The sequence below is a fragment of the Roseburia sp. genome, from assembly GCF_041325975.1.
In the GTDB taxonomy this organism is placed as follows: domain Bacteria; phylum Bacillota; class Clostridia; order Lachnospirales; family Lachnospiraceae; genus Roseburia; species Roseburia rectibacter.
The window spans coordinates 1-230686 of record NZ_JBGLEJ010000004.1; the positions used below are offsets into that span (position 1 = coordinate 1).

Annotated in this window: 207 protein-coding genes, 1 other RNA gene and 3 pseudogenes (1 of these 211 cut by a window edge); 34 read left to right on the forward strand and 177 right to left on the reverse strand. The window is 40.4% G+C overall.

The window, feature by feature from the left end; genetic code table 11:
* From ACDD58_RS03380 to ACDD58_RS03425, 10 genes are all read right to left on the reverse strand, one after another.
* The coding region (locus ACDD58_RS03380; RefSeq protein WP_370775780.1) for a DUF5688 family protein at positions 1-724 on the reverse strand (724 nt) is incomplete at its 3' end.
* A 73-nt stretch (positions 725-797) separates the two neighbouring features.
* A complete protein-coding gene (locus ACDD58_RS03385) occupies positions 798-1685 on the reverse strand; it encodes a SpaA isopeptide-forming pilin-related protein (RefSeq protein ID WP_370775782.1) in 888 nt (295 codons plus the stop codon).
* Positions 1660-2733 (reverse strand): collagen binding domain-containing protein, encoded by a 1074-nt coding sequence (locus ACDD58_RS03390; RefSeq protein WP_370775785.1) that lies wholly within the window; start codon positions 2731-2733, stop codon positions 1660-1662. Before ACDD58_RS03390 ends, ACDD58_RS03385 begins: the two co-directional genes overlap by 26 nt.
* Positions 2690-6178: a SpaA isopeptide-forming pilin-related protein gene (locus ACDD58_RS03395; RefSeq protein WP_370775788.1), complete on the reverse strand. Its 3489-nt coding sequence runs from the start codon at positions 6176-6178 to the stop codon at positions 2690-2692. Before ACDD58_RS03395 ends, ACDD58_RS03390 begins: the two co-directional genes overlap by 44 nt.
* 91 nt (positions 6179-6269) lie before the next feature.
* On the reverse strand, positions 6270-7112 hold the full coding sequence (locus ACDD58_RS03400; RefSeq protein ID WP_118652092.1) for a hypothetical protein: 843 nt from the start codon (positions 7110-7112) through the stop codon (positions 6270-6272).
* Between the two features lie 181 nt (positions 7113-7293).
* Positions 7294-7467 carry a hypothetical protein gene (locus ACDD58_RS03405; RefSeq protein ID WP_015516967.1) on the reverse strand — a complete coding sequence of 58 codons (174 nt, stop codon included), beginning with the start codon at positions 7465-7467 and terminating at the stop codon, positions 7294-7296.
* A gap of 5 nt (positions 7468-7472) precedes the next feature.
* Positions 7473-7922 carry an ATP-binding protein gene (locus ACDD58_RS03410; RefSeq protein WP_075720937.1) on the reverse strand — a complete coding sequence of 150 codons (450 nt, stop codon included), beginning with the start codon at positions 7920-7922 and terminating at the stop codon, positions 7473-7475.
* An 8-nt stretch (positions 7923-7930) separates the two neighbouring features.
* The gene (locus ACDD58_RS03415) at positions 7931-8851 is read right to left on the reverse strand and encodes a ParM/StbA family protein (RefSeq protein WP_117582551.1); all 921 of its coding nucleotides are present in this window, start codon (positions 8849-8851) and stop codon (positions 7931-7933) included.
* Positions 8844-9038, reverse strand: a complete 195-nt coding sequence (locus tag ACDD58_RS03420) for a hypothetical protein (protein WP_118392503.1) — start codon at positions 9036-9038, stop codon at positions 8844-8846. The genes ACDD58_RS03415 and ACDD58_RS03420 overlap by 8 nt, the downstream gene beginning before the upstream one ends.
* A complete protein-coding gene (locus tag ACDD58_RS03425) occupies positions 9035-9334 on the reverse strand; it encodes a hypothetical protein (RefSeq protein ID WP_118392504.1) in 300 nt (99 codons plus the stop codon). The genes ACDD58_RS03420 and ACDD58_RS03425 overlap by 4 nt, the downstream gene beginning before the upstream one ends.
* A 571-nt stretch (positions 9335-9905) precedes the next feature.
* On the opposite strand from ACDD58_RS03425, the gene ACDD58_RS03430 reads away from it, so the two are divergent.
* Positions 9906-10409: a helix-turn-helix domain-containing protein gene (locus ACDD58_RS03430; RefSeq protein WP_118392505.1), complete on the forward strand. Its 504-nt coding sequence runs from the start codon at positions 9906-9908 to the stop codon at positions 10407-10409.
* Positions 10410-10802: 393 nt separating this feature from the next.
* Here the strand turns inward: ACDD58_RS03430 and ACDD58_RS03435 are convergent, their stop codons facing one another.
* The 5 genes from ACDD58_RS03435 to ACDD58_RS03455 form a co-directional block, all read right to left on the reverse strand.
* Positions 10803-12032 (reverse strand): tyrosine-type recombinase/integrase, encoded by a 1230-nt coding sequence (locus tag ACDD58_RS03435; RefSeq protein WP_370775792.1) that lies wholly within the window; start codon positions 12030-12032, stop codon positions 10803-10805.
* Positions 12033-12121: 89 nt separating this feature from the next.
* A complete protein-coding gene (locus ACDD58_RS03440; protein WP_370775794.1) occupies positions 12122-12331 on the reverse strand; it encodes an excisionase in 210 nt (69 codons plus the stop codon).
* 128 nt (positions 12332-12459) lie between these two features.
* The gene (locus ACDD58_RS03445) at positions 12460-12759 is read right to left on the reverse strand and encodes a hypothetical protein (protein WP_370775797.1); all 300 of its coding nucleotides are present in this window, start codon (positions 12757-12759) and stop codon (positions 12460-12462) included.
* Positions 12760-13494: 735 nt separating this feature from the next.
* On the reverse strand, positions 13495-13686 hold the full coding sequence (locus tag ACDD58_RS03450) for a hypothetical protein (RefSeq protein ID WP_370775798.1): 192 nt from the start codon (positions 13684-13686) through the stop codon (positions 13495-13497).
* A gap of 29 nt (positions 13687-13715) precedes the next feature.
* Positions 13716-13961, reverse strand: coding sequence for a hypothetical protein (locus ACDD58_RS03455; protein WP_370775801.1), 246 nt, complete (start codon positions 13959-13961; stop codon positions 13716-13718).
* Between the two features lie 299 nt (positions 13962-14260).
* Here ACDD58_RS03455 and ACDD58_RS03460 point away from each other — a divergent pair, with 299 nt between their 5' ends.
* A complete protein-coding gene (locus ACDD58_RS03460; protein WP_370775804.1) occupies positions 14261-15199 on the forward strand; it encodes a hypothetical protein in 939 nt (312 codons plus the stop codon).
* Between the two features lie 70 nt (positions 15200-15269).
* Here ACDD58_RS03460 and ACDD58_RS03465 read toward each other — a convergent pair whose 3' ends face one another.
* From ACDD58_RS03465 to ACDD58_RS03485, 5 genes are all read right to left on the reverse strand, one after another.
* Positions 15270-17522, reverse strand: coding sequence for a hypothetical protein (locus tag ACDD58_RS03465; protein ID WP_370775806.1), 2253 nt, complete (start codon positions 17520-17522; stop codon positions 15270-15272).
* Between the two features lie 137 nt (positions 17523-17659).
* Positions 17660-18217, reverse strand: a complete 558-nt coding sequence (locus ACDD58_RS03470; RefSeq protein WP_118599677.1) for an aspartyl protease family protein — start codon at positions 18215-18217, stop codon at positions 17660-17662.
* Positions 18217-18453 carry a hypothetical protein gene (locus tag ACDD58_RS03475; RefSeq protein WP_118599679.1) on the reverse strand — a complete coding sequence of 79 codons (237 nt, stop codon included), beginning with the start codon at positions 18451-18453 and terminating at the stop codon, positions 18217-18219. The genes ACDD58_RS03470 and ACDD58_RS03475 overlap by 1 nt, the downstream gene beginning before the upstream one ends.
* A gap of 175 nt (positions 18454-18628) precedes the next feature.
* On the reverse strand, positions 18629-20149 hold the full coding sequence (locus ACDD58_RS03480) for a hypothetical protein (RefSeq protein ID WP_370775810.1): 1521 nt from the start codon (positions 20147-20149) through the stop codon (positions 18629-18631).
* Positions 20150-20254: 105 nt separating this feature from the next.
* Positions 20255-20692 carry a hypothetical protein gene (locus ACDD58_RS03485; RefSeq protein ID WP_370775813.1) on the reverse strand — a complete coding sequence of 146 codons (438 nt, stop codon included), beginning with the start codon at positions 20690-20692 and terminating at the stop codon, positions 20255-20257.
* 137 nt (positions 20693-20829) lie between these two features.
* On the opposite strand from ACDD58_RS03485, the gene ACDD58_RS03490 reads away from it, so the two are divergent.
* Positions 20830-21126 (forward strand): helix-turn-helix domain-containing protein, encoded by a 297-nt coding sequence (locus ACDD58_RS03490; protein WP_370775816.1) that lies wholly within the window; start codon positions 20830-20832, stop codon positions 21124-21126.
* Here ACDD58_RS03490 and ACDD58_RS03495 read toward each other — a convergent pair.
* The 5 genes from ACDD58_RS03495 to ltrA all read right to left on the reverse strand — a co-directional run bounded on the left by ACDD58_RS03495 (position 21119) and on the right by ltrA (position 27280).
* A complete protein-coding gene (locus tag ACDD58_RS03495; RefSeq protein WP_370775818.1) occupies positions 21119-21298 on the reverse strand; it encodes a hypothetical protein in 180 nt (59 codons plus the stop codon). The two genes, ACDD58_RS03490 and ACDD58_RS03495, sit on opposite strands and share 8 nt — an antisense overlap.
* Positions 21299-21424: 126 nt before the next feature.
* Positions 21425-24457, reverse strand: coding sequence for a hypothetical protein (locus tag ACDD58_RS03500; RefSeq protein ID WP_370775820.1), 3033 nt, complete (start codon positions 24455-24457; stop codon positions 21425-21427).
* A 340-nt stretch (positions 24458-24797) separates the two neighbouring features.
* A complete protein-coding gene (locus ACDD58_RS03505) occupies positions 24798-25457 on the reverse strand; it encodes a recombinase family protein (protein ID WP_370775822.1) in 660 nt (219 codons plus the stop codon).
* Positions 25448-25699 (reverse strand): hypothetical protein, encoded by a 252-nt coding sequence (locus tag ACDD58_RS03510; RefSeq protein ID WP_176934751.1) that lies wholly within the window; start codon positions 25697-25699, stop codon positions 25448-25450. Before ACDD58_RS03510 ends, ACDD58_RS03505 begins: the two co-directional genes overlap by 10 nt.
* Before the next feature lie 297 nt (positions 25700-25996).
* On the reverse strand, positions 25997-27280 hold the full coding sequence (gene ltrA, locus ACDD58_RS03515; RefSeq protein ID WP_241070849.1) for a group II intron reverse transcriptase/maturase: 1284 nt from the start codon (positions 27278-27280) through the stop codon (positions 25997-25999).
* An 812-nt stretch (positions 27281-28092) separates the two neighbouring features.
* Here ltrA and ACDD58_RS03520 point away from each other — a divergent pair.
* Positions 28093-28686 carry a hypothetical protein gene (locus tag ACDD58_RS03520; RefSeq protein WP_176934752.1) on the forward strand — a complete coding sequence of 198 codons (594 nt, stop codon included), beginning with the start codon at positions 28093-28095 and terminating at the stop codon, positions 28684-28686.
* Positions 28687-28728: 42 nt separating this feature from the next.
* On the opposite strand, the gene ACDD58_RS03525 is transcribed toward ACDD58_RS03520, so the two are convergent.
* The 7 genes from ACDD58_RS03525 to ACDD58_RS03555 form a co-directional block, all read right to left on the reverse strand.
* A complete protein-coding gene (locus ACDD58_RS03525; RefSeq protein ID WP_370775826.1) occupies positions 28729-29220 on the reverse strand; it encodes a hypothetical protein in 492 nt (163 codons plus the stop codon).
* A gap of 567 nt (positions 29221-29787) precedes the next feature.
* On the reverse strand, positions 29788-30987 hold the full coding sequence (locus tag ACDD58_RS03530; RefSeq protein WP_278621661.1) for a site-specific integrase: 1200 nt from the start codon (positions 30985-30987) through the stop codon (positions 29788-29790).
* Positions 30988-31106: 119 nt separating this feature from the next.
* Complete coding sequence (locus tag ACDD58_RS03535; RefSeq protein WP_278883487.1) at positions 31107-31463, reverse strand: excisionase; 357 nt, start codon at positions 31461-31463, stop codon at positions 31107-31109.
* 114 nt (positions 31464-31577) lie between these two features.
* Entirely contained in the window at positions 31578-32864 is a 1287-nt protein-coding gene (locus ACDD58_RS03540) for a VapE domain-containing protein (protein WP_370777440.1), read from the reverse strand.
* Positions 32830-33456: a CHC2 zinc finger domain-containing protein gene (locus ACDD58_RS03545; RefSeq protein WP_370775831.1), complete on the reverse strand. Its 627-nt coding sequence runs from the start codon at positions 33454-33456 to the stop codon at positions 32830-32832. Before ACDD58_RS03545 ends, ACDD58_RS03540 begins: the two co-directional genes overlap by 35 nt.
* On the reverse strand, positions 33453-34928 hold the full coding sequence (gene mobQ, locus ACDD58_RS03550) for a MobQ family relaxase (RefSeq protein ID WP_370775834.1): 1476 nt from the start codon (positions 34926-34928) through the stop codon (positions 33453-33455). The genes ACDD58_RS03545 and mobQ overlap by 4 nt, the downstream gene beginning before the upstream one ends.
* A complete protein-coding gene (locus ACDD58_RS03555) occupies positions 34928-35230 on the reverse strand; it encodes a DUF3847 domain-containing protein (protein ID WP_370775835.1) in 303 nt (100 codons plus the stop codon). The genes mobQ and ACDD58_RS03555 overlap by 1 nt, the downstream gene beginning before the upstream one ends.
* Before the next feature lie 377 nt (positions 35231-35607).
* On the opposite strand from ACDD58_RS03555, the gene ACDD58_RS03560 reads away from it, so the two are divergent.
* Entirely contained in the window at positions 35608-36429 is an 822-nt protein-coding gene (locus tag ACDD58_RS03560) for a helix-turn-helix domain-containing protein (protein WP_370775838.1), read from the forward strand.
* A gap of 218 nt (positions 36430-36647) precedes the next feature.
* On the opposite strand, the gene ACDD58_RS03565 is transcribed toward ACDD58_RS03560, so the two are convergent.
* From ACDD58_RS03565 to ACDD58_RS03590, 6 genes are all read right to left on the reverse strand, one after another.
* Entirely contained in the window at positions 36648-38327 is a 1680-nt protein-coding gene (locus tag ACDD58_RS03565) for a DUF2971 domain-containing protein (protein ID WP_370775840.1), read from the reverse strand.
* Between the two features lie 41 nt (positions 38328-38368).
* Positions 38369-39625, reverse strand: coding sequence for a restriction endonuclease (locus tag ACDD58_RS03570; RefSeq protein WP_370775843.1), 1257 nt, complete (start codon positions 39623-39625; stop codon positions 38369-38371).
* A gap of 80 nt (positions 39626-39705) precedes the next feature.
* The gene (locus ACDD58_RS03575) at positions 39706-40593 is read right to left on the reverse strand and encodes an Eco47II family restriction endonuclease (protein WP_278883500.1); all 888 of its coding nucleotides are present in this window, start codon (positions 40591-40593) and stop codon (positions 39706-39708) included.
* Complete coding sequence (locus ACDD58_RS03580) at positions 40593-41627, reverse strand: DNA cytosine methyltransferase (protein ID WP_278883501.1); 1035 nt, start codon at positions 41625-41627, stop codon at positions 40593-40595. Before ACDD58_RS03580 ends, ACDD58_RS03575 begins: the two co-directional genes overlap by 1 nt.
* 68 nt (positions 41628-41695) lie before the next feature.
* Entirely contained in the window at positions 41696-41917 is a 222-nt protein-coding gene (locus ACDD58_RS03585) for a helix-turn-helix transcriptional regulator (protein ID WP_118281015.1), read from the reverse strand.
* A gap of 502 nt (positions 41918-42419) precedes the next feature.
* A complete protein-coding gene (locus ACDD58_RS03590; RefSeq protein ID WP_370775847.1) occupies positions 42420-47678 on the reverse strand; it encodes a DEAD/DEAH box helicase in 5259 nt (1752 codons plus the stop codon).
* A 279-nt stretch (positions 47679-47957) separates the two neighbouring features.
* Here ACDD58_RS03590 and ACDD58_RS03595 point away from each other — a divergent pair, with 279 nt between their 5' ends.
* Positions 47958-49127 carry an IS110 family transposase gene (locus ACDD58_RS03595; protein WP_178709271.1) on the forward strand — a complete coding sequence of 390 codons (1170 nt, stop codon included), beginning with the start codon at positions 47958-47960 and terminating at the stop codon, positions 49125-49127.
* Between the two features lie 101 nt (positions 49128-49228).
* Here the strand turns inward: ACDD58_RS03595 and ACDD58_RS03600 are convergent, their stop codons facing one another.
* From ACDD58_RS03600 to ACDD58_RS03630, 7 genes are all read right to left on the reverse strand, one after another.
* Complete coding sequence (locus tag ACDD58_RS03600; protein ID WP_370775851.1) at positions 49229-50278, reverse strand: hypothetical protein; 1050 nt, start codon at positions 50276-50278, stop codon at positions 49229-49231.
* Between the two features lie 15 nt (positions 50279-50293).
* Positions 50294-52243 (reverse strand): hypothetical protein, encoded by a 1950-nt coding sequence (locus tag ACDD58_RS03605; protein ID WP_370775854.1) that lies wholly within the window; start codon positions 52241-52243, stop codon positions 50294-50296.
* Entirely contained in the window at positions 52230-53801 is a 1572-nt protein-coding gene (locus ACDD58_RS03610; protein ID WP_118362414.1) for a hypothetical protein, read from the reverse strand. The genes ACDD58_RS03605 and ACDD58_RS03610 overlap by 14 nt, the downstream gene beginning before the upstream one ends.
* 711 nt (positions 53802-54512) lie before the next feature.
* Positions 54513-55727 (reverse strand): tyrosine-type recombinase/integrase, encoded by a 1215-nt coding sequence (locus ACDD58_RS03615; RefSeq protein WP_370775856.1) that lies wholly within the window; start codon positions 55725-55727, stop codon positions 54513-54515.
* Between the two features lie 107 nt (positions 55728-55834).
* A complete protein-coding gene (locus tag ACDD58_RS03620) occupies positions 55835-56032 on the reverse strand; it encodes an excisionase (protein WP_370775859.1) in 198 nt (65 codons plus the stop codon).
* Positions 56033-56509: 477 nt separating this feature from the next.
* On the reverse strand, positions 56510-56758 hold the full coding sequence (locus ACDD58_RS03625) for a helix-turn-helix domain-containing protein (RefSeq protein ID WP_249752854.1): 249 nt from the start codon (positions 56756-56758) through the stop codon (positions 56510-56512).
* On the reverse strand, positions 56742-57188 hold the full coding sequence (locus ACDD58_RS03630; RefSeq protein WP_370775863.1) for a sigma-70 family RNA polymerase sigma factor: 447 nt from the start codon (positions 57186-57188) through the stop codon (positions 56742-56744). Before ACDD58_RS03630 ends, ACDD58_RS03625 begins: the two co-directional genes overlap by 17 nt.
* Before the next feature lie 84 nt (positions 57189-57272).
* Here ACDD58_RS03630 and istA point away from each other — a divergent pair, with 84 nt between their 5' ends.
* Both istA and istB read left to right on the forward strand, forming a co-directional pair.
* A complete protein-coding gene (gene istA, locus ACDD58_RS03635) occupies positions 57273-58808 on the forward strand; it encodes an IS21 family transposase (protein WP_370775302.1) in 1536 nt (511 codons plus the stop codon).
* 6 nt (positions 58809-58814) lie between these two features.
* Complete coding sequence (istB, locus tag ACDD58_RS03640) at positions 58815-59591, forward strand: IS21-like element helper ATPase IstB (RefSeq protein ID WP_370775301.1); 777 nt, start codon at positions 58815-58817, stop codon at positions 59589-59591.
* Positions 59592-60107: 516 nt separating this feature from the next.
* Here the strand turns inward: istB and ACDD58_RS03645 are convergent.
* From ACDD58_RS03645 to ACDD58_RS03665, 5 genes are all read right to left on the reverse strand, one after another.
* Positions 60108-61754: an IS66 family transposase gene (locus ACDD58_RS03645; RefSeq protein ID WP_370775866.1), complete on the reverse strand. Its 1647-nt coding sequence runs from the start codon at positions 61752-61754 to the stop codon at positions 60108-60110.
* Positions 61755-61900: 146 nt separating this feature from the next.
* On the reverse strand, positions 61901-62254 hold the full coding sequence (gene tnpB, locus ACDD58_RS03650) for an IS66 family insertion sequence element accessory protein TnpB (protein ID WP_006855325.1): 354 nt from the start codon (positions 62252-62254) through the stop codon (positions 61901-61903).
* On the reverse strand, positions 62247-62585 hold the full coding sequence (locus ACDD58_RS03655; RefSeq protein ID WP_006855327.1) for a hypothetical protein: 339 nt from the start codon (positions 62583-62585) through the stop codon (positions 62247-62249). The genes tnpB and ACDD58_RS03655 overlap by 8 nt, the downstream gene beginning before the upstream one ends.
* A gap of 335 nt (positions 62586-62920) precedes the next feature.
* Complete coding sequence (locus tag ACDD58_RS03660; RefSeq protein ID WP_156342446.1) at positions 62921-64909, reverse strand: hypothetical protein; 1989 nt, start codon at positions 64907-64909, stop codon at positions 62921-62923.
* 38 nt (positions 64910-64947) lie between these two features.
* Positions 64948-65571: a hypothetical protein gene (locus ACDD58_RS03665; protein ID WP_370775871.1), complete on the reverse strand. Its 624-nt coding sequence runs from the start codon at positions 65569-65571 to the stop codon at positions 64948-64950.
* A gap of 101 nt (positions 65572-65672) precedes the next feature.
* Between ACDD58_RS03665 and ACDD58_RS03670 the strand changes: the two genes are divergently transcribed.
* Positions 65673-66791, forward strand: a complete 1119-nt coding sequence (locus tag ACDD58_RS03670) for an IS110 family transposase (RefSeq protein ID WP_370775875.1) — start codon at positions 65673-65675, stop codon at positions 66789-66791.
* A 412-nt stretch (positions 66792-67203) separates the two neighbouring features.
* Here the strand turns inward: ACDD58_RS03670 and ACDD58_RS03675 are convergent, their stop codons facing one another.
* The 12 genes from ACDD58_RS03675 to ACDD58_RS03730 all read right to left on the reverse strand — a co-directional run bounded on the left by ACDD58_RS03675 (position 67204) and on the right by ACDD58_RS03730 (position 77453).
* Positions 67204-68541, reverse strand: a complete 1338-nt coding sequence (locus ACDD58_RS03675; RefSeq protein WP_370775878.1) for a UvrD-helicase domain-containing protein — start codon at positions 68539-68541, stop codon at positions 67204-67206.
* Positions 68542-68546: 5 nt separating this feature from the next.
* Positions 68547-70457, reverse strand: a complete 1911-nt coding sequence (locus ACDD58_RS03680) for an ATP-dependent endonuclease (RefSeq protein ID WP_118210475.1) — start codon at positions 70455-70457, stop codon at positions 68547-68549.
* Between the two features lie 67 nt (positions 70458-70524).
* Positions 70525-71904 carry an RNA-binding domain-containing protein gene (locus ACDD58_RS03685; RefSeq protein ID WP_370775882.1) on the reverse strand — a complete coding sequence of 460 codons (1380 nt, stop codon included), beginning with the start codon at positions 71902-71904 and terminating at the stop codon, positions 70525-70527.
* 97 nt (positions 71905-72001) lie between these two features.
* Complete coding sequence (locus tag ACDD58_RS03690; RefSeq protein ID WP_370775885.1) at positions 72002-72163, reverse strand: hypothetical protein; 162 nt, start codon at positions 72161-72163, stop codon at positions 72002-72004.
* Positions 72154-73134: a helicase gene (locus ACDD58_RS03695; RefSeq protein ID WP_370775888.1), complete on the reverse strand. Its 981-nt coding sequence runs from the start codon at positions 73132-73134 to the stop codon at positions 72154-72156. The genes ACDD58_RS03690 and ACDD58_RS03695 overlap by 10 nt, the downstream gene beginning before the upstream one ends.
* Complete coding sequence (locus tag ACDD58_RS03700) at positions 73131-73607, reverse strand: PcfB family protein (protein ID WP_118210473.1); 477 nt, start codon at positions 73605-73607, stop codon at positions 73131-73133. Before ACDD58_RS03700 ends, ACDD58_RS03695 begins: the two co-directional genes overlap by 4 nt.
* 220 nt (positions 73608-73827) lie before the next feature.
* Positions 73828-74631 carry a hypothetical protein gene (locus ACDD58_RS03705; RefSeq protein ID WP_118210472.1) on the reverse strand — a complete coding sequence of 268 codons (804 nt, stop codon included), beginning with the start codon at positions 74629-74631 and terminating at the stop codon, positions 73828-73830.
* A gap of 156 nt (positions 74632-74787) precedes the next feature.
* Entirely contained in the window at positions 74788-75708 is a 921-nt protein-coding gene (locus ACDD58_RS03710) for a hypothetical protein (RefSeq protein WP_118210471.1), read from the reverse strand.
* A gap of 18 nt (positions 75709-75726) precedes the next feature.
* Positions 75727-76221, reverse strand: a complete 495-nt coding sequence (locus tag ACDD58_RS03715) for a hypothetical protein (RefSeq protein WP_118210470.1) — start codon at positions 76219-76221, stop codon at positions 75727-75729.
* A gap of 97 nt (positions 76222-76318) precedes the next feature.
* Positions 76319-76540, reverse strand: a complete 222-nt coding sequence (locus tag ACDD58_RS03720; RefSeq protein ID WP_330414669.1) for a hypothetical protein — start codon at positions 76538-76540, stop codon at positions 76319-76321.
* Positions 76541-76546: 6 nt separating this feature from the next.
* Positions 76547-76987, reverse strand: a complete 441-nt coding sequence (locus ACDD58_RS03725) for a hypothetical protein (RefSeq protein WP_330414668.1) — start codon at positions 76985-76987, stop codon at positions 76547-76549.
* A gap of 100 nt (positions 76988-77087) precedes the next feature.
* Positions 77088-77453: a hypothetical protein gene (locus ACDD58_RS03730; protein WP_118210469.1), complete on the reverse strand. Its 366-nt coding sequence runs from the start codon at positions 77451-77453 to the stop codon at positions 77088-77090.
* Positions 77454-77618: 165 nt separating this feature from the next.
* On the opposite strand from ACDD58_RS03730, the gene ACDD58_RS03735 reads away from it, so the two are divergent.
* Positions 77619-77825 carry a helix-turn-helix transcriptional regulator gene (locus ACDD58_RS03735; protein ID WP_035779437.1) on the forward strand — a complete coding sequence of 69 codons (207 nt, stop codon included), beginning with the start codon at positions 77619-77621 and terminating at the stop codon, positions 77823-77825.
* 9 nt (positions 77826-77834) lie between these two features.
* Here ACDD58_RS03735 and ACDD58_RS03740 read toward each other — a convergent pair whose 3' ends face one another.
* The 8 genes and pseudogenes from ACDD58_RS03740 to ACDD58_RS03775 all read right to left on the reverse strand — a co-directional run bounded on the left by ACDD58_RS03740 (position 77835) and on the right by ACDD58_RS03775 (position 83940).
* Positions 77835-78200, reverse strand: coding sequence for a DUF6050 family protein (locus ACDD58_RS03740; protein WP_118210468.1), 366 nt, complete (start codon positions 78198-78200; stop codon positions 77835-77837).
* Positions 78181-78540: pseudogene (locus ACDD58_RS03745) on the reverse strand (DUF6017 domain-containing protein); the annotation flags it as partial. The gene ACDD58_RS03740 and the pseudogene ACDD58_RS03745, both read right to left, overlap by 20 nt.
* Positions 78541-78615: 75 nt before the next feature.
* A complete protein-coding gene (locus tag ACDD58_RS03750) occupies positions 78616-80316 on the reverse strand; it encodes a LuxR C-terminal-related transcriptional regulator (RefSeq protein WP_118210467.1) in 1701 nt (566 codons plus the stop codon).
* Between the two features lie 320 nt (positions 80317-80636).
* Positions 80637-82349, reverse strand: a complete 1713-nt coding sequence (locus ACDD58_RS03755) for an ATP-binding protein (RefSeq protein WP_118210466.1) — start codon at positions 82347-82349, stop codon at positions 80637-80639.
* Positions 82350-82409: 60 nt separating this feature from the next.
* A complete protein-coding gene (locus ACDD58_RS03760) occupies positions 82410-82928 on the reverse strand; it encodes a hypothetical protein (protein WP_118210465.1) in 519 nt (172 codons plus the stop codon).
* A gap of 39 nt (positions 82929-82967) precedes the next feature.
* Positions 82968-83378: a peptide deformylase gene (locus ACDD58_RS03765; RefSeq protein ID WP_370775896.1), complete on the reverse strand. Its 411-nt coding sequence runs from the start codon at positions 83376-83378 to the stop codon at positions 82968-82970.
* Positions 83378-83719, reverse strand: a complete 342-nt coding sequence (locus ACDD58_RS03770; protein WP_370775899.1) for an arsenate reductase family protein — start codon at positions 83717-83719, stop codon at positions 83378-83380. Before ACDD58_RS03770 ends, ACDD58_RS03765 begins: the two co-directional genes overlap by 1 nt.
* A 2-nt stretch (positions 83720-83721) precedes the next feature.
* The gene (locus ACDD58_RS03775; RefSeq protein WP_117922197.1) at positions 83722-83940 is read right to left on the reverse strand and encodes an aspartate dehydrogenase; all 219 of its coding nucleotides are present in this window, start codon (positions 83938-83940) and stop codon (positions 83722-83724) included.
* 547 nt (positions 83941-84487) lie between these two features.
* Between ACDD58_RS03775 and ACDD58_RS03780 the strand changes: the two genes are divergently transcribed.
* Positions 84488-84787, forward strand: a complete 300-nt coding sequence (locus ACDD58_RS03780; protein WP_370777489.1) for a hypothetical protein — start codon at positions 84488-84490, stop codon at positions 84785-84787.
* A gap of 103 nt (positions 84788-84890) precedes the next feature.
* On the opposite strand, the gene ACDD58_RS03785 is transcribed toward ACDD58_RS03780, so the two are convergent.
* The 28 genes and pseudogenes from ACDD58_RS03785 to ACDD58_RS03920 form a co-directional block, all read right to left on the reverse strand.
* Positions 84891-85328 (reverse strand): cupin domain-containing protein, encoded by a 438-nt coding sequence (locus ACDD58_RS03785; RefSeq protein WP_370775900.1) that lies wholly within the window; start codon positions 85326-85328, stop codon positions 84891-84893.
* 105 nt (positions 85329-85433) lie between these two features.
* Positions 85434-85748: a YbjQ family protein gene (locus ACDD58_RS03790; RefSeq protein ID WP_117922200.1), complete on the reverse strand. Its 315-nt coding sequence runs from the start codon at positions 85746-85748 to the stop codon at positions 85434-85436.
* A complete protein-coding gene (locus tag ACDD58_RS03795; protein WP_117922201.1) occupies positions 85729-85962 on the reverse strand; it encodes a hypothetical protein in 234 nt (77 codons plus the stop codon). The genes ACDD58_RS03790 and ACDD58_RS03795 overlap by 20 nt, the downstream gene beginning before the upstream one ends.
* A gap of 59 nt (positions 85963-86021) precedes the next feature.
* Complete coding sequence (gene fliB, locus ACDD58_RS03800; RefSeq protein ID WP_370775903.1) at positions 86022-87290, reverse strand: flagellin lysine-N-methylase; 1269 nt, start codon at positions 87288-87290, stop codon at positions 86022-86024.
* A 91-nt stretch (positions 87291-87381) separates the two neighbouring features.
* On the reverse strand, positions 87382-88938 hold the full coding sequence (locus ACDD58_RS03805; RefSeq protein ID WP_117922203.1) for an ABC-F family ATP-binding cassette domain-containing protein: 1557 nt from the start codon (positions 88936-88938) through the stop codon (positions 87382-87384).
* Positions 88939-88999: 61 nt separating this feature from the next.
* The gene (locus ACDD58_RS03810) at positions 89000-90349 is read right to left on the reverse strand and encodes an MATE family efflux transporter (protein WP_186898931.1); all 1350 of its coding nucleotides are present in this window, start codon (positions 90347-90349) and stop codon (positions 89000-89002) included.
* An 18-nt stretch (positions 90350-90367) separates the two neighbouring features.
* Positions 90368-91357, reverse strand: coding sequence for a peptidylprolyl isomerase (locus tag ACDD58_RS03815; RefSeq protein ID WP_117922205.1), 990 nt, complete (start codon positions 91355-91357; stop codon positions 90368-90370).
* 26 nt (positions 91358-91383) lie between these two features.
* A complete protein-coding gene (locus ACDD58_RS03820; protein WP_370775907.1) occupies positions 91384-92784 on the reverse strand; it encodes an NAD(P)/FAD-dependent oxidoreductase in 1401 nt (466 codons plus the stop codon).
* Between the two features lie 100 nt (positions 92785-92884).
* Positions 92885-93142, reverse strand: coding sequence for a glyoxalase (locus tag ACDD58_RS03825; RefSeq protein WP_118210459.1), 258 nt, complete (start codon positions 93140-93142; stop codon positions 92885-92887).
* Between the two features lie 42 nt (positions 93143-93184).
* A complete protein-coding gene (locus ACDD58_RS03830) occupies positions 93185-93811 on the reverse strand; it encodes a nucleoside triphosphate pyrophosphatase (RefSeq protein ID WP_117922208.1) in 627 nt (208 codons plus the stop codon).
* Between the two features lie 67 nt (positions 93812-93878).
* A complete protein-coding gene (gene addA, locus ACDD58_RS03835) occupies positions 93879-97547 on the reverse strand; it encodes a helicase-exonuclease AddAB subunit AddA (RefSeq protein ID WP_370775910.1) in 3669 nt (1222 codons plus the stop codon).
* A gap of 1 nt (position 97548) precedes the next feature.
* Positions 97549-101121, reverse strand: a complete 3573-nt coding sequence (locus tag ACDD58_RS03840; RefSeq protein WP_370775912.1) for a PD-(D/E)XK nuclease family protein — start codon at positions 101119-101121, stop codon at positions 97549-97551.
* Positions 101122-101301: 180 nt separating this feature from the next.
* Positions 101302-101565 carry an Obg family GTPase CgtA gene (locus ACDD58_RS03845; protein WP_117922211.1) on the reverse strand — a complete coding sequence of 88 codons (264 nt, stop codon included), beginning with the start codon at positions 101563-101565 and terminating at the stop codon, positions 101302-101304.
* Positions 101566-101692: 127 nt separating this feature from the next.
* Positions 101693-101980, reverse strand: coding sequence for a hypothetical protein (locus ACDD58_RS03850; protein ID WP_243006913.1), 288 nt, complete (start codon positions 101978-101980; stop codon positions 101693-101695).
* 213 nt (positions 101981-102193) lie between these two features.
* Positions 102194-102268, reverse strand: a complete 75-nt coding sequence (locus ACDD58_RS03855; RefSeq protein ID WP_370777442.1) for a hypothetical protein — start codon at positions 102266-102268, stop codon at positions 102194-102196.
* Positions 102269-102282: 14 nt separating this feature from the next.
* A complete protein-coding gene (locus ACDD58_RS03860) occupies positions 102283-103302 on the reverse strand; it encodes a lysozyme inhibitor LprI family protein (protein ID WP_370775915.1) in 1020 nt (339 codons plus the stop codon).
* A 622-nt stretch (positions 103303-103924) separates the two neighbouring features.
* A pseudogene (locus ACDD58_RS03865) lies at positions 103925-104146 on the reverse strand (PDDEXK nuclease domain-containing protein); the annotation flags it as partial.
* 15 nt (positions 104147-104161) lie between these two features.
* Positions 104162-104752 (reverse strand): annotated as a pseudogene (locus ACDD58_RS03870) (AAA family ATPase); the annotation flags it as partial.
* Positions 104753-104769: 17 nt separating this feature from the next.
* On the reverse strand, positions 104770-106206 hold the full coding sequence (locus ACDD58_RS03875; protein ID WP_118210456.1) for an AAA family ATPase: 1437 nt from the start codon (positions 106204-106206) through the stop codon (positions 104770-104772).
* Positions 106143-106622, reverse strand: a complete 480-nt coding sequence (locus ACDD58_RS03880; RefSeq protein ID WP_158570887.1) for an AAA family ATPase — start codon at positions 106620-106622, stop codon at positions 106143-106145. The genes ACDD58_RS03875 and ACDD58_RS03880 overlap by 64 nt, the downstream gene beginning before the upstream one ends.
* A 231-nt stretch (positions 106623-106853) precedes the next feature.
* Complete coding sequence (locus ACDD58_RS03885) at positions 106854-107300, reverse strand: hybrid sensor histidine kinase/response regulator (protein ID WP_117922216.1); 447 nt, start codon at positions 107298-107300, stop codon at positions 106854-106856.
* A gap of 43 nt (positions 107301-107343) precedes the next feature.
* Entirely contained in the window at positions 107344-108387 is a 1044-nt protein-coding gene (locus ACDD58_RS03890; protein ID WP_370775919.1) for an aldose epimerase family protein, read from the reverse strand.
* Between the two features lie 44 nt (positions 108388-108431).
* Complete coding sequence (locus ACDD58_RS03895; RefSeq protein ID WP_370775921.1) at positions 108432-109127, reverse strand: L-ribulose-5-phosphate 4-epimerase; 696 nt, start codon at positions 109125-109127, stop codon at positions 108432-108434.
* Positions 109121-110068, reverse strand: coding sequence for a transketolase family protein (locus tag ACDD58_RS03900; protein ID WP_117922219.1), 948 nt, complete (start codon positions 110066-110068; stop codon positions 109121-109123). Before ACDD58_RS03900 ends, ACDD58_RS03895 begins: the two co-directional genes overlap by 7 nt.
* Complete coding sequence (locus ACDD58_RS03905) at positions 110056-110895, reverse strand: transketolase (RefSeq protein ID WP_370775924.1); 840 nt, start codon at positions 110893-110895, stop codon at positions 110056-110058. Before ACDD58_RS03905 ends, ACDD58_RS03900 begins: the two co-directional genes overlap by 13 nt.
* A 427-nt stretch (positions 110896-111322) precedes the next feature.
* Complete coding sequence (gene fsa / locus ACDD58_RS03910) at positions 111323-111976, reverse strand: fructose-6-phosphate aldolase (RefSeq protein ID WP_006858099.1); 654 nt, start codon at positions 111974-111976, stop codon at positions 111323-111325.
* A gap of 186 nt (positions 111977-112162) precedes the next feature.
* A complete protein-coding gene (araA, locus tag ACDD58_RS03915; protein ID WP_117922221.1) occupies positions 112163-113659 on the reverse strand; it encodes an L-arabinose isomerase in 1497 nt (498 codons plus the stop codon).
* A 26-nt stretch (positions 113660-113685) separates the two neighbouring features.
* A complete protein-coding gene (locus ACDD58_RS03920) occupies positions 113686-115287 on the reverse strand; it encodes a xylulokinase (RefSeq protein ID WP_117922222.1) in 1602 nt (533 codons plus the stop codon).
* 247 nt (positions 115288-115534) lie between these two features.
* On the opposite strand from ACDD58_RS03920, the gene ACDD58_RS03925 reads away from it, so the two are divergent.
* A complete protein-coding gene (locus tag ACDD58_RS03925) occupies positions 115535-116104 on the forward strand; it encodes a TetR/AcrR family transcriptional regulator C-terminal domain-containing protein (protein ID WP_117922223.1) in 570 nt (189 codons plus the stop codon).
* Positions 116105-116243: 139 nt separating this feature from the next.
* Here the strand turns inward: ACDD58_RS03925 and fucO are convergent, their stop codons facing one another.
* The 9 genes from fucO to gap all read right to left on the reverse strand — a co-directional run bounded on the left by fucO (position 116244) and on the right by gap (position 127886).
* Positions 116244-117389, reverse strand: coding sequence for a lactaldehyde reductase (fucO, locus tag ACDD58_RS03930; protein WP_117922224.1), 1146 nt, complete (start codon positions 117387-117389; stop codon positions 116244-116246).
* Between the two features lie 153 nt (positions 117390-117542).
* Complete coding sequence (gene purB, locus ACDD58_RS03935) at positions 117543-118994, reverse strand: adenylosuccinate lyase (protein WP_370775929.1); 1452 nt, start codon at positions 118992-118994, stop codon at positions 117543-117545.
* A gap of 25 nt (positions 118995-119019) precedes the next feature.
* Complete coding sequence (purF, locus tag ACDD58_RS03940) at positions 119020-120483, reverse strand: amidophosphoribosyltransferase (RefSeq protein WP_117922226.1); 1464 nt, start codon at positions 120481-120483, stop codon at positions 119020-119022.
* Between the two features lie 131 nt (positions 120484-120614).
* Positions 120615-121493: a phosphoribosylaminoimidazolesuccinocarboxamide synthase gene (locus ACDD58_RS03945; protein WP_241070940.1), complete on the reverse strand. Its 879-nt coding sequence runs from the start codon at positions 121491-121493 to the stop codon at positions 120615-120617.
* A gap of 367 nt (positions 121494-121860) precedes the next feature.
* Positions 121861-123402, reverse strand: coding sequence for a 2,3-bisphosphoglycerate-independent phosphoglycerate mutase (gpmI, locus tag ACDD58_RS03950; RefSeq protein WP_370775932.1), 1542 nt, complete (start codon positions 123400-123402; stop codon positions 121861-121863).
* Positions 123403-123495: 93 nt separating this feature from the next.
* The gene (locus tag ACDD58_RS03955) at positions 123496-124506 is read right to left on the reverse strand and encodes a hypothetical protein (protein WP_117922229.1); all 1011 of its coding nucleotides are present in this window, start codon (positions 124504-124506) and stop codon (positions 123496-123498) included.
* Positions 124507-124594: 88 nt separating this feature from the next.
* Complete coding sequence (gene tpiA / locus ACDD58_RS03960; protein WP_006858104.1) at positions 124595-125344, reverse strand: triose-phosphate isomerase; 750 nt, start codon at positions 125342-125344, stop codon at positions 124595-124597.
* A 201-nt stretch (positions 125345-125545) separates the two neighbouring features.
* A complete protein-coding gene (pgk, locus tag ACDD58_RS03965) occupies positions 125546-126769 on the reverse strand; it encodes a phosphoglycerate kinase (protein WP_370775935.1) in 1224 nt (407 codons plus the stop codon).
* 100 nt (positions 126770-126869) lie between these two features.
* A complete protein-coding gene (gap, locus tag ACDD58_RS03970; protein ID WP_015521575.1) occupies positions 126870-127886 on the reverse strand; it encodes a type I glyceraldehyde-3-phosphate dehydrogenase in 1017 nt (338 codons plus the stop codon).
* Between the two features lie 392 nt (positions 127887-128278).
* On the opposite strand from gap, the gene ACDD58_RS03975 reads away from it, so the two are divergent.
* Positions 128279-130027: an IS1634 family transposase gene (locus ACDD58_RS03975; protein ID WP_370775937.1), complete on the forward strand. Its 1749-nt coding sequence runs from the start codon at positions 128279-128281 to the stop codon at positions 130025-130027.
* Between the two features lie 1311 nt (positions 130028-131338).
* Complete coding sequence (locus ACDD58_RS03980) at positions 131339-132142, forward strand: histidinol-phosphatase HisJ family protein (RefSeq protein ID WP_370775939.1); 804 nt, start codon at positions 131339-131341, stop codon at positions 132140-132142.
* An 89-nt stretch (positions 132143-132231) separates the two neighbouring features.
* Here ACDD58_RS03980 and ACDD58_RS03985 read toward each other — a convergent pair whose 3' ends face one another.
* From ACDD58_RS03985 to ACDD58_RS04020, 8 genes are all read right to left on the reverse strand, one after another.
* Positions 132232-133332 carry a DHHW family protein gene (locus ACDD58_RS03985; protein ID WP_370775941.1) on the reverse strand — a complete coding sequence of 367 codons (1101 nt, stop codon included), beginning with the start codon at positions 133330-133332 and terminating at the stop codon, positions 132232-132234.
* Positions 133333-133340: 8 nt separating this feature from the next.
* Positions 133341-134741: an MBOAT family protein gene (locus ACDD58_RS03990; RefSeq protein ID WP_370775944.1), complete on the reverse strand. Its 1401-nt coding sequence runs from the start codon at positions 134739-134741 to the stop codon at positions 133341-133343.
* Positions 134742-135317, reverse strand: a complete 576-nt coding sequence (locus tag ACDD58_RS03995) for a bacteriocin transport accessory protein (protein ID WP_370775947.1) — start codon at positions 135315-135317, stop codon at positions 134742-134744.
* Positions 135318-135414: 97 nt separating this feature from the next.
* A complete protein-coding gene (locus ACDD58_RS04000) occupies positions 135415-135597 on the reverse strand; it encodes a PD-(D/E)XK nuclease domain-containing protein (RefSeq protein WP_370775949.1) in 183 nt (60 codons plus the stop codon).
* The gene (locus ACDD58_RS04005; protein ID WP_330414686.1) at positions 135582-135983 is read right to left on the reverse strand and encodes a PD-(D/E)XK nuclease domain-containing protein; all 402 of its coding nucleotides are present in this window, start codon (positions 135981-135983) and stop codon (positions 135582-135584) included. Before ACDD58_RS04005 ends, ACDD58_RS04000 begins: the two co-directional genes overlap by 16 nt.
* Positions 135980-136267, reverse strand: a complete 288-nt coding sequence (locus ACDD58_RS04010) for a hypothetical protein (RefSeq protein ID WP_370775951.1) — start codon at positions 136265-136267, stop codon at positions 135980-135982. Before ACDD58_RS04010 ends, ACDD58_RS04005 begins: the two co-directional genes overlap by 4 nt.
* Before the next feature lie 136 nt (positions 136268-136403).
* Positions 136404-137150 carry a Fic family protein gene (locus ACDD58_RS04015; RefSeq protein ID WP_370775953.1) on the reverse strand — a complete coding sequence of 249 codons (747 nt, stop codon included), beginning with the start codon at positions 137148-137150 and terminating at the stop codon, positions 136404-136406.
* A gap of 473 nt (positions 137151-137623) precedes the next feature.
* Positions 137624-141427: a phosphoribosylformylglycinamidine synthase gene (locus tag ACDD58_RS04020; protein ID WP_199654310.1), complete on the reverse strand. Its 3804-nt coding sequence runs from the start codon at positions 141425-141427 to the stop codon at positions 137624-137626.
* 233 nt (positions 141428-141660) lie between these two features.
* Between ACDD58_RS04020 and ACDD58_RS04025 the strand changes: the two genes are divergently transcribed.
* Entirely contained in the window at positions 141661-142545 is an 885-nt protein-coding gene (locus ACDD58_RS04025) for a LysR family transcriptional regulator (RefSeq protein ID WP_117921289.1), read from the forward strand.
* 7 nt (positions 142546-142552) lie between these two features.
* On the opposite strand, the gene ACDD58_RS04030 is transcribed toward ACDD58_RS04025, so the two are convergent.
* The 6 genes from ACDD58_RS04030 to xylB form a co-directional block, all read right to left on the reverse strand.
* The gene (locus ACDD58_RS04030) at positions 142553-145006 is read right to left on the reverse strand and encodes an ATP-dependent DNA helicase (protein ID WP_370777444.1); all 2454 of its coding nucleotides are present in this window, start codon (positions 145004-145006) and stop codon (positions 142553-142555) included.
* A 121-nt stretch (positions 145007-145127) separates the two neighbouring features.
* Positions 145128-145355, reverse strand: a complete 228-nt coding sequence (locus tag ACDD58_RS04035; RefSeq protein WP_117921290.1) for an HPr family phosphocarrier protein — start codon at positions 145353-145355, stop codon at positions 145128-145130.
* 310 nt (positions 145356-145665) lie between these two features.
* A complete protein-coding gene (locus ACDD58_RS04040) occupies positions 145666-147003 on the reverse strand; it encodes an SH3 domain-containing protein (protein ID WP_370775957.1) in 1338 nt (445 codons plus the stop codon).
* A 218-nt stretch (positions 147004-147221) separates the two neighbouring features.
* Positions 147222-148706, reverse strand: a complete 1485-nt coding sequence (locus tag ACDD58_RS04045; RefSeq protein ID WP_117921354.1) for an L-fucose/L-arabinose isomerase family protein — start codon at positions 148704-148706, stop codon at positions 147222-147224.
* 49 nt (positions 148707-148755) lie between these two features.
* Positions 148756-149376, reverse strand: a complete 621-nt coding sequence (locus tag ACDD58_RS04050) for a DUF4867 family protein (RefSeq protein ID WP_118210637.1) — start codon at positions 149374-149376, stop codon at positions 148756-148758.
* 128 nt (positions 149377-149504) lie between these two features.
* Positions 149505-150974 (reverse strand): xylulokinase, encoded by a 1470-nt coding sequence (gene xylB / locus ACDD58_RS04055; protein ID WP_370775961.1) that lies wholly within the window; start codon positions 150972-150974, stop codon positions 149505-149507.
* A gap of 299 nt (positions 150975-151273) precedes the next feature.
* On the opposite strand from xylB, the gene ACDD58_RS04060 reads away from it, so the two are divergent.
* Entirely contained in the window at positions 151274-152293 is a 1020-nt protein-coding gene (locus tag ACDD58_RS04060; RefSeq protein WP_370775962.1) for a LacI family DNA-binding transcriptional regulator, read from the forward strand.
* 72 nt (positions 152294-152365) lie between these two features.
* On the forward strand, positions 152366-152488 hold the full coding sequence (locus ACDD58_RS04065) for a DUF6774 domain-containing protein (RefSeq protein ID WP_370777445.1): 123 nt from the start codon (positions 152366-152368) through the stop codon (positions 152486-152488).
* Here ACDD58_RS04065 and ssrA read toward each other — a convergent pair.
* The 12 genes from ssrA to ACDD58_RS04125 all read right to left on the reverse strand — a co-directional run bounded on the left by ssrA (position 152489) and on the right by ACDD58_RS04125 (position 166354).
* Positions 152489-152851, reverse strand: a transfer-messenger RNA (tmRNA) gene (ssrA, locus tag ACDD58_RS04070). It lies immediately after the preceding gene.
* 92 nt (positions 152852-152943) lie between these two features.
* Positions 152944-153411, reverse strand: coding sequence for an SsrA-binding protein SmpB (gene smpB, locus ACDD58_RS04075; RefSeq protein WP_117921295.1), 468 nt, complete (start codon positions 153409-153411; stop codon positions 152944-152946).
* 74 nt (positions 153412-153485) lie between these two features.
* Positions 153486-155636, reverse strand: coding sequence for a ribonuclease R (rnr, locus tag ACDD58_RS04080; RefSeq protein WP_370775965.1), 2151 nt, complete (start codon positions 155634-155636; stop codon positions 153486-153488).
* A 68-nt stretch (positions 155637-155704) separates the two neighbouring features.
* On the reverse strand, positions 155705-155944 hold the full coding sequence (secG, locus tag ACDD58_RS04085; RefSeq protein WP_117921297.1) for a preprotein translocase subunit SecG: 240 nt from the start codon (positions 155942-155944) through the stop codon (positions 155705-155707).
* A 69-nt stretch (positions 155945-156013) separates the two neighbouring features.
* Complete coding sequence (eno, locus tag ACDD58_RS04090) at positions 156014-157342, reverse strand: phosphopyruvate hydratase (protein WP_186898949.1); 1329 nt, start codon at positions 157340-157342, stop codon at positions 156014-156016.
* Positions 157343-157408: 66 nt separating this feature from the next.
* A complete protein-coding gene (locus ACDD58_RS04095) occupies positions 157409-158971 on the reverse strand; it encodes an ATP-binding protein (protein ID WP_370775968.1) in 1563 nt (520 codons plus the stop codon).
* A gap of 162 nt (positions 158972-159133) precedes the next feature.
* On the reverse strand, positions 159134-160042 hold the full coding sequence (locus ACDD58_RS04100) for a GDSL-type esterase/lipase family protein (protein ID WP_243006860.1): 909 nt from the start codon (positions 160040-160042) through the stop codon (positions 159134-159136).
* A gap of 14 nt (positions 160043-160056) precedes the next feature.
* The gene (locus ACDD58_RS04105; protein WP_370775971.1) at positions 160057-161406 is read right to left on the reverse strand and encodes an MBOAT family protein; all 1350 of its coding nucleotides are present in this window, start codon (positions 161404-161406) and stop codon (positions 160057-160059) included.
* Between the two features lie 87 nt (positions 161407-161493).
* On the reverse strand, positions 161494-162801 hold the full coding sequence (locus ACDD58_RS04110) for a folylpolyglutamate synthase/dihydrofolate synthase family protein (protein WP_370775974.1): 1308 nt from the start codon (positions 162799-162801) through the stop codon (positions 161494-161496).
* 20 nt (positions 162802-162821) lie between these two features.
* Positions 162822-163661, reverse strand: a complete 840-nt coding sequence (locus ACDD58_RS04115) for a DegV family protein (protein WP_118209707.1) — start codon at positions 163659-163661, stop codon at positions 162822-162824.
* Between the two features lie 164 nt (positions 163662-163825).
* The gene (locus tag ACDD58_RS04120) at positions 163826-165052 is read right to left on the reverse strand and encodes a transglutaminase domain-containing protein (protein WP_370775977.1); all 1227 of its coding nucleotides are present in this window, start codon (positions 165050-165052) and stop codon (positions 163826-163828) included.
* A gap of 9 nt (positions 165053-165061) precedes the next feature.
* Positions 165062-166354, reverse strand: coding sequence for a M18 family aminopeptidase (locus tag ACDD58_RS04125; protein WP_117921306.1), 1293 nt, complete (start codon positions 166352-166354; stop codon positions 165062-165064).
* A gap of 166 nt (positions 166355-166520) precedes the next feature.
* Here ACDD58_RS04125 and ACDD58_RS04130 point away from each other — a divergent pair, with 166 nt between their 5' ends.
* The 4 genes from ACDD58_RS04130 (at position 166521) to ACDD58_RS04145 (ending at position 169385) form a co-directional block, all read left to right on the forward strand.
* Positions 166521-167027 carry a DUF5721 family protein gene (locus ACDD58_RS04130; RefSeq protein ID WP_243006861.1) on the forward strand — a complete coding sequence of 169 codons (507 nt, stop codon included), beginning with the start codon at positions 166521-166523 and terminating at the stop codon, positions 167025-167027.
* A gap of 97 nt (positions 167028-167124) precedes the next feature.
* On the forward strand, positions 167125-167328 hold the full coding sequence (locus tag ACDD58_RS04135) for a cold-shock protein (RefSeq protein WP_117921308.1): 204 nt from the start codon (positions 167125-167127) through the stop codon (positions 167326-167328).
* 287 nt (positions 167329-167615) lie between these two features.
* Complete coding sequence (locus tag ACDD58_RS04140; protein WP_117921309.1) at positions 167616-168164, forward strand: ECF transporter S component; 549 nt, start codon at positions 167616-167618, stop codon at positions 168162-168164.
* Positions 168165-168242: 78 nt separating this feature from the next.
* Positions 168243-169385, forward strand: a complete 1143-nt coding sequence (locus ACDD58_RS04145; RefSeq protein ID WP_370775981.1) for an alanine--glyoxylate aminotransferase family protein — start codon at positions 168243-168245, stop codon at positions 169383-169385.
* Here ACDD58_RS04145 and ACDD58_RS04150 read toward each other — a convergent pair.
* From ACDD58_RS04150 to ACDD58_RS04165, 4 genes are all read right to left on the reverse strand, one after another.
* Positions 169382-170053 carry a GTP pyrophosphokinase family protein gene (locus tag ACDD58_RS04150; RefSeq protein WP_117921310.1) on the reverse strand — a complete coding sequence of 224 codons (672 nt, stop codon included), beginning with the start codon at positions 170051-170053 and terminating at the stop codon, positions 169382-169384. The genes ACDD58_RS04145 and ACDD58_RS04150 overlap by 4 nt on opposite strands.
* 131 nt (positions 170054-170184) lie before the next feature.
* Entirely contained in the window at positions 170185-171726 is a 1542-nt protein-coding gene (cls, locus tag ACDD58_RS04155) for a cardiolipin synthase (RefSeq protein ID WP_370775982.1), read from the reverse strand.
* A 64-nt stretch (positions 171727-171790) separates the two neighbouring features.
* Entirely contained in the window at positions 171791-173095 is a 1305-nt protein-coding gene (locus ACDD58_RS04160; RefSeq protein WP_370775984.1) for a methyl-accepting chemotaxis protein, read from the reverse strand.
* A 13-nt stretch (positions 173096-173108) separates the two neighbouring features.
* Positions 173109-174794: a diguanylate cyclase domain-containing protein gene (locus ACDD58_RS04165; protein WP_370775987.1), complete on the reverse strand. Its 1686-nt coding sequence runs from the start codon at positions 174792-174794 to the stop codon at positions 173109-173111.
* 204 nt (positions 174795-174998) lie between these two features.
* Between ACDD58_RS04165 and ACDD58_RS04170 the strand changes: the two genes are divergently transcribed.
* A complete protein-coding gene (locus ACDD58_RS04170; protein ID WP_370775989.1) occupies positions 174999-175700 on the forward strand; it encodes a FadR/GntR family transcriptional regulator in 702 nt (233 codons plus the stop codon).
* 74 nt (positions 175701-175774) lie between these two features.
* On the opposite strand, the gene ACDD58_RS04175 is transcribed toward ACDD58_RS04170, so the two are convergent.
* The 21 genes from ACDD58_RS04175 to ACDD58_RS04275 all read right to left on the reverse strand — a co-directional run bounded on the left by ACDD58_RS04175 (position 175775) and on the right by ACDD58_RS04275 (position 200455).
* On the reverse strand, positions 175775-177529 hold the full coding sequence (locus ACDD58_RS04175; RefSeq protein WP_370775991.1) for an ABC transporter ATP-binding protein: 1755 nt from the start codon (positions 177527-177529) through the stop codon (positions 175775-175777).
* Complete coding sequence (locus ACDD58_RS04180) at positions 177526-179292, reverse strand: ABC transporter ATP-binding protein (protein WP_370775993.1); 1767 nt, start codon at positions 179290-179292, stop codon at positions 177526-177528. The genes ACDD58_RS04175 and ACDD58_RS04180 overlap by 4 nt, the downstream gene beginning before the upstream one ends.
* A 15-nt stretch (positions 179293-179307) precedes the next feature.
* Complete coding sequence (locus tag ACDD58_RS04185; RefSeq protein WP_118209734.1) at positions 179308-180180, reverse strand: DUF368 domain-containing protein; 873 nt, start codon at positions 180178-180180, stop codon at positions 179308-179310.
* Between the two features lie 102 nt (positions 180181-180282).
* Positions 180283-181572 (reverse strand): alanine/glycine:cation symporter family protein, encoded by a 1290-nt coding sequence (locus ACDD58_RS04190; RefSeq protein ID WP_370775996.1) that lies wholly within the window; start codon positions 181570-181572, stop codon positions 180283-180285.
* A gap of 118 nt (positions 181573-181690) precedes the next feature.
* Positions 181691-182749: an FUSC family protein gene (locus tag ACDD58_RS04195; protein WP_370775998.1), complete on the reverse strand. Its 1059-nt coding sequence runs from the start codon at positions 182747-182749 to the stop codon at positions 181691-181693.
* A 221-nt stretch (positions 182750-182970) separates the two neighbouring features.
* Entirely contained in the window at positions 182971-183525 is a 555-nt protein-coding gene (locus ACDD58_RS04200) for a pyridoxal-phosphate dependent enzyme (protein ID WP_370777447.1), read from the reverse strand.
* Complete coding sequence (locus tag ACDD58_RS04205) at positions 183416-183802, reverse strand: aminotransferase class I/II-fold pyridoxal phosphate-dependent enzyme (RefSeq protein WP_370776000.1); 387 nt, start codon at positions 183800-183802, stop codon at positions 183416-183418. The genes ACDD58_RS04200 and ACDD58_RS04205 overlap by 110 nt, the downstream gene beginning before the upstream one ends.
* 17 nt (positions 183803-183819) lie before the next feature.
* Entirely contained in the window at positions 183820-184125 is a 306-nt protein-coding gene (locus ACDD58_RS04210; protein ID WP_370776002.1) for an undecaprenyl-diphosphate phosphatase, read from the reverse strand.
* Between the two features lie 1342 nt (positions 184126-185467).
* On the reverse strand, positions 185468-185929 hold the full coding sequence (locus ACDD58_RS04215; protein ID WP_370776004.1) for a GNAT family N-acetyltransferase: 462 nt from the start codon (positions 185927-185929) through the stop codon (positions 185468-185470).
* 231 nt (positions 185930-186160) lie between these two features.
* A complete protein-coding gene (locus tag ACDD58_RS04220) occupies positions 186161-186973 on the reverse strand; it encodes a carbohydrate ABC transporter permease (RefSeq protein ID WP_117921319.1) in 813 nt (270 codons plus the stop codon).
* Positions 186970-187857: a carbohydrate ABC transporter permease gene (locus ACDD58_RS04225; protein WP_117921320.1), complete on the reverse strand. Its 888-nt coding sequence runs from the start codon at positions 187855-187857 to the stop codon at positions 186970-186972. The genes ACDD58_RS04220 and ACDD58_RS04225 overlap by 4 nt, the downstream gene beginning before the upstream one ends.
* A 236-nt stretch (positions 187858-188093) precedes the next feature.
* Positions 188094-189476, reverse strand: coding sequence for an ABC transporter substrate-binding protein (locus ACDD58_RS04230; RefSeq protein WP_055194409.1), 1383 nt, complete (start codon positions 189474-189476; stop codon positions 188094-188096).
* 266 nt (positions 189477-189742) lie between these two features.
* Positions 189743-191029, reverse strand: a complete 1287-nt coding sequence (locus tag ACDD58_RS04235) for an ABC transporter substrate-binding protein (protein WP_117921322.1) — start codon at positions 191027-191029, stop codon at positions 189743-189745.
* Positions 191026-192804, reverse strand: a complete 1779-nt coding sequence (locus ACDD58_RS04240; protein ID WP_370776008.1) for a sensor histidine kinase — start codon at positions 192802-192804, stop codon at positions 191026-191028. The genes ACDD58_RS04235 and ACDD58_RS04240 overlap by 4 nt, the downstream gene beginning before the upstream one ends.
* Positions 192797-194323 (reverse strand): response regulator, encoded by a 1527-nt coding sequence (locus ACDD58_RS04245; protein ID WP_117921326.1) that lies wholly within the window; start codon positions 194321-194323, stop codon positions 192797-192799. Before ACDD58_RS04245 ends, ACDD58_RS04240 begins: the two co-directional genes overlap by 8 nt.
* A 308-nt stretch (positions 194324-194631) precedes the next feature.
* Entirely contained in the window at positions 194632-196299 is a 1668-nt protein-coding gene (locus tag ACDD58_RS04250; RefSeq protein ID WP_334294425.1) for a recombinase family protein, read from the reverse strand.
* Complete coding sequence (locus tag ACDD58_RS04255; protein ID WP_015540908.1) at positions 196280-196510, reverse strand: DNA-binding transcriptional regulator; 231 nt, start codon at positions 196508-196510, stop codon at positions 196280-196282. Before ACDD58_RS04255 ends, ACDD58_RS04250 begins: the two co-directional genes overlap by 20 nt.
* Before the next feature lie 89 nt (positions 196511-196599).
* A complete protein-coding gene (locus tag ACDD58_RS04260) occupies positions 196600-196785 on the reverse strand; it encodes a hypothetical protein (RefSeq protein WP_117526568.1) in 186 nt (61 codons plus the stop codon).
* A 15-nt stretch (positions 196786-196800) separates the two neighbouring features.
* Positions 196801-198090, reverse strand: a complete 1290-nt coding sequence (locus ACDD58_RS04265; RefSeq protein ID WP_118209690.1) for a plasmid recombination protein — start codon at positions 198088-198090, stop codon at positions 196801-196803.
* 378 nt (positions 198091-198468) lie between these two features.
* A complete protein-coding gene (locus tag ACDD58_RS04270) occupies positions 198469-199860 on the reverse strand; it encodes a phage/plasmid primase, P4 family (RefSeq protein ID WP_186898961.1) in 1392 nt (463 codons plus the stop codon).
* Positions 199835-200455: a CHC2 zinc finger domain-containing protein gene (locus tag ACDD58_RS04275; protein ID WP_039996408.1), complete on the reverse strand. Its 621-nt coding sequence runs from the start codon at positions 200453-200455 to the stop codon at positions 199835-199837. Before ACDD58_RS04275 ends, ACDD58_RS04270 begins: the two co-directional genes overlap by 26 nt.
* Positions 200456-200677: 222 nt before the next feature.
* Here ACDD58_RS04275 and ACDD58_RS04280 point away from each other — a divergent pair, with 222 nt between their 5' ends.
* The 7 genes from ACDD58_RS04280 to ACDD58_RS04310 all read left to right on the forward strand — a co-directional run bounded on the left by ACDD58_RS04280 (position 200678) and on the right by ACDD58_RS04310 (position 208701).
* Entirely contained in the window at positions 200678-201805 is a 1128-nt protein-coding gene (locus ACDD58_RS04280; RefSeq protein WP_186898962.1) for a DUF6076 domain-containing protein, read from the forward strand.
* Complete coding sequence (locus tag ACDD58_RS04285) at positions 201798-202430, forward strand: hypothetical protein (RefSeq protein ID WP_119623799.1); 633 nt, start codon at positions 201798-201800, stop codon at positions 202428-202430. Before ACDD58_RS04280 ends, ACDD58_RS04285 begins: the two co-directional genes overlap by 8 nt.
* A 44-nt stretch (positions 202431-202474) precedes the next feature.
* The gene (locus ACDD58_RS04290; RefSeq protein ID WP_119623800.1) at positions 202475-203647 is read left to right on the forward strand and encodes a hypothetical protein; all 1173 of its coding nucleotides are present in this window, start codon (positions 202475-202477) and stop codon (positions 203645-203647) included.
* Positions 203648-203663: 16 nt separating this feature from the next.
* On the forward strand, positions 203664-204341 hold the full coding sequence (locus tag ACDD58_RS04295) for a response regulator transcription factor (protein ID WP_119623801.1): 678 nt from the start codon (positions 203664-203666) through the stop codon (positions 204339-204341).
* Positions 204334-205233: a sensor histidine kinase KdpD gene (locus ACDD58_RS04300; protein ID WP_119623802.1), complete on the forward strand. Its 900-nt coding sequence runs from the start codon at positions 204334-204336 to the stop codon at positions 205231-205233. Before ACDD58_RS04295 ends, ACDD58_RS04300 begins: the two co-directional genes overlap by 8 nt.
* 135 nt (positions 205234-205368) lie before the next feature.
* Entirely contained in the window at positions 205369-206040 is a 672-nt protein-coding gene (locus tag ACDD58_RS04305; protein ID WP_006858253.1) for an ABC transporter ATP-binding protein, read from the forward strand.
* 15 nt (positions 206041-206055) lie between these two features.
* Complete coding sequence (locus ACDD58_RS04310; RefSeq protein WP_370776015.1) at positions 206056-208701, forward strand: ABC transporter permease; 2646 nt, start codon at positions 206056-206058, stop codon at positions 208699-208701.
* A gap of 51 nt (positions 208702-208752) precedes the next feature.
* On the opposite strand, the gene ACDD58_RS04315 is transcribed toward ACDD58_RS04310, so the two are convergent.
* From ACDD58_RS04315 to pcrA, 4 genes are all read right to left on the reverse strand, one after another.
* The gene (locus ACDD58_RS04315) at positions 208753-208998 is read right to left on the reverse strand and encodes a DUF6061 family protein (RefSeq protein ID WP_021683568.1); all 246 of its coding nucleotides are present in this window, start codon (positions 208996-208998) and stop codon (positions 208753-208755) included.
* Positions 208999-209022: 24 nt separating this feature from the next.
* The gene (gene rlmD, locus ACDD58_RS04320) at positions 209023-210708 is read right to left on the reverse strand and encodes a 23S rRNA (uracil(1939)-C(5))-methyltransferase RlmD (protein ID WP_370776018.1); all 1686 of its coding nucleotides are present in this window, start codon (positions 210706-210708) and stop codon (positions 209023-209025) included.
* Positions 210709-210780: 72 nt separating this feature from the next.
* Positions 210781-211077, reverse strand: coding sequence for a hypothetical protein (locus ACDD58_RS04325; RefSeq protein WP_370776020.1), 297 nt, complete (start codon positions 211075-211077; stop codon positions 210781-210783).
* A 166-nt stretch (positions 211078-211243) separates the two neighbouring features.
* Positions 211244-213487 carry a DNA helicase PcrA gene (pcrA, locus tag ACDD58_RS04330; RefSeq protein ID WP_370776022.1) on the reverse strand — a complete coding sequence of 748 codons (2244 nt, stop codon included), beginning with the start codon at positions 213485-213487 and terminating at the stop codon, positions 211244-211246.
* A 161-nt stretch (positions 213488-213648) separates the two neighbouring features.
* Here pcrA and ACDD58_RS04335 point away from each other — a divergent pair, with 161 nt between their 5' ends.
* Entirely contained in the window at positions 213649-214260 is a 612-nt protein-coding gene (locus ACDD58_RS04335; RefSeq protein WP_117922546.1) for a DUF1836 domain-containing protein, read from the forward strand.
* Between the two features lie 84 nt (positions 214261-214344).
* Here the strand turns inward: ACDD58_RS04335 and ACDD58_RS04340 are convergent, their stop codons facing one another.
* The gene (locus tag ACDD58_RS04340) at positions 214345-214644 is read right to left on the reverse strand and encodes a YerC/YecD family TrpR-related protein (RefSeq protein ID WP_117922545.1); all 300 of its coding nucleotides are present in this window, start codon (positions 214642-214644) and stop codon (positions 214345-214347) included.
* A gap of 282 nt (positions 214645-214926) precedes the next feature.
* On the opposite strand from ACDD58_RS04340, the gene ACDD58_RS04345 reads away from it, so the two are divergent.
* Entirely contained in the window at positions 214927-215835 is a 909-nt protein-coding gene (locus ACDD58_RS04345; protein WP_117922544.1) for a type II CAAX endopeptidase family protein, read from the forward strand.
* Between the two features lie 12 nt (positions 215836-215847).
* On the opposite strand, the gene hisC is transcribed toward ACDD58_RS04345, so the two are convergent.
* The 3 genes from hisC to ACDD58_RS04360 all read right to left on the reverse strand — a co-directional run bounded on the left by hisC (position 215848) and on the right by ACDD58_RS04360 (position 218613).
* Complete coding sequence (gene hisC, locus ACDD58_RS04350) at positions 215848-216903, reverse strand: histidinol-phosphate transaminase (protein ID WP_370776025.1); 1056 nt, start codon at positions 216901-216903, stop codon at positions 215848-215850.
* A gap of 13 nt (positions 216904-216916) precedes the next feature.
* Positions 216917-218125, reverse strand: a complete 1209-nt coding sequence (locus tag ACDD58_RS04355) for a pyridoxal phosphate-dependent aminotransferase (protein WP_370776027.1) — start codon at positions 218123-218125, stop codon at positions 216917-216919.
* A gap of 230 nt (positions 218126-218355) precedes the next feature.
* The gene (locus ACDD58_RS04360; protein ID WP_370777448.1) at positions 218356-218613 is read right to left on the reverse strand and encodes an aldo/keto reductase; all 258 of its coding nucleotides are present in this window, start codon (positions 218611-218613) and stop codon (positions 218356-218358) included.
* Here ACDD58_RS04360 and ACDD58_RS04365 point away from each other — a divergent pair.
* Entirely contained in the window at positions 218506-218940 is a 435-nt protein-coding gene (locus tag ACDD58_RS04365) for a hypothetical protein (protein ID WP_186898967.1), read from the forward strand. The two genes, ACDD58_RS04360 and ACDD58_RS04365, sit on opposite strands and share 108 nt — an antisense overlap.
* A 41-nt stretch (positions 218941-218981) precedes the next feature.
* Here ACDD58_RS04365 and rplS read toward each other — a convergent pair whose 3' ends face one another.
* A complete protein-coding gene (gene rplS, locus ACDD58_RS04370) occupies positions 218982-219335 on the reverse strand; it encodes a 50S ribosomal protein L19 (RefSeq protein WP_006858535.1) in 354 nt (117 codons plus the stop codon).
* A 252-nt stretch (positions 219336-219587) separates the two neighbouring features.
* Between rplS and ACDD58_RS04375 the strand changes: the two genes are divergently transcribed.
* Positions 219588-221315, forward strand: a complete 1728-nt coding sequence (locus tag ACDD58_RS04375; protein WP_370777450.1) for an IS1634 family transposase — start codon at positions 219588-219590, stop codon at positions 221313-221315.
* 98 nt (positions 221316-221413) lie between these two features.
* Here the strand turns inward: ACDD58_RS04375 and trmD are convergent, their stop codons facing one another.
* The 7 genes from trmD to ylxM all read right to left on the reverse strand — a co-directional run bounded on the left by trmD (position 221414) and on the right by ylxM (position 225718).
* Positions 221414-222133: a tRNA (guanosine(37)-N1)-methyltransferase TrmD gene (trmD, locus tag ACDD58_RS04380; protein ID WP_370776030.1), complete on the reverse strand. Its 720-nt coding sequence runs from the start codon at positions 222131-222133 to the stop codon at positions 221414-221416.
* The gene (gene rimM, locus ACDD58_RS04385; RefSeq protein WP_117919724.1) at positions 222130-222663 is read right to left on the reverse strand and encodes a ribosome maturation factor RimM; all 534 of its coding nucleotides are present in this window, start codon (positions 222661-222663) and stop codon (positions 222130-222132) included. Before rimM ends, trmD begins: the two co-directional genes overlap by 4 nt.
* A 15-nt stretch (positions 222664-222678) precedes the next feature.
* Positions 222679-223416, reverse strand: coding sequence for a hypothetical protein (locus ACDD58_RS04390; RefSeq protein ID WP_117919726.1), 738 nt, complete (start codon positions 223414-223416; stop codon positions 222679-222681).
* Positions 223417-223496: 80 nt separating this feature from the next.
* Entirely contained in the window at positions 223497-223727 is a 231-nt protein-coding gene (locus ACDD58_RS04395) for a KH domain-containing protein (RefSeq protein WP_006858539.1), read from the reverse strand.
* A gap of 18 nt (positions 223728-223745) precedes the next feature.
* Positions 223746-223991, reverse strand: a complete 246-nt coding sequence (rpsP, locus tag ACDD58_RS04400; RefSeq protein ID WP_006858540.1) for a 30S ribosomal protein S16 — start codon at positions 223989-223991, stop codon at positions 223746-223748.
* 35 nt (positions 223992-224026) lie between these two features.
* Entirely contained in the window at positions 224027-225373 is a 1347-nt protein-coding gene (ffh, locus tag ACDD58_RS04405; protein ID WP_370776032.1) for a signal recognition particle protein, read from the reverse strand.
* On the reverse strand, positions 225374-225718 hold the full coding sequence (ylxM, locus tag ACDD58_RS04410; RefSeq protein ID WP_117919880.1) for a YlxM family DNA-binding protein: 345 nt from the start codon (positions 225716-225718) through the stop codon (positions 225374-225376).
* A gap of 253 nt (positions 225719-225971) precedes the next feature.
* Between ylxM and ACDD58_RS04415 the strand changes: the two genes are divergently transcribed.
* Complete coding sequence (locus tag ACDD58_RS04415) at positions 225972-226364, forward strand: pe-pgrs family protein (protein WP_241070934.1); 393 nt, start codon at positions 225972-225974, stop codon at positions 226362-226364.
* 109 nt (positions 226365-226473) lie between these two features.
* On the opposite strand, the gene ilvA is transcribed toward ACDD58_RS04415, so the two are convergent.
* The 3 genes in view from ilvA to smc are tightly spaced (at most 29 nt apart) and all read right to left on the reverse strand, a layout consistent with a single transcriptional unit that may run on beyond the window.
* A complete protein-coding gene (gene ilvA, locus ACDD58_RS04420; protein ID WP_118209638.1) occupies positions 226474-227685 on the reverse strand; it encodes a threonine ammonia-lyase in 1212 nt (403 codons plus the stop codon).
* A gap of 23 nt (positions 227686-227708) precedes the next feature.
* Entirely contained in the window at positions 227709-228650 is a 942-nt protein-coding gene (gene ftsY / locus ACDD58_RS04425; protein WP_118209637.1) for a signal recognition particle-docking protein FtsY, read from the reverse strand.
* A 29-nt stretch (positions 228651-228679) separates the two neighbouring features.
* A protein-coding gene (gene smc, locus ACDD58_RS04430; RefSeq protein ID WP_370776038.1) for a chromosome segregation protein SMC crosses the window boundary here: on the reverse strand, positions 228680-230686 show its 3' portion. It continues 1554 nt past the right edge of the window; only the last 2007 of its 3561 coding nucleotides appear in the window; its start codon lies beyond the right edge, outside the window; it ends in the stop codon at positions 228680-228682.

The window sequence follows — 230686 nt, forward strand, 5'->3', positions numbered from 1 at the left end:
TCTCTGCCAGCTCATGAAGCTCATTCTCATAAAGCATGGATGCTGCGCCATTGATACCCTTTTCATTGGAAATCACCCACATCGTCTGCTCCGGTGGAATCTCGGCTATCATCATATCTGCAATCTCCTGTGGCATCCCATCCCTTGCGAACATTTCTTTCATAATGTCATTCATGCTTCGTACTACAGGTGGGAAGAGCCTTCTTGTGTTTTCCGCAGCACACTTAAAGAGCTGTTCCTCGCTCATCCCAAGTCTTTTCGCAAATTCATTTGTAATTTTTGAACTCTGCACCGCATCCTTATCGGCACTGATTATTACCTTGTACACAATAGAAAGATCCTGGAACTCCCTGTGAGGCACCTGTTCCAAAAATGTCTTATTCTGCTCTGTATTGATGAGCTGGAATACAATCTTCTCGTTAGCATCTCTCATAATGCTGTCCACATCAACAACCGGAGCCTGCTCATATGCCCTTTCCATAAAGTCACATGCAGCCATAAGTGTTTCCTCAAGATCACCACAGTCCTGATACTTCTTATACATGTCATTGATATAAATCGTAGGCGAAATGTTCCTGCCTTCTTCTCTTAAGATGATGCCATCAAGAGTCACATTCACCTTTTCCACGGGTTCTGCCACAAGCTCCATTCCTTTGAACTTCTCAGGCATATAATCCATAAACTTTTCTTTTACTACTTCCTTAAAAATCTCGTAATTCATCATATTACGGTTCCTCCTTAATCTAAAAAAGCGGGGAACATAAGTTACTGGCTTACATTCCCCGCAAGGTTAATTGTTACTGTTTATTCTTTTTCTTTCTTCCACGAAGTCCGACTCCGACACCTGTAATAAGTGCAAGTGCACCGATTCCAAGATAAAGAAGCGGATTTGCATTGTCGCCTGTCTGTGGAAGCTTAGGCTCTGTCGGTACATTGACAAGCTTAAGAGTTGCTACAACAACATCCGGTGCATTGTCATCATATCGAAGAGTTACATCGTGAGCTGTTTCATCAAGGATATATCCGTCAGCTGCTTTAGTCTCAACAACTGTATAATGGATATCTTCTTTGAATGATCCATCCTCATTGTAAGTACAGATAGGAAGCTCCTTGCTCTCTGCATGACCATTCTTGTCAGTAGTGAGTGTATCAAGCACCTTTCCGTCCTTATCCCTTACTTCAAATACAACACCCTCAATCGGCTTTCCGGTTACTTTGTCAGTTTTCTCAATGACAATCTTACCGACTGCCTGCTCATCCTTCATGGATACCTTCTGGATTTCTGCTGTCTCCTTTACTTCAAAGGTTACATCACTTGCCACCTTATATCCATATGGTGCAGATTCCTCTCTGAGTGTGTACTTTCCAACAGGAAGTCTCTCAATCATATGAGTCTTTCCTGCCTCTGATGTCCAGCTTTCTACAAGCTTTCCATCAGCATCAATTACTGAAAGCTTTGCTCCAGGCAACTCTTTCTCTCCTGTGATATCAGTCTTTGAAATTTCTACCTTAATAGGTGCATTTTCAAATGCTGCCTCAAACTCGATAACCTTTACCTTATCTCCCTGATATGAAGCATCCACATCAAAAATCTTATCAGACTTCACATAGCCCTTTGGTGCCTCAATCTCTTTGACATAATACTGTCCAAGTGGAAGGTCAGAGGTAAATGCTAGCCTTTCCATCCTTGCCTGTTACTGTTCTCTCAATCTGTGTATCAGCTTTTACGATTACCTTGCCATCTTTGTTCACGATATCTTCTTTCGCAAATAAACCGAATACTGCTCCTTCAAGTGCTTCCTTAGTCTCTGAATCAGTCTTGGTTACAGTAATCTGCACTTTCTGACGCTCATTTGTCACATCCATTCCTGCAAATACAACCTTTGTATTCTGGTCGATATAGGAAAGGTCTGCTTCAATCGGTGTATCATCTAATACAAATCCATCAATGGTCTTTGTCTCAACAAGATAATACTTGCCAAGTGGAAGGTCATCAATTCTTGCGATACCCTTATCATTTGTCACGATGGTTGCCACCTTGTCTCCTGCCTTATGATATACAGTGTCAAGTCCGTCAGCACTTACGATATCCTCTTTTGCATATACATCAAAAGTTACTCCTGCAAGGCTGTCCTTGAAGAAATTGAAGATAAAGTCATACCAGTACCCCTTCATAAGAGTGGTATCTGTTACAAATTCGCCGTCCTTATTGATCACGATGGAACCTGTAGGAACTTCATCCTTCATCTCTACATGCTGCACTTTGCCTGTGTCCTCTACTGTAAACTGGATATCTGTTGCCTTGAGATATCCGTAAGGAGCAAATTCCTCACGAAGAGTGTAAGTCTCTCCAACTACAAGTCTCTTGATCACATGTGCTTCCTTAGCATCAGATGTCCATGTGTCTACCACATTTCCATCCTTATCAAGTACAGTAAGTGTTGCACCTGTAAGCTCTGCACCGCTTGTGATATCTGTCTTTGTAAACTCAAAGGTTGTAGGAGTGTTCTTATACTCGCTGTTATATACAGCAGTCTTAACATCCTGTCCCTGATATTTTGTATCAAAGTTTACTGCTTCCTCATTTGTCACATATCCGGCAGGCTTTACAAGCTCCCTTGCAACATATTTTGCAAATGGATAATCCTTAACAAAAGCAATCTTTCCATTCTCATCAGATGTTGCCTTCTCAAGAAGTGTGCCTTTCTCGATAATTACCTTGCCATCTAGCATTCTTGATATCCTCGTCTGCATAAAGACCAAATACTGCACCTGCAATCGGTGTATTATCTTCTGAATCAAGCTTAGTCACTGACATATCAAGCTTCTGTCTGTCATCTGAGAAAGTAAGGCTTTCCTTGATAACAGGTGTCTTATCATCCACATATGTGAATGTCACTTTCTGCTCATTCGGATTTAATACATATCCGTATGGAGCTTCCACTTCCACAACTCTGTACTGTCCAAGAGGAAGATTCTTAGCTGTTGCCTTTCCATCCTTGCCAGTTGTAAGAGTTGTCACAAGGTCTCCCTTGCTGTAATACTTAATGCGGTTTCCGTCTGCATCCTTCTGGTTGTCTGCTGTGTAAATATCCTCGGCAGCATAAACTTTGAATTTTGCTCCGCCAAGTGAGCCTTCCTTATAAACAAACTCTTTCTCATATGAGCTTGCAAGAAGTCCACCCTTGAATCCGTCAAGTACCTCTCCCTTCTTTTCTACAGTCAGCTCTCCGACTGCAGGGGCATCTGAATATTCCACGGTGATGATCGCATCATTTGTATCACCATCTGTTTCAAATGCTGTGTCAGTATCAACAGAGATGTTGACATACTTATCATTTACAACATATCCAAATGGTGCAGACACTTCCTCAATGCGGTAGTTACCGATTTTAAGTGCCTCCGGTAAGATTAAATCTCCGTCCTCATCAGTAAAGAATGAAGTATGCTCTACCTTTGACGGATAAGTTGTGTACTGCTTCACATATTCGTTCTTATCAATATTAAAGATCTTAAACTCTGCATTTGGTACAAGCACTGTCTGCTTTGTATCGGAATCCTTCTTAATTACACGAAGCTTTGCAGTAAACTCCCTGTCAAGGAATACTCTCCATGTCTGAGGCTTGTCAGGATGATTCTCGCTGATTTTTACCTCAAATGGCTTGATTGTCTTCATGTTATGCGGAGTCTTTGACTCTACTACCACATAGGTTCCATAAGGAATTGCAATGGAAACTGCATGTCCCTTGTCATCGGATGTGATTGTTGTTGCTCCGTTTTCCCCGATTACTACCGGAGTTGCCTTGTCATAGTCATAACTTCCATCTGCCTTTACAGGTAAAGATGATTTCAAATAAGCTGTGAACTCTGCACCTGCCAATAAGCCTGCTTCAGTATCATCGCCATTGTCAGATACCTTGATAAGCTGGAATGGCTGCTTGATGACCTGCTCTGCTGATGTTGTGCTTCTTGATACCTCTGCTACAAGGTCTCCCTCATAGTCGCATACTACATCGTGCTCCTCTTCGTCTAAGAGATACCCCTCTGATGGAGTGATTTCTTTCACATAATAGTTTCCAAGGTAAAGGTTATTGACCTCTGCTTCGCCATTCTTATCTGTTGTAAGTGTTGCTACAAGGTCTCCTGCTTTGAATACGACTCCTGTTGCTCCGTCCGGATGCACGATATCGTTTCTTGCATAAAGACCATAAACTGCACCTTCAAGGCTTGCATCACCCTGGGCAACTGCCTTGCCCGATTCCTTGTCTACCTTGTAGATATGAATCTTTGCTGTCGTTCTGTCATTCACAAATGTGTGGCTGAATGATGTCTTTGCCTGTGTTTCAGGTAATACATTGAAATTGAAGCTATATACATCAGACTGGTTTCTAATATATGCATATGGTGCCTGTGTCTCTTGGATATAATATCCGTTAGAGATTGGCAGATCTACGCTGTAGCTTGCCTTTCCGTCCTCACCTGTAGTTACTGTCTCAAGAGCTGTACCCTTTGTCACAATAACCTGTCCGGCATAGTTTTTGATGTCATTTCCGGCATAAAGTGTGTACTTGCCGCCATCAAGAGGATTCTCTGTGTCAGAGTCCTTCTTTACGACAGATACATCCGCTTTCTGTCTTGTATTCTCAATCGTAGTTGATTCATACTGGACTGTCACAGTCTGGTCCTTATACTCAACTGCTACTGTCTGAGGTGTGGTATTGATTGTATATCCGTCAATGCTCTTAATCTCAGTAACCACATAAGTTCCAAGATGAAGGTCAGATAATACCACCTGTCCGTCAGTTCCTGTTGTTAGGCTTTCTGCCACAACATCGCCAGCACTATACACCTTTGTACCATCTGCCTTATAGATATTTGCTCCGGCAGTTACCTTGAATGTTGCTCCAGAAAGCTTCTTTTTCTCATAAGTGAAATTGCTTCCATTCCATGAGCTAAGCACCTCACCCTCTTTATAGATTGTGATTGCTCCAAGCTGCTCTTTATCTGTTGCAGAGATTCCTGTTGTCTGTCCTGCTTTTACAGTAAGTGTATGAACCTTACCTGAAAGGACATATCCCTTTGGAGCGGTAATCTCTTTTACATAATAAGTGCCTGCAACAAGTGCAGCTGACTTTGCATATCCGTTTCCATCTGTTGTCATGGTCTGTACTCTGTTTGTGCATCCGCTGTCAGAATAGATTCCATAAACTGCACCGGAAAGCTTCACTCCGCTTGACTCATCTATCTTTGTAAGCTCACCATATCCGATATTCTCTGTCTTGACCTTGATATATGCTTTGATAGGATCTGCTGTCGGTCTTTCAGAAATAAACTCCTGATATCCGCTCTTTCCTGTAAGCCAGAATACACAGCTTGATGTTGTCTCAATCTTGCCAGCATTGGATGTGAATGTTCCTGTTGTAGCTGTAGTATTCACGCTCGTTGAAGAGATTGTAATACTGTTGCCATTCTTATCAACAGAATATCCGCTGATGCCAAAATCAAAATCCGATAAAACACCATTGCTGTCAGATAATGTTGTTTCAAATCTCTGACTTCCCTCATTCCACTTTAATTCATAAGTTGGTGCCTCACTGGTTCTGCGTGATGCAAAACTTGGAAGTGTTGCATTGTAGGAGCTGCTGATATTGTCCCTGAGTCTCTCATAATAGCTGTATGAAGAATCAGGACTTGGTGCTGTGTTACAGAGCTTTCTTGCTGCCGAATCACCACTTCCGGTTCCAAAGATATCTGCTACAATAACCCATACCATTGCCTGAGTTGCGATATACTCATCGCACTGACTGTTGCTTGGTGCCGCCTTTTGTGTACTGTTAAACCCATAATAAAGGCAGTAACTTAAAAGTTTTCTCTGCTGTGCTGACATTGATGTGCTCGCATCATCGTAGCTGTTCATAAGCTGACCGCCATCTGCTCTTAATCCGAAATTCATACAATATGCAGAATTTCCGTCAAGAATTGAATACAGAATCTTGCCATGATTATATCCGGGCTTCAGCTCACTTACTTCTCCGGAATTTTTGACTGACGCATTCCAGAACGCAATATTTGCCTGCGGACTGGCTGCAAATGCTGTTGTTCCATTCGTAAAGAGTGTTCCAACCAGTGTGAGCATAGCCATAAATCCTGCCATAAAACGCTTTAGTTTCTGTTTCATGTGCTCTTTCCTCCTTAATTTACGCATAAAAAAAGAAAGACATAAGTTTATGGCTTACATCTTTCTTCCTTCTGCTTCTATTCGTTTTTATTTATCTGTGACATCGAAACTCGTAATAGTCTGTGCCGCCTGTCGTGTAAACTCCATCATAACTGATGTAGAATACCGGATCTGTTTCCAAAAGTAACATACTTGCAATATATTCTGCAATTGCATCCTCAGATGATAACCGCTGTCCATCAATGGTACTTGCTTTGTTGAGGTCTGTCTCTACAAACACACTATAATAAGAGCCTTCCATACCATCGTAAGGATAATACTCATTGTACTCTTCCTGCGTGATACTACCGTCATTCAAATGATTCTGTAAATTCTGCTGTGTGGTAATCATCCCTCCTGCCTGACACTTTGCTGTTGCAAGTGACACAACATTCTGTGGACTGTATGCCACGGATGCAGGCTGTGGATTGCTCACATTGTCTTTCGGACTGTCTGTAGTCTGACCACCATTACCTGCATTACTCTGATTTCCTCCAGCTTCCTTATTACCACTTGCAGGAGCTTTCTGTTCCGGCTCGTCATTCTGCTCCGGCTTTTCTTCCTGCTTTGAAGCAGTTTCATTATCAGCTGACCGGTTATCTTCCTTATCAGTCTTCTCTTCTGAATCTTTAGCCTCGGCAATATCTTTCTCTGTCTCTTCAATTTCAACTTCGGTTGCGACCTCTGTGACAGCTTCCGTTGCCATTTCTGCTTCTTCAGTTGGCTTTACACTTTCCGTCTGTTTCTCTGTCTTATTATCAGCCTTTTCCTTACCACCATTACAGGCAGCCATTGAAAAGACCAGTAGTGCGGATAATAAGATAATCCTTATCTTCTTCATAGTAATCACCCATCCCTTCTCCGCAAAAGGGACGGGCTTTGTGTTCCGTGCCATCCACCCTTGCGGTGAACTATTTATCTGTAATGCACGGGACACATAGGACTGTCCCGTATTCTGTGCATCTTAAACTCCTTTCATTATACCAGCTCTCTTATTTTAAAGAAATACTGCATAAGTCTTCTGTTTTTCTTATAATTTAAGAATAAACCCTTTACCTGCATACGCTCACCTCCTCTCAGAATGTGCCCATTCTTACGAATGAAAGAAATATCCTTGCCACCATAGCGAATAGAAGAAGAATTATTCTGGCAAGTCCTAAGACCAGCTTCAACGCTCCAAGAATTATCCTTAATATCCACTTGAGTATCTCTAAAATTACTGTTCCTACGGCTCCCATAACTCTTCTCATAATAATCAGTCTCCTTTCGACATCCATCCCATTGCAAGTCCTGCAACATCTGCATCGTCCATAACATCTTCTGTAGGTTCTTGTGCTTCACTATTGGCTACCTGCATTATTACCGGCTGACCAACATTCATTCCGGATATCACTCCGCCTAACAGCCTTATGACCTCTTTCCTAGCCTCATTGGTTGCTGCTTCAATGACTTCTTCCTTAATGTCATCAATATCTTCTGACCGGATATATTCAGCCCTCTCTTTTTCCTTCTTCTTGATAACAAAAGTTTCTTTTCCATAATTATCAATGTAGAACTGAATCGCATCTATAATGAACTGGTTCTTAGATTTGAAAATCTTCGGATCAAGGTTCTGAATCACATCATTGATTTTCACATGCTGAGGATTGCTCATGTTGAGGCGGACAGAAGTTTTTACTTCATATTCAAGTCTTCTTCCCATCATCTGCCTCCTTATGATAATCGCTTAGTGCTTTTAAGTCCCATTGTGGCAAGCTGCTCATATCCTCTTGCATTTGCCTTTACATCAAGGTTATAGGAAATGTTCTTAGCATCATGACTACCAAAATTCTTCATCACAACTGCCCCGCCACCGACAAATACAATCGGTGTAGTCTTTAAGTTATACCCAAACTCACGGATTGAGTTATATACCTTATCAACAAAATCCTCTATCTCTGCCTTGATAATGGCAAAGTATTCATCATCAATATCTGACCTGCCATATCGCATGATGTTCTGTATCTCTGACTCGTCTACCTCTCCGTTAAGTTGTCTTACACACTGCTCATTGATAGAACGCATACAGGTAATAAGACCTTTTGGTATCGTCACACACTCTGATTCATCCGGTGACTTGTTGATTACCGGCATAATGTCGATTGTCCAGCTACCGATATCTACTATCAGCGTTTTCTTTGCCATTGTAGGAATCTTGTCCACTACTGCTGCATAACACTGAGGGAATACTGCCACATCATCAATTTCAATATAATACGGCTCATTCTCATATTTGAAGCTTACACGCTTATTCTTTGTCAGATACTTGATAAAATCATTCTTCTCTGCTCCAAACCTTGTAAGTGGTAGTCCTACGGCAAGGAATACCTTTGCCTCTGCAAGACCTCTTCTTTTAAGTTCCTTAGCTACTGCCGCAAGTGTGAGAAGATAAAAGCTGCCATCTTCGACCTTCGTGTCCTTTACCTCCTGTCTCACAGTTCCAACCTTATAGAACTTTCCTTCATACTCGAGTACATCACCGAAAAGTGCTGGAGTTGTTGTAATCTCCTTAACACCTGTGACAAATACCTGAGAGATTGTTTTCATCATTGACCAGCCATGATCAATGCCGATTACTTCTAACTTGTTATTCATGTTCCTGTCTCTCCTTCCCTTCCGTAATAATTGCTTCCATATCCTGCTCATCTGTACCTTTTCTCCCTTCCTCTTCCATAAGCTGCTCAATAAACCTCTCTGATCTGGACGACATTGCAACTAATGAATATAGAAAAACCAGGATGATACTTATTCCGACCAACACAACAATCCAGCATAGCTTCATGTAAATACGCCTCCTTCTGTAGATTCTTCTAAGGGGCACTTACAATTTGCCTGACATTTTCGTGCCAGTCTTTGGAAATAAACACATTTCAAACATTCGTGGTCTGCCATAAATAGTGCTTTCTCATTTTTGGCTACAATCTTTCGGTAACGCTTTTTCAAATAAGAAACATCATATAAATCCTGCTTGATTTCATTCATGGCATTTTGCTTCATTATCGCTGTATTCAGTGAATTAATGTAGCTGACGAACTTTTCCTCAGTGCTTATATCCACACCTTTAAAAGTTAATTCCATTCACTACTTACCTGCTTTCTACACGGCTCATGCCATGTAGGTGTGCTTTTTTCCCATTTGCCTGCACACATAGGAATTACAGATAAGCCGCATCTGCGTTTACGACGCATTAAGTTAAATTAAATAATGCTATCCTCTCTACCGCCTTTTTGAGAGCCAGGAAGTTCCCTTTGAACACCTTCATAGTTTATTATCCTTCCGCAACAGTATTGACTACCCTTACTCGCTCCACTTTCATTTCTCAATCCTTCAGCACTCTTCGCAAGTATATTTGATTTCCATCAGGTATCTGAACCGGAATTATCACTATATCTGTAATTGTTATTCAATTGTATGAGCTGCTTTGCAACTCGCAGGATTATGATATAGCAAAATTTTGAATCCTTGAACTTCGCCAAAAGAAGTATTTTCAACATATCTATTCTTTTTATGTTAGTCCTCATTTGTGGTCTGTTCGTATTTTCATTATATAGTCCACATTTGTGGTTGTCAATATATTTTCAAAATAATGTACCACTTTTGTGAACTCTGTGTTAAAATATTCATATCAATTTGTTTGAGGTGATTATTAATGGATAATAGACATTCAATTGGAAGTAAAATTCAAAAATATAGAAAATTAAAAGATATGACACAGGACGAATTATCAAAACAGTCCGGTATTTATTTATCTACCATAAAGAAATATGAAAGCGGTGAACGAAATCCAAAACCAGATCAGCTTCAAAAAATAGCAGAAGCTCTTGGCATTAGCGTAACTGTATTTCTTGATTACGATATTAATACTGTTAGTGATGTTCTTTCTTTAGTTATGAAGCTTAACGAACAATCTCCATTGAAAATATCTGCTGATAAGGATAAAGATGGCAACTACATCCCCAGCAGCATACACATGACATTTGAAGATTCACAAATAAATGAAGCTATTTGTTCTTATCTAAATTGTAAACAACAGATAGATTTAATTGCCTATGAGGATAATGATAAAGCTGTGATTGAACAGCAAAAAGAATTTTATGATGATAAGATTAACAGATTGCTCTTATTTAACGAATGTATTAAAAAAATCCGCTAAATTGCGGATTTTCTTTGCTAGGACTCTATTATAATACTTCACTTTACATATCCTGAGTAGTTTATCCCCTACTCAAATAGCTTTGGTAAATCGTTGGTAAAAATCTACTGTAACATCCCCAAAACACTGTAAAATCAAGTATTTTTAATCAAGGTTAGTATATTGCCGTGGCAAACCATGAGCACTTTTATTTTATCTTGCATATCTTCGTTTTTCCTTGTATATCCTTATTTTTCCTAGGTTTTATCACACTTTCACGACATCTAACCTAGTGTACCTATCCTAGCATAAAATCGCATATTTTACCATATCTCGGTAAGTAAAATGAGTACAAATCTAGGTATAAACCCGATTCGTACTCATTAGTACTTTTTCCCTATGCCCTTTATTTCCTTACTTGGCACACTTTTTCATTTCTTTTTCTATCCTTTCAAGCCTCTCCATTTCTCTCTGCGCATCCTCCAACTTAAGGTGTGTATACACATTTGAGGTAACACTTATATCTGTATGTCCCATTAAATATTTCAATGTTTCTACAGATATTCCTCGCTTTGCCGCATTCGTACAAAATGTATGGCGACACACATGCGGTGTTATCTTTGGAAGTTGCACTCGATAAATTCTATTGTACTTCTCAACCACATGCTGAAAGCGTTTTTCCCATTGATAGGGCATCATTGGTTTTCCACGCTTATCTAAGAACAGAAAACCTGTATAACCATCTATCATTTCCTCGACTTTAGGTTTCTTTCTATTCTGTACTACCCTCTTGAATGCTGCATAAACTTCATCCGACATTGGCAATACTCGTGTCCCAGCTTCAGTTTTTGTTTTTTCTATGTACTTTCCCTTATTCCCCACATACTGTAATTGATGATTCACGTTGATTGTTCTTTTCTCCAAGTCTATATCCTTTAACGTAAGTCCACAAAACTCGCCTATTCTCAAGCCTGTTCTAAATAATATAAACATCCCATCGTAGCACTCACTGAAATGTTCATCCTGTTGAACAAACCTTAAAAACTCCTTTTCTTGTTTTGATGTTACTGCATCTCTTTTTACTGAATCATCAATTAGAAAATTATGCAGTTCAAAATCAAAAGGATTTTTTCTGATTAGGTCTGCCTCATAAGCCATCTGAAAAGCTGGTCTTACTACTCCACGTATTGTATGGACACTGCTATAACTCTTTCCATCCTCTGACTGTAATTTTATTAACCAAGCCTTTGCATCTATTGTGTTGATATGATTAATCTTCTGACTTCCAAAGCTGTCACGTTTTAATACATTAACCACTGTTTTATATCCTGCGGATGTGGTTGGTCTGACATTGCGCTTTTGCTCTAAATATTTCTCTACCAGTTCTAATACTGTCATATCTCCACCTGATAGAGAAATACCATTTGCCAAATCACGCTCCAGCAATTTTTCCTTTTCTCTAAGTGATAAGTCTGGCTTTTTTCCCTCTGGCATTTTATCGTGCCTTTCCAATTTCCAACTGTATACAAACTTTCTCTTTTTGGTTATTGGATCTATTGTACTGAATAAATATCTCCCATCTGCACGTTGCTGTTCTCCTATACGTAATATGCGATTCTTATTGTCTCTTCTTTTTTCACTCATGGTTTATCCCCCAACCTCTAATACAATCCCCACCATTGGGATGGGGATTGTATCGGAACTACATATATTTTGCAAGGTATTTTTTGCTTTTATATAGAGCCTGTCTCATCAATAAACTGCTCGAATATCTTACGTTTAATAAGTATCTTATTTCCTACCATAAGTATGTAGTCTGCTGTCGGATTGTTCGCCACCAGTTTACGAAGATTTTTCTCTCCAATGTTGAAGTACTGAACTGCCTCTTTGATTGTGAGATTATACTTCTCACTTGTCATTAAATATTCTTTTTCTGTTTTCATAATGATTCAAAATCCTTTCTATCGGATTTTACTGAATCATGTTGCACCTCATCTTTTGCAGTCCGACACGCAAGGCATCGGACTGCCATTTGCTTTTTTACTTGCTGACTACTGTATTTGTTTGTTGCTTATGCAGAAAAGGTAAACAGCTTCTTCTTTTCTGCATTGGTTGTTGTGAATGTTGCTTTGGTTTCATCAAGTGCGCTCTGAATTGCTCCAAACAATTCATTGATTTGCTCTGGTGAGTAGGTGTAGTATTTCTTGTTTGAGAGTTTTTGCAGCTTCTCTATCTCTGCCATCACCTTTGAGGTCTGGTTCTCTGCTTTTTCCTTGAAGCGTGCTGACTTGTCTGGCTGTGCCTGTTGTACTGACTGGGTTGCTTCTGTGCTTACTGTTGGTGCTGGGGTGTTTGTTGTTAAACTGTCCATATTATTTTCCTCCATAGATTTGTTTTATTTATACTGCTTTTCTCTTGTTGCTGTAGGTACCTTACACTTGCAATATACCACTAAAATTGCAAAATGTAAGCGAAAGTGAGTGTAGAAAAAATCTGCTCTGTTGGCTGTATTCTACACTCTTAAAATTCACAAAAAACAAATGACATAAACTACTTAAGCATAAGGGTATGTATATTTTTCATGATGAGTCTGTTGTGCAATTTGACTAACACAAAAAAAATAGCTACAATTTTCTTTGATATATCTGCTCCGAAATAGAAAATTGCATCAGAGTAAACTTCTAATGCAATCATCTGAATTTTTTACTATGTGATTTTGTGTCAGTATCTACTTGGGTTATTTTTTGAATTATTTGCTGGTGGTGTTTATTTACTGTTTTTTATAGGCACTTATGCTATGGTAATTATAAGTACATTTTATCTCACTATCTATTTATTCTCCCAAACCGCTATTTTTCTATTATTTTCATGCTGATTTTTTATAAAAATAAATTGTTTAGCAAAAATATTGATTCACTTTTTCTGTTTTTTCCATATTTTTTTCTTTATTGATTTTTTCAAAAATCCACATTTTTATAAGTGATATAAAAATCTGCTTTTTCAGAGCCTTCTCACTAGTCCTAGAAACTGTAGCAATTTTAGGTTGTGATAGACAAAAGAAAAGCACTACCGCTGGGGTAATGCTTTTGCATGTGTTGAATTGTATTTAGTTTTGAAGTGCTCTGCGCAAACGCTTTTTGTAGGCTTGTTCTATTTCATCATAAAAGTCTACGTCTGCTCTCCAGTCTCCATCTACTGGTACTTCTGCAAACATTACATTGCAACACCTTCCATCTGGATATATCATTGTTAAACCTATTATGTTTCCTCTTCGGAAACTCTTGAATCTTAATCCCATAGCAACTGCCTCCTTTATGCTTACTTTGTCTACTCTGCAACTAACTGTTCTAATTTTGATTGCTCTGTTGGCTGTTGTAGCTGTGCTATTTGCATTGCTTTATTCAAGCGTTCCTCATACGCAGATAAGACTTTATCATAGCATTCCATATCTGCCCTCCAGTCTCCTCCTTGTGGCATCTCCATTGTAATGACTGTTTTCTGCTCTCCTGTTGGGATAACCATAGAGATGTTGATTTTACTTTTCTCTTTGTAGCCTTTGAATTTTACCTGCATGGTTCTGCTCCTCCTTATCAAAAATATTTTTTCTTTCTTCTCAATATAAAGTGCTGAATACTGTCAGGAGTTTTTACTTTGCAGCATTTCTTCATGTTAATTTGCTTAGTAACTGTATTGATTACATTAACAAATGTATTTCCATACTATCAGCAGTATTTTTTTGTTTTCCTCGCTTTGAGTGGGTGTATATATTAATTTGAATCAAATGCCTACTTTATCGGTCTAATCAACAATGATTCCAAACAATACTAATCTGTGCTATTATGAATCTATAAAATTGTGAGCGAGGAAAAAGTATGGCAGAACATTTCAAGCTGGAAATTACAAACAGAAGTACAAAGATAACCACATGGACTGGTGTATCAGACGATTTTGCAAATGAATACAAAGAACGCTTAGGGGTTGATGATAGCTTACCAGACGATTATATCCCTGCACCCATGAGTGATGCACTAAAGACTGTACTGACTCCATTTCCACCTGAAAATGATAAAGATAATAAAGAAAACGATAAACAAAATACTCTTAAAAGTTCTGCCAAAAAGAATACTGGCAAATATGCAACCTACAACTATGCAAAGCGTGTGAAGAAAAGACGCTCTACCTTTAAAACCCTTGCATATATCAATTTTATAATTCCAAATGTACAATTTGTCACACTGACTTTTGACAGTCGAATAGTTAATAATGCAAATGACCTACAAACTTGTCATAAAGCATTCCAGAAATTTATCAAACGTATACGACACCAATATGATGATTTTCGGTATCTCGCTGTGTTCAGCCGACAAACCAATAAGAACTGGCATTATCATATGATTTGTAATTTTGATGAAACAGTATCTGGCAAAACTATTCATGACCTCTGGACTTATGGTATTGTTCATAATACTGTGCTTACAAAATATGATGAATTTGATACAAAAGTCTCCTACTGCGTTGATAATATGGAGCGTAACTCTTGGGAAGAATTGCAGGGCGAAAAAGGCTATCTAAACTCAAAAGGCTTGCAGAATAAAATTGTGCTAAGGTCTTGGAATGAAAAAGAAGCTGATATGGCTTATGAATATCTGCGTCAGATACTGCAAAGTGATGATATTCCTTATCCGCTTCATAGTGTCAATAAGAAAGGCAAACTGCCTTCACTATCTAAAGCTTATGATATAAACTATCTGGTTTCACATAAGGGATTTGCAGAGCTGTTTGCCAAGCCCATTGTTGCGAAAAAGAAGTGATTGTTTTTAATATAAATATAGTATGAATATGACCATAGCTGTCACATGTGAATTGATTTTATCTGATGAATTATGATTGTATTTTATATGTGTCTGTTGTTCTAAAAATGTGCAAAAAAATAAACCCTACTGGGTCATTCACTACAATATCATTAATGGTGAGAGCAGTGCTGGTGTCAAATCTGTAGGATGAGGATGTGGTTGAACATATTCCAGCTGAACCAACTGTTGCCTTATAAGTAGTTGACATATCAGGTGACTTGTTTATAAATCTAGTTGCAAAGGTTTCATTATACTCGGTACCAGATTTGCGTGTGCCCTGTGGGGTGTTGGCTGATTTAAAGTTATATGCTGAGTCATATGCCAAGCTCGTTAAGTAGGATATTGCTCCACCATTTTTCCAATCTGCTAAGGTGAGGTGATCTTGCCCTCTAAACAATACTGTAATGTAATTGAAGTTACTGATTGATTGGGTGTTTTGTGAGGTTCCTGAACGTGTACTGGTGTTGTCCTTATAATATTTGTTGCTGGTGGTTATGGTGTTTACTGCTGGCTGGTTGTAGGTGATGCTATTATTTTTAGAGACTACTGCTTTGTTGATGGAGGAGGTATCAAGGGTGATGCCTAGGCTGGTGGTGTTGTCTGTCCATTGCCATGAGGTACATGGGGTATCATAACATGAGTTGGAGTGGGAGTGTCTTACTCCTGAGGAGCCTGCATCATATCCTGGGGTTCCTGGGGTTCCAGATGCTTCTCGTGGTTCTTCATCCCATTCTTTACTACAGTTTAGATGGTGTCCGTTACCTCCATGGGATGTGCAGGATGTTTGGGTTGGGGCTGATGCTGTCCATGTGAAGTTGTGGGTGAATAAGGATGAGGTATTGGCTGGTCCTGTACCATCAAGGAATGTAACTCGCTTGGTGATTTGGGATTGCTGGAGCTGGAAGTCATATGGTTGAGAAGGATTTGGATTGACTTCTGTTTTTTTGAAGAGAAGATAAACATATTTTACCCCATTGTCTACGTCTATCTCTATTTCCTCTGCTGAGTCACCACTTTGTGTTGCTGATATGGAATAAAAATTGTCCTTTATATTGAGTTCTCTGTTCGTACTGCTTGCTTTCCAACCCTCTAACACATAATCACTTTCAGTATCTATTACAATATAATTGGTTGTACCCTCTTGTTTGTATGAATGGTAATCTTTGGCTTCTGTAATTACCGTACCATCAGATGCCAATTCCTCTGTGTAATAGAGCTTTCTGATTATGCAATCTCCATCCGTAGCTGCTGTTGGATCTGGTGGTTCTGTGTTTCCTGGTGTTCCATATGCTTCCCAATAAGTATGAATTGGTGGAAGTGAAACCTCAATAACTGCAAAATTCCAACCTGTACTAAGCATCTCTTGATTTGTTACGTCCTCACCCGCTTTTGAAGCTGCTGGAATGCCAAAATGTTCCTCAGATGTATTAAAATACTTTGCACAGGATTGTAACCATTTATAGTTAGCTGTTCCTGTAGCTCCATGACGTTGAGTTATATCTACACCCAAACGATTAAGCACTGTTACAAACTCTTTTTCAGTATAAAAGTATTTTATTATTGAAAGTTTAGCTAATTCTTCTTCATCTGTTATGTCTGGATAATTACGATGCGCCCAAGTTTCTCCATAACTGCGAACTACATCCATTCCGTCCTTAACTATATACATTGCCATACCATACATACCCTCAAAGCAGACTGAATATTCGTTGTGGTTGACTTTGTCAAATGCATTTGGTGCATACTGCTTTACTAAATATTGTGCATTTGTAAGTATACGACCTCCATCTGTTACATCTGAGTCACCCTCGAGCCATGATTTGAATGCAGAACCGCCATCTGTCCAATCGCCAGAGTTTTGTAACAATGAACAATACTGTGCCCTAAGACTACTTACTGATGTGTTAGCTAGTCTTCCACTGCCAGATTGAGTTGTAATCATCGACTTCCATCTATCGCCGTTTTCATCTACATAATTATTATATAATATTGTTTGAGTACCATCTACTACCGTGCCGGTTTCATTATCTACACAGTAAAAGAGTACTCCTGTTCGGGTATTAGAACCGCCCCAATAAATACGTCCCGGAATGTAAATGTAATCCTCAGAACTACCATCTATATCCCATTTGACTGTACTGCCACCTGTTGCTTCGTCATCATCTGCATATGCTTCGATGGGATCCGATGCATACAGTGCTGTGAAAATAAACAGTATTGAAAATAAAATACTTAGCAGAGTGTATTTTATTTTAGAATTGTTTGCTTGTTTCTTTTCCATGCTGCTCCTCCTTAAAATAATGAAAAATATAAATTTACTTTTCTTTAGGGAATGGCATGAAAAAATGCACCCACAAAAAATGGAGTGCATTAAAAAATCTAATATTAAAATAAGTATACTTTTTTGAGAGGATGACCTTAAAATAATTCCTTTATCAAATCTTCATCAGATAATGATTTGCCATTTGTATCTACAATATCTATCAGTGTATTATCAACTACTGTCTGTGTATACTCTTCCACATTCTCATAAGTTCCAGCCAAATATACAGATATTTTCCCATTATCATCAGAAATCTTTAATAACCTAACTGGTTGATTATCTCTGGTATCTATATTCAACTTATGATTTACTGCATCAATTTCATAGATCATTTTATCAAACATTGTAGCTGATAATATCAAATGACAGTTTAAATCTTTCATATCTGTAGCTACAATCGGCATATCCTTAAAAACAAGTTCCCCTAGTCTAAAATCCACTCTATATAAGGAACCTTTTGCCTTTCCCCCAAAGCCGCCAAAAGTAACCTCTTCCTTTTCCAACTTTGCTCCTAACTGCTGTAATAGCTTGCCATCAGAAGTCCAGACCGGAAATAGTGCCCCTGTATCTAATAACGCTCTACATCCATTAAACCAACCTAATTTAACAACTGGTCTCCTTGATGTGGCATCTAATTGTAATGTCAATTGCATTAAAGAACACCTACCAATCCCAACTGCAAGTTATTTTCTGTAGTATACCATCCAATTATACCATCCGTTCCTGCTATCTGCATAGCAAGGAGTTCTTCTTTGGTTTTCCCTATGTCTACTACGTCCGCTGACTCAAGTGTTATTCCATCATCATTTTTATATTTGACATTCTTTATGCCTAGCCACTGATTCGGATATTTTTTTGCCATTTGCTCTCTAGTTAATCTCTCTGCCATAACGAAAACCTCCTATCTATTTTTTTCTATTATAACGCAAAAATAGGCAATTTACAAATTAATGCATCTATGCTTTTAAAAATTTTATGAAAAATTTTTCGTTTGGTTACTTTATATTAGAAACGCACCTACCTTTGTATGAAATGGTGCGTTTCTTAATAAAAATTATTGCAGATTAGTCTCCGTTGTATATACCCAAAATCTCTTGAAACTGAGAATATGTTAAATCATATACTGAAAATATATCGTTATCAAGGATATACTGAACCAATGCCTTACCAGATGTGATTTCGTTATATACATCGCCCGTTGGCAATATCATAGAGGAATAATAAACTTTGCCTGTGTCGGTGTCATACATTACTGTATAGCCTTTGTCTGTGGTACGTTCCTGCAGTATTGTACCCTTAGGGTCATATCCTGTATCTCCACCATATGGTAAATCATTTAATCCTTTACCTGCTGTATCTGTACCATAAACTGAAAAGTCATCAAAATAATTCTTATAGATATCCCAGTTTGCTTGATGATCAGAACGACTATCTGGGTAATCCCCCTGCTCTACTATTTCAAAGCTTGATGTTGTATCATCTACTACTATATTATCATCTGCCGTAGTGGAAGTTGATTTAGTTGTATTGTAGTAAACTTCTGCTGCATCAATGAAAAGGGTGATTGCTTCGGATTTGGTGATTGCTTCATCCCAGTTGAGGTTGTCCTCTGTTATGAAACCAAGTGCAACTGCTCTTGCTAATGTCTGGTACATATCTGTTGGTAAACCATTTTCTACGTTGTTAATTGCTTCTTGTAAGGAAATGTCTCCACCATCTTTTATTGTGGTTAATTTTACATCTGTTGATAAGCTTTCATCTTCTTTTCCTGCTTCTTCCATACGCTGTGCATAGGTATCACCATAAATGTATTTGGCTAACAGGTAAATGTATTCGCCTCGTGACATTGTGGTGTTGAAGGTTTTGTCATTTAAACCAGTTGAGGTGTTGAGGTAGGTGTATTCATTCATTGGTGCGGCAAAATTGGTATATTGCGTTTCACCTACTGCTTTTATGAAGTCTGCATCTTCTTCTGGGGCTTGGGCTTCGTTGACTGGTGTGGTTGCTCTCATTAACAATGCCATTGCTTGTGCTCTTGAAATGGTGGCATCTCCATCAAACTGTCCATCCTCTTGGTCTGGTAATAATTCAAAGTAGGCATTGATTACCGCTGATACACCTTGGTTTTCTTCAATGTCTGTGTATTCATTGTTGGCTATTTCTTCCAGCTTCTCGATTTGCTCTGCATCTCTGATGTAATTAATTGTGAAGCTGGTGTTGCCTAATGCATTGAATAAAGTATTATTCTGGTTTCTATCCCCATTTTCATCGGTGTATACTACACCACTTTTTGTTCCATCCTCTTCTGTTGTTACACCGATAAGCTCCTCAAAGGCTGTTCTTAATTCTGGGTGTGTCTCTAAACTAGATAATTGCAACCATGGGAGCAACTCGACTTTGGATTCCTCTGTGTTGCTATCATAATCGGGGACTGCATATTCCAGTTCTATTTCAGTGGATTCTTGGAGCATATTGTATGCATCTTTCTTGGATGCTGATGCGCACCCGAAAAGCTGTGATGCAATAACTAGCATGGTAATTGTGGGAATGATTACTCTTTTAATTTTCATGTACTTGCCACTCATTGTGTATGTACCTCCTGTTTAGATAATGAGCGAGGGCATCTTTACGATGCCCCCTAAACTTAAAAATGAACAAATTAGAAACTACTTCTTTTTATTAAACTGCCTTTATTTATGCTTAGCTCTTTTTATTGCCTGTGCAACATCTTTTATCAAACTTGATATTTCCCCTATATTTTCAAGAAAGCTAATCTTTCCAAGGCTGTCAAATAAAGTCAAATTAAGTTTTTCAATATTCAACAATGAAAATGATACATGCTCAATTTTTATATCCTCTGATTTTTGTTTCAAGTACTCTTTAAATAATTCAATGTATTGTTTGCCATCCACTGTCAATTCATCACCATTATGTATGTACCCATAATATCCTAATACATTTGCTATTCTGCTAAAGTCCTCTGGACTCATAATGCCATTATTATTAAGTATCTCTTTTATTCCGCCAGCTGGTATATTATCTGGATGTACCCTATCAAATGTTTCAATTTCATCAATAATTATTAAAAGCTCTAATTGCTCTGTTGTTAATGCCTGTTGTGTACCCATAGTTTATCCTCCACTGTTTTCTACTTACTGTATTGAAATATTCGTATTAGTTGCATTTTACTACTTTTAGCAGTATTTAACAACCTATTGTAGCATATAACTAGATAAACTGTGCATATAACTGTGGAGGTCTGGTTATGCTTGAAAATTTAGGGTACAAACTGAAAACTTTGCGTGTTAGAAATCAGCTTTCAAGAAAGCAAGTTGCTGAATTAGTTGGTGTGTCTGTAAGCACCATTGGTTTATATGAAAGTAATGAGCGACTTCCCTCCCTTCCCGTGCTTGTAAAATTGGCTGGTCAATACAAGACCTCTGTAGACTATCTTCTTAATATTGATACAAGCGATAAAAACTCTCTTTCCCTTGATGGATTGACTGATAAACAAATAAAAGCCTTAAAAATGACTGCTGAATGTTTTCGTAATTCTAATTGATATGCTTTAGCAGTTCTAAGCTTGACTTCAGTATCTTTTCTATGATAGATACAGTTCTGATTATGTGTTCATCATCCTCATTCGCTGAGAGTTCAACTTCAAGGAGCTGCAAAATATTCAATGCATCTCTTATCTGCTCCTCTAGGTTTTCTTTTAATTCCTGATGTTCCATGAATTTTACTCCTTTCCCCTTTGTGGAGTTGGATGGTAACGCTGGAAGATGGGGATTGCAAGGTATTTTTGCAGAGAAAAAGCAGTAGTCACTTTCGGCTACTGCTTTTCTGCTTTTTATTTCTGCTTAATTTAAGATGGTTTCAAATTCATAGGCTCCATCTTCTACTGCTGATGGTGGCAAAACTATGTCTCCATTGTTACTGTCATCCGGAAGTGTTGGTTCTAAAAATAGGATGCTATAAACACTTGTTGACTCTTGGCTGTTCCAATATTTACTGTAATAGTAGCTTGGCTGGGTACAGGTAAACTTGATTGCATATACCGATGTACCTGTGGCTGATTCTGGATTGCTAGTCTTGTAACTCTTTTTAGTCCCTATATACTGTGGTATTGCGAAACTACTTGTTGTGCTTGAAAAGTTATCTATTGTATATTCGAATTTATCTGTGGTGTTTAACTTGTCAAACCATGTATTGTTGTTACCATGGGTGTATATATCTAGTATTCTAGAATCTGCTGCTGTGCTAAACTTAATATTTGAAGCTCCTTTGGCACTTACTGTGTAGGTTACTAAATCCTTGTTGGTTACGTTAGTACCTATTGTTGCTGAATTTACTGAGGCTGTTGCACTGCTTGGGATATCTGTACTTCTGGTGCCACTTGGTATTTTGAAATTTCCTAAGGTTGTGGTGACTGGAACATCACTTGTCAACTGCATCACTCCTGAGTGCTGTGGTGCTGATAACTGTACTGTCATTTGTAGAACTGGCTCCCAGACTGCATAAAGGGTTGTGTTATCTCTTATGGTGTAATTCTCTGTTCTTGATAGTGAATAAACATCAAAGTTACTGTCTGGAACTGTGGCATTTGGGTTTAAACTGTATCCTAGGAATCTGTACTGTATTCCATTGGTGTCTGTTTTGGTTAGCTTGTTGTTTATGCCTTTATTCGCGCTGATACGATTATTTTTAAAGCCTCCATAGTATGTTTTTATATCAAATGTGTGATTCAATTCTGAATTGTACATTGTGTAATTTAATACCTGATTGGCTGTACTATCATTGAATTTTCCACCATTAAAATTAATAGTGAGGGTAATTGGTTTCTTCCAGATAGCATATAAATCTAGTACTGCTCCATCTGTATTTTTCAAATTACTTACTGTTTGACCATCAATGTAGGTTGCTGTTTTCTGTGTTGCTGATGTTCCCCAGCCAATAAACTCATAACCTTTTATATAATTTACACTGTTGTACGTTGCATTATCTGGTCGTGTAAATTTATTTGGTGTGAGTGTTGCTGGCAAATCATATGTAAATTGCTGTGTATAAGAGCCTTGGGATGTATTCCAGTTGCCATTACCATTAAATCTTACTGTGTAGGTGATTGGCTCTGCATTTGCTGTGAATGTTTTATCTCCATCTACTGTAAATGAATTACTTATATTAGAATATGTCGTAGTTCCTGTCCAATTTATCCATTTATAACCAACTGTTAATGTAGCATTAATGGTTGCTGTTTGTCCATAAAAATAAGTTCCTGCACCTGTCACAGAATCAATGCCAGTGCCTTTATATAAGGTAACTATATGTATATTTCTATAAACAGAAACATACTTTGTATTTGCACCTGTTACAGTATAAGAAATGCTTGCCGCTTTATAGGTCGCATCTGCTGCTCTTGACCACGCAACTGTGGAACCATATAAATAATTTGCATTTATTACCTCTGAATAATTGCTCCATGTGCCATCTGCATTTTGATAACGTACTTTTACTATTTGCAAATATATATTTCTATAAACAGAAACATACTTTGTATTTGCACCTGTTACAGTATAAGAAATGCTTGCCGCTTTATAGGTCGCATCTGCTGCTCTTGACCACGCAACTGTAGATCCATAATTATAATTTGCATTTATTACATCTGAATAAATTCCCCATGTGCCATCTGCATTTTGGTAACGTACTTTTACAATCTGCTTATAGGGAATTGGTGTCCAATTTGCTGTTATCGTCATATTACCTGCTTGATTTTTTGTAAAAGTAGTAGATGTACCATTATCTGTTTGGGTTATGCCATCACCAACTACTGTCCACCCATCAAATGTATATCCTGTCCTAGTTGGATCACTAATTATAAATGTTTTACTGTCACATGTCATTTTTACATAGGAATTAGCTGTTGTATTTTTCGTATATGTAACTGTAAACCCTTGAACATGGCTTTGACCACATGAGCCCCCAGCTACTGCATTTGAACCAACAGCTCCATATACACCATTTTTATATCCCTCTCCTGCTCCCTTTCCTATCCCAGAAGTCCATAAACCCGAACTACCTGTAAAGCTACCGCCATATGTCTTCGTATATTTTAAATCAAAGTCTATGGAGTTTGCTTCTGTTGTTTTATCAGCAGTACTAAGTGGTGCACTTTTTCCTTTTAATGTTCCATGCCCCTTCCATGTATTAGGAAGTCCGGCATATTCATAGTGATAAACTGTTCCTGCTCCACCGCCTGCTGCATAGATTGAATGACCGCTAAACTTAACATATGAACAACTTCCTCCATCCCCATAAACTGCTTGATAGAAATCCCTTACGCCATATTCAGATCCACCATTTTTATATACATCAGTTCCTGTTCCACCAAATTGATTTGCCCCACTAACATCGTTAAATGCAGCTATCTTTGGTTTTGTTACATCTTTACTCGTCGCTCCTGCATGAAATGTCAGCTCTTTTCCTTTTGATATTGATACTGAATTAGATTTTATCGTTACACCATCTCCACCCTGCGCTGTTCCTATGCCTGTAATGGTTGCTGAACCGCCTTTTCCACCTTGAACCTCAAAATGATAAGTTCCTTTTATATCTATTGTCTGCTTTCCTGTAGAAAATGACTTTGTTTCTCCAATACCAATTAACGAGCCAAGAGATTTTGACGTGCTGCTTGTTATTGTCGTTCCATCAATATGTGTGGCTGAACCACCATTAGGATCTATAGTAAGCGTTTCAACACTTGATGAACTTCTCAAAATATTAGCAACTTCGTTTGAACCAGTGACATTCATTGCATATGCACTCATACCACAAAGCGCTATCATTAAACAAAGTGCTTGTAATATTCTTTTTTTATGTTTGCTTTGCTTTCTCATTGCTTTTTCTCCTCTACAAGATAGGTATTTTTAACTCATAATGTTTTGCAATACATAATAAGTCTTTTGCAGATTAAAAATCGGTCTCTTTGCACTTCTGAAATTTACTCGAAAAATTTTAACCCCTATGCTACTACACTATTTAACAACAATGCATCCTACTGAAATGCACCTATGCTGCTTGCTATCGTTCAGAAGTCTGTGAAGAAAATTTACCCTAGATTTTCAATCACCCATACAAACTTATCATTTTTTGATATTGCTGGAATCACTTATCATGCCCTCTGAATGTAGCTAAAATTTTTAATATGTAATAGCAGGGATGTAATTACTGAATTTTTCAAGTGTTACTGATTGCTTTTTTATTGGTTTCATACTCTTTTACCCTTCGGTAAAAAGTATTAGCTTTTATGTTGAGTTCCAACATGGCTTGTCTGGCTGTAATTTCATTTGCTTTCCATCTGGTGTAACTTATTACAAACTGCTCATTGTCTATTTGGATTGGTTTCCTGCCCTTGTATACACCTTTTGACTTTGCTATTGCTATTCCTTCTGCCTGTCGCTTCGCTCTTTTTTCTAGTTCCACCTGTGCTAACTGTGCATATACCTCAATCAATAAATTAGTAACCATTTCTGTTACCCAACGATTACTCTCATCTACCTCATGTAACGTTGTAGGTATTTCCAAGATACGAACTATGATATTATGCTCTTTAAACCACATTAGTTCTTTCTTGATTAAATCTGCATTTCTACCAAGTCTGTCAAGTTCCTCCACAATTAACTCAATGGGTTCGTTTTTCAAGCTGGCTTTGGAAATATGCTCAAGAATGACTTTCATTTCCTGATACTGCTCACGCTCAAAATCTTTGCCTGTTTTCTTATCAACAAATATGTTGTTATCTGATATATCTGGTGCAAATTGTTTTACTGCTATGATTTGTCTGTCTATATTCTGGTCTGTTGTAGATATTCTACAGTAGGCGTATTTTAGTGACATGGGTTTGTTTCCTCCTTGCTCTGCAATTTTTTAAGTTCTTTATTGAGATAATAGATTTTCATATGCAAATAATGATTACAAAGCACTGTTATTATTGCGCAGTTAACTATTATCTTGGCATATGAAAAATTAAATTTTATTGCAATAGAACTCAGTAAAGTTAAACTGCCTATCATTAATGCAATGAAATTTCTAAACACTTTTTTCTTTTGACGCTTAATGCTCTCTTTTGCCTGCTCCATGCTTTTTCCTTCCTCTCTCATAAAAAAATAATTTTTCTTATAATTAATCTCAATGCTACTTAGGATGTATAAACCAAATTGCCACGCTTGCCATATTCTGTTTCAATAAGATATCTGCTTTTCTTGAAATATTTCAAAATTGCAAATCATAGCCTCTTGACATACTTTTGTATATCCTTTCTGCTAAGTCACATGAGTATACCCTATTGAAACAATCGAGTAGGAGGGAAATCTGAGTGATTTCCCGACCTCTCACACCACCGTGCGTACCGTTCGGTACACGGCGGTTCAGTCAACTTAACAAGTAACACACCTTTCGGTGTAGTAATCTAACATTGAGATTAATCCAAAACGGGTTAGTCTTTCTTTTGTAACGGCTACATTCATGGCACCGCCTTGACAGCAGTGTGCGATTCTCGCACCATTATAAGCCGTTGAGTACGCTAGTTTCTTATATACCCCTAGCTTTATTAAGTTCTTCGCGCGATTCTGTGGAGTTTTCCAATGTTTCCATATACACATGCGCAATCGAAATCTTATGCTTTGGTCGAGCGTGGCACATAACACCTTCATACTACCTATTTTAAAGTAGTTAATCCACCCTCTGATAAGCTGATTAAGTTTCTCAACCTTATAGCTGTTACTAACGCCCCAGCTACGACAAGTGAGTTCTTTCATTCGCCTCTTGAACTTTGCTACTGATTTTGCATGTGGTTTTGCCTTAAATTGGTGTGCTCTTGAATCAAAGTAGAATCCGAAACCCAGATATTTCAATCCTCTTGGTCTATCTACTTTGCTCTTGGTCATGTTAACTTTGAGTCCTAGTTTCTCTTCAATAAAACGAGATATGTTTCTCATTACACGATTGGCAGACATTTCGCTTCCGACCATAATAATACAGTCATCCGCGTATCGTACAAAGTTAAGCCCTCTCTTTTCCATTTCCTTATCAAGTTCATTCAGCATGATATTTGCCAGTAATGGTGAAAGATTTCCTCCTTGTGGTGTTCCCACAATAGAATCCTCATACTCATCATCAATCATGATTCCACTGACAAGATATTTCCTAATGATAGAGATAACATCTCCATCTTTTATAGTTCTGCCTATGATGGTCATAAGCTTGTCATGGTTTACTGTGTCAAAGAACTTTTCCAAGTCAATGTCTACAATCCAGTCGTTGCCCTCGTTCATCATATCAAGTGCTGTCAGGATTGCCTGTTGTGCACATCTGTTCGGTCTGAATCCATAACTATGATCATGGAACTGCTCCTCATAGATTGGTGTTAAGACCTGTGCAATAGCTTGTTGTATAAATCTGTCTGTTACTGTTGGCACTCCCAGGTTTCTGAAACCGCCATCGGGTTTTGGTATCTCCACTCTCCGTACTGGCTGAGGTTTATACTTTCTTGTCCTCAGCTGCTCCTTAATGATTTCGCCGTTCTTTGCAAGATGTTCCTTAAGTTCTGTGCACTTCATTCCGTCCACTCCCTCTGCACCTTTGTTTCGTACGACCTGCAGATATGCTCTGTTGAGGTTATCGCTAGATAATATCTGCTCCATTAGACTACTTGTGTCCATGCGTTCTTTCCTTTCCGTCTCGCTTGATTTGACCATCTTTTACCCGATTGGTTACGGCAGATGTTATCTCTTCTGCAATACGAGACATACTCAAACTTATTGATTGTTCGCCCCTTTGCTCCATCTCCATTACAGAGACTTCTTCACTACTATGGGCTCGGCTGACTTCTCACAGTTCGTTGTTACTAGGCTAATGAAACCCCTGTGAGACCTCCACGCTTAAGGTGCACGCTCTTTCCTCTCATCTATCCGCCACATTTACTCGTACTTCCAGCAACTTTAGGACTTCATCTCTTTTGGCAGACTTATCCGTATTTCCGAGCCTTATATGTGATTTCTGTCCGTCGGACCAAGAGTTTGCTTACAGCTTCCTTCAGATTCCACCTCACGATGGACACCCTTGCTGTTCTGCTATACACTTCCTCGTTGCCTAGGCGTGTTCGGGACTTTCACCCATTAGAGCGCGCCCATGGCGCGCAAACCAAAAATACCGACTACCATTTCTGATAGTCGGTATCTTAATTATTGACTTCATATACACACGCCAAACCAATGCTCTTTTATTCTAATTTACTTTGTAATATCTAAAATACATGAAGAACAAATAGATTATTTTTTGATAGTTTGTTCATATATATGTAATTTTAGAAAAATTTAATTTTTACATATATTTACAAAATATGTAATGCCTAATATAATACAAGTATGTTAAATATACGTTAATCAAATATGCAACCAGTAAAGAGTACAAAATCTTGAGCCTCAAGTCGATTTGTACTCTTTTTTATTTTAAGAAAGGAAAGATGACTGCTATGCAAAAAAATGTAAGAACCAAATTACTAAATGACTACTCACAATTGGGATTTAAAGGGAAAAGTACATGTGTCAAATACAGATACGACTATAATGGTGTAACTGTCAACCTCTATTTTGATGCATTTGACCCTGATTCAAACACTTTAACAATGATATTAAGTACTGAAAAGCAATTTTATTTTACAACGCTAAATTCCATGAACACACGCATCCGCAAAGAATATTTACCAAAACTACCCTCTGTTTTTTTGAATAAAATTCTTGTGAATAATGAATTAGACGAATTTTATAAGCATATGGAAAATAAAATATTGGAAATTGTACCAGTTCCAGTATCTTATAAGAAGGATACAATCTTTATCAATACAACCAAATTTCAAAAAGGCGACATAGATTTACCTTTCTGGTGGTATCTTCGCAAAGTTCCCATGAGTGACGATACTCTCAACGCATTAAGTGAACGGGCAGATATTTCACGAGAAACTTTATTAGAAATACAAAAGCAAGGCTTTACATTAGTTCGCACAGATGACATTGAAAAACGTAGAAGTCTAACTCTAATCTTAGGCGAACATGGAATAACTTTATAATTTCTATTGGGGCATCCATAATGATGCCCCACGAAACATAATTTACTCATTTGTCGGTTCTGGTGCTTTTGGTTTTTCTAGTGGCGCTACCACTACTTTTCCATCCTGCATTTTTGCACCAGCACTAATGATATGCATATCGAGTAATGTTTTCACTTTTTCCTCTGTGAAACTGGTTCGCTCATAGCGTGAGGAAATCACATCATACATTGTATTTCCTTTTTCCTTATGTGTTCCAATCACAATATAAAATAGGTTTGCTAAACAATCATCCTCGACCATTGGAACTAATGTATTTGTATGAATCTTTTTCATCATGTTTGTTGTGAAAAAGTCATCTGTATCAAGTTCCAACTCTCCTGCTTCTGATAATCTCAAACCATAAACCCTATCTGTTGTAAAACCTTTTAAAGTGTCCTTAATCTGCTTTTCTGTTAACTCTACAACTTCTCCCTTTGGTAAGCTGTACGCTTCATAACAGATAGCTCTTGTTCCTAAAAAGATTTCATTTGTTACTACTAATTTTCTACACATATTGTTTTCCTCCTGCGCTTTGCATTTTATTCTATTGTTTCGGGCTTTTCTTTTACTGCCCTCCTTACATTTAATACAATAACGCTGGGAAAGTGTGGTGTCAGTGGTGGGAATAGCCAAGGATTTATTTATGGAATATACGAAGTGACGGAAACTACTTACTGATTTGAAAAATGGCAGAATGTGTAACCACTCTGTCATTTCACATTTTTATGCATAAAATTAGAGAGTCTGTAGCTACTGCAACAAACTCTCATTTCTATCCTTTTTATACATACTTAGGCACAAAAACGAAATAAGTAAATCATAGGTAAAAACTTAATTACAAAATGTTCAAAATCCCTATTTTACTACATTCTAACCATTTTATTATAGACTGCCGTGGCAGATGAATAACACTTTTATCATTGTTGCATAACCTCGCATAAGTCCGCATATATTGATTTTACTGGCTTTCCGGATTTCCTGCATTTTAACATAATCGCATATCATCTCATAATCCGGCATAATATCGTCAGTATTAGGGGCATAAACAGGGGTACAAAATCTTGTTTTGCCCCTGTGCTTTTACACAGCCTGTATCTTACGCATTTCTTCCTGTGCATCTTCAAATTTTACATGTGTATAAGTATTTAAGGTAACACTGATATCCGAGTGTCCCATAATATACTGCAGGCTCTTGGGGTTCATTCCACTTTTTGCCATATTGGAGCAAAACGTATGCCTGCACACATGTGGTGTCACCTTTGGCATTTGCACTCTGTAGATGTTGTTATATTTCTGCAGGATATGCTGAAAATACTTTTCCCAGTGAAGTGCGACCATTGGCATGTCATTCTTATCCAGATACAAAAATCCTGAATATCCCTCTACCATTGGTTCCACTTTCGGTTTCCTGCGCTTTTTGATGATTGTTCGAAATGCATCCTCAACCTCTGGTGTCATTGGAATTTCCCTTACACCACTCTCAGTCTTTGGAGCTTCAATCATGTAAGCCATATTGCTTGTCCTGATAAGCTGATGATCCACAATAATCTTGTGATTGGTAAAATCAATATTTTTAATTGTTAATCCTACAAACTCAGAGATTCTAAGTCCTGTTTTGAACAGAATAAAGATTCCTTCATAATATCTTTTAAAATGAGCATCATTCTTTACAAATTCCAGATATTTACGTTCCTGTTCCCGGGTAATAGCTTCTCTTGTGACACTATCATTAACAATCACTGTTGCCAATTCAAATTCAAATGGATTACGCCTGATCAGATCATCATCCAGTGCCATCCGAAATGCCGGTCTAAGCACACCTCTTATGGAATGAATCGCACTATAACTTTTCCCATGCTGCTGTTGCAATCCAATCAGCCATAACTTTGCATCTGAAATTCTGACTGTATCGATTCTTCTACTACCAAAAGAATCTTTTTTGAGGAAATTGATTGTAGTTTTATAACCGGCTCTCGTAGAATTTCTGACACCGGTTCGTGTTGCAACATATTTCTCAACCAGTTCTAGCACTGTCAGATTTCCGCCATTTGTAACAATGTGGTCAAACATATCAGCCTGCAGCTTTTTCTCAAGTTCTCTTAGTGATGGACCTGTACGCTTTCCTGCAGGAGTTTTATCATTCTTGTCCAAGCGCCAGCTATATAAATATCTATCTTTTCCTGTGCTGTCATAATATTTAAATCGATATCTTCCGTCTTTTTGTTGAACCTCTCCGTTGTGTAATATACGTCCTTTGCTGTCTCTCCTTTTTTCACTCATATTAGTTAGTCTCCTTTCTTGATCAGAAAAGGACTACCCGATACGAAAAGTATATCATATAGGGAGTCCTTTTGACATAATAAAATCGCCGATTTTCCATGGCAGAATTCTGATATATCCTACACACATGTAGCTCTATCCAGAAACCTACCAAATAATTCTCTTTTGATTTTTATATGGGATCCAATCTCCAATATAAAATCCGCTCCTTCATTCTCTGCAATAATCTGATACAATCTTTTTTCTCCAATGCCAAAGTATTTTGCCGCCTCTGGAATACTAAGTGCGTATCGTTTCCACAAAGGAACCGATGCTTCCTCTGCAACATTCTTCTCCTTAGCAAATGTATGTGTTATCATCTGTGCTTCATTTATTTTTTGATTCAACATGCCTATCGCCTGATAAGCCATTGGCACGATTATTGGTATTGCTTTGGGAGTTATATTTTTCTCCATATATAAATTAATCTGGTTCATCCTTTTCCTTTCCAAGTCCGCTTACCAGAACATTGTCTGGAAACAAAGTCCGGCAACAGACTCTCAAAACTTATTTTTCATTCCATCTTATAATTGCCCGCTCTCTGAAATGCCCTATTTCTCAATATCGAAGGGTATCTCCATCTGCGTTGCATCCACAGATACAAATGTTTCGTCACTGTTTCCGGACTTTGTTTCCACTCGCATCCATCCACGCTGCTTTCCATACCCAGGGATATTTCTCGGATTGGGATATGCTTTCCACCCTGAAACTGTTCCATTCATAATCTGTCCTATTTCTCTGGCTTCACTATTTCTCGGTTTTCCGATTTCTTTCAGAGCTTCGTTATAAATCTGTTGCACACAGACCACTTGATTTGAAGTATGATCCAGCCACTCCTGAATCAATCCTGTCCAGGTATCTTCCTGCATAAATGGTCTCTGATACTCTATCAGATTCTTTTCGATTTCTTTTGGAAGTTTCAGTCGGATTTTCCCATCTCCATATAAAGCCATCATCTCCGCCCACATCTGTTCAATGTAAGCACGGGATTCTGCTTCATTTTCCAGAATATGTACCTCTGCTTTAGATGAGTCGCACATAATAGGTAAAAATCTACGATTTCCACTCCTGTCAAGTGGCAGGAAGTTAATAACATTAGAAGTCCCGGCAAAGACACACTGTCTCGGTATATCTTCCGCCCTCGTTCCATATGGCTTTCTGTAATTGTCGTACTGTTTGCTTAAAAATGCCTTAGTCGCTTCGTTGTACTTTGTATTCAGTACAGCCAACATTTCCGCCATTTCACATATCCAGTGTCCCATAAGATGCTCATACACCTTATCATCATCAAGCCTTTTAATATCGTCCGTAAACCACCTGTCCTGCATACATAGAAATCGGATAAATGTAGATTTCCCGGCTCCCTGTCCTCCTACCAAACAAAGCATATATTCAAATTTACATCCCGGCTTGAACATCCTGCTGATTGCACCAAGCATGAATAATTTCAAGCATTCATACTCATAATCACTCCCAGATGTTCCCAGAAAATGGGGCAATGCATATCGCACACGCTCTATGCCATCCCACTCCAACGATTTCAACCAATTTCTGACTGGATGGTATTCATTCTCCGTTGCCACAATCTGCATAGCATCACGCACAGCCTTATCATTCCTGTAGTGATACGTCTTTTCTATATAATGCCTTATATGAATATCATCTTTATCCGTTACATCCACATAGCTCCTGCTCCACGGCATATTTCCATCCAGTTCTATTCTTTCCCTAAAAAGATTATCCTTGATATTTCCAGCAAATAACGGATCATTATTCAGTATTAAAACTGCATTGTCAATCGTATTAAATGGCTTGTTTTTCTCCGACAATTCCAACATTCTGTATACTTCGCCCGTTGTATTCTTTCCCGTATTTTCGCTCAATTCTTATAACCTCCTCCAATACATGCTTGTAATCTTGTTTCCGCGTCTGATCCGATGCCTCCAAGATGTAATGCTCATAGAGATAATCCACATATTCAAAATCATCAATATAAGATTTTAGTATTGTAAAATTTCCATTTGTTACTGGCTGTTGCTTCTTTTCTCTTAAGAATGAATGCAATTCCGACAGTTCCTTACACAAATCCCGGATCTGCTCTTTTTGCAATCTATCCTGATTCTGTTTTATCTGTGCCCTCTTTATCTCTATAGATGCCGGTATCTTCCTGTCATAATCAATTCCAAAATCATCCGCCAGTTTCATCGCAGCATCTTTAAGTGATAAATCATAGTACTTCGCCACAAAATCTATGGCATCTCCATATTCTCCACATCCAAAGCAATAATATCGCTTATCAACTTTCATACTTGGATGCTTATCATTATGGAAAGGACAACATATCATCTTTGACCTATTAGGTGTAAATCCGCAATAAGCTGCTGCCTGACTTGCAGTTACATTTGCTTTTACTGCTTCAAACAATCTCATAAGCTGTTCTCCTCCTTTGTTCTCTGCCTCTTCTGTTCCTTGGTTTTCTTGGAAAACATACAGATATCCTGAAGTTGCTTAATATCTCTCGCCAATGACTTATACTGGGCATAGTTCTCTTTTGCTTCTGTTTCCAAACTGCTGATTTTCTGCTGTAAAGTCGTTTTATCCATTTTCCCTAACAGTTCTCTTTCTGTGAGAATTCTTTTTGCTATATGATATCTGCGCAGCGTATCGCCATTTTCTGCTTTGATGCGTTCCTTTGCCTTATTGAATTTTCTTTTTTCAATCTCACCTATTACCGGAATTCCTTCTTCATACCAGTTTAAATATCTGAGATTTTCCTTGCTTCTTGCAATATCCGCTTTCTTCCGACGATTCACTTGCCCAAGTATTCCAAGCTCTGCTTTCTTATCTCTCACATGTTTATTCAATTCTTCAATAGACGAAATATGATGCTCTTCCAGATAAACCAATAGTTCCGCCATTTTCTTTAAATTTGTTTTTCTTGCCTTGTTCTTTCCATAATTATAAGATTCAGCCGTTTCATTTCTGTCCGCAAAATACTTTTGTAAACACTGTGAAAGATCTGATTTTGTGGATTTCTCGTTTCTATGCATTTCCTCAGATAGTTCAGAAATAACATCCATAATATCTTTGACCTTTTCCTTTAACAAAAGAATTCCCTGATTGATTTCTTTAATCAGACGATTAAGACTTCCTTTCTCTGTACGAATTCCTTTTGCCTCCATTTTTCGTACATTTGGGCCTTCATGAATCTGTGGAATCAACATAATTTCCTGTGCCTCATAACTCCTGTGATCAATCCTCTCCAGCATTCCTTTTTTCTGAAATTCCTCGTTCACCATATCCGCCCAGGCTTTTCTCCATGCTTCCAACGTTTCCGGTCTGCCCCAATCTGTCGTAGGAACTGCATTGAATTTCTGGTGTCCTCTACCATCAAGAACAGGCTTTCCGTCCTCATCAAAAAGGTATTCTCTCCTCTGCTTTTCTCCCCATGTTCCATCCGTATTCATTGGTCTGATTGGACAGAGTACATGAACATGAGGATTGTCTATTTCCTTTTTATCTGGCTTATGAACCGCCATATCTGCAATCATCCCTTTAGCAATGAAGTTTTCTTTTATAAATCTTTTTGCAAGTATAATGTTTTCTTCCATTGAAAATTCATTCATAAGCGCAAAATCAAAGCTATATGCAAGCTGTGCTTTCGGATGCTTCTCTACCCTCTCTACTTCATTCCATAACGTTTCCTTGTCACGAAAAGACTCCGACACATAATCTGGAGCTATAATCTCGGTATAAACCACTCCACCTTTTGCTGTATAATCTGCATATTCTCCATAATAATGATCCTGTAGTCTTTCACCAGCTCGATACGCTGCTGCTGCGATTGCTGACTGCCCCTTCCCTCTGGAAACCTGTGTTACATGAAAATGATAAATCGCCATCAGCAATCCTCCTGTCTGCTATTTACTAATGCCTTATGAAACGCTCCATGAAGTGCATTGATATCCAGATGCTCCATCATCTGACCAAGCTGTACTTCCGATAACTCTTTCAGTTCAGGAAAATACTGTTCCATAACCGCACCAAGCACAATTAATCTATGCGTTCTTGCCTTCCTGCTCAGATTCTCACGATACTTCAAACGGTTCTCTGCTCTTACCATCTGCCTCTCTGCCTGTTGTTTTTCTTGTTTTGCTTTTTCAAGCTCTGCACGAATTTTGTGTAACTTTTCATTTTCTTCCATTTGAAATCCTCCTTATCCAAAATTCATTTTTGTCATTTCACCTCATCATTTCCTGGCAGGTAACCTCTGGTTTCTTTAGCCTTATAGACTGTTTTGGACTGTGCCGTTGTCACGCTCTTGGTCGGCTCCCCAGATTATTTCCGGATCATCGCCTGACTTCCCCGATGCGGTAGTGATTTGGAATGCTCATGAAGTTGTATAGAGATTTTCTCAAATTCAAAGTGCATTTCCCGCATATCCGAAAGGTAGGATTTTCCACATAAAAATAAAAATTTCCACTCTTTTGTAAATTCACCTTGTTAAGAACGTATGTTCTGTTGTATGATAAAAGGGATTTAATCGCTATAAATAGCTATAAATAAAAAGGACTCTGCTATATGAATTGTAAATTGACGCTACAGGAAAAATTAAAAGATTTAAGAACCGAGCGAGGACTCTCTCTCGTAGAACTATCCGAAAAAACTGGAATCTCAAAATCTGCTCTAGGCAGCTACGAAAGTGATGATACCAAGAATGCGATTACTGTGAATGCCATCGTTACTCTGGCTGGCTTCTATGGCGTAACAAGTGATTACTTACTGGAGATTACAGAAAACCGTGAACACCATCCATTCCCCGTTGATGAACTCGGTCTGGATGACGAAACGATAGATTTGTTAAAAAAACGCAACCTGAATGTGCGGCTGATTTGTGAAATGATAAAGGATTCTCATTTTTCTGATTTTTTATCTGATCTTGAAATCTATGTTGACAATCTGGCATCTGCCCAGATTCGTAATATGAACAAATACATAGAGCACAACCGTGCAATGATAAAAGACAAATATGCCCTTTCTGACAGTGACCACTATATGCGCTCACTAAAAGCAGCTCTCATTGATGAGGATAATTATTTTGATAATCTGTTGGGAAATGATATTTCTGCGATTGCAAAAGATTTACGAGAATTACATAAAAAAGATTCCAATACCGGAAGTAATGATACTGTTTTTGATGAATTCATGGACACCTGTGAGGAAGTCCAGAAAGCTGACAGCATAACTCAAAAGCAGATGCTGACCTACAGTAAACTTTTTCAAATGAATTTTACGAAAATGGATCCTTACGAATTCAAGACCTTTATGGATATTGTGGAACGGTATTCCACAGCCTTCAAATCTGCCAAAGGAAACGGGCGTGGCAAAAAGAAAAGAAAGTAGCGGCTTGCCGCATATATGGATAGCAGATCTTGTCTGCGCAAGGCATAGCCTTGACCGGGATTCATCCCGCAACTCCCGAAATAAAATGAGGGCGCACATCACCTGCCAAATAGGTAGGTATAGAAGTGCGCCCTTAGTGACTAAGGGATTAACAGGATCAATAAAACAGTCTAACTTGTTTATAGTCACCTCAGATTTCTCCTAAGTACTACTTCCAATTACTCTGATATTTTAACCACATCGTCTACTTCAGAATACTCACTATTATTTTCTGTATCTTCTGATACAATTTTTATGCAAAATGAATTCCACTCTATATTTTCAAACTTTCCAACTAATTCGTGTATATCGCCTAATTGTTTATTTATTATTGTATACTCATGACCTTTAATTAAACCTCCAAGTAAGAAAATGGGCATGTTTTCTTTTAATGCCACGCACATTTCTTTCGCTTGCGAAACGAAAGTGTTCACTAACGAAATATTGTTCAATATTTCATTAGGCATTCCAGTTGATGAAAGTTCTTCCGTTTCATGTTCACATATACGATTAAGAGATATTTTTAAATAATACGAATTAGACAACATATCAAGAGTATCTGAAAGCATTGGGCTAACATTTGAAAAATTTTTATTTTCAATTTCATTCTCAATATTTTCCCCCATTTTACCTATACGTTCAGAAGCAACCGAAATCTGTTTCGTCAATATGTCAATATAATTAAGTTCAAGATCTATATCATAAGTAAAATCTTTTTTTGAAAGATATTTTCTTCTTAATTCATAATTCTCTGTTCCAATTTCTATTTCATAACATTCAATTCCTTTTTCTTTACATACATCCCATAATAATTGCTTACAAATAGGATCCATATTCATGCCAAAAGTAATAGACTTAACAAACGGCAAATCAATAAATAATGGTGTATTTTCTTCACCTATATTGATTATTCTCCATTCTTTTTCATAATTCCAACAAACATTTTTTGCCAGCAAATATGATAAGATAGCTCCCATATTTGGTTCACATGATCTGACGCTTGCTTCTGAACCTAAGTTAAAACCTGCCACTCCTAAATCTTGCAATGAGAGCGTAGGTCTTTCTGTAGTATATTCAACTGGGTAAATAAAACCTATAACATCTTTAATTTGATTGAAATCATACTCTATACATATTCCAGCATAGGAATTTGCATAATGTGACCACATTAGCTGATTATCCCATCCACTCACGCTAAAACAAGAAACTGTCAATTTAGACAAAAAAGTTCTTAAAGTTGGTATATATACATTATCTTTAATATCTACCGCTTTTTCATATAATTCATCCAAAACATTATCCAGCTTAAGCATATCCGCCAAATTATCTTCTGTTATATTTACACTTTCCATATCGCTTACAATCAACAAAAATGCTGCAAATACCTCTTTTGACAAAACCCCTTTTATTTTTTTCGGGCATTTAGCATATAAAGTATTTAGATTTTGACGAATAAATATGATAATCGGTACATTAACCTGATGCATACTTACTTGCCTTGAAAAAAGATACTTTTTCAAATCATTAAGCATGCATATAAATTCTGCCAATTTTCCTACTGCTTTGTACTTAAGAAACTGTGAAATTATAAATTTGAAACTTTCGTCTTCAATGTTCAATTCTTCCACAAGCATAGAAATGCAGTTTTCGTACATTTTTTCAGGTGAATATCCTATCATCGAGTCAAACGGATCATTCATATTTAATGGTGTTTGCGCATATACCACTCCATGTCTTATATTTTCTATATCATATATTGTTGCAACATCTCTTCTGCATGGACGATATTGATAAAATAATCCACCCGCTTTATCTATTCCGTGTTTCATATCTTCAAAATTAAGTTCTGTATTATGCAAAATAACCCCTCCCAAATAATTTCAATATAGGCTTAAGCAAGTCACTTCCTCAATGCCATTTCATTTACGCGTTTGTAATACTCAATAAGCCGGTTATCCTGTCTATCAATAGAAGCTAACCACTCATTTACATTTGAAGAATTAATCGCATTTTCCCTAAGGATTTGTGCAATATCGGTAGCTGTCACTATAAGAATAGGATGTCCATCTTCTACAACTTCTTGATATGCCTGTTTATCCACGTAGCTGGTTGTTATCATTATTCCAAACTGTCTATATCTAATTCTCGATATCAACCGAGACATTTCTTTAACACCCACTCCATTATTAGGCGAATAACACTTAGCTTCCAGTGCACAATCAATCTTAAGCGACGCATTCACTTTCCCACCTGCACTTATGGAATAAAATCCAAGTGCATCACGCCCTCCATCTCTCCATGGTCTTGTAAGTGAAAAATCTACAAAATGTGAATCCATTTTGCTTACAATATTTGTGGCACAGGCTTCGAATCCCTGATTAAAACTATTATAGTGATTACGAATAGCATCCAGACATAAGAGTCCTTCCGTATCACTTCCCGCTGGAAGTTGTTCAAATCTATTGGGAATTTTATGCATTCTAGGTGCTGCTAATGGTGTAATTCCATTTCTTCCTTGCTTTACAAATCTCACCCATGCCTCAGGAGCATACTTCAAATTATTTTCATGATCATAAATTAATGATTCAATCCATTTCCTATAAATTGGTTTTTCACCTGTATCCAATATTGTAAAATATGCTTCGTAATTTTGGAATCTATTTTCCTTAACAGTTCGCCAAAATGCTACCAGATCCCTATCTGGAGAAATCTTGGGATTCCCTGGCGCAGCAAGTCCTAAAAACTGAATATCTCTTCCTGTTCCTGTTTTCTTAAAAATTAGAAACGGTGGCATATCTTCAAGATTCTTCCCTTCATTCAAAAGGGAAAATGCCATTTCTAATATTTTATTTCCCTTCTTCTTTGTATCTGTTAATTCTCGACCAGGTTCTCTATTATCTCCATAATATCGAAATATCCCTGTCTCTTCATCCAAGTAGTCAGGCCATTCTAGTTCCTCCATTGATGTATATAAAACAACATACGCATACTTACCTGATCCATCTTCTCTAAGCTTCTTTCTAAACCCTCCAGCATTTTCACATCCCGGAATCAATTTATGAAATGGCTCTGATGACATATTAGGAGCCTTTCCGCCTTTGTATACACAATCAATAAAAAAATCTGATTTGTCTAAATCTTCAAATTGTATCTCCATAATTATCACCTTTTATCGTCATATGAACAAATCTCCGAAAATTTATACCTTATTTTTCTTCTAAAATGCTATAATTTTCTCTACTTCAATTCCTTTGCATATGCATAAATTCTTTTTAAAAAGTTCTCATCAACAGAAGTTTTTCCTTCCATCAATCCTGAAAATCCAATATATGAACTGAATCCAAGCATATAGACAGCAAGAGCCATTGCAAGATTCTCTGATTTTTCTCCTGAAATTTCTGCAATCTTTTTCAACTCCTCTGCAACTGTATCATGTGGGACTTTAACATCTCCACCCTTTGCCACTACGGACTCTATAACTTCCGGAAGTACCATACACATCTGATAAAATGCATCTTCTTCGCCTGTTACAAGTGCATAGAATTGATCTATGCTTACTCTTCTGATACGTTTATGAGAAATCTTCTTACCATCAACCGTTGGATTCCAAGTAATATTTTGTGATTTTTGCGCAATCGCCTCTACCAGAAAGCATGCGCAATCATCATCATTCAATAATTGGTTCTGCATTTTCATATATGTCTTTCCGGTAGATGCCGAATTCATCGTATTATGTTTATTCTTCATCTCAACATAAATCTTATGTACTACATCACCCTCTGGCAATTGAATTCCATCTGCGTTTTCATAGATAACATCCCATCCGCCTTCTTTACCATTTTCAGGCACATGACAATTTTTCATGTACTGAAATATTGTCTGATGAAAATATCCGATATCGTTATTATTTGATTTGTCCCTTTGTCGGAATATCTCGTTTCCCACCATTTCTTCCCAAGTTGACTGATATACTGTTTTATCAAATATCAACTTAATCGGATCAATAATATTCTTGTTAAACCGCTTAATATCAAAAGATTCCAGTTTTTCCCCATACTTGTCAATTGTCGCTTCCACATGTTTAACAAAGTTTTCCTGACTGATAAATTTCAGTTTCCAATCCATTACATTGCCTCCTTTACTTTCTGATTCACTGCAAGCATATCTAGTGAATGTACAATTTCTTTTGCAATATCATATGCTAAATTAACCGGGACAGCATTTCCTACCTGTTTATATTGAGCTGAAACATTTCCACAAAATTCCCAATCATCCGGAAATGTCTGACACCTTGCATTTTCTCTAACAGTAAAAGGTCTTGCTTCCAATGGATGGCATCTTTCTGTTTGCTTTTGGGATGGAGATGTTAATACAGTTAAAGACGGTTCATCCAAACTCATTCTTCTCAAAATTCCAGTTCTTCCGCCTTCCATATCCCAACAACTCTTCATATATTCCTTGGCAATTGCTGGATCTATATCTCTCCAATATCCACCAGCTGGAACCAATTCAAAAATCTTTCTCTTTTTTTCTCCATATGGAACCCCTGGTCCATCTGGGCAATCCAAAAGAACATCTCTAAGAACGGGTTTATAATTATGTGCTTTCGGGAATCTGTATTCCGTCTTTCCTACCAAATCATTGCGAATTCCTATAGTAATAAGTCGTTCCCTTTTCTGTGGTACGCCATAATTCCATGCATTTAATACTTGCTTGTCAATGGTATAGCCAGCTCTTGTAAAAATATCAAGCATTGTTGCATAAGTTTTTCCGTGATCATGTGTAAGCAATCCTCGGACATTCTCAAACAAGAACATTTTAGGCTGTAATTTTTCTAGGAACAATGCATAGTGATAAAATAAGGTTCCTCTTGCATCTTCAAGCCCCAGCCTTTTTCCTGCATATGAAAATGCCTGACAAGGTGCACCACCTGAAAGAAGATCTAACTCTCCTTTTTTAATAGAGAAATACTTTTCCAAATCCAGACACGATATATTTGCAATATCATCATTTATAACATTCCAGTTTGGCCTGTTCTTCTTTAATGTATCCGCTGCATCCTTATCAAATTCTATTAAACCTAATGTATTAAATCCCGCTTTTTCGACTCCTAATGCCAATCCGCCAGCTCCAGCAAAAAGCTCTATACTTGTATACATTCAATTACCTCTTTACTTTTTCTCTAATAATATCATAGTATGTGTCCTATAAAATGGACTCCGTTATACTAACATACCTCTTTTTCTTCTTCATCAACCAATTCGATTACATCTTCTACCTGACATTCCAATACTTTGCATATTTTACATATAATTTCTGTCGAAACATTCTCATTTTTTCCCATTTTCGCCATTGCATTTGTTGTTATGCCTGCTTTTTCTCTAAGCTGAGTTTTGCTCATATTTAAATCTATAAGTCTTTTCCATAATTTATTATAGCTTACAGTCATAATTAGTCCTTCCTATCATTAATAAACTCATCACAAAATCAGTAATCTATTCACTTAGGTAAATGCACCTACCAACATTGAATTTTCAATATTATTTTGATATGTTCAAGCATTATAAGAATTTCAAAAGTTAATTTTACCATCTGCATTCCCACTTATACATTAGAAACAACTCCAACATAAACAGAGTTTAAGATTTCACACATTAGAGGTGTCTCATATCTGCCTTCTGACAGCAGTACAAGGCAGACATGAGCAAATGTATTTTCAGAAACCAGAAGCATCGTTCTCTTGAAGATCATAAGTATAAGAAATGTCTTTCTTCATCTATATCCGGCATAAACATGGCAAAACATGAACTTCTCCTAAAAGTTATTTGTCTATAATTTTAAAATACATATCCTATACCTAATTTCTATATATATTTAGCCTTTCATCCAGTCTTCTAACCTTTTATATTGATGATAGAATAATAATATTCTCCAGCATATCCCGTTCTTAATTACAACAAATTTCTTATCAACGAATATGCTTGCGGCATAGAATTAATTATCAACTTATCTGATACTGCTATACTGCCGGCCGGAATTTGTGGGTTATTCAGCATCCACATAGCAGGATAAATATATACTTCTCTTTTCTTACCGTTTTTAATACAATATATTTTCTGATTTTCGCACACAATATCAAAGTCAGCATCTAATAGCGCATTTTCCTTAATTCCAAGTATAAGACGAACTTGTTCCTTATACTCAATTGGTGTAGCAAGCTTCTTGGTCTTACTCCAATCAAGCAATTGCTCTGCCAAATGCCTATCCAATTTGTTGTGAACTCGTTGATTCCAATAATGTTTCAAACAATCATGGCATGCTGTGGCACAATTCTTACTGCATTGTAAAATCTTATATGTTTCGTTCATTAAGTCAGATATTCTTCCTGCTAACATAGAACTATAACCAGCTCCACTTGATAAGCTGTCAAACAAGAAAATGTCAACACATACCTTGTCTGAAGCATACCTTAATCGATAACCACTCTTCATGTCACTGAATTCTATATCCAATAACTGCCCTGCTGCTAACACCATTGCCTCAGATAAACTTTGTGCCGCACTTTCAATCCATAATCCCTCATGTACCGTATTAATTTGATTTGAATCCAATTCGATCTCTACAAGAATCATATCTGTCAAAAATTGATACCCTAAAAATGCAGTAACAATTCTATCAGAAGGATGTTGACATTTCGCTCTAATTCTTGGATGTCTATATGGTTGGTCTTTCTTCTGTAATTCAATCATATTTTCCCCAGGAATTGCAGCACCACATTCAGTACAAACAGTAAATCCCTCATTTTGAGGCCCTTCGTTTAAAATAGTTAACGGCTGATCTACTAAACGTCCATAACGAATCATTGAATAATCAGAGGACTTTTCCATTTCTTCATCTTTAATTGGTGAAGCATAACTAGGAAGTTCTGCATATGTCATTTCTGCCTCTGCTTCTGCCTCTCTAATACTTGTTCCACCTTCTGGAGCAAATCCCCATGGTTTAATCATATGCTTATATTTGACACTTTCTTGTCTACAAAACGGGCATACTTTCCCCGGATCTTCCATACCCACCCAATTACAGGAACTATTTTCACAATAAAACATAGAACGATAATACTCCTTACTATCGAAGTACTTACGAGCCGGATGTGCTTTATCTTCATCTCTAAATTTTGAATGAAAATTATAAATACCACCTGACTTGTATGTTTTCTTATTAACAACAATTAGTCTACCTGGGGCATATTCACTAATTGCCATATCTAATGCTCTATCAGGTTCTTGCTCAATCTTATCTCCTGTTCTGTTTTCAATACTAAATCCTACCACATTTCTTGGGAATGAATATGTAGGAAATATACCTTCTTCCAAGAAAACATCTAGCACTTTCTTCTCATTATCATTGGAATCAAAATAATCATCCTTAAAATCGTACACCTTTCTCTGCAATGTCTCTAAAGCCTGTACTAACACCTGCTTTTGTTCCTCAACATGAGAATAATCTCTCCCAGGTACCAAAGATTCCAATTCCTGATTTGTAAATGATTTATTTCTGAGAAATTCAAAAAATAAGTTTAAGTGATTATTAATGAAATCTATTATCCCCATTGAATTAGCAGAAATATCATACTTATTAAGATACTCGGATACATATATCACATTGAGATGTCGATATATCAGTTTCTGATTATCACTGTCAATAAAAGGATGCCTTGGTTCTCCTGCAATAATTTTTTCAGGATGATTAAAATAGTAGCTATCATGAGGACCATTATCCGTATATGTAACAATGGTAGATATCGCAGAGCCTCTACGACCAGCTCGACCAGCTCTCTGCTGATAATTTTCTCTCATTGGAGGTATATTTCTCAATCCTACCGCCGTTAATGAACCAATATCAATACCCACTTCCATCGTAGTTGTACAACTAAGCACATCAACAGGTCCTTTGTCATCAATATATACATTTTGAAATCTCAATTCGTATTCTTCTGTTGTTGACCACATATCAATCCGCTGATCTTTGTGTGATAGCTGCGCTGTATGTTCCTCTGTATTAATTCTCGTCATCAACGCGTCCTTCTTACCTTCTACCGCATCTAAAATCGGTTTTCTCCAGAAAGACAGACCTTCAAACTCATTATCTGTCATCTGTATAGGCTCACCATTACAACACCATACACATTTACCCCATAATGTATACGGAAATACTCTTCCACAGCTTGGACATTTATACCATTTTTGCTCATCATCAAATTTCAAAGTAACTAACTGTGGATTAATATATAAATTTTCGTTATCATCCTTTCCTTTTTGTGTAAACTTCAATAACTGCCTATATAATACTAATTGTTTCGCTTCATCTATGCCATTTTCTTTAAATAATTTTTCAAAACGCTTTGGGAATTTCCCCTCCGGATCAATACCAAAACGTGGGATGTTAGTAATGCTTCTACGAACATTCCTGTTTATGTCATAATCATAAGCATAACTATCAGTAAGTACTTCCGCTGCCCATGCGGCAAAAATCGCATAAAATTCATCCTCTGATAGCTTAATTCCATTATTTTCAAGGCACTCAACAACTTCATCAATCAAATCATAATTACATGGTTCAATCCAACACAATCCCAAATCAGTAAACGACCTAAAATTACTACATAATATCTTAAGTAAATATCTCGAGTATAACTCTGGTACTGTTGCAAACTTCTGCTTTTTCAATTCTGCATAATCAATATTTCTAGCCCTTCTGCCTCTTCTCTCCTGCCTTTCAATAACTTCTTTCATCGTCTGAAGATGATCATGTATATCCTTTTCATCATTACCATAAAAAAAGCGCAATTTATTATCTAATGCAACCTTTAGAAATGCAATATATAGTAAATCCATACTTGGATCTCTATCAGTAGTTAGAGCCCAATTAGTCAATTCTTTTGCCGAAACTGTAATGGCTTTTCTCATTGCATCTTCATCTGCAACCGAAGTGAGTTCCTTTGCTAATGTAGCAGCTCTCTGTCTACTATCAGAAAACAGAAGGACTTTCCTTCCCGCATTTGGTGTAAATTCTAGTTTTGCTACATCTGTAATCACTGGTGGCTGTATCATTAATTGTTCTGAAACCAAATGAAAGAATGGTTCATTACCTTTAGTCGCAAAATCTGAAACATGCAAATGCATTTTTTTACATCGCGGACATGATCCAAAAGTGAAAATATTAGGTGATTCTTTTGGGCTTTTTATACTGTATGCAACATGCAAATAATTTGGTTCTTCAGCATGCGTATCGTCCTGTTCAATTCTTCCCGCTATAGAATTCAACCATCCAATTTTAACATCCTTTTTACTACCCAAACTCATGTTATCCGGAATAATATAATAATGTACCTCTTTAAAATTTTGTTCAAAAACAATACCCTTTTTGTTCCATACGAAACGCGCTTGAGGCTCCATTTCATCAATGTATCCTCTTAAAAACAATGCCCCACAAGTTCGATCATTTAGTAATTCATATATTTTACCACCACAACGGCAGACATCCTCATGTTTGCCTATATATATCTTTCCTAATGGAATATGTGATGAGTGCTTCTTTTCTGTACAATTAGGATTTGCACATGCATAAATTCCAGAAATACCTCTAAACATCATATGCAGACGAGATGGGAACAACACTTGTCCATCTTTTCCCTTGGCCAATGGAGCTATTGACAGCAATACGCTCGTGGCCTTCTGCGCCAACCATTTCTCTTCACTTGGAAAAACTTTATCTGCCAGCTCATCATATGATATAGCATTTCCGCGACAACACTCCATAATTTTCAACAATGGCTGAATTTTTACAAGAACATCATACAACCAGTTTTCAACCATTTTTTCACTTGAAAAATCGCAATTTTCTACCGGCAATTCCATCAGTTCACACACTTTTTTAATAGCCATCAATTTATTATCCGAATGTAAACTATCTATATCAAATGATGATATAGCACTAGCGTTTATTTTCTTCGCACCTTCGTATTTTACTTCTTCCCTTTCTCCAGTAATAATTTGTATATTAGAGCTTTCATCATCACTTAATGCTGTTAAATCACATACAAATTTCCTAACCTTCTTTTCCTCATTCTGCGGAATACTTGCACTAGTCAAAATAAACTGAATTTTATTCCTTGACACACCCAATTTATGCAAAAATCTACGAATCAACAGAGCTACTTCACCACCCGAAGCGCCTCGATACATATGTGCTTCATCGATGATAAAGAGCAGTTTATTCTCTTCTGACATAGTCAACCAATCTCTTGTATCTTCCCACAAACTCTGCTCTTCTTGTCTCATCAACATATACTCTAGCATCGAGTAATTGGTGATAAGAATGTCCGGCGTATTACATTGCATTTCAAAACGAGTTATCAGCTCTGCATCTCGATTATCGGTAATATGTTTTCCTTCGATCAAACCATCAACAAAAGCTTCTAAATTGTATTTTGAAGGATATTTTCCCATTGCCTTTAATTGTTCAACAGTTTCTGCATCCCTATATATAAGATTCTGTCTAAGTGTCTCAGATAGTGCAATATCCTGCTCCCGTTTCATATCCCCCGCATACGGAGTTCTTCCTGTGTACATACCAAACTGTGGTCGTCTTTCACTTCCAGTATAATCAAGAAACATCTTATAAAAACTATCTGTTCCTATCATTCTTCTTAATCTACCAATTTGGTCTGAAACTAATGCATTCATCGGATACAACATCATCGCTCTTACACCACGTTGCTTCCATGATAATTGATTTTGCCTAGCCTCTGCAACAAGCTTTGTTACCATTGGCCACATAAAACATTCTGTTTTACCAGAACCTGTTCCTGTAGCAACAAATAATTCCTTTCCACTATAGAAATTTTCTATTGCCTGAATCTGATGAATATATGGACTACTATATACCCCCATCTTCTTATCAATCATTTGTAATAAAATTTCCTTGATATGCTTCGGAATTTTATCACTCTCACTAATTCCATTAATCATACTTACATAAGCAGGGTTTGCCTCAATATAAGGTTCCTTCCACAGTACGCCTTGCGTCTCTAACTCATCCCGGCACAATTCTCTTAATTCATCATTCTTACCAAAATATGCCGTCTCGATATAGTCAATCAGTCTTCTCTTAAGTGCCTCATGCGTATTAACAATACTATACTCATTCATTATTCCTTCTTGTATGATAATTAGGAAGTTAATTATCACATATTTCCTTTCTTTTAATATCGTGGTTCAATACAATTCAGATACTATGGACTTTTGATTTGTTTTCTGTAGCTTGACTACTCAACTGGAGTGTATTGCCACTACCTTTATCTGAATTGTTTATTAGCTGGATGTTGCCGGAGTGTTTTTCACTCAGAGTACTTATTTCTATCAAGTCTACGATGATAATCGTTGGTGGACATCATGGTATCAGACTTTAGGAAAGGGAGGTACAACCTCATGAAAATTTACGTAGGCATTGATATTGCCAAACTTAATCATTTCGCCGCTGCGATTTCTTCCGACGGTGAAATAATCATTGAGCCGTTCAAATTCACAAATGACGCTGATGGCTTCCAACTGCTGGTCTCTAAACTCGAATCATTCGATAAGAACAGCCTCATCATCGGTCTTGAGTCAACGGCACACTACGGTGACAACCTTGTTCGATACCTTGTTACTGAGCTTTACCAAGTGTGTGTGTTGAACCCCATCAAAACCTGTCAAATGCGAAAAAATAACGTTCGCAAAACTAAGACAGATAAGGTCGACACTTACGTGATTGCTAAAACTCTTATGATGCAGGACAACCTCAGATTCGTCAGCTTCTTTGATCTCGATATGATGGATCTTAAGGCATTGGGACGTTTCCGTCAGAAAACCATAAAGCAACGTACCCGATTGAAAATTCAACTGACAACCTATGTTGATCAGGTCTTTCCGGAGATTCAATACTTTTTCAAATCCGGTCTGCATCAACACGCTGTCTATGCTTTATTAAAAGAAGCACCTTCTCCAAAAGAGATTGCTTCCATGCATATGACTCATCTGGCAAATCTGCTCAAAGTGAACTCACACGGACACTTTACCAAAGAACAGGCCAAGGAATTAAGAGTTCTCGCACAGAAGTCTGTCGGTGCTAACGACAGCGCTATATCTATTCAGATAACTCAAACCATTCAACAAATCGAGTTACTGGATAGCCAATTAGAAAAGATTGAAGCTGAGATGACGGATATCATGAAATTCAACGATTCTGTCATCATGACCATTCCTGGTATCGGTTATATCAATGGTGGAATGATTCTTGGTGAAATAGGTGATATTCACCGTTTCTCCAATCCAAACAAGCTGCTTGCTTTTGCTGGTCTGGATCCTTCTGTTTATCAGTCTGGTAACTTTCAGGCTAAGACAACAAGGATGTCCAAACGTGGCTCTCGTGTATTACGATATGCCCTTGTAAATGCAGCTTGGAACGTTGTCAGAAACAACGCAACCTTCAAGGCTTATTATGATGCCAAGAGGGCTGAAGGCCGGTCTCATTACAATGCACTTGGGCATTGTTCCGGCAAACTTGTCAGAGTCATCTGGAAGATGCTCACCGACAATGTCGAATTTAACCTCAAATAAGAGGTCTGTATACCAATATCGATAGATTTTGAAAAAGCACCCTAAGGGAGCTCTATTAAAGTTACCCTTTTTTACCACCGATATGAAAAAGAATTTTTTTACTAATTTATGGTTGACTCTTCATAGCTGGTCTCCTTTAACCTTATCCCCAGTCCATTTTCAAAAAGTCCCTTTATTTCATCCCAAACTTTTATAGGTACCAAATAGTTCAATTTGTCATCAAAGCTTCGCTCAGGCCAACAATATGTTTCTAGAATGCGTTCCTCTCGTAAAGGTAAACGACAGAATAAATTGAGAAGAATCACGGATCCCTTATGCTCATACAATGCATTCATTTGATTTTGATACATTTTACGAAGGCCTAATATCACACGTCTCTCCTCTTTACCTTCTGCTAATAACTCCTCAAGTTTACATATAAAAATTTCACCATTTTCAAACTTCAACAAGTAGTATTCATGTAAATCATTATATAGTGACATTCTGATTAGATGAAACATCCTGGATTTATTCAAATTGTCTTCCCAAGATTGATATGGTGCTCTTTTAGCTGTACTGTTAAAAATTTCATAATTACTAATGTCATCCACCTTGGACCATTTGGCTTTTTTATACAAACTCAATATATACTCATCTATACCTATTATTGAGCAAAAGTCTATATCCATGCTTTCTGCATGAACGTCCTCAATAATACGTGTAATACCAACTGCTTGACATTTCTTACCATAATTTGTTGCACCAAATATCCGAACTATGCCACTAGCACAAGGCTGTACCTTCCCCTCTGGCAAAATTACATTCATTTTACTGTTCAGTTCTATAAGTTCTCCACCGAATATCATCTTATTACGAATATCGATGACCATTTCAGCAATTCTATCTTCTATCTCTTTATCCGTAGAAGATATCCATTGCTTACATTCTGGAATACATTCTACAAACCCCCATAGAACTTCTTTTCCACGACCAAGAATATATGCCTTACTTTTAGTATCATTACTCTCAGACGTTCTATCCATGATACAGGTTCTAATCCAATAGCTTAATGCAGAGTATACTAACCTGCCTAAGTAATTAGAAATCGATTCATCCCTATATGGAAAAAGGTGCATATCATTTTGCATCGTTTCAACCATATTCTTGTTCATCGCATCACCACCTATTTATCCGATGTAGAATTCACTTTTTTCAACAATAGTAGTTGCGTTCTCATCTGCTTTACAATCAAACACTTTAGAAACAACCGCTTTCAAAATATCTCCTATCTGCCCTTGCATGAAATCAAAGTAAATACTAAGAATAAAACAAAAATCCAAAGCAACCTTCTTACCCATCATATGATTAAGAACCAATCCTCTAAAATACTTGTTGTAATATTCCTTGCACTTCGTTACATCATGCTCCACTGTCATACTATCTAAAGAATATTTGCCTATCCATAGTGCCTGTTTCTTCTTGAAATGAAGGTAGTTACTTATATCCATAGTGATAGCATAGTTATTAATACCACCAGACATCATTGATAGATGTGCCAATGTCGCTACTCCTGCAATTATCACTTTTCTTGGACATTGCCTACATATTATTGAAAAAGAAACCTCATCATAATCATCCAATAATCCTGGTAAATACACTACATAACTATCTGATTCATTGATAATTCCAACAATCTTATCAACATCATCTTTCTGTTTCACCATCTGAATCATTAATGGTGTTTTCGCATCAATAAGTGCTGAAATACAGGATACCATTTGGTATGCAACATCATCTGTAACAATAACCGCCTTATTGCTTAAGAGAGCAGAAAGAAGTATCGATGTAATTTCTGATGATTCGTCGAAATAAACAGATATGTTATCACATAAATCATCAAACAGATCAACAACATTGTCGGATGCATCACACTCTTCGGTATCTTCCTGTAGCTTATCAGCATTCATTACAATACTTGAAAATGTGGTTTTAGCAGTAATAGTGTCTCCTTCTACTCCAAGTTTACTCAAAAGAATAGTGTCCACCTTTTTTTGAATAATATGTTGCTCAAAATTATCAAAATATTCTTTCTCATATGCTTTCAGTCGATTCATAAACCCCTGAAGCTGCTCTTTTTCTTCTTGGAGTAATTTCAATTCTGATTCCATCTGAGTTTTTCTATCAGTATTATTCTGTAATTCAACATGAAGACCTTCTATTATATTATCTAATTCCCTCTTTTTTTGCTTAAATTGTTCTTGAAGTTGCTGCTCTTCTTTTGCAAGTTTATCTTTTAACGCCTCTCTTTTCTTTGATTCATCATCAGCTAAAGCCAAATCTAAATCATGTTGTTTTCTTTCACGTAACGCATTAAACTCTTTATCTTCTTCCATTTGACGTAGCATAATCTCTCTATCAAATTCTGCACGCCATTTTTCAGTCAACTCCTCCATTTGATGTTCTATCTGATCTTTTATTTTTTCTAGTTCAGCCGCCAACTCTCGGTTCATCTTTTTTGCTTCAGAATATTTTTTCTCAAGTTCTCTCTTTTCTTTTGATATTTGAGCTATTTCTTGAGTATATTTCTGTTCTATATGTTTTTCCGCTTTAAAAACTGCATCTGCAATTTCCTTTTTTTGTTTTTCTATTTGCTTAACTTGATGCTCAATTGTACACGAGCACTCTTCATCTAATTTAACTCCTTGCAATTTAAGCATCATAAAATAAAAATCTATTGGTGCATCTGTTGCCGACACATCAACAATTTTAAAATACAGCTCAACTAATTGTTCTGCATTATACGCCTTTATTTCTTCGATATCTATTGGAGGCTTAATATATTCTGTCATTGCCTCTTCAAACTTGCTTTTATAGTTTTCTAAAATCTGAACTATAACGCCTTTATATGTAACATCGCCTTTTTGGAACAAATCAAATGCTATTCTTGGCATATATAATTTTACAATGCTTGACTTTTTATCTGGGCGATTTGACCCTAGTTGTTTAACATATTTCTTATAAAAATCCTGATGATCCTTAATTGGCTTTAATAGAATTTCTAAATCTGCATGTTTACATGCGACCTGTATATCCTTAATGTCAAGCATATCTAGTATGCTAAAATCAATTTCGTCCATAGTTTCCCTCCGATTCTAATAATGTTATTACCGGCTTTGAAATCATGTTCTTCTTCAAAATCCTTTGTATCTCTCTGTCTAGCATCTCATTTTGATTAAGTAAACAAACCAATCTCTTCCGTATTTCAAACGGTATATTTATAAACTCTCTATTCTGATTAACCACAATACAATTCCATATGCTTTCAAAATCAGCTCCTCTATTTTCGACTGAATCTATGCCCTCATTATACAAAATTCCCCTCATTCGTTGACTTTGCACAATCAAGATAACATCATTCTTTAAAAAATTATCTACGCGAACTTCATTAAGTCCGGTATTTTTAATAATTTCTCCATTTTCATGAATAACCACTACATCAAAAACAATATTTCCTGATATTACTACTCCCGAGCTTTTAATTTCTTTAATGCCTTCAACTACTTGACTTTCCCCATCGTTCTCAGCTCTGATATCCGTCATGTGTGGCGCATATATAAGCTTTTCTTTTGTCAATACCACGCCATTAGAAATATATTTCCTGTCAATATTGATTACCGTCTCATCTGTGTCCATATATACTCTTGCAACTTTATCCTTAATGAATAATTCATTATATACTGCTCTAGTTCCTTTGAATTCATATACTTTTGGTTCTTCATTTCCCGAAGAAATATACCCATACACTGTTTTAACATTCTCATCCACTACATAACCATCTTCATACTTTATCACTGGTGGCCACATCGGCATAAATTCTGGTTTCTTTTCCAATAGGTGGACTTTCAAATTATTCCTTAAATACTGACATAACGTTTCATACTGAGAGTCTAATAAACTTGATACAAAATATCCTTTATACACATACCACTTATCATCCTTCAATCCAAGAATTCCAACCTTTTGCATATTAATTCCAGAAACAAAAGAAGGAAGCATCGGCTGTCTTCGTACCCAATAATACTCCGTATCACATGAAATTGTATCACCATGCCTAATTTTCTTTCCGCCCTGTTCTGTCACAGTGAAAATTGCTCCATCAAAAGAAAAACCATCCGCATAATCAGACCAAGTTTCAGACAATAACGGTTCTATTTTCTCAGGAAGATAAGTTATGTTATAATTTCTTCCATACATCGGAATATAATCTATTCCAATCAACGTTGTCTCCTTTGATGAAAACCGCTCATCGCTAATACAATACTTTATTTTTCCATCTAAAACAGCAAGTGCTCTTGATTCCATTGCAATTTTCATTAACGGCACTGGCATTTTTCTAAAACCAATGTACAATCTAAAGTTTTCCTTACCTTCACATCTTAAATACAAAGGTAGCCCCATTCTTTGATACAATGAACTAGATGAAATTGTATCAGCTCGTCTTTCACACTCCGCTGAAATATCTGTTTTTTTATAATGACCAAAAAAATTAGAATATTTACTTCCTGTTAAATGAACAGGTTCCCCACACTCTGGACAGATAAAGCGATTTCTAGGATAATAACTCAATCTGTTATAATCATCTGCATTTGCTTCTTTTAGTTTTCCACGTTCATAAAAATCAATAGCAGTCTTCATCGCTCCTCCTTAATCTAGATTCTCTACTTAATCTTTTTACATTCTCTATTAATCATAAACATCTTATAAAATGCATCCATTTCTCACAAAAACACTATATAAATATAATTTTGGCTTACTTTTATAATTCCACAATGTAATGCTCATATTTAAATCAATCAACATTCCCTAGTTCGTTATCGAATTATTTTCCTACTTGATACCTTTTTACTTTATTAAGTATACCTAATAATATTGATTTTTTCAATATTATTTTGATGGATTCAAGTGTTAATAACAACTAATTTTAATATTTCCGTATAAGAAAATCCCTCAGCCGCTTCGACTCATTGGCTAAGGGATTGTAATATCGGGTAGTCCTATAATTATTAGGGGTAAAACAGGGGTAAATTCGTCCTGTCATTTTCATAATGTCTTGATTTTACAAGTATTTCAAGCAATCTCACGGATATTGCCGTGGCAGATAAATAATATTTTAATCATGCCTTAAAAACTCCTTGAAAATACTGATTTTCCTTGATTTTACACCACTTTCTACGATTTGCTGTGATAGATTGTTTTCTTCGTTTTCGTCGCATATCATGGCATAAATTCGTATATCTTGTCATCCAAATTTAGTAAAAATCTTAGTAAAACAGCTTAATTTTCTCATTTTACTAAAGACTTTTTCCACTTAGGTTATCTTTTAGTTGTATCAATTTTCTTAATCTTTTAAGCCATCTTAGCATATTTGCCAAGTTCTTCCTTGGCATCCTCTGCTCCCAGATGCGTATATGTATTCAATGTTACCCCAATGTCCGAATGTCCCATAAGATACTGAAGCGTTTTAGGATTCATCCCGCTTTTTGCCATATTGCTGCAGTAGGTATGCCTGCAAACATGCGGCGTGATTTTTGGTAACTGCTCTTTATAGATTCGATTATGCTTAGCCAATGCCCACTCAAAATGCTTTTCCCAATGTAAAGCAACTTCCGGCATATCCTTCTTATCTAAAAACAGAAATCCCTTATATCCATCAATCACAGGTTCTTTCTTGGGCTTTTTACGATTTTCAACAATACGCTTAAAACATTCATACACTTCCTCAGTCATAGGAATGATTCTAGTTCCACTTGACGTTTTGGTATCTTCAATAACATACTTCATATCTCTGGTTCTTTGAAGCTGATGATTTACACTGATTTGCTTTTCTTCAAAATCAATATCGGAAAGTGTCAATCCACAGAACTCTGAAATACGAAGTCCGGTCTTAAAGAGGATAAACATACCATCATAGTATCGTTTATAATGCTCATCATTCTTAATAAATTCCAAGAACTTTCTTTCTTGTTTTCTGGTTATGGCTTCTCTTGTTACACTATCGTTTACAACTACTGTACATAGTTGAAACTCGAACGGATTTTTACGAATCAAATCATCATCTACAGCCATTTGAAAAGCAGGTCTTACCACTCCACGAACTGAATGAATGGTGCTGTATCCCCTACCATCTGCCTGAAGCTTAATCAACCATGCTTTTGCATCTGATAGTTTTACCTTATCAATCCTTAATGCTCCAAATTCCTCTTTCTTAATAATGTTGATAACAAAATTATAATTCGCAGCTGTATTATGGCGAACCCCAGTCTTCTGAGCAATATACTTTTTTACCAACTCAAGAACTGTCAAATTATCACCATAAGGAGTAATGCCATCATTTATATCCCTTAATATGACTTTTTCCTTTTCTCTAAGTGACTGGCAAGGTCTTCTTCCTACCGGAAGAGGATCTGTCGATTCCAACTTCCAACTGTAAAGAAATTTCTGTTTTCCATAGCAGTCTGTATAAACAAATGCATATCTTCCATCCGCTCGCTGGCCTTCTCCGTTTCGTAAAATACGTCCTTTTTTATCACGTCTTTTCTGATTGCGATTTCTTTCACTCAAACGTCTTTGCTCCTTTCTACGAAGAAGCCCTAGCACGACAACCATATTATATCATACCCGGGCGGCATTTACCACTTTAAAGTGATAAAGTTTCGTATTTTTCATTTCTACAAGGAAGTGGTTTGATTAAGAAATTCTTCAAATTTATGCCGATTAATCAACGATTTATTCCCCACCTGAACAGTAAAGCAATAATCAGAATCAACGTTCTCAGAAATTAACATCCTTATCTTCTTTTCTCCAATTCCAAAATATTGAACTGCTTCGTCAACCGTCAGCATATACTTCTCCCAGATTGGAACCATCTTGTCCTTTACTCTTTCTTCTATATTATTTATTATGAACACCTCCAAATTTTTAAAATAGGCAGCACTTTATCTGCCAATGACAACCCACACTCCATTGCAGGCTCTCATAGGCAGATAAAAAAGCAATACAGGTGGCAGGTCATTACTCTGCCCACATCGGTCTTGCACCGTCATTCAAATTGACCGGACTGCAAATCTTTTTACAATCCGGAAGTATCATTATTACAGATATGCTTCATCGCCCTGTGTTACTGCCACACATTTTGTCAGATTTTTCTCGCTCCATACCTTTGCTTCAATGTCATGTTTCAACACTTCTTCACGTTCACTCTAAAAAGAGCAGGCACATCTTTGCGAACCTACCTAGTGGCTCAGCATATCCTCACGTCCTGTATGCAAAAATATTCAGTTGTCAAGGTACAACGCTGCATCATTTCCAATCAATGAATAGAAAGGGAATTTTCTGATCGGATGCTATGCAACTTCAAAAGCCAATATTTTTGTAATCAACTTGGTTTCCAATCTGCGACGCAGCGTTTCATCAATGCAGTAATGCACCTGTCCACTTTCGTCATATAACTTTCTGGTAGACAGTTTGATTATGTATCCCTCATAGTGTTTTAACACTGCATTGATGGCACTTACATCGCCCTCTGATGCTGCCTTTATAATATGGAAAGGCAACAAATTTTCCTCATTTCTGCTTTTATACCTCTTTTTCATCTGCTATTCCTTCCATAATCTTCTTCAAAACTTCAAGTGAGCGTGTCCTGTGTTCATGAATGGTACTGCGAACCAGATTCATTTCTCTTGCAATATCCGCATCGCTCATTTCCATAAAATACGAAAGTAAAATAACATTCCTTTTTCTTTCTGTAAGTTCCTTCAAAGCTTCTGCAATCAGGGTATTTTTTACTTCAATGTCATAGCCATGCACTTCAAAATGATGATTTTCTGTTCCGTACTCATCCATAGTAAATAATTTGCTCAACTCCTTTTCTGACAGTTCAGAGAATGTGACTTCGTGTTTTCTGCGATAGTCCATGTGCTTGTAATAATTGGCAGCTTCACCTTTTAATGCTGAATAATCTTGGGGTGATTGAGCCACCTGTCCGGTGCGATTGAGCCACGCTTCCGTTTTATAGTGAGCCATCATTCCGGTACGGTTGAGCCACACTGTCTTATAATAGATTCATACACAAACATTGTGTAAATCTATTATAAGGAGGTCGCTACAATGACCAAATACCGTGAAATCCTAAGATTAGCTGGCTTGGGATTTAGTAACCGGAACATTGCATTAAGTGTTCCTTGTTCAAGAAATACTGTCGCTAAAGTCTTGAAGCGAGCACAGGAGTTGAATCTGTGCTGGCCTTTACAAGACAATCAAACAGACAAAGTACTTGAAAAATTATTTTATCCCCAATTAAACAATCATCCTCAGAAACGGATGCCTGACTATGATTACATCCGCAAGGAGCTGCTTCGCAACGGTGTAAGCAAAAAACTTCTATGGACGGAATACATGGAGGATTGCCGTGCCAACGGTGAAGAACCACTCATGTATTCACAGTTCTGCTATCACATCCAACAGGATGAGCAGAAGCATCGTGCTACCATGCATATCAACCGTAAACCCGGTGAACAGGTTGAAGTTGACTGGGCAGGTGATCCTGCAACAGTCATTGATCCTGATACCGGCGAAATCATCAAAGCATACATATTTGTCGGTGTAATGACTTACAGCCAGTATGCATACGTGGAAGCATTTCTGGACATGAAACAGAAATCATGGATCAATGCACATGTCCATATGTACGAATATTTTGGTGGTGTCGCCAGAATCCTCGTACCGGATAACTGCAAAACTGCAGTTGTTCACAATGGCGGATGGAAAGACCAGCAGATCAATGAAACTTATCAGGAACTGGCTGAACACTATGGTACCGCGATTATTCCGGCACGTGTCAGGACTCCCAAGGATAAGCCGAATGCTGAGGGAACGGTAGGAAATATCTCTACCTGGATAACAGCAGCACTTCGGGATGAACAGTTCTTCTCCCTTGCCGAATTAAATCGTGCAATCAGAGACAAACTCGAACTGTTCAACCAAAGGCTCTTTCAAAAGAAAGAGGGTAGTCGGCGAAGCTTATTTCTTGAGGAAGAAAAACCATTGCTGGCATCATTACCTTCTACCCGTTTTGAACTGAGTGACTGGAAGACAGCCACCGTCCAGTTCAATTATCACATATCTGTGGATGGAATGCTATACTCAGTTCCCTATGAATACATCAAAAAGAAAGTTGATGTAAAGGTAACAGATACCACTATTGAAATTTTCTACAACCATAACCGCATTGCTTCCCACCGTCGTCTGAAAGGACGCCCTGGGCAGTACAGCACGGTCACGGAACATATGCCGGAAGACCATCAGAAATATCTGGAATGGAACGGTGACCGGTTCCGCAAATGGGCTGAGCGGATTGGCATAAATACGTACACTGTGATCAATGCAGTACTGACCTCCAAACGTGTGGAACAACAGACCTACCGAAGCTGTATGGGACTTCTGAAGCTTGCTGAGAAATACTCAGATGCATTGCTTGAAGCAGCCTGTAAAAAAGCATTATCCTATACATCTTCGCCCAGTTACAAGAGCATTAAAAACATCCTCGTAACTGGTTCTGTAAAGCAGGAATCAGAAATGACTGAATCCAAGATCACACATAAAGCACACGGCATCACGAGAGGTGCCGATTACTATCGGAGGTAAACACATATGACAAATCAGAGTACAATAGATAAACTTATTGAAATGCGCCTTACTGCTATGGCAGATGCATTTCGCAACCAGCTGGATGATTCTAAATTTAAAGAAGTACCCTTTGAGGATCGCTTCGGTATGCTGGTAGACATTGAATACAGTAATCGTAAAAATAATCGTCAGAAACGACTGATTCGTAACGCTGGATTCGACCAGCCGGAAGCAAGTATCATGGATATCAACTACACTTCCGGGCGCAAGCTTAACAAGAGCCTTATTAACCGGCTTGCAACTTGCGAATACATATCTGAACACCGGAATCTTTTTATCACCGGTGCTACAGGCTGTGGTAAAACTTACATGGCCTGTGCCTTTGGCATGGAGGCTTGTAAGCAGTATTTCAATACAAAGTATGTCCGTCTTCCTGATCTGCTTATTGATCTGGAGATGGCACGGACAGATGGCAGCTACAAAAAAGTCATGGCTAAGTATGCCAATCCCGTTGTCCTGATTCTGGATGAATGGCTTCTATTGAAACCAACGGATTCAGAACAGAGGGATATCTTCGAACTGCTTCATCGGAGACGCAAGAAATCTTCAACGATTTTCTGCTCCCAGTATGAATTCGAGGAATGGTATGACCAACTCGGTGGTGATGATAGTCCTCTGGCAGATGCAATCATTGACCGCATTGCTCATGATAGTTATCGCATCAACATCACAAGTATTGATGCTGAGCATGACAAATCCATGAGAGAAGTATACGGTTTGGCTAAAAATCTACGAGAATAATTTATAACCTATGTGGCTCAGTCCGTCTGGACAGGTGGCTCACGCCACACTGGACTGGCGGCTCCGCCGCACAGGAATATTCATAATGCCATCTGGCACAAACGGTCAAACTGATGCCTGACAGTCATTTCATCCTTAGAAGAAGGTTGCCCCATACGAGTTCACCTCCTCCCGTTCCGAATGACAAGGCATTTGCCTTTTTTCCCTTCCGGTGTATCTCCCAAATGAAACCGGGGAGATGTTCGGGTGGATTGAAAAATTTTTATAAAAATTTTTCTGTATATAAAAAACGCCCTTATGGGCATATACCCACAGGACGCTGTTTATATCTGATATTAAATTTTCTCCACATTCTACGAGTGTATATAATTCACTTTCGATTGTAGAATTTGCCGCATTACTTAAAATGCGACCTATTTAGCTGTCCTTCCACGCAATGGGCAGGATAATAGTAAGTACGTAATCATCTGTACCTTGCCTTTTAAAAAAACATGCCGCCCATCAGGGCGGCACATTTTATTTCTTCTTTTTGGTTCGAAATCCTTCCGGTAATTCATTTGACCATGGCAAAAGCCGATTTAGATCATCCGGCTTTGGAAAAGGTCCCATTTTACGAAGCTCGTCTAATACATAGGAAAGATATACATACGGCTTCAGACCATTCAGCAGGGCTGTTTCTGCGATACTATAAACAACAGCACTGGCATCTGCGCCACGGATACTCTTGGCAAACAGCCAATTCCGGCGGCCTACTGCAAAATTTTTGATTGCACGCTCCGCACTATTATTATCAATGCTCAGATGCCCATCATCCAAGTACCTGCGAAGATAGGTTTCCTGATTCAGCGTATATAAAATGGCATCACCAATAAGGGAAGATCTGTCTACAGAATCTTCCATCGAATGCAGCCATTCAAACAGGGCTTCCACTACTGGACGCGACTGCTTCTGGCGTTCCTGATACCGTTCTTCCGGTGTCTTATCTTTGATCAGTTCCTCTACTTTATACAGGATTCCGATCCTCGTCATTGCCTGATATGCAACTGTTTCTTTCAGCTGCTCCTTTGTGAAATCCTTTTTTAATGCCGTGAGTGCAGCATCAAAACGGCGTCTCGCATGGGTAAAGCATCCGGTTACGGTGATGGAATCGTTCAGTCCATGATACGCCTGGTATCCATCACACGTCAGATATCCATGAAATGTATCTCCAAGGAAGTTTACCGGGTGATATCCGGCACGCGTTCTCTCATAATCAAAGAGAACCATCTGTGGGGCTTCACTGTAATGATCTGTCAGATATACCCACATCCAGTTTTGAGATGATCCTTTCTGATCTGGTTCATCAATCACCTGGATCCTGGTTTCATCGCAATGGATGTATCTGCTCTTTAGGAATTCTTCCTTCATCTGCCCATAAAGCAGTCCCAGATACCGGTCTGCACAGCTGATGATCCAGTTTGCCATTGTTTTTGTTGAAAGATTTAAGTCATACCTTGCGAATTCCCGTTCCTGTCTTGCCAGCGGCATGCCATTGACATACTTTGCATTCATGATTCCGGCAACCAGCGAAGGTGTAGCAATGCTTCCCTTGATCAGCGGAAACTCTTTTTCCGGCCGGATCATAGCACCACATTTTGGACAACTGTATACATAGGTTACTTCTTCAACCACTTCAAAGGTGGAGGGGATGAATTTCAGTCGTTTTACGACTTCTTTTGTGACGACTTTATACTTTGTTCCACAGTCCGGACAATAGCGGTCTTCGCCGGTCAGTTTATATTCGATTGTTTCTGTTACTTCGAAATTAGAGAGATCTTCTTCTTTTTTGCCGGTGCGTTTTTTCCGTTTGTGCGATGGAATCACGATTTCCTCTTCAATCTCAGCAGTATCCGTATCTGCATTGACTTCAGCCTCATTAAACAGATCCATCTGTTCATATCCATCTGCGTATTTTTCACTGGAAGAACCGAAACGTCTTCTTTGTGCAAGCGCAAGACGGTCTGAAAGCATTGCGTTCATAAATTCCAGTTCTTTCTGCTTGTCTTTCAGAAGCTGTACCTCGGTCTCTTTTTTTTGAACCTGATTCTGCATGATTCTCATAACTTCCATCATGTTTTCACGGCTCATGTTATTCAGCTGTTCCTCTGTAAAAAACGGATCCATCCGGCAATCTCCAAACTCTTATATGATAATTCCAGTATAGCATAGAAAGTCCAGCTGTTCGAGAAAAATCAACGTTTTACTGTGTAGGAATATATACCGATATCCACAAGTATTTCGTGCTTTTTGCGAATTGACAAATCCGTTCTTTATACAACAATCTTTGGATGTCTTTCTTCAAAAGCTCCCTTCGGAGTAAGTGAAAGACCATCACACAGCCAATGCATTTCTTTCAGGGTCACTTTCTGTAATTCATCCGGAGTATCCGGCCAGTGAAAGGAATCTTTGTCAAGCCTCTTCATCAGAATCCAGAAACCGGATCCGTCCCATTGCAGAATCTTAATAGAAGTCCGCCTGCGGTTGCAGAACGCAAACATGCAGCGCGAATAGGGATCAAGTTTGAATTTTAGCTTGATAATTGCAGCCAGTCCGTGATAGCTTTTTCTCAGATCGGTAGCTCCACAGGCAAGGTAAACGGTTGTGCCACCTGCCAGATCAAGCATGATCTTTCAGCCCCTGGATCAGAACACGAAAAAATTCCGGCGGGCATTCAGGCATCACTTCAATCCGAATAGCATTTGTGATAAAAATGCGGACTGGAGACGGGCTGATATTCAAAGTCTCATTCTTTGAAATCTCTTTTTCCGTTGGCATTTTTGCAAAAATCATATCTGTATCTGATTGTTCGTCCAATTTTTTCAGCTTGCGCATCCAATAATTCATTGTAGAGACTGGAACGTGATGTTCCTGACACCATGTTTTGCAAGTCTGCCCACTGAATTGAAATTCATGGATTCTTTCAGACCACAGCGTGATTTTTTCATCTGTTTTCATAATGATACAGTTTCCTTTCTTTGTTATGAAAAGAGTGTATCAGAAAAATATAGTTGCTGACAGATACGGATGATTACGTACTTACGGATGATTACGTACTTACTGTTTTTCTGTTCTTTCGTCTGCCATAATAAACCTCCATATTTTCATTTTTTGCACGACAAAAGGCAGCCCGCTCTGGACTGCCTTCTGCATAATATATGCTATTTACTTCTTGTTACAAAATTACTATCTAATTCGATTTTACTTATTGCAATTTACTCCTGTCTCCTTTCTATTATTGATAATTATCATGAATATATTTGTCTTTGATAGATTATATAAACTATCAAAGGTTATAATTTTAGGAAATTTTGCTGCACTCTATATGCATTATCTAATTCTTCCCATGTTGAAATACTTAATGAATGGATCTTTAAACAATAATCCATTATAGTCTTTCGCAAATATGTATCCACCTTTTTTATTTCATTAATATCTGGTTCAATTTCAAATATAGATTTTCCTCCATGAAGTATCGGATTTCTATATTTGTTTTTCAGTTGCTCATACTTTTGTTTGTTCCGTAAATAATCCGCCTTATCAATAGCTAATATTGTAAAAACTAACTTTATTACCTTTTCTTTATTATAATTTCGTGGATCGATTCCATCAAAAGTATCAAATAAGTAACTAATTCGTTGTGTCCAATCTCTGACATATTCTGACTCACAAATATTCACCAAAGAACGCTTACACAAATTATCAATATAATTTGCATTACCAAACAATATTTCATATATATCATCTTTATAAAGTTTAATACAATTATATGCCTCGCTAGGAATCTGATACTCACTGAATACCCTTCCTGGTACAAATTGTAAGAACAATTCTTCCTTATCTTCTACAAACTCATAAATTGCCCTAATACCTGTTCTTAACCCAACTCTGGGAGGTAATACTTCTCCGTTTAGAATATCACCCCCTGATAGCATATCATAATACAAACATTCATTGAGCTCATTGCAAATGTAATCCACAAATTGCTCCCTTATTATTGGTGAACGCATGTATTCATCACTGATTTTAGGCAGATTTAAACCTATAACACGCGGATATCCATCATCAGCTCTTTCACAGCGATATAATATTTCTATAATGTATTCAAAGTCTTCTATTGAAAAATCATTAAAAATAGATTCATAATCTTCCCCCAAATCTTTTGATACATAATTTTTATAGTATCTATCATATTCGAACTGATTCAAACTTGGAAGAAGTAAATAGTTTCCCCTTTTCTCTGGATAGCTAATCTGTAATCCTTCCAACGTTGCAACATATGTTGTCCTTTGAGAATAAACGACTGGTAATCCCGCAAGTGATTGCTCTTGTGGCATTTTGTATGAATACTTGCTTACTTCATTTAAAATATATTCTTTTAGCGATTCAATACTAGTTATTTCGCTATCAATTACCTTTGTACAAAACCGTATTATTATATTAAATAGCTCCTGATTTATCTCATGTGCTTTTCTAATCGATACTAATTCATCTATTCTTTTCCCCTTATGAACAACCTCAGTTCTTATTTCTTTCGAGTAAAAATATAACTGCGAACTAATAACATCAAAATTTGATTGATTTTCAGCAACAATTGATAAAATTCTTTTCTTGTTATCAGTAAAACTGTATGTATCACAAAGTCCCATTCCATCTATTTTTGAAAACAAAAAAATAAAACATCTTGTCTCATCAATAATCTGCAATGCCTCGCATGCCTCGGCTATATATCGCCTATATAAGTTATATACTTCGTCATTTCTGTGTGAATAAATCACTCTATATAATCTTGTATCATTATTCTCTGTCACACCCAGATCAAGTCCAATTCCTTTTTGCATTAAATAGAACTCTTCTTCTCCATTTATATATGCCCCGATTGAATAATCGTCATTGATTGAAAATAGCATTCTTTTACCATCTATAAGCCCAGGGATTCCTATAGTATATTCCGGTCTATTAAATGGGCATTCTAATATTCTAATGTAATCAAATCGTCTATTTGCATCATTTAGAATTTTCTCAAAAATAGTAATATCATTATTTATCTCAATAATATCATATTTAGATGATAATAAAAGAAAAGGTAAACCTGTTAGTTGTTCTGTAAAGAAACTTCGATTGTGTTCTACAATTAATCTTAATTTCTCCTTTTCATCATCTAAAAGATTACTATATTCAATAGCCTCATTTGATACATCTCCTGGGAAAAAAATCATATCTCCAAGTTTTAATACGTACTCTAACAGTACACGTTGTACAGGCAAAATATATAAATTCACTTTTTCATAACCCCTTTCTTTACTTTAATGGAACAAGACTACACAATTTTCAGATTCCATCCCTTCTGTTGTAACTTCATCTGCATTTTTTCATCCACAAAATCAATAGGAATAGCAAGACAAATCAACGCTCTTGCTCTTGTCATTGCAACATACTGGCATTTTAATCTTTTCTCTGAAGAACTCTTCATCCTTTTAGGTGGTTCTCCACACAGATAATCAAGTATTGATTTCATATTATGTGATTTCATAAAAGTCTCTAACACCAAAGTAGCTAAATGTGTTCTTCCTTTAACAGAATGGATACTACCAAATTCCATATCAACCTCGCGTTTTGTCTCTTCGTCACAGTACACATAATAATTTGGCAATAGTTTTTTATCATCACTATTTTCATTGCTCTTTTCATTGCTCTTTTCTTGATCTTCCACCCATTTTCCAAATTTATTTACATCCTCATTGGGTTCAGTTTCAAATAGAGACAATATTTTTTTCATAATAATAACCATAGACTTCCAATCTTCTTTAGAAATTAGATTACCAAAATCAGCAAGTAACATAAGTAACTTTCTGAAATCCTTTTTTTGTTCATCTGATAATAGTTTCATAATAGCATTGATTGAATTTCCCGTAGCAGGTATATAATTACATTCCTTAGACAATATGTAATGACCTCCACTTTGTAACTTCGTGGATTTACCTGTATAATGTAATTGTCAAACAACAAAAACAGGAATTACCGCATACAAAGGGAGGTCATCAAATGAATTATAACACAGTTTACGTAGGAATGGATGTTCACAAGGAAAGTTTTTCGCTTTGTGCTTACACAATTGAAGCTGAAAAGGCTTCTCACTACCAGAGGACAGAGGCTGATTACAAAAAAGTTCTGAATTATCTGGAGTTTCTTAGAACCATCTACGGAGACGATGCTAACTTCATATGCGGTTATGAGGCTGGTTGCCTCGGTTATACTTTGTATCACCAATTAACGGCGAACAATGTAAAATGTATTATTCTCGCTCCTACTACAATGCTTGAGCAGCGTAGTAAAAAGCGTATTAAAACAGACAAACGTGATGCTGAAATCATTGCCAAATGTCTTGCACAGCATAACTACAGCCCTGTTCATATCCCAACTGCAAAGGATGAAGAAACAAAAGAATTCCTGCGTATGAGAGATGACCATAAGCTGGCACTCAAAAAAGTAAAGCAGCAGATTCTTGCATTTTGTCTGCGCCATAACTATCGCTATGATGGAAACAGTCATTGGACAGCAGCTCATCTTAAATGGCTTAAGGCATTAACCCCTGAGGCTCTATACAAGGAGATCCTCGACGAATACCTGCTGACCTACCACACACTATCAGACAAGCTTGAGCGATTGGATAAACGTATTGAGGAGCTTTCCACACAGGATGAATACAAGGAAGCCGTGAAAAAGCTTTGTTGCTTCATCGGTGTGAAGACACATACTGCGCTTTCTGTTCTGGTAGAAGTCGGCGATTTCAACCGCTTTGCCTCTGCTCAGCACTTTGCTTCCTACCTCGGTCTTGTCCCTGGTGAGGATTCCAGCGGTAATGATCAGAACAGACTTGGAATCACCAAAGCAGGAAACAGGCATGTACGGTTACTCCTAACAGAAGCGTCACAATGCTATGCAAGAGGACAGGTTGGTTTCAAATCCAAAGAATTGAAAGCCCGTCAGTCAGGGAATACGCCTGCGGTCATCGCTTATGCTGACAAAGCTAACGAGCGTCTAAGACGTCGATACTACAAGATGGTACTTAATAAATGCAAGAAACACAATGTAGCCAAAACAGCAATCGCAAGGGAACTCGCATGCTTCATGTGGGGCATGATGACAGATAACATTGCCTGATATAGGGGGTATAACATCACGCTGCTACTGTCAAGACCAAGCCGCCTGTGGCGGTGCTTCGCAGCCTTGACATCATCATCCCGCTGTTATAGTGGGTAATCAAGCAGATGTAAGATGGCTTATGCCACGTACATCTGGCCAATACAAAGCAACAACTGAAGACATCCTGAAAGGGCTTCGGCCATTTCAAGGTTCGAGCTATCTACGATAAATCTATGTCGGCACAGAGCAATCTGTGATCCACGCAATTAGACGGTAGAGCTCACGGCGGACCATTGACCTGTAGGTAACCAATCCACGTATATCAGAGTGGCCAAGGCCGGGAACTGATACTCCGAGGCTCTTTCCGGGTGCCTTCAGAAACAACTAAATAAAGCAGTGATTTCTGTTAATTTGTACTCGACAAGAGTCATTACATATCAGCTTTATTAACTAATCGTCTAAGACCTTTACAAATCCATTCAATCTGCTCCGATTTTTCTCCATTATTCTGAAATTCTTCAATTCCTTTCCTAAAATAATCAATCAAATTTTTAGGAGTGGTTCTCTTGTTTGCTTTTCTAGCTTCATAAGCATTCCAATAATCATATATTCCTTTGGGAAATTGATTATCTTTTGTCTCTTCTTTTTTATCATGAATCATCCCAATTACATGAACGCCTTCTTTTTCATAAGTTTTCAGTTCCTCATCACTAAACGTATCCAATATAAGTTGTCCAAATTCATCTATTACCTGAGCTGCATTCTCCTTTTCAAATAAAAAGATTGTATGTTTGATTCCCTTTTGCGTAAATTCATTGTCTGTACCATCCATTTGAGCTTTTGAAAGAGCAACAGTATTGGCTAAACTTGATATGGATGAATCAAATCTTCTGCTTTCACTTAAAACAAGTGCATTTTCCCTTGGAAAATTTTCCGTTGTATCATCAGCATATAAATTCCCATATATTGCTTGATTACTATCACCAAATCCCTGCCTTATGCTCAACTCTCCATCACTATTAAAAGCCTTTTTGAGCAAATTCCATTGAAACGTATCTGTATCCTGAGCTTCATCTATAAACAATATAGGAAACCTTCTCTGTATAGCTTTAGGTATCTCATCCCATTCTTTCAAAACTTTTTGAGCATATAAAAGCATTTCCCCAAATGTAAAATATCCATCTTTTTGAGTTTTCTCAATAACTGATAACAAAAGTTCATTTGTTTCTTCATTTTTAACTCGCTCGATATTCCCTATATTATCTCGATATTCGCAAATCGTCTCACTTTTATATTGCATTTCTAAATAGTAACGCTTATTTCTTGGTAGTTTATTCCATCTAAGTGAGTGGACAAGCTCCGTATCTATAATATTGATTTCATATCCGTTTGACTTTAACCATGGTAAAGAAACATATGTATCAAAAAAAGAATGCACTGTACCTATAAAATGCGGATACGATAACAATTTTCGCCCAATCTCTGTGTTTCCTAATCGCTCTTCTATCTCTTCTCTTGCCACATTTGTATGCGATAAAACACAGATGCCAGCATTGGAATATGGCCATTTCTTTGCAAGAATTGCCAACTTAGCAACCAATATAGTTGTTTTACCGCTTCCCGGAAACGCCTGTATATCAACAGAATCCATATTTTTTAGTACATTAACTCTAGCAGAATCAAAATGAACTTTTCCGCCCATCATCTCTTCTACCCACAATATATCTTCGTCAGTAATCTCTATATTTGCTAATTTCTCAATTTCCAATCAATTCACCCCTTAGTAACATATATAATTGCACTTATCAAATAATCCGGTAATACCTTTTTCAAGTCTTCAGCTCTGTTTATATATTTCTTTTCAAGATTAATCGCTAATTCTTGTGCGAAATCAGCTTTTGATGCTTTTTTTGAAGTAAAAAAACTATAAAAGCAAGCTGCTCTTTCTTCTTTAGTTTTATAAGCATTTATCTTTTCAATTAATTTATCCTTCTTACTTGGTCTATTCTTTTTTTCATAGCTTACATTTATTACAGAATCAATTAATATTTCCTTCATTTCTTCATCCTGTAGCCCTATATACGCTAAGTCATATTCTAGTGTCCAATGATTGGCTACAAATGTTTTTACTTTCTGTCCATCTGCTTTTTCTTTTATCTCATTAACATGGTTTTCTGCTCCTAATACTGAATAATCAGCCTCTGCTCGCCATGCACGTTTACTTTTCTCTGGCCATGTATCCTTATCATCTGTATATTTTTCATCTATACAAATTCTTGGAGCACAATTGGGCATAATATCTCTATCTGTAACACATGCAACATTTACATCCAACTGTTTATTCTCATCTTTTCTTTGAAATATCCTTGCATATCTTCTCAATCCGGTACTTCTAACATCAACAAGCGAAGTACCATAATCTGTAAAATTACATCCCAATAATTTGGATAATGTAGGTAACAGCAATGCCTCTCCAGGACCTTCTACAATTATTACACTTCTTGCAAAAAACAGATTTGCTTTAGTTGCATCAAGGTATTTTTCCAAATAAAGATAATCATCTTCATCCAATTTTGTCTGCTCTTTCTCAAGAGAATATACTTTACCCGATTTCACAATCACAATGTTCGATAATTTTACAACAGAAGCCAATAATGGCGAATGTGTAGTAATTATAGTCTGTCTATTCCCTTTCTCAGATTCTTCTTCTAAAGATTGAATTAATTTTAATTGTCTTTGTGCATGTATATGTGCTTCTGGTTCCTCAATCAATAAAAAACAGGATTTATTATCTCCTATTGCCTCATTATGTAATAGTAACTCACATGCCATACTCATAATATTACTTGTCCCAAGTCCAACTCTACCGCACATATCACTGGCATCTTTATCTACTGCAAGATCTAATTTCTCCAATAATGCCATCTCTTTTTTTATTTTATTAGAATTTGACCCTGTAACTTCCAATCTTGTTCTTATGTTATCCTTTTTCAAAAGCATTTTTTCTTGCAGTATTGTCGTCATTTCTTCGTTAATTGAATCCAGTGCTGGATGTTTTGCTAAAAGTGTATTTGAAAGATCTGCTATTCCCGCTATGGAAAGATTATGAATATCAATTCCCTCCTCATACTCATCAACTCCTTGATCTACAACAGAAATATGTTGCATAATTTGTGATAGTCTTGAATGTCTTCCAGCCTGCATTTCACTATATGCATCTCTCAAGGCACGCAAGTATGTAGCTCTTAACAATTCTCTTGCTTCTGCAGATGGTGATGGTCCGTTTCCTTCTATTCCTGTTGAGACATTTACCACTGGGCGAGGCGGATTGAATGATGATAAATATCTGCACGTCCAATGTAGATATAAACATGGAATCTTTTTATTTTCATCTTCATATGAGAGGCATTCCAAAAAAGCCCCTCGTTCATCTTCATTCAATTTCTCAAATTTACATGTAATTTTAATTTCTAATGTTGCATCTTCTTTGTAAAAATCTTCCTGCTCCACTCTATACCAGTTCATATCTGTAGTTCCAAGAACTAGTTTTATTGCATCCATGATTGCTGATTTTCCAGAATCATTTTCTCCAACAAGAACATTTAAACCTTTTTTGAAAGTAATACTATGCTCATTTCCATCAAAACATCTAAAATTCTTTATTTGCAACAATGAAAGATACATATTCCTCAACTATCCTTTCTTTTGTTATCCGATTACACCTTATCTTCGTTTTATAGTTTTACAACACTTACAATACTTTCCAGTATCCTGCCTTTTTTGAACCAACCCGCTCTATATACCCATTTTCTCTTAAAAATGATATATTGTTTTCTACTGCTGTTTCACTCACCCCTAATATATTATGAAGTTCTGCAGTTGTAATGTTCGGGTTGTCCCTCATTTCTGAAATAATTTTTTGCCTTCTGGAATTTAAAGATTTCTTATCCCCAACCTTTTTCCAAACTTTATTCCCAACCTTATTTATTCTCTCAAATGGGATAGTAACAACAATGGAATTCTCCCTAAATGAAAATGCATCTTTTCCATACATTTCCGTAATTTTAGGGACTCCTCGACCAGATTTCTCACTTATATGCAGTTGAAGAAATATCTCGGATAATTTTTCATTTACAGGGATTGATTCTCCTAAGAAAAATCCCTCCATGGTCTGTGCCGGAGCAAGTGTTCCCCTTGATAGTATCTCTATTCTGTCGGAAAATACCGAAATCATAGGTTCATTTCCTTCCACCCATTTATTGTGCAGGACGGCATTAATGACAGCCTCACGAAATGCCTTGTTATCAAATAACGGAACCTCCTTTCGTTCAACGACCCTGTCTGTCTCATCCGCCTGAATCAGGTTCAATACATCTCCATAACGCAACAACTCATCCAAACTGTATAATAAACAGTCATTTCCAAATTCACGTACAGAGAAAAGATTAGAGCCTTTTGTTTCTCCATCAAAAATAGATACACGAAGCGGAAAATGAGAATTATCCGACAGAAGCTGCGCTAATATATTAAACTCGCCTTCTTCTGTTTTTAGCCCCAGATTCTTAATAAACGTCTTTTGATTTAGAACAATACCTTTGGAACCGTAATATCCAAAGAGTTTTTGAAATGTAAGTTCCTGGTATTTTGCCGGTACTGTTTCTATCGTTTCGGTTCTTCCATCCAGTATTTTGAAAAGTTCAATTTCTCTCTTAGGGTAATCTTTCATATTACATTTTGATGATCCTATCCTTAAAAACCTCTTTTCTTTAAATGCCGTAGGAATCTCGGTTGCCGCAGGAATTACCAAACCAACGACTCTCTTTCCATAAATTTCTGTTTCTTCAAAACTAAAATTTATGCTTGGTGACAGATTTCTCGCAAGATAATTCTGATACGGTTCCTTGTTATATTCACAATACTGATTAAATGTTGTTCCTACAATTTCATGGGTTGTATCATTTACACCCCAAATGAAATACGCATATTTTTTATAATGAAAAGCCGCCGCATTTGACAGAGCAGATACATATTCGCCTAATGCCTCAGGCTGAAACCAGTTTTCCTTAAATTCAAACCATTCCTGTTCATCACTTAAGGCACATAAATCTAAAACAATTTGTTTAATATCCATTAGTATGCTCCTTTACCCAACTTTTATTCCCAACCAGAATAATTATAACATGTTGGGAATAAAGTTGGGAATAAAAATAAAAAAACTTCAGATTTTCTTATAAGGTTTCTTCTTTTCCCTTTACCTTTTGTGGCATAGGCTTTTCTGTATCTCCTCCTGCAACCTTTGCTTTCATCACCTCCAGCTTCGCCTTCATGGATACTCTTTCTGCAGGTACATCTGCATACTGTCTGATGCTCTTATCCTGCCCTATACCCACTGTTTTCTCTGCAAGCGGTGTATTCTTCGCCGGACGGTCTGCAACCTCTTTTCGCTCTTTGGAGCTTCCGGCTCATCATCCATATCAATCCCGTCATTTCCCTTTTCATCCATGTTAAGCAGGGCATTCAATGCTGACAGACGCTCTAACTTCTCTGCAAGTTCCGCTTCCTGTGCAAAAGGCTTGGTCACCTCCACCTTTGCGGTTTCAAGCTGATGCTCCACCGTTTCAAGTTTTGTCTGGGCTTCCATGAGCTGCTTTGGCATGGACTCCAGTGCATGGTTAATACGGGAGATATTACCGAGTGGGTCTGAACCGACTTCCAGATTGTGGGAAAGCTGTTCTTTCAGGTTCATTACAAATTTGTGATTGAACGCATCAAAGGTTACTGCCATCTTAAAACCTGCATATTCGCCAATGACCGCAGGGGCATTGACTGTTTTTATTTCCTTGCACATCTCCACAAGGGCTGTTCCGGCTTCTTTTTTATCTGTATAGAGCGTATCCCCAACTTTCATGGAAAACTGCTCTTTGTCCACTGGAAGATTTGCTTTTGCAGTCTGAATATCCGCCTGCATCCCGCTGATACGCTCCTTTAAAATTGTAATCTGCTGAGGATAATGCTTTGCAATGTTGTCCTCCAGACGGTATTTCTGACTGGTATGGTTTGCTTTCATAAGTTTCAGTTTTGAAACCTGAATATCAAGGTCCATCTTTTCCTTGATGTAGGGATTTCCTGTTGCCAGAGCCTTAACCTCCGCATAAGTAAGGGCTGCTTCATCCACATCCTCACAGGAACGTACCGGAGATTTGCTTGTCATGATCTGACCGATGAATTTCTGCTTGTTCTCAATGAGCTGCCACGAATAACTGTCAAAGGTTCCTTCCGTCACATAGCGGAAAATCTTGACCTTTGGATTTTGGGGGATTGCTTTCAGATCCTTGGTTATTCCTTCAATGATGTTACTCAAAGGCTCTGCCCTCTGTCCTTATTCTTTTCCCGGCTCCGTTCTCTGTTCTTATTCTGTGATACCACATCTTTTAAGCGTTTCAGTTTCTCCCTTACGGAAGTCCTGCCCTTTCGTTTCTCATTACCATAAACAAATTCCTTGAATGCCTGTGCTACTGCATCGGCATCCCTGCCCTTGAAAAATACCACATATTTTGGTGGGTCTGTTGTCTTATCCTTCTTGACGGCAAAATCAATATTGTATTTACGAGCTACCCGCTCAAAGGATTTGATATTGCCATCCGTCACTTCGATAGACGAAACTCCCACGCCCTCGCCAACCAGCTTTTTCACAGAAGTTTTACCATGCGTTTTCTGTGCTTTCTGTCTGCGATGGTTCAGATACATCCGCATGGCAGCTTTCAGCACGTTGGCATCCAGTTTAGCGGTCTTAATTACAAGAGCGATTGTTTTCTGTGTTACTTCCTCCTGCATAAGTACCTCCGATCTGCATCTTCCTGTGTGTATGCTCCGCTAAGGTGGAACATACAGCCGATGTAATAAATACCTCATAATTCTCCTTTCCGCTTCTGGACATCGTGTCCAAAAGCAATAAAAAAAGGGCAGCTACAAATCTCTCGACTTATAACTGCCCTGACGCTGTACTGTTTTTAAAGATTCACATTAAAACTGAAATCGACATGTTATTCTACATTTAATCCCCTAAAAGATTGTCCAGTTTCGATTGAGAAAATCTTTGGAGATAAAAATATTTATCAATAATCTTGTATTTTGTATTTTTATTAATTTGCTCAATACAATAATCTATTAGTTCACTTATGAAATCTTCACAAGATAAATAATAATCATTCAAAATAATATTGTTTTCTGGAAAATGTAAATAATTAAAAATGTATTTTCCATCAATATCTTTTTCTATAATGCCATCACCTGTTTCAGGCATCTTAGGCATTATTCCCGCTCCTAATAAAGATATATAATTGGGGTTAGTTCCTGCCATTTTATACTTTACTGATGATATATTATCTAAAACCGCTTTAGCAATCGTATCCTCTATAACAATACGAGGATGTATTGCAATTTCCGATTCTAACTGATATGCTTTATTTACAGCCTCACCAAAAAACATGCTCTTATCTGGATCAACATAAGCATTACCATATGATATACCTCCTCGAAATAGAATTCTTTCTTTGATAAACCTCAAAAATATTGGTTCGCAATTACATAATGCTACCTTGAATAATTCATCTTCAGCTTTACGTTCATTAGATATCCCATCTTTAAATCCGTAAAAGATATATGCGCAATCTGAAAAAGAATATATCTTTCTAAAATATACTGTATGTTCCATATCATTTTTTTTATTTTTTTCAAGTTCTTCATGAAATATTTTATTTATATGATATGTTTCTTGAAAGTCTGTTCTATTTTGACTCCCTAATATATCTACAAATATAACTAAATATTTAGAAAAACCATTTGGTACACTATACATCTATTTATCCTCCACATATTCATTTCTTATTCTAAAGACCCCAAAATGTTATTCAAGATATTTGACTATCGTTAATAAGTACATTCTTCTTGCAACAGCACCTTTTTCTTGCTATAATTCATCTTGTAAAATATAACCATTTTTATACACTATTAGTTATGTTCTAATTTTTCGCCAAAAATTTCGAACATTCTTAATTGTAATATGATTCTGTAGTGTCCCGCACAAATGCTTTCTAATTTCAACAGCATCATTTGAATCATAGTAATAGAAATCGCATTTGTTCAATTTTCCATTCTGTGACAACTGAACAAACAACTGCTCATCATTACAAGCTGACAATCCTATTATATCAACCCTATCCTCAATTTGACTAAATTCTTTTATGCCATATCTTATGTCACTATGCTCTTGACCATATTTTTCAACCCAATACCAAGTCATGATTCCATTGCAATACATATGCTTCCATTCTTCTGGCTCATCTTCATGACCAACACTTATGTCATCAAAGCTTCCATGAATATGATAAATGGGAACACTTCCCTCAAGATAGCTATCCAAATTCGTATCATAATTTAATGTAAAAATCGCATCATAATTAATCAAAAATTTTTTTAATTTATCTGGGAAAACCTTATACAGCTCATTAATTTTCCCTTCATTATATATGGCATCTAATATAATCATCTGCATCAACTGTCGTTCTTGTTCCTTATTCCCAGAAAAATCTTGTATATGACTTGAAAGCTCATGTCCGAGGAAATAGTCTTCTAGACCGATTTCATTAAAAGCCGGATTTGCTTTATAATAATCCCGTACTCTTTCCATTTCCATTAGCAGAAATAAATAACCATCATTCTCAGAAATGTTCCAAGTTCCTTTTATCACCTGATTGATTATACTCCTATATCCATCGAAAAGTTTCATCAATGTTTCAGGTGTTTCTTTTAATATGTCTGTGTAACGTCCTGCCTGTATGTTATTGTGAACACGATCCAATATAGCTTTATTTCCACATACTCCTAGTCCTCCAAACTCTATATTCAGCCCATTTCCTACAATCAATGATTTCATTTCTAAACACCTTCTCACTTAATAAATTCTTTTAAAGTTATCACCTACTACTGCCAATATTTCCTCTTCATCTCCGTTTTTTGAAAAATAAGCGATAACATTCTCTTTTGAAATAGTTGCTTGAAACATATGCGCAGGGCCAAAATTCTTGGCTACATTTTTCAATAAACTCCAAGATATTCGTGGTTTTTCTTCATTAGGATCTTGACTACCACGATAAATTGTAATCTTATCAGGAAATGCCTCATATTTTATCAAATCTTCTTCAAACATTATATCCTTCCTATCCACTCCCGAAAAAGCTTCAATTAAGGTATCCATTAGCACTTCGTCAGTATCTGTAACAAACAATTTATATAAGCACATTGCATATAGTTCTTTTGGTATTATAGTTCTTAAACTAATCAGCTTTTGAAACGCCTTCTCATTTTCCCAATCTTTTTGCAATCGAAATACTTCTACGCACTCTGAATATTTACCCACTAAATCCTTAAAATTACTAAAATCGAGCATCATTTTCCTCCTGCAATATATTCTTCTACTTCTGATATACGACCACTTTTGCCTTTTCAACTCAATATTTTTATTTATTTTGATACATCAGGAATTTTTATTTTGACACTCTAAATCTGACTAAAAGGCATGTGCAAAGCTCCACATATATCTTTCCATTTTCAAACTTTAAATCATCGAGTAACAACGTCTGAAACAAAACATCTCCCACATTCTCCAACTTTACCATTCCATACTCTTTTTCCGTAAAGCCTTCAATCTGTATTCCCTGCATAGCAGCTTCTTTTCTTGCCACGAGACAATGCGTATACAATGCCATGATATACTACTTGTCCGACATCAGAAAGGCGTATGTTTCGTTCCCCTGATATGTATATCGGCACTTTTCCAGATTTTCTTGCGGTATGTCGAAATAACATCTGACCGTTTCCAGATATACATCTCCATTATACTCCGGCTTTAGCTTTTTTGCACACCTTTTGATTGTTGCAAATATATTATTTCTTTCTATTGCTGTCCTAGTTCGCTTGAATATAGGCTTTTTCCCTCGAAGGTCCATATAAACATTATTTAGGATAGTCTTTCCGGCATACTGCTTGAAATCACCTATCCGCAACAAATACGATAGCACCTCCATCAATTTCTCTCTTGACGTAATCTCTTGATACGAATAATTCCCAAATTCAATATGATCCAGTTTCAAAGGGCAACTCCCCTTCGCTATCTCACGCTCCATTACCCTGTTAATATCTCTCATTGATTCCATCTATATATCTCTCCTTCCCGCTTCTGGACATCGTGTCCAAAAGCACAAAAAAAGCAGCTACAAGTATTTCACTCATAACTGCCCTAACGCTGTTACCTGATTATTCTATTCCTGCCGTTTTTGCAAATCCGGTTTTTCTATTCATAAGTTCCTCTTGTTTCTCCTTTGGCAGACACCGGAATATCTCATGATATCCCATTCCTGCCATCGGTGTTCCTTTTGCCAGAAGAAAAAGCTGCGTGTCAAGCCATTCCTCCCACATGTTTTCAAACATGCTCCGACTATCCGTAAAGGTAATTGCATCTTCAAAACCCTGTGGCGGTCTATAATACTGTAACTTGACAAAACCGTATCTTCCCGCATCCACGACAAGTATATTTTCAATCTCATACAGCTCTGCAAAAGCATCTGCAACTTTTCTGCATTTCTCCCTTTCATCGTCTGTAATGTATTTTTCTTTCACAATTAACCATCCTCCTGTTTCAAAACCACACTACCTGCATCTATTTCCTCATTCTTCAGAAAAAATCATTATCGTCTTTACCATTTGCATATCTTATGGTGCATACACGCACCATATTATTATAAGTTTCCTGCCATTAAAATACAAGGTAGGAAAGGAGTTGCCTATATGATTAAATACGATCCCCTTTGGCAAACGCTCAAGGCTAAAAACATCAGTCAGTACCAACTCATTAAAGATTATGGCATTGACAAAGCACAGCTTCAGCGGCTCCGGCAAAATATGGTAGTAAAGACCATTATTCTGAACAGGCTATGTCAGATACTTGACTGCCGGATTGAAGATATTATGGAATATGTTCCAGATGACAAGTAGAGGTATTGTTTATGATTGATTGACAATGCCTTTTTTGTTGCCCTTTTTTCTTTTACACCTTTGGACATTGTGTCCTGCTATTACTTTTATTATCTCCGTAAATATAACGATAATCCTCACAACAACAACAATAATACCACCAATCAGACCTCCAACGATACAATTCAGTGCCAGTATTCCCATACTTCCTGCAATTCCAAAGTTCTTCGGCACAAGAAACAAACACATTTTTCTGATACCATAGGGACATCCTACCAAAATCCAATAAAGAAAATAATCAAACCCATCAGCTTTATTGCAAACCGGATAACAGGTAATCATCCACAGAACAAGAACACACAGCGGAATAATTATTTTAAACAATGCCTTTTTCATGCCAGCCACCTCCATACATATCGTGCTGCACTTCCTGCTGATAATAATGGTTTATCGTTGAGGGTGCATTATAAAGAGCAGTAACCATATATGCCTTGATATTGGTTATTTTCGTATTTGTATCATGCATACAGCCAATCACATACTCCAGATGTCCACTGTTCAGCTTCAGGAATTTAGATTTTACAAGCTCATAAGGATAATCCTCTCCTGCAATCCGGATTGTTGTACGCTTTACGCATACAACCTCACAGATAACCTCAAAAAGCTCCTCATACAAAGCCTTGTTCTGCCAGTCATCGTACTTCATGTGATGCTCATATTCGATGTTATCCTTAATCCATACTAACCGATTATTCATCGCTTACCTTTCAACATTAGCTGTAAGAGGAAAGTTTCTCTAGTGCCATTATTTTTATAATATATTTTCAGGCTTATACATGCGTCCTGTCCAACCCATTCCACTTGCCCAGTCTCTTATTTCATCTCTTTCTTCCTGATTTCCCAGTCTGCTTGTCATTAAGAAATCAATATACCCGTGTACTCCACCGACATCATCCATAACAGGGAGGCCATCTGCAAATATGCATATTGGTTTTCCTTTTATCTCCACTGTTTGAATAATCTTTGATAACAGTTCATCTTGGAGATGATCACTCATATCATACGCTCTGGCTTTCTCTATAAGACCTTCCTCATTAGGAACTACTACAAAGCCGTCTACATTTCCCTCAAATGCTGTGTCTAAACGATTCTTTGTATAATATTTTTCCTCCATGACAATATCAACTTCCCATCCATCTCCATAATCATAATTATATTTTAGAGATTTTGTAATTGGTGTTACTTCGATTTCCTCGTTCACCTTTGCTAGTCTTTTTGCAACAAACTGTACTGCTGCTCTAATATCATCTGGAACTTTTTCATCTTTAGCAGCCAAGACCTCAGTTACCTTCAATCGCTCCAGAAGTTCGTCCATTCTGCTCTCAAATCCCAGTCCAACCTGTTCAATCGTTGCATCCGTCACAGGAATCATTTTATCTTTCTGCTTAGAAACATAAATTCCATTCTTTTTCATTTCCATCCATTCATCAAAAGATGGAGTAACTCTAATTACCGGATTTTCTGTAATTAAACTTTTTGCTGTAGCATTTGCAAATGCATAATGTTCCCACTTACCACCGTAGGAATAAGGTGCTGTATATTTCTTGCGAAACCATGTCTTGATACTGACTCCTTGCTTATAATCATCATCCCAATAGATATCTTCATAATCATCGCATGGAAAGCGAAAATACACACCACACAAATCTATCCAATCCGTTAGTTTCCCATCATATAGAGTTCTTCCATATTCATCCGGTCTATTCTTTCCACCAGTCATCTTCTGAAAAACTTCTTCTGGCAAAAGATACTGATGTAGATGACTGTTCTGCCATCCAAAAGCACGCTGAATCACATAATGCAGTGCATGTAATGTAATATCAGCCGGGACAAGTATCTCCCTAATAATACCTTGCTTTACTTTTCCATATCTATTAAGAACAACTCTGTCTTTAACATCTGTTTCCTCCAGATTCAGGGAAAGACATAATTTTAATACAGAATACTTCTGATCTGACATTTCTTCACTCTCCTTTTTCTTTATTCTTTCTCCATCTAATTTCTTTTGCACCTGTAAAAGTTCATGCTCTGTCATAACCCTTATTGTCCCAGCAGGCTCATCATGCTGTTTACTCTGTCTGACTATTTCATCGAATTTATTGGAAACTTGACTGTCTGCCGCTATATACATACGTCTTCGATAATCTTCACTTTTTTTTGAATTATATGACCGACATTCTCCATAACCAGTTTCCGTTCGTGTATATGGCAGATATGCTTGGACTGTTTTCTCTGATATCACTAACTGCTTTGCAATCTCTGATGTAGTCATCCCTTTCCGAAATAGTTCTCCGACTTGTTCAGATGTATGACTACTCCATAGTCCCTCAGTTATCAGTATCCTCTGAGCTCTTACAAGCGAAGTCCCCACATTTTGTGCGGTTTTCTTTACAGAATTGGTAATCCTATAGTCTGCAATTACTTTTTGATATAATTTTTCATCTTGAACCATATGAGCACCTCCATATCTTAGATATAGTATATATGCGGTTCTTTTTAGTGTCAACCTAGTATTTGTGTTTTAAATTTTGGGCATATACTACTAAATAAAGTCTATGCCCATTCGCTCACATTACCAAATCAATATCAATTACATCATTTGCAATAATTATTTTGTGCCATCTCAATAGTAACATCGGTTAAATCTCAGTTAGAGTCTCGGTTAAAAACAATTTTCAACCGAGATCAAACCAAGAGGTCATCCTAATTTCTTTTTAATTTAGGTTTTTCTTGGTTAATCTTGGTTAAATTACATCCAAACTAAACCGAGCTCTACTTTAATACCCAGTTTGATTTCTGTTGATTGTCGCTGTCTTTTTCGATAATATTTTTGTTTTTCATTGATGTAAGCAAATTATGAATCTTATTCTTCTTCTGAACCTCTGACAACGAGTCTGGCAACTTGTCCCATAATAATCTATCAATTTCTTTTCTGTTTGCCTTTGTATATTGTTTTAGATACTCAATAATCAATGTCTTATAATACTGATCATCTAATCCTTTGTTTTTAATATAACCTGCTTGATCCTCTATGCTTTTTGCAGCTGATGCAGACAAATATAAGCTTCCAAGTCTGCCCTCTACAAGCTTTAATGCTCGTAACCTATCAGCATCTTTCTTCTCAATCTGAATACCTTTTTGCACTTTATCAAGTAAAAATGCATCTTGCAAATTCAGTTCTGGATGATCATATAAAATATGCATATAATTATCATCCAAAGTCTTGCCATAAACTGTTACATCCACTTGAACACCAGATGAAAAATCATAGTCTGGCATCGGAAAATACTTCGCCTTCTGAATATTGTAAGCTCGTCTAATTCCAAGTGTAGCAGTATCAATCATATGAAAAGCTACCATTGCTTCTGCCAGCAACTGATTACGATAAAACGGTGGATTGTAGCTAACTTCCAAAACATTCTCTATTCTCTGTGGAATAAAATCTCCCGGATTAGTAATCTTAATTTTGTCATCAAATTCGTTTACATAAATTCTACCGCCTAATTGGTAATTTGAATGAGCAATACTGTTATTTAAAAGCTCTCTCATCAACCAACTATCATACTGTTCTGTTTCCATAGGAAATAATGTCATTTGATTTGGCATATACCGATATGTCAGATTTCTTACCTTTGCAAATACCTTATCAACAACATTGATAAACGGAATCTTAAAAATAGCATAATCCTTGTCTGTTCCATCCGCACCATAGAGACGCCACATAATACTTGGAGCGGCTGTGAATAAATAGTCAAAATCAGAATTTCCCAACAAAAGCATTGCAGCATTTGTAACCTTGCCACCTATTAACAGCTTCATCTTCGTCAAAAACTGTTCATCTGACATACCGTCAACTTCTTTAGAAATTGGTTCTTGTGCCATCTTTTCCTTGTACTTTTCACGAGCCAACAGAATCGCACCTTGGTCCAGATTATCGATAGTTGCACCTTCTATAATCTGTTTAGACCAGTCTTTTCTTTCTTGCGACCTGATTGCATCAATCTTATACTGCTTTAGAGGTACAAGACTTTCTCCAGATCTTTCGTAGTAATTTGTCTTCCAATCTGTTGGGATACCTGTTGCTGCAGCAGGTATCTTAAACATCAACACACGCAGTTCTTTTCCATTTACAATTGGCAACAACTCAATAATATCGTAGAATGTCATACCATTAGTTGTGTCTCTTGCAATTTCATATTTGAATTTTTCAAGAATACTTTTATCACCTTTCTTATAAGCAGTTCCTACAACATGTTTAACCTTATCCTTTTCACTTACGCCAAATACAAGCCAGCCATACTGCTGATTTCTAAGATTCGCTTCATTGCTAATTGCCGAAAAGTAACGTCCAATTTTATCTGTATCATAGCCACCTTTTGCCTCTTTGAATTCTACAATTTCATGCTCCCAGCGCTCCATTAAATCCTCTAATATCTCATAGTATTCAACATTATTTATATTTTTATCATAGTCAAAAAATTTCACTTGCTCACCTTCCTTCAAATTTATACTGTCAGCCTGCAAATAGTTTTTATTATATACATCTTATTGCTCCTCTTCTAAAGCCTGCCAGGGTTCCAGTCCCATTTCGTGCCATGCTACTCCATATGGTGCTCCACCAGAAGTATATCCTGCAATATAGAAAAATGTGTCATCCTGACAAGTATTATTTTCTACTGCATGTTTCTTCATAGACTGCCTTTTTGCTCTCCGCTGTTTTCTTTTCATTTTCAAAACAGCTTCCTTGGTTTCCTCTGGGGTTTTCTTTCTCTTTTTCATATTCAGTTTTTCAAGAGTAATACCATTCTGAATATCCCGTAATATACGCTCCTCATAGCCTGCTTCTCGCTTATCTACAATTCTGCAAAATTCTTCATACTCTGTTTTAGGAGCAAGTGCTTGTACTGTTGCATATAGTTTTCTGCAAATACTGCTCTTTTCGAAAGCATTTGGCATTCTATGATTCTCAAGATAAAATCTTATATACATGCTATAAGTTTTATCAGCGATAGCACTCTTCTGTTTTTGCTTTAAATCTTGATAGCTTCTATCTATTCTGCCCATTGAAATATCCTCACGCAACCATAAATAATAAACAGCATTTTATATCACAATACCATTACAATGGTCAATCTCATGCTGAATTATCTGTGCCGTCCAGCCGGAATATTTCCCATGCTGCTTTTTAAAGCTCTGATCAAGGTAATCCACCTCAATCTCCTGATATCTGGTGCATGTACGAACGCCTTCCAATGAAAGACAACCTTCCTCTGTCTGATAAGCTCCGGACTTCTTTGTAATCACCGGATTAATCATTGCAAATTGAAATGGTCCTGCTGCCACAACAATAATATTCTTCTTAACACCTATCATGTTTGCAGCCATGCCTACGCAATGGTCAAGATTGGCTCTAAGTGTATCAATCAGATCTGTTACCACCTGCTTATCTGCCTCTGTTGCATCCACCGACTTCTGTGCAAGAAACAATGGGTCTTTTACTATTTTCTTTACCATTAGTTCCATCCTTTCCAGATATCCGGCTGATAACCTAATGTCGACTGCTTTCCATTCCTTACTGCCGGAGTTTTAATTACCTGCGGATTCTCAAGCACTTTTTCCAGCTTATCTTCATCCGTAGTATGTTTGATAAGTGCAAGCAAATCCTTGTCTTTGCCATCCCAGTTGATCATATTCTCCAGACCACCATTTACCTGTGCAACAGAGTTAAATTCACCTTTGCTCATTCCTTTTTCTTTCATGTCAATGTACTGATACTTGATGCCACGCTCCTTAAAAAAACGCTCAGCCTTCTTAGTATCATTACATTTCTTAGTGCCAAATATCTGTATATTCATAATCAGTATTCCTTTACTATCTCTTCATCTATTCCATACATAGCCTTAAAACTTTCAAGGTCTGCCGGACTTTTTATCAGCATAACCTCTTCAATCTTACCTGTTTGTATATCCTTAAAACCTGCAACCTGCTCGCCATTACAAATGCTGGCTTTGATTACAGGCTTCTTATTTTCCTTGTCATAAGACTGAACCACACTTTTCTTCTTAAACAGTCCCATCCTGCTCACCTTCTCTCGCCTGTGCCATCAGCACAAGCTTCTCAAATGACTGTGCAAATCGTTCATCATCTTCACTTGTCCGCTTCTTCGGTTTCTTAATATGATTCTTGACTTATTGTTTTCGTCACGATAGACAAAAACAACCTGATTACCTTCTAAATACTGCTGGTATTGTTTTGCACACTTGGTGATGATGGCAATAGCCTGTTTCTTAGTCATAAACATTAAGTCCCTTATATCTAAATGGTATTTTGGCAAATTTAAAAGGAAGGTTCGTCTGCCGTAGCAGATGACACCTTCCTTTAATGACTGATTTTTCTGTTGTCCGCCAACTGATCGGCACCCGAAGTTCGATAAGCAAACTGGTTTTTCCGTTGCCAGCCAACTGTCCGGCACCCGAAGTCCGGAAAGAATTTCGGATTTTATGTGTCAGTCCACATGATAGGCATATAGCCCATCTACTAACTATAGTATACACAGACGAAGCAAATTATGCAACGAGTTTATAAAGATTTAATCAGAAATTTTCTGAAAGAAGGTGAGAACATTGAAGATAAAAAAAGTGGATGACAAGCCTATGGTCATTCTCACAAAGGAGAAAGCCAAGATTCATTCTCATGAGCCAAAAGGAGCGAGGATAAAGGGCAGTAACATCTATACAGTAGAACGTGGTCCTAAGATTGCTGGAGCAAAAGCAGCAGAAACAACGGGTAAGAAATCATACAGGAAGAGTACAGTCCATCAGGCAATCATTATTTTTCAGATAATCACGCATCATTTTTCTCATTGCTGCTTTTTACGGGCTGTCTTTTCTTCTTGCCATAAAAATAACCTCCAAACTGAGTAATTTTATCTTACATCAGTTTGAAGGTTTACACAAACTTTTGGACGCTCCCGCCGGACGTTTCTTTATCTACGGGCTTATTTTACAGCCCCTTTTTTCTATTATTTTATTTCAGTTTATCGTATACTTCATCAGATACCGGTTCGCACCATTCGTTTTTGCAGTTTTCTCCAGGAACTTCCACTGCAATATGGGAAAACCAGCTATCTTTTTTCGCTCCATGCCAGTGCTTTACCTCTGCAGGAATAGTGATCACCGTACCCTGTGTCAGGCTGACCGGCTCTTTTCCCTCTTCCTGGTACCATCCCTCACCTGCTGTACAGATCAAAAGCTGTCCGCCACCTTTTGTCGCATGATGAATATGCCAGTTATTGCGGCAACCCGGCTCAAACGTAACATTTGCCATAAATACTGCACAGTTCTTTGGATCTGTCAATGGATTCAGATAAGAATTACCGATAAAATACTGTGCAAATCCTGTATTCTCCGCTCCTGTTCCAAATATGTTCTGTTTTTCAAATTCTTCTTTACTTGTAGTCTTCATAATAAAATTACTCCTTTCCGTCGACGAATTTTATCACTTGCTTCCCCACCGGAAGTACTTATAAATTCTACAACCTGAAGTGGACTACAAGTCAAGAATTTTTTACTAATTTACAAATTTTACAGCCGTACCATATGCAATAACTTCCGCGGCTCCCTGCATAACTGCAGAAGATGCATAGCGGATATTTACAACCGCATCCGCACCAAGACTTTCTGCTTCTTCCACCATACGTTTAGTGGCAAGGGCTCTTGCCTCATTCATCATTTCATTATATGCCTTTAATTCCCCACCAACTAATGTTTTGAAACTCTGTGTAATATCTTTTCCAATATTCTTGCTCTGGATCGTGCTTCCCTTTACCAGACCGAGCATTTCTAAATTTTTGCCGCTGATATAATCAGTATTTACTAAGATCATCTTCTTCTCCACTCCTTATCTCATTCACACGTTCTACAGTTACCGCAAATGCTACTCCTGCCAATGCCAGCGGAATGATTATCATAAGTATTTTTACTATGACTGCAATATCCGGGATCAGCACAAATGCGGCAGCAATTGCAACGTAATACACGATCAGAATAATCGCAATAATAATCGGAGCTATCATTTTACTGCAATGTTCTTTCTTCATAACTCCAGCCTCCTTTGTGTATTATCTGATTAATACAATAATACATTTAACAGCAGATGTCAACCACAAATCAACGCAAAATATCCCCAGTCCCAGATGATATCCTCAAAGCTGTTTTCCAGATATTCATAAATATCCTCTTCCTCATATCCCATCATGCGGGAAATCACAACGATATACTCACGTAGATTCTCATAAGCAAGAGCTTCCTGTGAAATAGATTTACCATTCGAAAACTTATTTTCCATGCCAAGCAGCCAGTACAAAAAAACTGCATGCCGGATCGTGGCATATTCCATGGCGATCCACTGCACCTGCACGACCATCTCTTCTATATTGCCCTCCGGTTTTAAACTGTCCGCATATAATTCCATCAAAAGAAATCGGCGCATCAGAGGCTGGTATTTCAAAAAAAGTACTTCAAACTCCTGCCATTCTTTTACAACCTCCTCCTTGATTCCCTGTTCCGACAACTGTTCTGCAAGCTGTGCCACTGGCTCTAAGTATTTTTCATACAGCCCTTCCCTGCGGTAATTTTCTGCAAGATCAAGGAATAATTCGTTGCGCTCCTCAATGGAATACTGCGGGTTCTGCTCAATGTCATCGATAGTCTTTGAAAGTTCTTCGAGAAATCCGTCCGGATACGATTTTACCGCATCATTTACCGGCTCCTTTTCCACCCGTTCGTATAGATCAAGCAGTACATAAAAAATCTTCATCAGATCATGTTCCGGCGTATGTGCATCATCTTCCATCAGCTTCATCAGAAATGCACGTAAGTTCACAAGCGGAGCAAGTCCCCGGTAGGCAGATGCATCCATTTCCCCGGAAAAAGAAATATGATTTCTTTTCCATAACAGATCAACGACCGCCGGACAGGACGGCATCAGGGAATATTCCGTAACATCTTCATTAAATGTATGAAGCTCCCTTGGAAAAATCTGACAAGTCTGTGAAAGTATCTCATCCCCATAGGCAAGGACTAATCTGCACAATTTTTTTTCATTTAAAAACGGACAGTTTTTCTCTTCATTTAACCCTATAACTCTGCTTCCATCCTTTTTTATCACATACTCACTCAGTTGCAGCTTTTTTTCCTTTGTGTTCAGATCCTGTCTTTTCTGCACGCAGCTTTCTCTGTTTCCGCCATTGCTGCAATCAGCCACATTCTGCCTGATCAGGCTTTCCTCATACATCCCGTCCGGTATACATGTATGTTTCCACTTTTTAAAAGTAACATCATCCACCCCGATCTTCCACTCCCTGCAGCATGTAAAGCTGCACTGATCTGCAATACAGGTAAACTCCTTATAATAATCTGGCTGCATTTTCCACATCTCCCTTCTTAAAATATAAAATGCCATTTCCAGAAAGTGTTTTATTGTTATGAATCACCTTCTGAAAACGGCATCTGAATTATTATAAAATCTTTGTCGTCCACTTCGAGCAGTCCCACACTGCATTTACCACATCCTGATAGAAATCAGGTTCATGACAGATCAAAAGTACTGCCCCGCGGTATTCGTTTAAGGCACGTTTTAATTCGTCTTTTGCATCCACATCCAGATGGTTTGTCGGCTCGTCTAAAAGCAGGATATTAGTCGTGCGGTTCATCAGTTTACACAAACGTACCTTTGCCTGCTCACCACCGCTTAGCACACGCACCTGACTTTCGATATGCTTTGTCGTCAGTCCGCATTTTGCCAGTGCTGCACGCACTTCATACTGTGAAAATGCCGGAAATTCCTCCCAGATCTCTTCGATACAGGTATTTTTATTTTCACCCTTGATCTCCTGCTCAAAATAGCCGATCTCTAAATTTTCACCCAGTGTAACTTCCCCGGAAAGTGCCGGAACAAGTCCTAAAATACTGCGCAGCAACGTAGTCTTTCCAATACCGTTTGCACCGACCAATGCGATTTTCTGACCACGTTCCATAGAGATATTAAGCGGCTTTGATAACGGCTCATCGTAACCGATAACAAGATCTTTTGTCTCAAAAATATATTTTCCCGGTGTCCGTCCGAGTTTAAAATCAAACTCAGGCTTCGGACGCTCTGCGGCAAGCTCAATCACGTCCATCTTATCCAGTTTTTTCTGGCGTGACATTGCCATATTTCTCGTAGCCACACGTGCTTTGTTGCGCGCCACAAAATCTTTTAATTCACTGATCTCCTGCTGCTGTTTGCGGTATGCAGCCTCAAGCTGTGATTTTTTAACTGCATAGACTTCCTGAAATTTATCGTAGTTTCCTACATAACGGTCAAGTCTCTGATTTTCCATATGATAAATAATATTTACTACATCATTCAAAAACGGAATATCATGTGAGATCAGGATAAATGCGTTTTCATATTCCTGCAGATAGCGCGTCAGCCACGCAATATGCTCTGCATCCAGATAGTTTGTCGGCTCATCTAAAAGAAGGATATCCGGTTTCTCTAAAAGCAGTTTCGCAAGCAGGACTTTCATACGCTGTCCACCACTTAAATCCGAGACATCATGGTCAAGACCTAATTCCAATAATCCAAGTGCCCTCGCAACTTCTTCCACTTTGCTGTCAATGACATAAAAATCATGCATCGTCAGCATATCCTGGATCACACCAAGTTCCTCCATCATCGCATCCATCTGATCCGGATTGGCACTGCCTAACTGATCGCAGATCTCATTCATACGTTCTTCCTGTTCGAACAGCCATGCAAATGCTGACTTTAAAACACTCTCGATCGTCATTCCCTTCTGCAGCGTGGAATTCTGATCCAGATAACCGGTGCGCACATTTTTTGCCCACTCAACCTTTCCCTCATCCGGCATCAGCTTTCCGGTAACAATATTCATAAATGTGGACTTTCCCTCGCCATTGGCTCCGACCAATCCGATATGTTCCCCCGCAAGCAGACGGAACGAAACATCCTCAAAAATGGCACGGTCTCCAAAGCCATGGGTCAGATGTTCAACATTTAATATACTCATATTTTTCTCCATTTCTATTGTTATAATAATGATGTCAAGGTTCAGAAAACGTCTTTACCACTTACTGTATGTTTACATTCAGCATCTCTTCTGTCTTATGGTATACATGACGGTATGCCGGGAACAAAAATGCATCTGCAAAAATCCATGCGACAGGGCTTGCAAAACATGCTGCCGGGAATCCGAACATCGGCACTAATGCAAATCCGACAAGTGTTCTTGCCACCATCTCGCATACACCTGCAAGGATCGCAAATTTACTGTATCCCATTCCCTGTATCAGGAAACGGACGATATTAACAAATGCGAGTGGAATATAAAATGCGCTGTTGATAAATAAAAACAGGTATACATTCTCAATGACTTCCACCTCAGCACGTTCCACGAAGAACAGCGCAAGATTCCTTCCGGTCAGTGCGAGCACGCCAAATGCAATGACCGCATACCCGATTCCAAGCATGGAACACGCCTTTAATCCCTTTGAGATACGGTCCATTTTCTTTGCACCGACATTCTGTCCGCCATAAGTCGCCATCGTTGATCCCATTGCATCAAACGGACAGCAGAAAAACATACCGATCTTGCTTCCTGCAGTCATGGATGCAACCGCATTAGATCCGAGGGTATTTACCGCACTCTGTAAAATAACACTTCCGATTGCCGTAATCGAATACTGCAGTCCCATCGGCACGCCCATACCACAGAGTGTTTTCATATAAGAACTGTTCCATCTGCGTTCATCCGCATCCGGATGCAGTATCTCAAACTTCTTCCAGCTATAGATCAGGCATCCGATTCCTGATACTGCCTGTGAGATCACTGTTGCAAGCGATGCACCTGCCACACCCAGATGAAGATTTATAATAAAAACAAGGTCCAGTACAATATTCATCACAGATGAGATCACCAAAAACACAACCGGCGTCTTACTGTCTCCCATGGAACGGATGATCGCTGAAATAAGGTTGTACAGATACGTTGCCGGTATCCCCGCAAAAATGATCACAATGTACAGGTATGCCCCATCGATAATGTTGTCCGGTGTACGCATCAGCTCTAAGATAGGACGGCAGAATACTACCGTAACTATCGTCATAACAACTGCAAAAACTGCAGATAAATAAACAGCATTGACCATAAATGCACGTAATCCTTTGTAATCACCGGCACCAAATTTATGTGCCAGGGGAATCGCAAAACCATTGCAGACACCCATGCAGAATCCGATGATCAAAAAGTTTAATGATCCGGTAGAACCTACTGCTGCAAGCGCATCCACACCAAGAAATCTTCCGACGATCAGTGTATCTACCAGATTATAAAACTGCTGAAACAGATATCCAAACAAAAGTGGAATGGAGAAACCTAAAATCAGCTTCATCGGAGAACCATTCGTCATATCTTTTGTCATATTTCATCCTCTTTTCCCTTATATTTCCCCACAATGTTTTTCAAAAATCTCAAAGAAACTGTCTGTCTGTATACCATCTGTGGTATCTAATGTGAGCGCATCCCACATATCTTTATTGATACTGGAATCTAAACCTGCCACAAACTGGTTATAAACATCATCAAATGCCTCTTTTTCTCTTTTTTCCACGATATTCGACTTGTTTGCTTCTGTCAGTTCTTCATTGTATTTATTCAGACATTTGATAAAGTAAAAACCTTTGTCTGTTGCAATCTTAGACGAAGTCTGACCGTTATCGAGATTAAATGCAACCTCTTCCACCTCTTTTGGAAGCTCATCCCGCGCAACCGTGGTCTGTATGGAAGACAGTTCATTATAATTATTTGCCACAGATGCAAAATCATCCCCACGCTCTAACTTTGCAGCTACATCATTTGCCTTTGTACTGTCCGCAACAAAGATCTGCATGATCTCGATCACACGCGCCTCGTCATCACTTACTTCCTCATTCACACTATTCGTCAGTGAATTGTAGAGTTTTTGGGCTAATGCGTAATGCTGGTAATATTCGCTGATATCACTCTCTGTCACATCAAGGTAAGTGCCTTCCTCCTGGGATAATGATGCATAATACTCTGCTGCAGCCTCTGATATTGCAGAAAGCTCATCCTCCGAAAGTGCAACTTCCCTTGACTGTGCAAGCAGATCCATACTGACCACCTGCGTAAGTTCTTCCATTGTAATCGCTTTTATATACTTTACGAGGGAATCATCCCCAAAATCATGTTTCCAGAGATCCACCCCATACGCTGTTCCGTAGATATTCTGGTAGTTGGTCATATACACCCTTGCCTCTTTTAAACTGCAGACAGTTCCTTCGATCCTGAATACCTGACGGTCATTTAATATATTTGAAACCACAATATTTTTATTGCCAATGCGGCATCCGCTCAATAACAGTGACACACCGCACAGTACAGCCGCAACCCTTGTAAATTTTCTCTTCATCCTGTTTACCCGATTTTATGAAATCCTTACTGTTCCATTAATTTTAAGATACTTCTTGCAACGGAAATTCCGTTTGCGGATGCCTGCTGCAATCCTCTTGTCACAGATGCACCGTCGCCGATCGCACGCAGTCCTTTCACGCTTGTCTCAAAATCAGAGTTGACCACTACCTTATTGGAATAAAATTTCACTTCCACACCATAAAGCAGTGTCTCATCACTTGCAATACCCGGGGTTACCTTATCAAGAGCCATTAACATTTCCTCAATATCGACCATGATACGATGTGGGAATACTAAAGAAAGATCGCCCGGTACCGCATCTTTTAAAGTCGGGATCAGGTTATTCCTGCAGAGACGTTCCTCTGTTGTTCTTCTTCCTCTCTTGAAATCGCCAAACGTCTGTACTAAGATTTTTCCATCACAGAGCATATTAGAAAGCTGTGCGATCTGTTTTCCATATTCAATCGGTGTCTTAAACGGTTTGGTAAAGTTTTTGGAAACGAGAATCGCAAAGTTGGTATTGTTTGTCTTTAAATCCTTGGACTTATATGCATGACCATTTACCACAGCAAGCCCGTTATCGTAATACTCTGTTGCAACCTCGCCGGATGGATTGGTACAGAATGTACGTACTTTATCATCAAATGTCGGGGTATGGTAAACCAGTTTTGCCTCATAGAGGTTCTGGTTTAAAAACTCCATGACCTCATCACGAACCTCAACACGCACACCAATATCTACCGTACCTACCTTTGTTTCAATACCATGCTGTTCGCAGATATGTGAAAACCAGTCTGCTCCTTCACGTCCAACCGCGGAAATAACCTCTGAAGCTGCATATTCTTCATCTTTTTCAGTAATGATTCCTTTGACCTTATTATCCTCAATGATAATATCCTTGACCATGGTATTAAATTCCATCTCAACACCCTGCTCTAACAGATGCTCCTGCAGTCTGGAATAAATCTTGTATCCCTCTTCTGTTCCAAGATGGCGGATCGGACATTCGATGAGTTTTAAGTTTGCGTTGATCGCTTTTCTGCGGATCTCACGGATCTCTTTTTCTTTGTCCACGCCGTAAACTTTTGTATCTGCACCGAATTTTAAATAAATATCATCGGATTCTTTTAATAATTCTACCGTTTTATCATAACCTAAAATTTCCGGCAGATTTCCGCCTACATCCGGAGAAAGTGACAGTTTACCGTCAGAAAATGCACCGGCACCGGCAAATCCGGTCGTGATGGAACAAGGCTTACAGCCAACGCAGACTTTCGTCTTACGCTTCGGACATTCTCTTCTTTCGATCGGTCTGCCTTTCTCGATCATTAAAATTTTAAGATCCTTTTTTGCATGGATCAGTTCATATGCGCAAAAGATACCGGATGGTCCGGCTCCTATAATAATTACATCGTATTGTTTCATTATTTTTCCTCTCTTACTTTCTTTCTGTCGTTGTTCTTCTGTACTCTTGCATTTAACACCACTGTTCACGTATACTGCGTGGTCAACAGTGCTTTTCCCCTTACGCTTCCACGATCAGGTATCTGCCATCCGGAATTGAAAACACTTCCTCAGCCTCTGCTAAATCTTCATTGCTCATTCCTGCAATGTCAGCACCCTCATCTTCAAAATAAGCACGGACTTCTTTGATATTTTTACAGACAACTGCCATGCAGTCCTCTAAAAACTCTTCTGCTTCTTCCGGCGTTTCTGCAACTTTTTCTTTCAAAAGCTGTAACTGATTTTCCAAAAAATACTGTACTACCACTTCATCGTACATAATGATCCTCCATTTTCATGTGTAAAATTTTTCACTGCCGGCTTACCATGTATATGGGTCAATTCCAAGCCGGTCAAGTTCTCTGTAGATTGCTGCGACCGGAAGTCCTACCACATTATTATAGTCGCCGTCGATTTTGTCAATATAAATTGCAAATTTTCCCTGGATTCCGTATGCTCCAGCCTTATCTGACGGCTCTCCTGTCGCAATATAACGCAAAATTTCACTTTTCTTTAACTCTCTGACAAAAACGTCAGTCTTTTCGTAAAAAATATGTTCCCCTGCCCTGCCTGACTGATCAATAAATACAAAAGCAACGCCGGTATATACCGAATGACTCTTTCCTGACAATAAAGAAAGCATACGGTATGCATCTTCGTCATCTTTTGGTTTTCCTAAAATTTCACTGCCCGCGGCAACAATGGTATCTGCACCGATGACTAAAGTATCCTGCGGCGTCATTAAATTCTGGTGCTCATTACCATACGTTTTCAACATGGATGCAACTTCTCTTGCCTTTCCGGCTGCAAGTTCCATGACAACATCTTTCGGTTCTTTCTTTGTAATGATCTCTTCTCCCTTTGCCGGACAGATCTCGAAGTTAAGGCCGATCTGTTCTAAAAGTTCACGGCGTCTCGGTGACGCGGACGCTAAAATGATCTGTGACACGTTTTTTCTTCCTCGTCTTTCTATAAGTATCTTTTCTGCTTCCCTGACTTTATGCAGAATTTAATTTTCACACCTGGATCACTTTTCCAAGCCGGAAAGAATACAAAAGTCTTTCCTTTACTTTAAGTGGATTCCCCTGATCATCCGTTTCATTTTCATACACGCGGTTTAATGCTTCTCCATACAGTTTTAGCTGTGCCGCATAGCGTTCTGACAGTTCTTTTTCTGTATCTACACGGTCTGTTTTATAATCCAATAGGACAATACCATCTTTTTCGATCCAGAATACATCAATGATTCCCTGGATCAATGTCAGTTCTTCTGATACTTTTTCCAGAACTGTTGTATGTTCTGCAAAACCAAAAGCCTCTAACTGATCATCTGAAAATCCCATGACAAATGGTTTCTCACGATACAGTTTTCCACTTTTTTCCGCTTCACCCATCCGCTTTCCAACACCTGAATTTACAAAGTATTCCACCTGTGGAATACGGATAAGTCCTTTCATTTCCGGTGTGATCTGCTCATTCTCCAACATACCTGCAACCTGTTCTTTCGCAGACATGCCGGATGAAAACTGATAACACTCCATAATGCGGTGCATTGCCGTACCGCGCAGTGCTCCAAGATTGACCTCCTCGCTTTCCTGCTCTATTTTTCTTGCAAATGCAGGCACATATGGCACAACCTCTTCTGATTTAAAAACAGGGACGGACTCTTCTTCTTTTTCAAATGCCTCCCGCATGGCGCGGTGCTTTAACTCTGACACGGAATATTTATTTTTCCTGAGTACATCATTTTCATATGCATAATGTCTGTGAAAACGCTCCGAAAACTGCTGCACCTTTTTTTCATCAGCCTGCGCAGCCTTTTCCATACAGGCAGACCGGTTCCAGTCATCTTTGATCCGCATTTTCAATTCTTCCTGCACCAGTTCTGCCGCCGCGATCAGGCGTATCTGATATTTATCCTTATAAGATGCAACTGCGGGTAAGATCCAGTCTAAATAACCTGCCGCACTCTCACGCCCCAGATAGGATAAAAGCTCCTCCGGAAACGCTTTTGCATAAGCGATTGTCTCTTCTGCTTTTTTGAGACTTCCGGTTATGATCAGTTTTTCTTTCGCCCTTGTAAGTGCCACATAAAGAACACGCAGCTCCTCACCTAAGTTTTCCATATCAATCTGCTTTGCGATCGCACGCTTTGCGATCGTCACGGATTTTACACGTTTTTTTCCATCCATATAGTCTAAACCGATACCAAGTTCTGGGTGTAAGACCAGACGGCTTCTCGTATCCTGCCGGTTAAAATTTTTCCCCATTCCGGCAACAAATACGACCGGAAATTCGAGTCCTTTGCTTTTATGGATACTCATAATGCGCACCACGTTTTCATTTTCTCCGATCAGATCCGCCTCACCGAAATCCACATCATATTTCTGCAGTTCATCAATATAGCGCACAAAATGAAACAGCCCCTTGTAACTGGTATTTTCATAAGCGATCGCCTTTTCCACAAGCATCAGAAGATTGGCACGGCGCCTGTCTCCGGCAGGCATGGCAGTGGCATAATCCCCATACCCTGTCTCTTTTAGCAGCAATTCAATTAATTCATGAATCGGTGTATCCGGCACAAGCCGGCGCAGTTTTTCGTAAGTAGTATAAAACCGGTACAGCTTTTCCTCCGAAGCATCCCGGTTCTGCCCCGGCTGCTCCTCTTCTTCCTGTTTTAAACGCTCACATTCTTCCAAAACACATTCATAAAACCGTACTTCATTGTCTTTCAAACGCAGTTTTGCAAGTTCTTCATCCGAAAGTCCCCCGATCGGTGAACGAAGCACTGCCGTAAGTGGAATATCCTGTCTCGGATTATCTAAAATACGCAGCATGGAAAGTACTGTCTGCACCTCCACAGTGCTGAAATATCCTGTTGAGGAAACCGTATGCGCCGGAATACCCGCATCATTTAACACAGCCGCAAAACGGTCTGCATACCCGCTTAAGCTGCGCAGCAGAATGACCATATCCGAATACTGCACCGGGCGCAGTTCTCCGGTCGCTTTATCGGTCACAAGCTGCGTTTCCATAAGCTCTTTGATCCGCTTTGCGATCATCCTTGCTTCTAACAGCTTCTTATCATCTGCTGCCGAATCCTCTAACAGTTCATCATCCCCGTCTGCCAGTAAGATCTCTGGCGTAAACATATCCGGTTCTTCTTTATAAGAAGCTCCCGGATAAAGAGCTGCATCCGCATCATATTCCACATTTCCAAGATCACGCTTCATGATACGGTAAAAAATATCATTGGAAAATTCAAGTACCTCGTTTCTGCTCCGGAAATTTTTATGCAGGTCAATGCGCTGCATCTTTGCATCCGAAAGACTGTAAGTATCATATTTTCCCATAAAAAGTTCCGGTCTTGCCAGACGGAAACGATAGATACTCTGCTTGACATCCCCGACCATAAAAAGGTTGTACTCGCCACGTTCTTCCCTAGAAATTGCCCGCAGGATCGTCTCCTGCACCTCATTGCTGTCCTGATACTCGTCGATCATGATCTCTTTGAAATTATCCCGGAACTCCTCCGCGGTCTTTTTGACCTTTCCGGTCTCTTCATCCACAAATATGTTTAGCGCAAAATGCTCTAAATCATGGAAATCCACCAGATTTTTACGTCGTTTTTCCGCTGTAAATGCCTCATCAAATTGCAATGTCAGACGGACTAATTCAGCCGCCATCGGTGCTGTTTTTTTCATCTGCTCCGCCATGATCTCCGGTGATGTAAAGAAATACTGGCGGTTTATTTTTTTGACCGCATCTTTTCCCATATCACGAAGTTTTTTGACAAGTTCTAATTTTTCTTCATTCCCTTCAAATCCACGGGAAGATGCTAACCTGTCATAAGATAAATTGCAGTAGTTCTGATAAAATGCTGCAAAACTCTCACTCTCTGCAATCTCCTGATATTTTTTCAGGTCACTCTCTAATGCTTTCGCATACATATCAGGTCCGTCATCATCCTGTGTCAGTTCATAACCACGCTTTGCAAGTGCGACAAGATCATTTGTTACCAGTTTTAAATTCTGAAGAAAAGACTGCATAAAGGATGCACTTTCCAAAGATGCCGCATCCTCTGTATCATACCCTTCTGCCGCCGCAAGGAGCCATTTTTTCGGCCACGGATAGCTTCTCGAAAACTCATAAAGCTGTAAGATCATGCCGGAGAGTGCCGCATCATTTCTGCCGGACGCATATCCATCCACAAATGCTAAAAATTCCGGTGTGCTCACCTCATAATTTTTCAACAGAACCTTTGCGAGTACATCCTCTTTTAACAGCTTTAACTCACCTTCATCCCCGATCCTGAAATTCGGTTCAAGATCGATCTCATGAAAATGATTGCGGATCACATACAGACAAAAGCTGTCAATCGTGGTGATCTGGGCATTGTGCAAAAGAGAAAGCTGACGCTGCAGATGCTCATCATCCGGCTGATCTTTTAAGGCATTTTCCAGTGCATTTCCGATTCGCTCGCGCATCTCCGCAGCTGCCGCATTGGTAAATGTCACGATCAAAAGGCGGTCAATATCTACCGGACGCTCTTTGTCTGTAATGATCTTTATGATCCTTTCCACAAGCACTGCTGTCTTGCCTGAGCCTGCTGCCGCGGAAACTAATATATTTCTGTCTCTCAGTTCAATGACCTTTTTCTGGTCATCCGTCCATGTCATTCCCATGTTAATCTTCTACCTCTTCCCGGATATGTGCAAGGATCTCCTCACTGCTGTCAAACTTTTCAAACTGCTGATAGGAAAATCCCGGCATCCGCACATCAAATCCACAGATCGTGTGGTATGGACAATAATCACATCCGCTTCTGTCACCTAACAGATATGGCTTTACTGACACATTTCCTGCAAAGATTTCTTTTCCTACATGCTCGATCTTCTTGCGCACATAGTCAGACATCAGTCCAAATTCATAGGCGCTCGCCGTCTTAGAAGCTGCCTTTAAGGAACCATCTGCCTTTAATGCCACCGGGATCACTGACGATGTGCCTGTAAAATCCGTATCCATCGCGCCGTAAATTTCCGGGTCTTCATTGACCAGACCGCCTACTTTCAACTGTTCTAAGATACTCCGCCTGATCTCCTCTTCAGACTCCCCTCCATCTGAATCCACCATTGGATCTGTAATGTGATAGTAAAAAATTCCAGCCGGTTCTGTGTCTTTCCCCTTATATATTTTCTTAGTGAGCTCTAATGCCACGTTCATATAGACGACAAGCTGCAGCTGCAGTCCATAATAAAAATTCAACAGTGAAAAACTTGTATTGCCGGATTTATAATCAATGATCTTTACATAAACTTTGTCATCCGTCTCATAAGTATCAATACGGTCGATCCTGCCGCGCAGACGCATTTTCTCATCCTCACCTAATTGAAACTGCACCGCATCTAACCGTTCGGCGCGTGAAAATGATACTTCAAACCCGCTCGGCACAAATTTCCCTTTCCGTACCTGTAACATCAATGCCCATATCGTCCGTTTTGCCGTTGTCTCCATCCGTTTTAACAGATAGCTGTTTCTTGCATCCTCAAACACATCCCCGATCCCGCTTCCTGCGATCGCATCTTCCATACTCTGGGAAAGCAGGGCATCCTGTGCTTCTTGTGGAATATCAAACCACGTATATTCGGACATCTCGATCCCTTTTGCAAAACGCTCTAACACATCATGATAAATATTTCCCATGTCCACGCTTGCAAACTGCTGCAGTTCACGTTCTCTTAATCTAAGACCATAGCTTAGATAATGTGCAAATGCACAGGCTGCAAACTGCTCAAGTCTTGTCACGCTGTTATCTAACGTATTTCCATACAGAGCCTTCGTGACAGCCTTGCTGATCGCATCATCCTGATGCACACCAAACGCTGCATCAAAAAGCTGCAATGCCTTCTCTCTGTCTCCCTCATCCGATAAATACCATGCCAGAAGTGCCGTCCATGCTTCTTCATCTTCCACCGGCTTGTTTAATCCTTCCATCAGAAACGGCAGGGCACTCTCTGCAGTCAGAACGCCCTCTAACGTCTCCTCCTCGGATGGTTCTTCCACCACAAGCTGAGGGAATAATTTTAAGAGTGTTCCGATCAGATAAGAACGGCGCAGTGCTTTTCCATCCGAATTAACACGGCAGAATGTCACATAAAGCCGTTCGGACGGTTTTGTCATGTTTAAGTACAGGTAAAACTTCTGGATAAATACTTTTTCCCTTGCCCCCGGTGCCAGTTCCAGATGATATTCTGCCATCTTCTCACGCTCAAACTGTGAGATAATACCACCCTGATTTCCTGCTTTCGGAACAACTCCGTCATTGACACCGACAAAAAATAAAATCTTTATATGATTTAATCTTGTCCGCTCAATGTCTCCGACCGTTACAGTATCATTTCCCGGCGGGATAATACCAACCTTTGCCGCCTCAAATCCGGCATCTAAGATATCACTGTATTCCCGGATCGTCATCGTCTCATCGCCCAGCAGGGATGTCACTTTATCAAGCAGATCCATCACGATCTTATAGATCTGGTCGTATTCTTTTGCCCTCGCCTGATTCCCATTTTTCTCAAAAAACTCTCCGCGTTCTTTTAGGAGCTGCTCCATGTCAAGACGCCGGATCAGGCTGTATAATTCAAATGTCTGTGTACTGACGGTGTTTTTCTTTCCGCGAAAAGCCATAAGAAGCGGTTTAAAGTTCTCATAAACCGCCTCGCGGATCTCATTTAACCGCTCCATATCTTCTAATGTTCCATCCGGCATCACAAATGTCCATGGCTTGCTCCAGCGGGATGCCCCACGGATTCCGCGCGCAAGCACATAGTTCTCCAGACGGTCGATCTCCTGTTCCGTAAGTCTGTGAATTGTCTGCTCTTTACATTGTGCAGACTTTTCACTGGTTTCTCCATCCAATTCCAGTTCCATGGATGATAGTTTCCCCTGTGGTATTATTTTTTCAGCAAGACCGCATCTTAAAAACCGGAAAACGCTTTCATACGAAAAATCATATTCGATCATCTCTAAGATTGCACGGATGCACTCAATAAACGGATGAAACAGGATATTTTTTGTCTGATCGATAAAGTATGGAATATGGTACTGTTCAAAGATTTCCGGCACATAATTGCCATATTGCTGCACATCTCCTGTGACCACCGCAATATCACGGTAACGGTACCCCTGCTCCCTTGTCAGGCGCACGATCTCGCGGGCGGCAAATTTTAATTCTTCCCTTGGATTCTTCAGGGATGTGATACGGATATCCGGCGTCTCTTCCAACTGGCTGTCTGTTAATTTTTCATGGTTTTCATTGCTTTTCATTGCTTTTTCCGACACTTTATATCTGTAACTTCCTGCTCCCGGACGGAATAGATTCTGCTCCATGAAATAAAGATCCGGTGCACCGGCATAACGTCTCTTTTCTCCGGTTGGAAGCACGATCGGCTCCTCGACCGGAACTTTACATAATTCTGCCACTTTAAGCAGGGATGCCACCGTTTTTTTACTCATGGCAAAAAGTTCATGCACACCTCTGCACTGATAAAAATCTTCCCTGACATCCATTGTGACAGAGACACTGACCTTCTTTGCCAGTACGAGCAGTTTTTCCATCAGACGGTTCTGGATCGGCGTAAAACCCGTAAACTCGTCTAATACGATCACACTGCCGCAAAGCAGCTTAGACTCTTCTGCCACATCATAGAGAAGCTCTAACACTTCCTCTGCTGTGATATATCTGCCTTTCAAATACTCCGTAAATCCCTGATACATGGTAAGGACATCCTGCATTTTTAAGCGCAGTCCCTCTCCAAGCGGCTCTTTTTCCAGAAATTCTGCTAACGCATCCGGGCGTATATTATACTGCATCAGTTCTGAGATCAGGGATTTTACCTCACCGACATATCCCATCTTATTCATATTTGCACCAAGCACGTTAAGTTCTGCTTTTTTCTGTTCTGCTACCTTGCGCAGGACGAGATTTTTGCCAGTCTCTTCCAGCACGACCACATTTTGTTTTCCAAGGTCGTCAAATACGCGGTATGCCAATCTCGCAAAGCTGAGCACATCCACGTTCATGATCGCGTGCTGTTTTTGTCTTTCAACCAGTTCCCGCTGTGTCTGCATGGTAAACTGCTCCGGCACTATGATCAAAAACTGCTGCTCTTTATTCTCTTTTGCCTGTTTCAGCACGGAATCATACAGAAAATCTGACTTTCCGCTGCCAGAATTGCCAAATATAAATTGTAGGGACATACATTTTACTCCTGAAAATTCAATCTTAAAATATTGTATCACACATTATTTCTTTTGAAAAATGTTATCCTGCGGGTTGGAGTCAAATAGTGCATTTAAACTTCTTGATTGACAAATTGCACAAAGCCGTGCCTGTTTTGTTCCGTTGTCCGAAAAGCAGTCTCGACTTTGTGCAATTTGTCAGCCGTTATGTTGTGAATACACTATTCGACTCAAACATCGTAAGGATTCGGGTGTCAAAAGGTGGTTTTCAAATTTTTCACACCCGAATCCTGTAATAAAAGAAATGCCGTCAAAAACATCAGCAATTACCACAGGCATTCCGATATCTGCGACCAGATAATATACCATAAACGGCACCAGTATGTCATTGAGACCATTCCCGCAATCATTGCCCTCTTTTTCTTCTCTCTTTCCATTTCCTGCCCCTTTCTGCTCTGTCATTCTATTTTGCATGTTAGTCTATTCTAACTCTTTTGTCAATTCAGGAAATTTCCACTGTCATATCATGTATCAGAGAGAATTTGCACCTGCCAGGTTAATTGCCCTTTGCCGGACGCACAACTGAAAGTTATGAAGCAGTCCAATGATATGCAATTCTTGGTGTTCCATTTTTAACATATATAATACCGCATTTCATAAAACCATTCTTTTCCATCAGCTTTTGCATGATTTGATTATCCGCATGGGTATCTGCCCTGATATTTTGAGAAATATTTTTACAATAATTTAAAACACACTGAAACAAACCATGCACCTGACCATCCCCAGCAAGTCTGTGAATAGTAAGATAAGGCTCTTCATTCAGCCAATTCCCATTCTCAATATGCTTATAAGCAGGTTCTGCACCTTTAAACAATGCAAATACCCCATGTCTCCCATCTTTGTCATATATTACCCTGCATACATTCTGACAAATATCAGATTTTATTAGCTCTGCATCCGGATAAAAATGCCCTCATTGTGCAGGATTTCCGGACTTTATCATATAATCCTGTGCATATTTATAAATTTTCATAATCTGTTCAAAATCTGCCATATCAGCATTTTTCACATTCAGCATATATTTTATTCACCTCCGCAACCGCCGATTTACGAGTTTCATGATTCTTTGTCTGTTATATCGCTGAATCATTACAAACAACATATCAAACAATGCTGTCAAAATGCAAACGGAAAATTGACCTCCTCTCCTGCAGAAAAAACAGCCTCTCCTGATGTCTCTGTAACCTTAAAACTTGCGCCATCCCATCCGTTGATTTTGATGGTTCCTTTTACACTTCCGTCATCTGATGTGAAAGCCAGCTCCCCGTTTCCATTGTCAACAAATGTTCCTTTTGTTTCTCCCTCTCTGTAAATGGAGATAAGCGCTTCATCCTCTCCTTCCAGCCCCTGTCTGGTGATCAGGGAACTGTATACGCTGCCAGTCCCCTGATTGTCCACAAACAGACCGTACTTTGCTGATTTTTCCGGCATAACAAAGGATTCCCCCTTTATCTTTGCCAGCTCATTTGCAATAACATAAGCCCTGTTCTTCGTGATCTCCTCCAGATAAGAATTCTGAAGAAGCGGATACATACTGCCGTTTTCTTCGTAAGATCCAATGTGAAGCAAGGTCACTTCTTCCTTCATAGCGATCCAGTTTCTCTGTTCTGCAAGGATCTTCTCCTTTGTCTGCGGATCTGCCAGATCACTGAATCTGCTCCAAAGGTTATTTAATTCCGTATCCCATATGTCGAAAAACCATCTGGATGACAGATTCATTTCTGTCTGTGTCTGGGCTGCCTGCGCCAGCGGCGTATATTTCTTTACGATGTTCTCAATATTCTCCAATTCGTCCTGCAGTGATGCGGAACCTGATACCACATTGTCAACATCCGCTTTGATGTCCTCCGAATAGTCATAAGTAAAATCCGTTTCTTCATTTAATACGACGTCATTGTATTCTGTACTTTCTGTATTTTCTGTGCTTTCTGTGTCTTCTGTGCTTTCTGTGTCTTCTGTGCTTTCTGTGTCTTCTGTGCTTTCTGTGTCTTCTGTGTTTTCAAAACTGACCGAATCTTCCACCTGGGAAGATTCGCTTTCTATTCCTGTATTATTATTTTTTACTCCTTCTTTGCCACATCCGGCACAAAGTCCGGTCATTAATATTAATATCATGCTGTAAATTCTTTTTTTCATGTGTTTATACTCTCTACTTTCTGATTCATTGGGTGTTCTTTCCAGTTTTCTCTATCAGCAATTATAAATGAACATGAGAAAAAATACCAGCGGCCCCGTGAAACTTTGCATAAATAAAAAAGCAATACCTGAATTTAAAATAAACTCAAATACTGCTCATGAAACATCTAATATTGTATCTTTTTAGCCGAGGTATAACATTTCTCTCTATATTTAACCAAACTTGAAGTTACACTGCCATTTCCCATAATAATGATGAAACAAGAACATAATAACTACGACAGAACTGCATATTACATAAAAGTCATTCATTTTTGAATTTAGCAATACTCTTTTTTTTAACTACCTGTTATCCAGCGTGCAATAAAATATCTGATTATAGTCCCAACCGTATTTGTAATAATATCGTTTATATCTGTGGTTTTAAAGGTAATAATGTGATGTATTAAGAACAGATGAAGATTTGTTTAAATCTTACCGAACGGACAGCGTCAAATAACTTCCCATCTGACTGATCACTTTCAAATATCAGAATAATTTATCTCATTTTCCATATTAAAATTCCAAACTATCCACATTTAACAGAAAATACTTCATACCCATAATTACAAAGTGCTTAACTTTACATTTCCATTTCTTCTATCTCTTTTAACATAAATTCTTCGAGTTTCTTCTTGTCAGGCAAATGTAACATATACGTTGAAACAAATAACTGGTTATCCATTCCAGATAAGGCATATTCTACCATCTGAGAACCTTTATCTGTACAAAGCAGTATTCCTACTGGAGGATTATCTCCCTCTATCATCTCATTTTTCTTATAATATCCTACATAAGCATTAAGCTGCCCTCTATTTTCTCACTCCGGTTCCTGTAACAGCCGGTGCAGCAGATGCTCCCTGTTATTGATAAACATTTCCGTCACGATATAGCTGTCCGTCTCCTCATATTCACAGTGTCTTATTTTCCCTCTGTCAAACTGATAGATCTCCGTATCTGGAGTTCCAAGCAGGATCGGCGAATGTGTCACAATGATAAACTGTGCCCCCGCTTTCGCACACCGGTAAATATCCATGAGCAGTGTCAGCTGCCTTTGTGGTGACAGTGCCGCCTCCGGTTCATCAAAAATATAAATACCATCCGGTCTCATATATTTTTGTGCGATCGCTAAAAAACTCTCCCCATGGGATTTTTCATGATATCTTTCAGATGGATGCGCAATATCTGCATATTCTGTCTCTTTGGTCGCCACATTGTAAAAACTTTCTGCCCTCAGAAAATATCCCGACTTTGGTCTGCGGATGCTCTTTATGACTCTTACCGCATTGCATAATTCTGAATGGGAATCATATGTAGAAAAGACATAATTCTTTGTTCCGCCTTCGGGATTAAACCCATACGCAACGGCGATTGCTTCTAACAATGTCGACTTTCCGCTGCCATTTTCCCCTCTTTCGTATATATGGATTATACCCCATTTTCACCTGAAACCACCAGCACATCTTTGCCCTGAAATGCAAATCCGAGTTTATAGATTTGTCCCCGTCCGATGCCTGCCGCGATCAGATCCGCCTCATAATTTTTCTCTTCGATCTGCTTTAATGCATTCGCGGCTGTCTGCTCTAAACTCCGTTCTTTTTTCGCATCAAACACTTTGAACTCCATGATAAATGCATCCTTATTTCTCTCTAACGGATACATTGCGATATCATACCTCCCCTGTCCGCTTTCCCTGTTTGATACGATCCGGTATTGATCTCGCAGAGATACGATGAGTCCTAACACCAGTCCACGATAAAAATTTTCCGGTGTACGCTCCGGGGGACATTTTCCAACATCAAAATAACTCATGGAAGTGTATGCAATATCCAGCAAAATATCATTCAGATCTTCCATGCGGTGTGAGAGCAGTGCTTTTGTAAAATCATTATAAACGGCATTTCCATTTTCAAACATCGCAAGGATTTCATAGCGGAACATTCCCATCACTTCCCGGTTTGTGACCGACATATCGCACCATGTGCTCTCTCCCTGCTTTCCAACATTTTCCGCTTTAATATAGCCATCTGCCAGAAAAAGTGACCAAAAACTGTTCTCGTCACCGTCAAGATATTGAAACGTGATATTTTCATTGATCTCTTTATGAATGATTTCCCCTGCCATAAGCTGTTCAATCTCATGTTTGCTACGCACAGGATGTCTGCGGATGATCTCCCCGATCAGTTTGTTACTGCTGGTATTGATCCAGTAGGACTGCAATTCCCCGGACCTCATATAATTACAGATGGACCACGGATTATACATATCTTTTTGTTTTCCAAAAATAAATCCATCATACATTTCTTTCACATCATGCATCGTATCCATGTTCTGGCACTTTAATGCATCCATTACTTCCTGTTCCGTAAAACCGAAGCAATCACTGTAAGCCTCGCAGGTAACCGTATCCGTTTCAAGGTTATTCAGATCCGAAAACAGCGAATTTTTTGAAACCTTCGTCACTCCGGTAATCAAAGCCCTCGCATAGTAAGGATTTTCCTTAAATGTACTGTGAAATAACTGACGACAGGTACCGATCATCTCACTCCAGTACCCATCCGTATATGCTTCAAGCAGAGGTGTATCATATTCATCCCCTAAAATGACCGGCAGGATCTGGTAGTGCAGATAGACGAGACGGCACAGCCTCTGTATTGCAATTTCAATCCTTCCGGTATCTCCCGCACGGAACAGTTCTCTCAGACTCTTATATTCCTTTAGATCCTCCGCTTCCAGTCTGGTGCTTTTCAGCAGATATCTGTGTGCTTCATACATATTATAAAAACTGTCTGCAATTCCTTTTACCGCCTGTTTATAGTCTGCTCCCTTACAGTTCCCAAAACTGATGGAAATAACAGGAACCATTCCAAACAGTTTTCGGATCTCTTTATCCCCCAGACCCTTAACTTTTCAAAATATTCCGGATGGTCTGCAAATCTCGGATCAAAAAAAGTCTCAACTGTACTAAGAAGTGTCGTCTTGCCAAATCTTCTTGGTCTCGTGATCAGCGTGACTTTTGCATCCCTGTAAACCCATTCTGCAATAAAATGTGTCTTATCCACATAAAACTGTCTGCCACATGCAAAATCTTTAAAATCCTGATATCCGCACCCGGCTCCCGCATTCAGATATGGATTTCGTTTTAAAATATTCTGCAGTCCATCCACATACGCAAGCAGCCGCTTTTTCTCTTCCGAAAGCTTTCCCCGTTCTTCAAACTCTGCCAGTACCTGTTCCCGCTGTGATAGCTTAACATAACAGCTGACTGACTTTCCCTCCACTGTCCGCTGGATATACGGCTGTTTTTTACCGTTAATATTCTTATAAGTCAGTGTTCCCTTCGGCAGTTGTTCTAACCGGTTATCTATCTCTCTGATACGATCTTTCGGATTTCGTATTCTATTCCTCCATCTGCAATCTCATACTCCTATGCATCAAAAATGGTTATGTATGGTTATATCCATAATATAACCATACATAACCATTGTCAATTCGTATCAATCAGTTTTCTTTCAATGTTTCCCTGCAAGCCCCTCCTGCAGCGCATCTAACACACTCTCCATATGGATCGGCTTTGCGATATAACCATCCATACCTACCTCAAGTGCACGCTTGCGATCCTCCTCAAACGCATTGGCAGTCATCGCGATCTCTGCATTCAGATCATTATCCTCCGCCAGAAGAATCTTTTTATCTGCAAGTACTTCCCTGACGTCATCCCTGCGCTGTCGTCTGCGGCTCTCTTCGATCTGTTTTTCACTTGCAATGGAAAGCGGCAGATCCACCGTAGTCTTTGTCCCACCCCCCTCCTTGCTCTCCACCCGGATCGTACCGCCCATCAGGTCAACTAAAGCTTTTACGATCGGCATGCCAAGTCCGGTTCCGACAACTTTGGTCTCAGTGCTTGTCCTCTCCCGGGCAAATTCTTCAAATAGATGTGGCACTGTTTTATACATCATCTTTTATTCATGCTGACAGATCTACGTCTGAGCATACTGCCTGTTACTTCACAGAAAAACAATACTTTGTCTGAGAATGATAAGTTTCTCCCACATGTAAAACCGGGGATTTAAAATTCGGTTCATTCACTGCATTCGGAAAATACTGTGTTTCCAGACAGAATGCGTGGCGAGAATCATAGGATGCACCGCCTTTTCCTGTCTGTTTCCCAATGAAATTTCCAGCATACAACTGGATACCGACACAGTCCGTATAGACATCCATGCAGATACCGGATTCCTCTGATCTTGCGCGGGCTGCAAGCTGCATTGTCCCATCAGCCTTATCTAAGACAAAATTATGGTCATAGCCGCCGACAAACTTAAGCTGTTCAAAGTCTGTGCTGATATCCTCACCGATCTTTTTCATCTTACGGAAATCCATCGGTGTTCCGGCAACCTTTTCCACATCACCGGTCGGGATCGCCTCTCCATCTTTTACCGGAGTATAATAGGAAGCTAAAATTTCAAGTTCCTGATCTTCCATGCTGCCGGAATCATGACCATTCAGATTAAAATAAGCGTGATTTGTAAAGTTTGCAACCGTATTCTGATCCGCAACTGCCTCATATGTGATTGCAAGTGCATTGTCCTCCGTTACTGCATAAGTAACTTTCGCAGTCATATTTCCCGGAAAATCCTGTTCTAAGTCCTTACTCAGATAGGAAAACGTGATCTCATTTTCCTTCTGCTGCTCCACACTCCAGATGACAGCGTTAAAACCGTTTTTCCCACTGTGCAGGTTATTTCCGTTGTCATTTTTTTCAAGCGGGTACTCTTTGCCATCTAAAACAACTTTTGCTCCGCCGATACGATTTGCATTACGACCGATCACTGCTCCAAAATAACACGTATGTTCCTGATACTCCTCTGGTGTATCATACCCTAACACTACATCCCGTTTTGCACCGTTTTGATCCGGCACAAGCACAGATATGATCGTTGCCCCAAGATCTGTCACAGAAACTTCCATACCATTTTCATTTTTCAACAGATATTTCGTAACAACTTTTCCTTCTTTTGTCTTTCCAAACTCGACACTGTTCATGCTATTTTAATCCTCATTTCCTGACAGCTTTATTTCTGTCATTTTTAATTCTGACCGTAGTATGCATTTGCGCCATGTTTGCGGTAAAAATGCTTTTCTTTGATACAATCCGGTGCCGGAAGTACTTTCGGATTCAAAAGTTCTGTATTCTTTGCCATCTTCGCAACTTCCTCTAACACAACTGCATTGTGCACTGCCTCTGCCGCATCTTTTCCCCAGGTAAACGGTCCATGATTCTTGCAGAGTACCGCCGGCGTATACATCGGTTTGATGCCTCTTGTCTCAAAGGTCTCGATAATGACTAACCCAGTGTTTTTCTCGTAAGCTTCCTTGATCTCCTCCGGTGTAAGATTTCTTGCGCACGGAATCGGGCCAAAAAAGTAATCTGCGTGCGTGGTTCCATAGAGAGGAATGTCTCTTCCTGCCTGCGCCCATGCCACAGCCTCCGGAGAATGTGTGTGCACGATTCCACCGATCTCCTCATATTTTTTATAAAGTTCAATATGCGTTGCCGTATCGGATGACGGTTTGTATCTTCCCTCGATCTTATTGCCATTTAAATCCATGACAACCATATCATCCGGAGATAATGCATCATAATCCACACCACTTGGCTTGATCACAAAATATCCGCTTTCCCTGTCGATCCCGCTGACATTTCCCCATGTATAGGTGATCAGTCCGCGGCGCGGCAGTTCCATATTCGCCTCATAGACCTGTTTTTTTAATTCCTCTAACATGCTTTCTGTTCCTCCATAATACGTTTTGCAATGCCCTCTGCATCCAGTTCATATTTATGAAGCAGTTCTTTCGCAGGACCTGACTCTCCGAATACATCATTTACACCGATCCTCGTTATCTTAGTCGGACATTTTTCACCGAGCAGCTCTGCAACTGCACTGCCAAGTCCTCCAATGATAGAGTGTTCTTCCACCGTATACACACGTCCTGTCTGTTTTGCTGCTTTTAAGACCAGTTCTTCATCTAATGGTTTGATCGTATGGATATTGATGACCTGTGCATCAATACCATTCTCTGCCAGTGTTTCTGCTGCTTTTAATGTTTCTGATACGCAAAGCCCTGTCGCAAAGATCGTAATGTCTTTTCCTTTTCGGAGTTCCACACCTTTACCGATCTCAAACTTATATTCCGGATTGTCATTGATGACCGGAACTGCCAGACGTCCAAAACGCATATAAACAGGACCTACATATTCATAAGCCGCACGTACAGCAGCCTTTGCTTCCACGTCATCACTTGGATTGATAATGACCATGCCGGGAATCTCACGCATCAGACCGATATCCTCGTTACACTGATGTGTCGCTCCATCCTCACCTACTGAGATACCTGCATGTGTTGCACCGATCTTTACATTCAGATGCGGATAACCAATGGAGTTGCGCACCTGCTCATAGGCACGTCCTGCCGCAAACATGGCAAATGTGCTGACAAACGGCACTTTTCCACATGTAGAAAGTCCTGCTGCAATACCTGTCATATTTGCTTCTGCGATACCACAGTCAATATGGCGCTCCGGAAATGCTTTTTTAAAAATACCTGTCTTGGTAGCTGCAGCGAGATCAGCATCAAGTACAACCAGATTTTCTTTTTCTTTTCCAAGTTCAGCTAATGCGTTACCATAACTTTCTCTGGTCGCGATCATCTTTACTTCTGACATAATGCTTCACCCGCCTTTCCTAATTCTTCCATTGCAATCGCATATTCCTCATCGTTAGGTGCCTTTCCATGCCAGCCTACCTGACCTTCCATGTAAGAAACACCCTTACCTTTTAAGGTGTGTGCAATGATCGCTGTCGGCATGCCTTTGGTTTCCTTTGCCTCTTTAAATGCTTCTGCAAGCTGTGCAAAATCATTTCCGTCTGCAACCTGGATCACATGAAAATTGAAAGCCTCAAACTTTTTGTCAATTGGGTCCGGTGAACATACCTCATCAAGTGTTCCGTCAATCTGCATGTTATTATTATCAACGATCACTACCAGATTATCGAGTTTGCGGTGTCCGGCAAACATAGCTGCTTCCCATACCTGTCCTTCCTCAATCTCTCCGTCACCTAAAAGTGTGTAAACACGGTAATCTTTGTTGTCCATTTTCCCTGCAAGCGCCATTCCGACCGCGCAGGAGATTCCCTGCCCTAAAGAACCGGAAGACATATCCACACCCGGGATATGTTTCATATCCGGATGTCCCTGTAAATAGGAGCCTGTATGGCGCAGCGTCTCTAAATCTTTCACCGGAAAATATCCGCGGTTTGCCAGAGTGGAATAAAGTCCCGGTGCCGTATGTCCCTTCGATAAGACAAAACGGTCACGATCCTCTTTCTTCGGATCTTTCGGATCAATATTCATCTCTTCAAAATATAAATATGTAAAAATCTCTGTCGCTGAAAGCGATCCCCCCGGATGCCCGGATTTCGCAGCATGTGTCGCAGTTACAATGCCCTTGCGCACCTCGACTGCTGTCTGCTTTAATTCATCGATAGTCATTGATACCCTCCTGTAATTTTTTCATATACTCTGCGAAACTCATCTTGAATTATTTATACGTTGGAAGTATGGACAGATTTAATGAAGGCACGCTCTCGCTGCCTGTCGCTCGCAGCGGATACTAAGCGAGTAAAATACACCCGCTAAGTACCGGCGGCTCCCCAGCACCTTCTTATAAATCTGTCCATACTTCCAACTGCCTTGAGTCATCAATGAGTTTCGCGGTGATTTGTATTAGTCACCGAATACAGCAAAGCCGTCTATATATATTTCAAAATTTTTTTACTCTCCGAAGACGTCAGAGCGGTTTCTATAGTCTTTTTGTAAAACCTTAGTCACCAAAAACCGCAAAGCCGTCTATATATATTTCAAAATTTTTTACTCTCCGAAGACGTCAGAGCGGTTTCTATAGTCTTTTTGTAAAACCTTAGTCACCAAAAACCGCTCTATAGTCCTTCTGGAATTTTTCGATTCCGGCATCAGTCAACGGATGTTTTGTCATCTGGACGATTACGTTGTATGGTACAGTTGCGATATGTGCACCTGCCAATGCGCAGTCAGTTACGTGGATCGGGTTACGGATGGATGCAGCGATGATCTCTGTCTCAAGTCCATAGTTATCGAAGATCTGAACGATATCCTGGATCAGGTCGATGCCTGCCGTGCTGATATCATCTAATCTTCCAAGGAACGGAGAAACATAGGTTGCACCTGCTCTTGCTGCAAGGAGTGCCTGGTTTGCTGTAAAGATCAGTGTTACATTGGTTTTAATTCCCTCTGCTGAAAGAACTTTTACAGCTTTTAATCCTTCTACTGTCATCGGAATTTTTACAACCATGTTCGGATGGATTGCTGCGATCTCACGTCCCTCTTTGATCATACCTTCCGCATCAACTGTTGTAGCTTTTACTTCGCCGCTGATCGGTCCGTCTACGATTGATGTGATCTCTTTGATTACTTCATTGAAATCTCTTCCCTCTTTTGCGATCAAAGACGGGTTGGTGGTAACACCACAGATCACTCCCATATCATTTGCTTTACGGATATCCTCTACGTTTGCTGTGTCAATAAAAAATTTCATAATACACTTCTCCTTCTTTGTGTGCACGTGCACGTATTTTGTTTTCTATATGATAGTCTCTTTTATATAAAAATTCAACCGTATTTTAATGTTTTCATGATTTTGCACAACTTTTTTGCGTGCATGTGCACACTTTTCACAAAACAATTTTTTCATCATAAATATACACATGCATGTTATTGTTGTTTAACGGTAAAACAGTTCCCCAATCTGCAGATCACGTTTAAAATCACGGATCTTCGTATCTTTGTCAATATAAACAGCTTCAATTCCCATTGCATTTGCCCAGTCACCCATCTGCTCTGCAGTCAGATCGTAAGTAAATGCCGTATGATGTGCGCCGCCTGCAAGAATCCATGCCTCTGCACCGGTATAAAGATCCGGCTGTGGTGTCCAGAAATTAGTTGCTACAGGAAGTTTCGGCATTGGTTTTTCCACTTTTTTGCAGTCCACATCATTGATGATCAGACGGAAACGGTTGCCAAGATCGATCAGGGAAGTTGCAATACCTTTTCCTTCTTTGGATGTAAATACCAGTCTTGCAGGATCTTCTCTGTCACCCATGGAAAGCGGCTGACATTTGATACTGATCGGACCATCAGCGATTGACGGACAGATCTCTAACATATGTGCCTCTAAGATACCCTCTTTGCCTTTGACAAAGTTGTAAGTGTAATCCTCTAACATAGAAGTTCCCTTTGCATCTTTTTTGCCCTCGGTCATGATCTTCATCAGACGTACCATTGCAGCAACTTTCCAGTCCCCCTCCGCACCAAAACCATAACCTTTTTCCATCAGTCTCTGGATTGCAAGTCCCGGAAGCTGTTTTAAGGCACCAAGATCACCAAAGTGGGTTACGATCGCCTGATAATTCTTTTCGTCTAAGAAACGCTCAAAACCAAGTTCGATCTGTGCCTGAACGGCAACATGACGTCGAAATTCTTCCGGATCGCGTCCCTCTAACAAAATGTCATATTTATCGTAATATTCATCGACCAATGCATTGGTATCGGATTCAGATACTGCTGCAACGGACTCTGCGATCTCATTGACCGGATATGCATCGACTTCCCAGCCAAATTTCAACTGTGCTTCCACTTTATCGCCTTCAGTTACCGCAACATTTCTCATATTGTCAGCAACACGCATCACACGGATATGGCTGCTCTCGATCACGCCGACTGCCGTGCGCATCCAGGAAGCGATTTTTTCCTGTACTGCCGGATCAGACCAGTGTCCGACAACTACTTTACGTTCAATTCTCATACGGGTTACGATATGACCGTACTCTCTGTCACCATGTGCAGACTGGTTTTCATTCATGAAATCCATATCGATGGTATCATACGGGATTTCTTCATTGAACTGGGTATGTAAATGTAATAACGGCTTTCTGTATTCCTGTAATCCTAAGATCCAGGATTTTGCCGGCGAAAATGTGTGCATCCACGTGATCACACCTGCACATTCCTCATCCATATTTGCCTCGTTAAAAGTCTTTCGGATCAGTTCATTTGTGATCAGTGTCGGTTTCCAGACAACCTCATAAGGAAGTACCCCGGATTCATTTAATTTTGCAACAATGATCTTTGCATGCTCTGCCACGTGTTCTAAGCACTCATCCCCATATAGATCCTGTGATCCGGTACAAAACCAGAATTTGTAATTTTTTGTTTTTAACATGTGTAAATATCCTCCTGATATAATTTTTATAAGATCGGCATCGTCTCTACGGCTGCCTTTTCTGCTTCCAGTGTCTTTTTATAACTTTCAATATAAGCATCGAATCCTGCCACATCCAAAGGATCCGGTTCCATGACAGTTCCTGTTTCCCCGTTAAAGATCCGTTCAGATAAGTACTGCTCTAATGTTTCACCCTCTTTTTTGTGAACCATGTAAGATGCAAGCAGTGCCATGCCCCACGGACCACCCTCACCTGCAGTCTCCATAACCGCTACCGGTGCATCCATAGCCGCTGCAAGGATTCCCTGTCCGACTCCTTTTGTCTTAAACAGTCCTCCATGACCGTAAATACGGTCTACTTTTACTTTTTCCTCTTTTAACAGGATATCAAGACCGATCTTTAAAGTGGCAAGTGATGCATAAAGATTGCTTTTCATAAAGTTTGCCAGTGTAAAATGTGCGTCCGGTCTGCGCACGAAAAGCGGACGTCCTTCATTCAGACCGGTTACCGGTTCGCCGGAAAAATAATTGTAGGAAATCAGACCTCCGCAGTCTTTATCTCCCTCTAATGCTTTCCGGTAAAGTGTTCCAAACAATTCGTTCATGTCCGGTTTTAATCCGAATGCTTCCGCAAATTCTTTAAAAAGTCCAACCCATGCATTCAGATCCGATGTACAGTTGTTGCAGTGAACCATTGCAACAGTGTCTCCAGATGGCGTAGTCACCATATCCAGTTCCTCATGCACATTCTTTAAATCTTCCTCAAGAACAACCATTGCAAACACAGAGGTTCCGGCTGATACGTTTCCTGTGCGTACTGCAACGGAATTAGTTGCTGCCATACCGGTTCCGGCATCTCCCTCCGGCGGGCAGAGCGGAATGCCTGCGGAAAGATTACCGCTCTTATCTAATAATTTTGCCCCCTCAGCCGACAATGTTCCTGCTTTTTCTCCTGCAACCAGAACTTTTGGTAAAATATCACGAAGCTTCCACGGATATCCCTTCGGTGCCACAAGCGCATCAAATTTATCGATCATCGCCTGATTGTAATCTCTTGTCTTCGCGTCGATCGGGAACATACCGGATGCCTCCCCGACACCGAGTACTTTTTCGCCTGTCAGTTTCCAGTGAATATATCCGGCTAACGTTGTAAAATATGAAATACTGCTTACGTGTTCTTCTCCGTTTAAGATCGCCTGATATAAGTGTGCGATACTCCAGCGCTGCGGAATATTAAATGAAAACTCCTTTGTCAGTGCTGCAGCTGCCTCCCCCGTGATCGTGTTGCGCCAGGTACGGAATGGTACCAGCAGCTCCTCATCTTTATCAAATGCCATATAACCATGCATCATGCCGGAAAATCCGATCGCTGCGAGTGATTTGATCACTGTATCGTATTTTTCCTTTACATCCTCTGTTAATTTGCCATAACAGTCGGTAAGTCCCGTCCAGATATCGTCCAGACTGTATGTCCAGATTCCTTCCTCTAAACGGTTTTCCCAGTCATGTGCACCGGATGCGACCGGCTCCCCTGCCTCATTCACGAGAACCGCCTTGATCCTGGTTGAACCGAATTCAATCCCCAGTACCGCTTTTCCGGCTTCAATCGTCTGCTTTGCGTTACTCATTATCCCTTCTCCTTTCAGATATAAACCACTTCTTCTATACTTTCAGCATACAACTTGTATGCATGTGTTAACAAGTTGTTTTTTCTTAAAATACCACTTTATAAAATCTCTATAAATTCGCTTTGTTCCTGACCATGTATGGTATAATGTATTAAGCTATGAGCAGTGCCAGATAAGAAGGAACACTGCGGAATAAAATACAGACCAGCACGAACTAATCACAACGTAAAAAGAAAGAGATTTTCCCATGCCATCAGAACATAAAACAAATGAAACCATCAAATACAAACTTGCCACCGCAATGAAAGAATGCATGAAATCCGCCTCCGTAGAGAAGATCACCGTCACGGAGATTGTGGAGACCTGCGGCGTGACACGCCAGACCTTTTACCGGAATTTTAAGGATAAGTATGACCTTATCAACTGGTATTTTGATAAAATTTTACTGGAATCTTTCGAACATATGGGTGAAGGGAAAACTGTGTATGAAGGACTGGTAAATAAATTTCATTATATCCAGCAGGAAAAGCTCTTTTTTAAAGCAGCTTTTAAAAATGACGATCAGAATTGTCTGAGAGATCATGATTTTCAACTGATCTGTGCATTTTACGCCGAACAGCTTGAGACGCGCATGGCGTGCAGACTTTCCCGTCAGCTGCAGTTTCAGTTAGAAATGTACTGCCAGGGTTCCATTTATATGACCGTACAGTGGGTGCTTGGCTATCGCAAATGTTCTGCCGAAGAACTCGCACATGCCCTTGCATCTGCCATGCCGGAAGAACTGCAGACTGTATTTCATAAATACGGGTTGGTTTGATGCAGGAAAATGTTACATTCATAAACATTTCTGTTACAAAAAAACCTTCCAGGCAAAACAATTATGCCTGAAAGGTTTTCTTTTACTTATGACAATATACGAATCATAAAGCGTACATTCTATGATTTCACCGCTGCAATTACATCAGTTTCCGGAAAAGATTCTTCAGATCTTCCACACTGGCATCTTTCGGGTTACCTGGAGCACATGCATCTGCATGAGCAGATTCCGCAAGGAAATCAAGGTCTTCTTCTTTTAATGACTCAAGTTTTGTCGGGATTCCGACATCCACAGAAAGTTTCTGTACCGCATCAACTGCAGCTTTACGGTATTCTTCCACTGACATATCATCCACACCTTTGACTCCCATTGCACGGGCGATCTCACGGTATTTTTCTCCGGTACAGTCAGCGTTGTATTCCATAACGATCGGAAGCATCATCGCACATGCCACACCATGTGGTGTATCATAGACAGCACCTAAGGTATGTGCCATGGAATGAGCGATTCCAAGACCTACGTTAGAGAAGCCCATTCCGGCAATGTACTGTCCAAGTGCCATTCCCTCACGTCCCTCTTTCTTATTATCCACTGCATCACGCAGAGATCTTGAAATGATCTCGATTGCTTTCAGATGGAACATATCTGTCATTTCCCATGCAGCCTTAGTTGTATATCCCTCGATTGCATGTGTCAAGGCATCCATACCGGTGGAAGCTGTCAGTCCTTTTGGCATGGAGGACATCATATCCGGATCAACGATCGCGATCACCGGCATGTCGTGCGGATCAACACAGACAAATTTTCTCTTTCTCTCCACATCCGTGATAACGTAGTTGATTGTAACTTCTGCTGCTGTACCAGCGGTTGTAGGTACTGCAATGATCGGTACACATGGTTTTTTCGTAGGAGCAACGCCTTCAAGACTTCTGACATCCTCAAATTCCGGGTTCGCGATAATGATTCCGATCGCTTTGGAAGTATCCATGGAAGAGCCGCCTCCGATCGCGATCAGATAATCAGCACCTGCTTTCTTAAATGCCTCTACACCATGCTGTACGTTCTGGATCGTAGGATTTGCTTTGATATCAGAATAGATCTCATAAGCAAGTCCGTTTTTATCCAGAATATCTGTTACTTTTTTTGTGACACCAAATTTGATCAGGTCAGGATCTGAGCATACAAACGCTTTTTTGAATGCACGCGCTTTTGCCTCTGTTGCGATCTCCTCGATTGCTCCTGCTCCGTGATAAGATGTTTCGTTTAACATAATTCTGTTTGCCATAATAATCTTCTCCTTTTCCAATACTTATGATACTTTGATTGTAACAGGACGAAATCTTATTTGTAAGTGACAAAACAGTGAAATTGTAACAAAAAAATAAAAATCCCGCCGGAACTTCCAGCAGGATTTTCATTTACTTATTTTCTGATCGGATTATACATTGATCTCAGCTTTTACTCCAAGCTCTGCTGCATTGGCATCTAAGATCGGTTTTACCACATTTGCGATAAACTTATCTACCTGGATCGGTGCACGTCCCACATATTTTGCCGGATCCATCGTTGACTGAAGTTCCTCTAATGTCAGGTTAAACTCTGGATCTGCTGCGATCAGTTCAAGCAGATTGTTGTCTTTTCCTTCTTCTTTGACAGTCTTGCCCGCCTGCATGGATAAAGTACGGATCTTCTCATGCAGCTCCTGACGGTTGCCGCCATTTTTTACAGCATCCATCATAATGTTTTCTGTTGCCATAAATGGAAGCTCTGCCATTAAATGTTTGGTGATGACTTTATCATATACGACTAATCCATCTACTACATTTAAGCACAGGTCTAAGATACCATCGATCGCAAGGAATCCTTCCGGAATGGAAAGTCTCTTGTTTGCGGAATCATCTAAGGTACGCTCAAACCACTGTGTTGCAGAGGTGATCGCCGGGTTTAATGCATCGATCATGACATAACGTGATAAAGATGCAATACGCTCAGAACGCATCGGGTTGCGTTTATATGCCATAGCGGAAGATCCGATCTGGTTCTTTTCAAACGGTTCTTCTACTTCTTTTAAGTGCTGTAACAGGCGGATATCATTTGACATCTTATGCGCACTTGCCGCAATGCCTGCAAGAATATTTGCAACTCTGGTATCTACTTTTCTGGAGTAAGTCTGTCCGGAAACTGCGTAACATTCTTTAAATCCCATCTTTGCAGCGATCATCGGATCGATCTTATCGATCGTCTCCTGATCTCCGTCAAACAGTTCTAAGAAACTTGCCTGTGTTCCGGTTGTTCCTTTTGAACCAAGCAGTTTCAAAGATCCCATGACATACTCAAGATCCTCAAGATCCATGATAAATTCCTGTGCCCACAGTGTCGCACGTTTTCCAACGGTCGTCGGCTGTGCAGGCTGGAAATGGGTAAATGCCAGTGTCGGCAGATTTTTATAGGTATCTGCAAATTTTGCAAGTTCTGCAATAACATTGACCAGTTTTTTATGAACTAATTCCAATGCTTCACGCATTAAAATAATATCTGTATTGTCTCCAACATAACAGGAAGTTGCTCCAAGATGGATGATTCCTGCCGCTTTCGGGCACTGCTGTCCGTATGCATATACATGACTCATAACATCATGGCGAACCAGTTTCTCACGCTCTCTTGCGACATCATAGTTAATGTCCTCGGCATGTGCCTTTAACTCGTCGATCTGCTCCTGTGTAATGACCGGCTTTCCATTCTCGGAAAGTCCTAACCCCATCTCTGTCTCAGCTAATGCGATCCATAATTTTCTCCATGTACGGAATTTTTTATCCTGTGAAAAAATATACTGCATCTCCTTGCTGGCATAACGCTCAGATAATGGACTTGTATATCTGTCTGTACTCATTTCTATTCTCCTTAATAGTGTTTAATTATCTCTCAAAATCGCCGCGGATGTCTTCTTTTGGCGGCTCCATCGGATAAGTACCGGTAAAGCATCCCTTACAGATGTTTAATCCGCCAACCATCTCCTCTAAACGCTCAATCCCAAGGTAACCAAGGGAATCTGCACCGATGATCTTACGGATATCTTCGATGGAACGGTTATATGCGATCAACTGTTCCCGCTCCGGAATATCCGTTCCAAAATAGCACGGCCATAAAAATGGTGGTGAACTGATCCTTACATGTACTTCTGTCGCTCCTGCGTCACGCAGCATCTTTACGATACGGTCTGACGTTGTACCACGGACAATGGAATCATCGATCATGATGATACGTTTTCCATCTACCGCTTCTTTTAAAACATTTAATTTTACACGCACGCTTGACTCTCTGCTGCTCTGTTTCGGCTTGATGAAAGTTCTTCCGACATATCCGTTTTTCACAAATGCGGTGCCATATGGGATTCCCGACTGCAGGGAATAACCGAGTGCTGCCGCATTTCCGGATTCCGGAACACCGACAACAAGATCAGCATCCACCGGTGAATCCATGGCAAGGAAACGTCCTGCCTTAATTCTGGATGCATAAACGCTCACACCGTCAATGTGGCTGTCCGGTCTTGCAAAATAAATATATTCAAAAATACAGCGTGCTTCTTTTTCTTTTGGCAGTGCTAAGGAAAGATCCGACTGGATACCGCCCTCCGGTGTGATCGTAACGATCTCACCCGGCAATACATCACGGACATACTCTGCACCGATCGTATCTAATGCACACGTCTCGGATGCTAAAATATAGGCATTGTCACGTTTTCCGATACAAAGCGGTTTAAAACCATACGGATCACGCGCTCCGACTAATTTTCTCGGACTCATCACAACTAACGCAAATGCACCCTTTATCTTCTGGCATGCACGTCCCACTGCCTCTTCCACACTGTTTGAATTTAAACGCTCACGGGCAATGTGATAGGCGATGACCTCAGAGTCGATCGTCGTCTGGAAAATTGCTCCGGTATACTCTAAATCCTTACGCAGTTCCATTGCATTGATCAGGTTTCCATTGTGGGCAAGCGCAAGTGTTCCCTTAACGTAATTAAGAACCAATGGCTGTGCATTCTCGCGGGTAGAAGCTCCTGCCGTCGAATAACGGACATGTCCAACACCGATATCGCCATGCATAGGCTCTAAATTATCCTGCGTAAATACCTCATTGACAAGTCCCATGCCTTTGTATGAGGTTACTTTTCCCTTTGGCCCGTTTGTTTCACTGACTGCAATACCACAGCTCTCCTGTCCACGGTGCTGCAATGCAAAAAGACCATAATAAATCGTGGATGCAACGTCTCCGCCATCAAAATCGTACATTCCGAATACACCACATTCCTCATGCAGTCCGCTGTCGCCATTTGTCTGCCATGGTGTATCTTTCACAAATCCATTGTTGTCCATAAAATCCTCCTTGTTTTGCGAAGCAAAATCCGAGCCCCACAGCGAGGAGAGGATTTTCCTCCTTGTTTTTCGAAGAAAAATGCAATTTTACCATGTAAAATTTGCCCACTGGTGTTCAGAGGATTTTTCTACTATGCAAATTTCTTGCCTGTCAGAAGCTCATATGCCTCTTTGTATTTATTCACTGTCTTTTCGATGACATCATCCGGTAACAGGTAATCACTGTCCGGGTTGGCTTTTAACCAGTCTCTTACAAACTGTTTGTCAAAGGACGGCTGTCCCTGTCCCGGTTTGTAACCCTCTAATGGCCAGAATCTGGAGCTGTCCGGTGTAAGCATCTCATCTCCTAATACAACATTGCCATTCTCATCTAAACCAAATTCAAACTTGGTATCTGCAATGATGATACCTTTTGTCAGTGCATATTCGGCACATTTTTTATATAAAGCGATCGTATAATCTTTGATCTGTTCTGCGTAGGAAGCACCTTTTCCCGGATACTCTTTCTCTAAGATCTCTCTGCAGCGCTCAAATGAGATATTCTCATCATGCAGACCGATCTCAGCTTTTGTACTCGGTGTAAAGATCGGCTCAGGCAGCTTATCAGACTCTTTTAATCCCTCCGGCAGCTTGATACCACATACGGTACCGTTTTCTTTGTAGCTCTCCCAGCCGCTGCCTGTAATATATCCACGCACGATGCACTCGATCGGAAGCATCTCTAATTTTTTACACATCATACTGTTGCCGTCAAATCTCTCCTCATGGAAAAACTCCGGCATATCTTTCACATCAACAGAAATCATATGATTTGGAACGATATCTTTTGTCAGATCAAACCAGAATTTAGACATCTGAGTCAGAATCGCACCCTTTTTTGTGACTTTATTCTTCAAAATATGATCAAAAGCAGAAATTCTGTCTGTCGCTACAATGATCAGGCTGTCGCCGTTATCATATACTTCACGTACTTTTCCCTCTTTAACTGGCTGAAATACTTTGCTACTCATCCTCTTTGTCCTCTTTTCCGGTGTTATGAACACCATATCATTTTCTGATGTTACCCAAAAATTATAATACATAGTCTTTTGGAAAGTCAATGACTTTGCCCATATGCACCCGGATCTGCGATATAGAAAATTGTGTTCTTTTTATTAGTATTTTTGTATAATTTTTATTATATTATAAGTAATACTTATATTTTTATTTATATACTCTTATTCTCACAAAAAGAAGCAGCCACACCTTCTGATCATAGACCAGTTTTTGCGACTGCCTTCTTATTATAAATGATACATTTTTAAAGTTTTAACTGCTTTACTGCCACAACTGTGACACCTCTTTTTGTCTTTCTATATGACTTTCACATCTTTTTTATTATTTTTTGATCAGTAAAGATTTTCCGGTCATTTCTGCCGGCTGCTCCATTCCCATCAGCTCGATCATAGTCGGGATGATATCTGCAAGACATCCATCCTCTTTTAAGGTGTAGGAAGGATCTGCATTTACCAGGATAAATGGAACCGGGTTGGTTGTATGGGAAGTTAACGGCTCGCCTGTCTCATAGTTTACAAGCTGCTCTGCATTACCATGATCTGCGCAGATGAACATCTGTCCGTCTACTTCTTTTAATGCCTCAACTGCTTTTCCTACGCAGGTATCGACTGTCTCAACTGCTTTGATTGCTGCGTCTAAGATTCCGGTATGACCAACCATATCCGGGTTTGCAAAGTTGATGATGATGACATCATATTTTTCAGAACGGATCGCATCGCATAATTTATCGCAGACTTCCGGTGCACTCATCTCCGGCTGTAAATCATAGGTAGCTACTTTCGGGGATTTTACAAGGATACGGTCCTCACCTTTGTTTGGTTCCTCCACACCACCGTTGAAGAAGAATGTAACATGCGCATACTTCTCTGTCTCTGCGATTCTTGCCTGAGTCATATTGTGTGCTGCTAAATACTCACCAAACGTATTTTTCAGTTCTACTTTCTTAAATGCAACTTCTTTGTTCGGGATAGTCACATCATACTCAGTAAAGCAGATATATTTTACGTTCTTTCTTGCGCCACGGTCAAATCCGTCAAAATCATCCATACAGAATGTTCTTGTGATCTCACGTGCACGGTCTGGACGGAAGTTGAAGAAAATAACGGTATCGTTGTCTTTGATCGTTGCGATCGGTTTGCCATTCTCTGTGATTGCAGTCGGAACGAAGAACTCATCTGTTACATCTTTTGCATAAGATGCTTCCATTGCTGCTACTGCGCTCTCGGCAGCCTCTCCTTCACCTGTGGTCAGCACTTTGTATGCTTTCTCCACACGATCCCATCTGTTATCACGGTCCATTGCGTAGTAACGTCCGGAAATAGATGCGATCTTGCCAACACCAATTTCTTTCATCTTAGCTTCCAGTTCTTCGATGAACTCTTTACCGGAAGTCGGAGCAGTATCACGTCCGTCTAAGAAGCAGTGTACATATACATTCTCAACGCCCTCTTTTTTTGCCATTTCAAGCAGACCAAACAGGTGTGTGATATGGCTGTGTACACCACCGTTCGATAACAGTCCGTATAAATGAAGGTCGGAACCGTTTTTCTTTACGTTTTCCATACCATCTAATAATGCCTGATTTTTGAAGAAATCGCCATCGCTGATTTCTTTTGTGATTCTCGTCAGTTCCTGATATACGATTCTTCCGGCACCCATATTTAAATGTCCTACCTCAGAGTTACCCATCTGTCCGTCAGGAAGACCAACTGCAAGACCACTTGCATTTCCTTTTACAAACGGATAGTCTTTCATAAGTCCGTCGATCACCGGTGTTTTTGCCTGTGCTACGGCGTTTCCTTCTGTTTTTTCATTCAGACCAAATCCGTCTAAGATCATTAATACGGTAGGTTTCTTACTCATGTTTTGTTTCCTCACTTTCTATTCTCTTTCCATTTATCAAAAGTATACGATTCTCCTAATCCAGAACCATTATACTGATAACCTCATTTGTTTTCAATAGTTTTTCTGGCTTAACTGTTTTTCCAGTTTCTTTGCTTTTGCCTGACATTCAACTTCTGTGACAAGGTCTTCACCTGCATCTTTATTGAGCTGTCCTAATATATAGGAATAAATCGCCCAGTTGGTATATGAATCATAATGAATTCCGTCTCCCTTTGTTCCAAACCCAAGTTTCGCCAAATACCGGTAGCAGTCGATATATGTAGCATTCTCAACCTTCTTAATGCGGTTATTAAATGATTCAATCCTCTGATTATTACATCTTGCCGGAGCGCCTGTATTTGTCGGATTCACAGACAACAGATAAAGTTTTGAACTGTCCGGCCATCTGCGATATTTATTCAGATAGGAACGGATTGATGTCAAGTCATTGACTCCTAATCCACAGATCACAACCCAGTTTTTGATTTCCGTATGCTGTCTCTGCAGCGACTGTACTTTCGGAAATGCCGTATCAGCAAGCCATGCATATCCCATTCCCGGACAGGACACCACAAAAAAATTGGGGATATCTTCGATTTTACACTCTTCATTCATCAGATAAAACCTGGAATCTCCCACAAATATATATCCGGTTTCATATTCATAGGAATCTTCGTCTGACTCGTCTTCTTCCAGATCATTTTTTATCGTTTTATCCTCTCTGACTGTATTATATGTATCATCTGCCGTATTCTTTGTTGACTCTGTTTTTATACTATCATCAGCATCCTTTTCTTCATCATCTTTTTCATTGTCTGTCGATGAATTTTCAGAATTACCTGTTATATTCTCAGTTTTCGATTCACTGTTTAACTCACCATATTGTATAGATGTCTCAGTTTCCTGTAAAACATCTTCTAATGAAATATTTTGCCCGTCAGAACTCTGTGCTCTCGCATTTGCATTATTTTCTTTATATTCAAAATCCGCGCTTTCTGCCTGATTCCATTCTCTTGCAGTTACATTCCACCCGCCGATCAGTATCAGAACGCAGATCAGTATCCATATTATTTTCTTTTTCATATATTTCACTTTTTCCACACATATCAAGTGAAAAGGGGATTCTTTCTGTTTTCACTCCCAGATAGAATCCCCTTAACCTGATTATGATTTATTTGTAGTTTACAATTTTACCGAAATCAGCTTTTAAGGAAGCTCCTCCAACTAAACCACCATCGATATCTGGCTGTGCAAACAATTCTGCCGCATTACCTGCATTTACAGATCCGCCGTACTGGATACGTACTTTCTCTGCTGTGTCAGCACCGTATACTTCTTTGATGCAGTCACGGATTGCCTTGCAGACTTCCTCAGCCTGCTCTGTGGTTGCTGTTTTTCCTGTTCCGATAGCCCAGATCGGCTCATAAGCGATTACCATGGAAGCTACCTGCTCTGCAGTAACATCTTTTAAGTCAGATTTGATCTGCATACGGATCCAGTCTAAAGTGATTCCCATCTCTCTCTGCTCTAATGTCTCGCCGCAGCAAAGAATTGGTGTTAAGTTATGCTCAAAAGCTTTTTTCACTTTTTTGTTTAACATGCAGTCGCACTCTTTGAAGTAATCACGTCTCTCGGAATGACCGATGATAACGTATTTTACACCAGCATCTACTAACATCTCAGGAGCGATCTCTCCGGTGTAAGCACCTTTCTCCTCATAGTACATGTTCTCGGCACCTACTGCTACGTTGGTTCCTTTTACAGCCTCAACAACAGGTACGATGTCGATTGCTGGTACACAGTAAACAACTTCTACATCATCGCTTACTACTAATGGTTTTAATTCCTCTACTAATTTAACAGCCTGGCTTGGAGTCATGTTCATTTTCCAGTTACCGGCTACGATCTTCTTTCTTGCCATGATTTTATCCTCTTTTTCCCATTTTTAAAGTTTGTTGACATATCATCTGTTACCATACCAAGGCATTATGGCAGCTTTTTATTTCGGCTGCCTATAACTAAGGCGTTATAGCAGCCATTTTCACTTTATGGCAACTTTTTATTTATCGTCGGCTGCCATAACTAAGGTGTCATGGCAGCCAACTTTACACTGCAACTATTTTTACTTATCATCGGCTGCCATGACACCTGGTAATTCTTTACCCTCTAAGAACTCAAGGGAAGCTCCACCACCGGTAGAGATATGGCTCATCTTGTCACCGAAACCTAACTGGTTAACGGCTGCTGCGGAATCACCACCACCGATGATTGTTGTAGCATCTGTATCAGCAAGTGCTTTTGCAACTGCGATCGTACCAGCTGCTAATGTCGGGTTCTCAAATACACCCATCGGTCCGTTCCATACAACAGTCTTTGCTGTCTTAACTGCATCAGCATATAACTCCTGAGTCTTTGGTCCGATATCGCATCCCTCTCTGTCAGCCGGCATATCTTTTACGTCACATACAGTAACTTCTACCGGAGCATCGATCGGGTTCGGGAAATCTGCGATGGTTACAGCATCTACCGGAAGGAGTAATTTCTTTCCAAGTTTTTCTGCTTTTGCCATCATCTCTTTACAGTAATCGATCTTTGTATCATCTACTAAAGATTTACCAATCTCATATCCCTGTGCTTTTAAGAAAGTATATGCCATACCACCACCAATGATTAATGTATCGCATTTTTCCAGTAAGTTGGAGATAACGTTTAATTTATCTGCAACTTTTGCACCACCAAGGATCGCTACGAAAGGTCTTACCGGATTTTCTACTGCGTTTCCAAGGAAATCGATCTCTTTCTGCATTAAGTAACCAACTACGTTAGAACCACCTTTTGCAGTGATGAATTTTGTAACGCCTGCAACAGAAGCATGTGCTCTGTGGGAAGAACCGAATGCATCACATACATAATCGTCTGCAAGATCAGCTAATTCTTTGCTGAACTCTTCGCCGTTCTTTGTCTCCTCAGCGCCACGGAAACGTGTATTCTGTAATAATACAACATCTCCTTCGTTCATTTCAGCAACTGCTTTTGTAGCCGCCTCACCTGTTACATTGTAATCAGATACGAAGTTTACTTTTTTGCCAAGTTTCTCAGAAAGTTTCTCAGCTACCGGAGCTAAAGACTCGTCTTCGTTTGGTCCGTTTTTTACTTTTCCAAGATGTGAACAGAGAATTACTTTTCCACCATCGTTGATTAATTTCTGGATGGTAGGAAGAGCTGCGTTGATACGTGTCTCATCTGTGATTTTTCCATCTTTTAACGGAACGTTGAAATCACATCTTACAAGTACTCTTCTTCCTTTTACATTAATGTCGTCTACAGATTTTTTGTTTAATGACATAATATATGTCCTCCTTTTATATAATTGGGGTATAAAAACAGGCCCGGTCCAATAGGACCGGACCTGCTAAAAGTCGCATATAGTTATCGTAACCCGTCGATTATGCTAACTCACTGAAGTATTTGATTGTACGAACCATCTGAGATGTGTAAGAATTCTCGTTGTCATACCATGAAACAACCTGAACTTCGTACTGGTCATCAGATACCTGATTAACCATTGTCTGAGTTGCATCGAATAATGAACCAAATCTCATTCCTACGATATCGGAAGAAACGATCTCATCCTCGTTGTAACCGAAAGACTCGTTAGCTGCTGCTTTCATAGCTGCATTGATGTCTTCTTTTGTTACTCCAGCTTTCTTAACAACTGCTGTTAAGATTGTTGTAGAACCTGTTGGGGTTGGTACACGCTGAGCAGATCCGATTAATTTACCGTTTAACTCTGGGATAACAAGACCGATTGCTTTTGCAGCACCTGTGCTGTTAGGAACGATGTTAACTGCTGCTGCACGTGATCTTCTTAAATCACCTTTTCTCTGAGGTCCATCAAGAGTCATCTGATCACCTGTGTAAGCATGGATTGTTACCATGATACCAGACTGGATCGGAGCATATTTGTTTAATGCATCTGCCATTGGTGCTAAGCAGTTTGTTGTACAGGAAGCTGCTGAAATGATTGTATCAGAAGCTTTTAATGTCTCGTGGTTTGTATTATAAACGATAGTAGGAAGGTCATTTCCTGCTGGAGCAGAGATAACAACTTTTCTAGCACCTGCATTGATGTGAGCCTGTGCTTTTTCTTTGCTTGTATAGAAACCGGAGCACTCTAATACAACGTCAACTTTTAAATCTCCCCATGGGCAGTTGTTTGCATCTGGGAATGCGTAGATTTTGATCTCTTTACCGCAAACGATGATAGAATCATCTGTTGAAGATACTTCATCAGCATGCTCATATTTACCCTGAGATGAATCATATTTTAACAAGTGTGCTAACATTTTAGGACTTGTTAAATCGTTGATTGCTACTACTTCATATCCTTCTGCTCCAAACATCTGTCTGAAAGCAAGACGACCAATACGGCCAAAACCATTGATTGCTACTCTTACTGCCATTTTTAATTCCTCCTAGAATTTGTAAATGTGATAACTTGATGGGACTTATGCCCGTCCCAAGCTTCCTTTATTTTAACCAATTTCTTTTGAAAGTTCAAGCCTTTTTCTCTACTTTATTCTGTGTTTGTTAAATTTTTCACTATATGCAATTTTCCGGTCGTTTTTTCATGAATTTTATACAAAATATACAAATATGACTTCTTTTCTTTTGTGGGATAGGCTATACTATATCATAAGCTACTTACCAAATGTTGGTTTGTTTATGAAATAAATCGCCCCGGGAGTTTGACACATTGAAATGCAAAAACGTACCGCAAAGCCTTGAAATAGACTTATTTTTTTGTCAAATTTTTATTTTTATTATATAGTAATATTTGGTGATATGTTGTATAATGGTGACAGAGGTGATTATTGTGCGTATAACAACATCAAAATCAAAAAATTCTGAGTCCTTTTACATCACTCAGTCCTATACAAATGCCAATGGGAAAAGTACTTCCAAAACCATCCGAAAATTAGGTACATTAGCTGAATTATCAGCGCAGCTCCACACGGATCGTGACGGAGTTGTTGAATGGGCAAATGAACAAGCTCGTCTTGAAACACTGAAATATAAAAGTGAAAAAGAGGATGCTACTGTCATGATCCCATTTCATTCCAACAGACTCATGGACTATAATAAGCAGAAACTTTTTTCTGGCGGATATCTTTTTCTTCAGTCTATTTACTATGGGCTTAAGCTCGATTCTATCTGCCGAAAAATCAAAAGCCGACATAAATTCGAGTATGATCTTAATGCGATTTTATCTGATTTAATTTATACAAGGGTCCTGGAACCTTCCAGCAAAAGTTCTTCTTTCCGAGCAGCAAAACAGTTCCTTGAGCCTCCCACTTATGAACTTCATGATGTGTACCGAGCTCTTTCTGTTCTTGCTTCTGAAATGGATTTTATTCAATCAGAAGTTTATAAAAATAGCTTTTTTCTCGGTGACAGAATGGATCGGATCCTTTATTATGATTGCACAAACTACTACTTTGAAATCGAACAGGAAAATGGAGATAAAAAATACGGAAAAAGCAAAGAGCACCGTCCGAATCCCATTATTCAAATGGGTCTCTTTACGGATGGTGACGGAATACCTTTGGCTTTCTCACTCTTTCCTGGAAACCAAAATGAGCAGAAATCCTTAAAACCTTTAGAAACAAAGATTCTCCAACAATTCGGCTGTGATAAGTTTATCTATTGCAGTGACGCCGGACTTGCTTCTGAGGATAACCGTGTTCTTAATCACATGGGACAGAGGGCATTTATTGTCACTCAGTCCATCAAAAAGCTGCCTGCTGAAGACCGGGCATGGGCTTTAAAGAAAACTGGCTTTAAACGTCTCTCAGATGATAAACCTGTTGACCTCACAAAACTGACAGATGATGACAAGAACCAGCTTTATTATAAAGACGAACCATTTACAACAAAAAAACTGGATCAAAGATTGATCATAACCTACTCCCCTAAATATGCCGCTTATCAGAAATCCATCCGTGCGGAGCAGATCTGTCGGGCAGAAAAAATGGTTGCAAATGGCTCTCTAAAAAAACAGCGCAAAAATCCAAATGATCCTGCAAGATTTGTAAATAAGGTAGCTGTAACCAACGAAGGAGAAAAAGCTAATATCCACTATTATCTCGATACGGATAAGATTGCTGAAGAAGAAATGTATGACGGGCTTTATGCGGTATGTACAGACCTGCTTGATGATAACGTTGCAGATATCTTAAAAGTCAGTGAAGGAAGATGGCAGATTGAAGACTGTTTCAGAACTATGAAAACAGACTTTGAAGCCAGACCCGTTTACTTAAACCGTGAAGACCGAATTAAGGCTCATTTTCTTACCTGTTTTCTTGCTCTGTTACATTTCCGGTTATTAAACCGCTCCTTGAAAGGGACTTATACCACAGAACAATTACTTCACACTTTAAAAGACATAAAATTTACGGATATAGAAGAACAGGGCTTCATGCCGGTATATGAGCGTCAGGAAATCACTGACGATCTCCATGAAACCTGCGGATTCAGAACAGACTATCAATTCATAACAAAACGGAAAATAAAAGGAATTCAGAAAAAAAGTAAGCGGAGATAAAACATTACTATATTTCGTGTATGCAGATAAAAGTGCCACACCCCTTGTATTTACAGGGATTGTGGCACTTTATTAACTAATCAACTGTCAAAAATGAGATTTTAACCAATTTCTTTTGAAAGTTCAAGCCTTTTTCTCTACTTTATTCTGTGTTTGTTAAATTTTTCACTATATGCAATTTTCCGGTCGTTTTTTCATGAATTTTATACAAAATATACAAATATGACTTCTTTTCTTTTGTGGGATAGGCTATACTATATCATAAGCTACTTACCAAATGTTGGTTTGTTTATGAAATAAATCGCCCGTCCCAATGGTGTGTCGCAGGTCTGTGAGTGGCATCTTGCGCAAAGCCGGAGTTAATTTTGGTTCCATTGTACGAAAATAAGAAAAGTCTAAGTTTGTCTGAGTTAGATTTTCTCGGAGTGACGTGACCGGCGTTCAACGAGCCATCCGTGGCTCGTGAAGCCTTGTTCTGCCATCCGTGGCAGAACATCACTGTGTATCTACAGACACACTAAGATTTTCTAATTTTCTCCCAAAGTCACAAAATCAGCTCAGGCTTTGCGCAAGATGCCAGCCTCCAGGTTATGAAACACCATTTGGGTGGGCGGTTCATCTCAAAATGGGGGCGCGGGTGTGAATTTTTGATATTCGCACGAATGGAAATATGCTTAAAATTCTAATGTGCTGTATCACTGATATTCAGCCTGATGACTTGTCTGAAGTTTCATCTGCTATGTTGCATTACATTAATCATTTCGTAAATTAACAGACTAATAATGCAGATTATTATTCCAAGTATGTATGTTTAAAAGCATAGATATAACAGATTGCGTCGAGATTTTTCAACCTTTTTGAAATGAATGTCACAAAAATTTACGCACCCCCAAGGTTGTAAAATGAGTTTCCCGGCTAAGGGTGGTTCACAACCTTGCGGCTGGCAAATCGCATCAAGCCAGGACTCGTTTTGTGACTTTGGGAGAAAATTAGAAAGTCTTTGTATGCCTGTTCACAATACAGTGTTGTGCTGCCATGGACGGCAGCACAAGTCCTAATGTGCCCGGACGGCACATTTAGGACGCACACGTCACTCCGCCTCAACCTGAATCAGGCATACTTAGACTTTCTTATTTTCGGACAACGGAACAAAACAGTCCCGGCTTGATGCAATTTGCCAATCGTAACTCCCCAGAACCACCCTACACAGGGAAACTCATATCACCCACAAACCAGCATTTGTGATATGCGTAATTGCGCAAATAAGATTTCACATTATGTGCCAGCCCGGCACAGGAAAGAGGATTTAATATGTTATGGGATACGCATATGCACAGCCAGTTTTCCGGCGACAGCCACACACCGCAGGAAGACATGATCGCTGCTGCAAGACAAAAAAATTTAAAAGGAATCTGTTTTACAGACCATCTTGACATTGACTATCCGGACGAACCGGAGACATTTTTGCTGGATCTGCCGAATTATGTCTCTTCCGTGGATGCAATGCAGGAGAAATATAAGGAAGTTCTTCCGGTTCGACTCGGCATTGAACTTGGGTTACAGCCGCATCTTGCCTGCATACATGCTGACATCCTGTCACAATACCCGTTTGATTTTGTGATCGGTTCCTCACACGTCATGCACGGCGTTGATCCTTATTATCCGGCTTATTGGGAAAATCACACGGAGGAGGAAGGCTATCAGGAATATTTTGAATCCATTCTGGAAAATATCGCAGTTTTCGATGGTTTTGACGTCTATGGTCACATCGACTACGTGGTAAGATACGGTCCAAATAAAAATGCCAGTTATTCCTATCAGAAATATGCCGACATCATCGACGAAATCTTAAAGGCTCTTATTATCAAAGGCAAAGGGATTGAGATCAACACCGGCGGTTTCAAATACGGACTCGGTCATCCGAACCCGACAGAGGACATCATTAAGCGCTATCATGAACTCGGCGGGGAGATCATCACGATCGGTGCCGACGCACATCAGCCGGAGCATGTTGCTTTTGATTTTAAAAAAGTTCCTTCTATATTAAAAGATGCCGGCTTTACGCATTATACGGTATTCCGAAAAAGGAAACCGGAATTTATCCCGATTCCCTGATTGAAGTCGCTGATAGGAATGCCGGGGGCAAATAGTGCATTCAGGTTTATTGATTGGTAAATTGCACAAGACCGCGCCCCAGCCTCCTGTCATTTTAAAGTCTCACTGTGATTTAACACCGACGTACTATATAAAAACAGCACATCCTGATCTTTAAAATTAATATAGTTTCCAATCCGCTCCACGGGCAGATACCGGATATCCACCAGAGTGATCTTCGCATAACCATCTGCCAGGAGCGGAGCAATGCTGCTGCCAAAAGAATCCCGAAACATAACCAGTTCCCGGTCTGTTTTTGCATTTGGATTTTCAATCGAGAGCAAGGACTTTGATCCCCCAAGAAATATCTCATACAAATCATTTCCTTCTGTTTTTGTCAGGTCATAGATCTTATTTTCCGCATGATCCTCATAATCATACACCGTACAGTGATCCAGCATATCATTATCCAGATAATATAACGTGTCCGGCTTTACAGGAAGTGCGAGTTGACCATAATAGACACCATAAAATGGCTTTTCTAATTCTTTTGTCTCATATTGTTGTGTTAACTCTACCCCCATAGCCCCTGCAAGACGCCGTACCACATCTGTGATCTGTTCCTGCCTCCAGTGCGCATCTGTGTGATAATAGTCCGAAATCTGCAGATCTCCAAATATGTCAATATATTGTGCATATTCCATCCCATTTCTCACCTGCTCTGCCAGTACATCATAATCCATAGACGGATAATCATTTTCATCTGCCAGAAAATAACTTTTATCCGGCACGATCGTCAGATAGACATCCGTGTATGTGCCTGAAAGATAACGTTCATAGACTTCCCCAAAACATGCTGTGGCATACTGCAGTGAATCCGCATGAAGCGGATATTCCATTTTGGCAATGTAACCCTCTTTGCTATAAAGTCCATGCTGGTCGCTCTGCACAAGTACATATAGAGAAAATGCCGTCTTTAACGCACGAAACTGCTCCCGCAGCGGAAACTGGTCTTTTGCATATGACTCAAATCCACTCATAAAGGTACCATTTTTGATGTTTTCCACACTTATTTTCGGAAATTGTGCAAGTTTTCTGCGTTCTGAGATAGAAATCTTCTCATCACTTTTCACAATATTTCCTGTTAAAAATCCAAACAGGATCAATGCCATCATGATAACGGTGATTCTGTCTTTTCGCTTTATTCCCATAATTGTCCTCAAAATCTGAAATATAAAAACGGATTGAATGACCCATCTACCAGAAATGCCACACAAAGAAGCAGTAATATGACCAGCAGGATAATTTCTGCAATGTCAAGCGTCTGCTTTAAACATTTCTTTTTCTGCAATATTCCATATAATCTCACAGGAAACGGTGTCACCCCGATCACCGCGGTCAGGATGACCACTGCATAACTTTTCAGATAATACATACTCTCTGTCGTAACCGGTTTTATCTGTCCCCCGCCAAACATAGATACGATACCATCCCAAAAATCCGCCACGGAGGATGCATCAAAAAGTACAAACCCGATCAGCACAAAAAACAGCACATACAGGTGTCCGATGATCTTATGTTTCTTCAAATAAGGCAAAAGCCACGTTTTCTCAATGAGCAAAAGTACCGCATACATCAGTCCCCACAGGATAAAATTCCATGCCGCCCCATGCCAGAATCCGGTTGCCATCCACACAAGAAAAATATTGAAGATCCACCGCACAGGTTTTACATGACTGCCGCCCAGCGGGATGTAAAGATAATCCCGGAACCATGCGCCAAGTGAAATATGCCATCTGCGCCAGAATTCGGTAATGCTCGCAGAACAATAAGGATAGCGGAAGTTTTCCGGAAAATCAAATCCAAAAACAGCTCCCAGCCCGACCGCCATATCGCTGTACCCGGAAAAATCAAAGTAAATCTGAAGCATAAATGCTATCGCATACATCCAGAAAAATAAAACCGATTTTTCCTCGGAAGCCTGAAAATGACCGATCAGCTCCCCGAGCACATTTGCGATCAGTATCTTTTTTGACAGTCCGGTTACAAATCTTCGAATTCCATATGCACATTTTTCCTCGCTGTGCATACGGTTTTCAAGCTGACTTCTAATATCCGAATAGCGCACGATCGGCCCTGCAACGAGCTGTGGAAACATTGCGACATAGGCAGCAAACATGAGCAGATTTTTCTGTGCCTGCACACTGCCCCGGTATACATCCACCGTATAGCTGATGACCTGAAATGTATAAAAGCTGATACCAAGCGGCATTGCAATGCTAAGCAGTGGAATTTTCTGCCCTGTCAGCACATTGAGATTCTGTATGAAAAAATCGGCATATTTGCAATAGATGAGCGGAAAAATTTCCAATAAAACAGCGGCAGCCAAAAGAATTTTTGACTGCCGTTTATTCTGACATGTACCGATCAGACGGGCAGACAGATAACCAGCCAGGATGACTGCTGCCATCACCGGCAGGTATTTCGGTTCTCCCCATCCATAAAAGATCAGACTCCCCAAAAGAAGCACTGTATTTTTCATCTGCCCCGGTGCCAGGAAATACACCAGCACCATACACGGAAGAAAATAAAATAAAAATGTGATACTTGAAAATAACATTTATACGATCCCGTCCTCACTGATGACTTTTGCATTTTCGTAAGTCTGCGTGAGTTTGTCTTTAAACGTGTTTACCAGTTCTTCATTTCCAAAAACAGATACCAGGTAATCATCCACCGAAATTACTACCAGCTTGTCCGGGAATCCACACATCCACTGTCTGCCCATCACATTTTCCTTGAGGTCTGCAGCTACTGTCTCTACATCCTCTGCATTTTTCAAATGATAGGCACCACAGGTAAATGTGTTCGCATTCATCATGTGCATGATGGAAGCCGCATCATCGATCTTTTCCGCATCCGCCGCCGGAAAGCCAAGCATGCGGTCTAATTCATCCGCATCCGTGATTCCAAATGTCCCCGGCGCATCCTCTGTCATATTTTCTTCCGTCATGTCTCCGCCTGCGACGGCGAATTTCTCGTCTTCTTCGTAGCTGTTCCAGACTGTGGTAAGAAGTTCTTTGGCATCTTTGATCTCTGCCTTTCCAGCTGCATCTGGACTGTCTGTTTTATTTCCACAGGCAGTAAGTGACATTGCAAGAAAAATTGAAAGGAATAAGGTGATATATTTTTTCATGTTCATCTCCATTTTGTTTTGTTTGGTTTTATTTTTCTCATCGTATCATGTTTTATACCGGGTGGAAAGAGAATATTCCATTTTTTTTAATATCTTCTCACGATCCGATCAACACATTTTTTCCTTCAAATGCAAATCCATAATGTCTGATCTTCTCTTTTGGTATTCCCCGTGCCAACAGTTCGGCATCATAATTTTTTTCTTTGATCTGCATTAGTGCTGACTGTACTGTTTCTTCAAGTTTCTGCTCTTTTTTATTATTTTTTACCTTAAACTCCAATATAATTGCCTGTATTTTTGTTTTTTCCCGCTCTTTCGACTCATCATGACATCATATCTGCCAAAGCCGCTTTCCCGGTTCGACCTGATTTCATAGATATCTGTCTGGTCTGCTATCAGTCCAAGCACAAATCCATGATAAAATCTTTCCGGTTCCTGATTTCCAGCGTCTTCCCTTCCGACATCAAAATAACTAAACATTGCAAGCGTAATCTTATTCATATAATAATTCATTGCATCCACATCCTCAACCTTTAAATAACCACCTGCTACCAGAAGACTCCATACTGCGCTTTCATCCTGTGCAAGATGGCTGAACACGATCTGTTCATCAAAATTAACTTCAATCGTCTTTCCGTTTAAAAGACTTTCCATCTGTATCTTCATATCTGCCGATGCTCATTCTCTGTAAAACATTCCTGTTCATTTAGATAGCGGTTTTGTCTATAAACATCCACAATAATATTTTTTATCTTTTGAACAGCGCCTTTGTAATTGTTCTGTTTTACATCCGCAAAGCTGACAAAAATAACCCGATATGTTCCCTGCCGTATGCGGTATTTTTCACTTTCCCACCACTGCCTTATAAAATCTGTTTTATCAACATAAAAATAATGGTTCTTTCTTAAAGATACAAAATCCTGCTTTCCAATACTGATGATTCTGCTCATATTTTACCTATACTTTCCTGTTTATCGTGTAATTATCTTTACACGTTTTTGACGTTCTCTGCTGCCTGATCATATTGTATCTATCTTTTGATCAGTTTGAAAGGATTTTCATTTTCTGTAAGTTTTCTTAAAATAATCAATAATCAATTCGGAAATAATCAAGATACGCTTTATATCTGTCCTGTGCCGTAAGACAGGTATCTGTCAGATATCCTTTTTCATTGTCCCATTCTTTCAGCCCCCGATAGTAGAACATTTTTAAATCATCTTCGATAATAAATGGAACAATATTATATTTCAGACACTCTTTAAACATGATCAGTCTGCCGACACGTCCGTTGCCATCCTGAAACGGATGAATTCTTTCAAACTTCACATGAAAATCCAAAATATCTTCCAAAGACTTTTCTTCTTTCGCATTATATTCTGCCAGCAATTTTTTTATCTTACCGGATACCTGCTCCGGTAATGTAGTCTCCATACCCCCGACCTCATTTGGCATCTTTTTATAATCTCCAACAGCAAACCAGTCTTTTCTGGAATCACTGGTTCCATTTTTTAAAGTCAGATGGAGTAGCTTTAACAATTTCTCTGTCAATACCATACAGGCATCATCAATTATCATATCAATGCACCGAAAATGGTTTGCAGTTTCAATCACGTCATCCACGTTAAGAACTTCATTTTCAACACCGATGGTATTGGTTTCAAAAATATATCTTGTCTGATCGTGCGTCAGACGGCTTCCTTCCATATGATTTGAATTATAGGTTAAATCGATCTGTGTTTTATGATAGATACCGCCTTGATACTTATCTGTTTTTTCTTCTCTCAGAATATCTAACAGTGTTTTGGACTGCCGTTTTTCCTGATTTCTTCGCACTCTGTTTTCCTCCGTTCACTTTCTAGATTATTTAATTATAGCACATTACCGGTGGCAAATTCATTTTTGTCTATAAAAACGCAGAAAATCATATAAAAACACCCCTGAATAAAAAATGACACATTTATCCATGTCCCCATATTCTTTATACCAGTATGATAGAAGCGGACATATAGATTCAAGAATGGAGAGTGTATTTTTATGAAAACCTACGAACGACCACAAGTATTTTGTCAGGAAGATTTATGCGAAGGCTGTCCGGCAGACAACGGTTCTTTCTGGACACTGACCAAGGGATATACAACCGGTGATAAAGACTACCGTCCTACCTGGGAACGCAATGGCGAGAGTCCGGATAAAATAACATGGATAAAAAGACCTCCCAGAAAGGATTTTTTCTTTTCCTTTCTGGAAGGTCTTTTAAAATTGTCAAAGAAAGATAAATATCTCTTCCCTTTTCTATATATTGTCTCTTATTTAAAATATGCTACACCGGACTCAAAGATTTTAAGATCCTGCTCTCCGTAAATGTTCATTGCAACACTTCTGTCACGTCTCTCAGAATGAGCCATTTTACCAAGCACACGTCCATCCGGGCTTGTGATACCCTCGATGGAACAGTAAGAACCGTTGACATTCCACTCTTCATCCATGGTCGGAACACCTGCTTCATTGACATACTGGGTTGCAACCTGACCGTTTGCAAACAGTTTATCTAACCATTCTTTTGGTGCAACAAAACGTCCCTCTCCGTGGGATGCCGGGTTGCAGTATACTTTTCCAAGTTCTGCCTGTGCTAACCACGGGGACTTGTCTGTAACAACTTTTGTATATACCATTTTGCTGATATGACGTCCGATCGTATTGTAGGTCAATGTTGGTGAATCTGCTGTCTGTGGGCGGATCTCACCGTAAGGTACCAGTCCTAATTTTATCAGTGCCTGGAATCCGTTACAGATACCAAGAGCTAAACCATCCCTCTCATTTAAGAGTTTCATAACAGCCTCTGTCATCTTTGCATTGCGGAATGCAGTTGCAAAGAATTTTGCAGATCCTTCCGGTTCATCACCGGCGGAGAATCCACCCGGGAACATGATGATCTGTGCCTGATCGATTGCCTTTGTAAATTCGTCTACGGACTCACGGATATCGCTTGCATTTAGGTTCTTAAATACCTTAACGATCGTATCCGCACCCGCACGCTCAAAGGCTTTTGCACTGTCGTACTCACAGTTTGTTCCCGGAAATACCGGAATAAATACGGTTGGTTTTGCCACTTTATTTTTGCATACATAAACAGAATCTGCATGGTAGAGATCTGTTTTTACTTCTTCTTTATCCTCAGTTGCACGGGTTGGGAATACTTTTTCCAAAGTGCCTGTCCATGCATTTAATGCCTCATCGATCGCAAGTTTCATATCGCCACAGATAAATGCTGCATCCCCGTTGACAGAACCTGCTCTCTTTACATTTGCAGATAAACCTGCATTCTGCAGTGCCTCGTAGATTTCTGCTGTCTTACCTGCAGGAACCTCTGCTACGATGTTACCAAAGCCCGGAGCAAACAGTGTATCTGTCGTCACATCTGCATCCACAGTTACGCCAAGTTTATTACCAAATGCCATCTTTGCCAGTGCTGCTGCAAGACCTTTTCCGTCAAGTGCATATGCAGAAACAATAGCACCTTTCTGGATCAGTGTGTGGATCACATCATAAAGTTTCATAACCTGTGCATAAACCGGCACATCATATTCATCTTTATCGATCGTAAAGTATAACAGTTCATTTCCAGCGGTTTTTAACTCCGGTGTGATGATATCCTGCTCTTTTGCAACATCCACTGCAAAAGAAACCAGTGTCGGCGGTACATCAATATCATTGAACGTTCCGGACATGGAATCTTTTCCGCCGATGGAAGGTAGTCCAAATCCGATCTGTGCATTGTAAGCTCCAAGAAGTGCTGCAAACGGCTGACTCCAGCGCTTCGGATCTTCGTTCATTCTGCGGAAATATTCCTGGAATGTAAAACGGATCTTCTTATAATCACCACCTGCAGTCACGATTCTCGACAAAGATTCTAACACCGCATAGATTGCACCGTGATATGGACTCCAGCTTGCTAAATATGGATCAAAACCATAAGCCATCATGGTTACGGTATCGCATTTTCCATTGGCTACCGGAAGTTTCGCTACCATAGACTGTGTCTCTGTGAGCTGGTATTTTCCACCAAACGGCATATAAACACTTCCTGCACCGATGGAACCGTCAAACATCTCCACAAGACCTTTCTGTGAGCAGACATTTAAGTCAGCAAGTTCTGCAAGCCATGCTGCTTTCATATCGTTCTTTGCAACAGCGTCTGCAACTTTTGGTGTAGAAATCTTATTTAAGTAATTATCCTCCGGTACCGGCATATCCACTGCAACATTGGTCTCCTGATGGGCACCGTTGGTGTCTAAGAATGCACGGGAAATATTTACGATCTCTTTTCCTCTCCACTCTAAAACAAGTCTCGGCTCCTCGGTAACAACAGCAACTTCAACAGCCTCTAAATTTTCCTCTGCTGCATAGCCTAAGAAAGTCCTGACATCAGAAGGTGATACCACAACTGCCATACGCTCCTGTGATTCGGAGATTGCAAGCTCTGTTCCGTCTAATCCTGCATATTTTTTCGGCACTTTGTCAAGCTGTACACGAAGTCCATCTGCAAGTTCTCCGATCGCAACAGAAACACCGCCTGCACCGAAATCGTTACATTTTTTGATGATATGTGCTACTTCCTCGCGGCGGAATAAACGCTGGATCTTACGTTCTGTCGGTGGGTTACCTTTCTGTACTTCAGCACCACAGACTGCTGTGGACTCTGTATTGTGTGCTTTTGAAGAACCTGTGGCACCACCGATACCATCACGTCCGGTTCTTCCTCCAAGTAAGATAATGATATCGCCCGGATCAGAAGTCAGTCTCTGTACGGCACGTCTTGGTGCAGCACCCATAACAGCACCGATCTCCATACGTTTTGCCACATAGTTTGGATGGTAAACTTCTTTGACGTATCCGGTTGCAAGACCGATCTGGTTACCGTAAGAGCTGTATCCGTGTGCAGCTTCTCTCACCAGTTTTTTCTGTGGAAGTTTTCCGGAGATCGTCTCGGAAACAGGAACCGTCGGATCTGCGGCACCGGTCACACGCATTGCCTGGTAAACATAGGTACGTCCTGACAACGGGTCACGGATCGCACCGCCAAGACAGGTAGCGGCACCACCAAACGGCTCGATCTCGGTCGGATGGTTGTGTGTTTCATTTTTGAAATTAACCAGCCACTCCTCTGTCTTTCCGTCTACTTCTACCGGAACAACGATGGAACATGCATTGATCTCATCGGACTCTTCCTGATCCTGTAACTTTCCTTCTTTTTTCAGACGTTTCATTGCCATCAGGGCAAGATCCATCAGACATACAAACTTATCACTGCGTCCTGCATACAGGTTCTTGTGGGTATTTAAGTAATCCTCATAAGTCTCTTTCATCGGCGCGCAGTAATAACCGTCATCAAATGCCACATTTTTAAGTTCTGTGGAGAATGTGGTATGACGGCAGTGATCAGACCAGTAGGTATCTAACACACGGATCTCCGTCATGGACGGATCGCGTTTTTCATCGTTCTTAAAATAATTTTGGATATGTAAAAAGTCTTTGAATGTCATCGCAAGATTCAATGAATCGTATAACTCTTTTAACTTAGCCTCCGGCGTATCACGAAAACCGTCAAAGATCTTAACATCCTCCGGCTCCGGGAAACTCTGCACTAAAGTCTCAGGTTTTTCTAAGCCTGTCTCTCTTGAATCGACCGGGTTGATGCAGTGTTTTTTGATCGCTGCAAACTCTTCGTCACTGATTGTTCCCTCGATCGCATAAGTCACTGCGGTGCGGATGATCGGTTCTTCCTCTTCATTTAATAATTTCACGCACTGTTCTGCGGAATCTGCTCTCTGGTCAAACTGTCCCGGTAAGAACTCTACGGAAAATGTTCTTGCTCCGTTTAAATCAAACTCTTCCTCATAAATATCGTCTACCGGCGGTTCAGAAAAAACGGTTACCAGGGCTTTCTTATAAGTTTCCCCGGAAATATTTTCAATATCATAACGGATCAGTTCACGAACCTTCGTCACACCACTGATTCCAAGATAACTTTTGATTTCAGACTGCAATTCTTTTGCCCGGACTGCATATTCCGGTTTCTTCTCAACATATACACGTTTTACACTGCTCATGTGGTAACCTCCATTCTCAGTTTCCATTTATCTTTTCAAAGTATAACATAGGTTCTAAAATAAGCATAATTAATATATTTAATCTTATTTATTAATTATATTAATATTTTCAGACACTCTCATTATCAGTTTCCATTGACATATTTATAAGCCTGTCTTATAATCATAGTAATTATGTTTGTTAATGTATTTCATTCAAAGGATATGCGGCCAGCCCGCAGAAAGAGGACTTCATGGATATCAATTATGAATTATACAAAGTGTTTTATTATGTAGCAACATCTTTAAGCTTTTCTGAGGCAAGCAAACAGCTTTTTATTTCGCAGTCTGCTGTCAGCCAGTCGATCAAAACTCTTGAGAAAAAGTTAGATCAGCCGCTTTTTATCCGCAGTACCAAAAAGGTGCAGCTAACCCCTGCCGGAAAAGTTTTATTAAAACATATTGAACCTGCAATGAACTTAATCCAGCGCGGCGAGAGCCAGCTTTTAGATTCCGGCAGTCTTGGACTCGGTCAGCTTCATATTGGCGCAAGTGACACGATCTGTCGTTACTTTTTAGTTCCTTATTTAAAACAGTTCCACAAAAAATTCCCAAATGTACCGATCAAAGTTACGAATGCAACATCTTTAAGCTGTGTTGATCTCCTCGATCAGGGAAAAGTCGATCTGATCGTAACCAATTTTCCAAACTCGAATCTGAATCACTCTTATATTCAGAAAACCGTATGTAATTTTACTGACGTATTCATTGCGAATCCAGCATATTTTAATCTGAAACAGCAGGAGATCCCATTTGAAGAATTAAAACAATATCCAATTCTCATGCTCGACCGCAAGAGTACAACAAGTCAGTTTCTGCATAACCTGTTTTTACAGCATCAGCTTGAACTGATCCCGCAGATTGAACTTAGCAGTAACGATCTTTTAATCGACCTTGCACGCATCGGTCTTGGTATCGCTTTCATACCAGACTATTGTTTAAACCGTGAATCAAAAGATCTGTTCATCGTAAAAACAAAAGAAAAACTTCCATCAAGACAGATGGTTGCAGCTATCAATCCAACGCTTCCTGTTTCACAGTCTACAGAAGAGTTTTTAAATCTTTTGCCTACGATCTGATTCCCATTTAGGAACGGTTCCAGAATTTTTTTAAATACTGTTCGACTGTATCTACCCTGCATATTGTCTGCTGTTCCCATTCTCTTGGGAACAGTGCACGATACTCACTCTGCAAAAAGCGTTCATCTAAAAGTTCAATGACTCCGACATCTTCCACTGTCCTTATCACTCTTCCTGCTGCCTGAAGCACCTTGTTCATCCCAGGATAACGATAAGCATAATCAAAACCGGCTCCAAGTCTTTTTTCAAAATATCCCATCAGGATTTCTCTCTCATTGCTGATCTGTGGAAGCCCTGTACCGACAACGATTGCACCGATCAACTGTTCATTTTTCAGATCGATCCCCTCGCCGAAAATACCTCCCATTACGCAAAATGCAGCTAACGATCCATTCCGTTTTTCAGATACTTCTTCTGAAAAAGCCTGCAAAAAAGATTCTCTCTCTTCTTCCTTCATTCCGGGCTGCTGGATCAATGTTTCGATCTCACAGGATGGATCTGCCTGATTTTCATCCTGGAAAATATCATAAACCTGCTCCATCATTTTATAGGAAGGGAAAAACACCATGTAATTTCCTTTTTTGGCATCGACTGTCCTCTTTATATAGGATGCGATCCGTTCAAACTCTGCTACACTCCGCCTTGTATACTTACTGCTCACATCATTTCCAAGCAACAGCAGTTTCTGTTCTTCCCGGAATGCCGTCTTCGCATAAACTGCATAATTATCCGTTTCTGTCGAAAGCAGACTCTTATAATATCCCACCGGGAGCAGTGTCGCAGAAAAGAAAATCGTCGCATTTCCCTTATTGATCCGCTCCTGAAGATTTTTGGATGGGTCCACACAATATAATTTTAGTTTAAAACGCCCATCCTGCTCATGTTCCGCATATATGACATAATGGTCATCCAATAACTCATAAATATTCAAAAAGTTACGCAGATTTAAATAAAACTCACTCAGATCTTTCCGTTCCGGAAACTCCGACGATTTCTGCAGAAATTCGTCAAGATCTGATGCCACATTCATGAAGTCAAATGCAAGATTTCCAATTGATTCATAGATCATGTATTTTTCACATTCGCGTTTATATGCCAGTAATACACGGTTACACTTTTCAAGTTCCCGTACCAGTTTTGCCTGACCATATTTCTTTAAAATCTTTTTTGCCGAAAGAAAATCTTCCTTATATATAATGGCACTGTACATTTCCCTGCTGCGCTCAACCAGATTATGAGCCTCATCCACCAGAAAAATATAATCCCCTGTTGTTCCATCTGCAAAAAAACGTTTTAAATAAACATTGGGATCAAATACATAATTATAATCACAAATAATGTCATCTACCCAGGTTGCCGTATCAAGACACATTTCAAACGGACAGACATTGTATTCTTTTGCCTGCTCTAATATCACTTCTCTCGTGATCACGTCTTCTTTTTGCAGCAGAGAAAAAACTGCATCATTTACTCTGTCATAATGTCCTTTTGCATAAGGACAGTTAATGGGATTGCACTCCATTTCTTCACACAGGCACAGTTTTTCCTTTGCCGTGATCGTAAGCACCTTTGCCTGATATCCGTTTTTGCGCAGAAGCTCAAACGCTTCTCTCGCTACTGTTCCCGTGATCGTTTTTGCCGTCAGATAAAATATCTTATCTGCCAGATCCTCGCCCACTGCCTTGACTGCAGGAAACACCGTTGATATCGTCTTTCCGGCTCCGGTCGGCGCCTGGATAAAAAGATTCTTTTTTCTTTTTATCGTACGATATACACCAGCCACCAGCTCCCTCTGCCCATCCCTGTAAGGAAATGGAAACTGCAGTGGTTTAATAGATGCCTGACGCAGCTTTTTCCATGCAAACTGAAAATCAGCCCATTTTTTGTATTCATCTATCAGCTTCTCAAACCAGTCTGCAAGCTCCTCAAATGTATAATCATAATGAAAATACCGGATATCTTCCGTATCTAAATTGCAATACGTCATCTGCACTGAAATAGCAGACAGATCGTGCTGCAATGCATAGATATAAGCATAACACATTGCCTGCGCACGGTGCACACCGATCGCATCCTCTAAAAGATCAAGTTTCATATACATGCCCTTGATCTCATCAATTGTGACTTTGCAGTCTATCGGCATCGTCCTATGGTTAAAATTGTCTGCAAATGTAATTTCATCCGTTGCACTCTCAATTAAAATTCCATCCGCACGTCCCTCGATCACAAGCTGATATTTGTCTTCCTCTATTGCAATTTTAAGTGGAACCTCGGCATGATAATTACTGCCCTTGCGTTTTTGAATCTTCCTGTGGATTCTTCCCCCTGCAAGCATCGCCTCTGCTGAAGCACCCCGTCCATGACGATTATCAATGTCCCCCTCCCGCAGAATAAATTCCACCAGATCACGAACTGATATTTTTATGACACCTTTTTCATTCTTTTCAATCTTTGTACTCATATATGGATTATAGCACAAAAAGACTGATTCCACATACCTTTCCAGATATATGTAATCAGTCTTTTCATCTATCCCTTTATCTTCTGTTATACATCAATACCTGATGGGCATGACCTCTGCTTTAAGCTATTGCGTATTTTCCTACGACCTGCTCAAAGCGGGCATCTCTACCGCCATATTTGATGGTAAGCTCTTTGCACACACCCAGATAAAGCATTCCAAGCAAAGATTTTGCATCAATTACTGCTCTGCTGTAACATACATCAATTTCAAAATCGCATTTTCCGGCAGCCTTTACAAAATCCTTTACTTCCTCCGTGTCAGATAATTTGATTTTTCTTTCAACCATTCGACTCATTCCTTCCTACATCGAAAACCAAAAACATTGTTTTTTCTTATCAGCTTGCGATTATTGCACATTTTTTTTCATTTGTCAATTTTAGGAAACTATTTTTTTATTTTTAGTTTCTAAGCATAATGACAATAATGGATTTTATTTTTCTCCCGTTTGACAAAATATTAACATAGCTTTTGTTTTCTGTCGCAAAATGTATATTTATACTTGTGCAAAAATACATGAATGTGCCTTATTTTTCACCTTTGTTTTAGAATTCTTCACAATCTTTCAATCGGTTGCGCACCCAGATTTTTCCAATATCTTAAAAGATCCTTCTTATCGACAAAATTTCACGATAATTGACAGGCGACGTGTATTTGATTCCCGAACTTGGAGAACTTGCATGAAGCAATGTGTTATTTCCGGCATAAATTCCCACATGTCCGCTGTAACATACAATATCCCCCGGCTGTATCGCATCCAGGCTGACACCGTATCCGACACTGCGCAGTGCACTTGAAGAATGTGGAAGACTGATTCCAAATGCTGCATATACGCTCATCACAAACCCGGAACAGTCTGCTCCGTTCGTCAGACTACTGCCACCGTAGACATATGGGTTACCTACAAACTGTGCCGCATAATTAACAACCGCCTGTCCATTGGAAACTTTTTGTGGCTTTGTAGCTGTATTACCGCCTGACTGACTGTTATTTTTTCCCTGATCACTGCTTCCCTGTGCAGTATCATCGTTTTTTTGCGCATGTTGCGCATTTTGTGACTGCTGCTGTGTTTTTTCTGAACTTTGCTGCTGTGCCTTTCCTGCCGCTTCCTCCTGTGCCTTTCTTGCTGCCTCTGCTGCCTTTCTTTCTTCCTCCGCACGCGCCTTCCTTGCCGCTTCCGCCGCAGCCGCTGCCGCCTGGCGCTCCGCTTCCTCGCGCTCTAATCTCTCTTTTTCTTCCTCCTTCGACTCTGCCACACGAAATTCTGTCCGGATCGTCACATACTCTCCCGAAACGTATCCCAATCCTTCCTCCGTCGACACACGGTACCATCCGTACTCATCCAACGCATCATAGACGACCACGTCCTCACCCTCCGGCAGCATGGTAAGCACAGATGACTCTGTTCCCGGCTCGGTGCGCACAAACAACGTCGTTGTTGTTACCGTCGCATAGCGCGTGCTGACGCCTCGCGCCAGATCCTCATCTCCAACTTTTACATATTCCGCCTTCACATAGGCATTTTCCACCGAACCGGAGCTGACCAGATACCATTCCTCTCCTGCCTCATCCGTCACCGTCTCTAACACCGTCGCTGCACTGTTATTATAAAGTTTTCCGAGTGCCTCGCTTTCCACAGACGGCTCTGCGCGTAAATTCACATAATTTAACACGGACGCAATACCGATGTCGGCATATTCCGATGTGGTCTGTGGTATTTCATGCTCTTCAATGTCTGCATTTCCATTATTTTCTGCACTGTCCGTATGTTTATTTTCATTTTCCGGTACCTCCAGCCGCATGCGTTTTTCATTCACTGCACACAGATCCCATGACACATCTGCATACACCACACTTCCATGCCCCACTGCAAGCATTCCTGCCAGTAAAAATGCTACGATCTTGTTTCTGTTTTTCATTATGTAGAAATCCTCCATTTACAGATATTTACTTTTTATTAAGTAAATATTACATTTTTGTTTCATTTTGATGTATCTGCATTGTAACAGAGGATAACGCGCGATTCTACAAGTAGATATTTCCAGTTTCGGGGTTCTACAATCTGCCATTCAAAAAATAAAACCCACGCATCCAAAACGGTATGTTACGTTTTGAATGCGTGGGTTTTCAGGTAATATATTAATTTATGTGTATTTTATGCAAATGGATTCTCTGTCGGGTATGGCAGGGATGCTGGCTGATTATAGTTAATATCTTCCATTGGAACTCCAAGATATTTAAATACCTCAAACAGCGCTTTTCCGTAATGTCCGAATGCAACAGCACCGTGATGCGGATAATTTTTCTCGATCAGCACATGACGGTAGAATCTTCCCATCTCAGGGATTGCAAATACACCGATGGAACCAAAAGAACGTGTTGCAACCGGAAGTACCTCTCCCTGTGCCACATATGCACGGATCTTGTTGTCGGAAGTAGACTGCAGACGGTAGAATGTGATATCACCAGGTGCAATATCTCCCTCTAAGGTTCCATTTGTTACCTCGATCGGAAGGCTTCTTGCCATGATCATCTGATATTTCATCTCACAGCTTGCAAGTTTCTTAGAGCATGTATTTCCACAATGGAATCCCATAAAGGTGTCAGTATGTTTATAATCAAATTTACCTTTGATAGACTCTTCATACATATCTTTCGGTACAGAGTTATTGATGTCAAGTAAAGTAACAGCATCCTGGCTCACGCAGGTTCCGATAAACTCACTCAATGTTCCGTAGATATCTACCTCGCAGGAAACCGGGATTCCACGTCCGGTCAGACGGCTGTTTACATAACATGGTACAAATCCAAACTGTGTCTGGAATGCCGGCCAGCATTTGCCGGCGATAGCAACATATTTACGGTAACCTCTGTGTTCTTCCACCCAGTCAGTCAGTGTCAGTTCATACTGTGCAAGTTTAGCAAGGATCTCCGGTTTTTTATTTCCAGCTCCCAGTTCTTTTTCCATATCTGCAACAACTGCCGGGATACGCTCATCTCCTGCATGTTTATTAAATGCCTCAAACAAATCCAGTTCGGAATTTTCCTCAATTTCAACGCCAAGATTATATAACTGCTGGATCGGTGCATTACATGCAAGGAAGTTTAATGGTCTTGGTCCGAAAGAAATGATCTTTAATTCTGATAATCCGATGACAGTTCTTGCGATCGGCAGAAAATCATGGATCATGTCTGCACAATCTGCAGCATCTCCGACCGGATACTCCGGGATGTATGCATGTACATTTCTTAATTTTAAGTTATAGCTTGCATTTAACATACCACAGTATGCATCTCCACGTCCCTGGATCAGGTTATCCTGTGTCTCCTCTGCTGCTGCGACAAACATCTTTGGTCCCTCGAAATGTTTTGCAAGCAGTGTCTCGGAAATCTCTGGTCCGAAGTTGCCAAGATATACGCAGAGTGCATTACATCCTGCTTTCTTAATGTCCTCTAATGCCTGTACCATGTGGATCTCGCTCTCCACGATACAGATCGGGCACTCATAAATGTCTGCTGCACCGTATTTTTCAGTGTAAGCCTTTACTAATGCCTCTCTTCTGTTTACCGATAATGACTCCGGGAAGCAGTCACGGCTGACTGCCACGATACCAACTTTTACTTCTGGAATGTTATTCATTTTGTTTTCCTCCGCTTTCTTTTTCTGTACATACTTATTAAATAAAAATTTATTCTCTGACATTTAAGTTCTTGCCGATGAGTCCGATATGACTTCCCTCCGGCAGACCGCCCTCGGCATGACCGATCAGCCATTTATTCTTAGCTGCAAGAAGTGCATCCTCTCCGTCAGCATGTGTCTCATCTAACGGATAATTGGTGCCTTTGGGCAGAATAACTGCCACCTGGAATCCTGCATCATCCACATGACATGGCGCATAATGTAATGTCGTTGCATACACTTCCACGGCTGTTCCTGCCGGAATCCGGAATGCCTCCATCTTTGCAGTCTCATAAGTAAAATCATCGGTCACATCTGCCTCTGATCCCAATATTAATACTGCGTCGGTTGCTGCAAGATTGATCTCTGAGCTGCGGTGATATTCCACTGCATTCAAAAGTTCATTATGTCCATTACAATATCCGATCTGGATCGGAAGTTCTCCGTAAAAGACTTTCTCGATTTCCTTTGCCACCGGTAATGCTTCTAATTCTGCGATTGACGGCTCATAAACTACATCAGATGGAACCGGTGTCTTTTTCATTGCTTCTGTCAATGCTGAAAAATCAATATTCCGGATCACTTTTCCGTATTTTCGGAAACGTGCGTCCGTAACTTCATAAATCTGCATGCCTTTTCCCTCTTTTCTTATCTTCTATCTCATTTGCCCTGCAGGTTTTCTGTCCTGCATAAGCAAACTTTTCCATAATCGACCTGTTACTATTCAAAACTGTCAGAGACAATCATCTTTCCTGTCAGTCAGATAATCTTGTCAAACAGATCTTTGCACGCCGGATAAATATTTTTAAACTGTTGGTAACGTGCCTCGTATTTTGCGGCAAGCTCCGGATCTGGCTCTACCGTATCGACTACTTTTACGATTGCAGCCGCGGCAGATTCCACATCTTTGTACTCACCACATGCAACAGCCGCAAGCATCGCGCCTCCTAAGGATGGTCCCTCTTCCGTTTCAAGCACATCCACTTTGATATTCAATACATTTGCGATGATCTTCTTCCACAAAGGACTCTTTGCACCGCCTCCGCAGATCTTTGTACGCTCGATCGGAATGCCAAGTGTTTTTGCAACTTCAAAAGAATCACGAAGTGCAAACGCAACACCCTCTAACACTGCCTGTGTCATATCCGCTCTTGTCGTATCCATCGTCATGCCAATAAAAGTAGCTCTCGCATTCGGATTGTTGTACGGGGAACGCTCTCCCATCAGATATGGCAGATAATATACATGGTTCTCACCTAACTTTTTGATCGATTCCTGCTCTTTTTTGTAATCTTTCGTTCCGATGATCTCATCCATCCACCATTTATTGCAGGATGCAGCAGATAACATACATCCCATCAGATGATAAGCACCGTTTGCATCACAGAATGCATGAAGTGCATTGTATTTATCTACACCAAATTTAGCAGAAGAAATAAAGATTGTTCCACTTGTTCCCAGTGAAATATTGCATCTGCCATCCCCAACGGTTCCGGTCGCAACTGCAGCAGCCGCATTATCTCCGGCACCTGCTGCCACTTTTACTTTTTCCGATAGACCAAGCTCTTTTGCAATCTCCGGCAAGATCGTTCCAACACATTCATAACTCTCATATAACTTCGGCAGCATATCAGTCGTAATACCACAGATCTTGCACATTTCCTTCGACCAGCAACGGTTCTTTACATCTAAAAGCAGCATACCGGATGCATCGGAAACATCTGTACAGTGCTCTCCAGTCAGCTTATATGCAAGATAATCTTTCGGTAGCATAATCTTTTTGATCCTTGCAAAATTCTCCGGTTCTTTATTTTTTACCCACAAAATCTTTGGTGCAGTAAAACCGGTAAATGAAATATTCGCCGTATACTTTGACAATGTATCTTTTCCTATCTCATTGTTTAAATAATTACATTCTTCTGTCGTTCTGCCATCGTTCCACAAGATTGCCGGCCGGATCACCTCATCCTTGTCATCAAGAATGACCAGTCCATGCATCTGACCCCCAAAACTGATTCCGGCAACTTCTTCTTTTGGAAAACCTTCCAAAAGTTCTTTTAACCCCTGCATCGTCTCTTTGTACCAGTCCTGTGGCTTCTGTTCTGACCAACCGGGATTTGGAAAATAAAGAGGATATTCTCTTGATACGATATTTTTCACATTTCCGGCTGCATCCATCAAAAGCAGCTTCACGGAAGATGTTCCAAGATCAATTCCTATGTACAGCATACCGTTCTCCTTTTTATCAATCATATCATTATGTGCTCGTGCACGTTTTATTTATCATACATCCTGTATGGTCATTTTGCAATATACTTTTTGTACATTTTTTCTAATTCATTTTTGTTTACATTTACTTATGCAGTCACTTTTATACATAGTTTTATGCCGGCAGTGCTCCTTTCACTTTAATATATGCTTCTTTTTATATACCCGTTTCTGTGCACATGCACACAAGTTGACAACCTGTCTGTTTTTATGTTATTTTTATCTATATGAAGTGATTGAAACGAAAAAGGGGTTTTTATATGGCTACCATGAAAGAAATTGCAGAACTATCCGGTGTTTCACGCGGCACTGTGGATCGTGTATTAAATCACCGCGGCATTGTCAATGCTGAGACAGAACGGAAAGTTTTAGAAATTGCAAAGCTATTAGACTATCAGCCAAACAAGGCTGGCATTGCGCTTGCTGCACAAAAGAAAAAAATAAAGATCGGTGTCCTGCTTTTTGGCGCTGAAAATCCGTTTTTTGACGAAGTCATGGATGGTCTCCACAAAAAACTCGAAGAACTGTCTATCTACGGATGCGCTGTAATTGAACGCCGCATTTCTTTTGATCTGCAGATCCAGCTTGCGACGATTGACGATCTGGTAAAAGAAGATATTCACGGACTGATTCTCTCTCCCTATAATGACCCTGCCATACAGGAAAAAATAGATGCCCTCTGGGAGAATGGCATCCCCTGCATCACGATCAACACCGATATGCCGGATTCGAAACGCATCGCATATGTCGGCAGTGACTATCACAAATGTGGGAAGACTGCTGCAGGATTATTACATCTTTTTTCCGGGGATTATGCAAGTGTCGGAATCGTAACCGGCTCGCACAATGTACTCTGCCATGAAGAGCGTATCAGTGGTTTTACCTCGCATCTCCATGCAAAGCATCCGAATATCCGGATTGTGGATGTTGTAGAGAACAATGATGATGATTACCAGAGTTATGCGGTAGTTTCTGATCTTTTAGACCGCCATCCGGATCTGTCCGCACTCTATTTTACGGCAGCCGGTGTTTACGGCGGATGTCGTGCGGTTTTAAATGCCACCCTGCAGCGTCCTCTTAAAATCATTACATTTGATGCCGTCCCATCAACCTGTGAAATGATACAAAACGGCATAATCTCTGCAACGATCTGCCAGCAGCCGGACGAACAGGGTGCTTTATCACTCTCTCTTCTTATGGATTATCTGCTGACCGGGAAACTGCCGGAAAACCGTTGTATCTATATGGATCTGAGTATAAAAATAGCTGAAAATCTTTAAGCCACAGGGCTACTTTGTTATCTCATTTTAAAATCCAAAGATTCTTTCAACCATTGCCTGCCAGCTTGCTGACTGCCGGATGATGATCTTGCTATCCTCGCCGCTGATCTGATTGTGTTCAGTGACATGCTGGCAAATATCGCTGCAAGAAATGCAACACGAATTAAAAAAAGTGCCGTAAATACGGCACTTTAAGAGTGGACCTGACGGGAGTCGAACCCGTGTCCAAAAACCAATCCCCTGTCCTTCTACGAGTGTATCCTATGTTTTGACATTCCCTCCGCCAGGCCTGCGTAGGCACAGTTCCGGTTTTAGTAGCTTCATCATACGCCCACAGACTCAAAGCTTTGTCTGTGTCGTTTCTCACATAGTCGAAGCCTGAGTCCTAAAGTGTGAGTGCTCTAGGTCAGACTGCTGCCATCATGGGCAGCAAGTTGCAGCTGTTAGGCTGCAACCGCTAAATTATCTTCAGCGTTTAATTTTAATTTTGGAATTTGACGCATCCCGTGCGACTCGCTTCTCCAGCTTCATGATCCCTGTCGAAACCATTACAAGCCCATAAATATATATTTCAGATGCAGTCTTTCTTACACAAAATATTATTTTCTGTGTACAAAAAATACATCATCCATTCTTTTTTATAAATTACTTTAATACAGATTCTTTACTTTGAAATCACGCTCCGCCTCACGCCGCATATCCTTCTTGGCAATATCCTGACGTTTATCATACTGTTTCTTACCTTTTGCAAGCGCAATATCGACTTTTACAAGGCTCCCCTTAAAGTATACCTCAACCGGCACTAAAGTATAACCCTTTTCTGCAATCTTTCCGACCAGCTTGCGGATTTCTGCCTTATGCATCAAGAGTTTCTTCGGACGCAGAGGATCACGGTTGAAGATGTTCCCCTTTTCATAAGGACTGACATGCATGCCATAAATAATGACCTCACCATTCTCGATACGGATAAACGCTTCTTTGATGCTGCATTTTCCCATACGCATGGACTTTACCTCTGTACCATGCAGTTCAATACCCGCCTCATAACGCTCTTCTAAGAAAAAGTCATGGTAAGCCTTCTTATTATTTGCGATCAGTTTTTTTTCTGTCTTTGCCATCATGACCTTCCTTTCTTATCCAATACCCAGCTTGTATAGTATACCCCGAAATGAGGGGGAACGCAAGATGATTTTTATTCTTTCCCCGCTTTCCGCTCATCCTGCCGTACCACACGAAAATCAATTGTGCGTAAAATCCTGTCAGTTCCTGTCACCATAACATGAACACGTTGTCCAAGTTTATAGCGGATATTCGTCACCTCTCCAACCAGTTCGTAGGTACTCTCATTATAATGGAAATAGTCATCCACCAGCGTTGTTACATGCACCAGTCCTTCCACCGTATTCGGCAGCTCCACATAAAATCCCCACTCAGTCACTCCGGAGATCACACCTTCGAACACCTCACCGATACGCTCTGACATATATTCCACTTTTTTCAGTTTATCTGTCTCACGCTCAGCTTCATCCGCACGGCGTTCCATCTCACTCGAATGTTTTGCAACTTCCGGAAGAATTTTGTCATAATGCTCGATTTTCTTTGCATTCATCCTTCCACGCAGATTGTCCTTGATAATACGATGTATCTGCAGATCCGGATATCTGCGGATCGGGGATGTAAAATGACAGTAATATGGAGTTGCCAGTCCAAAATGCCCCGTGCTCATAGTGGTATACTTTGCCTGTTTCATGGAACGAAGTGTCAGACGGCTGATCAATGCTTCCTCCGGGGTACCATCGATCTTTTGCAGAAGTTTTTGCAGTTCTTTCGGATGTACTTCATCCTGACCGATGTGGATGGAATAGCCAAAATTATTAATAAATGTCGATAACTTCTTGATTTTCTCGGTATCCGGATTATCATGTGTACGGTATACAAATGGCAGTTCCTGCCAGAAATAATCCTGTGCCACTGTCTCATTGGCGATCAGCATAAAATCTTCAATGATCTTTGTTGCAACATTTCTCTCATAAGGCTTGATCTCAATCGGCTTTCCTTTTTCATCAAGCACGATTTTTGTCTCTGGAAAATCAAAATCGATCGATCCGCGTTTCATACGTTTTTTACGCAAAATAGCAGCCAGTTCCCGCATCAGTTCAAACATTGGAACCAAATTCTCATACTCTCTGATCTCATTTTCGTCATGATCTTCGAGAATCTTTTTTACACTGGTATAACTCATGCGGCGGTCCACTTTGATCACAGACTCTGCGATCGTGTGGTCGATCACATTTCCTTTCGGATCGATCGTCATCACACAGCTTAACGTCAGACGGTTTTCCCCTGCATTCAAAGAACAGATTCCATTTGACAGCTTATGTGGCAGCATCGGGATCACCCGGTCAACTAAATAAACAGATGTACCGCGGGATAATGCCTCCACATCCAGAGCACTATGCTCCTGTACATAATTTGATACATCAGCGATATGCACGCCAAGTTTATAGTTGTCTCCCTCTTTTGTCAATGTAATCGCATCATCAAGATCCTTCGCATCTTCCCCATCGATTGTTACAGTCTGCCATTCCCTGAAATCCATGCGTCCCGCCATATCAGCAGTACTGACTTCATTTGAGACATTTTCCACCTGATGCATGATCTTCTCTGAAAACTCGACCGGCAGATCATACGCTTTTACGATCGACATGATATCCGTTCCAGGATCATTGATATGACCGATGATCTCAACCACTTTTCCTTCCGGTTTTCTTCCCTCTTTGCCGTAATCCGTGATCTCAACTACAACTTTATGCCCGCTGACAGCTCCCTTGGAACGTTCCTGCGGAATAAAAATATCAGAACCGAACTTCGGATTATCCGGCACCGCAAATCCAAATGTCTTACTCTTTTCATAAGTACATACGATCCGGGTTGTACCACGTGATATGATCTTTGTGATCGTACCTTCCCTTCGTCTGCCGGTATTTTCTGAAGTGATCGCCACCTGTACCGTATCCATATGGAATGCACCGTGTACCTGCGACTCTGGGATAAAGATATCTTCCTCTTCCCCCTCGATACCGACAAATCCAAACCCTCTCGCATGCGCAGTAAATGTACCGGTCAGATATTTCCCTTCTGATTTGATGTATTTGCCCTTGGAAGTCACTTCGATCCTGCCATCCATCACAAGCGCATCTAAGACTTCCTGCAGTTCACTGCGCTGTGATTTCGGCACTGATAGAACGACTGCCATCTCCTTCGCCTTCATCGGTACATAAAATTCATCACAGATAAACTGATAAATTGTCTTTTTCCGTTCTTCTAAAATTGTTTTCTCCATAAACCCCTGTCCTTTTTCCTATGAATCAAAAAAATGACTGCCGCACCTGCGACAGCCATCGATTCATCTTAAAAAATACTCATATTTAATACCGCTGCAATCACGATAAATAAGATAACAAAAAGTCTTGTCAGCTTTACTAACATACCTTCCATGGAACGTCCCTTGTTCTTGCCCCAGTATGTGTCTGCTGCACCTGCGATTGCTCCAAGTCCTGCGGATTTACTTTCCTGCATTAAGATGATAACTGTCAATGCTACACTGATTATAATAAAAACTACAGTCAAAATTGTTTTTACAACTGCCACGATCGTTCCCTCCTAGGTTACAAACTCACAACTTTAGTCATTGTAACATAGACGTTTTGTTTTTTCAACCTATTTTTTCATAATTTCTTTCGGTTCAAACACCGCATCTTCTGCCAGTTCCTCCTCGATCCGCAAAAGCTGGTTATATTTGCTGGTACGCTCCGCGCGGCATGGTGCACCTGTTTTGATCTGTCCGGCATTGACCGCAACTGCAAGATCTGCGATAAATGCATCTTCTGTTTCACCTGAACGATGCGAGATTACCGTATGATATCCTGCAGATTTTGCCATCTCGATCGCATTTAATGCCTCTGTCACAGTTCCGATCTGATTTACCTTGACAAGAACCGCGTTCGCTGCACCAAGTTTGATTCCGCACTGTATCCGTTTCGGATTCGTCACAAACAGATCATCTCCGACAAGCTGCACCTTATCGCCAAGTCTTTCTGTCAGCTTCTGCCAGCCTTCCCAGTCATCCTCAAACAGACCATCTTCGATGGAAACAATCGGGAACTGCCCCATAAGCTCCTCATACATGGCGATCATCTCCTCCGAACTTCTGACAATCTCCTGCTCCTCCCCCTTTTCTTCTGACTCTCCAGGGAAAACATAAACGCCACGTGCTTCGTCATACAATTCACTCGCCGCAGCATCCATCGCATAGACAACATCTCTGCCCACCTGGTAACCAGCCATCTCCACTGCCTTCGAAAGATAAGAAAATGCCTCTTTTGTATCCTCAAAATCAGGTGCAAATCCTCCCTCATCTCCAACTGCCGTACTCATACCGTTTTCATTCAGTATCTGGTGCAGGAAATGATACACTTCTGCTCCCATCTTAAGTGCCTGTGAAAAACCACGTGCCCCCACCGGCATGATCATAAACTCCTGAAAATCAAGCGTATTTTTTGCATGGACGCCACCATTGATCACGTTCATCATTGGAACCGGAAGTGTTTTGGCATTGGTTCCTCCAAGATAACGGTATAACGGCATATCAAGAGCCTTCGCAGCCGTTTTAGCACAGGCAAGTGATACTCCAAGAATTGCGTTTGCCCCCAGATTTCCCTTATTATCGGTTCCATCAAGTTCCACCATCGCACGGTCTAACTTTGCCTGCTCTAATACATTCATCCCAAGCAGCATTTCCCTGATTTTCGTGTTTACGTGATCTACAACCTTCTGCACACCAAGACCGAAGTAATCTTTATCCCCGTCACGCAGTTCGATTGCTTCAAATCTTCCGGTACTTGCACCGGAAGGAACAGATTCTCTTGCGGTAGTTTTTTTACCAGTCGTCTCTGTCTCGGCAGTCACCTCAACCTCCACTGTCGGATTTCCTCTTGAATCCAGAATCTGTCTTGCATGTACATCTGTAATGTTAATTTTTAATGACATAAAAAATTCCCCTTTCACACATTCTTTTTCCGTAGTATGTGTAATCAGGGAATCTTTTATAACTTTTTATGACAAAATAAATTTCTGTAGTGTCGCATACAAGAGTTTCGGATTGATCGGTTTTGCCAGATGCTCATTCATCCCGGCTTCCCTCGTCTGTTTTCTGTCCTCCTCACCGGCATTTGCCGTCATCGCGATGATTGGAAGGTCTTTTACATCTTCTCTGTCTAAAGCACGGAGCTCTCTGGCTGCCCCGATTCCATCTAAAACCGGCATCCGGATATCCATCAGTACTGCATCAAAATAATATTCCGGGAAATTTTCCACAAGTTCCACTGCCTTTCTGCCATTTTCTGCCGTAACAACTTCAAACTGTTTCTTTTCCAAAAGTCCCTTTGCCACAATGACATTGAGCGGATGATCCTCAACAAGCAGTATTCTCTTTCCGGCAAAACTGATATCCTCTGTTTTTTCTTTCCGCTCTTTTTTCCGACGGTCAAAATCAAGTTTTACGGTCACGGTAAACACAGTACCTTCTCCTTCCGTACTCTGTACTGTAATATCACCATCCATCATCCTTGCATAATTGTGCGCAATAGAAAGTCCCAGTCCGCTTCCTCCATAAACACTTGTATTTTCTTCATGCTGCTGTGTAAAAATATCAAATACCTTTGGCAGAAAATCCTTTGCAATACCAATTCCGTTATCAGAGACAACTGTTGTAAGCTGTACTCTTTCATTCACTTCCTGCTCTGTAACAGCTACATCAACACTTCCACCTTCCGGTGTAAATTTTACCGCATTGTTGATCAGATTTATCATGATCTGTTCTAACCTTGTGGCATCTCCGATATATACTTCCGATATTTTCCGTTCTCTGTCAAAAGAATAGCCAACACCTGCCATAAGTGCCTGTGTTTTCGCTAACATATTGACATTATCCCAGAACTTATCCCCGGAAAATGCCCGGACAGCCAGCTTCATATTTCCACTCTCGATCCGTGACATATCGAGGATATCATTCAGCAATGCCAGAAGATATCTGGATGCCGAATCAAGTTTTTCCGTGTAATCAAGCACCTGGTTTCTGTCATCAATTGACGACCGGATCATGGAATTTAAACCAATAATCGCATTCATAGGTGTCCGGATCTCATGACTCATTCCAGCCAGAAAATTTGTTTTTGCTTCATTCGCAGCCTCCGCCATCGCCAGCGCTTTTGCAAGCTGTTCCTGCTTTTCTTTTTCTTCTTTCACAATATCCTCAACATCGGACAGCATTAAAAGAAGTATACCGGTCTGTTCATTCTCGTCCATCTGTCCGCTGTATTCATCCACCGTATAAATTTCATCATAACCAAATGTCATGATACATTCTAATATCTGCTTTAATTTACTCTCTCTGGTCACATCATGATTATAGATAAATGCCATGATCTCACCGTTTCCGGGTTTCTGTAAAAGATTTACCTCCACTCTTACCCATACATATCTCCCGTTATAAAACTGGGCAACATATTCCTCAGAAAGGCTGTTGATTCCTTCCCTAAAAGAAGCAAGCAGCCCCTCCGGCGATAATCTCTGATTCTGTTCTTCTGTCAGATATACTTTTTTTGCATATGCAGACATCCTTGAACGGAAATGCCAGCAAAAAAGACAGGCATACCATGGCAATATTTAAGACGCAGAGCACAACTCTGTTCTCATAATCTACCTGGGACCTGCATTCTGCCAGCACATCCGCTTTCAAAAATTTATTCAATTTTTCCTTATGATTTTCATACAACTTTATCACTCTGTTTCAATTCCTTTTGTCTTTAAGAAATCTACCCAGATATTATATTTTGATCCATACAGATGCAGATTATCAAACGTAAGCTCCTGCTTTAATCCGCCCTGATCATCACATACTACTTCATTGACATCAATATAAAACACACGGACACCATCTGCAAGCTGCTGTATGCGCTGATTTCTCGCATCAATACCCGGATTATTAAAAATCGGGTCTGAATCGGATTTTTTGCTGGTCACATGCATGATCGCCTGCACATAAATGATCGCATCCGGCTGCAGGGTTTTGAATTTTTCGACTGCATTCTGATACTCATTCATAAACCCGTCAAGCGTTCCGCGTCCCATTTCATTAATACCGATCTGAAAATACACTTTTTTATACTGTTTAGCCTTTAATGCTTCCTCTAATGTTACCTTTTGGCCATTGACATTACAGAATGCATCTTTCCACAGATCATAGATATTCATGCCTACGGTCGCATAAAAATCTGCATGATCCAATCCGCCATAATCATGCAGACCTACCGTTCTCGAATCGCCAATAAAAACTGCATCATCAAAATAACTGTCATCCACCTGTATAAACTTCTTTTGTTCTAGAACCGCCGTCTCAGTATCCTGCTCCACAGTTTCCGTCCGCTGTATGGTCTCCTCTTGTTCTGTCACTTCTGTAGCCGCAACATTCTCTTCCTGCTGCGGTCTGTATTCGTCCGGCGTTTCCTTACTCCAAGGATAAATTTTATCATGAATTCCATCTAACACCAATACAAAATATGGAGTTTTTTTAATATTGATGGAATAATTTTTATAGATCCCGTCTTTTTTTAAATAACCGATCAGTGAAAGGATCACCCATCCGACGATCAAAAAGACTGCGACCTGACATTTCATTATTTTCTTCACACTAATCACCAGTCCTAAAAATTAAAATACAAAAATGGATTATTTGTAGAAACAGCCATATAATAAAGGCTTAAAACCAATACCACGATCACCGACAAACTTCCCAGCCACTTTTTCTCGACCACTTTGTAGAAAGCTGCCGGATATGGAGTAGAAAAAATAATCCCGATCAGAAACAGTGGTCCGTAATCCATCAGATACTTTATAAAATCCATCTGCTTTATTGCCTCTCCCACGCCAAAAAACGGGAACATTCTTGCATAATAAATTCCAAGCTGTCCTACATCCGCAATAGCAAATGCAACCCAGGTAAGCGGCACTACAAGTACCAGATATATATGGGAAAGTATTTTACTCTTCTCCAGAAACTGTAATAAAAACACTTTTTCTATAGCAAGCAGTACGAGCAGAGACGCTCCCCAGATCAGGAAATGTCCTTCTGCACCATGCCAGATGGCAGTCAGACTCCATACCACAAATAAATTAAATATCGTACGCGCCTTTCCTTTCCTGTTGCCACCTAACGGAATATAGACATATTCCTTAAACCAGCGTCCCAGCGTAATATGCCATCTTCTCCAGAATTCTGATACCGATTTTGAAATATAAGGATGTTTAAAGTTTTTGGGAAATTCAAATCCCAGCATCTGCCCAAGTCCCAATGCCATCAAAGAATATCCTGAAAAATCAAAATACAGCTCTATGGAGTATGCAAACGCCCCCATCCATGCTAATGGCGTTGAAATACTTTCAAAACCGATTGACTGTATATTATTCCACAAAAGCCCGATACGGTCTGCAACGATCACTTTTGCTCCAAGTCCCAGTATCAGTGTTTTTAATCCTGATTCAAACTGTTCTATAGTAACAGTCCTGCTGCATAAAGCCATACGGACTTCTGAATAATTGATGATCGGTCCAGCGATCAGCTGCGGAAACATCATCAGATACGTTCCGAGACGGATAAATGATTTTTCAACCGGCACTTTTCCCCGGTAAACATCGATGATATAGGCGGCGATCTGAAACGTATAAAAACTGATGCCAAGCGGCAGTTTATCCATGAGTCCACTATACTTAAAAAGGAACAGAACACCAAAATCATAGCACAGTGCCATGATCAACAGAATCAGTTGTTTTTTTCCTCTTCCCTCATAAGTATCCCGGTACATGAATCTTCCCAGAATATAATTGATCACCACAGAGGCAAGCAAAAGCACTACATATTCTGCCTCACCTGTTGTATAAAACAAAATGCTCCCTGCAAACAACACCGCATTTTTCCATTTTTTCGGTGTCACATAATATATCAGTAAAAAAAACGGTAAAAACCGGAATAAAAATTCAAAACTGCTAAATACCATCTTATCGGCTCTTTCTAATCCACATTATTTTTTTAACAACAACTATTATAGCCAAAAAAATGTCTGATAATCACCTATTAAGCAAAGTTAGTAAATTTGTAAATTTTTTGTTATTTTTGTCACATCTCGGAAATATTTTTTGATCTCCCCAACAAAATACAAAGATCCGAATGCAATCGTTTTATGTGCCGCATCCAGACGATCCGGCATCAGTTCATCAAAAGATCTTAATAGACCCGCCTCACAGATTCCCTTTTTTCTGATTTTCTCCGATAACTCCTTCGCAGCAAGTGCTCTCTCTGACTCGACTGTTACCGTCTTAAAATCAAGAGCAATTGGAAGTAATTCTTCAATCATCTCCTCATAATCCTTGTCTGCCATAACTCCCATGATAAAATGAAACTTCTCTTCCGGAAACAAGGTACGAAGACTTTTTGCCAGTGCTGCCACTCCGTTGCTATTATGTGCACCATCCACCATGAAAAACGGATCTTTGCCAAGAATCTCCATCCGGCCTTCCCATCTTGTCTTTCTGATTCCTTCCCTGATATAATATTCTGCTTTTTCTTCTGAAATTCCCCTGTTTTTCAAAAAAATTTCTGCTGCCTGAATCGCTGCAAGTGCATTTTCATACTGATGCACTCCAAGCATTGACATCTCAAGATCTTTATAATTTTTACAGGAAAAATATTGTCTGCCATTTTCATAGCGGCAGTCTGTCACATCATGGATATCCGCGATCCTTATCTCTGTAATTTTCTCTTTTTCTGCCGTTTCAAGCAGGATCTGCATCGCTTCCTGCTTCTGGCTTTCTAATACCAGTTTTGTACCTTTTTTTATAATACCTGCTTTCTCCGCCGCAATTTTATCTAAAGTATCGCCTAAAATCGCCATGTGATCATATCCGATCTTCGTGATAACCGTAACCTCCGGTACACCGATTGCATTCGTCGAGTCTAATCTTCCTCCAAGTCCGGTCTCTATCACAGCTGCCTGACACTGTTCTTCCTTATAATAAAGCAGTGCTATCGCAAGGCAGTAATCAAACATAGTCAAAGCTGCCCCAAACTCTTCCCCCAGCAGCATATTCCCAAGTCGTGTCACTTTCTCTTGGGATATCATCTGTCCATCCACACAGATCCGTTCCCTGAAATCAACCAGATGTGGTGATGTGAACATCCCTGTACGGATTCCTGCTTCCTTTAAAATTGAGCACAAAAAAGCAGAGACGGAACCTTTTCCGTTCGTCCCCGCTATATGGATCACACTCATATTCTGCTGTGGTCTGCCTAACTTTTCAAGCATCAGTGCAGATATCTCTGCCCCCGGACGGTTGCCAAACCGTCTCTGATGTTCAATCTGGTCTAATACTTCCTCATATGTCAGTTCTTTCATAATACTGTCCTTTTTCTATATTAAACTGCGATAATGACACCGCCGTCATTGGCATACATCGTGCTGACGCCCGCCGTATCCGTAATAATGATTTTTTTGAACTTTGCCAACTTTTCTAATTTTTCTTTTACTGCTCTGGCACGTTCCGGACAATTACAGTGTGAGATCGCAAGCACTCTGTTCTCACAGTTTTTTGTCTTTGCAATCACATTCTGAATCATCTTATCCAGTGCTTTGTTCATGCCACGCGCCTGGCCAAGCTGACAGATCGATCCCTCCTCGGTAGATCCCATCACCGGCTTGATATTTAATGTATTTGCAATAAATGCCTTAAGATTTGTCAGACGTCCATTCTTGCGCAGAGTCTCTAATGTTTCAAGCACGAAAAAGGTATTCATGGAGCTGATATATTTTTCTGTCGTCTCAACAACTTCCTCGAAACTCATACCTGCCTCTTCACACTCCTGTACTTTCATGCCGATCAATGTTTCGCCTATGGAAGCAGAGCGGGAATTAAATACATAGATCTTCTTCTCGCCCGGATGCTCCTCTTCAAACAGATTTTTTCCAAGTTCGGCACTGTTATAAGATCCCGACAGTCTGCCGGACAAAGTTACCACATATACATGATCCGCATCTCCTTCATATGATTTCATATACTCATCCGGAGACGGACATGCAGATTTCGGTCCGGTAACGCTTTCCTTAACCCTGCGGAGAAAATCCTTCTGGTCAAACGTCTCATCATCGCGAATACAACATCCATCTACCTCTAACTCCAATGACACATTCTGATAATGTCCATCTTTTTTTAAATCTTCCGGCAGTTCTCCACAACTGTCAATCACGATCTTATACATTTCAGATAACCTCCATAACCCGACAATTTGTTATTTGATAACTTTTTATATGTTATTTCTTTCCATCACATGTAGTATTGATTACTACATAACAGTATCATAAAAACTTTGTTTTGTATAGAGGTTTTCATTATATTTTATATATTTTTTATCAGACATACGTTTTAAGAGAATTTCAGGATCAGTACATTCTGATCCTGATCCTCAATATAGGATAATCCAGTAATCCCCTCACAGTAATCACGGATATGCTGTTCATCGATGAGATACGCTTTTGCCTGCTCATATAAAGAGTTGTCCGAAAAACGGATCTCCTCTGTGACAGCTCCATTGCGATAGGCCTCGCCATAAATCTGTCCAACCACATCCGGTTCCCATTCTGTGATATATTTTTCTTCTTTTACATAGTAATTATCTGCCGTCGCCGTACAGTCCGGCAAAAGCAATGTGCCATCCGCCTGATGTGTCTTGCTGATCTCAGCCGTAGTCACCCCGAAATAATTATAATTGATAAAAGATCCAAAACCGCTCTTACCATTATTATAAGAAGAATTTCCCCATGTCGTATCTATAAAATAATATGCGCCATCAAGCTGCACAAGATTCCACGCATGCGTATCTCCCTCCGCAGTTCCCGTCACGACAACAGCCCGTATTCCTAAAAGAGACAACAGATACTGCGTGGCATTTGCATACCCCTGACAGACTGTTTTCTTATTTAAAAAGACACTGATAATGTTCTGGTTCTGTTCCGTTCCCATTTCATACTCAATGTTTCCAGCCAGATATTCGAAAACATATTTTGCCTTTTCATAATCTCCCCAGGATGAATCCACATTTTTTAATATGGAATCCACCACTGAATCGATCCGGCTCTGATAGGAATCACGCTCATCACGATCCACTGTATAGCTTGGCGAAAAATCTATACTGACCGTCTTTTTCCCCATCGTGTACTGCGTATAGTTATATCCGGATACCCAGAAAATCCCCCCGTGGTCTGCTATGACAGAACGATATGCTTTCTCTAATACCTTTTCGTCACAGGTACTTACCGGAACCTTTGAATCATGTGTCATAATAATCCGATATATCTCATCATAGACTGTCTGCTGCTCCGTTGAGAGAGTTTCGTAAGCATATCCATGCGATACTTTTGCCTCCGGTGTTTCATTTTCCGTACCTGTTTCCTGACTCTCTTTTATATGTTTCTCTATTGTGCCGGAATCTGCTTTGGATTTTGCATTTTTCTGTTCTACATGAACCTGGCTTTGTATCTGTCCCGGAGGTGTGAAAGAATCATGAAATACTCCGGTATATCGGATCACTGCGCCTGCTAACACCGCTAAAATCATACATTTAAGCAGTGTATGTCTTTTTCTTCTTTTCACACTTCCCCCTTAAAGTGAAAAATATGCCTTTACAAGTTCCGTCAATGCTTCCTGGTCTGCTGCTCCCATCAATTCTCTCGCCGAATGCATTGCCAGAAGCGGGATACCGATATCTACCGTTTTTACCGGCAATAATGCAGATGCAATAGAACCAAGTGTTCCGCCCCCTGCCATATCTGAACGGTTCACAAACTTCTGATATGGGATTTTTTTCAGATCACAGATCTGCTGAATAATCGCAATTGCCTCACAGTCTGTCGCATAGGACTGGGAACATGCCTCCTTGATACAGAAGCCGCTTCCAAGCACCGGTTTATTAGTAATATCCATTTTGCCTGCCTGATTTGGATGCAGACCATGTGCAACATCTACGGACAACAGCATGCTCTGATACAACAGTTCCGGAGCACTCTCCCCCGCTCCACAGGCTTTTAGAATTCGGAGTAACATATCGTGAAGCAATATAGATCCCGCTCCCTGTTTACTGCGGCTTCCAATCTCCTCGTGATCAAACAGTGCGATCAGATTAATACCGTCTTTCCTTTCCGCATCTATGATACCGGATACCAATGCTGCACAGGATGTCAGGTTATCCAGTCTTGGAGATGAGATAAAATCATCCTCTAAGCCGACATACTCCGGCTGTTCTCTGCAATATACCGTCAGTTCAAAATCTAAAATATCTTCTTTTGCAACAGACAGTTCTTTTGCAAGAAAACCTAAGAAATAATCAGCACATGTTTCATTTTCTGCAAGTAATCCTGCAACCGGGATCATATCGATCTGCTTATTCAGCTCCACACCCTTATTCACTTCGCGATTCATATGGATTGCAAGATTTGGGATCGTGAGCAGATTCTTTTGGGATGCAAAATATTTTAATTCCGGTGTAAACGGATCATTCCCTCTTACTGCCACACGTCCTGCCACACCAAGTGGTCTGTCTAACCATGTATTTAAAATTGCACCTCCATACACCTCAATATTAACCTGTGCATAGCGATTCGTTACAACATCACATGACGGTTTAATTCTAAGACATGGAAAATCCGTATGTGCCGCTGCAATCCGGACTGCAGGCTTTTTTTCTTTTTTCATCTCATCCGCAGGAATCGAAAATGCAAACAGAGTGGTATCATGATGATCCACATAATAGCGGCCACCTGCTTTTAAATTCCATTCTTCTTCATAAGCTATCTTCTCAAAACCGGCATCTGCTAAACGCTTTTCACATGCCTTTACCACGTGTACCGGAGATACTCCCTCTTTTAATAAATCAAATAAAACTGTTTTCTCGTTCATTGTAGTTCCTCTTTTCCTGTAATACTGATTAAAACCATCCCTATTTTACTATAAAATCAGAAAGATTACATCCTTTATTTTGTTTCTCTGGGTTTTATGGTACAATATGCGTAAGCAATGAGCAGTGCCACATGAAAATGAACATAATATGAAAGAGGTATACCGCATGTTAGCGCTTAATATCCCGGAACTCAAAAATTTTATGAACCAGCTTCTGTGTTCAGATACATTCGACCACTTTCTGTTAAAGGAAGCAACCATACAAAAAGATGCCGTATGGAATTTTGACGGAACGATCACACCGGACTTTTTTTCAAAAGAAGAATTAGAAGAACAGGGCTTATCTGACCTTGCATTCCTTCCTTATGGCAGAGTGCGCCAGCACTGTTTCGACCTGATCAAAGGAAAACGTACTCCTAATTATTTCAAATTTGTATTTCTGCTGTCACCGGATAATCTGTCCCGGACACTTGCCAGCATCCAGACTTCTTTTACCCCACAGGATGTAACAGGGATGTTTTTGAATCTGAAGTTCCAGAATGGAAGTCTTATGCTCACAACCGGCGTATCTTATCGTATTTTTTCTACCGATAAATCCTTAGAACACGAATGGGACAGACTCGTCGAGATTTTTCTCAAAAACCACGATATTGTTATTGAGAAATTAGGTTGAAAAATATCCTCTTTTTTCCTTTACTTTTCAAAATTGTTATGATATGCTCTAACTAGCTGTAAATACAGCCAGTAATATTTTTTGGAGGTACTTTTCAATGAACAAAGGTACAGTAAAATGGTTTAACAACCAAAAAGGATACGGATTCATCTCTGACGAGCAGGGCAATGATGTATTCGTACACTACTCAGGTCTGAACATGGAAGGTTTCAAATCCCTCGAAGAAGGCGCTACTGTAGAATTCGAAGTAGTAGAAGGCGCTAAAGGACCTCAGGCAACCAACGTTACAGTAGTAAAATAATTACTACCAGCACAATCAGTAGTTTCACATGTACCTTTTTCTTTTTAAATAGAACCAGTTTTTATTTGTTAGATTAAGATATTGTAAACAATGGATTTAAAAAAGAGTGTCGGCTTTCCGGCACTCTTTTTTATGTAATAGGATTCTTTCTTGTGTAGTCCATTCAAACTGGTCTGCTCAATTTTCACCTGACTGGCATTTTAAAATAAACCAGTGTGCGTTTAAGATATGCATAAATAAATGACAGATAATATCGGTCATAAGAAACGTATGAGGAGAAAAGAAATATGAGCACAACATCTACAACTACTGTAAAAACAGAAAATTCAATCGGTCAGGTACAGTTTCTGACCATCACAGCACTTTTCATTGCATTAACTTATGTATTTACCGCATTTGTCAATGTCAGACTTCCGATCACTGCAAACGGCGGACTGATCCATCTTGGCAATGTTCCGCTTTTTATCTGCGCCATTTTATTTGGCAAAAAAAGTGGTGCACTTGCCGGCGGTATTGGCATGGGACTCTTTGACCTTCTCTCCGGCTGGACAGCATGGGCACCTTTTACATTTATCATCGTAGCGATTATGGGATATGTTGTTGGTGCGATCACGGAAAAACACCACGGACTCGGTTTTGATGCACTCGCCATCGCTGCTGCCTGCGTGATCAAAGTAGTCGGCTATTATATCGCAGAGGGTATCATCTACGGCAACTGGATTGCACCGGTTACTTCCATTCCGGGAAATCTGTTTCAGATCGGTGTTGCAGCCGTTGTAGTCCTGATCGTCATCGAGCCTTTACGCAAAGCAGCAAACAAAATTATTTTCAAATAAAGTTTCATTTGAAAATAGCATTTTTCACTCAAACTTGTAATGCCCAAAAAACGGGCGGGAATGGAGATTAGTATTAATATGTATAAGATCATGACACCCGGACCGGTTCAGGTTCCGGAACCAGTAAGACGTGCACGCAGTTTTGCCTGCACAAATCCTGATCTGGATGAAGAATTTTATGATTTTTATAAAGAAACCTGCGAACTGATCAGCAGCCTCCTTGGCACGAAAAACGAAACGCTGATCTTAGATGGTGAAGGGATTTTAGGACTGGAAGCTGCATGTGCTTCCCTGACAGAACCGGATGATAAAGTTCTTGTCATCGACAACGGTATCTACGGAAAAGGATTTGCAGATTTTGTCAGCATGTACGGTGGTATTCCGGAAATCTACCATGCTGATTACGAAAATACTCTGGATGTGGATGCACTTGCAGAATATTTAAAAGATCATCACGATTATACTTATGCCACTGTTGTACACTGCGATACCCCAAGCGGCATGTTGAATGATATCAGCAGAATCTGTCCACTGCTCAAACAGTACGGCATCTTAACGGTCGTTGACTCCGTTTCCGGTATGTTTGGCGAAAAAGTATGTGTCGATGATTTTCAGATCGACCTTCTCTGCGGCGGCTCACAGAAAGCAGTCTCCGCACCTCCGGGACTTACCTTTGTTGTGGTAAGTGATGCCGCAAAAGAAAAAATGAAAAACCGTAAAACTCCGATTGCATCTTTCTACGCAAACCTGATGGCATTCGACGGTTACTACGAGAAAAAATGGTTTCCATATACTATGCCGATCAGCGATATCTACGGTCTGCGCGCTGCATTTAATCTGATCGCTGAAGATGCGACTTTGTATGAACGCCATGCAAGGATTGGTTCTGCTACAAGAGCAGCCGTAAAAGAAGCGGGTTTAAAACTCCATCTGCAGAGCGGAATGTCAAACACTGTAACTGTTTTTGACATTCCGCAATGTACTGATGCTAATTCTATCCTTGATACAATGCGAACAAAATATAATATTATGCTTGCCGGATCTTTTGATGAACTCTCCGGTAAAGTGATCCGTATCGGTCATATGGGGGAAAATGCAAGGTTAGAGCATATGGTTCCTACTTTAGAAGCTCTCTCTGCTACCCTGACTGAACTTGGTGTCACGCTTAAGGGAAATCTTGCAGATCTGTTTTTGAAGTATTATAGAAAAAAAGAGGCCTAATTGGCCTCTTTCTTTTCCTCTAAACGCTCTCTGATCTGCTGCATTCTGCCGTCTAACTGTGAGATCAGCTCCGCACAAAAGCAGAGATCCTGTGAGATCACCTGTGCATTTTCAATGTCCTTTTTGTATTTTAATTTATGCTCTAAACTTGCCCAGAAATCCATGGCGATCGTTCGAAACTGCACTTCCACACGCATCATCTTTTTCTCATTTGTCAAAAAAATCGGTACTTCAAGGATCAGATGCAGACTGCGGTAACCATTCGGTTTGGGATGACTGATATAATCTTTCTTCTTGATCAGCTTGATATCATCCTGTTTTTCCAGATAATCCGCTAATGTATAAATATCATCGGGAAATGAGCAGATAACACGGACACCTGCGATATCATTCAGATTCTTCTCGATATTATCTACGGAAAATGGAATCTCCTGACGCTTCATTTTCTTCATAATACTGTCCGGTTCTTTGATCCTGCATTTTATCGATTCGATCGGATTCCTGCTGTTTTGTACAGATAACTCTGTGTTCAATACGTCAAGTTTTGTCCTCACCTCTAACATTGCACATTCGTACTGCATCATCAGACAGCGAAACTTCTGTAGTTCTTCAATATCCCCAAAAACATGATCCAGTTCCTTGACTGTTTCAATATCCATGTATTCCATTTGACTTTCTCCTTAGAATCGTTCTTTTGTAACAGCTTCTCCTGACCTGCTACTCTTTCATTACTATTTTACCATACTTTTACGGAAAAGTTATCTAAACTTCTGTGAAGATTTCGGATTATATAATATTTTTACATAAGAGGTGCAAACAAACGCAAGAAACACTGTGTTCCCCGCAAAACAGCAGACCTTCCGCTCTTATATTTTTCTGTAACTTCCGTGCTCTCTGCAAAAATATGTTCAAAATCCTGACGAATCTCCCCTACGGCGTCACAGTTATATAAAAAGGCTCCATTTTCAAAATGAAGGTACAAACTCCGGTAATCCATATTAATGGTGCCACAGGTTGCCGCCTCTCCATCGCAGACACATTGTTTAGCATGGATAAATCCCGGCGTATACTCATAAATACGCACCCCTTGGCGCACGAGTCCTGCATAATAAGAACGTGTTACTTTATAGATCAGTTTCTTATCCGGGATCCCCGGTGTCACGATCCGCACATCCACACCACGCTTTGCAGCAAGTCCAAGAGCACGGTTCATCTCATCTGTGATGATCAGATACGGTGTTGTAAAATAAATTTCTTTTTTGGCATGTGCGATAAGATTCATATAAACGCTCTCTCCCACATGTTCATCATCTAATGGACTATCCGCATACGGCTGGATAAATCCCTCCTGTTTTACTTTATAATCTGTCACCGGCAGGTACTTCTGATAATCCTGGTCTGTCTTTTTTACAACATTCCACATTTCAAGGAACATAACCGTAAGACTTTTTACAGCATCTCCTTCTAAACGAATGCCTGTATCTTTCCACCGTCCATACGGATGTGTGACATTAAAATATTCATTTGCAAGATTGTACCCTCCGGTAAATCCCACTTTTCCATCGATCACTGTAATTTTTCTGTGATCGCGGTTATTCATAAATACCGATAATACTGGAATAATCGGATTGAATACACGGCAGGCAATTCCATTCTCCTCCATACGTTTTCTGAAATCATGATTGATAAATCCAATGCTTCCAACATCATCATAGAAAATACGTACTTCAACTCCATGCACTGCCCGGTCTTTTAACACGTTAAAAATCCGTTCAAAAGATTCTGCCTGCTCGATGGCATGATACTCCATAAATATAAAATGTTCTGCTTTTTTCAAATCTGCAAGCTGTGCCTCTAACCCCTGTGACGCATCCGCATAAAATTCAATATCTGTATTGCGATAAACCGGATAATGACCATATTTCCAGATGTACTCTGTCTGGTTTGCTATTGACAGATCTTTTTTCTGAAGCATTTTTACGACAGTCTCATCACTTTCTAAAAATGGGAAAAGTTCACTGTCAATGCCCTCATAACGTTTTTTCATATTTCTGGTCAGATTTGACCTTCCAAATAGTGCAAATACACACAGACCAAATACCGGAAATGCAGTAATGACCAACATCCATGGCACTTTAAATGCCATGTTTCCATGCATTCCATATATGGCAAATACAACCGAGACCGCGATCAACGTGGAAAAAAGAGAAATTGCTGCCGAATAATTATTCAGCCATATAAAAAGACTGATGATCCATATGACCTGAAGCAATACGCTGATACCAACAAAAATCAATCTTCCTACACTGTTTTTTACTGATGTTTTCTGTTCTGCTCTCATAATATTGAAAAATACCACATAATTTTACTCATGTGGTATTTTTTCCTCCGTTTCTGATTTATTTTTAGTTACGTGCATTCATTTTATCTTTTACATTTGCATCCACTTTTCCAAGATACCCTACCAGCTCATCGGATACATTCACAATGCGCTCTGTTGCCTGATCACACTGTTCAACGATCTGCTGGAATTCTTCCATGTTTTCTGTTGTTACTTTCGCACTCTCGGCATTCTGTTCTGCAAACTCTGTCAAAGAGGTGATTCCACTTTCAATTACCGTCTTATGATCGTCTAACACATTTACTTCTTCGCTGATTCCATCCACAGCATCGCTTGTATTCTTGATCTCCTCATTCAGGGAACGGAAAATTTCTTCCGTATCATGAATCTTCTCATTCTGTTTCACAAACGCTTCTGATACTTTCTGCGTGATCTCCACACTGACGTTTGAATTATCAATCAATGTATTGACGATCTGATTGATCTGTTCTGTTGATTCCCTTGACTGGTCAGCTAATGTACGGATCTCTTCTGCAACAACTGCAAATCCTTTTCCATGTTCTCCGGCTCTTGCAGCTTCAATACTTGCATTTAAAGCTAAAAGATTTGTCTGATTTGAGATTCCGGCTATGATCTCTGTTGCTGTGCGGATCTCCTGTGCAGACTGGTTTGTCAGATCTGTCTGCTGTCTTACATTTTCAATCGCAACACCGCTCTCCTTACTGATATTTACAAGTTCCTCCATGATTGCTTCTGCTGCCTTGTTGCTTTCTTTCATGTGCTCTGCACTTTTTGCAAGCATCGATACATTCTCTGCAATCTTATCGATCGTTCTGCTGATAGCATCGATCTTCTCTTTCATATCGACTGTGTGATCAGCCTGTGAGATCGTATTATCCGTAATAGTAGTCACTGCCTGCTCTGTCTGATCCAGTGAAGCTGTCATACTCTTAAAAATATGCTTAAAATCCTCTGAAACCTCACCAAGTTCCTTTGTTGCTTTCTTTATTCCCAGTACAACCTGTGAAAATGAAGTGATCGACTCCTGAAACGTACGCACAAGCTGTCCGACTTCTCCATCCTTCTCTGCAAGTTTATTTGCTTTCTTAGCAACACCACCGGAAAGTTCCACCTCTGAGCCATCACTCATAAGCTGTCTGAATGCATCCAGGAGTGTTTTGATTAATGCAAAAACAATGCCAAAAACCAGTACAGTTGCAAGACAGATCAGTATCATTGCAACCATCGTACCGATCACGCCATTTTTCAGCAGCTCAAGTACTACAATCTGCCATACTGCCATAATCAGGAAAAATACAACAAAAACACCCATTAATCTTTTCCATGCCATTTTCTTTGTGTCACCCATTTTTATCCTCCAGCTATGTTATTGTCTGAGACTGCTCCACCACAGGTGGATCCGTCTGTTTTGATTTCTGCATGACTTTATTCTCATACATCGCATGATCCGCTTCACGGAACACTGCTGCAAATAAATCTATACTGTCTGTTTCATGGAATGCGATTCCTCTTGCAATCTGTATCTTCTGTTCATACTTTGTATTATTTTTATTGAAAACAATAATACCATTATCAAAGTTTGCCAGCAGTTCCTCGCATTCTGTCTGTTTGGGCTGTTCGATGATGATCACAAACTCATCACCACCGATCCGGTATACAGTATGATCTTTAAATCCTTTTTTGATCAGTCTGCTTGCATCCCGGATGAGCATATCCCCAAATTCATGTCCAAAATTGTCATTGATCTTTTTGAGATTATTGATATCCATGACCACGACTGCATATTTCATATTCTCGGCTGCCGCGCGTTTATCCAGTTTATCCACATACTCCTTATATGCCGCCTTGTTAGCAACACCCGTCAGGGCATCTGTATACGCCTGTTCATTTACATAATCGATATAATGCCGCAGATGATTGACCATCTGCTGTACACTGTCTGCAAGCACTCCAACTTCATCTTTTGACTCACAGTCAATGTTGACATCAAGATCACCGCCTGCAACTTTCTGTGCTGCTTCCGTAAGTTCTTTGAGCGGTCGTATCATTTTTCTGGTAACATGTATTGTGATCACGACTGAAAAAATCATTATCACAACGGTTGAAACCAGAAACAGACGTATAATACGGCTGCTTAATTCATTAATCTCCTGCACCGGTGCTGTAACAGCAAACAGCATACCATTTTCCAGCTGTCTTGCCGTCATTTCTTTCTTTGTTCCCTCAAGATTATAACTGACCAGACTATCCTGTCCTGCTTTTTTGATCAGTAAATTTAACACCTTTCTGATCTTTCCGTGTACACTTCCCTCAGCAAGTCCCTCCGGATAATCATGATGGTAATAAAGAGCACCATTTGTTCCTGCCAGAAAAGCATAACCGCTCTGATAAATCTGTACGGAATCTACCTTTTCCTTCAATAGTGCCATGTCAATATCCATGCCCAGAACACCAATAAAATCTTCATCCTGATATATCGGCACCACATACGAAATGATCCAGTCATTTTTATTCAGATTGTTATACGGTTCCATCCAGAAAGCGTCTTCGTTCTCAAGAGCTTCATAGTACCATCCGACATTCTGTGTGTCATCTTTTGTATATTTTGAAAAATCAACCAGAGAATCTTCGTTAACATCACCTTTTTCATCCCTATACCAGAAAAATCCTGTCTGGTCATCGGCAATTCCAGGATTAACTCTCATATATACTCCACGTGATCCTTCTGTATTTTTCACGGTATGTAGTGAAACTTCCTGTACTTTTTTTACAAAGGCATCCACATTGTCCCTGCCTGTACCACCAATTCCGAGTGCGTTATACTGCTCTATCGTATAATCCCTGATCGTATTCACGGACTGTTCAATCCCCATCAGTGCTGCATCAATCTCCTGTGCCTTATCTTCACAGAACAGATTCATAAACTGTGTGGAATCCTCATTTACAAGTTTATGCGTATATAAAAAACCAACATATCCCAGTGCCAACGCTGTAAGAAGTACACAGCCTACCGTCAAAGCCAGAAATTTAGACTGTAAAGACCTCATCGGCAATCCTCTCTCCTCTTTCTGATATATGTTCTATTATATGCATTTTGTCATAAATTGTCAAAAAATATCACTTATTTTTTGTATGTATTTTTGAACATTTCAAGCAACATTTTCTTGATTTTTTTCTGCATAACATCTAAAATTATTGTGGTATGACCACATACCACAAAGAATCTCGACAATATAAAGGAATCATAACATATGGAATTTCAAAAATTAAACGCACCATCACTCAAAGAATTATTTATATCCGAACTGGAAAATATGATCATTTCCGGCAAACTTCCAATCGGTACAAAACTTCCATCCGAACGTGAACTTGCCACATCCATGCAGGTTTCACGCGCTGTTGTCAACTCCGGTATCGCCGAACTTGAAAAGAAAGGATTTGTCGTGGTAAAACCGCGCATCGGCACATTTGTAGAGGATTACCGCAGAAATGGAACCATGGACACTTTAGTTTCCATTATGAAATATAATGGCGGAGCTTTAAGCCAGGAAGAAATCTGTTCCATCCTTGAGGTCCGTATTCTCTTTATGAACCTTGCATCCCGCCTTGCGATTGAAACAGCAACGGATGCTGCGATCGAGGGTCTTTCTTTTTACCTTGAAAAATTAAAAAATGCCACAACACCGGAAGATGCTGCAACATCTATCTTTGAGTTCAGCCATGAGCTGAGTTTTATCAGTGGAAATATGCTGCTTCCACTGTTCTTTATATCATTCCGTGATCTTGTATGCAGTCTTTGGGTACGCTATGCAACAAAATACGGCATAGAAGAATTATACCAGAGTGCCCTGTCCATCTATAATTTTGTCCGTGCAAGAGATGTCCGTGGTGCTCTCGATTATATAGAAACTTCTACAACCGAATGCATCAGTGGAACCCGCATGATCTACTGATCTTACTACAAAACAGCCTGACTTTGGATTCCATCTCAAAATCAGGCTGTTTTTTCATATTCCGATCTATACTTTTATTTTGCAAACTGGCTGTTGTACAGCTTTGCATAAAATCCATTCTTCTCTAACAGTTCCTCATGTTTTCCCTGTTCTATGATATTTCCATCCCGCATGACAAGAATGATATCTGCTTCCCGGATCGTGGAAAGGCGGTGTGCAACGATGAAACTGGTACGCCCTTTCATCATACGGGCAAATGCTTCCTGTATCTTGATCTCAGTTCTTGTATCGATCGAGGAAGTCGCCTCATCTAAGATCAGCATCGGCGGCAGGCAGAGCATAACTCTTGTGATACATAAAAGCTGTTTCTGTCCCTGTGAAAGGCTTCCGCCATCCTCCGAGATCACCGTATCGTATCCTTTTGGCAGACGTTTGATAAAACTATGCGCATGGGATGCTTTTGCTGCCGCAATGATCTCTTCCTCTGTGGCATCCGGTTTTCCCATCGTGATATTTTCACGGATCGTTCCGCTCCGTAACCATGTCTCCTGCAGTACCATACCATAATTACTTCTTAAACTCTTTCTGGTCATCTCATCAACCGGTATTCCGCTGACACAGATTTTTCCACTGTTTACATCATAAAAACGCATCAGAAGGTTGATGAGTGTTGTCTTGCCACATCCCGTAGGGCCTACAATCGCTACACGCTGTCCCGGCTGTACGGAAAGATTGAAGTCCTCGATCAGCTTCTGTTCCGGTGTATAAGAGAAATATACATGGGACAGTTCCACGCTTCCATCTGCCTTCTCTAACACTTTTGCATCTTTGGCATCCGGTACTTCAACCGGCTCCTCGATCAGTTCAAACACACGTGCCGCACAGGCAAGCGCGTTCTGCAGCTCCGTAATGACACCGGAGATCTCATTGAACGGCTTTGTATACTGGTTTGCATAACTTAAAAGACTCGATAACTGTCCAACGGTAATGCTTCCTTTTATTGCAAGAAATGCACCGACAACACCGACTGTCGCATAGACAAGGCTGTTGATAAAACGTGTTGCCGGGTTTGTGATACTGGAAAAGAAGATTGCCCGCAGTGAATATTTCTGAAGTCTTCCGTTGATCTCATCAAACTGCTCTAATGCCTCATCCTCATGGGAAAATGCCTGAACAACTTTCTGATTTCCAACCATTTCTTCTATAAATGCGGTCTGTTCACCTCTCGTCTCAGACTGCAGTTTAAACATGGAAAATGTCTTTTTTGCAATAAAACTTGCAACAAACAGTGATAACGGTGTGATAACAACAACCGCAATGGTAATATTCACACTGATCGTCAGCATAAAGATCAGCGTGCCAAGTATTGTCACAATTCCTGTAAAAAACTGGGTAAATCCCATCAAAAGTCCATCTGCAAACTGGTCAACATCCGCAATAACACGGCTTACCACCTCACCGTAGGAATGTGAATCAATATACTTAAGCGGTAAATGTTCGATCCGCTCGAATGCCTCTTTCCGGATATCACGGATCACATTATAAGTAATTTTATTGTTACATGCATTCATGATCCACTGCGCAACTGCAGTAAGTAAGATCACAACTGCCATACGCTCTAAGATCACAAGGATGCCTGAAAAATCAACCTGTCCCTTTGTTACGATCAGATCCACTGCACGCCCTGTAAGGATCGGGATATAAAGTGTCAGCGCGACGGTAACCGCTGCAAGCACGATCGATAATCCAAGGTAAATCCAGTACCTTCGGATGTAATCCAGCACTTTTTTTATCGTTGTCTCCTGCTGCTCTGTCACTACTTTCTTCATGCTGTCTTACCTCCTTCCTGTTTTTTAAACTGTGAATTGTAAATCTCCTGGTATACCTCACAGCTTTCTAACAGTTCTTCGCTGGTTCCAAGACCAACGATCTTTCCATCGTCAAGCACAACAATGCGGTCTGCATGCTGGATGGATGCTGCTCTCTGGGAAACAATAAAAACAGTTGTCCCGCCTTCCATCTCACGGATTGCTTTCCTGAGTGCAGCGTCTGTTGCGAAATCAAGTGCGGATGCACTGTCATCTAAAATAAGTATCTCCGGTTTCTTTACAACCGCACGTGCGATTGTCAGACGCTGGCGCTGTCCGCCGGAAAGATTTTTTCCACCCTGTTCGACTTCAAAATCAAGTCCACCCTCTTTGTTGTCAATAAATTCTTTTGCCTGTGCTACTGTGACCGCATTGATCAAATCTTCTTCCGATGCATCCGGATTACCCCATTTTAAATTTTCACGGATTGATCCATGGAACAATACTGCTTTCTGTAAAACAGTACCGATCTTTCCTCGAAGTTCTTCAAGTGAATAATCTTTGACATTTTTTCCGTCTACTTTGACAGAGCCGGCTGTCACATCATAAAATCTTGGGATCAGATTGACAACCGATGATTTTCCGGAACCGGTTCCTCCAATGATACCGATCGTCTCACCTTTTTTTACCTTAAAATCAATATCTGTTAAGGACTCATCTCCGGCACCTGCATAAGTTAATCCCACATGAGAAAATTCCACTGCATACTCTGTATCTTCAGATTCATCAGAATCCGTTGTCTGTGGCTTGTCCATATTCCGGCTGCTTCCGTCTGTAATGGATGACTGCATCTCAAAAACAGACTGGATACGGTTTCCACATGCGATAGATTTGTTGATGTTGATGATCAGGTTCGCAAGTTTTACTAATTCTACTAAGATCTGTGACATATAGTTGATCAAAGCAACAACCTGTCCCTGTGTGATATATCCGTTGTCAACACGGACTGCACCAGTCCATACAAGCACAACGATCGCACCGTTGATGATCACGTAGGTAAGCGGATTCATCAGGGCAGATATTTTTCCAACATAGATCTGTGCTCTGGTCAGAAGATCATTATTCTCATTAAAATGTTCTCTCTCATCCTCTTCCTTATTAAAAGCGCGGATCACCCTGCTTCCTGTCAAGTTTTCTCTTGTGATCCCAAGCACTTTATCAAGTGCAGACTGCACTTTTTTATAAAGCGGGATACTGATGAGCATAATACCAAATACGATCACGGAAAGCAGTGGAATGGTGACAACAAATACCAGTGCTGCTTTAATATCAATGGTAAATGCCATGACCATTGCTCCAAATACGATAAACGGAGAACGGAGAAACAGACGAAGTACAAGGTTCACACCGTTTTGTACCTGATTAACATCACTCGTCATTCTTGTGATCAGTGTTGCCGTTCCAACGGTATCCATCTCTGTAAAAGAGAGACTTTCAATATGTGCAAACAGCGCATGACGCAGCTTTGTTGCAAATCCGACTGCCGCCTTTGCTGCAAAATACTGCGCGGTAATCGAGCATGTCAGTCCGATCACTGCAAGCAATACTAACACCATACACATCCGCATAATATAGGTCTTGTCCCCGGAAGCCACACCGGTATCAATGATTGCTGCCATAACAAGCGGTACGATCAACTCGAAGGTTGCTTCAAGCAATTTAAAAAGTGGTCCTAATACACTTTCTTTTTTATAATCTTTTAAATAAACCAGTAATTTTCTCATACAAACTCCAAATGTTTATTTTTTAATTTTTTTCATCTGCTGAAGTCCCAGGATCACTGCCCCGCCGATGATAAAGAACAGGATAGAAAAATTGTGGATCGTCATTGCAGGCTGTGGTGTATCAAGTGTGGTCGGTCCCATGATAACCGCATAAATAGAACCGAGCATTAAGCCAACGATCAGAAAGATCGTCTGTGCACGGAAATTTTCAAGTGCCTTACGGATCAGCTTTACAACACTGAAAATGCCAACTAATACTCCACATCCGAATACAAATACAGTTGGAAAACTCTTTAAATTCAGATGCAGGATATCTTTGATCGCCGTCACGATCGGCAGATAAAGCCCCATGATAAGAAGCAGCGTTGATCCGGAAATACCCGGAAGCACCATGGCACAGATTGCGATTGCACCTGCAATAAATACATAAATTCCTGTTGTGACTGTCAGATGCTCTAAATTCATGCTGCTGCCGCCTCCAACCGGGTTAAAATAAGTAATGGCACACACGATCGCTGCTCCAACCAGTATAAATGGAAGATATGCATACTTCCCTTTTAGTGTATCTATTTCTTCACGGACTACGATCGGAATCGCAAAAATAATAAATCCGATAAATAATGAACTGATCGCATAAATATGGGATTCAAAAACATTTGCAAGAATCAGAATCGCAAGGATCATTCCTGTTACCCAGCCGATACCAAGTTTCAATAAAAAGAAAAATGCTGTTTTCTTTTTCTCCATATTTCCTGTGATCAGATCATCAATGGAATCAATAAACTGATCATAAAATCCAAGCAGAAATGCCACAGTTCCACCGGACACTCCAGGAACACTGTCTGCAAGAGCCATACAAAAACCCCTGATAAACTGTATTATGTACATACGGTTACCTCTTTCTTCCTTATTAATATTTACATGTGCCATCTGCACACCATACTGCCTATTATAGACGTTTCGCTTCTGTTTTGTCTAGTACGGTAAACATTAATGTTTTATTTTTCTGTCATTTATTTCAATTTTCCGGCGCAATCCCCACAGACAGAGCAGATTGGGCACCGCCATCAGAAAATTAAAAATGTCCGAAATCCCCCATACCACATCAAGCGTGATCACAGCCCCAAGATACACGCAAAACATATAAATGACCTGATAGATCCGGACACCGTTCTCCCCAAACAGATACCGCACAGCACATTCTCCATAGACATTCCAGCCGATGATCGTGGCAAATGCAAATAAGACCAGCGATAACGACAGCATCTCATCTCCCCACACCGGCAATTCCCGGAATACAGCAAAACACATCCGCTCGCCAGACACTCCCACATAATTGCCCGGATGGGCGATCATACTTGAAACGGAGGCAATCCCAGTGATCGCACACATCACAACCGTATCCCAGAATGGTCCCGTCATGGAAACGAGTGCCTGATCCTGCGTTGAGACATTCTGTGCTGTCGCAGCTGCCATTGGGATAGAACCAAGCCCTGCCTCGTTTGTAAACAGTCCCCTGGAAATCCCCGTCCTTAAACCTGCCATCACCGTGGTTCCGACCACTCCTCCTGCTGCTGCCTCTGGCACAAATGCAGATGTTACGATCATTTTTACCGCCTCCGGAACCACAGTATGATTTTTGATCAGGATAAAAATACAGCCTCCTAAATAAAATGCACTCATAACCGGCACCAGCCAGGTACACACTTTTCCGATCTGCCTGCTTCCCCCGATGATCACTTTTCCGGCAAGCACACCTGCTGCCATCCCGATGATATGCGGCGATATTCCTATCTGTTCCGTAACTGCCGCACTAATGGAATGTGCCTGTACACTGCTGCCGATCCCAAGTGACGCCAATATTGTAAATACAGAAAATAAAACCGCCAGTCCTTTCTTTTTCATCCCAATTTCCAGCACATACATCGGACCGCCGGTCATTCTTCCATCCTTTTCTTTTTTACGGTACTTCATAGATAAAAAACACTCACCATAGCAGGTCGCGATTCCAAGCACACCGGTGATCCAGCACCAGAACACTGCACCTGCACCACCGATCGCTATCGCTGTGGAGATACCGATGATATTCCCTGTTCCGATTGTAGCAGCAAGTGCTGTCGCAAGCGCCGTGTAAGACGCATGATCTGTATCCGAAAAGCTGAGTCTGATCCCCTGCGGGATTTTGCGCTGAATGAATTTCAGGCGAAATGTAAAATACAGATGTGTTCCAAGAAGGAGCAGGATCTGCCCCGCGACCGCAAACTGGCTGATTTTTTGCATAAGAAATCCCCGTATACAGATACCCTTGTTCTAAGTATACGGGGATTTTACAAAATTCATTCTTTGATTTTATTCTCTGCCTGTCATACTTCCAGATCATTTTTTATAATCCAATTTATTATGCAGTGATCTTTTTTCTCCGTTCAAACACCTGACCAAGCCGGTCTAGTCCTTTACTACAGACGATCGTATAGATACTGCCAAATACATTTGCACCGATACGAAGCAGCACGGCATTTTTCATTCCAAACAGTTCCGCCGCGATTGATAATGCACCAAACGTATTAAAGGCTGTCTGCCACGCATAACCGGCAGAATACCCGACTCCGATACCACCGATCATTCCGATATACGGATACATGGATTCCGGAAGCGCTAAATATAATACTACAAACAAAAGACTTCCAACGATATTAAACATCCCTCTTTTCTCTGCTCTTTCGTTGCAGTCACCGGTAAACGGCAGACAGACGGACATACAGGCGATCCCGGCCCACATAGCTCTTGGAAGTCCAAGGACAGACATCAAAAGCATCGCAGAAGAAACGATCAGTGTCAGTTTCACATACCATCGGTTTCTGGCAGATGAAAGCTCAAATTCCCGGAACAGATCTAAAAACGTTCTCCGGTAAGGTCTGTTTTTCTGATTCTTATAAAAAATTGCCATACAGAGTAACATTCCAACAAACAGTCCCTCCACACGCAGCAGATACGCATGTCCACTCACATCATATCCAAGTAACAGCAGATATCCAAGCACAAACGTGGAATGATTATACATGATCACATTGTGGCATCCTAAGATCATCAAAAGCATAATACAGCATACGTTTACCAGAAATGCCAGAAACGGTGAGAGCATATTGCTAAAACGCGGTCCCACGATCAGTATTCCAAAAATTCCCGCGATTGAAAGAAGTCCGTGCGTGGTCTTAATCCCAAAATCTGCCTGTCTAAGCACCAGTACAGCTAAAAGAACCGTCACTCCGACCACACTATTTTCCGATCCGGTCAGTTTACTGAATAATGTCACAACTGCCACACAAAATGCCATGACCAGATAAACTTTGAAATTATAGATTAAGATATGGCGCCTTTTTTCTTTTTTGTCTGCTGTATTTTTGATCAGCTGTTTTGAGCCGGTCGAACTAAGCTGAAGTTCCTGATAAAATGTCATAGTACTCTCCCTTCTTATGCTGTTTTCCAATGAAAATATCTTTTTCATCTGCATCTTAAATTTGTGTTTTTAGTAAAGTAGAGAGTACTATAGCGCAATTTACCCGAAACGTCAAGATTTCATTTTTCTCCGCTATCCTAATACCGCATCTTTTTTTAATACCGGAATATCCCGGTGCACAGAATCCGGATATTTAATTCCCGCACCTGTATTTAAAAGTACTACCCACTCATCCTGACTGAAGAAACCAGACTCCCTGAGTTTTTTTGCAGCCGCGTAAAGCGATGCTCCTTCCGGGCACACAAAGGTTTCCTCTTTCCTGCTTCAAATGCCTTTACGATCAGCGCGCATCCCTCTGCCTGTACTGCGATAAGCCGTGGTAATTTTCCCCGAATCCATCCAAGTTTCTGCATCTCCAAAAATGCCTTATAGATTCCGATAATTCCGACTCCGCCTCCTGTCGGATATAAAATGGCATCCGGAAGTTCAAAATCAAACTGCTCTGCGATCTCATATCCCATCGTTTTCTTTCCTTCAATGCGATACGGCTCTTTTAATGTGGAAGCATCATACCATCCGTTTTCCTTAATTGCCTGACCGACAATCTTACCACAGTCACTGATCAGACCATCTACCAGGTACAGATCTGCCCCTGCTGCAGCACATTCATTTCTCGTTATTTTCGGTGCGTCCTCCGGCATTACGATCACGGCATGAATCCCTGCCCTCGCACTGTAAAGTGCCCATGCAGCTCCCGCATTTCCGTTTGTCGGCATTGCGATCGTATTTACTCCAAGTTCTCTCATAAATTTCATCTGATACTATGATCAGTTCATGTTTTTTCGCAAATGCAGCAATCTGTTCCAGACGTTTTTTACTCAATATACTTCCGGTTGGATTTCCCGGCGAAACAAGGATCATAATTTTTGTCCGATCCGTAACTTTACTCTCATCCACAACAATAATATGGTATCCGAGTTCATATACCTCATCCACAACAGACTCCAGTTTTTCATCCGGCAGATACGCCGGGATAATCACAACGCCTCTCATTCTGCCACCTCCGCTTTTTACAAAATCCCAAAGCATCCACACAAAAGCACGATCATGCCAAGAACAATACGATAATATCCAAACGCCTGAAAATCATGTTTTTTCACATAGCTGATAAAAAACCGGAGCACAACAATGGATACTGTAAATGCAACCATTGCGCCAAGCTGGATCACCACGTCAAACACGTTGAAAAAATCTTCCCCGACTCCCTGAAATGGAAGTAAACGTTCCAGCAATATCATATGACCGGTACTGCTGACCTGCAGCCATTCCGTAATTCCTTCCACAACTCCATATATCATTGCCTTTATCATATCCATTTTGCACGTCCTCCGTTCTCTTTCGTTGACCTTATTTAACATAAACTTTTAGCATAAACTCCGTATTTGAAACAGATAAACGATTTCTAAACATTTTCTGCACAAAAAAATGAAGACTTCGTGAGAAATCTCCATCTTTTGATTTGATATAAATATTGTGATGATGTTATCGGATATCAGCATTGTATTATGAATATCGTGACAAATGCTGGTTTGTGGGTGACATGAGTTTCCTTGTGTAGGGTGGTTCTGGGGGGTTTACGATTGGCAAATTGCATCAAGCCGGGACTGTTTTGTTTCCGTTGTCCGAAAATAAGACAATCTAAGGCTGCCTGGTTCAGGTTGTGGCGGAGTGACGTGTGCGTCTTAAACGCCCCGTCCGGGGGCATTAAGACTTGTGCTGCCGTCCGTGGCAGCACAACACTGTATTGCGGACAGGCAGTCTAAGATTGACTAATTTTCTCCCAAAGTCACAAAACGAATCCTGGCTTGATGCGATTTGCCAGCCACTAAGTTGTGAGCCACCCTTCGCTGGAAAACTCATTTTGCAACCTTGGAAGTGCGTAAATTTTTAATGTTTGTGTCTGAATCAGATTAAAAAATATTTCCAAATAACTATATTTAATAGATTATTATTGGTTTGATAATACTGGAAAACCTCAATATATCCCATTATGTCTATGTTTATTGCCATACACATTTGAAAAAATATTCTGTGTTATTTGGTCTGACAATTTACGAAATAATTCATGTAATACAATGTAGTAGATGGAAATTCTGGGGAGTCATCAGGCTGAATATCAGTGATACAGCACATTAGGAGTTTAAGCATATTCTCATTCGTGCGAATATCAAAAATTCACACCCACGCCCCCAGTTTTGAGGTGAACCGCCCGCCCAAATGGTGTTCATAACCTGAAGTCTGGCATCTTGCGCAAAGCCGAAGTAATTTTGTGACTTTGGGAGAAAATTAGAAAATCTTAGTGTGTCCGTAGGTATACAGTGATGTTCTGCCACGGATGGCAGAACAAGGCAGCATCGAGTCATGGATGACTCGTTGTTGCCGGTCACGTCACTCCGAGAAAATCTAACTCAGACACACTTAGACTTTTCTTATTTTCGTACAACGGAACCAAAATTAACTCCGGCTTTGCGCAAAATGCCATTCACAGACCTGCGACACACCATTTGGACGGGCGACGCATGTCAACCACAAACCAGCATTTATCGAACATCTTATACTTAAAAGTTTTATTTCATAATAACGTTTCTATCTAAATACAAAAAGCACATTTTATAAACAAATCCTAAACACAACCTTTACCCCTATTATGTGCCATCCTCACTTCAGTTCCATCTCGTCTTTCATCCCGGCAAATCCGAACTTTTCATACATCGGGCGTCCCATCTCGGTTGCCTCCAAAGAAATCGCATCAATTCCTTTGTTCTTTGCATCCTCCACCAACAACGACAGTGTGTGATATGCGATTCCCATTCGCCGGTACGCCGGATTTGTATACATGTTCATAATATATGCCTTCTTTCCGGTCGGATTGTGATAGGTCGGCATAACCTCAAAATAACTGATACCGCCTGCGCCAATGATCTTTTCTTTGTCATATACCAGTATTGCAGTATGGCTGCCGTCTTTCAATGCTTTTTCATAATAGGCTCCCGACTGTACTGCAACTTCTGTCATATCCACATCATCATCTAACTTATTTGCTGCTCTTAAAACTTCAATCCTTGTTGTGACTAAAATATCTATATCTTCTGGCATGGCTGTTTTGTATGTAAAATTCATAGCTGCTCCTGTCATTGTTATCTGATTTTATCATTTCTATTAACGATTCTAAACCTTTCTCCTATTATTTTCAAATCTTTTGTGAATGACGTGGTGCTGTTTACAGCTAACTTCTTTTCCACGAGATGCGCATCCCGCCCGGAGTTTTTTGATTCATAGGACGTAATTTCCTATGAATCAAAAAAAGAATCCCGCCTAAGCAGAATCCTTTTTTATCACTATGCAATAATATCAACCTTTCACCGCACCCACGATTCCATTTGCAAAACTCTTCTGCAGCACAAGGAACAAAATTCCAGTCGGCAAAGAACAGATCAGCACACCAAGCATCAGTACGCCGTAGTCAATACTGTAACCCACGGAAAGATTTGCCACTAACATCGGCATCGTCTGTGATGTATCTGACATCATGATAACTTTCGGCCAAAGGTAATTGTTCCATGCATTCATGAAAGTTACGGTAAGTGCTGCAGCATAGGTGGATTTCATAGTCGGCATAAAAATGGTAAGGAAGATTTTAAATTCACTTAAGCCATCAATTCTTGCCGCCTCAATGATTTCCATCGGAAATGATCTCGCACTCTGCCGGAACAACATGATCAAAAACGGCGTGGAAATCGTCGGCAGGACATATGCGATCCAGGTACTTGATAAGCCCATACCGGAAAACAGCTTAAATAACGGGATTAAAGTTGCTGCAAACGGAACCATCATCGCAAGAAGTAAAATATTCATCAGTGTATCTTTTGCTTTATCGTGATAAATCTCAAATCCATATCCTGCGATCGAGCAGATAAATAAAGATAATACACTAAGGATCGTTGAATAAAACAGTGAATTACAAAACGCTCTTGATACATTCTGCATTTCAGTCAGTTTCATCAGGTTCTGGATAAAATTTGTTCCAAGACTCAGTTTTCCACCAAGAACGTCTGTACTGTTGTTTGTTGCAGCCGCGATCATCCAGTAAAGTGGAAATACGGATATAAACGAAGCTATGATCAATATGATATGTGTGCCTGCATTTTTAAATTTTCCTTTCATCGCTTGTCACCTACTTTCATCTGAACAAAGGATAATATTGCTACCATAATAAAGATCACATACGACATTGCCGCTGCGTATCCGAATTGTGGATTATATTCAAAACTTGCTTTATATATGTAATGGGACATTGTCAGTGTTGAGTTTGCAGGACCGCCGCCTGTTAAATTGACAGACTCATCAAATAACTGTAATGTACCATTGATCGACATAATTGTTGTAAGTAAAATCGTTGGTCGAAGAAGCGGAATCGTAATCTTTCTGAAAATTGCAAATGGACTTGCTCCGTCAATTTTCGCCGCTTCATATAATGAATCATCGATATTCTGCAGACCGGCTAAATAAAATACCATATTGTATCCCGTCCAGCGCCAGATCAGTGCAAGAATAATGATTACTTTTGCTGTATGGACATCGCCAAGCCAGTTGATGCGCTCGCCGATCAGCCCTAATTTCAGTAAAACCGTGTTGATATAACCATCATAGGCAAATAATGTTTTAAAAATGATCGAATAAGATACCAGTGCTGTACAGCATGGTAAGAAAATCATTGTCCGGTAAATTCCTTTTCCCCGCAGATCCTTTTTATTTAAAAGACATGCCAGAAAAATTGCAAGGATCAGCATTACCGGCACCTGAATAATCAGATAAAAGAAATTGTTTGTAATTGCAGTACGGAACACGCCGTCTTTTAACAATCGCGCATAATTGCTAAGACCGCCCCATATCTGATTATTGCCAATTCCTGTTTTAAATGACAGAATAAACGCCTGGATCATTGGATAAAAATTCATTGCAAATATCAGCAATGTCGCCGGCAGCAGGAAAGCCCATCCTGTAACACTTTGTTTTTTATATAAACTGACTCTTTTTTTCGCTTTCATATTATTCCCCATTTCTGCGCTGCTCTTCAGCGCATCTCAAGTTTGTGCGTCAGCACAAATCTTGCGTGTGAAAAATATATTTTTCACACTGATCCCCATTCCTGAACTATTTGTTTTGACAGAGAAAGCTGCCACATAAGATATCCTTTTTTGGCAGCTTTCCCTTTTGCCCGCCAGGCGCGCAGTTTATTATTTTTCAAAAAGTATAAATACAGGGAGGATTGATCTATACTTTTTTACTGACCAATGTTAAACTCGATCGTTGCCTGTGCCTCTTCGATCGCACTGTCAAGATCACTTGAACCATTCAATACGTTTGTCAAAGCTGTTCCAAGAGCTTCTTTTTCCTCAGACCAGTAAATACCTTTGTTGATTGTAGGAATATTGCTTCCGTAAGATACGATCTTAGAGTAAATTGCCTCTCCGCCAAAGTAATCAGAAACCTGATTGTAAGCATCACTGTCTGCTGCCGGAAGATAGGTTGCGATCGCACCTAACTGTGAAAGAATGTTATCGTAAAATTCGGTGCTTCCTGCCCATGTTGTTTTAAAGAAATCTACTGCCAGATCATAATTTTTGCTGGAGGAAGAAATTGCCCATGTAGAACCACCCTGTGCAGAGTAATTTGTTGCACCCGGATAATCATTTAATTTTGGCATATTTGTAACAGCCCAGTTTCCTTCCTGTTCTGCCTGATCTGTGGACGTGATCGTTGCACAGATCCAGGAACCATTGATTGTTCCAACTACAGTACCATTGTTGATAGAACCCTGATAACCGGACCAGTCTGTCTGTTCCTGCAAAATACCTGCATTGATCAGATCCATATATACATTCATGGCTTCTTTTAATCCATCATTATTGACAAGAGAAATCTTTCCTTCTTCATCAAATACAGAAATTCCTGCAGACTGTAAGATCATATTTAATAAATCAGGCTCGCCCTGCACATTGGTAAGCATTGGCATTCCTGTCTTATCGAGCACATCTTTTCCGATCTCAATGAATCTGTCCCATGTAATATCTGTCAGATCATCGATCGTATATCCTGCCTGATCTAAGTAATCTGTTCTGTAGCAGGCAATGACCGTATTGCTGTCATATGGAACACCATAATTTTTTCCATCCTTTACGGAATTGGCAACTTTTGCTTCTGCAAAGTCAGCAAACGCAATTCCGGAGTCTGTCAGATCTGCAAACACATCCGGGTAATTCTGAAGATATTTTGCAAACACCTGATCATCCATTAAGAAAATATCAGGAAGCGCATCCAGCTCACCGCTCATTGCATAGGTTTGAACCAGTGTCTGGATATCGGAAGATACTGTCTCGACCACATTAATATTTACATCCGGATGATCTTTCTGATACAGTTTTCCGGCTTCCTTCATTGCATCTACGTTAAATGAATCCCAGCACCAGACAGTAAGTGTTCCCTCTTGTGAACCACCTTCTGCATTACCTGACGCATCATTTTTCTCTGTTCCTGCCACAGCCTGATCCCCTCCTGCTGTGTTTCCATTTGCTGCTGCACTGTCATTTGCAGATGAACTTCCGCATCCTGCCATTCCAAGCAGCATAGACGCTGCTAATACCATAGTCATTACTTTCTTTTTCATCCTGTAACCCTCCATATTAAACATTTTGATAAGCTTTTCTTTCTGGCTGCTTATCTTTGTTACAGGTAAATCATACCATCATAAGAGCCATTTTCTTTAGGACTATCTTTACCTTAATTTTTCATATTTTGGGATGTAATTTGATTCAGTAGGACTATTTTTAGAAATTTGCATTAATTTGTTTTTTGAAACATCCTGCCCGGAGGTTTTGTTATGTAATTGGGAATTTCAACAAATTTTCCAATTACATAACAAAAAACGGCGGTTCATTCACGAACCACCGCTGCTGCTTTTACCTGTATATTCGAAAGACAATCTGACAGATCATCCTGCGTCAGGGAATTATTAAACTCATCTTCCACGATCGCCTCTATCTCATATGTTTTACTTCCATAATTCACAGTTATAATATTCCCAGACAGATCTGTCAAAATCTTTGTAACCTGCTGACCTCCGAAAAACTCATCTTTTGCAAGATAATTTTCGTACCCTGACATGTCTTTTACCGCTGGAAGCAGACCAATTTCTCCGATCAGCTCATTCATAAAGTCAGAGTCTTTTTCAAACATCTCTACTAAGAAATCCACTGCTGCATCCGGATTTTTTGCATTTTTCAACACATACCATGCACTTCCACCGACATTTGATGCCGCCACCGTCTTTATCTCTCCATCATACACCGGGATTGGCACAACTCTCCAGAGACCGCTTTGTTCCTCCACACTTTTTATGCTTGAAACGATCCAGCCTCCACTGATCACACTTGCAACGCTTCCATTCTGAAAAGCGGAAATAAATTCATTCCAGCCATTGACGCTCACACCGACATTTCTTTTTAGTAATTGCTGATATGTGTGAAGTCCTTCTTTTAAATACTCATTATCCTCAATATCTGCATGATTGTTTTCATCCACATACCAGTGACCGCCACTCTGCATGATGATACGAAGCAGTGGCGAATCTGTCGGATCTAATGTCAGCATCGGGATTCCAAGCTTCTGATAGACATCCTCTCCGATCTCTATGTATCGTTCCCAGGTAAGATCCTGCATATCCGCTTCGGTATAACCCGCCTGCTCTAAAATATCGAGCCTGTAAAAAAGTGCTGCTGTTCCGCTGTCAAATGGGATTCCATAAAATCTGTCTCCCTTGGAACAGAGCTTACTTTTATAATCTGTATATCTGGCATAATCAACTTTGTCTGTAAGATCTACGAACTCATCCTCGTATTGTGAAAGCACATCCTGAATATCATAATCTTCGATCATGATCACATCGGGGAGTTCCTGATACATCTTGGATGCGATCAGGTTTTTGGTATCTGCTAAGATTTCTTCTCTCTCTTTTGTCTCTACTATGATCTGAATATCTTTATGTGTTTTTTTATACTCTTTCGCCGCAAGTTTTGCAGCTTTTACATTAAAAGTATCATCCCATGTCCAGATTACGATCCTGTCTGTTTCCTTTTCTGCGCTCACGCTCTGCCGTTGTCCGCAGCCACATAACATAGCTAAAATCAAGCCCATTATAATGCCAAATCCTGCTCTTTTCATTTTTCATCCGTCCCCGTCTTATAACTCACCGGTAAAACAATCACCACCGTCGTTCCCTTTTGTTCTTCACTGAAAATATTGATCCCATAGTCGTCTCCATATAAAAGTTTTAACCGCTCCTGCACATTGTGGACTCCGATTCCGGAATAATGCTCTTTTCCGGTTGGTTCATTCATAATTTTTAAAACTTTTTCCTTCGTCATTCCGACACCATCATCAATGATCTGGATCTCTAATTTTTCCTCTTTCTGTTTTATCACGATCTGAATCATTCCGCATCTGCCTTCCGGATACGCGTGAAAAAATGTATTTTCAATGAAAGGCTGTAAGATCATTTTCGGCAGAAGATATTCCTCACATACTCTCGAAACATAATATTCTACCTGTATACTATCCCCATATCTCGTCTGGTTGATCAGTATATAATTCTGGATATTGATCATTTCCTGTCTCACCGGAATAAATTCATCCGAGTTACTGATCGTATTACGCAAAAGACTGATAAACGCATCGATCGTCCGTACCGTTTTTGCTGTATCATTCTGATATACCAGCCATTTGATGCTTGCAAGCGTATTATAAATATAATGCGGATTGATCTGCATCTGCAATGCACTGATCTCCGCCTGTCTCTGCTTTTTCTGCGTCTGCACCAGTTCATCCACATAATGTTTCAGATCATCTAACATATAATTATAGGTGGAAGCTAACTCCTGCACTTCCGTAGTTCCCTCCACTGTCATATATTCTGAAAAATTCCCTTCCCGGATCGCAGACATTTTTCCGATCAGCTTTGCTAACGGCCGCATGGTCTTATGCGTATAAAACAGACATGCCATCAGAATAAAGATTCCTATTGCACTGCAGCTTGCGATCAGAAACGGCATATTATAAAGATCCTGCAACGCCACATCATTATCGATCAGCGCATAAATCGCACACTTCTGATATGGCAGTATCCGTTTCATCAAAGTATACACGGTACTGTCCTGCTTTAATTCCATACGCAGTTCATCCGCATTTTTAATTTTTTCAAACCATTCTTCCTGTAAATGCGTCCCTGTGATGCCCGGTCTGTCGCTGCATAGAACGATTTCATGGTCATCCACAAGATAAAAGGACGTTGTATCTGATACAAAATAATTGTAATACTGCTTTAACTCCTCCATCGTAAGCGTCACAAAAGCAATCGCATAAACTTCCCTGCTTTCATGATAATACAGGGCTTTTGAAATGATCAGTGTATCAGCATTTCTCGATGTGGTCGTATAAGCCTGACCAGTGTAAGTATAATGGATGACATCCGGATCACTTAATGCTTTTTTGGCCGGTTCTGATTGTAAGATTTCCTGATCTGTAACGCAGATATTTTCCGTTCGCGACAGATAATGTTTACCATTATATCCAACAACAAGAATGTTCAGCCGCTCCATATCTGCAGATTTACTCTTCTCTAAATCCTGCTCCATCTGATAAACATTCTGAAATGTCTGCGTATTATCGAGTTCCGACGTTTCATTAAAATAAAGCCGGAATGCCCAGCTTGAATCTATCGCATCAAAAACATTCTGGATATGATCATGAAAATCATTAAATTCTTTTTCGATCTGTTCAAAAACCTTTTCCTGGGAATCCCCGTAATTTTTTGTAAAAACCTGCCTCGACATAACAAGCACTACAAAACTGACGGTAACGGCGATCAGGCTGATCCCAAGCATTACGATCAGTGTGATCTTTCCTGAAAAACTATTAAAACGGCTTTTTATCTTATCCATGATTCTTCCTTCGATAGACTGACGGTGTCTTTCCCGTAACTTTTTTAAATACCCTGCAAAAATAGCTGTGCTCCGAATATCCTACCTTTTCGCTGATCTGGGCAATTGACAGATCTGTATTCTCCAGTAGCTCACATGCTTTAGCCGTCCGGATCTCATTTAGATAATCACTGAACCCTTCCTTCATATGCTGATGAAAATACGCCGAAAGATAATGATAATTAAAATTAAACTCTTCTGCCATATCCTCAAGTCTTAAATCCTGCTCATAATTTTTTTCAATAAAAGCTAACATCCTTAGAATCCTGTCATCTACAGTTTTCTGTGTAACTCCGATCTGTGCAGTGATTTTTTCCAATATCTGACGCATCACTTCTTTATAATCCTGCTCGTAATGCGCCATCGAAATCTCCCTGAAATACTCATACCGCTCTGCATCTTTCTGTTCTTCTGTCAGATCAAGCTGATCTAATAAATAATAGACCATGTTTTTAATCTGGTTTTTCAGCGATGCAATATCAATTTCACTCTGCAATGCCTTTGTATTATATTCCTCAAGCAGACGCAGTGCTTCCCCATACTCCTTCATGGATAAAAATTTATTATACTTAAAAAAATCAAATTTTACAGCAGGTATCTTTTCTTTTTCCGTCATTTCATCTGCCAGAATAAATTTAAGGTCTTTATAATAAAATACCTTATCTGCATATGCTAAAATATCCTGCTGATAATACTGCCTGATTAGTCTCATTCCATCAAACGCCCTGCTGCACACTCCAAGAATATATTCAGAAAGTACCGCTAACTCCGCTGTCATCTGTTCAAAAAAACGGATCATCTGCGCATCATTTGCCGGTTTCGCACACATTACTACAATGACCAGTTCTTCCTGCAGGATCATGACCATTCCATTGGCAGCTTCAAAATCAGCGACATCCTTTTTTATTTTCTGATACAGGAGTTCAGATACATTCGGTGGAATCTCATTCTCATTTTTGATCCGCATCCCGAAAATATGAAAATGGGAATATGGAAAAATCTGGCTGAAAGCCACCTCATCTAATTCCTGTGACATCCCGATCAGATAACGCTCCATCTCCGCAGCATAATTGATTCCTTCACTCTTTTCTTTCCTTTTATAACCCGGAATTTTCTGCGCTGCTTTCTCTAATACGTTTAACAGTTCTTCCTCATTCAATGTCGGTTTTAAAATATAATCTATGGCACCATTTGTCAGCGTTTTTTTCACATATTCAAACTTATCATATCCGCTTAAAATAATGATGGCAATATCCGGATAAATCTTATGCACCATCTCCGTAAATGCAACTCCATCCATCACAGACATCACAATATCGCTGATGATAATATGCGGCTTTAACTCTTCTGTAAGCCGCAGTGCTTCATTTCCATTGGTCGCTTCCCCGACAATTTCATAGCCTTCCTGCTCCCAGTGGATCATATATTTTAATCCCTGCCGCATAATATATTCATCATCAACGATCAAAACCCGAATCATATATCCTTCTCCCCATGTGGTGTTAATTAAACTCCGCAGTGCATATCCGGAAAATCAGAGATTTTCCGGACTGACGGGCATCTACATTCCACTTCGGTCCGTGCTAAACAGGTGCCACCGGCACCTAGCACCACCCTATCACATGAGAATAAAACAAAAAAGTGTCTGCAAGCAGCCATTTTTTATTTTACTCTCATGTGGCACTGCTCATTGCTTACGCACATTATACCATCTAAATCACATGGGAAAAAGGAATGAAAAGAAAGAAAGCAAAATAATATAAATTCTTAAAATAGTGCAAATTTATTCTATTTTGATAATAAACACACCGTCTCGACAGTTGTTTCAGTTTCCAAGGGAAGTTCTTTCACTTCCTCACCATCAACAGGCACAGGAAAATTGAATACGATCTTCTTTATCCAGCTTCCGTCTTTCCTTTTCTCCGGGAACATCTCAATTCGCTCGATAAAGGCCTTCATAAACTCCTTCTGCTCCGCTTCCGTTGCGGAATGGTAGACTTCATCAAATGCCAGTAACAAGCGATAGATATTGTCTCCGGAAATCTTCTCCTGCTGGATGCTGCGGATCTGACTTTGCAATTCGCCAATCTGAACTTCGATTTCCTCTATGGTATCATACTGCTCATCATAGCGGCGCTGCAAGTCCAAAATCTTTCTGTCATAGTGGGCATCATTGAGGTCCAAGGTATCCATCTGACGCTCCAAGCGGCTTTTCGTTCCAAAGGCTTGCTTTAGCCGCCCTTGTAGGACAGCAATCTGCTTTTCCATATCTTCTGTATCAACTGCTGTTCCGATTTTCGCCTGAATTGCTTCTACAAATCGTGGATTGTTGACCATAGCGGAGATAACCTTCGCCACAAATTTGTTGATTTCCGTCTGCTCGATATTCAGACGGAAACTGCACTCATGCCCTGTCGGTGTAACCGTATTTTTGCAGTAGTAATAATACCGTGTTTTCTTGTCCTTGCTGTGCGCCTTGGCGATATTGCCATACATACTCTTTCCGCAGCATGGGCATTTCAAGATACCGGACAGGATGTGTGCGTGGTCTGGATTGTTAACCTTTTCCCGCTTAAAGGAATTGATCTTGCGCTTTTCCTGTGCCAGATACCAATCCTCTTCGGAAATGATAGCTTCGTGTTGTCCTTCATAAACCGGGAACTCCGACTGCTCAACCACGTGCATCTCGTTTCTTGTACCCTGTTTCTTTTCTGTTCTTCGTCTGCCGTAAGCAATCTTTCCCATATAAACAGGATTGTACAATACATTTTTCACAAAATCTCTTGAAAATCCCGGAATGGTATTATTCTGTCTTAGTTTCTTAGTATAACCATTGCGGTTCAGATATTTTGCAACTCCTGCAACACCCTCATTAGTGTGAATGTAGCGGTCATAAATGACACGAATTACTTCCACTTCATCCTCTGCAATGACAAGGTTTCCATTTTCCAGTTTGTATCCATATGGAGCGAAACCGCCGTTCCATTTGCCCTCACGAGCCTTTTGCTCACGTCCTGCCATTGTCTGTGTGCGGATATTTTCTCGCTCAATCTCTGCCACCGCAGACAGCACAGAGATCATCAGCTTTCCTGCATCCTTGGAGCTGTCAATGCCATCCTCCACGCAGATCAGATTGACACCGAAATCCTGCATGAGTTGCAAAGAGTTCAGAACGTCCGCTGCATTTCTGCCAAATCGGGACAGCTTAAAGACCAACACATAAGAAACATCATCTTTGCCGTCCTGGATGTCATTCAGCATCCGTTGAAACTCCTGCCGCCCTTGAATGTTCTTTCCAGAAAAGCCCTCGTCAGAATACTCCCCGGCAACGATCATATCCTCGTATGCCGCATACTTCCGCAGCTTGTCACGCTGGGCATCCAAGCTGTATCCGTCAACCTGCATCGAGGTGGACACTCTTGTATAAAGATAGCATTTAAGTTGTTTCTTTTTCAGAATCTCCACCTCCCTCATTCCTTCCTTTTACCATAAGTCCCTCGTTGCGGATATAATACTCCAAAAGCCACAGCACATAATCCGGTGCATGGCGGTTGTCCAATTCCCATTCAGTCATAGTCCGGTAAGGAATATGGACGAGCTTGCAAAAATCTTTCCGATTCAGTCCTGTGCTTTCCCGCAACTTTATAATTCTGTTTTTACAATCCATCCGTCTTTTCTCCACAAAAGCAAAAAATACACGTTGCGTAATCATTATAGCATAGCCATAGTGAATACGCAACGTGTAAATTGCAAATTTTACGCAGCCTTATCCGTCAGAAGCTGCGCTTGATTACTTTCCTCGGAATACTCCACTTCCTGCGGAGCGTCCTGTTCCAATTTATCCAAAACCTGATGTCCATATTTTTGGAGCATCTGACTCATAACATCCACACAGCGGTCAAATGCCGCATTATATTTCGCTTCCTCATAATATTTCTTCAATAGGCGATTCCTCCATCAAAGTTCCATATCCTGTCCACGCTTCCGGGCAGTGTGTTCGTGCTCCTGCGTTTTTTTTCCTCTGCTGAGGACAACATCAAGAAAAGCCCGAACCCTTTCGGATGCGATTTCCAGTGCATCCAGAAAGGGTTGGGCTTTCTGTTTGAGTTCCATATATTTTTCGTTTACCGCTTCATACCGCTGCTTCCAGATGGAAACCGTCTTTTCTGCGGAAGCCAGTTTTTCTTTCAGACGCTTGTTGTCAGCATTGACGATAATGCCATTGACCGCATGGCGTTTGAGTGTGTCGCATTCATCCGGTGTCAGCGTGATATTGTTTCCGAATGTGGCTTTTTTGCCCATTACTTCAATGTCCTGCACTGTCAGCGCAATGGTCTTTGCCGCCTTGGTTTCCTTTTGCAAAGATTCCAGTTTCTTTTTCTGTTTTGCTGTGGCAGCTTTGGCATCCTCCAAATTCTGTTCTGCCTGTGCCACCTGCCCGGTCACAGCTTCCAGCCGCTGCTGTTCTGCCTGCACCTTGAACTGGGTCACAGTCAGATGTTCCTCTGTACTGCCACGCTCTCCACGCTCCACATCGGTATAACCGGCGTTTCGCATGAAATTGAAAAAGTCATCCTGCAACACACTGTAGGATGACTTCAAAATCTTTTTCCCTTTTGCGTTGAGCATGGGATTTCCGTCCTCGCCAAGCACCGGCTTGGACTCCCATTTCTTGCTGCGGCTGACCTGTGTGATGACCTCCTTAACGGTTCCCCGGAGGGCTTCATCCTTGCATCGCTTCGACCAAAGGATCTGCTTTTCCACCACCGGGATATAGACCACATGGAGGTGGTAGTGGTACACATCCTCGCCCAGAGCTTCGGACATTGCCCGGTTGCGCTCATCGGCGTGCATCACAGCGGAGAGGATATACTGCTCACCACCCACAATCTCCACGGCGGCTTTATAGGCATCGGCATAAAACTGTTTCGCAAATTCATAGCCGCCGTAGTTGTAGAAATAAGCGGAGTTCACATCAAATACCAACTCACCGTATTTGACGGCATCCGGTTTCAGACCTCTGGTGGAGATCACGCCGTCTTGTTCCATCTGCTCAAACATTTTTACATAATCGTCCGTGGGTGCTTTGAAATGGACGTTCAGAGAAGTGCGTTCCGGCACGATGTCCTGATTGCTGTAGCTGTCCTTTTCACGCTCATTGTGTTCCTGTACCTTTGCCACATCTGCCGGGTTTCCCAAGTCCTGATTTCTGGCTACGGTACGGTCTATTCCATCGTTTCTTGCCATTGGCGTTTCCTTTCTTTGAGATTTGCAGACAGCGGAGAACTACGGAGAGGCACTTTTTCAAAGTGTAATAACCCACTATGACACTTTCATCCATACTGGCTGCAAAGTGCCGTGGGCTCTCCGAGGGCTCTCCCGAGGGGGAATGCGGTCACTGCGGTGACCTCTGCTGACCAAGGCGAAAATGTCTGCGCCTTTTCCCATGGTCAGCCCCGTCTGCATGAAGCTGTTCTGTGTCAACTTCCTCTTGCAGCCGATGTCCACAGACACTTTTTCAAAAGCCTGTGGACATAGAAACAGCCCGAACGAGAGGATGTGTGCTGTTTCTATAACGAGCGTTTCACGCTCTTTTGCTGCGTACATACGTACCAGCAATGGGATTTACTCGACCTGCCGCCATTCCTTCGGAATGTCCTCCGGTACGTACGTACACGGCGAATCTCCGTAAAACCCATTTATATGAGGTCGTGCAATGGCTTCCACTCCCATGAATCCCCAAACCCGCCGTCCGGCAGAGTTGGTGATATTGTTGCAATGTTCCAGATTGAATCTCCCGGCATTGGCAATCATGGCGTCGCTGAAGCTGCGGGCTTTCAGCGGTGCAAGGGAATTTTCTTCGCACCACATCCGGTAGATTTCATAGAAATCCTTGGAACTGATGGACGCATCCGCTTTACGCTGGATGTATCCCTCGGAATCCATGAAATCAAAGATATTGTTGTTGTCACGCTTGACCGCTTCCCGGTTTTCCCGGATACGCTCACTCTCCGTAAACTTAAAGTTGTTGGCAACAAGCCGCTGTAAGCCTTCAAATGCCCACAGGAAGATACCCTCGGATTCGGCTTTCATCTTCTCCGCAAGGTCGGGATCGTCAGCTCTGTCCACTGGCTTTTCCTTGGTGGTCAGCACAAGCTGTCTGCGATAAAATCCGTCACTGCGGTCATACAAGGCTTGCAGATCACCGTTGCTGAATGCCAGCAATCGGGCGAACATCCAACCCTGATAACTCTGCTTGCCTTTGCGTTCCAAATCCATCTTGCCCTGTGCGGTGACAATGGATTTTACATAGTTGGTCTGGCGCAGAGCTTCCATCCGCATATCATCATCCACGCACAGGAGAATGTGTTCCAAATCGGCACGGGCGAAGCGGTTTTCAGAAATCTTGCCGATGCTGCCGTCTTTCATATTCGTGCCGAAGATGGTAGACAGTACCGCACCGATTTGAGATTTACCCTCGCCGCCGTTGCCTTTAATCACCATCATGCGCTGCCCCTTGTTGGAGGGAATCAGGCAATAGCCGATAAACTCCTGCAAAGTTGGAATGTCCTCGGCGTAAAGCAACCCATCCAGAAAGTTCAGCCAGATCACCGGCGCAGTAGCATCGGGATTGTAAGCAACCGGCAAACGGCTCCGCACGATAGCCGGTCTGCCCTCGGTAAATGTGCCGTTCAATAGCAGCGTACCGTTGGACAAATGAATCCGATCCTGCTCCGGTGGAAAGTCCGGCACTTGCGCTTCCAGTTTCAGCACTTCCAGAATGTTGGTGATCTTCCGGGGGATATTGTTTACGGCACAGAATTTCAGCTTGTCGTAAATCTCCCCACGCAGAGGAAGATCGTCCGTCACTCGACCATCGGGCGTGAAAAAAGCTCCGTTTGCGAAGATGATCCTGCGCTCTTGCAGAAATTCTTCACAAAACAGAGCTTCGTTGATGTTCTGCCCGTCAAACCACATGGGCAAGTTCATATCAGGCGTTTTCCGGTTCTTCGCCATGGTGCGCCACCTCCTTTTTCTTTCGTGCGGTATACTCTTGCAGAAAAGCAATTTTGCCGTCCTGCATCAGCTTGTCCACCAATGCCACCCGTTCTTCCAGATCACCCACCGTCAGCACATCTGCCATATATTCGATATGGCAGTGCATCTGGCAGGCTTCCACAAAACGGTCATCCAGAGCATCTTCCGGTGTCTTGGGAGCATAGCGCACTTTCCAATCTTCCAACAGATGCAAATAATCCGTCAGCACCCGGAAGCACAGCATTTCATCCTCCCGGAACTGACGGATATAGGGACGCTTCGGCTTGACCATAGCTGCGGCAGTGGGCGGTTTCGGGTCAAGCCCGAAGTCCAAAGCCAGCTTTTGCGCTGCTTCATAACTGCTCAGATTGAACAGCCTTGCCACAAGGTCGATCACATCCCCTTTGGCTCCGCAGCCGAAGCAGAAAAAATAGTCCTCATTCAGCTTCAAGCTCGGATGCCTGTCGTTGTGGAACGGGCAGCAAGCCATGCCGTTGTGGCTCACTTTCAGCCCGTAGTGTTCGGCGGCTTGCTTGACGCTGATTGCCGCCTTGATGGTTTCATAGATTGTCATAGAAAACCCTCCGTTCATAATATTCTGGAAAGCACGAAGCACCCGCCGTGATTGGCAGGTGCTTCGCTCCTTCTATTATGGTTATGACGGATTTTTCAAAAAACAGGCTAATGACAGGACAAGCCTGTTTCAAAAAACAGGACAACTTATCTGAGGACGTAGATTTCTTCACATTTACATGATATAATTAGAAAAATGAAAAAACAGGACAGGAGGGCAAGCATGAATCAAGAATTGATGACATTGGATTTCTGGCAGGATACGGTCATATATGAGAGCAAAACATTTCCTGTCGGTACACTTGCCTGTGATGCACTGAATGTTCCTGTGAATACCATTGCAAAAATAAACGAGCAATGCGAGAAAATCAATCTGCTGCTTGGAATATTAAACGCCGGACAGGATGCTTCTGCACTCTGTCCTATTGCAAAGGAAGCTGCTCTGACGATGCTCGATATTCTCAGTCAAACACCGCCGTTCTCCTATATGAATATCTCAAAGCACAGAGAACGGATTGAAAAAGTCTTTACTGTGGACAATGCGCTGAAATATGTGGAGTTTGCCATAAAAGCCGCAACCAATTCTTTGCAATTTGAAGAAATCCAGAACTTTACCGATGCGATGATGCTCCAACGCTATACCGCAGTTTTCGGGCATCTGGCATACTCCCTTGGGGAATACCAAACGGCCATGCTTGATTTTGCAGAAAAAACAGACGGCAACGAAGCAGACCGCACCGCAGAGGGTTTTGCAAAAATGTTCGGCAGCTATTTCCCGCCGGAGTTTTCCATCACGGAAGGCAATGCCTGGATGTCTACCCTGAACAATTCCGTTCAGTATGTATCCGTCATCCGTCCCGGCGAAAAAGTTGCGAAGCTGGTCAAGCGGATGCACTATGTATCCTTTGTAGGGATGTTCCGGTCTGATCTCTTTGAGGGCCTGTGTGTTGGTCATGCACCGAAGAAATGCAAAATCTGCGGCAAGTGGTTTCTGACCACCAACGCACGGCACGCCAAATACTGTGGCGGCTATGCACCGGGGGACAAGCTGCACCGCACCTGTCGGCAGATCGGCAACCTGAAAGGCAGAGAACAACGGGAGCTTGCGGACGATCATCCGGTGAAACAGATTTATGAGAAACGGCTGAACACCATAAACCGCTATGTGAAGCGTGGTACTCTGGACGCTGATCTTGCAGAGGTTATGAAAAAGCTGGCAAAAGATAAGATGCTCCGGGCATTGAGCAATGTAGCCTATGCCAAGGGAGCTTATGAAAAAGAAATGGACCAGGCGGCTTTGAAAAAGGAAGCAAGTGCAAAAATATACAAAGAAAGGGACAAACATGAATAGAAAAGAACTTAGTCAGAATCATTGGAAATACTACTTAATGCTCGAAAAGCGTTTTGTTGAATCAATAGAGTTTGTAGAACTACATGAGGACAATTTTGATGCATTTTCTAACGGATATGCCCTCTTAATTCAAGCCATAGGGGCAGAGTTGGATACTGTATTCAAAGAGTTTTGCAGTTTCAATACAACGGATCGAAAAACGGTTGCAGACTATGCACAGTATATTTTGACCAACACACCGGATATAAAAAATCAAAAAATCAGTGTACAGGAATACGATATCGAAATACAACCGTTTATGAATTGGGATATTACCCAGCCCGCACAGTCGTTGCAATGGTGGGGAGCATTTACAGATGTCAAGCACAACCGCTATGAGCAGTTGAAGCAAGCAAAGCAGGAGAATGTACTAAATATCTTGGGAGCTTTGTATTTGATAGAAATGTTGTACTTGAAGAAAATCACTGATGGGACAGACGAATTTGATGTGTTTGATGAATCTTCCAACTTGTTTAGTTTGAAAAACTGGACTTCTAAGGCTGTGCCGCTGAGCCAAGCTTTTGCCGTGCTAAGTGATATGATGGACGACGAAAATAATACTACTAACAAAAAGTTCGATGCATAATTACTGTCGATATTGATAGAGAAAGAACCGAAAGGAGGTGCGCTATGCTGAGTGATTTTTCATGGGACATGACCGGATACATACCAAAACACGCTGTCAATCCGCACGGTGACGGCATCATTCCTTATGCGGCAGAGCGCATCTTCCAACTGGAACCGGAGCCTCCAGCGGTGGGCAATCTGAACGAATATATCCTGTCTGCCTTGCAGGAAAAGAATTTGATATATTTCTCATTCTTCCTACACCACTACGAGCCGCAGCTTAACAAGCGCATCAAAGACTTTCTCGGTGTGGATGGCGGCGATCTGTACGACACAAACCGATTTATAGATATAAAGCTCTCCTGCCGGGAGCAAATGCTCCAAAAGCTGATGGACTATGACCTTGCCAAGGGTGCAGAGTATGCTACATACATTTTCCCGTTCATCCGGGATGCTATGCTCCGTTTTCGCATGGGCGAAGAAAAATGGTCGGTGTCCTCTCTGACCAATTACAAAATGGTGCGGTCAATGGCTTGGCTGTACCACAATACCAAGGATGCGGTCAACGAATTTTCCAAGAAATACAACTGCGATCTTGCCCTTGCGGAAGAATATCTGAAAGTTGTCCGTGGAATCCGCAATCAGCAGCCTTTCTATGTCACAGACGAGGACGGCGAAGAAACAGGCGAGGATGTAGCCCTTGACGATAGCTGGAACTATACCGATATCCTCTGGAACGGCATACAGGCAGAAAAGGTGCAGCGGGCATTTGAGAAACTGAATTACCGGGAACAGACCTTGCTCGAAAAACGGTTAGCAATTTGCATGACCTGTGGGCGTGTCAGCTCATGGAAAGACCGCCCCACCTTTGAAGAACTGGCGGTTATGTTTGAGGGCAGTACAGCCAGCGGTGCAGAACGAGCCTACCGAAAAGCAGTGGACAAGTTGACGGAATTGTTGGTTGCCGAGGGCGCAATCCATGCAGTCCGGCTAAAACAGAAATCCAAGATCAAGCGAAAAAAGAAAATCGCCGCCGCAATCTACGAATATCAGGCAGACTGCGACGGCGAATGGGGCGAAGTATCATTAGATTTTGAGAACGGCAAGGCAGAGGTCATTTTGCTTGCCGATTGGGATACAGTGAAAACAAACAAATTTGCAAGCAGAGCAATCGCCTATCTTCTGAACTGTGAGAACGAAAAATTACCCAAGGAAATAATGGTGGCCTTTGAATAACGAGGGAGTGAGATACATGGAACAATTATTGATTATTGAAGATGATATAGGGTTGAATCAGGGTTTAAGTAAAGCACTGAAAGCAGATGACCGTCAGATCATTTCCTGCCAAGACCTAAAAGCGGCGAAGGAACAGCTGCTTTGCGGCGGTGTATCCCTGATCCTGCTGGATATCAATCTGCCGGATGGCAGTGGGCTTGAGCTGCTCCGGGAGGTCAAGGAAAACACACCCTATATTCCTGTTATTCTGCTGACTGCCAATGACACCGATCTGGACATCGTAGACGGACTGGAGAGGGGCGCTGATGATTATATTACCAAGCCCTTTTCTCTTTCGGTTTTGCGTGCAAGGGTGAATACCCAACTGCGAAAGCAAGTGTCAAACCATAAAAATGCGCCGTTCCATATGGATCTATTTCACTTTGACTTTGAGGCTATGACCTTTTATGTGGGAGATTCAAAAGTTGAATTGAGCAAAACAGAACAAAAATTACTGCGTCTGCTTGTTGAAAACCGAGGCCGAACCATGACCCGTGGAGACCTTGTCGACCGGATCTGGACAGATGGCGCAGAATATGTGGATGAAAATGCTTTGTCTGTTACGATCAAGCGTCTGAGGGATAAGCTTGGCGCACAGAAATACATTAAAACCATCTACGGAATCGGTTATAGCTGGGTGACAAAAGATGAATAAAACCGGCATTGTGATCATACTGCTATGTTTTCTGGCGGCGATAGCTGCTGTATTATGGGAGCGGAGGAAGATCAGAAAAACGATGGAAGAAATCGAAAGGATGCTGGACGCTGCCATGACCGGCTCCTTTTCTGAAACCAATTTTGATGAAAGCCAGCTATCTGCATTGGAAACGAAGTTTGCGCACTATCTTTCCGCCGCAGAAGCATCTTCTCAAAATGTAGCGCAGGAAAAAGACAAAATCAAGACCTTGATTGCGGACATTTCCCACCAAACGAAAACGCCGATTGCAAATCTGCTGTTATACAGCGAGCTTTTGATGGAGGAAACTCTGCCTGCATCGGCGAAGGCAAATGTGGAGGCGCTGTACAAACAATCGGAAAAGCTGCGATTTCTGATCGATTCTCTCGTAAAGCTTTCCAGACTGGAAAACGGGATCATTTCACTCTCCCCCCAGCCGGCAGCGCTGCAGCCGCTGCTTGAAAGCGTAGTAGAACAATATGCCGCCAAGGTTTCTGAAAAAGGATTGTCTTTGCAACTGCAAGATACCGATGCTTTTGCTGTATTCGACTTCAAATGGACAGCGGAAGCGCTGGCTAATATCGTAGACAACGCCATCAAATATACAGAGCATGGCACCATTACTATTTCTGCCGTAAGCTATGAAATGTTTGCAAGGATCGATATATCGGATACCGGTTCAGGCATACCGGAAACTGAGCAAGCGAAGATATTTGCTCGCTTTTACCGCTCGAATAGTGTGCAGAAACAAGAAGGGGTCGGCATCGGCTTATACCTTGCCCGACAGATCATATCCGGCGAGGGCGGTTATATCAAGGTTGCTTCCGTTCCGGGAAAAGGAAGTACGTTTTCCATATTTCTGCCGAAATAACAACAATTCTATCAAAACTGTTAGATTTCATTTTCCGCCGGAAAGAATGTGGAAAGATTCCTATGCGATAATCTGTATGTATCAAAGGATCATTTCCTTTCATACATACAGATTTTTTCATGGAGGTACTCATTTATGGAAGTTTTACAGGCAAAAAACCTGAAAAAGATTTATGGCTCCGGCAATAACGCAGTTCATGCGTTGGATGGAGTTGATTTAAGTGTAAAGAAGGGCGAATTTGTTGCAATTGTCGGCACATCCGGCTCCGGCAAATCCACGCTGCTGCACATGCTGGGCGGGCTGGATCGCCCTACAAGTGGCACGGTCATGGTGGACGGACAGGATATTTTCTCCCTGAAGGAGGAAGCGCTGACCATCTTCCGCCGCAGGAAAATCGGCTTTGTGTTCCAAGCATATAATCTTGTTCCGGTGCTGAATGTGTATGAAAATATTGTTCTACCCATTGAGCTGGACGGTGGCAAGGTCAATAAGGATTTCGTACAGCAAATTGTACAGACACTTGGGCTGGATGATCGTCTGGATGCCCTGCCCAATCAGCTCTCCGGCGGTCAGCAGCAGCGAGTAGCCATTGCCCGTGCGCTGGCGGCAGCACCCGCTATCATTCTGGCAGATGAACCCACCGGCAATCTGGATTCCAAAACCAGCCAGGATGTATTGAGCCTTTTGAAAGTCACCAGTCAAAAGTTCGCCCAGACAATCGTAATGATCACTCACAACGAAGAAATTGCGCAGATGGCAGACCGCATTATCCGTATCGAAGATGGTCGGATCGTCTCCCAGAACTAACGGGAGGTGGCTACGATGAATGTCAAAAACAGAAAATGTATTCGAAAGCTCAGCTTAAAATCTCTTTATGCGAACCGTCGCCGCAATCTGATCGCTATTTTTGCCATTGCGCTGACAACGCTGCTATTTACGTCCATGTTCACCATTGTCTTGTCGTTGAACGCCAGTTATGAAACCTACCAGTTTCGGCAGGTAGGTGGCTATGCACACGGTACCTTTAAGGATGTTTCCCCCGAGCAGGCGGAACGTATCGCTGCCCACCCAAAGGTGAAGGCTGCGGGGGTACGGAAGGTAATCGGTATCACTGCGGAGGGGGTCTTTGCCAAAATACCGGCAGAGATCAGCTACATGGATGCCAACTGCACTAAATGGAGCTATGCAACCCCTACTACCGGACGGATGCCCGAAAGCGGCAAAGAGGTAACCATGGATACGGCAGCGTTGCAGCTGCTTGGCGTAACGCCGGAGCTGGGCGCCGAGGTCACGGTTTCCTATTCCATTACGGACAAGGATCAAACCGCCTTTACTGTAACAGATACCTTTACGCTGGTAGGCTATTGGGACTATGATGAACTAATGCCTGTTCACTACATCAACATCAGCCGTGATTACGCAGATGACATCGAAGCGCAGGCAGTGAAAACAGGGCTACAGCCCTTCCGCACTGACCTGAATGTCATGATGGCTTCCAGTACAAACATTCAAGGGCAGATGGAGCAGGTGGATACCGATCTCGGCTACACATGGGACAGCTATACCGATCCCAACAGCGTTCGAATCGGCGTCAACTGGGGATATACCTCATCCCAGCTGGAGTCGCAGCTCGATCCGGAACTTGTGATCGCCATAGCAGCTTTTTTGCTGCTGGTGATTTTCACCGGGTATCTTATCATCTATAACATTTTCCAGATCTCTGTTGCGGGGGATATCCGGTTTTACGGGCTTCTGAAAACCATTGGCACAACGCCCCGGCAGCTCAAACGCATCATTCGCCAGCAGGCACTTCTGCTTTGTCTGATCGGCATTCCGGCGGGGCTGCTGTTGGGCTATGGCATTGGCGCTGTTCTGGTGCCTGTTGTCTTGCGCTCCACCCAGTTGGATGCAGGCATCACCACCATCAGCACTTCGCCTGTGATCTTTGTTGGCTCCGTGCTGTTTGCCCTGCTGACGGTGCTTTTGTCCTGCTCCAAGCCCGGGAAAATGGCAGCCAGGGTTTCTCCGGTGGAGGCTACCAAATATACAGATGCGATGCAGACCAAGAAAAAACAGCGCAGCACCCGGGGAGCGAAGCTCCATCAGATGGCCTTTGCCAATCTGGGACGAAACAAAAAAAAGACGGTGCTGGTGGTGGTGTCTCTGGCACTGTCGGTGACGCTGTTCAATGCACTGTGTGCCTTTGTGGGCGGCTTCAGCATGGAGAAGTATGTATCCTTCATGACCTGCGCCGATTTTATCGTCAGCACGCCCGACTATTTCCATTACAACCCGGCAGATGAATTCATCACGCCGGAACAGATCGAAGAGATCGCAGCAAACACAAAGTCCAGTCTTTCCGGCACGGGATATGCTGTGCGAAAACCCGTATATCTTTGGATGACGGAGGATGCTCTGCGGCAGGACTATGCATTGTTCGAAAGTGCTGAGCAGGTGGACAGCCATATGAGCCGCATGGAGCACCGGGGCAATATGGTGATGGGAAAGACCAGAATTGAGGCTTTGGATAACAGCCTGTTTGACAAGCTGCAAGTATTCGACGGAGATATTTCTCCTATGCTGGAGCCAAACAATAACGCTATTGCCATTGCGGTTTCCTTAGATGACTACGGCAATCTGCCCAATCCTGAATACTACCCCAAGGTGGGAGACACGATTACCGCTACCTATACGGACGATGTGAAATATATCGACAGCCGCACCGGGGAACTCTGCACCGAAGATACACCGGAGGAGTACCTTCAGGAAAAACTGTATGGAGCCAGAGATGTAGAGTACACGGTCTGCGCCTTGGTAGAGCTTCCGTTTTCCATGAGTTATCGTTATGATGGTATTGGATATGAGGCGGTTTTGTCTGTGGATACCGCACAGAGGGACAGCGGTGGTGCGGCCATTCCGATGCTCTACCTGTTCGACACAGCGGACGAAGTTGACGAGGCCGAAGCAGAGCAATATCTATCGAAGCTCACTGCCGGTGAGTTTTCGCCCTTGATGTATGAAAGCAAGGCCACGGCTCGCTCTGAATTTGCTCAGTTCCGGCAGATGTTCCTTCTGATAGGTGGTATCCTCTGTGCTATCATTGGGCTGGTGGGACTCTTAAATTTCTTCAACGCCATGATGACCGGTATTCTTTCCCGCCGCCGTGAATTTGCTGTGCTTCAGGCTGTAGGAATGACAAACCGGCAGCTCAAAACCATGCTGATCTACGAGGGGTTGTTTTACGCAATGTCTTCTGTAGCGGCGGCCTTTATTCTGTCGCTGGCGGTGGGACCTCTTGCGGGAAAAATGCTGGGCAGTATGTTCTGGTTCTTTGAGTATCGATTCACCATTCTGCCTGTCCTGCTGACAATTCCGGTATTTCTTCTGCTGGGGTGGCTGATTCCTTGCATGATGTATGACAATGCAGCGAAATGCAGTGTTGTAGAGCAATTAAGGGATGCTCAATAACTGTTAAGCAAAAAACGGCCCTCTGCCAAGGAAAAGGCAGAGGGCTGAGTTTTAATCTAAGGGTTTACATTCAGTTACAGTTTTTAGATAAATTTCGGGATCACCGTTCAAGATCAAGTCTGCATATCCAACCGGATCATTGTAGATTAGATAATCCAGTTCTGACCGTTGATACATATTGTCAGCAACCTCATTCTCCACGGCGATGGTATCAATGGCAATCATGCTGCCATCTAAAAATTTCAGTTCCACACAAGCGGTATCCATGTTAAACTCACAAGAAATCAATCTATCCATAAGAAACCTCCACTTTGCTGGATGTTAGATCATCCCAAAATATTTGAATGCTTCTCGGATTGCTTTCTCTTTTTCCGGCGGACACTGGGGCTGTCTGGAATCCTCGGATTTCGGCAGATTATAGTTTTTGCCTACCTCAATCCCACATTTCCGTTTAATCTGTGAGATATAGAGGTTGGATACCTTTAATCCGCTATGTTCCAGTACATAGTCCTTGATCTGCGTGTAGGTTGCCCCATCTTGGAACTCCGACATATCCATATCTTCCAAAGAGAACTCAACCCGAATCTTTTTCGAGTCGACCTCGCCCTTGGAAAGCAAGACAACCGTCTCACAATTTCCCGTCGCAGGGAACATGTCCACGCACTGCACTTTCTTCACCTGATAACCTCTCGCCTGCAGCACTTCAAGATCTCTTACTAAGCTGGTCGGTTTACAGGAAATATAGACCATCTGCGGCACATTATAGCGGATGATTTTCTCCAGTGCTTTCGGATGGATTCCATCTCTTGGCGGATCAAGTACGATATAATCCGGTTTTTCCCCGATCGTATCGATCACTTTTAATACATCTCCCGCGATAAATTCGCAGTTGGTAAGTCCGTTTAAAGCTGCATTCTCCCTTGCAGCCACAACAGCTTCCTCCACGATCTCCACACCGATCACTTTCTTTGCAACCGGAGAAAGTATCTGTGCGATTGTTCCGGTTCCGGAATACAGGTCAAATACTGTCTGATTCGCCTCATCGTCGAGCGCATCCCCGATAAATTCACGTGCAGTCTGATAGAGTACTTCTGCACCAAGGGAATTTGTCTGGAAAAAGGAAAATGGTGTGATCTTAAACTTCAGACCAAGCAGTTCCTCATAAAAGAAGTCCTGTCCAAATAAAATATCTGTCCCCTCATTTTTGATCGTATCGGCAACGCTGTCATTTTTTGTATGAAGAATTCCTTTTAGCACACCGTCATATTTTTCCTCACAAAGTTTTTTCACCCAGCCTTCTAATAATGCACTTTCATTTTCCCCACTAAGTTCCTCCATCTGTGTAGTTGTCACAAGGTCAACTAAAATCTCTCCTGTTTTTGCTGCTTTTCTCACAAGAAAATGACGGAGATACCCAGTGTGACGGAGTTTATGATAAAATGGAATCTGTTTTTCCTTAAAATATTCCAACGTGATCTTAAGCACACGACGGAAATCTTCGTCTACGATCTGGCACTCTCCTACATTTACGATATCATAAAAACTGCCGCGTTTGTGCATTCCAAGTGCCAACGGACCATCCTTATATTCATCTCCAAATGAAAACTCCATCTTGTTGCGGTATGCTTTTGGTCTTGGACTTGCTTTGATTGGTAAAAACTCATATCCCTTATTTTCTTCAGTGATGACTGCGTCGATCAGGTCTTTGACCTGCTTTTCTTTCATCTTAAGCTGTTGCTCATATGGAAGGCTCTGGAATGTACAGCCACCACAGATCCCATAATGAACACATCCAGGTTCTGGCAGCTCCAGTGCAGATTTTTCCAATATTTCAAGCAGTCGTCCTTCGCATTTTCCTTTTCTGACCTTATTGACTGCTGCTGATACTTTCTGTCCCATGATCGCATTTTTTACGATCACACGTGTACCATCTTCCGTTCTTAAAATTCCTTTATTCGGGAAATCCACCCTTTCTATGATTCCTTCTACGATCTGCCCTTTTTTCATAACCAGTTCCTTTCTTTTTCTATTAACACAAACTAAAAAGGGCTGCAACACTGCAGCCCCCTAAGATATTTCTTACTCTTCTGTTTTTTCCTCTGCTGGCTCTTCTGCTTTGTCGTCATCTTCTTCGTCTTCAAAGAAATCATCATCAAAATCATCCTCGAAGTCATCCTCAAAATCTTCCAGATAATCCGGTGCAAAGAAACGATAGATTCCATAAACTACTGCTGCCACTGCGGCAATAATTCCGATAATCGCAAATACCCAGACAACTTTGGAAGCTTTCTTCTCTTCCTCTGCTTCTTTTTTATTCAGCAGTTCGTTTAATCTTGAAATGTTAACTAAATCTTTTAAATCGTCCATCTTGTTCATAGGGCTCCCCTCCTTCTATTTTAAGACTGCTGTATCTCACAGTCATATGTTACCTGATGATTCTAATATTATGCGTATTACATTCCGCAATGTAAATTCATTACATGCTAATATTATATCATATGTTTCCCATTTCGCCTATTAAAAATTTATAAATTAAACATTTTTATATCTTTTTTAATTTTGCAAAAGAAGCAAACATTTTTTTGATGCCCACTGTATCAAACTGAACCGTGACTTCATAGTCCCGTCCACCTTCTACGATCGCAACTACAGTGCCTTCTCCAAACCTTGTATGTAAAACACGGTCAGCAATATCATATGGCAGTTTTTCCGCTTTCGTATGAACAGACGCAAATGCACGCGCCTGCATGCTCTGTCCGGAAGGCTGCTGTTTCATGTTCATCCGTTTTGATTTTGCACTCCATTCATTTCCAGTTGAAGTACCCGCTTCCTTTCTTGCAGGAACTGTTTCTTTTCCATCTAAAAGTTCTGCAGGAATTTCTTTGACAAATCGTGAAACTTTATTGTACTGTGTCTCACCTCGGATCATTCTCTGCCTTGCACAGGTGATCGTCAATTCTTTCATTGCACGGGTAATACCCACATAAGCAAGGCGGCGTTCTTCCTCTAACTGCTCACTTGAATCATCCGACGTGATCGACATATAGCTTGGGAACAGACCATCCTCCATACCTGCTAAATACACTTTAGGAAATTCCAGTCCCTTTGCACTGTGCAGCGTCATCAAGACAACATAGTCGCTGTCATCTTCCAGGCTGTCAATGTCTGCCACCAGTGCTACTTCTTCCAGAAAACCGCTCAGTGTCGGATGTTCCTCGCTTTCCTCATAGCTTACAACTTTACTTAAAAGCTCATCGATATTCTCGATCCTTGCCTCAGCTTCATCGGTACCTTCCGCCTGAAGTTCCTTAACATATCCTGTTTCCTCGATCACTTCATGAAGCAGCTGTGAAATGCTGATAAACTCCAGTTTACTCCGGAACACCTGAACAAGATTTACGAATGGCTTTACTTTTGATGCTGCTTTTCCAATGGACGGGATTTCATCTGCACGCTTTAAGGCATCATAAAAGCTGATATCGTATGCCCCAGCATAATCAGTCACACGGTTTACAGTCGTTGCGCCAATGCCACGTTTTGGAACATTTAAAATACGACGCACCGCAAGATCATCACGTGCATTGTCAATCGTCTTTAAATAAGCAAGAAGATCCTTCACTTCTTTTCTGGCATAAAAGTTTACACCACCGACGATCTTATACGGAATATTTGATACGATAAAACGCTCCTCAAACAGTCGTGACTGCGCATTTGTACGGTATAAAACAGCATGATCCCCATAATGATAAGCTCCGTTCTTTACATCACCTGCAATATCACATGCGATAAAATCAGCTTCCTCATAACCGGTATTAAACTGTTCAAAATCAATCTTCTTACCTTCTTCATTTGCAGTCCAGAGTGTCTTTGATTTTCTGCCAACATTGTTTGCGATCACGCTGTTTGCTGCATTTAAAATATTCTGGGTGGAACGGTAATTCTGCTCTAATTTGATTGTTTTTGCATCTGGAAAATGTTTTTCAAAATTTAAAATATTATAAATATTCGCCCCACGGAACTTATAAATAGACTGGTCATCATCACCTACTACACAAAGATTCTGATACTTTCCCGCCAGAAGACGGATCAGTTCAAACTGTGCTGTATTGGTATCCTGATACTCGTCTACCATAATATAATGGAAACGCTCCTGATAATAATTTTTCACTTCAGGATCCGACTGTAAAAGTTCTACCGTTTTCATGATCAGATCATCGAAATCAAGCGCATTGTTCTTATGTAATGCATCCTGATACTCCCGGTATACCTCCGCCTGTCTGCGTTTTGCATAATCAGAAGATGTCAGTGCACGCTGCATCAGTTCTGTCGGTGTGATCAGTTCGTCTTTCGCTGACGAGATTGCTGCTAAAAAACTTTTCTCTTTATAAATCTTAGTATCGATCTCTAAACGCTTACAGATATCTTTCATCAGGGATTTTGAATCATCCGCATCGTAGATCGTAAAATTGGTATCAAATCCGATCCGGTCAATATGACGGCGCAGGATTCTCACACAACTTGAATGAAAGGTCGATACCCAGATACTTTCCGAACCGAATCCAACAATTTTATCAATCCGCTCCCGCATCTCCCCAGCTGCCTTGTTGGTAAAAGTGATCGCCATGATATGATAGGGATTAACTCCCTTTTCTTCTATTAAATAAGCAGTACGGTGTGTCAGCACACGCGTTTTCCCGGAACCTGCTCCCGCTAAGATCAGCACCGGTCCCTCCGTCTGATATACTGCTTCCCTCTGCTGTTCATTCAGTGTATCGTATATACTCATATTTATTATTTTCCTTTTCTTTCATTGATTGCTATTATACTATAACATGTACTTTTCGTGCAATAAAACCTATCTTGAATTATTTTGTTAAATTATTTTTTCATTTATATCTTGTCATCTAGTTTTCATTACTATATAATGTGATAAGAGGTGACACAAATATGGATACGAAACAATTTTTACGTTCAATCTTAGATTCCTTACAGCAGATTGATTACGTCAAACCGGAAGATATTCCGAATATTGATTTATATATGGATCAGGTAACCACATTTATGGATTCACAGCTTGCAGCTTCCAAGCGTCATGATGACGACAAAATCCTGACTAAGACAATGATCAACAATTATGCAAAAAACAACCTTCTTCCTCCACCGGAAAAGAAGAAATATACCAAAGAACATGTACTGGTTCTGATCTTTATTTATTATCTGAAGAGTATTTTAAGTATCAGCGATATCCAGGGGATTTTAAATCCGATCACAGAAAAATACTTCGGCAATGACGAGCACTACAGTCTCGAAGATATCTATAAAGAAGTTTTCAGTTTAGAACATCCGGAAACACAGAACCTCATGAAAGATCTTGCAAAGAAATTCAACACTTCCATGAAAACATTCCCGGATGCATCGGAAGAAGAAGCCGATCTTTTGCATACGTTCAGTTTTATCTGTATGCTCAGTTATGATGTATACATCAAAAAAACTCTGATTGAAAAAATGATCGACCAGATGGCTTCAAAAGATCCGGACACAAAACCATCCAAAAAATAATAGAAGAACCGCTATTTCTGATAAGACAGATGATCATATATTTGCATATACACCTGTCTGCCGGAATAGCGGTTCTTTTTATTTCTATTCTTTATCTTTTTCCTGAAGTCTTGAGAAAACCATATCATATCCGTCATTGCCATAATTCAATGAACGGTTTACACGACTGATCGTTGCAGTGGAAGCACCGGTCTTTTCTGCGATATCAAGATATGTCTTCTGATCTCTAAGCATCTTCGCAACTTCAAATCTCTGTGATAAAGAAAGCAGCTCATTCACAGTACATACATCTTCAAAAAATGTATAACATTCTTCCTTGTTCTGGAGGCTTAAAATAGCATCAAACAGATGATCAACTGCCTCTGTCCTAAGTTTCTTGCTCATAATCCTTTCTCCTTTTTTATTGATTGCACGCTATGTGCGCTATACACCTATGTTGCATTTTAGCATATTAAAGTTTTAAAGTAAATAGATATTTTTGTTATTTTATTTTTTTCGCAGACCGTTATTATATCATTTTCTCCATGTAAATGCAATGAAATATATCGGTTTACAAAATCAGAACATTTGTTCTGATTTTTATTTCTTTTCTATTGATTTTCAAACATATGTTTGCTATAATATTTTTTACCAACAAATATTTTACCCTGTAAAGGAGCATTCCACATGAAAAAAATAGGCTCATTTTTCTTTACTTTTATACCATTTTTGCTTGCGATAGCATTCCAGTACCTTGCCATGTTTTTTGTAATGGGAGTAGCCCTGTTTTATGAACATATCCGCTATATTTTTTCTTCCAGCCATGTCTATACAGAGCTTTGGAACAATACTTTAAACCTTTGGTCCTCAACGCGCGTAAATACCATGATCATGATCGTATTTTCCCTGCTCTGTATCGGAGCATTCGGTCTATGGTACCATGCCGGATATCATGGGATTTATCTGGTTCACCCGGGAAAGATTTTCCATCCGCTTTCCGTTATTGGGATCATCCTTTTAGTACCTGGTACACAGTGTCTGTCGACCTATCTGGTCTCTTTCCTGGCATCTTTGTTTCCACAGTGGATGAAAGCCTATGAAAAACTTATGGACACTGCAGGAATGACAAATGGGCTGACCGTATCCATGTTCTTTTACTCCGTCCTGCTTGCCCCAATCGGTGAAGAACTTCTCTTTCGCGGTGTTACCATGCATCAGGCAAAAAAAGTATTTCCGTTCTGGGCAGCAAACATCATGCAGGCACTTTTATTCGGAGTTTTCCACATGAATATGATACAGGGAATCTATGCATTTTTCCTCGGTATGATTCTGGGTTACATCTGTGAAAGAGGTGGCAGTATTTATCAGTCTATCCTGTTTCACATGTTATTTAACTTCTGGGGAACCGTCATAAGCAGCATTTTACCAACCGGCAGCAGTGCACTCTTTTTCATCCTTTATTTTGCCACAGGAGTGATCTGTATCTCATGCGGTTTTGTCCTCTTCCATTTTGGATCAAACCGCATGGTTCAAAAACAAATGTCTATTCTGCCACTTGAAAATACGGGATATGATACTTTTCCTCCATTCAATTAACGTCCGGTTTCATCACTGCAGATAATTTTTCAGGAAACGAATCAGTTCTTCCATCTCTTCTTTTGTTCCGATACTGATCCTCAGATAATTGCTGATTCGTTCTTTTGAAAAATACCGCACAAAAATATGTTCTTTTTTCAAAGCCTCAAACAATTCTTTTGCCGGCACACGCTCATGTGTTGCAAAGATAAAATTACTCATGGAATCTCCAAATGAAAAACCAAGTTTTGCAAGCTCTTTCTTTGTCCATTCACGGGTCGCTATTACACGCTGTCTGGTCTCTTCGAAGTAGTCCTTGTCCTTTATTGCTTCCACACCAAGTGCAAGTGCTGTCTGATTCATCGTATAGGAATTAAATGAGTACTTCACATCATTAATATATTTAATAAGTTTTTCATTTCCCATTGCATAGCCGATACGCATGCCTGCCATGGAACGTGACTTTGAAAAAGTCTGGACCACCAGCAGATTATCAGATTTCTCAATCAGAGGAAGTGCACTCTCCCCTCCAAAATCGATATATGCCTCATCCACAACCACAATCACATCCTGATTATGCTTTATGATATCCTCAATTTCTGAAAGTGGCATTAAAATTCCTGTCGGTGCATTTGGATTTGGAAAAACTACGCCTCCATTTTCGCCATAATAATCTTCTTTTACGATCTGGAAATTATCGTCTAACGGTTTTACCTCATATGGTATCCGAAGCATATCTGCCCACACATCATAAAACGAATAAGTAATATCCGGAAACCAGATCGGTGTTTTAGAATTAAAGAACGTCATAAAGATCATTGCAAGTACATCATCAGATCCAACACCCACAAAAACCTGACTGCTCTTTAAACCATAATACTCTGCGATCGCATCGACAAGAACTTTACAGGCCGGCTCCGGATATAATCTGAGCCGGTCTGTATCGAACTCTTTGAGTGCACGGATCACTCCTGGTGCCGGTGGATACGGATTTTCATTTGTATTTAATTTGATCATACGCTGTTCCTGTGGCTGCTCTCCCGGAACATACGGTACTACTTTTCTTACATAAGATTCCCAGTTACCCATTCTATGCCTCCTACTAATTCAGTCCATACACTTCTGCTAATTTTGCAAATGCAGGAAGTGAATTTTTGATTGTCTCATGAGAAACACAATAAGCAAGGCGTACAAATCCGCCACATCCAAATGCACTTCCTTTTACCATCAGAAGATGCAGCTTTTTGCCCTCTTCTACAAACTCTTCTTCATTGGCAACCGGAGATTTCACCCACAGGTAAAATGCTCCTTCCGGCTTGATACAGGTAAAGCCAAGATTCGTTAAGCCATCGTATAACATCTTTCGGTTTTCATCATAAAAAGAAACGTCTGTTTTTTCATCTAAACATCTTGCAACTGCTTTCTGGATCAAAGATGGTGCATTGACAAATCCAAGCGTACGGTTTGATATCTCAATACCGCGTATCAGATCTTCGGCATCAGATGCCTCATTTGGAACTACCACATAACCGATACGTTCTCCCGGCAGTGATAATGATTTGCTGAAAGAATATCCAACGATCGTATTTTTATAATATTTTGTCAGAAAATCTTCTTTATTTCCATCATAAACCAGCTCACGATAAGGCTCATCTGATATCAGATAAATGTCATGTCCGTATTCTTCCTGTTTCTTTTCTAAAATAGCAGCGATTGCCTGCATCGTCTCAGGTTTGTAAATCACACCTGTCGGATTATTTGGTGTATTGACGATAAGTGCCTTTGTTTTTTCTGTGATCTTTGCCGCAAAGTCAGCTAAATCCGGCTGAAATGTCCGAAGATCCGGATTTACCGTTACAATATCCGCATCAAAATTAGCTGCATACTGACGATACTCACCGAAAAATGGTGCAAACACGATCACCTCATCTCCCGGATCTAAAATTGTCTTAAAAATTATATTAAGACCGCCTGCTGCACCGACTGTCATTACAATATTTTGACCATCAAATACAGTACCAAAACGTTTGTTTAAGTTCTCTGCGATCGCTTCACGCACATCTTTATAGCCGGCATTTTCCATATATCCGTGTAATTCCAGAGAACCTGATGCACCTTTTTTATCTGCCTCGTCTAACAGATCACGGATACTGTTATTTAACGCTGCCGGAGCCGGTGTTGCTGGATTGCCAAGAGAAAAATCATAGACATTCTCTGCACCATATTTTTCTGCCATTGCTTTTCCTTCTACAAACATTGCACGGATCGCAGAATTTCCGAGTAAAGCCTTTTGTATTCTTTTTGAAACCATAATTCTATCTCCATTCGTATACATTTCTGTTGTTGCAGATCACACAAATCCCACTGAAAGAAGTGTATTTATAATATATCTTTAAATACTTTACCACAGCACTATAAAGAAGTAAATGCTATTTTCATTGGAATTATTGATGTTCCATAATGCGACGATTTTTCCCTATTATACACGAAAAGCGTATTGCAGCTTCCATAAACTGCAATACGCTTTTACAAGCCTGTTATCTATACAATACTCATAAACCATTCCACGGTTTCCGGTGAATAATGTGAAAAGAATAAACTTTCTCCTGTATCAAGTGCCTCGATCTGCTTCATTTCCTCATCGGTCAGTGAAAAATCAAACACATTGAAGTTTTCCTGCATTCTTTCTTCGTGGGTAGATTTCGGGATGACAACTACCCCATTCTGAAGCAGGAAGCGGAGTGCTACCTGAGCTACACTCTTTCCATATTTTGTTCCGATTTCTTTGAGTACCGGAATGTTGAAGAAATCGTTTTTATAGATAACGCCGAGTTAAGTCTCACGCAGCTCAATGGCTTTAACTGCCTTCTCCGTGACCAGATCGGTTTCTGGACTGAACTGGTAAAACAAAAAATGCCTGCATCACGTTTTCTGATACAGACAGATGAATTTGAGTTTGAGGAACTGGTCCGGAACTCCTCATTGTTATGTTTTTCCACCAGTATCGCAACACCCTTAAACCAGCCCATGAAAGACCGGAAAGCGATCCCTTTGACCGATGCAGAAGTTCATGTTACTTATTGTACCATAAGTACTTTAGTCCGCAGTGCACGTCCGAAAAATTAAAAAACTGCAGTGTTTCCACTGCAGCTTTTCTTTTACATCTACTATTTTACTAACTCTTTTACTTTTGCTTTCTTACCAACGCGATCTCTTAAGTAGAATAATTTAGCACGTCTTACTTTACCCTGACGAACTACTTCTACTTTCTCAACGTTCGGAGAATGTAACGGCCATGTTTTTTCTACGCCGACACCGTTAGAGATTTTTCTTACAGTAAATGTCTCACGGTTGCTTCCACCCTGTTTTTTAAGTACAGTACCCTCGAATACCTGGATTCTTTCACGGTTACCCTCTTTGATCTTACCGTAAACTTTTACAGTATCACCAACACGGAACTCCGGTACTTCTGCTTTTAACTGTGCTGTTTCAATGTTCTTAATGATTTCACTTGCGTTCATTTTGTGACCTCCTGATAATTTGGATGTTCTTAATACGCGAATTCGTAACAGAGGACCATCTATTTTTACTCACAACTATTATATCTTATCACATAAATTTGTGATTGTAAAGATATTTTTTACTCGGGAGTTTGACAGTTGAATATTAGAAAATATACTCGCAGGTCGCATAAAACCTGCTTTTTTTGCGTCAATTTTCTTGTTTTACTATATTGCAATGTGTTGTATAATAAGCTATGGGAGAATTTTTGTATGCGAGTTACGACATCTAAATCAAAAAATTCAGAATCATTTTATATTTCGAAAGGTTACGTTAACAACAAAGGCGTCAGTACTTCTGTTATCATTCGAAAACTCGGAACACTGAAAGAACTCTTGCCTGAACATGGTCCTACCCGTGATGATGTCATGAAATGGGCTCGTGAAGAAGCAAGACTGGAAACACTGAAATATAAAAAAGAGCAGCAAACCAAATCTGTTCAGATAGCTTTTCATTCTGACCATAAACTGGATTATGACCAACAGGTCTTTTACCGTGGAGGGTATCTTTTTCCACAAGCTTTTTATTATCAGCTTCAGTTGGATAAGACCTGCCGAAAACTTCGGGATAAGCATAAATTCAAATACGATATCAATGTCATTCTTTCTGACTTGATTTATGCAAGGATTTTAGAACCAGCCAGCAAACGTTCTTCTTTTAAAACGGCTTCTGAATTTCTGGAAAAACCTTCTTATCAACTGCACGACATATATCGTGCTCTTGATGTATTAGGAAACGAATGCGATTTTATCCAGTCAGAAGTATATAAAAACAGTCATCTTCTTGGAAAACGAAATGATAAGGTGCTTTATTATGATTGCACAAACTATTTCTTTGAAATCGAGCAGGAAGATGGGGATAAGAAATACGGAAAAGGAAAAGAACATCGTCCAAATCCCATCATACAAATGGGAATGTTCATGGATGGAGACGGGATTCCTCTTGTTTTTTCACTTTTTCCAGAAAATGCAAACGAACAGACTTCATTAAAGCCATTGGAAACAAAAGTTCTTCAGGACTTTGGCTGCACTAAATTTATTTACTGCAGCGATGCAGGACTTGGTTCAGAAGCCATCAAAAAAATAAATCATGCCGGCGAAAGAGCATCTATCGTTACCCAGTCGATCAAAAAATTAAATAAGGTTGATAAAAGATGGGCGTTGGATAAGACTGGATTCAAACGGGTTTCCGATGATTCTCCTGTTGAGCTTTCAAAAATCCCGGAAGATGATATGGGATTATATTATAAAGATAAGCCATATACGCCCCACTCGCTGCACCAGCGTCTGATTATTACATACTCTCCTAAATATGCGAAATATCAAAAAACAATACGCAATGAGCAAGTGGAACGTGCAGAAAAGATGCTCCATTCCGGAAAAACAAAAAAAGAACGAAGGAATCCAAATGATCCAGCAAGATTTATAGGTAAGACTGCCGTTACAGAAGATGGTGAAATTGCTAAGATTGAAAAATATCTGGACGTCGATAAGATTGAAAATGAAGCACTTTATGATGGAATGTATGCGGTAACGACAGACCTTCTGGATGATGATGTAAAAGATATCTTAAAAGTAAGCGAAGGCCGATGGGAAATCGAAGAATGCTTCCGCATCATGAAAACTGATTTTGAAGCCAGACCGATATATCTCCAAGAGGATATGCGTATCAAAGCACACTTTCTCATCTGTTTTCTTGCGTTAGTAATCTATCGTTACCTGGAAAAGGGTTTAGGAAATACCTATACTTGTGAAACAATTTTAGACAAACTCAAGACCATGAATTTTGCCGATGTACAGGAACAGGGATTTATGCCCCTGTACACACGTGATAAATTAACCGATGCTTTGCATCAGGTATGTGGTTTTGAAACAGACTTTCAGCTTATTACCAAAAGTCAAATGAAAACAATTCAGAAAAAAAGTAAGGGAAGGAAATAAATTACCATACTTCAAAACGAGAACAAAACACCTCGCAACCAGCATAAACACTGGATTTGCGAGGCGTTTTAGTCTACTCAACTGTCAAAGACAGGATTTTATGATCTCCACTTTTTCTGTTCCTTTTCTGTCAGCACTGCCCTTGCAAACAGATCCGGTCTTCTTTCTTTCGTCCTTATAATAGATTGCTCCCTGCGCCACTCGTCTACAAGTTTATGATTGCCTGACAAGAGTACCGGCGGAACTTTTTTACCCATCCACTCCTCCGGCCGGCTATACTGCGGATACTCTAACAGATCTCCCTCAAAAGACTCCGTAGAACCGGATTCATCGTTTGTCAGCACTCCAGGTACCATGCGGGAAATCGCATCCACCATGACCATCGCCGGAAGTTCGCCTCCCGTCAGTACATAGTCACCGATCGAAACATAATCCGTCACGATCTCCTCTAAGACGCGCTCATCAATTCCCTCATAATGTCCACACAGAAAAATCAGATTCTCCTCCTTCGCAAACGACTTTGCAGCCTGCTGGGTAAAAGTCGGTCCCTGTGGTGTAAGGTAAATAGTACGCGGTTTTGCACCAATCTTATCAACGATCGATTTCCAGGCATCATAAACAGGCTGCGCCTGCATCAACATTCCAGCCCCACCGCCATATGGATAATCATCTACTTTTTTATGTTTATTGATCGTATAATCCCGGATATTTACCGCTTCGATCGAGAGCAGTCCCTTCTCGGCGGCTCTGCCGATAATACTGGTGTTTAATCCCTGCATGACCATATCCGGAAACAATGTCAAAATGTAAAAATTCATGCTTCCTCCCGCCTGCTGTTTAAGTCTCTTAATCCATCAAGCAGGTGAACCTGCATCGTACCACCTTCGATATCCACCTGTTTTACACAGTCTCTGATCGCAGGAAGTAAAATATCATCTGCACCTTCTTTGCTGATTACATAGACATCATTTGCACCTGTCTGCAGCACATCCGTCAGTTCTCCTAAATCTTCGCCCTCATCCGATGTTACTTTAAGTCCGATGAGATCTGCAATAAAATACTCATTTTTCTTCAACTTTACCGCATTTTCCCTGGTGACATACAGACTTTTTTTTCGAAACCTCTCCACATCATTGATGTTGTCATATCCTTTGAATTTGAGTATCACCATATTTTTGAAGAACTTTACCCCGGCAATTTCGAGTGTAAGGTTTTCTTTTCCGGTGTCTAAGATTACCTGTTTTAATTTTTTAAAGCGTGCTGCATCATCTGTGGTCGGAAATACTTTCACTTCCCCACGCACACCGTGTGTCGTTGTAATGACACCTACCTGAAGTAAATTCTCCATAAATCCTCCATTCTGTCATTTAATCCTGATCACAACATTCTCGACCAGGCCTGTTTTCTGATTTGTAAAATTAATCTGCACGGAACCGCCTTTTTGTACTTTGATCTTTTTTGCCGAATTCAGATAAGACGTACTTTTCCAGTTCTTATCATAATAAGTAAATGACGTGATCTTCCATCCTGTTTTCGCTTTCACGTCAAACTTTAATGTTTTATTATTTGCAGATTTGTAATCATAAATATTTGTATTTTTAAACTGATTTTTTAATTGTTTATTTCCAATTTTGTAACTTGCAGCCGGATTGCTCCATTTATAAACAGTCAGTTTTGACGTAAAAGTTGTCAATAATCTGCCTGTTTTTACCGTCACTTTGATTGTTGAGGTTCCAGCCTTTAATGGTTTGATCCGGACATTATTGTCACCTATGGCAATCTTTGCCACTTTTCCATTTGAGCTGCTCACTTTTGTGATTCTTCCGTTTGACGGCATATTTCCTACTTTATATACGTATGTCCTTTTGTTTTTCGGGCAATATACCTGCGTGAGTTTTCCGCTAAAACGCATTTTTGTATAAGCACCTTTATAGGATTCATTTACGATGCCTTCTGTCCCATCCAGCACATTTTCTTCGATAAATACGGTATCATTCCCTGTGTCCGTTAATCTTTCAGCAGCACTTGCCATTACCGGCATCTGTATAGCTAACAGGAATGTCATTAAAAATATACAACACTTTTTTGCAATACCTCTCATTCTTATTCCCTCTCTTCCTTCCCTGATAGAAAAAAAACCGGCTGCACCATGTTCATGATCACGCCGGTTTACTGTGAAGATTACTGCATAATCTCCACAATCACTTTTTTCTCTTCTTTTGAGGCAGCAGCCTTTACAACAGAACGGATCGCTTTCGCAATACGTCCCTGTTTGCCGATTACCTTACCCATATCAGACTGTGCAACGCGCAACTCTAATACGATCGCTTTTTCATTCTCGGTCTCAGTTACAACAACTTCATCCGGGCAATCAACAAGTGCCTTGGCAATTACTTCTACTAATTCTTTCATAGGTCCACCTCACTGATCCTATTTCTCAATACCAGCATTTTTGAAAATTCTTGCTACGGTATCTGTTGGCTGAGCTCCGTTTGCTAACCATTTCTTTGCTAAGTCCTCATTTACATGATACTCGCTTGGATCTTTAGTCGGATCATATGTTCCAATCTCTTCGATGAACTTTCCATCTCTCGGGGATCTGGAATCAGAAACTACGATACGATAGAAAGGTGCTTTCTTCTGTCCCATTCTTCTTAATCTGATCTTTACTGCCATTACTTTCACCTCCTTAAATTTTTGCTGTTCATTTATTAAAAAGGAAGTCCTTTAAACATTCCCTTTTTACCTTTTTTCATCATGCCAGGCATCTGTTTCATCATTTTCTTTGCCTGGTCAAACTGCTTTACAAGACGGTTTACTTCCGCAATATCAACGCCTGCTCCCTGTGCGATCCTGCGCTTTCTGCTCGGATTGAGCAATGAAGGGTTCTGTCTCTCCTCGACTGTCATCGAAAAGATGATCGCCTCGGTACGCGCCATATTCTTTTCAGCCGCTCCCTCGTCAATCTCAGGCATCTTGCCACCGCCAAGTCCCGGCATCATACCAAGAATACTGGAAAGACCGCCCATTTTTTTCATCTGACTCATAGATTCTAAATACATCTCAAAGTCAAACTCATTCTTGCGCATCTTTTCTTCGAGCTTTTTGGCTTTTTCCTCGTCGATTTCACTCTGTGCTTTCTCAATGAGAGTCAGCACATCACCCATTCCAAGAATCCTTGATGCCATACGGTCAGGATAAAACTGCTCTAAATCAGAAAGTTTTTCTCCCATACCTGCGTAAAGAATCGGTTTTCCGGTCACTGCCCTTATGGAAAGCGCCGCACCACCTCTGGTGTCACCATCAAGTTTGGTAAGTACCACACCGTCAATTCCGATCTTCTCATCGAAGGTCTTCGCAACATTAACGGCATCCTGTCCTGTCATGGCATCAACAACTAATATTGTCTGTGATACCGCAACATTTTCTTTTATCTGAATCAATTCAGCCATCATGTCTTCATCTACATGAAGACGTCCTGCTGTATCGATGATCAGCACATTAAAATCATTCTTTGTGGCATGCTCTACCGCAGCCTTTGCAATATTTACAGGAGTGTTCTTATCTCCCATGGAGAATACTTCCACACCCTGTTTTTCACCATTGATCTGCAGCTGTTCGATTGCTGCCGGGCGATAAACATCACAGGCGACAAGCAGCACCTTCTTGCCTTTGGCTTTTAACTTTCCGGCAATCTTTGCTGTTGTGGTCGTTTTACCGGCACCCTGAAGACCTGCCATCATAATGATCGTCAGTTCTTTGCCCGGACGAAGTGCGATTTCTGTTGTCTCAGACCCCATCAGGCGAACCATCTCTTCGTTTACGATCTTAATGACCATCTGTCCCGGATTCAGTCCGTTCATCACGTCCTGCCCGATCGCGCGCTCCTGCACGTCTTTTACAAATTGTTTGACCACTTTGAAATTGACATCGGCCTCTAAAAGAGCCATCTTAACTTCCTTTAAAGCAGCCTTCACATCATCTTCTGTCAAACGACCTTTGCTTCTCAGGTTCTTAAATACATTCTGGAGTTTTTCGGATAAACTGTCAAATGCCATCTATAGCTCCTCTAATATCTGGTTGGAGATCTGCTCGATCTCTTCTAATACTGCCTCGTCATGATTCTTATAGAACTCTTTTGTCAATGCATGAATCTTTGTTACCATACCTCTTGCGGTCTGGAACTTCTCGATCAGATGAAGTTTACTCTCATATCCTTCCAGAGTCTTCGTACATCTCTTTACCATATCATGTACACCCTGACGGCTGATTCCCTCTTCATCTGCGATCTCACCGAGTGAGAGATCATTGAACACAAAATCCTCGTATATCTTTCTCTGATGTTCGTTTAAAAGCTCTCCATAGAAATCATAGAGATACGCCTGTTCAATCTTTTCTTCCATTTTATATCCCAATCTGTACTCTCACATCAGCACCTTGCATAGATTATCATAAAAAAGAATAGGTGTCAAGCATTTTTTCTTGACACCAGTATTTATTTTTTCTTAAAACAAGACTTTTTTCCTATATCAATCTTGACAATTCTTTTTTCTGCTGTTTATAATATGCGTAAGCAATGAGCATTGCGGACTAAAGTACCACATGAAATAAACCTGTTTTGTACTTGCGCAAAACTGCGCAGGAATGGAGGTTCCAATGAAAAATAAATATCAGAAACCTGCAATTTATCTGACACCAGAACATACAGAAGGCATTTACCTTGCAAGTGGTTCAAATGCCGCAGCCGGTTCCGTAACTGCGACCTACATAGGTGTATGGGACAGATGGGACGGTGGCGGAAAAGGTCTGGTTGCCGTAAATTGGAGCAATGTGACCGGCAGTGTTACCCTGACGCTTTCTTTCAATAACTCGATCGATCAGGTTGAGGTTGCAGGATATACAGCATCCACCTCAATCTCCGGCAATTCCGTGAAACTGATTTTTGATCCGAATTCCGGTTCTGATCTCACACTCGGTATCCATTTAAATCACTCCGGTGCAAGTATTGACAGTCTTACAATGACAGGTCAGTCTTACACGGTATCATAGCAGATTTAACTGCATATGCTCTCATGTAATATCAGAAGCAGATTTATTGCATAGATCAAAATAAGGAATTTCGTTTTCTTTTAACGAAATTCCTTATTTTTTTAGAATCTTACAGACTCGCTCTGACTAATTTCGGTTTATAACCATTTTTCTCTAATGCTTTGATGATCTGATTTTTGTGATCGGTACCAAAGCACTCTAAAGTGATACGAAGCTCCACGGCTGCATTGCGGTTTGTGCTGATAAACTGATTATGCTCTAACTTAATCACATTTCCCTGCTCTGCTGCAATCGTTGCGGCTACTTTTGACAATTCGCCCGGCTTATCCGGAAGAAGTACAGATACCGTAAAGATACGGTCACGGAAGATAAGTCCCTGCTGTACCACGGAAGACATTGTAATCACATCCATGTTACCACCACTTAAGATTGATACGACACGTTTATCTTTTACACCAAGATGTTTCAACGCTGCTACCGTAAGAAGGCCCGAGTTTTCCACAACCATTTTATGGTTTTCCACCATATCGAGGAATGCAACAACAAGCTCATCATCCTCAACCGTAATGATATCGTCTAAGTTCTTTTTGATATATGGGAATATCTTGCTGCCCGGTGTCTTTACTGCAGTACCGTCTGCGATCGTGTTGACACTTGGCAGTGTCGTTACTTTTCCTGCTTTAAAAGAAGCCTGCATACAGTTTGCACCTGCCGGTTCCACACCGATCACCTTGATCTTTGGATTTAACAGTTTTGCAAGTGTAGATACACCTGTTGCAAGTCCGCCTCCACCGATCGGAACTAAGATATATTCCACAAGCGGAAGTTCTTTAAAGATTTCCATTGCGATCGTTCCCTGTCCGGTTGCCACTGCAAGATCATCAAACGGATGAATGAATGTATATCCTTTTTCCTCTGCTAACTCATATGCCTTCTGGCATGCCTCATCATAAACATCTCCATAGAGAACAACCTCAGCGCCATAGCTCTTGGTACGGTTTACTTTGATCAAAGGTGTTGTTGTCGGCATCACGATGACAGCTTTGCAGCCATAGCATTTTGCAGCGTAGGCAACACCCTGCGCATGATTTCCTGCTGATGCAGTGATGAGTCCTTTCTTACGTTCTGCCTCCGTCAACGTGCTGATCTTATAATAAGCGCCACGCACTTTGTACGCACCGGTAAACTGCATATTCTCCGGTTTTAAATATACTTTGTTTCCTGTCTGTTCACTTAAGAAATCAGAGTATACCAGTTTTGTCTCTAAAGTGACTTCTTTTACTTTTTCACTAGCTTCCTCAAACTTGTCTAATGTTAACATTTATTTTCTCCTTCATCTGTTTATTATTCTGCCTGATCTTTTACATCAAAAAGTGCATTTACAAATTCATTGGAATCAAACTTCTGCAGATCCTCGATCGTCTCTCCGACACCGATATATTTGACCGGGATTCCAAGTTCTGAATGGATTGCAACAGCGATACCACCTTTGGCGGTGCCATCCATCTTTGTTAAAATGATACCTGTAATTTCTGCTACTTCCGAAAATTGTCTTGCCTGGGCAAGTGCATTCTGACCTGTTGTTGCATCTAAGACCACCAGAGTCTCACGGTATGCATCCGGATATTCTTTTTCCAGAATACGGTTGATTTTCTTTAATTCTTCCATGAGATTTTTCTTATTATGGAGACGTCCAGCCGTATCGCAGAGCAGTACATCCGCATTTCTCGCTTTTGCTGCTGCGACCGCATCATATACGACTGCCGCCGGATCTGCCCCTTCCTGTCCACCGATCATCTCAACACCGGCACGGTTTGCCCATTCTAACAACTGGTCACCTGCTGCTGCACGGAACGTGTCGGCTGCTGCAAGAACAACCTTCTTCCCTTGATCTTTTAATTTGCCAGCCAGTTTTCCAACGGAAGTCGTCTTTCCTACACCGTTTACACCGATGACAAGTACCACAGACTTTTCATTTTCAAACCGGTACGCAGTTTCTCCGACATCCATCTGTTCTTTGATGCTGTTGATAAGAAGTTCCTTGCACTCTGCCGGATCTTTGATCTTATTTTCTTTTACTTTTTCTTTGAGATTCTCAATGATCGACTCCGTCGCATTGACACCGATATCCCCCATGATCAGGATTTCTTCGATTTCTTCATAAAAATCATCATCAATACTGGAAAATCCGCTGAAGATCGAATCGATCCCGGATACGATGTTATCTCTCGTCTTGCTGAGTCCGGAAACCAATCGGCTCCAGAATCCTTTTTTTTCTTCTCCCATACATCCTGCCTTTCTTATTTGTCCAAATATTATTTATCTAAATCGTTTTCAATCAGATTAACGGAAACCAGTGTTGAAACACCTTTTTCCTGCATCGTGATACCGTAAAGACGGTCTGCTGCAGCCATTGTACCACGTCTGTGCGTGATCACAATAAACTGTGTGTTCTTTGTCAGCTTATGCAGATACTTTGCAAACCTTGTTACGTTTGAGTCATCAAGTGCCGCCTCAATCTCATCTAACAGACAAAACGGCGATGGCTTTAAATTCTGGATCGCAAATAACAGAGCGATCGCTGTCAGTGACTTTTCTCCACCGGACATCTGCATCATATTCTGCAGTTTCTTTCCGGGCGGCTGTGCAATGATACGGATACCGCACTCTAGGATATCCTCATCTTCCACCAGTTCAAGTGTACCTTTTCCACCACCGAACAGTTCTTTAAATACCGTATCAAACTGTTTCTGGATCTCTGCAAATTTTTCCATGAACTGTTTACGCATTCCTGTATCGAGTTCCTCAATGATACCGAGCAGCGTTTTCTCCGCCTCGATCAGATCATCATGCTGCGTTTTTAAAAACTCATAACGTTCCGATATCTCTTTATAATCCTCGATCGCATTGACATTGACATCACCGAGTCTCCGGATATCGTCTTTAATCTGTGTGATCATTTTCTTTAATGCTGCAGGATCAGCATAAGAATCATCCCTAAGATCCATCGCAGCATGAAGTGTCAGCTCATATTCCTGCCACATATAATTCGTCTGATATTCTCTCGCTTCATCGAGCTTTTCATGCTGGCTGTTCAATCGGAACACTTCTTTGTCGAGATCAGCGATCTGATCTGACATTTCCTCCCTTTTCCGGAAAAATCCTTTCTGTGCAGCCGACATCTCTTCTTTCTTCTGCGTATAATCGTTAAGCTGCTGTTCTAAACCGGCATGTGTATCATCCGAAGCAAGAATCGTCTTTTTCAGCTCCTCGATCTCAAGCGTTTTCTGCTTTGCCTCTTCTTTCGCCTCTCCTGCCTGTGTGACTAACTGCTCTCTTTCCTGTGAAAATCTTGTGATCTCACTTAAGATACGTGAAATATTAGACTGCGCAAATTCTGCCTTCTGCCGGATACCAGCTTCCTCTAAAGCGATCTTTGAAACTAGCTCTGCCGCTTCTTTCTCCTTCGTCTGATATTCCTCTAAACGCTTTCCAAACTCTTCATTTTCCTGTTCGATCTCTTTTTCACGGACTGCTGCATTCTCGATCTCAGCCACGATCTGTACTTTATTTTGTTCAAGTTCTGCAAGCTGCTCCTCGATCTCAGTTCTCTCTGCATTAAGACCTGCAAAAACAGATTCCCTCTCGTTTTTCTGCTCTGTGGCACGATCTAAGTTCATTTTTGCCGTATTCTGTAAAATATACTGTTCCTGCAGTTTTTCCTTACTGCTTTCCATGTCTTCTTCTAACAGCGATTGTGCTGTTTTGATATCTTCCAGACGGTCTCTCGACTCTTTGATCTGGCTTTGCAGTGTAGCTACAAGTGTTTCAAGTTCTTCCACTTCACGTCTTCTTGCAAGAAGATTACTGGTATTTTTAAATGCACCACCGGTCATGGAACCACCCGGATTTAAGCACTCACCCTCAAGCGTTACGATGCGAAAAGAGTAGCGGTATTTTCTTGCTAATGCAATGGCATCATCAATCGTCTCCGCAACAACTACCCTGCCAAGCAGATAATTCGTCACACCATCATATCTTGCATCATTTTTTACCAGCGTACTTGCAAGTCCTATGACACCACGTTCACGCAATGCTTCCTGATTTTTAAAACCACCGCTGCCGTTCACGCTCGTAAGAGGAAGAAATGTTGCCCTTCCATAACGGTTCTGCTTCAGATAAGCGATCATCTGCTTTGCTGTATCTTCATCCTCTGTGACAATATTCTGGATACTTCCGCCTAATGCAGTCTCGATCGCAACTTCATATTTTTTCTCAACCTGGATCAGATCTGATACTACACCTAAAATTCCTCTGTGTCT

Excerpts from the sequence above, each read along its gene's own strand:
- ACDD58_RS03385 (WP_370775782.1), bottom strand. The coding sequence starts at position 1,685 with ATGGAAAGGCTAGCATTTACCTCTGACCTTCCACTTGGACAGTATTAT.
- ACDD58_RS03390 (WP_370775785.1), bottom strand. The coding sequence starts at position 2,733 with ATGCTAGATGGCAAGGTAATTATCGAGAAAGGCACACTTCTTGAGAAG.
- ACDD58_RS03395 (WP_370775788.1), bottom strand. The coding sequence starts at position 6,178 with ATGAAACAGAAACTAAAGCGTTTTATGGCAGGATTTATGGCTATGCTC.
- ACDD58_RS03400 (WP_118652092.1), bottom strand. The coding sequence starts at position 7,112 with ATGGCACGGAACACAAAGCCCGTCCCTTTTGCGGAGAAGGGATGGGTG.
- ACDD58_RS03405 (WP_015516967.1), bottom strand. The coding sequence starts at position 7,467 with ATGAGAAGAGTTATGGGAGCCGTAGGAACAGTAATTTTAGAGATACTC.
- ACDD58_RS03410 (WP_075720937.1), bottom strand. The coding sequence starts at position 7,922 with ATGATGGGAAGAAGACTTGAATATGAAGTAAAAACTTCTGTCCGCCTC.
- ACDD58_RS03415 (WP_117582551.1), bottom strand. The coding sequence starts at position 8,851 with ATGAATAACAAGTTAGAAGTAATCGGCATTGATCATGGCTGGTCAATG.
- ACDD58_RS03420 (WP_118392503.1), bottom strand. The coding sequence starts at position 9,038 with ATGAAGCTATGCTGGATTGTTGTGTTGGTCGGAATAAGTATCATCCTG.
- ACDD58_RS03425 (WP_118392504.1), bottom strand. The coding sequence starts at position 9,334 with ATGGAATTAACTTTTAAAGGTGTGGATATAAGCACTGAGGAAAAGTTC.
- ACDD58_RS03430 (WP_118392505.1), top strand. The coding sequence starts at position 9,906 with ATGGATAATAGACATTCAATTGGAAGTAAAATTCAAAAATATAGAAAA.
- ACDD58_RS03435 (WP_370775792.1), bottom strand. The coding sequence starts at position 12,032 with ATGAGTGAAAAAAGAAGAGACAATAAGAATCGCATATTACGTATAGGA.
- ACDD58_RS03440 (WP_370775794.1), bottom strand. The coding sequence starts at position 12,331 with ATGAAAACAGAAAAAGAATATTTAATGACAAGTGAGAAGTATAATCTC.
- ACDD58_RS03445 (WP_370775797.1), bottom strand. The coding sequence starts at position 12,759 with ATGGACAGTTTAACAACAAACACCCCAGCACCAACAGTAAGCACAGAA.
- ACDD58_RS03450 (WP_370775798.1), bottom strand. The coding sequence starts at position 13,686 with ATGGGATTAAGATTCAAGAGTTTCCGAAGAGGAAACATAATAGGTTTA.
- ACDD58_RS03455 (WP_370775801.1), bottom strand. The coding sequence starts at position 13,961 with ATGCAGGTAAAATTCAAAGGCTACAAAGAGAAAAGTAAAATCAACATC.
- ACDD58_RS03460 (WP_370775804.1), top strand. The coding sequence starts at position 14,261 with ATGGCAGAACATTTCAAGCTGGAAATTACAAACAGAAGTACAAAGATA.
- ACDD58_RS03465 (WP_370775806.1), bottom strand. The coding sequence starts at position 17,522 with ATGGAAAAGAAACAAGCAAACAATTCTAAAATAAAATACACTCTGCTA.
- ACDD58_RS03470 (WP_118599677.1), bottom strand. The coding sequence starts at position 18,217 with ATGCAATTGACATTACAATTAGATGCCACATCAAGGAGACCAGTTGTT.
- ACDD58_RS03475 (WP_118599679.1), bottom strand. The coding sequence starts at position 18,453 with ATGGCAGAGAGATTAACTAGAGAGCAAATGGCAAAAAAATATCCGAAT.
- ACDD58_RS03480 (WP_370775810.1), bottom strand. The coding sequence starts at position 20,149 with ATGAGTGGCAAGTACATGAAAATTAAAAGAGTAATCATTCCCACAATT.
- ACDD58_RS03485 (WP_370775813.1), bottom strand. The coding sequence starts at position 20,692 with ATGGGTACACAACAGGCATTAACAACAGAGCAATTAGAGCTTTTAATA.
- ACDD58_RS03490 (WP_370775816.1), top strand. The coding sequence starts at position 20,830 with ATGCTTGAAAATTTAGGGTACAAACTGAAAACTTTGCGTGTTAGAAAT.
- ACDD58_RS03495 (WP_370775818.1), bottom strand. The coding sequence starts at position 21,298 with ATGGAACATCAGGAATTAAAAGAAAACCTAGAGGAGCAGATAAGAGAT.
- ACDD58_RS03500 (WP_370775820.1), bottom strand. The coding sequence starts at position 24,457 with ATGAGAAAGCAAAGCAAACATAAAAAAAGAATATTACAAGCACTTTGT.
- ACDD58_RS03505 (WP_370775822.1), bottom strand. The coding sequence starts at position 25,457 with ATGTCACTAAAATACGCCTACTGTAGAATATCTACAACAGACCAGAAT.
- ACDD58_RS03510 (WP_176934751.1), bottom strand. The coding sequence starts at position 25,699 with ATGGAGCAGGCAAAAGAGAGCATTAAGCGTCAAAAGAAAAAAGTGTTT.
- ltrA (WP_241070849.1), bottom strand. The coding sequence starts at position 27,280 with ATGGACACAAGTAGTCTAATGGAGCAGATATTATCTAGCGATAACCTC.
- ACDD58_RS03520 (WP_176934752.1), top strand. The coding sequence starts at position 28,093 with ATGCAAAAAAATGTAAGAACCAAATTACTAAATGACTACTCACAATTG.
- ACDD58_RS03525 (WP_370775826.1), bottom strand. The coding sequence starts at position 29,220 with ATGTGTAGAAAATTAGTAGTAACAAATGAAATCTTTTTAGGAACAAGA.
- ACDD58_RS03530 (WP_278621661.1), bottom strand. The coding sequence starts at position 30,987 with ATGAGTGAAAAAAGGAGAGACAGCAAAGGACGTATATTACACAACGGA.
- ACDD58_RS03535 (WP_278883487.1), bottom strand. The coding sequence starts at position 31,463 with ATGAACCAGATTAATTTATATATGGAGAAAAATATAACTCCCAAAGCA.
- ACDD58_RS03540 (WP_370777440.1), bottom strand. The coding sequence starts at position 32,864 with ATGTTGGAATTGTCGGAGAAAAACAAGCCATTTAATACGATTGACAAT.
- ACDD58_RS03545 (WP_370775831.1), bottom strand. The coding sequence starts at position 33,456 with ATGAGATTGTTTGAAGCAGTAAAAGCAAATGTAACTGCAAGTCAGGCA.
- mobQ (WP_370775834.1), bottom strand. The coding sequence starts at position 34,928 with ATGGCGATTTATCATTTTCATGTAACACAGGTTTCCAGAGGGAAGGGG.
- ACDD58_RS03555 (WP_370775835.1), bottom strand. The coding sequence starts at position 35,230 with ATGGAAGAAAATGAAAAGTTACACAAAATTCGTGCAGAGCTTGAAAAA.
- ACDD58_RS03560 (WP_370775838.1), top strand. The coding sequence starts at position 35,608 with ATGAATTGTAAATTGACGCTACAGGAAAAATTAAAAGATTTAAGAACC.
- ACDD58_RS03570 (WP_370775843.1), bottom strand. The coding sequence starts at position 39,625 with ATGGAGATACAATTTGAAGATTTAGACAAATCAGATTTTTTTATTGAT.
- ACDD58_RS03575 (WP_278883500.1), bottom strand. The coding sequence starts at position 40,593 with ATGGATTGGAAACTGAAATTTATCAGTCAGGAAAACTTTGTTAAACAT.
- ACDD58_RS03580 (WP_278883501.1), bottom strand. The coding sequence starts at position 41,627 with ATGTATACAAGTATAGAGCTTTTTGCTGGAGCTGGCGGATTGGCATTA.
- ACDD58_RS03585 (WP_118281015.1), bottom strand. The coding sequence starts at position 41,917 with ATGACTGTAAGCTATAATAAATTATGGAAAAGACTTATAGATTTAAAT.
- ACDD58_RS03590 (WP_370775847.1), bottom strand. The coding sequence starts at position 47,678 with ATGAATGAGTATAGTATTGTTAATACGCATGAGGCACTTAAGAGAAGA.
- ACDD58_RS03595 (WP_178709271.1), top strand. The coding sequence starts at position 47,958 with ATGAAAATTTACGTAGGCATTGATATTGCCAAACTTAATCATTTCGCC.
- ACDD58_RS03600 (WP_370775851.1), bottom strand. The coding sequence starts at position 50,278 with ATGAACAAGAATATGGTTGAAACGATGCAAAATGATATGCACCTTTTT.
- ACDD58_RS03605 (WP_370775854.1), bottom strand. The coding sequence starts at position 52,243 with ATGGACGAAATTGATTTTAGCATACTAGATATGCTTGACATTAAGGAT.
- ACDD58_RS03610 (WP_118362414.1), bottom strand. The coding sequence starts at position 53,801 with ATGAAGACTGCTATTGATTTTTATGAACGTGGAAAACTAAAAGAAGCA.
- ACDD58_RS03620 (WP_370775859.1), bottom strand. The coding sequence starts at position 56,032 with ATGGTTCCAATCTGGGAGAAGTATATGCTGACGGTTGACGAAGCAGTT.
- ACDD58_RS03625 (WP_249752854.1), bottom strand. The coding sequence starts at position 56,758 with ATGAAAAAGAGGTATAAAAGCAGAAATGAGGAAAATTTGTTGCCTTTC.
- ACDD58_RS03630 (WP_370775863.1), bottom strand. The coding sequence starts at position 57,188 with ATGGCTCACTATAAAACGGAAGCGTGGCTCAATCGCACCGGACAGGTG.
- istA (WP_370775302.1), top strand. The coding sequence starts at position 57,273 with ATGACCAAATACCGTGAAATCCTAAGATTAGCTGGCTTGGGATTTAGT.
- istB (WP_370775301.1), top strand. The coding sequence starts at position 58,815 with ATGACAAATCAGAGTACAATAGATAAACTTATTGAAATGCGCCTTACT.
- ACDD58_RS03645 (WP_370775866.1), bottom strand. The coding sequence starts at position 61,754 with ATGGATCCGTTTTTTACAGAGGAACAGCTGAATAACATGAGCCGTGAA.
- tnpB (WP_006855325.1), bottom strand. The coding sequence starts at position 62,254 with ATGCTTGATCTGGCAGGTGGCACAACCGTTTACCTTGCCTGTGGAGCT.
- ACDD58_RS03655 (WP_006855327.1), bottom strand. The coding sequence starts at position 62,585 with ATGAAAACAGATGAAAAAATCACGCTGTGGTCTGAAAGAATCCATGAA.
- ACDD58_RS03670 (WP_370775875.1), top strand. The coding sequence starts at position 65,673 with ATGAATTATAACACAGTTTACGTAGGAATGGATGTTCACAAGGAAAGT.
- ACDD58_RS03680 (WP_118210475.1), bottom strand. The coding sequence starts at position 70,457 with ATGTATCTTTCATTGTTGCAAATAAAGAATTTTAGATGTTTTGATGGA.
- ACDD58_RS03685 (WP_370775882.1), bottom strand. The coding sequence starts at position 71,904 with ATGGATATTAAACAAATTGTTTTAGATTTATGTGCCTTAAGTGATGAA.
- ACDD58_RS03700 (WP_118210473.1), bottom strand. The coding sequence starts at position 73,607 with ATGCAGGAGGAAGTAACACAGAAAACAATCGCTCTTGTAATTAAGACC.
- ACDD58_RS03705 (WP_118210472.1), bottom strand. The coding sequence starts at position 74,631 with ATGTATAGTGTACCAAATGGTTTTTCTAAATATTTAGTTATATTTGTA.
- ACDD58_RS03710 (WP_118210471.1), bottom strand. The coding sequence starts at position 75,708 with ATGAAATCATTGATTGTAGGAAATGGGCTGAATATAGAGTTTGGAGGA.
- ACDD58_RS03715 (WP_118210470.1), bottom strand. The coding sequence starts at position 76,221 with ATGCTCGATTTTAGTAATTTTAAGGATTTAGTGGGTAAATATTCAGAG.
- ACDD58_RS03720 (WP_330414669.1), bottom strand. The coding sequence starts at position 76,540 with ATGGCATTGTATACGCATTGTCTCGTGGCAAGAAAAGAAGCTGCTATG.
- ACDD58_RS03725 (WP_330414668.1), bottom strand. The coding sequence starts at position 76,987 with ATGGAATCAATGAGAGATATTAACAGGGTAATGGAGCGTGAGATAGCG.
- ACDD58_RS03735 (WP_035779437.1), top strand. The coding sequence starts at position 77,619 with ATGATTAAATACGATCCCCTTTGGCAAACGCTCAAGGCTAAAAACATC.
- ACDD58_RS03740 (WP_118210468.1), bottom strand. The coding sequence starts at position 78,200 with ATGAAAAAGGCATTGTTTAAAATAATTATTCCGCTGTGTGTTCTTGTT.
- ACDD58_RS03750 (WP_118210467.1), bottom strand. The coding sequence starts at position 80,316 with ATGGTTCAAGATGAAAAATTATATCAAAAAGTAATTGCAGACTATAGG.
- ACDD58_RS03760 (WP_118210465.1), bottom strand. The coding sequence starts at position 82,928 with ATGGGCAGAATAGATAGAAGCTATCAAGATTTAAAGCAAAAACAGAAG.
- ACDD58_RS03765 (WP_370775896.1), bottom strand. The coding sequence starts at position 83,378 with ATGGTAAAGAAAATAGTAAAAGACCCATTGTTTCTTGCACAGAAGTCG.
- ACDD58_RS03770 (WP_370775899.1), bottom strand. The coding sequence starts at position 83,719 with ATGAATATACAGATATTTGGCACTAAGAAATGTAATGATACTAAGAAG.
- ACDD58_RS03775 (WP_117922197.1), bottom strand. The coding sequence starts at position 83,940 with ATGGGACTGTTTAAGAAGAAAAGTGTGGTTCAGTCTTATGACAAGGAA.
- ACDD58_RS03785 (WP_370775900.1), bottom strand. The coding sequence starts at position 85,328 with ATGAAGACTACAAGTAAAGAAGAATTTGAAAAACAGAACATATTTGGA.
- ACDD58_RS03790 (WP_117922200.1), bottom strand. The coding sequence starts at position 85,748 with ATGATCTTAGTAAATACTGATTATATCAGCGGCAAAAATTTAGAAATG.
- ACDD58_RS03795 (WP_117922201.1), bottom strand. The coding sequence starts at position 85,962 with ATGAAGAAAGAACATTGCAGTAAAATGATAGCTCCGATTATTATTGCG.
- fliB (WP_370775903.1), bottom strand. The coding sequence starts at position 87,290 with ATGCAGCCAGATTATTATAAGGAGTTTACCTGTATTGCAGATCAGTGC.
- ACDD58_RS03805 (WP_117922203.1), bottom strand. The coding sequence starts at position 88,938 with ATGAGTATATTAAATGTTGAACATCTGACCCATGGCTTTGGAGACCGT.
- ACDD58_RS03810 (WP_186898931.1), bottom strand. The coding sequence starts at position 90,349 with ATGACAAAAGATATGACGAATGGTTCTCCGATGAAGCTGATTTTAGGT.
- ACDD58_RS03815 (WP_117922205.1), bottom strand. The coding sequence starts at position 91,357 with ATGAAGAGAAAATTTACAAGGGTTGCGGCTGTACTGTGCGGTGTGTCA.
- ACDD58_RS03820 (WP_370775907.1), bottom strand. The coding sequence starts at position 92,784 with ATGAAACAATACGATGTAATTATTATAGGAGCCGGACCATCCGGTATC.
- ACDD58_RS03825 (WP_118210459.1), bottom strand. The coding sequence starts at position 93,142 with ATGTACGATGAAGTGGTAGTACAGTATTTTTTGGAAAATCAGTTACAG.
- addA (WP_370775910.1), bottom strand. The coding sequence starts at position 97,547 with ATGGGAATGACATGGACGGATGACCAGAAAAAGGTCATTGAACTGAGA.
- ACDD58_RS03840 (WP_370775912.1), bottom strand. The coding sequence starts at position 101,121 with ATGTCCCTACAATTTATATTTGGCAATTCTGGCAGCGGAAAGTCAGAT.
- ACDD58_RS03845 (WP_117922211.1), bottom strand. The coding sequence starts at position 101,565 with ATGACAGAGCAGAAAGGGGCAGGAAATGGAAAGAGAGAAGAAAAAGAG.
- ACDD58_RS03860 (WP_370775915.1), bottom strand. The coding sequence starts at position 103,302 with ATGAAAAAAAGAATTTACAGCATGATATTAATATTAATGACCGGACTT.
- ACDD58_RS03875 (WP_118210456.1), bottom strand. The coding sequence starts at position 106,206 with ATGGTTCCTGTTATTTCCATCAGTTTTGGGAACTGTAAGGGAGCAGAC.
- ACDD58_RS03885 (WP_117922216.1), bottom strand. The coding sequence starts at position 107,300 with ATGATGTATAAAACAGTGCCACATCTATTTGAAGAATTTGCCCGGGAG.
- ACDD58_RS03890 (WP_370775919.1), bottom strand. The coding sequence starts at position 108,387 with ATGAACAGTGTCGAGTTTGGAAAGACAAAAGAAGGAAAAGTTGTTACG.
- ACDD58_RS03895 (WP_370775921.1), bottom strand. The coding sequence starts at position 109,127 with ATGTTAGAGGAATTAAAAAAACAGGTCTATGAGGCGAATATGGAACTG.
- ACDD58_RS03900 (WP_117922219.1), bottom strand. The coding sequence starts at position 110,068 with ATGTCAGAAGTAAAGATGATCGCGACCAGAGAAAGTTATGGTAACGCA.
- ACDD58_RS03905 (WP_370775924.1), bottom strand. The coding sequence starts at position 110,895 with ATGACTATCGATGAATTAAAGCAGACAGCAGTCGAGGTGCGCAAGGGC.
- fsa (WP_006858099.1), bottom strand. The coding sequence starts at position 111,976 with ATGAAATTTTTTATTGACACAGCAAACGTAGAGGATATCCGTAAAGCA.
- araA (WP_117922221.1), bottom strand. The coding sequence starts at position 113,659 with ATGTTAAAAACAAAAAATTACAAATTCTGGTTTTGTACCGGATCACAG.
- ACDD58_RS03920 (WP_117922222.1), bottom strand. The coding sequence starts at position 115,287 with ATGAGTAACGCAAAGCAGACGATTGAAGCCGGAAAAGCGGTACTGGGG.
- ACDD58_RS03925 (WP_117922223.1), top strand. The coding sequence starts at position 115,535 with ATGCCATCAGAACATAAAACAAATGAAACCATCAAATACAAACTTGCC.
- fucO (WP_117922224.1), bottom strand. The coding sequence starts at position 117,389 with ATGGCAAACAGAATTATGTTAAACGAAACATCTTATCACGGAGCAGGA.
- purB (WP_370775929.1), bottom strand. The coding sequence starts at position 118,994 with ATGAGTACAGACAGATATACAAGTCCATTATCTGAGCGTTATGCCAGC.
- purF (WP_117922226.1), bottom strand. The coding sequence starts at position 120,483 with ATGGACAACAATGGATTTGTGAAAGATACACCATGGCAGACAAATGGC.
- ACDD58_RS03945 (WP_241070940.1), bottom strand. The coding sequence starts at position 121,493 with ATGAGTAGCAAAGTATTTCAGCCAGTTAAAGAGGGAAAAGTACGTGAA.
- gpmI (WP_370775932.1), bottom strand. The coding sequence starts at position 123,402 with ATGAGTAAGAAACCTACCGTATTAATGATCTTAGACGGATTTGGTCTG.
- ACDD58_RS03955 (WP_117922229.1), bottom strand. The coding sequence starts at position 124,506 with ATGAAAAAGAAAATAATATGGATACTGATCTGCGTTCTGATACTGATC.
- tpiA (WP_006858104.1), bottom strand. The coding sequence starts at position 125,344 with ATGGCAAGAAAGAAGATCGTAGCCGGTAACTGGAAAATGAACATGACT.
- pgk (WP_370775935.1), bottom strand. The coding sequence starts at position 126,769 with ATGTCATTAAACAAAAAATCTGTAGACGACATTAATGTAAAAGGAAGA.
- gap (WP_015521575.1), bottom strand. The coding sequence starts at position 127,886 with ATGGCAGTAAGAGTAGCAATCAATGGTTTTGGCCGTATTGGTCGTCTT.
- ACDD58_RS03975 (WP_370775937.1), top strand. The coding sequence starts at position 128,279 with ATGGTGACAGAGGTGATTATTGTGCGTATAACAACATCAAAATCAAAA.
- ACDD58_RS03980 (WP_370775939.1), top strand. The coding sequence starts at position 131,339 with ATGTTATGGGATACGCATATGCACAGCCAGTTTTCCGGCGACAGCCAC.
- ACDD58_RS03985 (WP_370775941.1), bottom strand. The coding sequence starts at position 133,332 with ATGGGAATAAAGCGAAAAGACAGAATCACCGTTATCATGATGGCATTG.
- ACDD58_RS03990 (WP_370775944.1), bottom strand. The coding sequence starts at position 134,741 with ATGTTATTTTCAAGTATCACATTTTTATTTTATTTTCTTCCGTGTATG.
- ACDD58_RS03995 (WP_370775947.1), bottom strand. The coding sequence starts at position 135,317 with ATGAAAAAATATATCACCTTATTCCTTTCAATTTTTCTTGCAATGTCA.
- ACDD58_RS04005 (WP_330414686.1), bottom strand. The coding sequence starts at position 135,983 with ATGAAGATACAGATGGAAAGTCTTTTAAACGGAAAGACGATTGAAGTT.
- ACDD58_RS04010 (WP_370775951.1), bottom strand. The coding sequence starts at position 136,267 with ATGAGCAGAATCATCAGTATTGGAAAGCAGGATTTTGTATCTTTAAGA.
- ACDD58_RS04020 (WP_199654310.1), bottom strand. The coding sequence starts at position 141,427 with ATGAGCAGTGTAAAACGTGTATATGTTGAGAAGAAACCGGAATATGCA.
- ACDD58_RS04025 (WP_117921289.1), top strand. The coding sequence starts at position 141,661 with ATGGATATCAATTATGAATTATACAAAGTGTTTTATTATGTAGCAACA.
- ACDD58_RS04030 (WP_370777444.1), bottom strand. The coding sequence starts at position 145,006 with ATGAGTACAAAGATTGAAAAGAATGAAAAAGGTGTCATAAAAATATCA.
- ACDD58_RS04035 (WP_117921290.1), bottom strand. The coding sequence starts at position 145,355 with ATGGTTGAAAGAAAAATCAAATTATCTGACACGGAGGAAGTAAAGGAT.
- ACDD58_RS04040 (WP_370775957.1), bottom strand. The coding sequence starts at position 147,003 with ATGGAGGATTTCTACATAATGAAAAACAGAAACAAGATCGTAGCATTT.
- ACDD58_RS04045 (WP_117921354.1), bottom strand. The coding sequence starts at position 148,706 with ATGAATAACATTCCAGAAGTAAAAGTTGGTATCGTGGCAGTCAGCCGT.
- ACDD58_RS04050 (WP_118210637.1), bottom strand. The coding sequence starts at position 149,376 with ATGCAGATTTATGAAGTTACGGACGCACGTTTCCGAAAATACGGAAAA.
- xylB (WP_370775961.1), bottom strand. The coding sequence starts at position 150,974 with ATGCTGTACATAGGAATTGATCTTGGAACATCTTCCGTGAAGCTGCTT.
- ACDD58_RS04060 (WP_370775962.1), top strand. The coding sequence starts at position 151,274 with ATGGCTACCATGAAAGAAATTGCAGAACTATCCGGTGTTTCACGCGGC.
- smpB (WP_117921295.1), bottom strand. The coding sequence starts at position 153,411 with ATGGCAAAGACAGAAAAAAAACTGATCGCAAATAATAAGAAGGCTTAC.
- rnr (WP_370775965.1), bottom strand. The coding sequence starts at position 155,636 with ATGGAGAAAACAATTTTAGAAGAACGGAAAAAGACAATTTATCAGTTT.
- eno (WP_186898949.1), bottom strand. The coding sequence starts at position 157,342 with ATGTCATTAAAAATTAACATTACAGATGTACATGCAAGACAGATTCTG.
- ACDD58_RS04095 (WP_370775968.1), bottom strand. The coding sequence starts at position 158,971 with ATGTCTGCATATGCAAAAAAAGTATATCTGACAGAAGAACAGAATCAG.
- ACDD58_RS04105 (WP_370775971.1), bottom strand. The coding sequence starts at position 161,406 with ATGGTATTTAGCAGTTTTGAATTTTTATTCCGGTTTTTACCGTTTTTT.
- ACDD58_RS04110 (WP_370775974.1), bottom strand. The coding sequence starts at position 162,801 with ATGAAAGAACTGACATATGAGGAAGTATTAGACCAGATTGAACATCAG.
- ACDD58_RS04115 (WP_118209707.1), bottom strand. The coding sequence starts at position 163,661 with ATGTATAAGATCGTGATTGACAGTTGTGGAGAACTGCCGGAAGATTTA.
- ACDD58_RS04125 (WP_117921306.1), bottom strand. The coding sequence starts at position 166,354 with ATGAACGAGAAAACAGTTTTATTTGATTTATTAAAAGAGGGAGTATCT.
- ACDD58_RS04130 (WP_243006861.1), top strand. The coding sequence starts at position 166,521 with ATGTTAGCGCTTAATATCCCGGAACTCAAAAATTTTATGAACCAGCTT.
- ACDD58_RS04135 (WP_117921308.1), top strand. The coding sequence starts at position 167,125 with ATGAACAAAGGTACAGTAAAATGGTTTAACAACCAAAAAGGATACGGA.
- ACDD58_RS04140 (WP_117921309.1), top strand. The coding sequence starts at position 167,616 with ATGAGCACAACATCTACAACTACTGTAAAAACAGAAAATTCAATCGGT.
- ACDD58_RS04145 (WP_370775981.1), top strand. The coding sequence starts at position 168,243 with ATGTATAAGATCATGACACCCGGACCGGTTCAGGTTCCGGAACCAGTA.
- ACDD58_RS04150 (WP_117921310.1), bottom strand. The coding sequence starts at position 170,053 with ATGGAATACATGGATATTGAAACAGTCAAGGAACTGGATCATGTTTTT.
- cls (WP_370775982.1), bottom strand. The coding sequence starts at position 171,726 with ATGAGAGCAGAACAGAAAACATCAGTAAAAAACAGTGTAGGAAGATTG.
- ACDD58_RS04160 (WP_370775984.1), bottom strand. The coding sequence starts at position 173,095 with ATGGGTGACACAAAGAAAATGGCATGGAAAAGATTAATGGGTGTTTTT.
- ACDD58_RS04165 (WP_370775987.1), bottom strand. The coding sequence starts at position 174,794 with ATGAGGTCTTTACAGTCTAAATTTCTGGCTTTGACGGTAGGCTGTGTA.
- ACDD58_RS04170 (WP_370775989.1), top strand. The coding sequence starts at position 174,999 with ATGGAATTTCAAAAATTAAACGCACCATCACTCAAAGAATTATTTATA.
- ACDD58_RS04175 (WP_370775991.1), bottom strand. The coding sequence starts at position 177,529 with ATGAAGAAAGTAGTGACAGAGCAGCAGGAGACAACGATAAAAAAAGTG.
- ACDD58_RS04180 (WP_370775993.1), bottom strand. The coding sequence starts at position 179,292 with ATGAGAAAATTACTGGTTTATTTAAAAGATTATAAAAAAGAAAGTGTA.
- ACDD58_RS04185 (WP_118209734.1), bottom strand. The coding sequence starts at position 180,180 with ATGTACATAATACAGTTTATCAGGGGTTTTTGTATGGCTCTTGCAGAC.
- ACDD58_RS04190 (WP_370775996.1), bottom strand. The coding sequence starts at position 181,572 with ATGCAAAAAATCAGCCAGTTTGCGGTCGCGGGGCAGATCCTGCTCCTT.
- ACDD58_RS04195 (WP_370775998.1), bottom strand. The coding sequence starts at position 182,749 with ATGACATTTTATCAGGAACTTCAGCTTAGTTCGACCGGCTCAAAACAG.
- ACDD58_RS04200 (WP_370777447.1), bottom strand. The coding sequence starts at position 183,525 with ATGCCGACAAACGGAAATGCGGGAGCTGCATGGGCACTTTACAGTGCG.
- ACDD58_RS04205 (WP_370776000.1), bottom strand. The coding sequence starts at position 183,802 with ATGAGAGGCGTTGTGATTATCCCGGCGTATCTGCCGGATGAAAAACTG.
- ACDD58_RS04210 (WP_370776002.1), bottom strand. The coding sequence starts at position 184,125 with ATGGATATGATAAAGGCAATGATATATGGAGTTGTGGAAGGAATTACG.
- ACDD58_RS04215 (WP_370776004.1), bottom strand. The coding sequence starts at position 185,929 with ATGAATTTTACATACAAAACAGCCATGCCAGAAGATATAGATATTTTA.
- ACDD58_RS04220 (WP_117921319.1), bottom strand. The coding sequence starts at position 186,973 with ATGAAAGGAAAATTTAAAAATGCAGGCACACATATCATATTGATCATA.
- ACDD58_RS04225 (WP_117921320.1), bottom strand. The coding sequence starts at position 187,857 with ATGAAAGCGAAAAAAAGAGTCAGTTTATATAAAAAACAAAGTGTTACA.
- ACDD58_RS04230 (WP_055194409.1), bottom strand. The coding sequence starts at position 189,476 with ATGAAAAAGAAAGTAATGACTATGGTATTAGCAGCGTCTATGCTGCTT.
- ACDD58_RS04235 (WP_117921322.1), bottom strand. The coding sequence starts at position 191,029 with ATGAAAAGAGCAGGATTTGGCATTATAATGGGCTTGATTTTAGCTATG.
- ACDD58_RS04240 (WP_370776008.1), bottom strand. The coding sequence starts at position 192,804 with ATGGATAAGATAAAAAGCCGTTTTAATAGTTTTTCAGGAAAGATCACA.
- ACDD58_RS04245 (WP_117921326.1), bottom strand. The coding sequence starts at position 194,323 with ATGATTCGGGTTTTGATCGTTGATGATGAATATATTATGCGGCAGGGA.
- ACDD58_RS04255 (WP_015540908.1), bottom strand. The coding sequence starts at position 196,510 with ATGGATTGTAAAAACAGAATTATAAAGTTGCGGGAAAGCACAGGACTG.
- ACDD58_RS04265 (WP_118209690.1), bottom strand. The coding sequence starts at position 198,090 with ATGGCAAGAAACGATGGAATAGACCGTACCGTAGCCAGAAATCAGGAC.
- ACDD58_RS04270 (WP_186898961.1), bottom strand. The coding sequence starts at position 199,860 with ATGGCGAAGAACCGGAAAACGCCTGATATGAACTTGCCCATGTGGTTT.
- ACDD58_RS04275 (WP_039996408.1), bottom strand. The coding sequence starts at position 200,455 with ATGACAATCTATGAAACCATCAAGGCGGCAATCAGCGTCAAGCAAGCC.
- ACDD58_RS04280 (WP_186898962.1), top strand. The coding sequence starts at position 200,678 with ATGAATCAAGAATTGATGACATTGGATTTCTGGCAGGATACGGTCATA.
- ACDD58_RS04285 (WP_119623799.1), top strand. The coding sequence starts at position 201,798 with ATGAATAGAAAAGAACTTAGTCAGAATCATTGGAAATACTACTTAATG.
- ACDD58_RS04290 (WP_119623800.1), top strand. The coding sequence starts at position 202,475 with ATGCTGAGTGATTTTTCATGGGACATGACCGGATACATACCAAAACAC.
- ACDD58_RS04295 (WP_119623801.1), top strand. The coding sequence starts at position 203,664 with ATGGAACAATTATTGATTATTGAAGATGATATAGGGTTGAATCAGGGT.
- ACDD58_RS04300 (WP_119623802.1), top strand. The coding sequence starts at position 204,334 with ATGAATAAAACCGGCATTGTGATCATACTGCTATGTTTTCTGGCGGCG.
- ACDD58_RS04305 (WP_006858253.1), top strand. The coding sequence starts at position 205,369 with ATGGAAGTTTTACAGGCAAAAAACCTGAAAAAGATTTATGGCTCCGGC.
- ACDD58_RS04310 (WP_370776015.1), top strand. The coding sequence starts at position 206,056 with ATGAATGTCAAAAACAGAAAATGTATTCGAAAGCTCAGCTTAAAATCT.
- ACDD58_RS04315 (WP_021683568.1), bottom strand. The coding sequence starts at position 208,998 with ATGGATAGATTGATTTCTTGTGAGTTTAACATGGATACCGCTTGTGTG.
- rlmD (WP_370776018.1), bottom strand. The coding sequence starts at position 210,708 with ATGAAAAAAGGGCAGATCGTAGAAGGAATCATAGAAAGGGTGGATTTC.
- ACDD58_RS04325 (WP_370776020.1), bottom strand. The coding sequence starts at position 211,077 with ATGAACAAGATGGACGATTTAAAAGATTTAGTTAACATTTCAAGATTA.
- pcrA (WP_370776022.1), bottom strand. The coding sequence starts at position 213,487 with ATGAGTATATACGATACACTGAATGAACAGCAGAGGGAAGCAGTATAT.
- ACDD58_RS04335 (WP_117922546.1), top strand. The coding sequence starts at position 213,649 with ATGGATACGAAACAATTTTTACGTTCAATCTTAGATTCCTTACAGCAG.
- ACDD58_RS04340 (WP_117922545.1), bottom strand. The coding sequence starts at position 214,644 with ATGAGCAAGAAACTTAGGACAGAGGCAGTTGATCATCTGTTTGATGCT.
- ACDD58_RS04345 (WP_117922544.1), top strand. The coding sequence starts at position 214,927 with ATGAAAAAAATAGGCTCATTTTTCTTTACTTTTATACCATTTTTGCTT.
- hisC (WP_370776025.1), bottom strand. The coding sequence starts at position 216,903 with ATGGGTAACTGGGAATCTTATGTAAGAAAAGTAGTACCGTATGTTCCG.
- ACDD58_RS04355 (WP_370776027.1), bottom strand. The coding sequence starts at position 218,125 with ATGGTTTCAAAAAGAATACAAAAGGCTTTACTCGGAAATTCTGCGATC.
- rplS (WP_006858535.1), bottom strand. The coding sequence starts at position 219,335 with ATGAACGCAAGTGAAATCATTAAGAACATTGAAACAGCACAGTTAAAA.
- ACDD58_RS04375 (WP_370777450.1), top strand. The coding sequence starts at position 219,588 with ATGCGAGTTACGACATCTAAATCAAAAAATTCAGAATCATTTTATATT.
- trmD (WP_370776030.1), bottom strand. The coding sequence starts at position 222,133 with ATGAATTTTTACATTTTGACATTGTTTCCGGATATGGTCATGCAGGGA.
- rimM (WP_117919724.1), bottom strand. The coding sequence starts at position 222,663 with ATGGAGAATTTACTTCAGGTAGGTGTCATTACAACGACACACGGTGTG.
- ACDD58_RS04390 (WP_117919726.1), bottom strand. The coding sequence starts at position 223,416 with ATGAGAGGTATTGCAAAAAAGTGTTGTATATTTTTAATGACATTCCTG.
- ACDD58_RS04395 (WP_006858539.1), bottom strand. The coding sequence starts at position 223,727 with ATGAAAGAATTAGTAGAAGTAATTGCCAAGGCACTTGTTGATTGCCCG.
- rpsP (WP_006858540.1), bottom strand. The coding sequence starts at position 223,991 with ATGGCAGTAAAGATCAGATTAAGAAGAATGGGACAGAAGAAAGCACCT.
- ffh (WP_370776032.1), bottom strand. The coding sequence starts at position 225,373 with ATGGCATTTGACAGTTTATCCGAAAAACTCCAGAATGTATTTAAGAAC.
- ylxM (WP_117919880.1), bottom strand. The coding sequence starts at position 225,718 with ATGGAAGAAAAGATTGAACAGGCGTATCTCTATGATTTCTATGGAGAG.
- ACDD58_RS04415 (WP_241070934.1), top strand. The coding sequence starts at position 225,972 with ATGAAAAATAAATATCAGAAACCTGCAATTTATCTGACACCAGAACAT.
- ilvA (WP_118209638.1), bottom strand. The coding sequence starts at position 227,685 with ATGTTAACATTAGACAAGTTTGAGGAAGCTAGTGAAAAAGTAAAAGAA.
- ftsY (WP_118209637.1), bottom strand. The coding sequence starts at position 228,650 with ATGGGAGAAGAAAAAAAAGGATTCTGGAGCCGATTGGTTTCCGGACTC.